Below are 227541 nucleotides of genomic sequence, written 5' to 3' on the forward strand. Positions count from 1 at the left end.
GAGGGCGTGTGCCGATTCGATGGCGGGGATGATCCCCTCGGTCCGGCTGAGCAGACGCAACGCCTGCATCGCCTCGTCGTCGGTCGCCGGGATGTACTCGGCGCGACCGATGTCGGCGAGCCAGGAGTGCTCGGGGCCGACACCGGGGTAGTCGAGACCGGCCGAGATGGAGTGGGACTCGATCGTCTGGCCGTCGGCATCCTGGAGGACGTAGGTCTTCGCACCGTGGAGCACGCCAGGGCGGCCGCGCTCGATCGATGCCGCGTGCTTCTCGGTGTCGACGCCGTCGCCGGCGGCCTCGACCCCGTAGAGTCGGACACCCTCGTCGTCGAGGAACGCGTCGAACATGCCGATCGCATTGGAGCCTCCGCCGACGCATGCCATGACCGCATCGGGAAGCCGTCCCACTTCGTCGAGCAGCTGCGCGCGGGCCTCTTCGCCGATGATCTTCTGGAAGTCGCGGACCATCGCCGGGAACGGGTGCGGACCCGCCGCCGTGCCGAAGATGTAGTTGGTGGTCTCCACCGAAGCGACCCAGTCGCGATAGGCGTCGTTGATCGCGTCCTTGAGCGTGCGCGAGCCGGAGGTCACCGGGACCACCTCGGCGCCGAGGAGGCGCATGCGAGCCACGTTGAGCGCCTGCCGTTCGGTGTCGACCTCGCCCATGTAGATGGTGCAGTCCAGACCGAACAGCGCTGCCGCCGTCGCCGTCGCCACGCCGTGCTGTCCGGCACCGGTCTCCGCGATCACGCGGGTCTTGCCGAGGCGCTTGGTGAGCAGAGCCTGGCCGAGCACGTTGTTGATCTTGTGGGACCCGGTGTGGTTGAGGTCTTCGCGCTTGAGGAAGATGCGCGCACCGCCGGCATGTTCGGCGAATCTCGGGACCTCGGTGATCGCGGAGGGGCGCCCGGCATAGGAGCTGAGCAGATGCGCGAGCTCGTCGCGGAACGACGGGTCGACGATCGCGGCCTCGTAGGCCACCGTGAGCTCATCGATCGCCGCGATGAGCGACTCGGGCATGTACCGCCCGCCGAACTCGCCGAAGAAGGGGCCGTGCTGGTCGCGCAGGCTCATCATGCCTCCAGGAAACTCTTGAGGGTGGCGACGGGGTCGCCGGTCACGAGCGCCTCGCCGATCAGCACGACGTCGGCGCCCGCGGAACGGTAGTGCACGACGTCAGCGGGAGTGAGCACCGCCGACTCCGCGATCTTGACCGCCGTGTCGGGGATGCGCTCGACCAGGCGCCCGAACAGGTCACGATCGAGTTCGAGGGTCTTCAGGTCCCGCGCGTTGACGCCGATCAGGGGGGCGCCGAGGTCGACCGCGGCTTCGAGCTCGTCAGCGGAATGCGTCTCGACGAGCGGCGTCATGCCCAGCTCGCCGATGAAGCCGAAGAGATCACGCAGCACGTCGGGCTCGAGGCCGGCGACGATGAGCAGGACGAGATCGGCGCCGGCTGCACGCGCCTCGAGCACCTGGTAGCGGGACGCGATGAAGTCCTTGCGCAGCACGGGGAGCGAGACCCGCGCCGTGACCGCCTCGAGGTCGGCGAGGCTGCCACCGAAACGACGCTCCTCCGTGAGCACGCTGATCGCGGACGCACCGCCCGTCTCATACAGCGATGCCTGAAGAGCCGGGTCGGGGATGTCGGCGAGTGCGCCTCTCGAGGGACTCGCACGCTTGACCTCGGCGATGATCTTCACGCGATCCGCAGGGGCGAGGAACGAGAGTGCGTCCTTCGCTGCGGGACGGGCGAGAGCGTCCCGCTCGAGGGCGGCCAGCGGTCGCGACAGGGCGCGACGCTCGGCGTCTGCGACAGCGCCGGCCGTCAGGTCGGCGAGCACCATTAGTGCGCCTTCGGAGCGTACTTCGGACCCTTCACGCCGTAACCGGCCTTTGCCAGCGCCCAGCCGACGATCGCGCCGATCGGGACGAGGGCCACCGAGGCGATGACGAGGACGGGCTGCTCGAAGCAGAACGCGACCGTGGCGGCGGCGAAGCCGACCAGCATGATGACCACAGCGGTCCAAGCGGCAGGCGAGTGTCCGTGGCCGGGATCGGCGATCGGGTTGGTCATGTTCTCCTCCGGGGGACGACGTGCGGTTCGGATTCAGTCTATCGGGGTCAGCGTGTCGGATCGGTTCCCCGGGACAGCTCGTCCCAGGAATCGACGGCATCGACGGGCCCGTCGTGCGGGACATCGACGCGGTCGGTGCGGTATCGGCGTCCACCGGCCTTCCACCCGCGCCACGTCGTGAGGACCACGACCGAGGCCGCCAGCAGGATCGCCCAGCCCACGAGCGCGATGTACGGCCAGGCCGAAGGCACGATGCTCGCGACCACCTCATGGACCGCCATACCTCCCGCCAATCCGGTCACCTCGGTCACGGTGGCCCCGACGGCGTCGAAGGGTTCGGAGAGCAGCAGCTGGAGAGTCGACCAACCGAGGAACACGGCTGTCGCCGCCGCGAGCACGCCGAACACGAGGCGCACCGGCTTGCCCGCGATCGACAGCGCGGCGCCGAGAGCGAGCACAGCCAGGCTGAGCGGGGCGAGAAGCACCAGGGCGGAAGCCCCGGGGACCAGGATCGCCTCGCCCGCGTCGGCGCGCTCCACGGTCAGCCAGGTCTGAGTCGACGAGATGATGCCGATCGCCCCGGCGAGAAGGAAGCCGGAGACGGACAGCGCGCGACCGCGTTTCGCGAGGCTCATGAGCGATCCGTTCCGGTAACGGCCTCGAGGTCGTTCGTGTCGAAGCAGGTGCGCGTGCCGGTGTGGCAGGCGGGGCCGGTCTGGGCCACGAGGAGCAGGATCGCATCGCCGTCGCAGTCCAGACGCGCCTCGTGCACGACCTGGATGTGTCCGGACGTGTCGCCCTTGCGCCAGTACTCCCGGCGGGACCGGGACCAGTAGGTCGCCCGTCCGGAGGTCAGGGTGCGTCGCAGCGCCTCGGCGTCGACCCAGGCGAGCATCAGCACCTCGCGCGTGTCCCACTGCTGCACGATGACCGGCGCGAGCCCGTCGGCGTTGAAGGCGACCTGCGCGATGCGCTCGTCGACGGATGTCGTCTGTGCTTCCGCGTCGCTCATCGGACGAGAACCCCCTCCGCGCGAAGCGCGTCCTTGACGTCGCCGACCGTGAGCGCGCCGGTGTGGAACACGCTGGCCGCGAGCACGGCGTCGGCACCGGCTTTGATGGCGGGCGCGAAGTCCGATGCCTTTCCGGCACCGCCCGACGCGATGACGGGCACGGACGCCGCCTCCCGCATCAGGCGCACGAGCTCCAGGTCGAAGCCGTCTCTGGTGCCGTCCGCATCGATCGAGTTGACGAGAAGCTCGCCCGCTCCGCGCTCCGCCGCCTCCCGCGCCCAGTCGAGGGCGTCGAGAGTGGTCTGCGTGCGGCCGCCGTGCGTGGTGACGACGAAGCCCGAGTGGGTCGTGGGCGCGCGCTTCACGTCGAGCGAGAGCACGAGCACCTGCGCACCGAAGCGGTCGGCGATCTCGCCGATGAGCTCCGGGCGCGCGATGGCCGCCGAGTTCACGCCGACCTTGTCCGCGCCGACCGACAGCAGGCGCGCCACGTCGTCGACGCTGCGCACTCCCCCGCCGACGGTGAGCGGCACGAACACCTGCTCCGCCGTCCGCTGCACGACGTCATACGTCGTGGCGCGGGCGTCGACCGTCGCGGTGACATCGAGGAAGGTGATCTCGTCCGCACCCTGCGCCGCGTAGTGCCTGGCGAGCTCGACGGGGTCGCCCATGTCCCGCAGGTTCTCGAAGTTCACCCCTTTGACGACGCGCCCATCGGCGACGTCGAGACACGGGATGACACGGCTCGCGAGCGTCATCAGAGCCTCGCGTTGTGGATCGCGGTGACGAGGATGGCCCGTGCACCCAGCGCGTAGAGAGCGTCCATCACGGGGTTGACCCGGGAACGAGCCACCATGACGCGCACGGCCACCCACTCGGGGTCACGCAGCGGCGAGACCGTCGGCGACTCCACGCCCCCGGCGATCTTCACGGCGTCATCGAGGAGGGCGACCGGAAGGTCGTAATCGATCATGACGAAGCGTCGAGCGACCATCACACCGCGCAGGCGGCGAAGCAGCGTGTCCGCGCCCTCGGCGTCGACGGGTCCGGCGATGAGCACCGCCTCCGACTCCAGGATGACGGGGCCGAACACCTCGAGCCCGGCCTGACGCAGCGTCGTGCCGGTCTCGACGACATCGGCGACGGCGTCGGCGACACCGAGGCGGACCGCGGACTCCACGGCGCCGTCGAGGGGCACCAGGTCGACGGCGATGTCACGCTCGTCGAGGAACGCGTCGACGAGGCCGGGGTACGACGTCGCGATGCGGAGCCCGTCGAGCTCGCTCACATCGGTGTAGCGTCCGGTCGGCGCGGCGAAGCGGAAAGTCGAGCCGGCGAAGCCGAGAGCTTCGATCTCGCGCGCACCGGGCATGCGTGCATCGAGCAGCAGGTCACGACCGGTGATGCCGACGTCGATCGCGCCGGAGCCGACATAGGTGGCGATGTCCTTGGGACGGAGGAAGAAGAACTCGACGTCGTTGTCGGCGTCGATGACGTGCAGGGTTTTGGGGTCTCGACGGCCGGCGTAGCCCGCCTCGGCGAGCATGTCGGCGGCGGTCTCGGAGAGCGAGCCCTTGTTGGGAACAGCGATGCGCAGCATGGATGGCTTTCAGTTCGAGGGGATCGGAACGGAGCGCATCACAGATGTCGATAGACGTCCTGCAGGCTGAGCCCCTTCGCGAGCATCATCACCTGGACGTGGTACAGCAGCTGGGAGATCTCCTCGGCGGCGGCCTCGTCGGACTCGTACTCCGACGCCATCCACACCTCGGCGGCCTCTTCCACGATCTTCTTGCCGATCGTGTGCACGCCGCCGTCGAGCTCGGCGACGGTGCCCGATCCGGCAGGGCGGGTCTCGGCCTTGACGCTGAGCTCGGCGAACAGCTCGTCGAAAGTCTTCACGCTTCCAGGCTAGCGGCTCGGGCGAGGTCTCTCAGCCGGGTGACGGCCGCCTCGATGTCGTCAGCCCCGTACACGGCCGAGCCCGCGACGAATGTATCGGCGCCCGCGGAGGACGCGATCTCGATCGTGCGGTCCGAGATGCCGCCGTCGACCTGGAGCCAGACACGGGAGCCGCGCCGACGGGCTTCTTCCGCGAGAGCGCGCAGCTTCGGCATCGTCTCCGGCATGAAGCTCTGCCCGCCGAAGCCGGGCTCCACGGTCATCACGAGGATCTGGTCGAACTCGTCGAGGACCTCGAAGAGCGATTCGACAGGTGTCGCCGGCTTCACCGCGACCCCGGCTCGAGAACCGATGTCACGAAGACGACGGGCGAGAGCGACGGGCTCATCGGCGGCCTCGAGGTGGAAAGTCACGCTCGCGGCACCGATCTCGGCATACTCGGGCGCCCACCGCTCGGGGTCCGTGATCATCAGGTGCACGTCGAGCGGGATCGGGCTGGTGGCCTGGATGCGCTCCACCATCTGCGGCCCGAACGTCAGGTTGGGCACGAAGTGGTTGTCCATCACGTCGACGTGCGCGAAGTCGGCGGTCGCGATCTTTGCGAGATCCGCCTGCATGTTCACGAAGTCGGCGGCGAGGATACTCGGGTTGATGCGCGGGGCGCGAGGGAGTTCCACAGTCCTAGTCTTCCTTCCCGGATGAGGTGTCGTCGATCGATGAGCGCTGCAGGAGCGCGAGGAACATCGCATCCGTCCCGTGACGGTGCGGCCAGAGCTGTGCGCTGCCGGAACCGACCCTGCCGTCATCCGCGAGATCGATCGGGGCCATGGCGACATCCGCGATGACGGCCCGCGCATCGAGCTCGCGCACATCTGCACGGTCGCGGAGCACCTCCTTCACCACGCCCGTGGTCTCCACGAGATGAGGAGAGCACGTGACATACGCGACGATCCCGCCAGGGGCGAGGGCATCGAGCGCGGCAGAGAGCAGCTCGACCTGGAGCGGCACGAGCTCGGCGACGTCGGCCGGGGACTTCCGCCACCTCGCTTCAGGGCGCCGCCGCAGCGCCCCCAGACCCGTGCAGGGGGCATCGACGAGGATGCGGTCGAACTCCCCCGGCCGGGATGCGGCCAGAGTCCGCCCGTCCTGCTCGTGCACCTCGATCTCACCGGGGACGGCCCGCAATGCCTTGCGCACCAATCGGGCCCTCACCGGGACGACCTCGTTCGCCTCCAGAGTGACGTCATGCTCACGGGCGACAGCAGCGAGGAGCGCCGTCTTGCCACCTGGCCCCGCGCACAGGTCGAGCCAGCGCTCACCGGCGGTGATGGGCGCGGCGCCGGCCAAGGCCAGTGCCACGAGCTGGGATCCCTCGTCCTGCACGCGCACGGTCCCACTGGACGCCTCGACGGCATGCCGGGGGTCGCCGCCGGCCGAGGCGAAGGCCGTGGGCGCGTACGGCAGACGAGGCTCCCCCGGCTCGGCGAGCCCGGGGAGCGCGACGAGCGTGACATCGGGTGAGGCGTTGTCGGCCTCGAGAAGTGCCTCCAGCTCCTCGCTACGCCCCTCGGCGATCAGAGCACGACGCAGAGCGCGGATCACCCACACCGGGTGCGCGGAACGCAGGGCGAGTCGTTCGTCGTCGGAGCGTGCGCTGCTCTCGATGCGTTCCTGCCACTCGTCGCCTGATTCCCGGGCGATGCGACGGAGCACGGCGTTCGCGAAGCTCGATGCTCCACGCCCTGACTCCGTCGCGACCAGGTTCACCGACTCGTTCACCGCGGCGTGCGAAGCCACCCGCGTCGCCAGCAGCTGATGCACGGCGAGGCGCAGAGCGTCGAGGACGGCGGGATCGATGCTGTCGGGAGAACGATCCGCCGCCGCGGCGATGATCGCGTCGTAGGTGCCGAGCCGGCGCAGCGTGCCGTACGTCAGCTCGGTCGCGAGAGCAGCGTCCTGGGGGCTGAGTTGCGCTTCGGCGATCGCGGAGGGCAGCACGAGGTTCGCATAGGCATCGGTCTCGGAGACCGCACGCAGCACGCCGTACGCGACTCGTCTCGCGGGCTGCACGGTGCGGGCGGGACCGCGCTGCCCCCCGCGATGCGCGTCTCCCGATCGCTGCGCGCCACGCGGACCGGCGTTCTTCGGTGCCGTCCTACGGTTCCGTCGTTCTTCGCTCATGAACCGGCCACCAGTTCGTCGCCTCCACGCAGACCGCGCCACCAGTCGACAGCGTTCATCGCGCCCTTGCCTGCCGGCTGGACCCTGGTCACCGCGAGTGCACCGGTGCCGGTGCCGATGTGGAGAGCCGTCTTGGTGCCGCGGAGCCGCCCCGGCGCGAGGGGCTCGGCATCCGGGGCCGGGGTGGCTTCGAGCACCTTGAGGGGTTGACCTGCGACCGTGGTGTGCGCACCCGGTTCCGGGGTCACACCGCGGAAATGAGCGAACACGGTGTCGAGCGGCCGACTCCAATCGAGCAATCCGTCCGCGAGCGTGAGCTTGGCCGCGAAGGTGGGCTCGCCCTGTTGCGGCATCGACGACGCCGTACCCTCGGCGATCTCGGAGACCACCTCGGCGAGGAGCTGCGCGCCGTCGGCGGCGAGGAGCTCGAGAGCCTCCCCTGCGGTGGCTGCAGCGGGGACATCGACCTCGCGCATGGCGAAGACATCGCCGGCGTCGAGTTCCGCGACCAGCTGGAAGACGCTCGCACCGAGCACCTGATCCCCCGCGATCAGCGCACGCTGGACAGGAGCGGCTCCGCGCCAGGCCGGCAGCAGCGAGAAGTGCAGATTGATCCACCCCGCGCGGGGCGCCGACAGCAGCGGCTCGCGCACGAGCCCGCCGTACGCCACGATCACCCCGAGGTCCGCCTCGAGCGCAGAGATCTCCGCTGTCGCCGCGTCGTCCAGGCGCGCCGTCTTGATCACGGGAAGACCCAGTCCGACAGCCGATTGCGCCACCGGAGACGGGGTCAGGGTGCGACGACGCCCCAGCGGGGCGTCGGGACGTGTGATGACCGCAGCGATGTCGTGGGACTCCGCGAGTCGCTGGAGGCTGGGGACGGCGGCGGCCGGTGTGCCGGCGAAGACGAGGCGCATGAATGTTCTCCGGAAGGGTCAGAGCTCTGGTTCGAGGATATCGAGGCGGACGGAGAGGGTGCTCTTGGTGGCGCGCCCCTTTCGGCGACGACCGCTCACGGCTTCGGCGACGACCGCCGCGCGCAGGGCCGTCGCCACCCGCGCTCCGGCACCGTAGTCGAAGCGCACGAGCGCACGCACCCGTGGGGGCACGTCGTCGGTCTCGACCGGGACGGGCCCGAGCACCGCGTCCGAGGGCAGGGCGAGATCGCTGAGTGCGGCGAGGGCATCGGCGACGGCGGGGACCGATCCCTGCACGAGCGCCACGCGCGTCGTCGGAGGCATGTGCAGAGGTGCTCTGCTCTCCAGCTCCGATCGGGCATGGCCGGCCTGGTTCCAGGTGGCCAGCGCCTTCGCGGCCGCCCCGTTGACGCCCACGAGATGCACGGGCGCGCCGGGAGCCGCCAGCGCGGCCGCGTTCGACCACCACCGCAGACAGGACTCGGCGACCCGCAGGTCGGGGGCCTGGAGCATCCTCGGCCCGTCGAGCAGCACGACGGCACGGTATCCCCCATCGGCGATCGGCTCGGCACCACGGGTCGCGACGACGAGTGCGGGCTTCGCCGGAACCCGCTCCACCGGATGAGCGCCGTCCGCGACGATCACCCGCACACCGGGGAACGCGCGCCCCAGCTCGTCGGCCGTGCGCTCGCTGCCGGACGAAGCCAGGCGAAGCTTCGTCGACGAGCAGGCAGGACACGTCCAGGCACTGGCTCCGCGTCCGCACCATCCGCACACCGGCACGGCACCGCGATGCTTCGCACCGAGTGGACCGCCGCAGTGGGCGCACCGGGCGGGCGCTCGACAGTCCGCGCACACCAGTGAGGGAGAGAATCCGGGGCGCGACACCTGCACGAGCACCGGCCCCTCCGCCGCCGCGGTGCGTGCGGCGAGGAACGCGGACGACGGCATCCGCTGAGCCGTCGGCTGCTCCATCTCCTGGGGCGTGCTGAGGACGACTCGCGGCAGCACTCGACGTGCTGCTCTGACGTCCTGCAGCCAGCCGAGGACGACCAGCCGTTCGACATCCGTCGTGCGCGTGTGGCCGGCGAAGAGCAGCGCCGACCCCTCCAGCTCTTGACGCAGCAGTGCCGCGTCCCGTGCATTCACATACGGGGCCAGCGGTTCCCCGAGAAGCGGGTCGCCGTCGTCCCAGATCGCCACCAGGCCTGCGACGACGGGTGAGTACACGGCCGAGCGGTTGCCCACCACGATGCACGGGGCGTCTTCGAGCGTGCGGAGGAAGCCACGATAACGGTCGGGGTTGGTCTGCCGGGAGTCGTGACGGACCACTGCGGCGGCGGGGACGAGCGCCTCCAGAGCCGCGAGGAGTCGATCGAGATCGCGACTGTCCGGGACGACGATGATCGATGATCGCCCCGCGGCGAGCATCCGCGCTGCCGATGCCGCAAGCAGACGGGCCCAGCCCTGCACGCCGTCGACGAGCTGGGGAATCGCCTCTACCGCGGCGCGACCACCGGAGTCGAGAACGGCGCCGAGCCCCTCGTACAGATCGACCGTGCTCTCCGCCACGGCCAGAGCATCGGCGTCGGGCACCTCGGCGGGCGTATCGGCCGTCCACGCCTTCTCGACACGCACCTGACGTTTGGGGATCACCAGGCGCAACACGTCGGAGGCCGAGCCCGCTGCCCGGTCGGCGACGCGACGAGCGAGGGCGTGCAGACGCGTGGGAAGCACGGGCACCGGAGACACGACGCTCTCGACCTCCGAGAGCGCCCGGTCGGCATCGTCCTCCGCGTCGATGTCGACGACGTAGCCGTCGATCACGCGTCCGGCGGTGCGCAGGGGCACGCGAACGCGAACTCCCAGGGGCACATCCCCCAGCTCAGGGGGAAGGGCGTAGTCGAAGAGCCGGTCGAGTTGCGGAAGAGGGGAATCGAGGAGCACGCGCGCGATGCGCCGGCTCTCCGCAGGCATCAGGACCGCGGTCCCATCAGAGACCGGCGGCGCGGCGCAGCTCTTCGACGCGGTCGGTGCGCTCCCAGGTGAAGTCCGGGAGCTCACGGCCGAAGTGCCCGTAGGCCGCGGTCTGCGCGTAGATCGGGCGCAGCAGTTCGAGCTGCTCGATGATCGCCTGCGGGCGGAGATCGAACACCTCGTTGATCGCGCGGATGATGATCTCGTCCGACACCTTGCCCGTGCCGAACGATTCCACGTACAGACCGACCGGGCGTGCGACGCCGATGGCGTAGGCCACCTGCACCTCGAGGCGGTCGGCCAGCCCCGCGGCGACGGCGTTCTTGGCGACCCACCGCGTTGCGTACGCGCCGGACCGGTCGACCTTCGACGGGTCCTTGCCGCTGAAGGCACCTCCCCCGTGACGCGAGGCTCCGCCGTAGGTGTCGATGATGATCTTGCGCCCGGTCAGACCCGCGTCCCCCTTGGGGCCGCCCGTGACGAAGGGCCCGGCGGGGTTGATGTACAGGGTGACGTCGTCGAGGTCGAGGCCTGTGGTCGCGAGCACGGGATCGATCACGTGTTCCCGGACCTGGGCCTTGACGTCATCCTGCGAGATGTCGGGGTGGTGCTGGGTCGAGACGACGACCGCATCGACGGTCTTCGGCGTGAAGCCGTCGTAGCCGAGCGTGACCTGTGTCTTGCCGTCGGGGCGCAGGAACGGCAGCTGGCCGTTGCGACGCACCTCGGTGAGCCGCTCGGCGAGGCGGTGTGCCGTCCAGGCGGCCATCGGCATCAGCTGCGGCGTCTCGTTCGTGGCGAAGCCGAACATGATGCCCTGGTCGCCGGCACCGAGCCCGTCCAGCGGATCGATCGAAGACCCGTCGCGGTGCTCCTGGGCGCTGTCGACGCCGTGGGCGATGTCAGTCGACTGCTCGCCCACCGAGACGCTGACACCGCAGGAGGAGCCGTCGAAGCCGGTGTCGCTGGAGGTGTAGCCGATGCCGTTCACGACCTGGCGGACGATCGTGGGGATGTCGACGTAGGCCTCGGTGCGGATCTCGCCGGCCACGTGGACGAGACCGGTCGTGACGAGCGTCTCGACAGCGACGCGGGAGCCCTTGTCCTTCGCGATGAGCCCGTCGAGGATGCTGTCGGAGATCTGATCGCAGATCTTGTCCGGATGTCCCTCGGTGACGGACTCGGACGTGAACAGACGCAGGGCGCTCATCGATACTCCAGAACGGGACGGACAGAGAGAGGGTGTTGCACCCATTCTGGACCGCGCCTCCGACAGAACGGAGGCGCGGCCTGGAATATCACTCTGCGTGACGAAGGCGGAGCTTGTCCTCGTTGATCTCGTGCAGCGCGATCGTGAGCGGCTTGTCCTCGACGGACGAGTCCACGAGCGGGCCGACGTTGTCGAAGAGGTTTCCCTCGTGCAGGTCGGAGTAGTAGTCGTTGATCTGACGCGCGCGCTTCGCGGCGTAGATGACGAGCTCGTACTTCGAGTCGACGCGGTCGAGCAGGTTGTCGATGGGGGGATCGATGATGCCGTTGTTGTGTCCGGCCATGGTGAGACCTCCTGATCAGGCGACGGGATCGTCGCGAAGACGGTGCGAAAGGCGCGCGAAGACGCTCAGCGCGCAGAGCTTGTAGACAATTCTACGACCTCGCGGGCCGCAGTGGCGACGTCCTCGTTCACGATGAGGTGGTCGAACTCGTTCTGAGCGGCGAGTTCGACCTTCGCGGTACGCAGCCTCCTGGCCCTTTCCTCGGCGTCTTCCGTGCCCCTGCCGACCAGTCGATGCACCAGTTCGTCCCAGCTCGGAGGCAGCAGGAAGATCAGCGTCGCTGCCGGTTCGGCGGCACGCACCTGACGCGCGCCCTGCAGGTCGATCTCGAGCAGTACCGTCTTGCCTTCGGCGAGAGCGGCGTCGATCGGCGCCCGCGGCGTGCCGTACCGCGAGCGGTTGTGCACCACGGCGTACTCGAGCAGCTCCCCGTCGGCGATCAACCGGTCGAACTCGTCGTCGTCCACGAAGTAGTAGTGCACCCCGTCGATCTCGCCGGGACGCGGGGGCCGGGTCGTGGCCGAGACCGAGAGGTGGATCTCGGGGTTGTGCTCGCGGATGTGCGCGGCGACCGTGCCCTTTCCCACGGCGGTGGGACCGGCGAGAACCAAGAGCCGACTGCGTGCGCCGCGGGGAGCCGCGGGCGGGAACCGGGAGTCCAGCCAGGCCTCCAGCACCCGACGCTGCCGAGCACCGAGCCCTCCGAGACGCTTGACCGGCGAGATGTGCAGCTCTTCCAGCACGCGGTCGCGCTTGCCCGCACCGATCGCGGGGAGCGCCAGCAGGAAGTCGGTGATGCGCATCGATCCCTCAACCGAGTCGGCGTCCGCCGTCGCGCGGTGCAGTACCGTCTGCGGCGTCACCACGCGCATCGTGAGGTCGCGTTTCACCGACGCTCTCGCGCGTCGACGCTCCACGGCACGGCGTGCGGCGGCCGCCCTGTCGACCTCGGGAACCGTACGCTGCGCGTCAGGCACGCGCCACCTCCAAGTACTCGGCCGCGCGAGCGGTGATCGTGGCAACCAGATGATCGGGTCCGGCGCCGAGGATGCTGCGGCTCTCGCTCGCGATCACCGCATCCGACATGGGCCCGAAGCGCACCCGGAGGTCGGCAGGCGTTGCGCCCTGCGCGCCGAAGCCGGGAGCGAGGATGGGAGCCACGGGTCCGAACGGGTGGATTCCCGCGAGGTCCCAATCCACGGTCGCGCCGATCACGAAGCCGAAGCTGCCCCACTCCCCCGCGTCTGCCAGCGCGGCGTTGCGGGCGGAGACCTCGCCGATCACCGATCCGGAGACGGTCTCACCTGTCGAGGTGACTGCGCGCTGCAGCCCCTCGGCCTCGGGGTTGCTGGTCGCGGCGAGGACGAACACTCCCTTGCCGTGCTCCTCGGCGAGGGCGAACGCCCCGTCGAGGGCGCCCACGCCGAGGAAGGGGCTGACGGTGAGCGCGTCGGCTTCCAAGGGCGAGCCGGGTGTGAGCCATGCGCGCGCGTAGTCGCCCATGGTCGATCCGATGTCCCCGCGCTTGGCATCGGCGATCACGAGCAGATCGGCCGCCCGTGCGGCCGCGAGCACGTCTTCCATCGCGGCGACGCCCCGCGAGCCGAAGCGCTCGAAGAACGACACCTGGGGCTTCACGAGAGCCACTCGCCCCGCGGCCGCCTCGACCGTGCGCAGCCCGAAGTCCCGCACACCGCGCGCGTCGTCGGGGAGCCCCCACGCGGCGAGCAGGGCCGCGTGGGGGTCGATTCCGACGCAGAGAGGGCCGTGCGCGCGCAGCGCTGCCCGTACGCGTTCGCCGAAGCGTCGGCTCACAGTGCCGCCTTCCGGTCCAGCGCGTACTCCTGGAGGCTCTTCACCTGGAAGCCCTCATGGGCGGCGTCCATTCCGCTCACCGCTGCGCCGAGCACGGCGATCGTGGTGAACAGCGCCTTGTCGGCGGCGACGGCAGCAGCGCGGATCTCGTAGCCGTCGGCGCGAGCGGCGCCACCCGACGGAGTGTTCACGACGATGTCGACCTCCCCGTCGTTGATGAGGTCGACGATGTTCCGGGCGCCCGACTCCTGCGTCTCGCTGTACTTCTCGACAACCGTCACGGCGATGCCGTTGCGCGAGAGGATCTCCGCGGTGCCCTCGGTCGCGACGATCGTGAAGCCGAGCTGCTGCAGGCGGTGCGCGGGGAGGATGACCGCACGCTTGTCCGAGTCGGCCACCGAGATGAACACGGTGCCGGACGTGGGCATGCCCCCGTAGGCGGCAGCCTGGCTCTTGGCGAACGCCGTCGGGAAGTCACGGTCGATGCCCATGACCTCGCCGGTGGAGCGCATCTCCGGTCCGAGCACGGAATCGACCGTCTTGCCGTCGGCGGTGCGGAACCGCTTGAAGGGCAGCACAGCCTCCTTGACCGAGACCGGAGCGTCCAGCGGGACACGCGAGCCGTCCTGCTCCGGCAGCATGCCCTCGGCGCGCAGCTCGGCGACGGTGGAACCGGTCATGATGCGGCTCGCGGCCTTCGCCATCGGGATGCCCAGCGCCTTGGAGACGAACGGCACCGTGCGGCTGGCGCGCGGGTTCGCCTCGATCACGTAGAGCACGCCGGCGCTGATGGCGAACTGCACGTTGAGCAGTCCGCGCACGCCCACGCCCTTCGCGATGGCGAGGGTGGCCTCGCGCACGCGGTCGACGTCCGTGCGACCCAGCGAGACGGGAGGCAGCGTGCAGCTGGAGTCGCCGGAATGGATACCGGCCTCCTCCAGGTGCTCCATGACGCCGCCGATGTACAGCTCGGTGCCGTCGTAGAGGGCGTCCACGTCCAGCTCGATCGCATCGTCGAGGAATCGGTCCACCAGCAGCGGCTTGCCCTCCTCGATGACGACCTCGCCTGCGGTGCGCACGAAGTAGTCGCGCAGCGACGCCGTGTCGTAGACGATCTCCATGCCGCGCCCGCCGAGCACGAAGCTCGGACGCACGAGCACCGGGTAACCGATCTCCTCGGCGATGCTCACCGCTCCGTCGACGTCGATCGCCGTGCCGTTGCGCGGTGCGACGAGACCCGCCTCGTCGAGCAGACGGGAGAACAGCTCGCGCTCCTCGGCGAGGTCGATCGCCTCCGGACTCGTGCCGAGGACCGTGTAGCCGGCCGCTTCGATGCCCTTCGCGAGTCCCAGCGGCGTCTGGCCGCCCAGCTGGCACACGACGCCGAGGATGGTGCCGCTCGCCGCCTCCGCGTCGAGCACCTCGAGCACGTCCTCGAGCGTCAGCGGCTCGAAGTACAGGCGATCGGAGGTGTCGTAGTCGGTCGAGACCGTCTCCGGGTTGCAGTTGACCATGATGGTCTCGAACCCGGCATCGGAGAGCGCGAACGACGCGTGCACGCACGAGTAGTCGAACTCGACACCCTGACCGATGCGGTTCGGCCCAGAGCCGATGATGACCACCTTGGTGCGCTCGGACGGAGCGACCTCGGTCTCGAAGTCGTAGCTCGAGTAGTGGTAGGGCGTGAGAGCGGGGAACTCGCCGGCGCATGTGTCGACGGTCTTGTACACCGGACGGATGCCGAGGCCATGGCGGACGCCGCGGACCTCGGTCTCGGACGTGCCGCGGAGCTCGGCGAGCTGCGCGTCGGAGAAACCGTGCTCCTTGGCGTAACGGAGAGTCGCGGCGTCCAGCTCGGGAGCCGTCCGCACGATCTCCGCGACCTCGTTGATCAGCACGATCTGGTCGAGGAACCACGGGTCCATGGCCGTCGACTCGAAGGCCTGCTCGACCGTCGCGCCCTTGCGCAGCGCCTGCTGCAGCGTGACGATCCGGCCGTCGGTCGGCGTCTTGGCGACCTCCAGGAGCTCTTCCACCGAACGGGTCTCCTCGCCCCAGTGGAAGCTGGAGCCGCGCTTCTCGAGCGAGCGCAGCGCCTTCTGCAGCGCGGTGGCGTAGTTGCGGCCGATGGCCATGGCCTCGCCGACCGACTTCATGGTCGTGGTGAGCGTGGCGTCCGCCGCAGGGAACTTCTCGAACGCGAAGCGAGGCACCTTGACGACGACGTAGTCGAGCGTCGGCTCGAAGCTCGCCGGCGTGACCCCGGTGATGTCGTTCGGGATCTCGTCGAGGCGGTAGCCGAGGGCGAGCTTCGCGGCGAGCTTCGCGATCGGGAAGCCGGTGGCCTTCGAGGCGAGGGCGCTCGAGCGCGAGACGCGCGGGTTCATCTCGATCACGATGATGCGCCCGTTCGCCGGGTCGACCGCGAACTGGATGTTGCAACCGCCGGTGTCGACGCCGACGGCTCGGATGATGTCGATGCCGATGTCGCGCATCTTCTGGTACTCGCGGTCGGTGAGGGTCAGCGCCGGGGCCACCGTGATCGAGTCACCCGTGTGCACGCCGACCGGGTCGACGTTCTCGATCGAGCAGACGACGACCGTGTTGTCGGCCGTGTCGCGCATGAGCTCGAGCTCGTACTCCTTCCAGCCGAGGATCGACTCCTCCAGGAGCACCTCGGTCGTCGGGGAGTCACGCAGACCGGCGCCTCCGATACGACGCAGGTCCTCCTCGTCGTAGGCGAAGCCGGAACCGAGGCCGCCCATCGTGAAGGACGGGCGCACCACGAGCGGGTAGCCGAGCTTCTCGGCACCGGCGAGGAGGTCGTCCATGGTGTGGGCGATGACGCTCTTCGCGACGTCGGCGCCCGCCTCGAGCACGAGCTCCTTGAAGACCTGGCGGTCCTCGCCCTTCTTGATCGCATCGACCTTGGCGCCGATGAGCTCGACGCCGTACTTCGCGAGGATGCCGCGCTCGTCGAGCGCCATGGCCGCGTTCAGAGCGGTCTGCCCACCGAGTGTCGGGAGGATGGCATCCGGCTTCTCCTTGGCGATGATCGTCTCGATGACCTCAGGGGTGATCGGTTCGATGTACGTCGCATCGGCGAAGTCGGGATCGGTCATGATCGTGGCCGGGTTGGAGTTGACCAGGATGACCCGGACACCCTCCTCGCGCAGCACGCGGCACGCCTGGGTGCCGGAGTAGTCGAACTCGCAGGCCTGACCGATGACGATCGGGCCGGAGCCGATGACGAGGACGGAGTTGATGTCGTCGCGCTTGGGCATTACTTGGAGTCCTTCTGGCTGGCGATGACCAGGTCGCGGAACCTGTCGAAGAGGTAGTTGGCATCGTGGGGGCCCGCAGCCGCCTCGGGGTGGTACTGCACCGAGAAGGCCGGGATGTCGAGGGCGCGGAGTCCCTCCACGACGTTGTCGTTGAGGCCGACATGGCTGACTTCCACCTTGCCGTAGCCGTGGGGGCTGTCGAACGTGCCCTCGATCGGCGCCTCGACGGCGAAGCCGTGGTTGTGAGCGGTGATCTCGACCTTGCCCGTCTGCTTGTCGAGCACCGGCTGGTTGATGCCACGGTGTCCGAACGGCAGCTTGTAGGTGCCGAGGCCGAGAGCCCGACCGAGCAGCTGGTTGCCGAAGCAGATGCCGAAGAACGGGAGTCCTTCGTCGAGCACCGAGCGCAGCAGCTCGACGTGGTCACCCGATGCCGCGGGGTCGCCGGGCCCGTTCGAGTAGAAGACGGCGACGGGATCGACGGCGCGGATCTCGTCGATCGTCACGTTCTGCGGAAGCACGTGCACCTCGAACCCGCGAGCGGCCAGGTTGTCGATCGTCGCCTGCTTGACGCCGAGGTCGAGCACGGCGAGGTTGCCGATCCGCTCCCCCAGTGCCGTGGTCACGGTGGCGACGTCGACCGAGACCTCCGCCGACAGGTTGCGGCCGGCCATCTCGGGAGCCTCGCGGACGATGCGCACCTGCTCCTCCGGGTCGAGCACGGCATCCGGACCGGAGAAGATGCCACCGCGCATTGAACCCGCCGAGCGGATGTGTCGGGTGACCGATCGGGTGTCGATACCGCTGATGCCCACGATGCCGTCCTCCACGAGAACGTCATCGAGCGAGGCGTTCGCACGCCAGTTCGACACCACCCTCGAGGGGTCGCGGACGATGTAGCCGGCGACCCAGATGCGACGCGATTCCGCGTCTTCGTCGTTCATGCCGGTGTTGCCGATGTGCGGTGCCGTCTGCAGCACGATCTGCCCCGCGTAGGACGGGTCGGTGATCGTCTCCTGGTAGCCGGACATGCCGGTCGAGAAGACCACCTCGCCCAGAGTGCGCCCACGGGCGCCGTAGGCGCGGCCGATGTGGCGGGTGCCGTCTTCCAGGACGAGGACGGCAGGGTCGGGGAGCCGGGCCGCTGAGGCCTGCTCGGGGGTGGTGGAGAGTGTCATGACGTTGCTCCTGTGTCGGGGGCGGCGGGGACGAGCCGCTGCAGGTCGGAGATGAGGTTCTGAGGTTCGCCGGTGGCGACGCGCAGGTAGCTGTCGACGACAGTGTCGTCGTCGATGTTCCATGCGATGCGCACGAGACCACCCGGCTCGACGACACGGTCGATCGTGACCGTGGCGCGGTCGACGGCGACGAGACGGTCTTTCGCCAGGAAGACCGTCGGCGTGCCGTCGAGGCAGAGGGCGATGCCGCGATCCGTGACGGCCACCTCACCGCGGGCCCGGTATGCGAGAGGCGACACCGCGAGACGCTCGAGCGGCTGTCCGTGCCGTGTCGTCGACACGTACAGCACCTCGTCGCGGCGGGCGACCTCCGCATGCTCGGGCACACCCAGCGGGGCCGAGAACACGGAATCGCGGCGGATTCGTCGTCGCCAGGCGCGCAGCATCACCAGCAGCACCAGGAGGGCGACCGCGATGGTGATCGCGACGGCGAGATCCCGAGCGCTCATGCGCCGAGCTCCTCGACGACGCTGCCCCCGTCGACCGTGAGGACGCCGCCGTGCACCGTGTACTCCACCCGCCCGGGAAGAGCACGGCCGAGATAGGGCGAGTTCACGCTGCGACCGTGCAGGTCTGCTTCGGTGAAGACGCCGTCCACCGACGCGTCGTAGAGCGTGAGCTGCGCCGGCTGCCCGACCTCGAGCGGTGTGCCGTGGCCGGAGAGGCGTCCGATCCGTGCCGGTGCCGCACTCATCACGCGCGCGATGTCCGCCCACTCGAGCAGCCCGGTCTGCACCATCGACTGGTGCACGACGCGCAGCGCGCTCTCGAGACCCACCATTCCGTTCGCCGCAGCCTGCCACTCGCACGCCTTGTGCTCGCTGGGGTGCGGCGCGTGGTCGGTCGCGACGATGTCGATCGTGCCGTCGGCGAGGCCCTCGCGCACGGCGAGGACATCCTCTTCCCGGCGCAGGGGCGGGTTGACCTTGTAGCGCGCGTCGTATCCCCGCACGAGCTCGTCCGTCAGCAGCAGGTGATGCGGCGTCACCTCAGCGGTGACGCTGATGCCGCGCTTCTTGGCCCACCGGATGATGTCGACGGAGCCCGCCGTCGACAGGTGGCAGACGTGCAGCCGCGAGCCGACGTGCTCTGCCAGCAGCACGTCGCGCGCGATGATCGACTCCTCCGCGACCGCAGGCCAGCCGGCGAGGCCCAGCTCGGCGGACACCGTTCCCTCGTTCATCTGCGCCCCCTCAGTGAGGCGGGGATCCTGGGCGTGCTGCGCGATGACGCCGTCGAAGGACTTCACATACTCCAGAGCCCGACGCATGATGAGCGGGTCGAAGACGCAGAAGCCGTCGTCGCTGAAGACGCGCACCTGGGCGCGCGAGGTGGCCATGGCGCCGAGCTCGGCGAGACGCTCGCCCTTCTGTCCCACGGTGACGGCCCCGATGGGCTGCACCGTCGCGTAGCCGGCAGCCTCGCCGAGGGCGAGCTCCTGCTCGACCACCCCCGCCGTGTCGGCGACGGGCGAGGTGTTCGGCATCGCGAACACCGCGGTGAACCCGCCGGCGGCGGCCGCCCTGGTACCGGTGAGAATCGTCTCCGACGCCTCGTAGCCGGGTTCGCGCAGGTGGGTGTGCAGGTCGACGAGCCCCGGCAGCGCGACCAGGCCCGCAGCGTCGATCACGCGCGCACCGGTGCGGGTGAGACCCGTCCCGATCTCGGCGATCCGCCCGCCCTCGATGATGATGTCGGCGCTCTCGGCACCGAGCAGCTGCGCACCGGTGATGACGAGGGTCTCGTTCACAGGTCTCCCCCTCGTTCGTCGTCTCGTTCTCCTGCGAGCAGCAGGTACAGCACCGCCATGCGGACGGATACTCCGTTGGTGACCTGTTCCAGCACCGTCGAACGGGCGGAATCAGCAGCTTCGGAGGAGATCTCCAGTCCCCGGTTCATGGGTCCGGGGTGCATCACAATGCTACCGCCCGGAAGCGCGGCCACACGCCGTGCGTCAAGACCCCAGCGGCGGGAATACTCCCGCTCAGTCGGGAAATACGCGGCATTCATGCGTTCCAGCTGAATGCGGAGCATCATGACGGCATCCGGCTCGTCCGCCAGCGCCTCGTCGAGGTCGTAGACGACCCGGACCGGCCAGAGCGACACGTTCTGCGGAACCAGCGTCGGCGGCGCGACCAGGGTGACGTCCGCGCCGAGCGTGGTGAGCAGCCAGACGTTGGACCGTGCGACCCGCGAATGCAGGACATCGCCGACGATCACCACACGCAGTCCGCTGAGATCCCGTCCGCGGCTTTCGGCACCGAAACGGCGCTTGCGGATCGTGAAGGCGTCGAGCAGCGCCTGCGTGGGGTGCTCGTGGGTGCCGTCTCCGGCGTTCACCACACCGGCCGATATCCAGCCGCTGGTGGCGAGGGTCTGCGGGGCGCCGGAACCCGGGTGCCGGACCACGACCGCATCGGCGCCGATGGCCTCGAGCGTCTGGGCGGTGTCCTTGAGGCTCTCGCCCTTGGAGACGCTGGATCCCTTGGCGGCGAAGTTGATCACGTCGGCGGAAAGGCGCTTGGCAGCGGCCTCGAACGAGATGCGCGTACGGGTGGAGTCCTCGAAGAAGAGGTTCACCACGGTCTTGCCCCGCAGCGTCGGGAGTTTCTTGACCTCGCGCGACTGCGTGTCGGACATGTCCTCGGCGACGTCGAGGATGCGAAGCGCGGTGGTCCTGTCGAGGGTGCGGGTGTCGAGGAGGTGTCTCATTCGCCGATCGTCACCTCCTCCGCCCCGTCGTTCTCGAAGAGGCGCACGTTGACCCGCTCCGTGCGGGCCGAGGGGATGTTCTTGCCGACGAAGTCGGGGCGGATCGGGAGCTCCCGATGTCCGCGGTCGACGAGGATCGCCAGGCGCACGACGGAGGGGCGTCCGATCGACTGGATCGCGTCCAGCGCCGCGCGGATGCTGCGGCCCGAGAACAGCACGTCGTCCACGAGCACCACGGTCTTGCCGTCGATGCCCCCGACAGGGATCTCCGTCGGCTGCGGCGAGCGGGTCGGGTGCTTCGCGAGGTCGTCGCGGAACAGCGTCACATCGAGGGAGCCGACCGGGACGGACTGCTGCGCGATCTCGCTGATCAGCAGGCCGAGGCGATGGGCGAGAGTGACGCCGCGGGTCGGTATCCCCAGCAGGACGAGGTTCTCGGCGCCTCGATTGGATTCGAGGATCTCGTGCGCGATCCGGGTCAGCGCTCGTGAGATGTCGGCTTCGTGCAGCACAGTGCGCATGCTCATCGGCCGCTCCCTTCTCCGCCTCACAGGACGGTGTTAAAGGTTGCTTGTGATGTCAGTCTATCGGAGCGCTCAGGCCTCCGCTGATCAGCTCGCCTCCTGCAGCACGGGATCGGTGACCTCGTCGATCTTCGAGGAACGGATCGGGTGCCCGGCCGTGGACAGGCAGCGTCCCGTCTTCAGGTCCCACTTCCAGTCGTGCATGCTGCACGTGAGGATGCCGTCCTCGTCGACCTTGCCGGTCTTGGTGAGGTCGGCGCGCAGATGGGGGCAGCGGCGCTGCACGACCCAGTCGCCGATCTCGGCGTCCTCCGTCTGGTCGGTCTGCTCCTGGTACCAGTTCTCGACGTACTCGATCCGGTCGACCGAGAGGCACTTGAGGAACGTGGTGAGGAACTCGTTGAACTTGCCGCTGCGGCCCACCGAGAACTGCATCGAGAGGAAGATCGAGTTCGACCAGTCGATCTCGTGGTCGACGATGTTCGTCGAGACCAGATCGGCGGGGATCGTGTACCAGTAGATGCACTCCTCGCCCGCGTACTCGCGGACCTTGGCGCGGGGGAAGTCGACCACCATGTCCAGCTCGCCGATGCGGAACCGGACGCATCCGCCGACGCCGAGTCGGATCGTGCGGGACTTCTTCAGCAGCGGCTCCCACCACTCCTTGATCGCAGCCAGCATCTCGGCCGGCGGGATGATCTCGGCGCGGGAGGCCTCCTCGTCGCGGATCTCCTGCTGACGGGATGCGCGCTGCTCTTCGAGATACTCCCACTTCTCGTCGAAGATGTGGGCGATCTCCGCTTCGGTGTACAGGGTCTGCTCGCTCGTCACCTCTCCACCCTCGACCATGACGACGGTGCCGGGGATGAAGAGCTGTCCGTCGTACTGCGGAGCGAGCTCCTTCATATGCGCGAGGAACTGCTTCTGGTCCGTGAAGATCGACTCGCCGTTCTTTCCGAGTCCGTTGAAGTCGAACAGGTCGTCGCGAAGGAACATGGGCGGCCCTGCCATCGGGAAGACATGCGGGGCGTCGACCTTCTCGATGTAGTACATGGCGCGCTTGTTCTGCGCCTCGCGCTTGAGTCGGGCGAAGTTCTGCTTGGCGTCGAGCGGCAGGTCGTAGACCATGGGCCACCAGATCGCGCCGGAAACCTGGGTGAAGTATGCGTCGGGCTTGCCGAAGTCGAGGAGCTTCTCGAGGTCGAGCGGGTGCGAGTCGTTCTGGTTCAGCATCGAGCCGGTGCCGTCGTCGACGCTCAGCGAGGAGTCGCCGATCGGCCCGTCGCTGGGTGCTCGGAGCGGCGTGACCATCATCTTCAGCTCGCCCCGCTGGATCACCTGTCCGGCCGGGGCGTAGGTGATGTTCGTGTAGCCGAGCGCGCGGATGTCCTTCTCGAGATCATCCGTCGGGTACTCGGGCAGCAGCACCTCGATGTCCTTGCGGATGTACCGCTCGAGGAGGCGCGGGTCGAAGTGGTCGCGGTGGCGGTGCGAGATCCAGAGGAAGTCGGCGTCGCGGCCGTAGCGCTCCCAGTCAAGGCCGCGGTTGTCGGGGAACGGGAACCATGATCCGTAGAACGACGGTCCGAGGACCGGGTCACAGATGATGTTCCCGCCGACCGTCTCGATGAACATCCCGGCGTGGCCGAGTCCCGTGATCCGCATTGCATTCCTCCCGAAAGTGAACCGTTCGATTGTACCGAGGGGTCCCTGTGCGACCGGTCGGCACCGCCGTGAGTATTCCGGTCAGCCGTCGAACAGCCCGCGGATATCGTCGGCGGAGAGCGACTGCGCGAACAGCGCCTCGTCGTCCAGTACCGCGGTGAACAGCCGTGCCTTGCGGCGCTGCAGGTCGAGCACCTTCTCCTCGATCGTGCCGGTGGCGATCATCCGATAGACGAACACCTGGCTGTCCTGGCCGATGCGGTGCGTGCGGTCGACCGCCTGCGCTTCGGCGGCCGGATTCCACCACGGGTCGAGCAGGAACACGTAGTCGGCCTCGGTCAGGGTGAGACCGAATCCTCCGGCCTTCAGGCTGATCAGGAACACGGGCTGCTCGCCGGACGTGAACCCGTCGACCACCTGCTGGCGATGCCGCGTCGAACCGTCCAGGTGCGCGTACGGGATGCCTGCGGCGTCGAGGCGGGCCGCGGCCAGGTCGAGGAACGACGTGAACTGGCTGAACACGAGCGCACGGTGGCCTTCCGCCTGCAGCTCGATCACCCGCTCGATCAGCACGTCGAGCTTGCGGGAGCCGATCTTCGCGTCTTCGGGATCGATCAGCGCCGGTGCGAGGCTGAGCATGCGCATCAGGGTGAGCGAGCGGAACACGATGAATCGGTTGCGATCGAGGTCTTCCAGCAGCCCGAGGACCTTCTGGCGTTCGCGCTGCAGGACCACGTCGTAGAGGGCGCGGTGGGAGGCACTGAGTTCGACCTCGAGGATCTGCTCCTGCTTCGCCGGCAGGTCCGGCGCCACGATCTCCTTCGTACGCCGGAGCAGGAGTGGTCGGATGCGCCGACGCAGCTGCTCGAGACGACGCTGGCGATAGGCTCCGCCCTCCTCGTTCTCCGGCACCTTGCCCTGCTCGATCGGCTGGATGTACTGCTCGCGGAACTTCCGTGCAGAGGCGAAGAGTCCGGGAGCGGTGAGCTTCAGCAGAGCCCAGAGCTCGCTGAGGCTGTTCTCCATCGGTGTTCCGGTGACGGCGAACGTCACATCCGCTCGGAAGGAGGCGACGGCCCGGTGCAGCTTGGTCTCCGGGTTCTTCACGAACTGTGCTTCGTCGAGGATCAGACCCGCCCAGTCGATGCCCGCGTACTCGACCTCGTCGAGACGGGCGACAGCATAGGTCGTGATGACGACATCGGCCCCACGGATGCCCTCGTCGAGGGACGGGCCCTGTGTGGACCCCCGCAGTAGCACCCGCAAGGTCGGGGCGAACCGCGCCGCCTCGTTGCGCCAGGTGGCGAGCACCGAGGTGGGAACCACCACGAGGAAGGGCCGCCGCTCCCCCGCTTCCCGCGCGTGCACGATGAGTGCCAGCAGTTGGAGCGTCTTGCCGAGACCCATGTCGTCGGCGAGGATGCCACCGAGGCGATGGCTCCACAGGAAGACGAGCCAGTCCAGCCCTTCACGCTGGTAAGGACGGAGGTCGGCAGTGATACCCGACGGCACGGCGACGACAGGCACCGAGGCGGCGGTGCGCAGGCCCTCGGCGGTCGCGCGCCAGGTGACGGCGGGCAGAGCTTCATCCGCGAGGTCTTCGAACTCCTCCCAGAGGTCCGTCTGGTAGCGGCTGATCCGCGGGCCGGTCTCCCATTCCTCGAGCTCCCCTGCCTCGTCGATCAGCTCGCGCAGCCGATCGAGGGCACGATGATTCAGCGAGAAGTAGCTGCCGTCGACGAGGAGGAGCTTCTTCCGGCCCTTGCTGAGCGCCGTGAACAGCGGTTCGAACGGGATGGTGCGTCCGTCGATCTTGACCAGGACTCCGAGATCGAACCAGTCCCGGTCGCTGCTCTCCACGGTCGACACCGTGATCTCGGGCTCTCCCGTGAGCTCGTGATAAGTCTTCCGACGCCCCGAGACCACGACCACGACGCCCTCGGCCTCGAGAGCGGGCACGAGGCGTGTGACGAACTCGGCGGCCGCGACATCATGGAACGAGCCTGTCGAGGCGAGCTCTTCTCCGAGGTGATCGGCCCACACCGCACGCAGAATCTCACGGAGCACATCTTCGGCGGCGGTGTCGCGCACGGCATCCCCGTCCTGCGCGAACGGAACCCTTCCGAAGCCGCGATACTCCCACTCGAACATGTACTTGACGGTGTCGCCTCTAAGGAATGACAGTGCGAGCACCGGGCGCGGGGCGGGCAGTGCGGGGAGCTCGACACGACCGGTCGGGCGCACCTCGATCCGACGTGCCAGCAGCGGGTAGGCGTCACGGAAGAACGCGCCCTCGTCTCCCGGGGGAACCTCGACACCTGTCCTCGCACCGAGCAGGGCGTGCACCGGCTCGCTGAGTGGCACCTCGGCGAGCGTCACCCTGATCGCACTCCCCCGCTGGGAGATCTCGTAGACACCGCTGTGTCCGATCGTCTGCACCGAGGAGGGTTCCGCATCGTGCCCGTCGATCACGATGTGAGGGTGCACGGTGAGACCCCCGTCGTCGCCGCGTCCGACGGTCGCGCGGATCTCGGCACGATCGGCGAGCACGACGGTCGTGCTCTTCTGCATGGCGACGAGAGGGATCCCGACCTCCGAGGCGGCGCGAAGATGTCCCCAGAGGAGCCCTGACTCGATCAGATCGGCGACGAGCCAGTCGCCGGCTGTGCCGGACAGGAGCGTGTCACGCGCGATGCTGAGCAGGTCGGCGAACCACCGTGAGCGATCACGTCCGTACTGCGTCGGCGAGCGTCGTACCGCGTCCCAGGTCGCAGTCCCCTGCACCCAGGACCCGGTCGAGAGGCTCTGCTCGAGCGGCCGGATCCCGAGCAGGATCTCGCCTGTGCGTGTCGCGACGTCGCGGGCGGTCGCGGTCCGTTGGGGACGGGATGCCCACGGATTCGCCCCGCGGCCGTCGCGCACTCTGAGCTCGATGCCGAGCGCGAGCGGCGTATCGGCGTCGACGCGCGCCGGACCGAGGATGCTCCTCCAGTTCGCCGACGATGCGTCTTCCGGACGAGTCGGGTCAGAAGCGAGGGACATGTAGCCATCCTCTCCGACACCGCCGACAGTGCCGTCACCGACAGTGCCGCCACCGACAGGGCTGCCGTGTGCGACGGATCAGGCGGCTCGGGCCACCCGCGCGAGGACGCCGTGCACGAACGCCCCGGAGTCGTCGGTCGAGAACTCCTTCGCGAGCTCCACCGCCTCGTCGATGGCGACGGCAGTGGGAACCTCGGCGTTGTGGAGGATCTCCCACACGGCGATGCGCAGCAGGGCGCGGTCGACAGCGGGCATCCGCTCGAGCTTCCAGTCCCTGCTGTGGGTCGTGATCTGCTCGTCGATCTCGTCGCGCGAGTCGATGATGCCGTCGACGATCTCACGGGCGTACAGCCACGAGGCCTCACGGGCGGGCTCGCTCGCCGCGCGTTTCGCCTCGGCAGCCAGCGTCACCGCGAGGTCGTCTCCGCGCACGTCGGAGGAGAACAGGATGTCGAGAGCGCGCTTGCGCGCCTTCGTCCGGGCGCTCACGCCTTACTTCTCGCGGCCGAGGTAGTCACCCGTGCGAGTGTCGACCTTGACCTTCGTGCCGCTCTCGACGAACAGCGGCACCTGGATCTCGTAACCGGTCTCGAGCGTGGCGGGCTTGGTGCCGGCCGAGGAACGATCGCCCTGCAGGCCAGGCTCGGTGTAGGTGATCTCGAGGACCACCGACGCCGGCAGATCGATGTACAGCGGGTTGCCGTTATTCAGGGCGATCGTGACGTTCTGGTTCTCGAGGAGGAAGTTCTTCGCGTCGCCGACCGTGGCGGCGCCGACCGTGATCTGGTCGAAGTCGGTCTGATCCATGAAGACGTAGCCGTCGCCGTCCGTGTACAGGTACGTGTAGTCGCGGCGGTCGACGTTCTCGATCTCGATCTTCGCGCCGGCGTTGTAGGTGCGGTCGACGACCTTGCCGGAGACGACGTTCTTGAGCTTGGTGCGCACGAACGCACCGCCCTTGCCGGGCTTGACGTGCTGGAACTCGATGACGCTCCAGAGCTGCCCGTCGATGCTGAGGACGACGCCGTTCTTGATGTCTGCGGTAGATGCCATGCGCTGCGAGTTCCGTTCGTGAGTCTGCGGGGTCGGGCGGAGCCGACAGTCGATTCTAAGGGATGAGTGCTGCGAGCTGCCGCACGGCGTCCGCGTAGCCGTCCACTCCGCGCCCGACGACGCGCACGGCGGCGACGTCGTCGAGGTACGAGTGGTGCCGGAACGCCTCGCGAGCGTAGACGTCGGAGATGTGCACCTCGGCGAAGGGCAGGGACACTCCGGTGAGCGCGTCGCGAAGGACCACGGACGTGTGCGTGAGTCCGCCCGGATTGATCACGATGGCCACGCAGTCTTCACGTGCCGCGTGGATCGCGTCGATCAGCACCCCCTCGTGATTGCTCTGCACTGCGCGCACCTCGAAGCCCACGTCCGCCGCGGCATCGGCGGTGAGGCGCTCGACGTCGGCGAGCGTCGCGGTGCCGTAGATCTCCGGTTCGCGCGAGCCGAGCAGATTCAGGTTCGGCCCGTTGACGAGGAGGATGCGTCGGGTCACGCGCCCACCTCCTGGTAGGCGGCGAACATCAGCGATTCGTCAGGGGCCTGCAGCACCGTCGGCTTCGCGATGTCGTCGAGCAGGATGAACCGCAGCATGCCTCCGCGGCTCTTCTTGTCGCGCTGCATCGTGGCGAGCAGCTGCGGCCAGGCACCGGCACGGTACGACGTCGGAAGTCCCAGCGATTCCAGGATGGTGCGGTGGCGCTCGGCTGCCGTGTCCGACAGCCGTCCCGCGAGACGCGAGAGCTCGGCCGCGTACAGCATGCCGACCGAGATCGCGGCGCCGTGACGCCACCGGTAGCGCTCCGCGTGCTCGATCGCGTGGCCGAGTGTGTGGCCGTAGTTGAGGATCTCCCGCAGTCCGGCCTCGCGGAAGTCGTCCGACACGACCTCGGCCTTCATCCGGATCGCGAGCTCGACGGCACGACGGAACTCCTCGGTCGTCGGGTCCACGGCGCGTGCAGGATCTGCTTCGACGATGTCGAGGATCTCGGGCGCCCAGATGAAGCCGGCCTTCACGACCTCCGCGAAGCCCGCCGTCGCCTCGTTCGGGCTCAGGCTGGCGAGTTCGTCGAGGTCGCCGACCACAGCCGTCGGTGCCCAGAACGCTCCGACGAGGTTCTTGCCCTCGGCCGTGTTGACACCTGTCTTGCCGCCGACAGCCGCGTCCACCAGTCCGAGAACGGTCGTCGGCACCTGGATGAGCTGCACGCCGCGGAGCCAGGTCGCGGCGACGAAGCCGGCGAGGTCGGTGACGGAGCCCCCGCCGTAGCCGATCACGGCATCGGAACGCGTGAAGTCGGCCTGACCCATGACCTGCCAGCAGAAGGCGGCGACCTCGATCCGCTTGCCCTGCTCGGCATCGGGGATCTCGGCGAGGAGCACCTCGCGCGGCCCATCGGCAGCATCGGCGAGGAGGCGGTCGCGCAGTTCGGCAGCGCGGGCCGCGAGGGTCGGCGGGTGCACGACGAGCACCTTGCGCACCCCCGGTGCGAGCGCGGCCGAGACCCGATCGAGGATCCCCCGTCCGACCGTGATGTCGTAGGCGTCGTCTCCGGTGACGCTGATGGTCGTCGTGCTCATCGCTGCTCTCTCCTCCATGCCACGATGTCGTCCGCGATCTTCTGCATCGGACGACGTGAGGTGTCGAAGGTGGCCGAGGAGACCTCGTCGTACCACCCTCGACGCTCCTCGAAGATCTTCTTCCAGCGCTCCAGCGGGTCCTCCCCCGCCAGCAGCGGACGGCTGCTGCCGCGCAGCCGATCGGCGACGGCCTCGGGACTCACGGTCAGGAACACCACCGGATGCTCGGCGAGCAGATCCCGCGTCGCGGCCTTCGTCACCGCGCCTCCGCCGAGCGATATCACTCCCCCTTCGGAGAGCGCCTCGGCCACGGCCGCCCGCTCGAGGTCGCGGAAGTGCTCCTCGCCGTGCTGCTCGAAGATCACCGAGATCGGACCGTGAGCGGCGACGATCCGCTTGTCGGTGTCGATGAAGTCGACTCCGAGCCGACGCGCCACCCGCCGACCGACACTGGTCTTGCCGGCGGCCATCGGACCGACCAGCACCAGCGTCAGCGGATCAGCCGCGCTCGTCATGCGCGATGAGCGCCGCCTCGGACGCGGGGGTCGTGCGCAGCTCTTCGGGGATGCCAGCCAGGTATCCGTCAAGGTTGCGACGGGTCTCGCGGATGCTGTCTCCGCCGAACTTCTCCAGCACGGCGTTCGCGAGCTCGACCGCGACCATGGCCTCGGCGACGACGCCCGCCGCAGGCACGGCGCACACGTCGGATCGCTGGTGGTGGGCGGTGGCATCGTCTCCGGTGGAGATGTCGATCGTCCGCAGCGCATGCGGCACGGTGGCGATCGGCTTCATCCCTGCGCGCACGCGGAGCACCGTCCCCGTCGACATGCCGCCCTCGGTGCCACCGGCTCGATCGGAACCGCGGGTGATGCCCTCGGCGGTGGCGAAGAGCTCGTCGTGCGCCGCAGACCCCCGTCGGCGCGTGGTCTCGAAGCCGTCGCCGACCTCGACCCCCTTGATGGCCTGGATGCTCATGAGCGCCTGCGCGAGGCGCGCGTCCAGGCGACGGTCCCAGTGCACGTGGGAGCCCAGTCCGGGCGGCAGCCCGTACGCGAGGACCTCGACGATGCCACCGAGGGTGTCGCCGTCCTTCTTGGCGTCGTCCACCTCAGCGACCATCAGCGCGGAGGTCGTCGGGTCGAAGCACCGGAGCGGATCCGCGTCCAGAGCATCCACGTCGTCCGGTGTGGGCAGCGAAGATCCCTCCGGCACGCGGACCGGACCGATCGACAACGTGTGGCTGACGAGCCGGATACCGAGCTCGCCGAGGAACGACCGGGCGATCGCACCGAGTGCGACGCGTGCGGCGGTCTCCCTGGCGCTCGCCCTCTCGAGGATCGGACGGGCCTCGTCGAAGTCGTACTTCTGCATGCCGACGAGGTCGGCGTGACCAGGACGTGGACGCGTGAGGGGTGCGCTGCGGCCACGGGACTTGTCCGTGAGCTCCACCGGCTCGGGGTTCATGACCTCGATCCACTTCGGCCACTCGGTGTTGCCGATCCGGAGCGCGATCGGACTGCCGAGGCTCTTCCCGTGTCGCACGCCGCCCGAGATCGTCAGCTCGTCCTGCTCGAACTTCATCCGTGAACCGCGACCGTAGCCCAGCTTGCGCCGAGCCAGATCGGCCTGGATGGCCTCGGAGGACACAGGGACGCCGGAGGGCAGTCCCTCCATGACGGCGATGAGTTCTGGGCCGTGCGATTCGCCGGCCGTGAGCACGCGGAGCATTGCTCCAGTCTCCCACGGGTTCGACCTGCCCCGCGCCGCGTTTCGTCGTCCGCGCCGACCGTCTCAGAGAGCGGCGCGCATGGCGGCGATCACAGAGTCCTCGTCCTGCAGCGCGATCGCCGGATCTCCGTTCCGGAAGATGCGGATCTGGCGCACGGCCTGGTGCAGCAGCATGCCGAGGCCGGAGATGGCACGGTCTCCGCCCCACAGCGCGGCGAGGGCAGATGGCCAGGGTGCGTACGCCACATCGAAGAGGACTCCGCCTGACGCGGCCAGTGCTGCGGCGACATCCGCGGAGAGCTCAGCGCCTCCGGGCAGCGTCGCCACGGTGAGGTCCACGTCAGTCAGCGGCGCGTCGAAGGAGTCGACGTCGACGATCACTCCGAGCCGTTCACCGAGTTCCACGAGTGCGGCAGCGGCTTCGGGGCGCCGCGCTCGGACGTCGACACGCACGGCGCCGAGCTCGGAGGCGGCGACGAGTGCGGACGACGCCGTGGCTCCCGCGCCGAGGATGCGCACCTGCCCCGCCTCGGGCACGTCGGCCTCGGTGAGAGCGTCGACGATGCCACCCACATCGGTGTTGAAACCGGCGAGATGCTCCCCCAACAGGAGCGTGTTGACCGCTCCGGTCAGCTCTGCGTGACGATCGACCGTCACCGCCGCACGGAACGCCGCCTCCTTCAGGGGCATGGTCAGCGAGAGGCCGCGCCACGTGTCGTCCAGCCCCGCGAGTGCCGGCTCGAACTCCTCAGCGGCGACTTGACGCCGGCCATAGACCCAGTCGAGTCCGAGCACGCGATATGCAGCGTTATGGAGCGCAGGCGACTTGGAATGCCCGATGGGATCGCCCCAGACCGCCAGACGAGAGCGCGTCACCGGCTCAACAACCGGCGTCGGGGTTCGCCCGGCACCACTCGCGCCATTTCTCGATGCCCTGCTCGTGCTCGGCCATCGTCTCGGAGAACTGCGTCTCCCCCGTCGCCAGGTTGATCGTGACGAAGTACAGCCACGGGCCGTCGGCGGGCGCCATCGCGGCCTTGATGGCGGCATCGCTCGGGCTGGCGATGGGCGTGAGCGGCAGACCGGTGCGCACATAGGTGTTCCAGTCGTTGTCGTCCTCCAGAGCTTCCTTGGAGCTCGAGACGACCCCCTCATGCAGCGAGCCGTACCCGTACTGCGCCGTCGAGTCCATCTGCAGCTTCATGTCGATGTCGAGACGGTTCTGGATGACCCGCGACACCTTCGCGAAGTCGTCGAGCCGGCCTTCGCGCTGGATGATCGACGCGATCGTGAGGATCCGCTCCGCATCGGCCGCGGGCACGCCTGCCGCGTCGAGCGATTCCCGCGTGCGGTCCACCATGCGCTGGATCACCTGCGGCGCCGTTACTCCCGGGTCGAACTCGTACACCGCGGGGAACAGCCAGCCTTCCAGACTCGGTGCGTCCACTCCGTACGCCGAAGGATCCTGAACCGCCGCTTCGAAGTCGGCCAGCGAAAGACCGAGCGTCTCAGCCATACCGGGGAGCGACGAGACGATCGTCCCGCCCTCGGAGACGGAGACGGCGTTGGCCATCTTGTTGCCATCGTCCTTCAGCGCCGCCAGGGCGGCTTCTGCCGTCATCTTCTTCTGTAGGCGGTACACGCCCGGATAGAAGGTCACGGCGAGGTTCTCGTCGACGATGTAGTCGTAGAAGACTTCTTCGGTCTTCGTCACACCGGCTTCATAGAGGGCGGTGGACACAGGACCCCCGGTGTCCCCCTGCTTGATGGTGACGAGGGCTTCGCCGTTGGCCAGCCCGGGCTCCCAATCCTTCGACTCGCCCCACCCCATCGCATCACTGATCTTGTCGCCGTAGGTGTTCCACACCCACGCGCCGCCGGCGGCGATCCCGCCGAAGATCGCGAGAACGATCACGAGCGCGATCAAGCAGCCCTTCCGCCGCTTCTTCTTCTTGGGCTTCGCGTCGACGTTCTCATCGTGGGGGACGAAGAGGGCGTCGAGGCCACCGCCGATCGCGGGTCCCGCTGCATCGGCGACGGGAGCCGACGCCGGGACGGCCTCGGCTTGTGCCCGTGTCGTCGCGTCAGCCGCGTCAGCAGAGGCCCGCACCGGAATCGGAGACGGTGCCGACGCGTCCGCGCCGACGGCGTCATCGGCAGAGGCTCGCACCGGCGCGCTCGAAGGCTGCGCCGCCGGGCCGGCGGTGCCGCGGGCCGGTGTGGCCGTCCCCTCCCCCGAGGCCGCTTCCCTCGCGGCACGTCGCGATCCGGGAGCAGGCGCGCTGTCGTCCACGGTCGGAATCTGTCTCGTCGGTTCGGGCAGATTCTCGAACAGGTCCCCCAGCCGGGCATCGGTGTCGGGCTCGGGTGTGGCGCTGTCACGTTCAGACATCGTCAGGCGTGCTCCTCGTCAGGCGAGATGGTGGCACCGGCCGGGTTTCCGGTGCTCTTCTCCATGTCGATCGCCTGCTGCAGAAGCACCACGGCGGCGACCTGATCCACAATGCTACGAGACTTCTTCTGAGATCTCCCGGAACTGCGCAATGCCGCGTGGGCGGTCACGGTGCTCAGCCGTTCGTCCACGAGCCGCACCGGGAGCCCACTGCGCACCTGGAGCGCGGCCGCGAACTCGCGGGCATCCGTCGTCGAGGGGGTGTCCGTTCCCTGCATGTTCACTGGCAATCCGACGACGAACTCCAACAGGTCGTACTCCTGTGCGATCTGGACGATGCGGTCGATCGAGGCGTCATCTCGCGGCACGGTCTCCACCGGCACCGCGAGCATCCCGTCGGGATCGGAGCGCGCGACACCGACCCTCGCTCTTCCCACGTCGATGCCGAGACGCACTCCGCGACGGAACCCGCTCACGCGCTGTGCAGCTCCTGGGAGATGGCGTCGAGCGCCGCGGGGAGTGCGGCGACATCCGCTCCACCGCCCTGTGCGACGTCGTCTCGTCCGCCGCCGCCGCCGCCGAGCACGCCGGCTGCGCGCTTCGCCAGCGCACCGGCCTTCGCGCCGGCCGACCGCGCCGCCTCGTTGGTGGCGACGACCACGACCGGACGTCCGTTGACCACGGCGCCCAGTGCCACGACAGCCGCCTCAGAACCGAGCCGATCACGGACACTGTTGACGAGATCGCGCACGTCATCCGCAGAAGCCACGTCACCGAGGTTCTGCGCAGCCAGACGGAACTCTCCGACGCGCGTCGCAGCCTCGACGATCGACGGGACCTGACCCGCCCGCTCCTTCGCCTCGAACTGCGCGATGCGCTTCTCCGCCGCCTTGAGGCTCGCGGTCAGATCGGCGATACGCTCGGGCAGCTGCTCGCGAGGAGTCTTCAACGAACTGGTGAGCTGCGACACGATGGCACGCTCGGCGGCGAGCTCGCGGAAGGCATCGGCGCCGACGAGCGCCTCGATACGGCGGTTCGATGCCCCGACCGACGACTCGCCGACCAGGCTCACGAGTCCGATCTCGGCACTCGTGCTCACGTGCGTACCCGCGCACAGCTCGCGGGACCACGGGCCGCCGATGTCGACCATGCGCACCACGTCGCCGTACTTCTCGCCGAACAGGGCCATGGCCCCGGCTTCCTTGGCCTCGTCGAGCGAGACGATGCGCGTGGTCACTTCGAGCGAGTCCTGCACCGCGCGGTTCGTGATCTCCTCGATCTCGCTTCGGGTGTCTGCCGAGAGCGCCTGCGACCACGCGAAGTCGAAGCGCATGTAGCCGGCGCGGTTCAACGATCCTGCCTGCGTCGCCGTCGGACCGAGCGTGTCGCGGAGCGCGGCGTGCACGAGGTGCGTCGCCGAGTGCGCCTGGCGGGCGGCACGGCGGTTCGCGGCATCGACGACCGTGGTCGCGATGTCGTCGACGGCGACGCTTCCGCGCGTGACCTCGACGGTGTGGCTGATCAGACCGGGAACCGGCTTCTGCACATCCAGCACTTCGAGGACGTAGCCCGGGCCAACGATCGTGCCCTTGTCAGCGACCTGACCGCCGGACTCTGCATACAGCGTCGTCTCGGCCAGCACGACCTCGGCGATCTGACCCTCGGCGGCGCTGCGCACCGGAACGCCGTCGACGAGGAGTCCGAGCACACGCGACTCGACCTCGAGCGCCGTGTACCCGTCGAATCCGGTCTCGCCCAGGGCGCGCAGTTCACGGTAGACCGACACATCGGCGAGCTGCCGCTTGCGGTTGCGGGCGTCGTCCTTGGCGCGCTGACGCTGCTCCTGCATGAGATTGTCGAAGGCGGCACGGTCGACGTCCAGCCCCGCCTCCTCGGCGACCTCGAGCGTGAGGTCGATGGGGAAACCGTAGGTGTCGTGCAGGAGGAACGCCTCCGGCCCGCTCAGCGTCTTCCCGCCGCCCTTCCTGGTCTCGTCGAGCGCGAGGTCGAGGATCGTGGAGCCGGCGACGAGGGTGCGACGGAACGTCTCCTCCTCGGCGAACGCCGACGCCGAGAGCACCGGCCAGTCCTTCTCGAGCTCGGGGTAGGTGGTCTTCATCACGTCGCGCGACGCGGCGAAGAGCTCGGGGAAGACCGGCTCGTCGACGCCGAGCAGCCGCATCGAACGGACCGTGCGGCGCATCAGACGGCGGAGGATGTATCCGCGCCCCTCGTTGGAGGGGCGGACTCCGTCGGAGAGGAGCATGAGCGAGGACCGGACGTGGTCGGCGACGACGCGGAACCGCACGTCGTCCTCATGCTGCACGCCATAGGGCCGTCCGGAGAGTTCGACGGCACGATCGAGCACGGGCCGCACCTGGTCGGACTCGTACATGTTGTCGACGCCCTGCTTGAGGAAGGCGACGCGCTCGAGGCCCATCCCGGTGTCGATGTTCTTCATCGGGAGCTCACCGACGATGTCGAACTCGGTCTTGCCGCGGATGTTCTCGATGAAGTCCTGCATGAACACGAGGTTCCAGATCTCCAGGAACCGCGAGTCGTCGACGGCGGGGCCGCCGTCCTTGCCGTAAGCGGGGCCACGATCGAAGAAGATCTCCGAGTCGGGGCCACCCGGGCCCGGCTGACCGGTGTTCCAGTAGTTGTCCGCGCGGCCGAGACGCTGGATGCGCTCGGGCTTGAGCCCGATGATGTCGCGCCAGATCGCTTCGGCCTCGTCATCGGTCTCGTAGACCGTGACCCAGAGGTCCTTCTCGTCGAAGCCGAGACCGCCGTCGGACTCCGCGCTGGTCAGCAGCTCCCAGGCGTAACGGATCGCGCCTTCCTTGAAGTAGTCGCCGAAGGACCAGTTGCCCAGCATCTGGAAGAACGTGCCGTGACGGGCGGTGCGGCCCACCTCTTCGATGTCGTTGGTGCGGATGCACTTCTGCACGTCCGCGATGCGCGGGTGCGGAGCGGGCACGACCCCGGTGAGGTACGGGATCATCGGCACCATTCCGGCGACAGTGAACAGCAGGGAAGGATCGTCGCTGACCAGAGAGGCGGAGGGGACGATGAGGTGGTCGTTCTTCTCGAAGAAGTCGAGGTAACGCTGCGCGATTTCCGCAGTTTTCATAGGGGTGCCAGGTGTCCTAGGTCGCGTGGAGGGATGGTCGCGTTGAGCGATGCTGCGCGAGGCGCGCAGGAGGTGTCAGTTCTGTTCGGGCTCTGCAAGCCGAGCGTCTTCGGCGCGGTAGGCGTCGCCGATCAGGGAGGTGAAGCCGTTGATGCGGGCATCGACCTCGGCGAGGATGTCACGACCCCGCGGGTCCTTGTTCATGAAATGGGCCGCGACGAAGCCGCCGATCACTCCGATCAGGAACCACTGCAACTTCTTCATGACGCCATCCTTGCCTCTGAGCCGCGAAGGCGCGGTGATCCCATCGTATGCAAAAACGATGAGAGGCGTCGGGTTTCCCCGACGCCTCTCGTGTATGCGGTGTATCAGCGAGCCGCGTAGTACTCGACGACGAGCTGCACTTCGCAGGTCACGGGGACCTCAGCGCGCTTCGGGCGACGGACCAGACGTGCCTGGAGCTTGTCGAGCTCGACCTCGAGGTAGCCGGGAACGGGGGGCAGGACCTCGGCGTGACCGCCGGCTGCTGCCACCTGGAAGGGCTCGGTGCCCTCGCTCTTGGGCTTGACGTGGATGAGCTGACCCGGCTTCACGCGGAACGACGGGCGGTCGACGAGCTGGCCGTCGACCAGGATGTGACGGTGCACGACGAGCTGGCGAGCCTGCGCGGTGGTGCGGGCGAAGCCCGAACGCACGACGAGGGCGTCGAGACGCATCTCGAGAAGCTCGACCAGGTTCTCACCGGTCAGGCCGTCCTGACGACGAGCCTCGTTGAACGTGTTGCGCATCTGCTTCTCGCGGATGCCGTACTGCTCACGCAGGCGCTGCTTCTCACGCAGACGGACGGCGTAGTCGCTGTCTGCCTTGCGCTTGGTGCGGCCGTGCTCACCCGGAGCGTACGGGCGCTTCTCGAGGTAGCGGGCGGCCTTCGGGGTGAGTGCGACGCCGAGGGCGCGGCTGAGACGCACCTTGCGGCGGTCCTGGGACTTCGTGGTCACGAAGCGTTCCTTCCGATGACGCGGTCGCGGCTTTCGCGACTCGCGGACGTATCGTCCGCGTTCTGCCTTGGAGCGCACGCCGGGGCGCCAGCAAGGTGTGGTGTGAACGAGGAGATGCCCGAAAACTCGGTTTCGAGCCGCTCAAGTCTAACAGATCGTGTCTCTCGACCGGATCTGCGGGTCAGCGATCGCCGAGGATGCGACGGATGCGCTCGAGCCGGGAGCCGATGTCACGCTCCGCACCGAGGTTCTTCGGCTGGTAATAGCGTCGGCCGTCCAGCTCATCCGGCAGGTACTGCTGGGGCACGATCCCGAACTCGCTGTCATGGGAGTAGACGTACCCGCGGCCGTGCCCGAGTCGCTTCGCGCCCGGATAGTGAGCGTCGCGCAGATGAAGCGGCACCCTGCCGAAACCTCCCGCACGGATGTCGGCGATCGCGGCGTCGATGCCCACATAGGCGGCGTTCGACTTGGCGGTGGTCGCCAGGTACACGGTCGCCTCCGCGAGCGGGATGCGCCCCTCCGGCATACCGATGAACGCCACGGCATCGGCAGCGGCGACGGCGATGACCATTGCCTGCGGGTCGGCGAGGCCCACGTCCTCCGACGCGGAGATGACGAGGCGCCTGGCGATGAACCGCGGATCCTCCCCCGCCTCGATCATGCGGGCCAAGTAGTGCAGCGCCGCATCGGGGTCGGATCCCCTGATCGACTTGATGAACGCACTGATGACGTCGTAGTGCTCATCACCCTGACGGTCGTACCGCAGCAGCGCCTTGTCGACCGCCTGGGCGATGTCATCGGCAGAGACCTCGGGCGGCCCCGCACTCTCGTCCTCCTCGCCACCAGCGCCGTCACCGGGCTCTCCTGTCGTGGCGTGCGACAGGGCCACGGCCGCACCGGCCTCCAACCCCGTGAGGGCGCGCCGAGCATCCCCCGATGCGAGTCTCAGGAGGGCGGATCGAGCTTCGTCGCTGAGCGTGACGGCTCCGTTGAGTCCCCTGGCATCGGTCACCGCACGGTCGACGAGCACGCCGATGTCCTCGTCGGTCAGTGGCTGCAGGGTCAGCAGCAGAGAGCGCGAGAGCAATGGTGAGATCACGGAGAAGGACGGATTCTCCGTGGTCGCGGCGATGAGGATCACCCACCCGTTCTCGACCCCGGGGAGCAGAGCGTCCTGCTGCGCCTTCGTGAAGCGATGGATCTCGTCGAGGAAGAGGATGGTGGTCTGACCGTAGAGATCGCGTTGGTTCACCGCCTCCTGCATGACTTCGCGCACGTCCTTGACGCCGGCGGTGATGGCGGACAACTCGACGAAGCGTCGCCCCGACGAACGCGCGATGGCCTGTGCCAGCGTGGTCTTGCCGGTGCCCGGCGGCCCCCACAGGATGATCGATACGGCTCCCGGCGCTGCCGCCTTCGGATCAGCGAGGGCGACGATCGGCGAACCGGCCCGGAGCAGGTGACGCTGCCCGGCGACCTCGGCGAGGGAGGTCGGGCGCATGCGCACGGCGAGGGGCGTCTGCCCGGAGAGCAGCGGCGCGGAAGGGGTCACCCGCCAAGGCTACTCGGGGCGAGCGACATCGCCGTCTCAGGAAGTCGCCGTCACTGGAAGAGGTCGACGAACTCGAGCTGCCTCGCCTGCCCGGTCGTGCCGAGGGAGATCTGGGTGCCCGGCGCCGAGGAGACCACGCGCGGTTGCCACCCGATGCTCGACACGTGTCCTCGTCCGGACACCGTGTTGCCCGGACTCCACACCCGGAGAGCCTCCATTCGAAGCCCTCGACCGGTCGTCCCCGCCGTCACCTCGGTACCGGCACCCTGCGTGCAGACGGGTGTCATCCACCCGATGTTCTGCACATGGGCCTGAAGGCAGATGACCTTGCCGGTCTGTTGCCGCACCGCGACGGCTTCAAGACCCAGCCCCTGCCCCGTGGTGCCCCCTCCGGCGATCCATCCCCGCTGAGCGACGTGGCTGCGCACGGAGGCGTCCTGCCGCGAGACCGTCGGAGTGGGCGTCGATACCGGATACTTGGCGAACACCTGCGTGGCGTAGCCGTTGACGAGACCGATGCCGATCGTCGTGTAGTCGCCGAGGATGTTCGCGCGGTGCCCGGGCGAGTTCATCCATGCTGCGACGACGGTCGCCGACGAATAGCCGGATGCGACGTTCTCGGCTGCCCTGCTCCAACCCCCGGGAATCTGGCTCGAGTACTGCGGGTTGTGGTACATCCGGCCTTCGCGGGACTGGGTCGCCGACCAGTTCTGCGCGACCGCCGTCACATCCCCGTCCAGCACCAGCGGCGCCAGTCCGTTGGCGGCCCGCGCGGCGTTCGTATCCGCGAGGATCCGTGCGACATCCGCGTTCGGCGGTGGGATCTCCGCCGCGCTCACCGGCGGTACGACGCCGAGCACGGCAGTCGCGCTGACGACGAGAGCCGCGACCAGGTTTCGGGTCCACCGCATGAGCGTTCTCCTTTTCGGACTGAGGCGATCAATAGCCTAAAAGTAGTCGGTCCATCACGGAATGACGAGCGTTCGCCGTTGAACCGTGCCGAACGGCCGAACGCAGCGCATCGGTGCGACGGGCCGACGACGCTAGGCTCTGAGGCGAGGTCGCACAGCGACACAGTGAGGGGAAACAGGGCAGATGGCAGCACGCGGGTCCAAGAATGCACAGCAGCGCACGCAAGCGGAACGCGCCCGCATCCATGCGGCCCGCAACGCCGTGCATGAAGGACTGATCCGGCGCCGCACCCGAGACAACGCGATCGGGATCATCGTCGGCGTCGTGATCGTGTCGGCGGCGATCGCGAGCCAGGTCGTGCACGCGCAGGTCACTGCCCCCGAACCCACGCCCACACCCACGGTCGCTCCGACCGGGACACCGGCCCCCAGCGAGACACCGGCTCCCACCGAGGAGCCCGTTCCCAGCGAGGAACCGGCGCCCACCGGGTAGCCTGCACACGCTCTCCTGACGAGCGCCCTCATCGGGGCTCGGCCACCGCCAGGCGATAGCCCCGCTTGACGACCGTCTGGATGAGATCGCCACGCCCCAGGGAGTCGCGCAATCGCCCGACGGCGACTTCGACCGCTCGATCGCTGCGATGGCCGCCGGGAAGCACCTGACCGAGCTCCGCGCGCGAGAGCACGCGGCCGCGGGCGAGGAACAGCGCTTCGATCAGTGCCACCGCTCCACCCGACAGGGGGACGAAGCCGTCGTCGAGAATGACGCCTCCGCTGCGAACCTCGAGGCGTCCAGCCACCGTGAGAGCGGATCCTGCCCCGCTCCGATAGTGCGCGAGGACGCTCTCCGCCAGCCCGGCCTGCGTCGACGGCTCGACGTGTCGAGCACGCAGCCCGATCGCCCGCAGTCGGGTGGCCTCCCGTTCCTCGACGGCGATGAGGAGCAGCCTTTCCGCCTCCGTCCGCCGCCGGTTGGCGTCGAGGGCGCCGGAACTCTCCGCCGCGTCGACCCACGCCGCCGTCGACGCCGTGAACAGCACAGCGTCAGCGCCGCCGGCACCTGCGCGGTGGACGGCGCGACACAGGGCGACCGGAGCCGGTGTCGTCACTCGAGGCGTGACGACACGCAGCAGCTCCGCCCCCGCTCGTTCCAGGACGCGACGCCAGCCGTCGTCGTTCGACCCGCCCCTCCCGGCGGAGGGACCTCCGGCGGATCGCGCCTCGTCCGACACGATGATCCTGCATCCTGCGAGCACCGGGCGTGCCCCCGAACGCCCGGTCGTCATGCGGGGTTCTCCGCGCGCAGCGGCGAGGCGCGGTGCCGACCCATCGAGTGACCTCGATCGGCCCAGCCTGCGTCCATCGCTCTGACAGCGTTCCGTGCAGCATCGCTTGACGGCCTCGGATGCGGTGACACAGACTCGCCGCTGGGGAGCGACTGCTCCTGGGCATCGCCCGAGCCCGTGCGCAGCGGGGACTCTTCGCACAGGATCCCGACCGCGGCCAGCCGTTCCCACAACGCCGAACGCTGCCCCCGACGGACTCCCCGCAGCTCGATCCGCGAGTCGACGACCTGCAGCGACAGGCCGAGGTCCAGCGCGATGCAGCCGATGTCGACGAGCTGCTGCGGGCCGAACTCCCCTCCCCCCGCTGCGGAGAGGCTCACGCGACTGCCGGCAGACGCCGACCCGACCACACGACGTGCCCGCTCGCTGGAGGCGTCTTCCCCTTTCTGCGGCAACCGCTCGTCAGCCAGCTCCAAGAGCGCACGAGCCACAGCCAGACTGCAGCGCGCACAGTCGGGCTCCCTTCCAAGACGCACCCCGAACTCGGTGAATGTGGTCAATCCTTCTGTGCGGATCACTTCCCGGAGTTCGCGCGACGACATCCCGATGTGGACGCAAGCCGGGATCGTCCCACCCTCGTCCGGAGCCGCACGCCCCAGTTCCTCGGCGACCTCGCCCCGTAACCGTTCGCCGACAGCCCGCCGAAAGGCGACATGCCCGCTCGTATCGCCCATGAGGATGCCCCCGAGGAGAGTCTGCGCATCGTCGCTGAGGACCAGCTTGCGGTAGACACCGCCGCGACGGGAGAGCGTGACGACGTCGACCGCACCCGGAGAAGCCGCCCACGGCTCGCCGAAGCTCACGATGTCGACCCCGGCGATGGTGCGGTGGAGACAGGCTTCGTGCCCCGTGAACCGCGTCGCTCCCCCGCACGCCCGCTCCGCTGCGACCTCCGCCGTGGAGTGCGCGCCCGCGGCGGAATCGACGGCACGGTCGTCGAAGCGGGCCGCTTCGCCGATCGCGAGGATGTGTGGATCCGAAGTGACGCACCGATCGTCGATGATGACCCCGCCCTGCGCGTGCACACCGAGCCCCGCGTTGCGGGCGAGTTCGTCACGCGGACGCACGCCGACCGTGAACAGCACGACATCCGCCCGTTGGAAGGTCCCGTCCTGGAACTCGAGAGCGGTGACCGCACCCGAGTCGTCCGCGTCGAGACGCGTCGTCCTCGTACGCGTGCGCACCGCGATGCCTCGATCTGCGAGAGCGGACTGCAGCACGCCGGCACCCACCTCATCCAACCGGTCGGGCAGCAAGCGATCCGCATACTGCACGATCGTGGTTGCGACCCCCGCCGCGTCCAGAGCGACCGCCGCTTCGAGCCCGCGTCGGCCTCCCCCGATCACGACGCCGCGCAGCGGGCGCCCCAGGACGGCGGATCGCGCCTCGACGAAGGTCCGGATCGCTTCCGCGTCCTCGATCGAGTGCAGCACGAAGCACCCGGGAAGCCGAGCTCCCGATACGGCAACCTGCGAAGCGACCGAACCGGTGGCGAGCACCAGCGTGTCGTAGGAGTATGTGCGCCGGGAGCGCGTTCGCACGGTGCGGGCCGTGCGATCGATGCGCAGCACGCGGTCATCACGCACCAGCCGGACGCGGTCGTCACGGAAGACGGAGCGGTCCAGTTGGAGCTCTGCGGGATCGTCGCCGGAGAGGAGCCCCGCCACCTCGGACCTGTCGTACGGACCGTACCCCTCGTCTCCGATGACGGTGACCCGCGCGGCCGTTCCCGGGTCGCGGAGCAGCCGCTCGACGAATCGATGCGCCGCCATCCCCGCTCCGACGACGACGATCTCGCCCGGTGGGGATGTGGTGTCCTTCATACTGCTCCTGTCGACCGGATGACTGTCGTCCTGGCGACCCTAAGAGGGTCGTGTTTCCCGGAGATGACGAGCTGTGTGTCCTCCGTCGAAAGATCTCATCACAGAACGGTAACGATCCCGCGTGACGCCCGGGCCTCACCCGCGGCGCTTCGGCGTACTAGGCTGAGCCTCGTCCTTTCCGCCTCCCGCGGCCCGACCGCGCAAGGAGAATCACGTGTCTGCCAACGAGCCCACGAAGCCGACTCCGCCCATCCCCGGACCCCCCTCCGTGCCGATGCCCCGCAAGGCACCGACGCCGGCCGCCGTCGCGCCTGCCGCACCGGTGCCCGCCGCATCGTCGACGTCGGCGGAATGGGGGCGCGTCACCGAGGACGGAACCGTCGAGGTCAAGGAGGGCGACGCCTGGCGCGTCGTCGGCCAGTACCCGGACGGTACGCCCGATGAGGCCCTCGCCTACTTCGTCCGCAAGTTCGACGACATCGCCTTCAAGGTGCATGCACTCGAACAGCGCCATCAGGCCGGCGGCGCATCCGCGAGCGACCTCGCCAAGCAGGCGAAGCACCTGATCGACGAAGCCACCGATGCCGCCGCGGTCGGTGACCTTGCCGGTCTTCGCGATCGACTCAACGCTCTGACCTCGTCTCTCTCGGAGGCGACGGAACAGGAGGCGAAGCAGGCGAAGGAACTCGTCGACAAGGCGATCGCCGAGCGAACCGAACTCGTCGAGCGCGCCGAGGCGATCGCCGCACGTGACCTCAGCAAGGTGCAGTGGAAGCAGGTCACGGCTGAGCTCGGAGAGCTGTTCGACGCCTGGCAGGCGCAGCAGCAGAACGGGCCGCGCCTGTCGAAGGGAATCTCCCAGCAGCTCTGGAAGCGTTTCCGGGACGCGCGGGCCGTCGTGGACAAGCAGCGCCGCGCCTTCTACTCCGAGCTCGACGACGCTCACAAGGTCGCCCGCGACGCGAAGACCCGTCTCGTGGAGCGTGCGGAAGCCCTCGCCCCCCGCGGTACCGACGGCATCCCCGCCTACCGCAACCTCCTCGACGAGTGGAAGGCGTCCGGCCGCGCCGGACGAAAGGCCGATGACGCGCTGTGGGCGCGCTTCAAGGCCGCGGGCGACGCCCTCTATGCCGCCCGTGCGGAGCAGGCTGCCGCTGAAGAAGCGGATTCCGCTCCGAAGATAGAGGCACGCGAAGCACTCCTCGAAGAGGCGAAGGGTGTCGCAGACGAGCCCAACATCAAGCGAGCTCGCGCGCTCCTGACCCGCATCCAGCGGCAGTGGGACGAGATCGGACGCATCTTCCCCCGGGACAAGGAGCGGGCGCTCGACGACAAGCTCCGCGCCATCGAACAGGGTCTCAAGGCCCGGGAAGATGTGGACTGGAAGAAGAACAACCCCGAGACCAAGGCGCGCGCGAACGACATGAGCTCCCAACTGCTGGAAGCCATCGAGAAGCTCGAGGCCGAGGTCGCCGCGGCCGAGAAGGCCGGCGACACGAAGGCTGCCAAGGCCGCAGGGGATGCTCTGGAAGCACGACGAGCCTGGCTGAGCGCACTCGGAAGCTGACCCGTTCTCCACAGGTCCCGCACGACGACGGACGAGGCGGGGTGCACTGCGTCAGACTGACGTGATGCACCCCGCCCTTCTGTACCTGCCCGGCGTTCGGCTGAGTGAGGCGGAGCTCAGCGCGGCACGGATCGACGGGCATGTGGTCGAGGTCGGGGACGCCTATGTCCCGGCGGACCTGATCGAGGGATCGGATGTCAGGGCGAGCGCTGTCGCATCGCTGGTGCGCGCAGGAACCGCGGCGTCAGGGCCGACGGCTGCGTGGATCCATGGCGCCGGCGATGGTCCACCGGGCGTGCATCATGTGCGACGGTGCGTCGAACGACGGATCCGTGCGACGACGAACTCACGACTCGTCTTCCACGACACCGTCGTCGCCTCTTCCGAATTGGAGTCGATCGGCGGAATCCTCGTCACAACGCCGGTGCGGACCATGCTCGATCTCGCCACGACCGTGCACCGCGATCCGCGCGTGCTGACCTGGATGGACAGACTCGCGCTCGTGTCGCCCGACGTGCCGGAGGAGGCGTCCGCCATGCTGCGCCGCATGTCGCGCGTTCCTGGAAGCCGCGCGGGACGGGCCGTGCTGGACAGGCTCGCGGTCAGGAAGAGGTGACGCGATAGACGTCGTACACGGCGTCGATCCTGCGTACCGCGTTGAGCACGCGATCGAGGTGCACGGCATCACCCATCTCGAAGACGAATCGGCTCAGAGCGAGTCGCTCGTCCGTCGTCGTGACCGTCGCCGAGAGGATGTTGACATGGTGCTCGCTCAACACGCGGGTGACATCGGAGAGAAGCCCCGAACGGTCGAGCGCCTCGACCTGGATCTGCACCCTGAAGACGCTCTTGGTGGTGGGAGCCCAGGAGACCTCGACGAATCGGTCCTGTTCGGCACCCAGCGCCTTCACGTTCACGCAGTCCGCACGGTGGACCGAGACGCCGCTGCCACGGGTCACGAACCCGACGATCTGGTCGCCCGGAACCGGGGTGCAGCATTTCGCGAGCTTGACGAGGATGTCATTGGCGCCGCGCACCAGCACGCCGGAGTCACCCGACCGCGGCTCACGCGTCTGCACGCTGCCGGGAAGGTCGATGGCCCCCGTCGCGGGGTCGTTCGCCGCGACGAGTGCGGTGACCTTCTCCAGCACGGATTGGGTCGAGACGTGCCCCTCGCCGACCGCCGCATAGAGCGCGGAGACGTCCTCGTAGTGCATGCCCCGTGCCACTTCCGTGAAGGAGTCATGGCTCATGAGTCGCTGCAGCGGCAGGTTCTGTCGACGCATCGCCCTCGCGATGGCCTCCTTGCCCTGCTCGATCGCCTCCTCGCGGCGCTCCTTCGTGAACCACCCGCGGATCTTGTTGCGGGCGCGCGTGCTCGCAACGAACCCGAGCCAGTCCTGGCTGGGTCCCGCGTCGGGGTTCTTCGAGGTGAACACCTCGACGACGTCGCCGCTCTTGAGCTCGGACTCCAGAGGCACCAGGCGACCGTTGACCTTGGCGCCCATCGTGCGGTGGCCGATCTCGGTGTGCACGGCGTAGGCGAAGTCCACCGGGGTCGCGCCGGAGGGCAGCCCGATCACCCGGCCCTTCGGCGTGAAGACGTAGACCTCCTTCGCGCCGATCTCGAACCGGAGGGATTCCAGGAACTCTCCAGGGTCGGCGGTCTCGGCCTGCCAGTCGGAGATGTGCGCGAGCCAGGCCATGTCGGTGTCGGACGCGCGGACCTCGGTCTTGCCGCCGCCGTTCATCCGCTCCTTGTACATCCAGTGCGCAGCGACGCCGTACTCGGCCTGCTGGTGCATCTCATGGGTGCGGATCTGGATCTCGACCGTGCGGCCGGCGGGGCCGATCACCGTGGTGTGCAGTGACTGGTAGAGGTTGAACTTGGGTGTGGCGATGTAGTCCTTGAAACGACCCGGCAGCGGAGTCCAGCGTGCGTGGATCGCGCCGAGCACCGCGTAGCAGTCGCGCACGGAGGACACCAGCACCCGGATGCCGATCAGGTCGTAGATGTCGTCGAACTCACGGCCGCGGATGACCATCTTCTGGTACACCGAGTAGAGCTGCTTTGGGCGCCCGACGACCTTGCCACGGATGCGGAGATCCCGCAGGTCTTCGTCGATCTCCTCGACGACCTGGTTCAGGTACTTCTCGCGCTGCGGGGTGCGCTGCGCGATGAGGCTGTGGATCTCGTTGTAGATCTTCGGGTGCAGCACCGCGAAGGAGAGATCCTCGAGCTCCGACTTGATCGCCTGGATTCCGAGGCGATTCGCCAACGGAGCGTAGATCTCCAGGGTCTCCTTGGCCTTCTTCGCCGCCTTCTCCGGCGGAACGAAACCCCAGGTGCGCGCGTTGTGGAGGCGGTCGGCGAGCTTGATCAGCAGCACTCGGATGTCCTTGGACATCGCGACGATCATCTTGCGGACGGTCTCGGCCTGCGCGCTCTCGCCGTACTTCACCTTGTCGAGCTTGGTGACGCCGTCGACGAGCATCGCGACCTCGTCGCCGAACTCGGCGGTGAGATCGGTCAGCGCGTACCCGGTGTCCTCGACGGTGTCGTGCAGCAGCGCTGCGGCGATCGCCCGCGGCCCGAGACCGAGTTCGGCAAGGATCTGGGCGACCGCGAGCGGGTGGGTGATGTACGGCTCACCGCTCTGGCGCTTCTGCCCCTCGTGCTTCTCCTTGGCGACCGCGTAGGCCCTCTCGATCACCGAGAAGTCGCCCTTGGGGTGGTTCGCCCGGACTGTGCGGATCAGATTGTCGAGGTCATTGATCCTCGACGCGCGGGAGAAGATGCGGGGAACCAGCCGTCGCAGACTCGAGCCCTGCGATGACGTCTGCGGTTCCGCCATCTACTCACCTCCTGATCGATCAATCCTACGCGTGCTGTGCGGCACCGGCCCCGCTGAGGAACCGATCAGACCTCGACGGCCGCCCTGCTGCGGGCCTCTCGGATGCGGGCATCCCGTGCCTTCAGCTGCGGCTCGTTCTCGCGGAACAGCGAGTAGAGCGGAGCAGCCACGAAGAGCGTCGAGTAGGTGGCCACGAGAATGCCGACGAAGATCGAGAGCGAGATGTCGGTGAGCGACTCCGCGCCCAGCCAGAACGCGCCGATGAAGAGCACCGCGCCGACCGGCAGAGCAGCGACGACGGACGTGTTGATGGAGCGCACGAGCGTCTGGTTCACCGCGAGGTTGACCGACTCGCCGAACAAGCGGGCGGACTTCTCCCCGTCTTCGGTCGTGTTCTCGCGGATCTTGTCGAACACGACCGTGGTGTCGTACAGCGAGTACGCGAGGATCGTGAGGAAGCCGATCACGGCCGCCGGCGAGATCTCGAAGCCGGCCAGCGCGTAGATGCCCACCGTGATCACGAGCACGTCGAGGAGACCGATGATGGCCGCAGCCGACATCTTCCAGGTGCGGAAGTAGATCGCCAGGATCAGGAAGGTCAGGGCGAGGAAGATCGCGAGACCCCACAGCGACTGCTTGGTGACGTTCTCACCCCACGCGGGTCCGATGAAGGAGGAAGTGACGTCGGACGGATCGACGCCGTATGCCTTCGCCAGTGCCTCGCCGACCTGCTGGGTCTCGGCAGCGCTCATCTGGTCGGTCTGGACGCGGACGTCCTTGCCGCTGACGACGACGACCTTGGTCGCAGCGCCGGGGACGACCGATTGCACGGCTGTGGTCGCCGTCTCCTGATCGAGGCTGTCCGGCGCCTGCACGGTGAACTGCGATCCACCCGTGAACTCGATCGAGAACTGGATAGGACGGATGAGCGGCACCAACGCCGAGCCGACGACCAGGATGATCGCGATGATGAACCACAGACGGCGCTTGCCGACGAACGGGAAGGAGGTCTTCCCGGAGTAGAGGTTGTTGCCGAACTCATTCATGGAAGGCATCAGGCGTCTCCCTCACTTCCGGCTTTGGTGGATCTCTCGCCCGTGAGGGCCTCGGCGCGCTTGCGTTCGGCGATCGTCTGTCTGCGGTCGGCCTCGCCGCGGGACCGCGCGTTCTTCGCGCCTCGCCCGACCGACGCCGTGGTGACCTCTCGGTACTGCGAGCGGCTGCGGTACACGGCCCCGAGAGCTTCGGGATCGAGTCCGGACAGCTTGTGGCCGCCGCCGAAGAAGCGGGTGCGCGCGAGAAGTTGCATCACCGGGTGCGTGAAGATCACGAAGATGAACACGTCGATGAGCGTCGTGAGTCCGAGCGTGAAGGCGAAGCCCTTCACCGTGGCATCGGCCAGGATGTAGAGGACGACCGCCGCGAGGATGTTGATCGACTTGGAGATGTAGATCGTGCGCTTCGCACGACCCCAGCCGTCCTCGACCGCCGCGGTGATCGACTTCCCGTCACGGAGCTCGTCCCGTATTCGTTCGAAGTACACGATGAACGAGTCGGCGGTGAAGCCGATGGACACGATGAGACCGGCGACGCCGGCGAGCGAGAGGCGGAACCCGATTCGCCACGCCAGGATGCAGATGATGATGTAGGTGAGCACCGCCATCACCGCGATCGACGCGATGATCACCGACCCGAGCGCTCGATAGACGATCAGCGAGTAGATCGCCACCAGCGCGAGCCCGATGAGGCCCGCGATGAGACCGATCTGCAGCTGCTGCGTACCCAGCGTCGCCGAGATCGTGTCGGAGCTCTGCACCGTGAAGCTCAGCGGAAGGGCGCCGAACTTGAGCTGATCGGCGAGAGTGGTCGCGGACTCCTGCGTGAAGCTTCCGGAGATGCTGGGGCGACCATCGAGGATCTGCCCGTTCATCCGCGGAGCGCTGATCACGTTGCCGTCCAGCACGAAGGCGAACTGATCCCGCGGCGTGAGCCCGTCGATGCGGTTCTGGTTCAGGCGGGTGCTGACCTTGCCGAACGCATCGGCCCCGTCGCCGTTCATCGTGAGCTGCACCAGCCAGGCACCCGACTTCGGGTCGCGACCGGCCGAGGCGTCGGTGATGGCGGTGCCGTCGAGCTCTGCCGGTCCGAGGATGTACTTGGCGCTCCCGTCCGCCGAGCAGGCGATGAGCGGCTGGTCCTTCGGCGCCTTGGAGGCGTCGTTCTCCGGGTTCGCGCAGTCGTATGCCTGGAACTCCGCGGCCAGCTTGTCGGTGACCCAGGAGAGGTCGCTCGCGTCGGTCGGCTCGGCCGTCGGCGTCGAGTTCAGACCCGGATCCGGGCTGGGATACGGCGTCGAGTTGCCGTCCTCGCCCACGAACTCGTTGGTCGCCGCCGTCGTGTAGAGCACGGGACGGAACTCCAGCTGAGCACTGGACTGGATCCGCTCCCGCGTCTGCGCGTCGGCCTCACCGGGGATCTGGACGACGATGTTCTGTCCGCCCTCGGTCGTGATGTCGGCCTCGGCGACGCCGGACGCATCGACACGCTGCCGGATGATCGCCGCGGCCTGGTCGAGCTGCTCGGACGACGGAGCCGCTCCGTCCTCGGTCTCCGCACTCAGCACGATCTGTGTGCCGCCCTGCAGATCGAGGGCGAGCTCAGGTGTCCACGAGCTCGCGGCCTCCCCGTTGCTGTCCTTGAAGACGTACACGCCCAGTGCGTTGATGCCGAAGAGCACGCCCGTCACGAGGAGCAGGCCGAGAAGGACCCGCCAGGCGTGACGGACGGGAGAGGATGAAGCCACGTGTGTTCAGCTTTCTGGAAGGACGGAGATCCGAGGGGCCGCGTCGGCCTCGGCGTTACTTGTCGTCGGCGTCGCGCTCGAGGCGAGCGCGGGTCTCCTCGGGGGTCTCGACAGCCGGAGCGACCGGCTCATCGGCGACCGGCTCCTCGACGACACGCTCCTCGACGATGTCGTCCGACGGTGCGTCGACGACGACATCCTTGGGCTCGACCACGCGCAGGATGGCCTGGCTGTGCACGTCGATGATGGTGCCGGGAGCGATCTCGACGAGCGCGGGGGTGTCGAGGTCGTCGGGGTCGTACGCGACGATCGTCCCGTAGATGCCGCCCTGCAGGAGCACCTTGGCGCCCGGGACGGTCTTGGTGGCCTTCTCCTCCTGCTCGGCCTTCATCTGCTTCGTGCGCTTGCGCGTGTTGAAGATCATGAAGACGAGGAGAACGGCGAGGAGGCCGAAGAGCAGGAATTCCATGGGCATGGGGGAAGCGCCTTTCTCAGGTGCACGCTCCAGCCTTTGGGCGCGCGAAGGTATCCGGGAAGTCTTCAGTGATTATAGGTCATCCAACTTAAGCATCCCGTCCGGATGCGCGACACCCAGGTGCGCGTACGCCTCCGGCATCGCCACACGGCCGCGGGGCGTGCGCCCGAGGAACCCGATGCGCACGAGGTACGGCTCGACCACGCTCTCCACGGTCTCGGCTTCCTCACCGACGGCGACAGCGAGCGTGCTGAGGCCGACCGGGCCACCGCGGAACCGTCGGACGAGCGCTTCGAGCACGGCACGGTCCAGGCGGTCGAGACCGATCGGATCGACGTCGTACAGATCCAGGGCCGCACGGACCTCGCGGATGGTCGCAACTCCCCCCGTGTGCACCAGCGCATAATCGCGCACCCGGCGAAGGAGGCGATTCGCGATGCGCGGGGTGCCGCGGGACCGTCGGGCGATCTCGGCGAGCGAGTCGGTCGGGAGGTCGACGCCGAGCACGGCCGCGGATCGTGCGATCACCTGCTCCAGCTCGCCCACCTCGTAGAACTCGAGGTGACCGGTGAACCCGAAGCGGTCGCGGAGCGGGTTGGGCAGCAGCCCGGAGCGAGTCGTCGCGCCGACCAGGGTGAACGGCGAGAGCTCGAGCGGGATGCTCGTCGCTCCCGCGCCCTTTCCCACCATGATGTCGATGCGGTAGTCCTCCATCGCGAGATAGAGCATCTCCTCGGCGGAGCGCGCCATGCGGTGGATCTCGTCGATGAAGAGCACTTCACCGGGGACCAGGCTCGAGAGCAGGGCCGCGAGATCACCGGCGTGCTGGATCGCCGGGCCGCTGGACAGCCGGAGCGGACGTTCGCTCTCGTGTGCGACGATCATCGCGAGCGTCGTCTTCCCCAGGCCGGGAGGTCCCGCCAAGAGGATGTGATCGGCGGGACGACTCTGGATGCGGGCGGCCTCGAGGAGCAGCTGCAGCTGACCGCGCACCTTCTGCTGGCCCACGAACTCTCCGAGGCTCGTCGGCCGCAGGGCGCCTTCGATGGCGAGTTCGGTCTCGTCGGAGGGCTCGCTGGCGTCGAGGGGATCAGACACGCGCCTGGCCTCCCTGCGCCGGGCCGAGCAGGGCGAGCGTACGACGAAGCAGAGAGGCGACGGACGCGCTCTCCGCCTCTGTGGCATCCGCTGCCGTCTGGGCGGCGGCGTCTGCGGCGACCTTCTCCGACCAGCCGAGCCCCACGAGTGCCGCGGCCACCTGCGTGACGACATCGGCGCCGCCGCCCGCGGCGGGCTTCGCCGGAGCCGCGAACGCCTGCACCTTGCCGGCGAGCTGCAGCACGATGAGCTTCGCCGTCTTGGGGCCGATGCCGGAAACGCGTCGGAAGGGGGCGTCATCCTCCGCGGTGACGGCCTCGGCGATCTGATCGCTCGTGAGGTGCGAGAGCACGCCGAGTGCCGACTTCGGACCGACGCCGGTCACGCTGATCAGCAGTCCGAAGATCTCGAGCTCACCGCGGTCGGCGAAGCCGAACAGCGACAGCGAGTCCTCACGGACGATGAGGCTGGTGTGCAGCAGCAGCTTCTCTCCCACCGTCGCGGTGTGGGCGACATCGGCGGGCACCGCGACCGCGAATCCGACCCCGCCCACATCGATGACGACCTGATCGGATGCCGCATGCAGGACGACGCCGTGCAGAGAGGAGATCATCCCCTCAGCCTACGGCGTCGCTCGTAGGTATGTTCGACCGACACGCTTCTCGGCCTCGGCCCAGGCACGCTGAGCGGGAGTCAGGGCCCCGGGGGCGGTCGCCGCTGCTCCCCCGCGGCGCCAGGCGTGGCAGAGGGCGATGGCCAGTGCGTCGGCGGCATCGGCCGGTTGCGGCAGTGCGTCGAGGCGCAGGATGCGGGCGATCATCGTCTGCACCTGCCGCTTGTCGGCAGCACCGTATCCGGTGACGGCGGCCTTGACCTCACTCGGTGTATGCGTGGCCGCGGGGAGCCCCGACTCGGAGGCGATCAGCAACGCGACGCCACTGGCCTGTGCGGTGCCCATCACCGAGTGCGTGTTCTGCTGCGCGAAGACCCGCTCGACGGCGACGGCATCAGGTCGATGCTCGGCGATCACGGCGCGGATACCGGCGGCCACGATCGAGAGACGCTCCCCGATCTCCGCTTCCGGCGAGGAACGGATCACCCCGACGTGCACGAGCGTTCCGCGGCGCGATCCGTCGACATCCACGACCCCCACACCGCAGCGGGTGAGACCGGGGTCGATGCCGAGCACACGCAGAGAGGAGGTCACTCCCCCAGGCTAGGCCGCCGATCCGACACCGGTCGCCCGGCGCGCCTAGGCGTCGTCGTTCTCCAGCTCCGCCTGGACCTCGGGACTCAGATCGAAGTTGGTGAACACGTTCTGCACGTCTTCGCTGTCTTCCAGGGCATCGATCAGGCGGAAGATCTTGCGCGCGGTGTCGGCATCGATCTCGACCTTGAGGTTCGGGACGAACTCGACGTCGGCGGACTCGTAGTCGATGCCGGCCTCCTGGAGCGCGCTGCGCACAGCCACCAGGTCGGTCGCCTCCGTGATCACCTCGAAGCCCTCGGCGTGCGGTTCGATCTCCTCCGCACCGGCCTCGAGCGCAGCCATCATCACGTCATCCTCGGTGGTGCCCTCGGAGCCGACGACGATGACGCCCTTGCGGCTGAAGTTGTAGGCCACGCTGCCGGGGTCTGCGAGCGTGCCGCCGTTGCGGCTGAGAGCCGTGCGAACCTCAGCGGCCGCCCGGTTCTTGTTGTCGGTCAGACACTCGATCATGAGCGCGACGCCGTTGGGGCCGTATCCCTCGTACATGATCGAGAGGTACTCGACGGCCTCGCCGCCGATACCGGCACCGCGCTTCACCGCGCGGTCGATGTTGTCCTTGGGGACCGAGGTCTTCTTGGCCTTCTGCACCGCGTCGAAGAGGGTGGGGTTGCCCGCCAGGTCCGGTCCGCCGAGCTTGGCGGCGACCTCGATGTTCTTGATGAGCTTGGCCCAGGACTTCGCGCGCCTGGAGTCGATGATGGCCTTCTTGTGCTTCGTGGTCGCCCACTTGGAATGCCCGGACATAAGTCTCCGCTCGTCGTATCCGCATGAGCTCGCGCTCAGCGCATCGTCCATTCTAACGAACGCCTCGGGTGGCGCAGGATGGGAGCATGCGCAGATCACGACACATCTCTCCCGCCCTCCGCTCGGCAGAGGTTCCTGACGGCGCACCGGCGCCCGCCGACACCCTGCGATACCTGCTCCACCTCCCTGATGGCTACGACGATGATCCGCACCGGCTCTGGCCGCTCGTGCTCTTCCTGCACGGTGCAGGCGAACGGGGTTCCGACCTCGATCTCGCCGCCGTCCACGGTCCGCCCAGACTGGCGGACGACGGGCAGGAGTTCCCCTTCATCCTCGTCACACCCCAGTGCGCCGCGGCGAGTCAATGGGTCGCCGAGCTCTCGACGCTGGCCGCACTGATCGATGAGGTGAGCTCCACACACAGGGTCGACGAGGAGCGCGTTTCGGTGACAGGACTCAGCATGGGCGGTTTCGGCACCTGGTCGCTCGCGGTGCGCTACCCCGATCGATTCGCGGCCATCGCACCGATCTGCGGTGGCCTGTGGATGCAGAGCGCCGCTCCGATCCGCGCGATCCCCTCCTGGGCGTTCCACGGCGACGCGGACGACGTCGTGCCGATCGCCGCGACAGAGCAGATCGTCGACGAGCTGCAGGCCCTCGACGCTGACGTGCGTTTCACCCGGTACGCGGGCGTCGGTCACGACTCATGGACCGAGACGTACGAGAACCCCGAACTCTATGAGTGGATGCTCTCCCATCGGCGCGGAGTCGAACGCGACGGACCCGGCGTCGAGAAGACAGCACGATGACGACGGGAGCAGATCGGCTCCGGCCCGACTGGCATACGCTCCCGATGCCACTTCGATCTCGGATCATCTCCGCGATCGGGGGTGATCTCGTGCAGGAGGCGCCAGCCCATGGCGGCTTCAGCGCCTCCTACGCGGGCGTCGTCACGACCACGACGGGGCGCGCATTCGTCAAGGCCTGCGGTGCGGATTGGCACGCGGACTCGCTGCACTTCCTCCGCGAGGAGATGCGCACGCTCTCGCATCTGCCGACCGCCATCGCCCCACGACTCCTCGGAGCCATCGACGACCCGACGGGTACGGCGCTCGTGATCGAGGCGATCGACGGCCGCCACCCCGGCCAGCCGTGGACGACGGCGGACCTGCACGCCGTAGCCAAGGCCCTGCGCGTGCTGTCGACCACCCCTGCGCCTTCGGATATGCCTCGAGCAGAGGCTGTCATGATCCCCGGTTTCACCAGGTGGACGGAGATCGCTGCGGATCGGGGGATGCGCGAGGCGCTCCCCCACGGCCTCCCCGCGCGGATGCCGGCGTTGCTGCGCCTCGAGGAGAGCTTCCGCAGCGCGGTACACGGCGACGTCATCGTGCACGACGATGTGCGCGCAGACAACATCCTGATCAGCGCTGGACGGGCACACCTGCTGGACTGGCCGCACGCGCGCAGGGGCGCCGCGTGGATCGACCTCCCCTGTCTGCTCCCCAGCATCGAGGCATCCGGAGGCCCCGCCTGCGAGGAGGCGTGGGCTGTGTTCGAAGAGCACGGCGCACCACCTCAAGCTGAGCTGCTCGCCGTGATCTCCGCCTTCGCATCGTTCCTCTGGTTCCAGCAGGCGTAACCCGATATCCCGCAGCTCCCCGGCCTGCGGGAGTTCCAGCGCGCGCAGGCGATGCCGGCTCTGCGGTGGCTCTCGGGCCTGATCTGAGCCGACGACCTACCGCGCCGCAGCGCGGCGACGTGCGTCTGCGCGAGCGAGAAAGCGCTCGTGGAACCTCGTCTCTCCCGTGATCTCCGGGTGGAAGCTCAGACCGAGCAGGTCGCCCTGCTCCACGGCGACCACGCGTCCATCGGGCAGGGATGCCAGCACGTCGGCCCTCGGACCGACCGACTCGACAACCGGTCCGCGGATGAACGCGGCGGACACCGGATCCGCGCCGAGTGCGGGAACGTCGAGTCGCGCTTCGAAGGATTCGACCTGACGGCCGAAGGCGTTCCGGCGCACGACGACATCCAGCCCTCCGAACGACTCCTGTCCCTCGATGGCGTCGACGATCTCGTCGGCGAGCATGATCAGTCCCGCGCACGTGCCGATGACCGGCATGCCTGCCGCGATGGCATCGCGGATGGGCTGCTGCATCCCGAAGACGCGCGACAGCTTGTCGATCACGCTCGACTCGCCGCCCGGGATGACGAGCCCGTCGACCGATGCGAGGTCGTCGGGGCGTCGCACCAACGCCACGTCGGCACCGAGACTCGAGAGCAGGGCGGCGTGCTCGCGCACGTCGCCCTGCAGCGCGAGCACGCCGACCCTGGTGTTACCAGCCACGCTCGGCGAGACGGTGCGGCGCGGGAAGGTCGCTGACGTTGATGCCCACCATGGCCTCACCCAATCCACGCGAGACCTCGGCGATGACCTTCGGGTCATCGAAGAAGGTCGTCGCCTTGACGATCGCCTTCGCCCGCTCCGCAGGGTTGCCCGACTTGAAGATCCCCGATCCGACGAACACGCCGTCGGCGCCGAGCTGCATCATCATGGCTGCGTCTGCAGGGGTCGCGACACCACCGGCCACGAACAGCACGACGGGAAGCTTGCCGGTCTCGGCGATCTCGGCGACCAGCTCGTACGGTGCCTGCAGTTCCTTGGCCGCCACGAACAGCTCGTCCTTGGGCAGGGACGTGAGAGCCGCGATCTCGCCGCGGATCTTGCGGATGTGCTTCATCGCCTCGGAGACGTCGCCGGTTCCCGCCTCACCCTTGGACCGGATCATGGCTGCGCCCTCGTTGATGCGGCGGAGCGCCTCACCGAGATTGGTCGCGCCGCAGACGAACGGGACCGTGAAGCCGTACTTGTCGATGTGGTTCACGTAATCGGCAGGCGAGAGGACCTCCGACTCGTCGATGTAGTCTACGCCGAGTTCCTGCAGCACCTGGGCCTCGACGAAGTGACCGATGCGCGCCTTCGCCATCACGGGGATGGACACCGCATCGATGATGCTGTCGATCATGTCGGGGTCGCTCATGCGAGAGACACCACCCTGCGCGCGGATGTCGGCCGGGACGCGCTCGAGCGCCATGACGGCGACGGCTCCGGCGTCTTCGGCGATCTTCGCCTGATCCGCCGTGACGACGTCCATGATGACGCCGCCCTTCAGCATCTCGGCGAGACCGCGCTTGACGCGCGGCGATCCGGTGGTTGTCTGGTCTGCCATGGGAACTCCTGTCGGATGCACCGAAGTCGGGTTTGATCTAGATCAAACATAGCACTGTCCGATTCGACCTAGAATCGCTGAGGAGGACCATGAGCGACCAGATCACAGGCACCACCGCAGCGGACATCGCCGACAGCGTGCGCTCCCTGCGCGACCGCGGAATCCTCCGCCCCGGCAGCGTCCTCCCCCCGGTGCGGGAGCTCGCCGCCACGCTCGGCGTCAACCGGAACACCGCCGTCGCCGCGTATCGACAGCTCGCCCAGGCGGGGCTCGTGCTGTCTCGCGGACGAGCAGGGACCATCGTCGCAGGCTTGGAGGCAGTGGCGCAGGAAGGCTATGCCCCCGACACCGTCCTCCGCGACATCGGCACGGGGAACCCCGACCCCCGCCTGATCCCCGATCCTGCACCGGCCCTGATGACCATCGCCTCCCGCCCTGTGCTCTACGGCGAGCCCGTGATCGATCGCGGACTCGAGGAGTGGTCGACGCGCTGGATCTCGCGCGACCTCGACGGCGTCGACTTCCGTATCACCGTGACCAGTGGAGCGGTCGACGCCGTCGAGCGGCTGCTCGCCCAGGCGCTGATGCGCGATGACGCCGTCGCCCTGGAGGATCCCTGTTTCCTCGCGAGCATCCACACGGTGCGGCTGGGCGGCTATCGCGCGGTTCCCGTCCCCGTCGACGCCGAGGGCATGACCGTCGACGGTCTGCGAACCGCGCTGGAGGCGGGCGTCCGTGCCATCATCTGCACGCCGCGGGCGCAGAATCCGACCGGCGCGAGCCTCACCGCTTCCCGGGCCGCCGAACTCCGTGCCGTGCTCGCCGACCACCCGTATGTGCTGATCATCGAGGACGACCACTTCTCGATGCTCTCGCAGCGACCGTACGAGTCGCTCATCGGCCCCGAGCATCGCCGGTTCGCCCTCGTACGCTCTGTCTCGAAGTTCCTTGGTCCGGACATGTGCCTCGCGATCGCAGCGACGGACGCGGAGACCGCCGAGCGCCTCGCGATGCGGCTGAGCCCCGGAACGACATGGGTGAGCCACCTGCTGCAGCGTCTCGCCCTTACACAGCTGACCGACGAGACGGCGATGTCGGAGGTGGCAGCGGCTGCGGAGCACTACGCGCAGCGCAACGCCGCCTTCGCCGAACGACTCCGAGCGAGTGGTATCGAGGCCACGGTGTCCGACGGCATGAGCCTGTGGGTCGAGTTCTCCCAGCCGGCTCGGACCATCGCCGACCGCCTCATGCGCCGCGGATGGCTCGCCCGCACCGGCGACGACTTCGCGCTCGATGAGAAGGCGGAGCCCTCTCATCATCTGCGTCTCACCGTGCATGACCTGTCCGACGATGAAGCAGAGTCGCTGGTCGCAGACCTCGTCGCCGCCGGGCGATGACCACACCTCGCGGGCACCGGCCCGCCCTGAACGAAAGAGTCGGAGAATGAAGATCCTCTCCATCCAGTCAGCCGTGGCCTACGGGCATGTGGGGAACTCGGCCGCCGTGTTCCCGCTGCAGCGCATCGGTGTCGAGGTGCTGCCCGTCTACACCGTGAACTTCTCCAACCACACCGGCTACGGCGCCTGGCGCGGTCCCCTGATCGCCCCGGGTGACGTCCGCGAGGTCATCACCGGCATCGAGGAACGCGGTGTCTTCGGCCAGATCGACGCCGTTCTCAGCGGCTACCAGGGCGGAGAGGGCATCGGAGACGTGATCATCGACGCCGTCGCACGAGTGAAGGCGTCGAACCCGAACGCGGTGTACGCCTGCGACCCGGTCATGGGCAACGCGAAGTCGGGATGTTTCGTCGCCCCCGCGATCCCGGTGCTGCTGCGTGAGCGCGTGGTTCCCGTCGCCGACATCATCACCCCGAACCAGTTCGAGCTGGGCTTCCTCACCGACACCGAGCCTGACACGCTGGAGTCCACTCTCGCGTCGGTCGATCTCGCGCACGCGATGGGTCCGCGCACCGTGCTCGTCACCAGTGTCGAGCGCCCCGATCGCGAAGAGGGGACGATCGAGATGCTCGCCGCCGATGAGAAGGGTGCCTGGCTCGTGCAGACCCCGCACCTGCCCATGAAGGCGAATGGTTCCGGGGACGTGACCGCCGCGCTCTTCACTGCGCACTACGTCGAGACCGGCAGCGCCAAGGTCGCGCTCGAGCGCACGGCGTCCAGCGTGTACGACCTGCTCAAGGCGACGCTCGAGTCCGGAGAGCGCGAGCTGCAGCTCGTCGAGGCCCAGGAGTTCTACGCGAACCCGCGGCTGCAGTTCACGGCGCGACAGGTGCGCTGAGCCGGGCGTCCGTCATCCGGTGGGGATGGGCAGCTCGCGATACGCGGCGAGCCAACCGGGGTGGTCATCGGGGCAGAGATACTTCATGCCTGAGATCGCCAGGCCTCCGAGCATGAAAGGCAGAGCGGGGTCGCTCTCTTCGAACGCATTCGACCAGGAGCCGATGATCTCGGAGGAATCGATGTAGTTACCGACCTTGCCCGCATCGACCCTGTGCTCGGACTCGATCGCGACGAGGCAGACGTCGATCGTGAGCTCGAGGCTCATCCAGGCGACGTCCTCATCGGGTATGCCTGCCCAGACTCCGCTCTCGATCACGTCGTCGACCAGCGCCTGCTGTGCCGGGGTCTTCGGAGAGAGGCGTCCCTCGTTCTCCGCGAACCCCTGGGCGAGGTAGAAGGCGCGCCCCTCGTCCTCTACGCTCGTCGGTGCCGCCGTCGGTGTCGCCGTCCGCTGGGGATCGGGCTGCGGTGCACAGGCGGCCATGGACGAGGCGACGCCGAGGACGATCGCTGCTGCGGCGAAGCGATGCCGGAGAGCCATCGGGTTCAGCACACCGCGAGTCACGCGTTCGGGCGAGGCCAGGCGTCAGCCACGGCTTCGCGCACCTCGCCCAGCAGCTGCGGGAGCGCCTTGGTCTTCGCGATGATCGGGAAGAAGTTCGCGTCCGACGTCCACCGCGGCACCACGTGCTGGTGCAGGTGGGCGTCGACGCCGGCCCCCGCCACGGCGCCCTGATTCATGCCCAGGTTGAAGCCGTCGCAGCGCGAGACCTCGCGCAGCACGCGCATCGCCGTCTGGGTGAGCGCGCCGATCTCGGCGACCTCCTCCGGCGTCGCCTGGTCGTAGGTGGCGATGTGACGGTAGGGGCAGACCAGGAGATGGCCGGAGTTGTACGGGAAGAGGTTCAGCAACACGTACGCCGTCTCGCCGCGTGCGACGACCAGCCGCTCGGCATCCGGGAACTTCGGCGCCTCGCAGAACGGGCACTCTTCGCGCAGGGGCTCCGGTCCCGCCTGGATGTACGCCATCCGGTGCGGGGTCCACAGCCGCTGGAACTCGTCCGGCACCCCGGCGAGGCGTCCGGCATCCTCCAGCGGCTGCTCCCCGTCGGTCACGCCAGGTCCCCTGCTGTCTGCACGAGGGCGTGGGAGTCGATGGCCGCGCGGATGCGCGCTACGGCGTCCGCGATCGGTACACCGTTCGCCTGCGCCCCGTCGCGGTAGCGGAAAGAGACGGTGCCAGCGTCGCGGTCCTTCTCCCCCGCGATCAGCAGCAGCGGCACCTTGCCGGTCGTGTGCGTCCGGATCTTCTTCTGCATGCGATCGTCGGACGTGTCGAGCTCGGCGCGCACGCCCTGAGAGCGCAGTGTGTCGATCACGTCGCCCAAGTAGTCGGCGAAGTCGTCCGCCACCGGGATGCCCACGACCTGCACGGGAGACAGCCAGACCGGGAAGTCACCCGCGTAGTGCTCGAGCAGGATCGCGAAGAACCGCTCGATAGAGCCGAACAGCGCGCGGTGGATCATGATCGGGCGCTTCTTCTGCCCGTCCTTGTCCATGAACTCGAGGTCGAAGCGCTCCGGCAGGTTCGGGTCGACCTGCACAGTCGAGAGCTGCCAGGTGCGACCGATCGCATCACGCGTCTTGAGGTCGATCTTCGGGCCGTAGAACGCGGCCTCACCGGGGACCTCTGTGAGCTTGAGCCCTGAGGCCACCGCGACACGGCGCAGCGCGTCGGTCGACGACTCCCAGAACTCGTCCGAGCCGATCCACTTGGACTTCTCGTCGTCCTTCATCGACAGCTCGAGTTCGAAGTCGGTCAGACCGAAATCGCGGAGCATCGAGAGGATGAAGTCGAGAACCTTGGCGACCTCGGCCTCGAGCTGGTCGGGCGTGACGAACAGGTGCGAGTCGTCCTGCGTGAAGCCTCGCACGCGCGTGAGACCGTGCAGTGCGCCGGAGAGCTCGTTGCGGTAGACCGTGCCGTTCTCCGCGAAGCGCAGCGGGAGGTCGCGGTAGCTCCGGGCGCGCTCCTTGTAGATGAGGATGTGCATCGGGCAATTCATGGGCTTCAGGTAGTAGTCCTGGCCCTGCTTGGTGATGTTGCCCTCGTCGTCGCGCTCCTCGTCCATCACGATCGGCGGGAACATGCCCTCCTTGTACGTGACGAGGTGGTTCGAGGTGAGGAAGAGGTCTTCCTTCGAGATGTGCGGGGTGTACACGTAGGTGTATCCGCCCTCGATGTGGCGCTTGCGCGCGTGCTGCTCCATCTCACCGCGGATCACGCCGCCGCGCGGGTGCCACACGGACAGGCCCGACCCGATCTCCTCGGGGAACGAGAACAGATCGAGTTCCTTGCCGAGGCGGCGGTGATCGCGCTTGGCTGCTTCCTCGAGTCGGTGCTGATACGCGCGGAGCTCGTCCTTGGTCGGCCACGCGGTGCCGTAGATGCGCTGCAGCTGCGGGTTCTTCTCACTGCCGCGCCAATACGCGGCAGCGATGCGGGTGAGGTCCCATCCGTTGCCGATCATGCGCGTATTGGGCAGGTGCGGTCCGCGGCAGAGGTCCGTCCAGACGACCTCGCCGTCACGGGTGGTGTTGTCGTAGATCGTCAGCTCGCCCTCGCCGACCTCGACAGAGGCGCCTTCGGCGACCTCCTTGCCCGGGCCCTTGAGCCCGATGAGCTCGAGCTTGAACGGCTCGTTCGCGAGCTCGGCGCGGGCCTCCTCGTCGGTCACGACACGGCGGACGAACCGCTGGCCCTCGCGGACGATGCGCTGCATCTCCTTGGTGATGGCCTTGATGTCCTCCGGCGTGAACGGGGTCTCCACGCCGAAGTCGTAGTAGAAGCCGTCGGTGATGGGCGGGCCGATCCCGAGGTTCGCCTGCGGGTTGATGCGCTGCACCGCCTGCGCCAGCACGTGGGCAGCCGAGTGACGGAGGATGTTCAATCCGTCCGTGCTGTCGATCGTGACCGCCTCGACCTCGTCGGTCTCGGTCACGGTCGTGGCGAGGTCCTTGAGCTCGCCGTTGACGCGCATCGCGACGACGTTTCGGTCAGTGAACAGGGCGAAGCCGTCATTCGGCCGGGCGTTTTCAGGCACAGAAACTCTCTCCATCTGGGTCGATACCCAGGTTACTCGCATGATCCCGTCGTCCTGACCGCCACGAGCATGTCCGGCCCCGTCGTCTCACGGGAGGCCGTTCACGCCCCGGGGATCACGACTCCCGACTCGTAGGCACGGATCACCAGTTGGGCCCGATCGCGCGCCTGCAGCTTGGACATGATGCGATTCACATGGGTCTTCGCGGTGTGGGGTGAGATCACGAGTGCTTCGGCGATGTCCTGGTTCGAATCGCCCCGCGCCACGAGGAGCAGCACCTCGCGCTCGCGGTCGGTGAGCTGTCGCAACGGCTCATCGTGCCATGCTTCAGCACGCGGGAGCTGCGGCAGCACCGAACGCTCGATCAGCGAACGAGTCGCCGCCGAGGAGAGGAGCGCATCCCCCCGGTGCACGACCCGCACGGCGTCGACGATCTCCTCCGGCTCCGCTCCCTTGCCCACGAAGCCGCTGGCGCCGGCTCGAAGGGCTGCCACGACATAGTCGTCCTCCTCGAAAGTCGTCAGGATGAGCACGCGGGTCGCCGAGGACGGGGACGAACCCGTGATCTGGGCGGTGGCCGCGATCCCATCGAGCTCAGGCATCCTGATGTCCATCACGACGACATCGGGGCTCGACCGGCGCACCTGCGCGACGGCGTCTCGCCCGTTCGCCGCTTCGCCGATCACCTCGACGCCGCCGTCGATCAGGATGTCGCGAACGGCCTGGCGAACCAGCGGCTGGTCATCGACTACGAGCACACGGATCATCGCTGACCTCCTTCCAGCGGAATCCGCACATCCAGTCGGAACTCCTCGCCGACCCTGCCGGTCTGCACGTCGCCGCGAACGGCGACGACGCGCTCGCGAAGCCCTCGTAGCCCGTGACCCCCTGACGCGGCAGGAGCCCTCGCCTCATCTACCGCGGGATTGACGATGGTGAGTCGGAGCGAGTCCTGCTCAGTGCGGATCCGGACGAGCGCCGCGTCACCTGCCCCGTGCTTGTGGGCGTTCGTCAGACCTTCGAGGATCACGAGGAACGCGACGTGGTCGCTTGCCGGCGACAGCTGCGGTCGATCCGGGTCGTCCTGCAGCTCGACACGGAGCCCTGCCTCGCGGAACTGCGCGACCAGAGCGTCGAGATCGGCGAGTCCCCGCTGCGGGCGCAGATCACGGACGTCCTCAGGATCGTCGGACCGAAGAAGTGCCATCAGTCCCCCGATGTCGGCGAGAACCGTGCGCGAGGAACGACGGATCGTGCTCAGCGCCTCCCGCGCCCGCTCCGGCCGGAGGTCCAACGCGGATGAGGCGACGCCGGCGTTCAGACTGATGACCGAGATCTGGTGCGCCACCACGTCATGCAGGTCGCGAGCGATGCGCACCCGCTCCTCGGCGACCCGACGTCGCGCTTCCTCCTCGCGTCCCTGCTCCGCACGTTCCGTGCGTTCGGTCATCGCGATGACGAATTCCCTGCGAGACCGGGTGGCGTCTCCCAGCGCGCCGGCGAGAGCGACGATGAACACGAACTGCAGCGCGCGGGCGTCCCAGAGATCGCCGCCGAGCGGAATCGCACTGACGAAGAACACGATCACCGTCGCCGCGCCGACGGCGGTGACCCCCATGAGACGCCCGCGCCGATCCACGGTGGCGAATGCACTGATCGCCACAGCGATGAGCGCACTCGGTGACACCACTCCGGCGAACGCCAGGAACACGGCGCATGCCAGGCTGACGCCGAGCGTGAAGAGCGGGAAACGGCGACGGAGCAGCATCGCAGCCGCCGGCAGGAGCGCGACCACCATCAGCCATCCGTCCGCGCGGAAGCCGTCGTCGGGGAACGGCGACACGGCGAACAACGTCACGACGAGCACGGCGAGCACGTCGCCGAACAGCGACGCGATTCGTGGAGGACGAGCTGCCGACATCACACCAGTATTCCGCGCACCGTCGCGCCGGGGATCCCCCGGCGGGATGAGACGGGATACCGCGATCGCGGTACACGAATGCCCACGGCACGACGATGCGGTAGCGCACGCGCATCGGAAAGCTGGAAGGGAGGCTGCACACGGAGTGCGCTCGGAGAGGTCTGCATGAACAAGCACGTCAAGAGAACGCTCATCGCGGTCGCCTCCGTCATCGGGGTGGTCGCGCTGGGCCTTGCGACGACCACCGTGGGAAACGTGGTCGCGACCGCGATCGAACAGGATCGCATCGAACCCTACGGGCAGAAGGTCGCTGTGGACGGTCGGGAGATGAACGTGCTGATCGTCGGCGAGGGCGCGGAGGACGTGGTGCTCCTTCCCGGCTTCGGCACCGCATCGCCCGTCCTCGACTTCGAGCCGCTCGTCGCCGAGCTCGCGCAGGACCATCGCGTGATCGTGGTGGAGCCCTTCGGCTATGGGCTGAGCGACGGTACGGATCAGCCGCGCACCACCGAGAACATCGTGAGCGAGACCCACTCCGCCCTGCAGCAGCTCGGGGTCGACGAGTACGTGCTGATGGGGCATTCCATCGCGGGCCTCTACGGCATCCAGTTCGCGAATCGCTATCCCGACGAGGTGCGGGCGTTCGTGGGGATCGACAGCAGCGTCCCCGGCCAGCCGGGCTCCGACACGGAGCTGCCGGTCGGGCTGTTCGGCGCTGCGAAGAACCTCGGACTCGCTCGTCTCATCGCCTCGATTCGCGGCACGGGGTACGACGAGGCCGTCTACTCCGAAGAAGCACGCGCGCAGATCGCCCTGCTCACCGATCGGAACACGCTGAGTCCGACCTACCTGAACGCGATGTCACTGCTCCCCGTGAACTTCCGAGACGCACTCGGAACGACGTTCCCCGAAGACCTTCCCCTGCTGCTGTTCGTCGTCTCCGACAATCCGACCGTGCCCACGTGGCTGGAGGTGCACGAGGAGCAGGCCGCAACCGTCGCGGATGGCACCGTCGTGCCGCTCGACGGCGAGCACTACCTCCATCACACCCACACTCCGCAGATCGTCGATGCGTTCCGCTCCTGGGAGAGCGAGAGGCCGTCCCTCGTGGAGTGAGGCGGAACTCACAGCGGACGTCATCCGCGCACCGGGGAGCATCACGTAACGTGAACGGATGGACAGAGCAGTCGCACGATGGATCCTGGCGGTCGCGCTCGGCGCGATCGGGGTCGGCCACTTCCTCAGCACCCGCGGATTCCGGGTGGTCGTGCCCGATTGGGCCACCCGCCTGACTCGACTCGACAAGGACACGATCGTGATCGCCTCGGGCGCCGCCGAGATCGCGCTCGCCGCAGGACTGCTCGTCCTCCCGAAGGAACGCCGCCGCATCGGCCGGGCGACCGCCGCGTTCTTCGTCGCAGTGATGCCGGGCAACGTCCACCAGTGGCGGACCAAGCGCTCGACGCCGGGACTCGACACGGATGCACGACGTCTCGGCAGGCTCTTCCTGCAGCCGCTCCTGGTCCTGTGGGCGCTGTGGTCCACAGGCGACTCGACCCCACGCGGCCGACGCAGCCACCGGCGTCGCGCGTGACCCGAGATCGCGCACTCCAGGAGAATGACATCATGACGTCCCCCTCGCTCGTATGGTTCCGAGATGATCTCCGGCTCGCAGACAACCCGGCGCTTCGGGCTGCCATCGATCGAGGGGAACCGGTGCTCGCGCTCTACGTGCTCGACGAGGAATCCCCCGGTGTCCGACCTCTCGGCGGTGCGGCCCGCTGGTGGCTCCACCATTCGCTCGCGTCGCTCGGGGAGCGCCTGCGCGAGCGTGGCGGTGATCTCGTGCTGCGCCGCGGCGCCGCCGAGCGTGTCGTGCGCGAGCTGGTTTCGGAGATCGACGCGGGAGCCGTGTTCTGGAACCGACGGTACGGCGGCGCCGAGCGCGAGATCGATTCGTCTCTGAAGACCGCCCTGCGGGCGGATGGGATCGAGACCGTCTCGTTCGCGGGCTCCCTGCTGCACGAGCCGTGGACTGTGACGACGGGCAGCGGAACGCACTACTCCGTCTACACGCCGTTCTGGCGCGCGTGCCTCTCTCTTCCCGCCCCCCGCGCTCCCTTTCCGGAGCCTCGCTCGATTCCGGGCGTGGGCGATGCACCCGCATCCGATGACCTCGACGACTGGGGTCTGCTGCCCACCCGGCCCGACTGGGCAGGCGGACTTCGCGAGGCCTGGGAACCCGGCGAGCCCGCGGCGCGACGACGTCTGCGTCGGTTCCTCGACGAGGACCTCCGGGACTACGACCGGGCGCGGGACGAACCTGCCGCCGGAGCCACGTCGCTGCTGTCTCCGCACCTCCGCTGGGGGGAGATCAGTCCCTTCACGGTATGGCAAGAGGCTGTCGGCGTCGAGGGGGCGGGCGGGTTCCTCTCCGAGCTGGGGTGGCGCGAGTTCGCCTGGCACACGCTGTACCACTCCCCCGATCTCGCCACCGAGAACCTCCGTCCGGAGTTCGACGCCTTCCCCTGGCCGCCGCTGGACCCCGCGCACCTGGACGCCTGGCAGCACGGCGAGACAGGTGTACCGCTCGTGGATGCCGGGATGCGCGAACTCTGGCACACCGGCTACATGCACAACCGGGTGCGGATGGTCGTCGCCTCTTTCCTGGTGAAGAACCTGCTCATCGACTGGCGCCGCGGAGAGGAGTGGTTCTGGGACACGCTGGTCGACGCCGACGAGGCGAACAACCCGTTCAACTGGCAGTGGGTCGCGGGCTCGGGCGCCGATGCGGCGCCGTACTTCCGCGTGTTCAACCCCGAGCTCCAGGCGAAGAAGTTCGACCCCCAGAACCTCTACATCTCCCGTTGGGCAGCCGACGCTCCCACAGAGCCGATCGTCGACCTCGGCGAGACGCGGAAGGCTGCGCTCTCCGCATACGACGTCGTGAAGAGAGCGCCGAAGTCACCGCGCGAATGAGCTGAGAGCGGACGCGGCGCTGCGGCATGCGATGAGGTGTCCGCGCCGTCCATGCCAGACTGGTGCCGTGACCGAGTCCAGGAAGCCAGCCGTCATCCGCGGCTTCGCTGCTTCCTCCCTGGCGATCTTCGTCGCCCTCGCCGGTCACGTCACCGGCGGAGGGCAGATGCCGGGGCCGCTCGGCATCCTCGTGCCGTGGGTGTTCTCATTCATGATCTGCGTGCTCCTCGCCGGGCGGTCGCTCTCGCTGATCCGCCTCGGGCTGTCCGTGGCGATGAGCCAGTTCCTCTTCCACACGCTCTTCATACTCGGCACGGTCACGCCGTCCGGCGTCTCGACACCACACGTGCACGGCGGCCCTCTGGTGATTCCCCCGACGACGGGCATTCCGACGGAGGTGAGCGCTGACGCGTCCATGTGGGTCGGACACGCTCTCGCCGCCGTGCTGACGATCGCGGCGCTGTACCGCGGTGAGCGCCTGCTCATCGCCGTGCGGGATCTCGCCGCTCAGCTCATCCGGTGGGTGCGTCGGCGTGTCGATCACGTCCTCGTGCTCCCCGGTATCGACGTCGTCGATGCGTTTCCCGGGCGGTTCGACGTCGATGAGGCCACCAGCCTCATCCTTCTCGCGACTCTCAGAGGTCGTGCACCCCCTCTCGCCGCTGCGATCTGATCCGCGCCCTGGGCCCACCGGCCCCGTGGTGCGTCACCGCCGCGCGCTCGATGCGCGCGGGTTCTGAACGCATGCATGAACGTCGCGCACGCGACGTCTGATGAGAGGCCATTCCCATGTCCCCTGTCCGCAGGATTGCGGCCGGGCTGGCGTTGGCGACGGTCGCGACCCTCGCGATCGCCACACCCGCGTCTGCCCACGACCAGCTGGTATCCAGCACTCCGGCCGCCGATGAGCGGTTGGCATCCGCCCCCGGAAGCATCACGATGACGTTCTCCGGCGAGCTCCTGATCCTCGACGAGTCGCTGACCGGGGCCGTCGTCCTGGTCGTCGACGCCTCGGGAAAGGACTGGGTCGCCGGCGACGTCACGGTCGCCGGGCGCACCGTCACGGCCCCGCTCGCTCCCGAGATGCCTGTCGCGGGCTATCAGGTGCGCTGGCAGGTCGTGTCGGAGGACGGCCACCCGATCGCGGGCGTCATCCCCTTCACGGTCGGCGATGCCGAGCCGATGCGGGCCCCGACGGCCGGCGGCTCGACAGAGAACCCTTCGGCATCCGCAGGACAGTCGGATCAGACCGCAGCAGATTCCGGCGGCATCCCCAGGGTGCTGCTCATCGGCGCAGGCGGGGCGACGATCGCCGTCCTCGTCTTCGTCGCCATTCGATTCCTTCGCCGTCCTCGGACGGCAGCCGCACCGCCGGAAGCCGGCGGTTCCGCGGCAGATGACCTGTGAAAGACACCATCATGAACACCACGAAGAACCTTCCCCGTCTGGCAGCTGTGATCGCTGTCTCCCTCCTCGCACTCACGGGGTGCACTCCGGAGAGCACTCCGACCGAATCGGCGCCGCGCCCGGCCGGCGAGACCGTGACTATCGAGGATGCCTGGGTCAAGTCGGCCGACGAGGGCATGTCGGCAGGATTCGGCACACTCGTCAACAGCGGAGACGACGATGTGACCGTCGTCTCCGTCGCGTCCGAGGCGTCGAACATGCTCGAGCTGCACGAGACTGTCGAGAACGAGGCCGGAGAGATGGTGATGCGCGAGAAGGACGGCGGCTTCATCATTCCCGCCGGTGGGAGCCTCCCTCTAGAACCCGGCGCCAACCACATCATGATGATGGATCTGACGGGTCCCCTCACCGCAGGCAGTGACGTCACCTTCACCCTGACCTTCTCCGATGACTCGACATTCGAGTTCACCGCCCCCGTCAAGGATTACTCCGGTGCGAACGAGAACTACGAGGGCGGCGACATGCAAGACGGCTCGGGGCAGTGATGTCGGCGCCCGCTGAGGGCGCCCGCTCCCGTCGCACCGGGTCGACCCGGCGACAGTTCCTCCTCGGAGGAGCTGTCGCCGGCGTCGGCGCGGTCGCGGCGGTCGGAGTGGATCTCGCCCTGAACGATCAGAAGGACGACGCGAAGCCGGTCGCCGCTCCGATGAACGGCGACCAGACGGTGCCCTTCTTCGGCACGCACCAGGCCGGTGTCGACACCGCAGCGCAAGCTCACGGTGTCTTCGTGGGCCTCGACCTCCATGATTACGTGGACCGCGAAGGGCTCGTTCGCCTGATGCGGATCCTGACGGACGACGCGGCCCGGCTCACACAGGGGGTCCCCGCCCTCGCTGATTCCGAGCCGGAGCTCGCCCTCGCACCTGCGCGGCTGACCATCACCTTCGGCTTCGGCCCCGACCTGGTCGCCCGCGCTGGCAGAACGAGCCCGACGTGGCTCGCGCCTCTGCCGGCGTTCGGTGTGGATCAGCTGCGGCCGGAGTTCTCGGACGGCGACCTTCTGATCCAGATCGCCGGTGACGACCCGCTGACGGTCGCCCACGCGACGAGGATGCTGTTGAAGGATGCCCGTGGCTTCGCGAGCATCCGATGGACCCAGCAGGGCTTCCGTCGCGCCTACGGTACAGAGCGCCCAGGGACGACGATGCGCAACCTCTTCGGGCAGGTCGACGGCACCACCAACCCCGAACCGGGAACGGCGGACTTCGACGGGGTCGTGTGGAGCGCGGACGGGTGGCTGGCGGGCGGCACGGGCATGGTGCTCCGCCGCATCCGGATGGACCTCGACAAGTGGGACCGGCTGGACCGCGGCGGTCGGGATGCCTCCGTGGGGAGGACCCTCGCCAACGGGGCGCCACTGACCGGGACGGAGGAGTTCGACGAACCGGACTTCGAGGCCAAGACATCGATCGGGTTCCCCGTGATCCCGCAGTTCGCGCACATCCGGCGCGCGCGCGGCGATGGCAGCGAGAGGATCTTCCGCCGCGCGTACAACTACGACGAACGTCCGGTCGGCTCCGAAGTCTCCGAGTCCGGGCTGATCTTCATCTCATTCCAGGCCGACATCGAGCGGCAGTTCATCCCCATGCAGCGTCGACTGGACGAGCTCGACCTGCTCAACGAATGGACGGTTCCGATCGGGTCCGCGGTGTTCGTCATCCCGCCCGGATGTATGGAGGGCGGGTACATCGGGGAGACGCTTCTCGCGTGAGCCGGCGGCGGATGTCGGGTCCGGTGAACGGATGTCGGGGCGAAAGCCTGATTCGGGCCCGACATCCGTTCACCGGTCCGACATCCCTGCGCTCCGCCGTGCGGAGCGACGTGGAACACGAAAAAACCCCCGGAGAACCGGGGGTTTCTGTCTGTGCGCGATACTGGGATCGAACCAGTGACCTCTTCCGTGTCAGGGAAGCGCGCTACCGCTGCGCCAATCGCGCCCGTTGGGGCTATTCAGTTTTCCCGTGAGGTGGCGACGGGATTCGAACCCGTGTAAACGGCTTTGCAGGCCGGTGCCTAGCCGCTCGGCCACGCCACCGTGTGGATTGACCCCACGTGCTGCACGCCTTCCTGAGAAGACCTGCTGCACTCGAGCGGATGACGAGACTCGAACTCGCGACCCCAACCTTGGCAAGGTTGTGCGCTACCAACTGCGCTACATCCGCATTTCGTTCCCGGTTGTCCCGGGCACTCATGAAACATTAGCCGAAGATCCGCACTCCGCCAAACCGGCAGCGAATCTCGCGCGTGTCTCGCTGAGTGGTCTTCACCGCCCCGAAGCGTCCGGTAGTATCGGTTGACGTACCCCACAGGTATGGGCGATTGGCGCAGTTGGTAGCGCGCTTCCTTCACACGGAAGAGGTCATCGGTTCGAGTCCGGTATCGCCCACCCGATCGGACGTACTAGAACCGCTGACATCGGAAGATGTTGGTTCGGGTACGAGGGCGGCGAACGGCTCAGCGAGCCGGATCGTCGCCCTTTCGTCTTCGCTGATCTCGATGCCGTTGGTGAGTGCTTGGTTGGCCAGCCGCTTGCCTTGGTCGTCGGTGCGGGCGTAGAGCGTCGCGCAGTCGACCAGCAGCCTGAGCGCGGTGCTCAGTTGCTTGCGTGATCCCTCGTGCTGGTCGTGCTCGGTCGCGAGCCTGCGGTCGATGTCCGCCAGGCCGGTGCGGATGCGGTCTTGATGCCGCTTGAGAGTGTCGAGGTCGATCGCGTCGGCGAAGTGCGCGGCGAGCAGCTTGTCGCTCTCGTTGTGGAGTCGTTGCCGGTTCGCGGTCAGCTCGGCCAGTTCCTCGGAGCGGGAGGCGAGGCGTTCATCGAACGCGGCCTCGACCTGTGCCGCGAGCGCGGCGTACTGGTCTTCGGTGATCGCGATGTCGCGGTAGCAGTCGGCGACCAACTGCTCGGCGATCCCGACGGGCACGGCGCGGCGGGTGCAGTTCTTCCGCTTGGAGGCACGGCCGGAGCAGACGTAGTAGGCGTAGCGGACGCCTTGCCGGTTGGCCGGGAAGTCGAGCTGCATCCTCGATCCGCACGACCCGCAGAACAGCGAGCCTTTCAGGTGGTGGTCGTGGGTGCGTCGCCGTTCGGATGCCTTCTTGCGCGAGTCGAGCAGCCGTTGCACCTGCTGCCAGGTCTCCACGTCGACCAGCGGCTCATGGGTGCCGGTCTGTTCCGCGCCTTTGTAGCGGACGATGCCGATGTAGTACGGGTTGCGCAGCAGATCGAAGAACGTGGCGCGCCCAACCGGGCCAGAGGGTCGCTTCGGCGTCGGCACGCTGGTCAGCCCGCGCGCGGTCACCTCAGCGAGCAGGTCGACCACGGTGCGTTCCCCGGTGGCGTACTGCTCGAACACCCACCGCACCAGCGGCGCGCGCTCGGGGTCGATCTCGACGGTGCGGTACTCACGGCCCTGCTCGTCGCGCTTGCGGACGTTGAGGTAGCCGATCGGGGCACGCATCGGGGTGCCGCCGGTCTCGAACTTCTGCGTCAGACCCTTGGTGACCTCGGTGGCGAGGTTCTTGGAGTAGAACTCCGCGATCGAGGACATGATGCCGTGCAGCAGCATCCCCGAGGGCGTCTCGTCGATGTTCTCCGTCGCCGACACCAACGTCACGCCCGCTTCGACCAGACGGCGATGAATCTCCACGTCGTCGAGACGGTTCCGGGCGAGCCGGTCGACCTTGTGCACGATGCAGTAGGTCACCTGATGCGTGGCGATGTACTCCAGCATCCGTTGCAGGTCGGGCCGGTCAGCGGAGCGGGCGGACTCCCCGGCGTCCACGAACTCGGCCACGATCCGCGCACTGAGGTCGTCGGCCTTGCGGCTGTTTGCTTGACGTTGGGCGGGGATCGAGAATCCCTCGTCACGACCGCCCTTGGACGCCTGTTCCTTGGTCGAGACCCGCTGATAGGTCACCGCCGTCAACATCGGCGCGGTGTCGGCGTCCGTCATAGGCATCGTCAGAGTCATGGTCGTCTCCTTGCTCGTCCGCCGATGTGCAGGCGGGCGTCGAGTGTTCACTGGTGTGCTGGTCACCGATGCGACGCTGCTGCTCATCAAGCTCGTGAGCGTGGAGTTCATCCGCGATGTGCAGAACCAGCGCGATCAGTCGCTCGTTGTCAGGCTTCGGGCGCAGCCGAGGTTCGGCCGAGATGCGCCGACCCGTGCTCGTCACCCGGTAGTGCTTCATGTACTCCAGGTGCACGCTCGTTCCGCCGCCGCTGGATGCGTTCGTGTCGACGGGCGGCGATGAGGCGGGCGAGGCTGATGGGGCCGTAGATGAGGAACTTGAAGGTGTTGTAGATGCACAGCAGCACGATCAGGTGCAGCCAGCCGGGAGCGCCATTGTCGATGAGGGTGGTGCACCAGTAGGCGATGGCGAAGTAGACGACTGACAGCAGCATCGCTGGTGCGCCCCACTTGAGACCTCGCCGGGTGCGCAGCGCGTCGAGCAGGATGTTGGTAGGCATCCAGGTACGCAGGAACATGCGGATACGGATGCTGGTGTTCCAGATCAGTCGAAGCATGATCAAGTCCTCCCAAGCGGCGACGCCTTGATGGGATGGACTTGCCTGGGCGGTTCCCTGGCTCGTCATGCCGCCTCCACAGGGGTGACGGCCTAGTTGGTAATAAATCGCCTGCGCCTTGATCCTACCCGCTTCGGTCGGACTCGGGAAGAGCAGCCGGGGCGGGCCGTTGGGCGGTGTGCACCTGCCGCGTGGGAGGTGCGGCATGGAGCACGAGGGGCAGTTGGCGTTCGACTTCGAGGAGTTCGAGCGTGAGGAGGCCCGTGCCCGGCTGCACGAGTGGGCGGGCGCGCCGTTGCACTTCACCACGGACTACTACCCACCCGCGATGCTGGATGAGGCGTTCGCGCACTGGCGGTTCCTCAACGGTGACTTCGGTTCGTTCGGCCGCAGCCACATGTGGCATCGCAGCATCAGCGGCGGCACGGTGGAGTTCGGGGAGCACCGCGCCGAGTCGTTCACCGCCGATCTGCGTCCCGAGCCGGGCGCGGAGGGGCCGGGCGATCTGCTGACGATGGTGGTGTGCGAGCCGTGTGAGTGGCACTCGCCCGCCGGCAGCGAGAACGAGGCGGTCGAGGCGTGGCACGACCACGCCGTACCGGGGTGGCGCGAGCTGCCGGTGGTTCCGCGTCAGGTGCGGGTGCGCTCGGAAACGGGACTGACGAAGGTCGCGCTGCGGTGGATCGAACAGCGATACCCGGCGCACATGCAGGTGCCCGGCGCGCCGATCATCACCGAACGCGCACAGTACGGCACCCGGCATGTGGCCGGGTATTCGCCGTGGGGCGGCTACGACCTGTCGGCTACCGCCCTGGAGCGCCCGGCCCGCACGCAGCCGGGCCGCTCCATCCGGCGGGAAGCGGCCTGGTTCGAGTCGGCGCAGCCTGCGGCATCCGCGGCGCGGCGCGGGCGGGTGCTCGGGGACTGACCCCCACACAGGAGCGTGGGGCCGAACCGTGCTGGTTCGGCCCCACCGATGTGCGCGTAGACGTTCAGGTGATCTCGCCGGTGTCGGGGTCGAGGCTGGCGTAGAAGTCCTCCTCGGTCTGGCGGCGACGTTCGACGTCGGCGATGACGAAGGCCACGAAGTCTTCGTCGCGGTCGGTGATCGGGGTGTCCTCGATCGGTTCGGCGTCGTCCTCGCCGGGCCAGACGGTCTGGCGGGTGGGCCGGTCGCGGTCGAGGCGGGTGCCGCACGCGGCGACCCAATCGCGCAGCCGCTGCCGGGCGTCGGCGAAGTCCCGATGCCAGCCGATCGGTGCCGACCCGTTCTGCTGCGGGTCATACGCGCACAGCCAGTGCGTGTGCAACGCGCTCAGTTCCCAGTGCAGTTCCGGATGCCGGTGCCACATCGGAGGGATCACCGATGCGGGCAGGCCATAGGTGGCGCGAAGCCAGTTGACCCACTGGTTCAGCTCCAGCCACGCCGCCTCCGCGTCATCGGCGGTCAGCAGGTTCCAGTTGATCGGGCCGGGCGGCTCATCCAGCATCGGCCCGAGATCGCCGCGTGGGGGCATCGATGCCGGGTCGAGGTCGGGATCGGGCCTGCCCTCGGGCTCCTCGTCCGCCACGGGAGTGTGATCGTCGCTCATGGCTGGCTCCGTTCAGTGGCCCAGCGTCGCAGGCTCGCGTACCTGAGCGGACTGCTCAGGACGCTCGAACGCCTGGCTGCGCTCGGTGCCCATCGCTTCGCGGGCGGCACCACCGCGCGGCTCACGGTTGATGGCCAACCGGGTGGTCACCGGGTTCGGAGTGAGCGTGTCGGCCCGGAACTCCTCTCGTTCCTCGCCGGTGACGCGATCGGTGAACTTCTTGAACTGTCCGGTGGCGATGAAGTCGTCCCCCTTCTTGAACATCTCCATCGCTGCTTCGGCGGCCTTGTAGCGAATCGCGAGGTCGTGGTAAGTCCGGCCCGTGTTGGTGAACCTGCCGTCGTCCTCACGTCGCCAGTGGTCGACGCCGACACGCGCGTAGAACCTTGGCGTGCCGGTTTCCTCGCTGGTAGTCAGTCTCGGGTCGCCGGCGATGTGGCCGACCATGATGACGCCGCTCTTGATGCCCATCGCATTTCCTCCTGCCTGTTCACGCCCGCGTTCGTGCGGTCGTTCTGGCAGCTAGGTGCTCGGTCACAGCCTCCGTGGGCTCAGGTCGTGTGCCGTGCTGTCGGTGGGTACGACAGCCGCCGTCATTGCCGGGCTCCGTTGCGGGTCGGGACGCACGCCGAGCGCGGGCCGATGCGCCCGTACCGCCTCGACGGTGAGCGCCGGTTCACGCCCAGGCTCGGGTTCCGATTCGGGTCGGGAGTCGTGGTCGATGTCGTCTTGCATCGCGGCCAGTTGGGTCTCGATTCGGGCGAGGTCTTTCTCGGCGTCTGCGAGGGCCTCTGCGTGGCGGAAGGGTTGGCCGATGCGTTGCTCGGCGTCGTCGCGTTCTTGCTCGGCGCTGGTGAGGTCGTCGCGGGCTTGGTCGAGTAGCGAGGGGATGCCGGAGGCGCGGTTCTCGATGCGCTGGATGAGTCCGACGCCCCCGTCGAGGAAAGCCTGCCGGGTCATGACGAACCCGCTGCGCGGCACTCCGTCGAGTCTGACGGTCACCATAGGTTCGGCCCCGAGCGCCGGACTGGTTGAGACCGTGACGTCGAAGCCGCTGATCTTGCCGATGGCACCGTAGTCGCGGGAGGCGTAGCGGGGTGCCCATTTCAGATCGGAGTCATGCGCCCAGGCCGCGAGCGCGTGCGCGGCATCGGCACGTGAGGTGTAGGTGCGGCCACGTAGCTCGATGCGGAACTTCTCGCCGGAGGTATCGGTCACGCGCGGCAGCACCGATTCGAGGGCTTCAATGTCGGAGGCAGCGCGACGTGCGTGATCGCTGGCGCGGTCGCGGGCATGGGCGAGCATCGACTCGTTGCGGTGGTAGGCACGCTCCAGGCGACGCAGCCGTTGCACTTCGGTGTGCACGGTGGAGTGCTCCAGCAGCAGAGGGTTGCCTGAACTGATCGCTTTGGCTTCTGCGGCAGAGAGTGCGGATGAGTCGATTTCTTCGATCTCGCGGGAGTCGAGGCTGCCGCGCATGAGTTGCGCGATGAACGTGGCTTTGCGTTCGACGCCTTGCCACATGTAGGAGTCGAACGATCGCTCGGTGACGAACCGGACGATGCCGACTTCGGGATTCTGGTTGCCTTGGCGCAGGATGCGGCCCTCGCGCTGGGCGATGTCGCTCGGTCGCCACGGGCAGTCCAGGTGGTAGAGGGCGACGGCTCTGGCTTGGACGTTGGTGCCGACGCCCATCTTCTCGGTCGATCCCATCAGCACCGCGATGTGCCCGGCGCGGGCGGCGGCGAACAACCTGGCCTTGTCCACGTCGGTCTTGGCTTCGTGCATGTATCGGATCGACTCGGCGGGCATCCCGCGTGCAATGAGTTGCGCCCGGAGTTCGTCGTAGGCGTTCCACCGGGTCGGGTTCGGGGTGCCGATGTCGGAGAACACCAACTGCAACGCGCCGCGCACGGGCGACTCCTGCCCGGTGATCGGGTCGAGGTAGGTGTTGTCTTTCGTCTGTTCCCAGACCCGGTGGATGCTGTCGGCGGCCAGATCGACCTTGGACGGCCCGGAGGGGTCACGCGGCACGATCATGCGGATGTCGAGCGCGGCCTTGCGTCCATCGGTCGAGATGGTGAGCATGTTGTCTTCGCTCGGCGATACCGACCGGGCCGCGACCTTCTCGGCGCGGGTGCCGAGGGTCTCGATAAACTGTTCCAGCTCGACCGTGGGCTGGATCGCCACCGTTGCCGGGGCGCGCCTGCCGTCGTCGCGTTCAGCGAGGTCGGGAATCGGCAGTTGCAGATCCTCGGCGGTCTTCACATCCGCGAAGATCGACCAGAGCTTCAGCATCTCCGGCACGTTCTGGAACTTCGCGAACCTCGTCTTCATACGGAACGTGTTGTTGCCGGTGGGGGCCATCTCCATCTGCGTGACGGTCTGCCCGAACGTCGCCGCCCACGCATCGAACGCCCCGATCCCGGCAGCCTCCAGCAAGTCAGGGCGCAGGTACTTCTGCATCACGAACGCCTCGGTCACCGAGTTCGAAATCGGCGTCGCCGTCGCGCCGGTGACGACCCGCTCACGGCCCTGGGAGCGCAGGTACTCGAGCTTCATGTGCAGGTCGCTGGCGCGGTTGGAACCCTCGATCGCGGCGTCGGAGATGTTGGAATCGGTGGCGAGGTTCTTGTACATGTGCATCTCGTCCACGACCACGTAGTCGATGCCGGTGTCCTCAAAACACACCCCGGCATCCCGATCTGTGTCGATGCGGGCCTTGACCTTGTTCTCCAGTTGCAGCAGCTTGCGCTGGATGCGCTTGACGCTCATCGCGTTCTCACCCGTCGCGGTGGCGAGCACCTCCCGCATCTCGTCCACCTGGGCTTGGATGTACGCCTGCTGAGTCTCGGCGCGCAGCGGAATCTTCTCGAACGCGCCCTGCGTCACCAGGACGCCATCCCACTCGTTCGCCGACGCCCGCGCGACGAACAGGCGGCGCTTGTCGGCGGTGAGGTCTTTGCTGGACGCGGCGAGAATCCGGGCCTGCGGATAGATTTGCAGCCACTCGCGGGAGAACTGTTCGAGCATGTGGTTCGGAATCACGAGCACGGGCTTGTCGATGAGCCCCATGCGGCGCATCTCCATGACGCCCATGATCATTTCCGCCGTCTTGCCCGCTCCGACCTCGTGGAACAGCCCGGCGGAGGGTTCGGCGATCATGCGCGCGACGGCGGAGCGCTGGTGCGGGCGCGGGGTGAAGTTCTCCGCCAGACCCGGCAGGCTCAGGTACTCGCCCGCGTCGGTGTAATCCCTGAGCACGATGGAGTTGAAGCGCCGGTTGTACTCAGTCACGAGCGTGTGGGCGCGTTCGGGGTCTTCGAACACCCACTCGGAGAACCGCTCTTGCAGGGCATCGGCTTTCTCCTGCGCGGCGGTGGTCTCCAGCGGGTTGAGCACGCGACGCTTCTTGCCGTCGACGTCCTCGATCTCGTCGTAGACGAGCAGGGTGCGCTGTTCCATGATCGCCTGGGCGATGTCCGGGGCGGGGCGGCGTTCGGTGCCCCACTCGCTGGTGGCCAGCAGCCCTTGACGGCCTCCGCGCACTTCCCACATGCCCGGCAGCGGGTTCTCCACGTTCACTTCGCGGGTGCGCAGCAGCTCGTTCAGGAACTGCGCGTGCACCTCGGCGCTGATCCACACCGCACCCATCCGGGCGCTGATCTCCTGCACACCGAGCGATTCGGGCACGACCTCGGTCAGCGCGTCCACGTTCGCCTGAAACTCAGGTTCGTCGGCAGCGCGCGCCGTGGCCTGCTCCAGTTTCACGCGCACATCGCCGGAGAGGTACGCGGGGGCGTGGATGAGTTCGTCGGTGACCGGATCGGTGAACACCAGCCCGGTCAGCGAGGCACGGGCCTCAGCCTCGCCCATGCCGAGCATGTCGGCGATCAGCGGCAAGTCGATGCCCCCGCTGCGGTCGAGGCTGACCGCGATCGCATCGGCCGGGGTGTCCACGCCTTGTGGTTCGGTTCGCGGGGAGACGACCCGGCGGGTCATGATCGCCGCCGGGGTCGCGGTCTGGTCGGTGTCGTCGAACTGCTCCAAGGCGAGCACGAGCGCCCCGAACGGGTCAGAGCGCAGCACCCGGATCGGGGTCGGCACCGTGCGGGCGTAGGTGTCTTCCCCGGCATCGTTGGTGCGTCCGGTGCGGCGCAGCGTGTAGCGGTTCAGCGGCCCGTACCTGCCGGCGTACTTGCGGTAGTCGCGGTGCAGGCTCTCACGTGCCACGTTGATCTCGTCGGTGTCATCGACGGTCGCGGCCTCCAGTTCGAGCAGCCGGTGCGCCGCATCGCGCAACCCCAGCAGGGCGCGCAGCTCAGGCCCGGCGCTCTTAGGCACCTCCAGCGGTTCGACGGAACCAGCGGCGACGGTGCCGAACCCGGTGTCGGTGGCGACGATGCTGCCATCCCACAACTGCGGCGGCGACGGCACGCGTGCGGCCTGCCGCGCCCGATGCTCCGCCGTGGGCGCGGTGAACGTCAGCCCGGTGCGACGAGCGCTGAACGTGATCTGATCGAGCACGTCAGCCAAGTCAGCTTCCAGCCGCCCGGGGTCGCCGTCGACCGCGACCGCTGGCCTGCCGTACATCCCCTGACGGATACGCATCTCACCGAGCACATGCTCGGGGCGATGGTCGAAGTAGGCGTTGATCTTCGCCCGCTGCCCGTCCAGGCTGATCGGAGTGACCGTCTCCCACAAGCCGTCATCGGCGGTCGGCTGCCCGTCCTCGCGGCGGCGCAGGATGAGCAGATCGGTCACCACGTCGGTGCCCGCCGTGCGCCGATGCGACCCGGCGGGGAGCCTGACCGCGCCCACGAGATCGGCGAGCAGCGCCATCTCTCGGCGCGCGCCGGGGTTCTGCGCATCCATCGTGTACTGCGACGTCAGGACGGCGACCATCCCGCCGGGCCGGGTGAGTCGCAAGCCCTTGAGGATGAAGTGGTTGTGCATCGACTGCCGGGTCGGATTGTGCACCGGGTCGTGCAAGGTCACGTCCGAGAACGGCACGTTCCCGATCGCTGCATCGAACGACCCCTCGGGCAGTCGGGTGTCGGCAAACGACTCGCCCCGCACCTCGGCGTGCGGGTACAGGGCGCGGCTGATCGCCGCGGTCACCGGGTCGAGCTCCACCCCGGTCATGCGGGCGTGCTCGGGGGCCATGCCGAGGAACGTGCCCAGCCCGGAGCCCGGTTCGAGGACGTGCCCGCCGTCGAAGCCGAGCGCGGTCATGGCCCGCCACATCTGCCGCACGATCAACGGGTCGGTGTAGTGCGCGTTGATCGTCGTGCGCGCGGCGGCATCCCACTCGTCCGGGGTGAGCAGGCTCCGCAGCTGCTCGCGCTCCGTGCTCCAGTCCTGCTTGGACTCGTCGAAGACATCGGGCACCGCGCCCCAGCTCGACCAGCGCGCAAGCGTCTGCTGCTCATCGGGCGTCGCCGGGCGTTCCTGCTCGGCAAGTAGCCGTGCGGTTTCGATGGCGGCGACGTTCGCGTGGAAGCGGGCCTTCGCGCCCGAGGGGGCCAGGTCGTCGTGCGTGTCCCGCACGAACCGCAGCACCGGCGCGGCAGGCCCCGGGCCGGTGTCGTCAGCGGAGGAAGTTAGCGGACTTCGCGCAGGAAGCGGAGCGTCGCTGCCTCCGCCAGCAAGCTCTGGTGCTCGTCCAGATACCGCCTCGGGATCTCCGCTTCGACCAGGCCCTCCAAGAACCAGACCGGTACGGCCCAGTCCTTGGCCTTCTGCTCCAGGTCGACCGTCGCGGGCATCAGATCGGGGGCGTCCTGCATCCGCTCGGCCCACATGATCAGGTTCTCGTCGTTCGGGGAAGTCTCGTTCCACTCCTGACGGGCCTCGTCCAGCGGCAGACTCGGGTCGGTGACCCAGGCGAGTTGCTGCATCACGACCTCCTCCGCGATCCGTAGCGCCGTCATCCGGTGCGCCACGTCCTTGAGATAAGTCTCCCTCGAAGAGCGCGTCTTGGCCAGCAACAACGGGCGGTTCGTCTCGATCCGCCGTGCCAGGTCGGTGATCTGGCCCTGCGCCTCCAGGCCCAGCTCGGTGAAGAACCGGGTCGGGTTCTCGATCCTCGCGTACCGCTCCGGCGCGTGGGTCTGCCAGTGGCGCATCGCCTGCGCCCCGTACTTGTTCACGTTCTGCTCCCTCCACGCCGGGCGTGTTCTCGACGGCTTCGCTGATCTGCTCGTCAGCGGTCTGCTCGGCCAGCCCCCAGAGGTCGAACTCCAGCTGACCGGGCGGCGCTTTCCGGCTCCTGCGTCTGGCCATCAGTGCTCACCTCCCTGCCTCGTACTGCCGGTCAGATAGGTGCGGCCCCGGTGCCATCCGTGCCTCGTTCCAGCAGCGCCTCGATCTCGGCACGATCCGCTTTCAGCCGTTCCCCGTCGTCTCGCTTGGGCCAGGCCCGCAGGTCGGTGATGATCGGTGCCGCTGAGCGCAACAGCGTGACGGCTATGCCGAACGGCAGGGTGCGGATGCGGTCGGGCGGCATGATCGGCACACGCCGGATCGAGCGCTGGTTCGAGCGCGTGCCGTGGTCGCCCAGAGTCACGCTGTCGGTGAACTCGTCGCGTTCCCCGATCAACGCCGAGAGGTCTTGCAGGTCGCGGCTGTTGGACGCGCCGCCGAGGACGATCTTGGTGATCGCCGCATCCCAGATCGCATTCGCCTGATTCTCGCTCCAACGGTCACGCGCCTGCGCGAGCGACTGGAGAACGGGCATCGTGGTGATCCCGGTGCCGCCGCCCTCAGCCATGAGCGTCGGCAGACTCGGGAGCGGGCTGAGGTTGGCGATCTCGTCCAGCGCGAGCAGCAGCGGCGGATCGAGTCGCGCACCCGGCGAGCGCGCCGCAACCCTACGGGCGGCTTCCACGAGGTCTTCCACGAACGCTGCCACCAATGAGGCGGAAGCCCCGGCCCCGGCGCCGGTCGCGAGCAGGTAGAGCGTGCCGCGCGACTGGATGAACTTCTCGGGGTCGAAGTCCTCGCCCTCGCCCGGCGAGACCGCATCGAGCACACGCGGATCGGCCAAAGCACTGAGCGACAGCGAGACACCCTGCCAGATCGAATCGCGGGTACGCGGGTCGGCGTCGATCATCGCCTCCAGCGATTCGGCCCACCCGCCCGCCGCCAGTGGGCTGTTGGTGAGGATCGCCACCGCATCGGCGGCGGCGGTCGGGTCGAGCGTCCACCTGAACAACTCGGCAGGTGGACGGTGGTCGATTGCCGCCGCGTGCAGGAGCGCTTGCAGCGCAGAACGCGTCTTCCCTTCCCAGAACCCGCCGCCCTCGACGCCGCCGGAGCTCAGGCCGGTCGCGGAGGCGAGGCCGGTGGCGCGGATCATCGCCGTCAGCGGGTCTTCGCAGCCTCGGATGGGTGACCAGCGCAACCCGGCGGGGATGCCCTCGGCCAAATGCTGCGGGTCGAACACAGCGGTCGGGCCGATGCGCTGCCTCGCGCGCAGGGTCGCGGTGAGGTTGTCCGGACGAGTCGACGTCACCACGACCGCGCCGGGCGCATCCAGAATCGCCGGGATCACGATGTGCAGGCCCTTGCCTGAGCGCGGTGGGCCAATCAGCAGAATCGAGTCCTCGACGCTGGCCCACACGTCACGCCCGTGGGATGCGCCGAGCCGGTAGCCCACATCGGCAGGTGCCGGGCGTGCCAACGAGGGGCGCAGGTTCGCAGCCCGACCCAGCAGCGCCTTGGTCGACGCGGCCCCGGCGACATCGTGTCTCGTGGCGATTCCGGCGAGCCGGTGCGGGTCGGTCGCGGTCTTGCGCGACTGGCGGCGCAGCAGCGCCCAGACCCAGGTGATCGCCGCCGCCAGCAGCGCGAGCAGAACGACCGCGACAATCCAGTACGCCACGACGTGCAGACCCTCGGCCTCCAGCACGGTCGCCGGGTCGCCGGGGTTGAACAGGACACCGACCCCGGCGGCGGGGCCGGCCTGCGGCTGGGCGGTGCCGGTGAGGAACGCCGCGACCGAGCCTGCGCCGCGCAGTAGGAGCGCGAGCGCGAATACCCCGATCAGGCCGATCATGGCGGCGTTGGTCAGCTCATCTCCGAACGAGCCGGTCTGCCTGCCTGGCGCAGGGGCGCTCATGACAGGCTCCGCACCACGAACGTGCCCGAGACCCGGCCGACGAGCACGATCTCGTCGGCAGGGTCGAGGTGATCGTGGGTCAGGTCGATCAGTGCGCGAGCGGTGCCGGTCGAGGCGGCGTCGGTGTGCCGGATGATGCGGCACACCGCGACGTCCTCACCCGGCACGAACCCCGGCCCGGTCACCTCCACCAGCCGGGGCGCTTCGGGTCGCTCAGGTTCCGGTGGCGTGGGGGCGGGAGTGTTCCTGCGAACGGCGCCGATGATGTCGGTGAACACCGAACCATCGGCCTCGGTCACCTCGACCCGCGCCGGGATGGAGCGCTCTGCCGTGACCTGATCGACGATCCGCGCGAACGAGCCGCGCCGCCAGGTGCCCTGCGCGACCGGCGGGGCAAGCGGTTCACCATCGACGGTGGCGCTCATCGTGCCGTCGTCGTGCACATCGAGACGGATCACCGGCATCGACACCGGAGCAGGCGCAGGGGCATGGGCGGGAGGCTTCTTCATGCCAGCCAGGTGCGCCAACTGTCACCCGGTCAGGCATCGGAACCTCAGCGCGGGTCGATGTAGTTGAACGTTCCGGTGTCGTATCCGACGAGCACCAGAGCTTCCCAGCGAGGCGGCAGATCAGTGGCAGTAATGACTGCCTGAACCTCGCCATGCCGGTCGGCTTCGGCGCTACGAAGCAGAACGGCGACACCGACGGTCTCACCAGGTTCGAACAGACGCCCCTCGATCTCGTAGGGCGGTGCGGGGGTGCGAGTGAAAGCAGATGCTGAGTGTTGTTCCATGACAGCCAGGTGCACCGTCGGGCGCGCCGTGGCTCACGAGACGTTGCTGCCCGGAGCCAGGCCCCTGGCCCGGAACCCAGTTTCGAAGAGCGCCAACTCAGCAGGGTGCAACTGCTGCTGCACGACGAAACTTCGCTCTTTGATGCGCCACAGCCCCTGCCCGACGCCGAGCGAGGGCAACAGCTTGCGCTCGGTGGCCGTCAGACCGAGCGCCTTGGCGGTGACGCCCAGCTGGTCGGACTCCTGACGGTAGATGATGCGGGTCTCTGCGTTCGCCAGGAGGCTGTTGGCGAGCGAGCGCATCGCACTGCCGGAGTCGCCGACGTTCTCCAGATCGGTGAGCTTGTGGAAGATCAAGGCATTGGCGATGCCGTAGTGACGGGCGAGCCGCCAGTGCGCGTCCATCCTCTTCAGCAAGGACGGGTGAGACATGAGACGCCACGCCTCGTCGTAGATCACCCATCGTTGCCCGCCTGCCGGGTCGAGCAGCGCAGATTCCATCCAGGCCGAGCAGCAGGTCATGAGCGCGCTGATGAGCGTGCTGTTCTCCGTCACCCGCGATAGGTCGAGGCTGATCATCGGCAGCGTCGGGTCGAACCTGACGGTCGAAGGGCCGTCGAACAACCCCGCGAGGTCACCGGCGACCAGACGCCGCAAAGCATGGCCGACGATCCTGCCATCCTCGATCAGTCGCCCGTCGCTGTCGTCGGACGGGGCGAGGATGCGTTCCACCACCATCGGGAGGATCGGCACGGCGTTTTCCCGTACGGTCGCGGTCAGGGCGGTGTCGATCGCGGTGTGCTCCAGCGGGGTGAGAGCACGATTGAGGACTACCTCGGCCAGCGCGCCGATGAGGTCGCGGCGGCGCGCAGCCACGGTGCTCTCCCACTCGGCGTCGGTGAAGTTCGAGGGCCGATAGCCCTCATCCAAGGGGTTGAGTCTGTTGGCCATGCCGTGCCCGAGCGCGATAGCACGCCCGCCGACCGCTTCCGCGACGGCGGTGTGTTCTCCTTTCGGGTCGCCCGGCACATATACGCGCCTCCCGAACGGCAGGCTTCGGGTGTACAAGGACTTGGCGAGCGAGGACTTGCCCGAGCCGACGATTCCGGCCAGGACGACGTTCGGTGCGGTGATGACTCCGTTGGCGTAGAGCACCCACGGGTCGTAAACGAACGAGCCTCCGCTGTAGAGGTCTTGGCCGACGAACACTCCGCTGCTGCCGAGGCCGCCCTCGGCGACGAACGGGTATGCGCCCGACAGAGTGGCGGAGGTGTCTTGATGCCGGGGCAGGTGGAAGCGGCCCGGTGTGCGTAGCATCGATGGGCCGGGTTCGCCTGCGGCGGGCAGATACTGGCGTGCGGCGCGCTCGGTTTTCTCCGCTTCGGCGCGGGCCTTTGCCTCGTCCATCCGCTGCTGTCGCTGCTCGCGGTGCAGCTGGTTCGCGGCCTGTCGGCGCTGCTTGCGGTAGCGTCGCCGCTCTTTCGCCGGGGCGACCAGCACCGAGGCGTGCAGCTTCTCATCCTCACGGGGGCTCATCGCTCCAGCCCCCGGTTGCGCTTGATGTCCGTGATGCGGTCGGGGGTGAACCATGACCCGTCGCCGCGCACCCGGTTCCGGCGCTCATCGAGCGCGCGCCGTGCTGCCTCGGCGTTCGCCGCGTCTTGCGCAGGCCCGACGTTCTGCGGGCCGTCACCCTCCGGCGTGCTGTCGGCGGGTGGAGTGTAGGCGCGGTACAGCGCGACGTACCCGAACGCCGGGCTGTAGGTCAGCGCATACTCGCCCTCGGTCACCATTCGGTCGTTCGCGCTCGTAGGGGGCACGTCGTAGACATGCTCGTTCGCCAGCGCCGCGCCCGTGGTCTCGTCGCCGTAGTCGAAGCCGCGCAGATGCTCGATTGCGGCGTCGGTGCCGTCGCGGTCGATGAGGTCGAGCACCTGCCCGGCCTCGTCGCCCTGCAAGAACACCACCGTCACCCATTGCCGGTGCGGGGGACGCCAGGCGATGCGACCCAGATGCCCGGATGCCTGATCGAGCGCGCTCTCGGCGGCGCTAACGTGACCAGCGGCCTGCCGGAGTGCGTCGGCAGCGGCCCAGGCGTCAGCAGCACCGAGGTTGCGGTCGCCGTCGTCGTGGGCGGCACGGCCTTGATAGGTGAGGCTGGCCCCGCCGAGTTGGATGAGCGACTGTTCGAGCGAGCGCGCCGCACCGAGCAGTTCCCCGACGATGCCGTAGAGCTTGTCGGGATCGTCGATGCGGATCGTGGCGTGCGCGAGACCGCGCAACGCTTGGCGTGCTTCCTCCGCATCGGCGGTCGGGTCGTTGAACGTGGGCATGTCGGGCCTCCAGATGAATCGGTGGGGATGGCTTCAAGGTGCGCCCGGCGGCTCAGACCTTGCGGCACAACGGCAGCGCAGCGGCCGTGAACGCCTGCGCCTGCTGGCCGACCAGCACGCGCGTCTCACACGAGGCTTGGATCGCGGCCTGCTCGATCGCGGCGACTGCCGCTTCCAGTTCCTCGCGCGAGTCGGCAGACACCGAGATCAGCCCGGTGTAACGGAGCACCCCATGCCCGGCGGTCAAGTCCGCCTCCTGCTGGAGCACGTCGTGGTACTCGGCGGTCTGCGAAGCGTCTTCGATCTGGCCGATGCGGGCGCGCTGTGCCGCGTCGCTGATGTACTCAGTCTTCTTGCGGCGAATGTCGCGGGCGGCCTGATCGGTGCGCAGCGGGGTGCAGATGAGCGAGAACGCCCGGTGGATGCCGCTACTGAGCAGCACGGGAGAGAGGAACCCCGGATGCACCATCGAGCGCGGCCACTCCGAAATCCAGACGACGGCGTGATAGGCCGAGTCGCTGCGCAGATGCCCCCACGACTCGGTGACCGCGACCGGCCCGGCGGTCGCCAGGTCGTGCCCGAGGTCGCCGTGACGTTCCAGCGTCGCAGCAATAGCCGGGTCATACGCCGAGCGCAGGATGACCGCGATCTGTCCAGTGCCGAGCCAGCCCTTGCTCGTCAGGTCTGCTGAGCGCAACGCCGCCGACAGGGTACCCATCTCCTGCCGGAGCACGTTCGCCGCGCCCTTGATGCCCCCGCCCGCGGTGCGAATCTGGCGGGCGGCGGCCCGCATGTCCAGCGACAGGCTGAGCGTGGTCGCGTGACGTTCCCCGGCAGGCCCGGCCCGTTCGATCAGCTCCTGATAGGTCGTCGCCGCCCACGAGCCGTCAGCGGTGCCGTGCGCGGCCCACCACTCGGCCAACCCCTGCCCCGAGTCCGGCAGCGTCCGTTCCAGCACTTGCAGGGTGGCGATGCGCCCAGAACGGCACACGGTCGCCAGCACCCGGCCCCACGCGGTCACACGCCGTTCCTGCTCGCCGGGGTCGAGCAAGACGAACGCGGGATGGGTGATCTCGGTGACGACGGTGAGGGTTCCGGCGGTCGGGTCGTGCACCATCCCGGCCCCGGTCTCCGGGTCGACGTACTCGCGCAGCCGAGCCATGTCGCCGGGCAGCGCGAGTGTTCCTGCCGGGCGTGGTGTCACGATCCTGCGCCGGTACGCCAGCTGCCCGCCGGTCTTGCGCCACAGCCACCAACAGGCAACCGGCAGCCACTCGACCAGCGGGCGGCCCGCGACCGGAATCCAGGTGACCGCAGCAGCGAGCACCCAGATCGGCGCGGTGATGACGAACAGGGCACCCCCGCCGCCATAGAACGCGGCCACGAGGCTCGCCCCGCCGACACCGAGGATGATCAGCTGAGCTAGTGACAGGCCGAGCAGGATGCCGCGCCTCGTGAGGCGGGAGAACTTCACAGGCACCAGCTCGCCGCCGCGCTCGTGGGCCGTTTCAGTGCTGGGCATCGCAGGTCACTCCTTGGTCGGCTTCGGCGGTGGCGGGGAACTGTTCGGGGTCTTCGGCAGCGGTTGCGAGGGCGGCGGCGCGTTCGGAGCGACCGGGGCCGACCCCGGCTGCTCGGCACCGCTCGCCGCTTGATCGGCTTGACCGGCGAGCGCCTCGCCCGCTTTCGGCCCGGCGGTCGCGGCCGCTTTGACCACGGCGGCACCCGCCACGACTCCGGCGGCGACCGGCCCTGCCGCCGCTGCGCCACCCCCGGCACCTGCGGCTCCAGCCGAACCACCCGCGCCCGCGCCCGCACCGCCCGCTGAGGACGGCGGAGGCGTGGGCTTCGCCTTGGGGCCACCACCGGCACCGCCGCTTCCGCTGCTGGCCTTCTTGTCGCCGTTCTTGCCACCCTCGTCGAGCACCTTTTTCGGCTCGCCGCCCTGCGGCTTGCCCGGCGTCGGCACGGGCCGGTTGAGTGCGTTCTTGGCCTCCTGCTCAGTGCCCATCGAGTTGTAGAGGTCGAAACCGATGAACGACAGGAACCGGTAGGTCATGTACGGCGCGAACCCGGCCAGCGCCATCAGCACGATCCCGGCGAGCGGGTCGGCGATGTTCGACAGGTCGGCGTCGATCGGGGCCGACACCTGAGTCACCGCGACCAGCAGAATCACGACAAGCACGAGCTTGGAGAGGATGAGCGCGACGACGAACATCGCCCATTTGGAGATCCAGCCGCGCGTGGCATCCCATGACGCCCCGGAGAACGCGAACGGGGCCAACACCACGGCTACCAGCAGCAGCGCCTTGCGGATGAGCAGTGACAGCCACACGATCGCGGCGGCGGCAATGGCCAAGGCCGCAAGGAAGATGGTCAGGATCGCCCCGACACCGGGCGCGCCGACGTTCAGCGCGGTCAGCCCGGCCACGAGAATGGCGATCTTGTCGCCCATCGTGGCCGTGGTTTCCCCGGCAGCTTGGATGATCCCGACCGCGAGTTGGTCGGTGATCTCCAGCAGCAGCGCCACCAGGGTGATGACGACAAACGACCCGAGCACGCTCTTGGCCAGCCCGAGGGCGGCGCGCGAGAGTGCGGCGGGTTCTCGCCGGATCATGCCGGTGATCAGTTGCAGGCAGAAGAACAGCAGCATGACGAACACGGCGATCCCGAAGATCAGGTTGTAGACGCCCACGTACTCGCCGCCGGTGACGTCGACCATCGTCGTGCTGTCGAAGACCGTCCAGACGGCCTCGAACAGCCAACCGGCGGCTTCGCCCATCGCGCTGGCGAGCCAGTCGAACGGGGCCGAGATCAGTGTCGCGGCGGCTTCGCCGGCCACGTCGCAGACGCTGGAGATGACGGGAATATCGCACACGCCCATCACGAGCCTCCTAGTGGATCGGAGTTGTTGATGGGTGGGTTCACACGGCTTGGCCGACGCCCCAGAAGAAGTTGATGAGCGTCACGGACGCGCCACAGACGACGGCGGCACCGCACGAGATCAAGACGCCGATCTTGCCCCTGCCTGCCAGATGCGGGTTGGACGAGTTAGAGCCGTAGGCCCAGATGATCGCGCTGACGATCAGCGCCAGAACGCTGAGGATCAGGCCCACGGTCATGACGGCGCCGACGATGATGCGCAGCTGCTCGATTCCCGGCAAGCCGCTGGAGTTGGGGTCGATGTCGATCACGGCAGTTCTCCTTCACGAAGCGTTGGGTGGTTCTGCCGTCAGGTGCTCTCCGCTGCCACCCACACGAAAAAGAGCGCCCGCCCTCGGAGGGGCGGGCGCTCAGAAGAAGCCGGAGGGGTCAGAGTTGCTGGCCGATGCCGATCAGCCAGTTCATCCACGCGACACCGGCCCCGGCGAGGACTGCGCCGCCGAGGGAGACCAGCACCCCGACGCGGCCCTTGGAAGCGGCGGCATAGTTGCCGGTGCTCGATGAGACTGCCCAGATGATCGCCGAGACGATCAGCATCAGCACCGCGATCACGAGGGCGAACATCAGCAGCGCCCCGACGATCTCTCGTAGATCGCCGATGCCGGCCAGTCCGTCGAAGTCGGGAAGCACGTTCATGACGCACCCGCTACTTCACCGTGACGTGGAGGTGGTCGTAGTGGCCACCCGTCACGTTGTCGGGGTCGTGCATCCCGCCGCCGTTGTATGGACGCCAGCCCTCGGCGTCGCGCGAGAGCGACCAGATTTTGCCTTGCCAGATCAGGTACTCGACGCCGATGGTTTCGGCGTGGGTCTGCATCCACTCGGTGACTTGCCAGCCGTAGTCGAGTTGCGCAGGCGTCGGGTACTGGCCGATCGCGTTGCCGAACGTCAGATCGCACGCACGCCCCAGGGGATGCTCCGATTGGGTGCCGGGCCGGGGTGAGTAGCAGCCCCAGCCGGTGTCGGGGAACGCCGCTTTGGTCTGCTCGTACAGGTGCAGCATCCGTGCGGTGATCTGCCCGGTCGAAGTCGGGTCGTCGACCAGCCGGTTCGGGTCGTCGCCGTCGAACGGTGCCGGGTCACCGGTGGTGCCGGTGCTGTTACCGCAGCCGTTCGGAGGCCCGACTGAGGCTTCGGGCAGGTCGGCGGCGTTGTGCTGGTTCAGCCATGCGGCAGGGTCGATGTACTCCCCGTTGGTGCCGCCGTCGCGAACCTCGAAATGCAGATGCGGCCCCGTGCTCATGCCCGAGGAACCGACGTCGGCGATGTGCTGCCCGGCACGCACTTGATCGCCCACCGAGACGTGAATGCCGTGCTGCCAACTGTGCGCGTACGCGGTCGCCACGGTGCGCCCGTCGATGCGGTGCTCGATCACGACCAGGCCGCCGTACCCGCCGGAGAACTCGGCAACGGTGACTGTGCCGGAGGCGGCGGCGAGGATCGGGGTGCCGTCCGGGGCGGCGAAGTCCGCACCCGTGTGGAAGCTCTGCTCCCCGGTGATCGGGTGGATGCGCGGCCCGAACGGGTCAGTGGCGATCCAGGTGCCCTCCGGGAGCGGGAACACCACGAGCGATGACTCCGCGACCTCAGCGAGCACAACAACAGGCAGGGCCGCCGGTGCCGGGGTGACCGGCCCACCCGCTCCGGTGAGCGTGCCCAGGATGGTGAGGGCGACCGGCTCGTAGTTGTTGTACCTATCGGGGTAGGCCGAGACTTCGCCGGCCTGAGCCGCCTCGCCCTTGCCCATCTGCTGCCAGCCGGGAATGTCGAGCAGGCCACGCGGACTCGGGTAGTTGGGGCCGTCCGGCCCGCCGTAGAACGCTCTCGCCTGATAGTCGGAGCTCATGAGTTCGGCGACGCTGCCCCACCCGGACTGCGGGCGCATCTGGAACAACCCGAGCGAGTCGTGGTCTGAGCCGTCGCCGTCGTTAGGATAGTCGGCGCTCTCGGGGTACGCCGAGGTGTTCGACAGCATCCGCAGGCTGGATTCGGTCAGGGCTGCCATGAGCGCGATCTGGATGCCGTCGCGCCCCACCCCGTCGATGCCGGAACCGATCTCGATGATGGTGGCCGCGTGCGTGAGTTGCTGCCGGTTGAGCGTGATGGTCTCGCCGTTCGCGGTGGTCGCGGTGAGCGAGTCGGGAATGTTCCCCACAGTGATGCCGGTGCCGTCGATGGTGCATTCGGCGTTCGCGGCGGGGTTCATCAGCACGCCGATCGCCAGCAGACCGACGAACGGGCCGAGCAGGAGCAGCAGGGCGAGGGCGATGACTGCCTTCTTCATCGTCATGGCCTCCGTGTCAGCGCAGCGGCTGGTCGAGCATCGACAGGCGCAGCAGGTAGCACGACGGCACCGCACCGGTATCCGGTGCGCTGGTCTCGCTCTGGCTGCCGGTCGGTGGGTCGTCAGGCGGGCAGGCGAGGAAGATCGTGAACGCCACCGGGTGCTCAGAAGTCACGGGTTTGTCGTTCCAGATGCCCGCGCGGTGCCGGGTGCCCTCGATCGTGATAGCGGTCGCCCCGACCGGGAGTTGGCCGGGCCGGGCCTGCTCGACCGCTTGAGCCCACTGCTCGGGCACATACGCATCGGTGATCGTCAGGTGCTGGCTCGTGCCGTACTGCCCCAGCTCGACCCAGGCGTCACGGCCGGGCAGGTAGGAGGCGACGTCGGAGGCCAGCCCTGCCTGCTCGTTCCCGGTCGGGTCACCCACGTCCAGCAGCACGGCGGTGTAGTCCAGCGGCAGGAACCCGCTGGTGGTATCCCAGGTGAACAGCGCGTGCGCGGCCTGGCGTGCGAACTCTTCGGGGTCGGTCGACGGGGCGATGTAGGGCAGGCGCGGAGTCGGCTGATCGGGGTCGATGCGGATCGGGGTCGGTGGCCCGTCGGGTCTCGGGTCGGCGTCGTTCGGGCCGGTCACCAGCCCGTAGACGCCGATCGCAGCCAGGACGAGGAACGCGACCCCGGCGCAGACGAGGGAGATCAATCGGCGGCGGGTGCGGGCGGGGTCATCGGGAGTCGTCTTCATGACCCCCAGGTGCGCCGCCCGCGCACCGGGAGCGGGCTAGAGCGCCCGGAGATGCCTGCGCGGGTTGCTCAGCGACTGCCGGGCGGCACGCAGCTCGTCGGCGAACGTGCTGGTGCCGTCAGCGGTCACCAAGAACGAGGTGATCTGCTCGTCGGTGAGATCGCTTGCCAGCACTGCGGTGTCGTAATGCGTCCACCAGTCGGCAAGCTCCGTCCAGGTGGTGACGAACGCGCGCACCGGCCACTGCGCGGGCTCGGTCTCACCCGTGGAAGTGGCTGGGGCGGGCTTCTTCTGCGACGACTGAACGCGAGCGACGGCCTCTCGTGCGAGTGCCTCCAGATCGGCGTCCTCGCTTGTGGCTTCGGCGACAGCGACGCGGACGCGCTCGAAACCGGGATGCACCGGCGCACCGGCGTCGATGCGTTCGAGTTCAGCAGCGGCGTCGCCGCGCACTGTGGCGGGCAGGTCGGGGTCGTCGGCGATCTGCCGCAGGTAGTTGATCTTCTCCAGCGTGGTGTGAGAAGCGCCACCGGGGATCATCGCAGCAGCCTGTTCTCGGGTGTCACCGCGTGATGCGGACGGTGCCGCAAAATTTGCGGCACCGTCCTTTCCGGGCTGATTGTCCGCGCTGAACCGTGTTGCTGCCTGCCTGCGTGAAGCGTCCTCGGCCATGAGGGTCTTCAGCTCGCGGTAGAGCGCAGCAGCCTCGACCGGGGTGAGGTCTTTGTGGAGCATGTTGTCGTCTTGCTCAGCCAGCAGGTGCCCGAGCCTGCCCGAGACGCCCGAGCGCACCCACACGCTCACCGTGCGCCAGCCGAGCAGCTTGATCGCGGCCAGCCGCCGAGCACCGCACACCAGCACCCCGTCGATGGTGACCGTCAACGGTTGCAGGAGTCCGTCGCGGGCGATGGACTCGGCCAGCGCGGTCAGATCGCCCAGGTCGGTGCGGTGGCGGTTGCCGACGATGATCGAGTCGACGGTGCGGTCGAGTTCGATGTGCCCGGTCTGCGCGCCCATCACCGCCTCCCGTGCTTCGGTGCTGCGAGCGAGATCATCAGCACGAGATCGTCGTCGCGCAGCAGCGCGCGCAGGCTCTCGCCGATAAGCAACCGGAGCAGGATGCCACGTCCGGCAGCGGTCGCGGCATAGGCTGGGTTGGGGTGGCCGAGCAGCGCTTTCAGCAGTGTTGTCCAGGCGGTGCTGTTCACGTCCAGTAGGGCGCGGGCGTGCTTGTCGCGGCGCAGCGCTTCATAGGCGCTCTGGCGGCTGCCCGCGCGGGCGAGCGCCTGGCAGATGTGCTCGACTCCGGCGCGGGCGATGTGCGGAGGCCAGCCCAGCAGCGTGAACAGCGCGATGGCATCCTCCACAGCCGAGCCTGCCGAGCAGCACGCCGTCGTACTCGCGGGTTCGTCGGCACCGGTCGGGTCGGGGTCGGTGACGTGGAATGCCGAGTGGTAGTCGGTCAGCGGGTTCTCCCGATCTGACAGCCTTTCCGCGTCGTGAAACGCGGAGATGTGCGGGCGTCGGGCTTGATGCACCGAACACAGCAGGCCCTGTCCGCGTTCCTCGGCGATGCAGGTGATGCGCACCGCATGGGTCACCACGCCCCACGGGTCGTTCGCGGTACGGGCGGCCTTGGTGCGCATCACATCGAACGCGGCTGATGCCGCCTCCCAGGGGTCGAGGCCGTGCTTGCGGGCCAGCGCCCCGTACTTGTCGGCGGCATAGGCCATCAGCTCAGCGGCGACCGGATCGGACTGCCACGCGCCGGGGCCGCCCTCGTGCAGTCGGTTCAGCAGGGCTCGCAGGCCCTCACTGCGGGTGAAGTCTTCCGGCGCTTGTTCGGGTGTGCGGGTCGTCATGGTGAGTACCTCCTGGCGACCAGGTGCACGCCAGCGCCCACCGTGTCGGCGGCGGTCGGGGGCTCGTGGGGGTGTCATCGCTACGCCCTCGGGCCTGCTCGCGACCTGCGAGGCAAGCCGGGCAACATCCAGCGGCCAGCCACCCGGCGGCGCGGGCGCGGGGGTGTACTTCGGGCGTGGGTCGAGGAAATCGCGCAGTCGCTGCGCATCCAGGAGCGAGACCGGGCCAGCGGCCACGCTCTCGACCCGATACGGCATCCGGCGACCATCGATCATGCGCAGCGAGGGAGGCACGATGATGTAGCCGCCGTCGCCCCGAAAGTCGACACCCGCCCGGCCTACCTGCCACGACCGCTGCTCATGCTCCGGGTCAGCGGGAAAGTACAGGTGCCTGCCGCCGGTCGGCGTCGTCACCACTGCCAACGGCTCGGACAGCAGCCCCGAACGGGCCGCACGTCCGAACGCGGCATATCCATCGACCTTGTGCACGTCGACGTCGACAACGACCACCCCCGAGGCCGCGCCGGTCGGAACGGCAAGGTTCGCGCCTGGCTGCCGTCGCCACCACGCCTCCACCTGCCCGGCATCAGTGGTTGCCTCGTGGAAACCACGCTCAGGAATCGGGCGTTTCCCGTCTGGCGCGCACGGGAAGACCGGCACATCGAGCCGGGCCAGCTCGCGCGCAACGAGAGGCAGCGGTACGCCCTCGCCGAGCCGGGAGAACACCGCAGCGACCGACGAAGCCCGGCGCGCGATCACGTCCTGCGCCGTGCGAGCGTCGCGTACCTCAGCCATCGCCAGACCTCCTTCCGCCGGAGGCCACCCCGTAGCGGGGCGACCGTACGACCGTGAGGTACGTCGGGAGGATCACGCAGACGAGACGGACAAGGAAACGAGACTCTGACCGTCAGGCTTCGTGAAGAACCCGACGAGTCTCTACCGGACTACCAGTCAATCCCGCCAGAAACGACGGGAGGTCGACGGTCTCGAAGAAGCGGCACAGAGTAACCAGAACGGGCACATCGCTCAGACGGTCTGTGCGCGCATCTGGCGGTAGTGGCCGGGGGTGACGCCGACGTACTGGCGGAACAATCGGGTGGCATGGGAACGGGAGTGCCAGCCGACTCGCAGCATCGCAGCCGCGACCGTTAGATCGGTCTCGCGTAGATATTTTGCCAGGTGCTCGGCGCGGAGCATCGTCAGATACGCCAGCGGGGTCTTGCCGTAGGCCTCGACGAATACGCTGGACAACCGTGACGGCGACAGATGCACCTCGGCGGCGAGATCGTCCAGCGTCCACCGGCGTGCGGGGTTCTCGCGCAGCAGGGCAGCGGCCCGGCGTGCCTCGACCCGCAGCGGCGCGAACCGGCGATCACGCGGGAGCGTGGGCCGGATATGCGCACGCTGCGACGGCGAGATCCGCACCGGGGAAACGGTGATGTGTGGGGCGATGACGTAGGCAACCTGGAACCACAGCGCCTGTATCCGCAGGTAGTGCCGCACGAAGTCGCCGTCTACACTTAACGCGACCAACTCGTCCAGCCAAGGCATGAGCATCCCGGCGCGATCCTCGCCCAGCCGGAGAATCTGCGCGGGCTCGGAATAGATGGCGTCCGCGAAACCCTGCGCGTCGAGCCGATCGCAGACGAACCCGGCGTACTGCCACCGCACCTGGTCAAGCACATAGTCGGTATCGAGATAGACCGTGGTCACGGTGATGTGGCCCTCCGGCTCGCTTCCGCACAGGACGTTCGCTCCGAGCAGCACCACATCACCGGACTTGATCGGTTGCTGTCCGAACTCACTGAACAAGAAGGCAGAACCGTCGCGGACGACGATAACCCTCACGCAGTCGTAGGCGACTGGACCAATCGGACGACGGATGGTGCGCGTCCGAGCAATCAAGGCGTCGTAACATGTCATGTCGGCCCACAGCGCTCTCGTGATGCCGGCAAAGGAAGACCAGGCCGACCGCTATCGGTGGCTCTTGCTTTTCCGCGTGGTCGCGATGATGACCCATCTCACGGCGTTGCAGCAGCGACTCACGGACACGCTGATCTCGCTGGTGTCGAGTGTGGATCGCATCGCGCGTCCAATCATGCTCATGACGTTCCTCTCATGACTTCACGAGTCTGGCTATGGCGTCGGACGCTTCCTTGAGCTTTACTTCGGCCTCAGTGCCGTCGTGCTGGATAGCTCCGGCGACGCAGTGTCTGAGGTGGTCATCGAGCAGTCCGAGAGCGACGTTCTCCAGCGCGGAAGTGATCGCACTGATCTGGGTGAGGATGTCGATGCAGTAGGTGTCCTCCTCGATCATCCGGTGGATGCCACGGGCCTGACCCTCGATGCGTCTGAGCCGTGCGAGATAGCGTTCCTTCTCCGTGATGTAGCCGTGAGTCACCGGTGCGGTGGCGATGCTCGGGGTGTCCATATCGATGGCCTCCTAACGGGCGCGGTTCGGCCGACGCATGGTCATGCGGCACGGTCGAGGATTCTGGCAGTGCTGGCTTGCGGGGTGAGGTCGAGCCTGCGCAGCAACTGGGCGTTGAGGGCGACGACCACGGTGGAGACGGACATGAGGATCGCGCCGATGCTCATCGGCAGCACGAACCCGATGGGTGCGAGGACGCCCGCGGCCAGCGGGACGGAGACGAGGTTGTAGCCGGCCGCCCACCACAGGTTCTGCTTCATCTTCCGGAACGTCGCCCGTGAGAGCTCGATTACCGAGAGCACCGATCGCGGATCGGAGGAGGCGAGAATGACGCCCGCCGATCCGATCGCCACGTCCGTGCCCGCTCCGATCGCGATGCCGACGTCGGCCTGGGCCAGCGCCGGGGCGTCGTTCACGCCGTCGCCGACCATGGCGACCTTGCGGCCCTCGTCCTGGAGTTCGGCGACCTTGGCGGCCTTGTCCTCCGGTCGCACGCCCGCGAAGACCCGGTCGATGCCGAGATCCTTCGCGACGGTGTCGGCGACGGCCTGGGCGTCGCCGGTAATCATCACGACCTGCACCCCGGCTGCATGGAGCGCGTCGACGGCTTCGCGGGACTCGGGCCGGATCTCGTCGGCCAGCCGCAGGGCGCCGATGACCTCGCCATCGGCGAGCACATGCAGGATAATCGCACCTTCCTCGCGCCAGGTGTCGGCGACGGGGAGCTCGTCCGCCTCGTGCTGGTCGAGCAGGTACGGTCCGCCGACCTCGATGACGCTTTCATCGACGGTGGCCTTGACACCGACTGCCGGGGAGGACGAGAAGTCCGTGGCCGCGGGCACGTCGAGTTTCCGGGTGCGGGCCGCGCCGACGATGGCCCGGGCGAGCGGGTGCTCGCTGTCGGCCTCCGCGGCGGCGGCCAGCGCCAACACTTCGTCCTCGGTTCGGGTGCCGGAGGGATCGATGGCGGTCACCGTCGGCTCGCCCTTAGTGAGGGTGCCGGTCTTGTCGAACAGCACCGCGTCCACGGTGCGCATGGACTCCAGCGCGAGACGGTCTTTGATGAGCACTCCGCCGCGGGCGGCGCGTTCGGTCGCGATGGAAACCACCAGCGGGATCGCCAGGCCGAGCGCGTGCGGGCAGGCGATGACCAGCACGGTGATCGTGCGGACCACGGCGGCGTCGGGCAGGCCGACGAGCGACCAGATGACGGCGGTGATTGCCGCCGCGCCCAGGGCGAACCAGAACAGCCACGCGGCCGCGGTGTCGGCGATCCGCTGCGCGCGGGAGGAAGACGCCTGTGCGTCGGAGACGAGCTTCTGGATACCGGCGAGCGCGGTGTCGTCGCCGGTCGCGGTGACCTCGACCCGCAGTCCGGAGTCGGTGGCCACGGTGCCGGCGACCACCTGATCCCCGGTCTCCCGGCGCACCGTCTTGGACTCGCCGGTGACCATCGACTCGTCCATCGAGGCCGACCCGTCGACGATCTTTCCATCGGCGGGCACCGAGGATCCCGGACGGACTATCACCACGTCGCCGACAGCCAGATCAGCAGGAGCGACCTTCACGATATCGTCGCCGTCGATTCTCTCGGCTTCGTCGGGCAGCAGCGCGGCGAGGGAGTCCAGCGCGGAGGTGGTTTGGGCGAGCGATCGCATCTCGATCCAGTGGCCGAGCAACATGATCACCACCAGCAGCGCCAGCTCCCACCAGAAGTTCAGTTCGTGGTGCAGGATGCCGAGGCTCGCACCCCAGGACGCGAGGAACGCGACAGTGATCGCCAACGCGATGAGCAGCATCATCCCCGGTTTGCGGGAGCGGATCTCGCTCAGCCCGCCCGTCAGGAAGGGCCAGCCGCCCCAGAAGTAGACGACCGTGCCCAGCACAGGCGACACCCAAGACACCCATGCAGCTTCGGGCAGGTGATAACCGATGAGGTGGGCGAACATGTCGTTGAAGCCCACAACCGGGACGGCGAGAACGAGCATGATCCAGAACAGGCGCCGGAACTGTCCGACGTGATCTCCGTGTCCGGCATGCCCGTGACCATGTCCGCCGTGACCCTCGTGGTGGGCGTGAGCGTCATGGCCGTCGTGGTGGCGGCCGGAAGCCTCGCCGTGACCCTGGTGATGGTCGTGCGAGTGGTGACCGGCGTGGGTGTTCGGCTCGTCGTGGTGCGCGTGCTGAACGTCCACGTGCTCAGGGTGGGCGTGCGATCGTGTCGAGGGATCGTTGCTCATGGTCTCGTCTCCTTTGTTCGTTACCCCAGCCCAGAGGCGAGACCGGGGCGAAGGTTCCGCGCTCCCGTGCAGGTCCGGTCGTCGGGAGCGCGGAACCAGATGCCGTCAGGCGGCGTTCGCGTAGCGGTCGGGATCAGCGTCGAACAGGGGTCCGCAGGCGGCGCAGCAGAACCAGTACCGCTGGCCCTGGTAGTCGCGGTAGAGACCGGCTTCCTCCGCCTGCGCCTTGACGACGGGGGTGCCGGCCATCACCTTGCATTCGGTCATCTCATCGGCCGGAGTCTGAGCGATGGCCTCCGCACTGGGTGTGTGTCCGCAGCAGCTCCCACCGCTCGAGGACGTGTCGGTCAGGTTCAGGTTCTCGTGTGCAGTCATCGTGCTTCCTTTCGTGTTGTGTCAATGACGGGTGGGTCAGGCGTTCACCGGTTCGCGAGCCGGTGTCGGTCCGGCGGGTGCCGGAGCGCTGGTGTCGTCCGCGCGGGCCTTGAAGGTCCGCAGCCGCAGGCTGTTGGACACGACGAACACGGACGACAGGGCCATGGCCGCGCCGGCGAGCATGGGGTTGAGCAGCCCGAAGGCGGCGAGCGGGATCGCGGCGGTGTTGTAGGCGAAGGCCCAGAATAGGTTCGTCTTGATCGTTCGCAGTGTGTGCCGGGCGAGCCGGATCGCGTCGGCGGCGGCCCGCAGGTCGCCGCGCACCAGGGTGATGTCGGCGGCCTCGATCGCGACATCGGTGCCGGTGCCCATCGCCAGGCCCAGGTCGGCTTGGGCGAGCGCAGGGGCGTCGTTGACGCCATCGCCGACCATCGCGACGACCTTGCCTTCTGCTTGCAGCCGGGCGACGACATCGACCTTGTCCTTGGGTAGCACCTCGGCGATCACCTGCTCGATGCCGACCTCGGCGGCGACCTGCTCGGCCACGGCCTGGTTGTCGCCGGTGAGCAGCACCGGGGTCAGACCGAGTTCGGTGAACTGGGCGATGGCCTGCTTGCTGGTGGGCTTGATCTGGTCGGAGACCACTAGCACGCCACGGGCGGCACCGTCCCAGCCGATCGCGATCGCGGTCTTGCCCTCGGCTTCCGCGGCCTGCTTCGCGGTCCGGAGGTGGTCATCGAGGTGGATCGACCAGTCCGTCAGCAGGGACTCGCGCCCGGCGACGACGGCGTGGCCGTCGATGACGCCCTGCACGCCCTTGCCCTCGATGTTCTCGAACGATTCGGGGGCGGGCAGGTCTCCGACCTCGGACGTGGCGCCGGCGGCGATGGCCTGTGCAATGGGGTGCTCGGAGTAGTCCTCCAGTCCGCCCGCGATGCGCAGCAGCTCGGCCCGGTCCACACCGTCGGCGGTGATGACGTCGGTGAGGGTCATCTTGCCGGTGGTGACGGTGCCGGTCTTGTCGAGGACGATCGTGTCGACCTTCTTGGTGGACTCCAGTACCTCGGGCCCCTTGATGAGCACACCCATCTGCGCGCCCCGGCCCGTGCCGACCAGCAGCGCCGTCGGGGTCGCAAGACCGAGGGCGCAGGGGCAGGCGATGATGAGCACCGCGACCGCGGCGGTGAAGCCCGCGCTGAGCGGAAACCCGGCCCCGATCCACGCGCCCAGGGCGCCGACCGCCACAGCGATCGCGATGGGCACGAACACTCCGGAGACCTTGTCGGCCAGGCGTTGAATCTCAGCCTTGCCCGACTGGGCATCCTCGACGAGCTTCGCCATCTGCGCCAGCTGCGTATCCGACCCCACGCGGGTGGCCTGGACGACGAGCCGGCCGCCGGCGTTCACCGTCGCGCCGGTCACGGTGTCGCCTTCGCTGACCTCGACGGGCACGGATTCGCCGGTGAGCATGGAGGCGTCAATCGCGGAGTTGCCGGAGGTGATCACCCCGTCGGTGGCGATCTTCTCGCCGGGCCTCACCACGAACTCATCACCCACGGTCAGCTCATCGATGGAGACCCGCTGCTCCTGACCATTGCGGAGAACCGCGACTTCTTTCGCGCCGAGTTCGAGCAGGGCGCGCAAGGCGGCGCCGGCGCGCCGCTTGGAGCGCTTCTCGAAGTAGCGACCGAGCAAGATGAAGGTGATCACCCCGGCGGCAACTTCGAGATAGATGTGCCCGAGCCCGTCGGAACGGGAGATGGTGAACTCGAAGGGGTGAACCACGCCCCGGTCCCCGGCGGTGCCGAAGAACAGGGCGACCAGCGACCAGATCATCGCCGCGGTCGTGCCCACGGAGATGAGGGTGTCCATCGTCGCGGCGCCGTGCTTCAGGTTCATCCAGGCGGCCTTGTGGAACGGCCAGCCCGCCCACACCACGACCGGGGCGGCGAGTGCCAGAGAAGCGAAGCCCCAGTAGTCGAACTGCAGCGCGGGGATCATCGCCATCGCGATGACCGGCACCGCCAGCACCGCGGAGCCGATGAGCCGCTGCCGCAGCGACCGTAGCTCGGCGTCCTCACGGGACTCGCCTCCCTCACCATCCTTGGGTGTTTCGCCCTTGGGGGTGGGGAGCTCGGCGGTGTAGCCGGTCTTCTCCACCTCGGCGACGAGCAGCTGCGGATCGTAGCCCTCGGGTGCGGTGACGCTGGCCTTCTCAGTCGCGTAGTTCACGCTCGCGGTCACTCCGTCGAGCTTGTTGAGCTTCTTCTCGATCCGGTTCGCGCACGACGCGCACGTCATGCCACCGATCTGCAGCTCGATCCCGGCAGCGCGGGCACCGGCCGCGGTGGCGCTGTCAGTGCTCATGGTCTCCTCCTTCCTCATGCCCGCCGGCGCCCTCGTGGCTGCCGCCGTCCGGCGATGCCTCGCCGGTGGTGTCCACCACGAGCGGGGCGGTATGCACCTGCCCGTCGATCTGGAAGTCGAGGAACAGCAGGTACCGGCCCGGCGTGGGCGCGGTGGCCTCGAACACGATCTCCGGCCCGGAGGTCTCACCCGCTTCGGGGGCGTCGCCGTGCGGGTGGACGTGCAGATAGGCCAGGTCCCCGTCGCGCAGCGCGACGAGGTGCCCGAACGCTCCCAGATAGGGCTCGAGCGCGGTGACCGGCTCACCGTCCTGAGTGATCGTCATCGTCAACTCCGACCCGGAACCGGCGACCAGATCGCCGGACACGGCGACGGTGTATCCGTCGACCGTGGTCTCGGTCACCGGTCCGTCGGCGGGAGCGGGCGCGTAGTCCCCGGCGACCTGCACCGAGGTCGACAGCGTCATGCCCGAGCCGGTCTCGGTAGGCACGAAGTCGGCGAACACCCGGTAGGAGCCGGCGGCCTCCCACTCCCACGGGATCGACCAGGCACCCTGGTTGTCGCGTTCGGGGTGGACGTGGCGGAAGTGCTGCCCGTCGGAGCGCACCACGATCAGGTGCAGCTCCTTCTCATGCTCCAGCTCGAAGTCGGTGACCGGGTGCCCGTCGGGCCCGGTGACCGTCAGCGACAGCTCACCGTCCTCGCCGGTCGCGGTCGGGGCGGTGACGCCGGTGAGCTGGTAGCCGTCCTGCGCCAGCCCCAGGCCCAGCGACGCCGCATCGGCGCCGGAAGTGTGGCCTGCGTGGGGGTCGTCGCCGGTCATGTCGTGTCCTTCCGTGTGGTCGTTGTCGGTGGTCTCTTCTGCCCAGGCCTGCACAGTGGAGTCGGGGACGATCGCGTTCGCCGTGAAAGCGGCCACGGCGAACACGGCCACGAGAACCAGCCCGTACAGGCCCAGCCGTGCAGGGGCTTTCATCTCAGCTCCTGACGGCGGTGTAGCCGGCCTCATCGACCGCCGCGATCACCGTGGCGTCCTCGATCGGCTGCTCGGCGGTCACGGCCAGGCGCCCGGTCTGAGCGCTGACCTCGATCCCGGTGACGCCGGGGATCTCGGAGACCTCGCTGCGGATCGCGGTCTCGCAGTGCCCGCAGCTCATCCCGGTCACCTGGAACTCAGTGGTGGTCGTGCTCATGATCAAATCTCCTTCACTCGTGTCTGACTTCTGTAACCATATACCCCAGGGGGGTATTCCCTAGTTGGTAGGTGCTTCTTCGGTTTTCTGCTGCGCTTGCCCGGTGGGGCGGATGTGGCGCAGGCGGGTGGCGGCGATGATCGCGGCCACCGCGGCGATGACCGCGGAGACGATCGCTGCCATGTTCAGGCCGCCGGAGAAGGCCGCCTGTGCGGCGGCGATCAGCTGTTCGCCCAGCGCGTCGGGCAACTCCGCGGCGGTGGCGAGGGCGCCGTCGATACTGTCCGAGGCGGCGGCCGCGGCCTCCGGGGTGAGCCCGTCGGGCAGGGAGCCGTCGATTCGATTGCGGTAGGTGGCGAGGCCGACGCTACCGATGACGGCGACGCCGAGCGAGATGCCCAGATCGTTCGCCGTGGTCGCCAGCCCCGAGGCGCCGCCGGTCTTCTCCGGCGGCACCGAGCTGACGACAAGGTCGGTCGTCAGCGCCATCGAGGGCGCGACGCCGGGGTAGGTGATGACGAAGCTCGCGATCACCAGCGCCAGCCCCGTGCCTGCGTCGAGCTGGGTGAACAGGATGTAGCCGACCACCTGCGTGAGCAGGCCGATCGCGATCACGTTCCCCGGCCGGAACCTCCGTGCGAGCACCGGCGAGAGGGTCGAGACGACGATCAGCACCGCGGCGGCGGGCAGGATCGACAGCCCGGCCTGGAGCGGCGAGAGCCCCTGCACCTGCTGGAGGTACTGGGTGAACAGCGAGTACACGCCGCCCAGTGCTGCCGCCGACAGCAGGAACACCGCGAGCGCCCCGGAGACGGTGCGGTTGGTGAACAGGCGCACGTCCAGCAGCGGCTGCGTGGCGCGCAGCTGCCGGAGCACGAACCACAGCCCGATCAGCGCGCCCGCGGCCAGCAGGCCGATCGACGGCCAGGCGGGCTCCTGGGCGGCGAAGCGCTTGATGCCGTAGATGATCGCGAGCAGCCCACCGACCAGCAACAGCGCGCTGAACAAGTCGATCCGCGCAGACGGGTCGCGGTGCTCGGGCACCAGCAGCGGTGCGCCGATCGCGACCAGCGCCATGATCGGCACCGCCACCAGGAACGTCGCCTGCCACCCGAACCCTTCCAGGAGTAGGCCGGACAGGAGTGGGCCGAGGGCGACGCCGGCGGAGATGCCGCCCGCCCAGACGCCGATGGCGACGCCGCGCTGCTTCGCGTCGGCGAAGAGCACGAAGATCAGGCCGATCGTCGCGGGCACCATCATCGCCGCAGCCAGTCCGAGGACGGCGCGCCAGACGATCATCAGCTCGGGGATCGTCGTCAGGGCGGCCGCGACGGAGACCGCGGCGAACAGGATCGCACCGATGACCATCAGCAGCCGCTTGCCCACTCGGTCGCCGAGTACGCCCATCGCGACGAGGAAGCCGGCCATGACGAAGCCGTAGATGTCGAGGATCCACAGCAGTTGCGTGCTCGTCGGGTTCAAGTCCGCAGCGAGGTTCGGGGCGGCCAGGAACAGGATGGTCAGCATCATGAACAGCAGAGTCGAGGGAATCACCAGGATCGCCAGACCCCACCACTGCTTTGCCCCTGCCCTGGGGGCAGGTGTGCTCGTATCGCTCATGTTGCGCCCCCTGTGATCGTGCGTGTCGTGTTCATCGCCGTGTCTCCTCTCCTTCGTCCCGCCGCCGGATCGGGCGACGACACCGTAACTCGGTCATCGGTGTACAGGTTGCAACAGCTACGCTATCTCATACATTCCAGTACGACTTGAGAGGTGGAGCATGCCGACGAAGAAGGCCCAGCCTGCCGGCGGCGCTCGGCGCGGCCCGGCGACAGCGACCCGCGCGGCCAACCAGCGCGCCGACGCGCAGCGCAACCGGGCGAAGATTCTGGCCGCGACAGTGACCGCGATCCGCAAAAGCCCCGACGCTTCCGTCGCAGACATCGCTGCCGAGGCTGGAGTGGGCCGGGTGACGCTCTACGGGCACTTCCAGACTCGCGCCGAGCTCATCGAGGCAGCACTGGTGGACAGTCTGGAACGTGCCGAGGACGTGCTGAGTCAGATACCCCTTGATGGCGACCCGCGTGCGGCCTTCCAGCGCTTGGTTGCATCCAGCTGGATGTTCGTCGACCAGTCTCGCGCCCTGCTCGCTACAGCGCAGAAAGAACTCTCCGCCGCCCGCATTCGCGAACTGCACGAGAAGGCCGAGGCGCGCATGCGCGGGCTGCTGCTGCGCGGACAGCGCGAAGGCGCCTTCCGCGCCGACCTGCCGGTGTCCTGGCTGCTGACTACCACGCACGTCGTTCTCAACGGCGCGGCCGAGGAGGTGCGCACGGGCCGGATCGACCCCGATGATGCGCCATGGTTCATCGACGCGATCCTGCTGCCCGCGTTCGCGCCCACCGCGACCACTCAGGGCGACGGATGAGCGCCGCGAGGGTCGGGATCATCGGTGCCGGGGCCGCTGGAACCAGCGCCGCCAGACTCCTGCACACCCAAGCCCCGGAGATCGAAGTTGAGCTCTTCGCCCGCACTGGCGAGAAGCCCGCCAATCGCACCCTGGTCACCAAAGGCGTCATGTCGGGGCTGCTTGAACCCGACCAAGCGACGCTCCCAGACACCGGTGCGTCACTTGTTTCGGACACCGTGCGCGGCCTCGATCCCCGCACGCGCGAGCTACGTCTCGACTCCGGCGCCACCCGTATGTTCGACGCGCTCATCATCGCCAGCGGCAGCAGACCTCGCCTGCTCGACGAGGACATCCTCGGCCGTGACGAAGCTCTCCACTCGGGGCGCCTGACCACCCTGCACTCGATGGCCGACGGTGCTCGCGTCCGCGACCGACTCGCGAGCAGACCCGCATCCCGTGTCCTGCTCCTCGGCGGCGGTATCCTCGCCTCCGAGGCCGCGTCTTTGCTCACCGACGCCGGCCACGACGTGGCCCTGATCGCGCGTTCGCTCGTCCCCGGCGCGAACGCGATCGGTGCGCACGCCGCCAGGCGCGTCCTCGATCTGCACCACCCCCAGCACGCCGCCTACCTCGGGGTCAATCCGCGCGCGATCCGCACCCACCCCGACCGCATCTCCATCACGCTCGACCGTAGCGGCACCAAGGTCGACGGCGACCTGGCGATCGTCGCCCACGGCACCCTGCCCGCAGCCCCGGCTCCCTGGACCGGACCTGAGGGCATCCCGGTCGATAGCCGGCTGCGCTCGATGCACGCGCCGCGCCAACGGATCTACGCCGCGGGCGGCGTCGCCGTGCACCACTATCCCGGCCACAGCTCGTACCGGATCGATCACTGGGACGACTCGGTCGCCCAGGGAGCCCATGCGGCCAAGACTCTGTTGCACGACCTCGGCCTGGAGGACGATCCCGGCATCTACCTGCCGTCTTCGCCGTTCTCCGCACGCGTCCACGGACACACCCTGGTCGGAGCGGGGTATCCCGCTTTGGGGTCCAGTACGCAAATCGTCTCCGCCGACCCCTTGCTCACGGCGCACTACCTCGGAGATACCCTCGTCGCTCTCACAGGGATTGACGCCACCGGCCTCGTCCGCGACTGGATACCTCGGCTGCACCGGCGAGCACCGACTCGCCCCTGATCGACAAGCCAGATCGCGGGCGCCTCGGCAAGCACGACGCGCCGGTGGCGGGCGGAAGCATTCGTTCCGCCCGCCACCTGCGCGCTTATGCGGTGCGCACACAGGCGCACTGGGACGCCGCGAGGGTGCCTTCGGCGGCTTCGGTCTCCTCACGGAGCACCAGGTCACCGACCGCGCCTTCTCCGGTGGCATCGGCGGCCTCGATAGTCTCGGTTTCCTTCTCGCGGGGCCAGAGCATCTGCGCTGTGACGGCACCGCCGATGGCGAGAGCGGCAAGGATCGACCAGGCGAGAGTGAAGCCGGACGCTGTGCCTACCCATCCCGCGATCGGGTAGGTGACGAGCCAGGCCAAGTGAGACAGTGAGAATTGTGCCGCGAAGGCCGCCGGGAGCTCGCGCTTCGCGACCGAACCTCGGATGACGCGTCCGGTGGGCGTGACGATCAAGGCCATGCCGCCGCCGATGACCACCCAGATCGGTGCCGTGATCATCCAGGAAGCCGCCTGGATGGCGGTCATCGCGACGGCCGCCAGCACGCCAGCAAGCAGAACTGCGGCACCGGTCATCATCACGACCCGCTCGGCGATCCGATCGAGCACGCGTGGCAGGAACAAAGCGACCAGCAGTGTGCCGCCGCCGGAGGCTGCAAGCATCCAGGCGACGTCGGCCTGCGTGCCGCCCAGTTGATCTCGGACATAGTTGACCGTATTGACCACCACGATCGATCCGGCTGCGGCGACCACCACGTTCAGGGCCATGACGCCGCGCAGACGAGGAGTCGCGAAGAAGACCTTCACGCCCGAGGTGACCCGGTTCCACGCATCCGCGTGCCCGCTTGGTGCCGCATTGGGGATGCGAGTCGAGAGCACCAGGACGGCGGAGAGCACGAAACCTACCGACGTGCCGACGAACAACCAGTTGAACGTCATGAACGTCAGAGCGACCGCCGCGAGCACCGGGCTGAGCAGGCTCTCCATCGTGTAGGCCACCTGCGACGCGGACAGCGCCCGCGTGTAGTCGGACTCCTCGACCACGATATCGGGGATGACCGCCTGGAACGTCGGCGTGAACGCAGCAGAAGCCGCCTGCAGTACCCCGATGAGAACGTAGATCTGCCAGATCTCCGTGACGAACGGCAGAGCGAGCACCACGGCCGCGCGCGCCACGTCGAGCAGGGTCAGGAACATCCGCCTCGGGAGCCGGTCGGCATAGGCCGCAGCCAACGGCGCGATCAAGACGTACATGACCATCTTGATCGTCAGCGCCGTCGCAAGCACCGCCCCCGCGCTCGGACCGGCGAGCTCGTAAGCGAGCAGACCGAGGGCGACGGTCGCCAACCCCGTCCCGAACAGGGCGATGATCTGCGCACTGAACAGGTGACGGAAGTCGCGGATCGCGAACAAACGCATAGGGCTCTCCTGACCTTCGTGGAAACTCTCCACCATCAACCTTATACCCCCTAGGGGTATTCCCGTCAGTCTGGGCACGGCCGAGTGGGAAGCTGCTCGGCCGGACGCGGAGCCAGTCGACCTCGGCCGCGCCGATCGCTCCCGCCGTCGGCAGATGCACATCGGGGGCCGGTAAACTGCGGTGTATGGCGGTGACGGCGGCAGCGCAACCCGGGAGGGGTCTTCAGGGCTTCCTCCGGCGTGTGATGCTCGGAGGGTTGCTGGTGGCAGCGATCGTCCTCGGGCTGCTGGCCATGCATACGCTGAACCTGCACGGCACCCCGGCCGCCCACGCGCCCGCCACAATCTCGGTCGCCGCCAGCGACGCCGTGGGCGCCCATCACAGCGCGGCGGGCGCCCATGAGTCCGGTGGCACGGCCAGTGACCTCGGTGGTACGTGTGCGGACTGCGGGGGTAGTGACCATCTGGGCATGGCGATGGCATGTGTGCTCGCACTGCTGCTCGTCCTTCTCATCCTGGCGCCGCCTCAACTTCTGCCGGGATGGATGCACACCGCGCCCCGGCCGCTCCTCGTGGCGCGGTTCATCGACCAGCTCCGATCTCGGGCGCCGTCGCTGCACGTTCTCTGCATCAGTCGCACGTGATGGATCGGTGAACCAGGCGCACATCAGCGTCGACGGTTCCCCTCTCCCATTCACGCGGTGCCCTCTCGGGGTGCCGCGCCACTGAAGCGACTGTTGATATTGGAGAACACTCATGAAGTTTCGTACCGCGGCGACCGCCGCACTCGCCCTCACTGCTGCCCTGGTCCTGGCCGGCTGCTCGGCCGGAAGCGACAACGAGGGCTCGATGCCGGGCATGGACCACGGCTCGTCCGAACTGACAGCCGACGCCAACGACGCGGACGTGATGTTCGCCTCGATGATGATCGTGCACCACGAACAGGCCATCGAGATGAGCGACATCGTCCTCGCCAAGGAGGATGTCAACCCCGAGGTGATCGAACTGGCCGAAGCGATCAAGGCCGCCCAGGGGCCCGAGATCGAACAGCTCCAGGGGTGGCTGGACGACTGGGGCGTCGATTCCGAGGAGCAGCAGATGGACGGCATGGACCACGGCGACGGCATGATGACCGAGGACGACCTGGCCGCCCTCGAATCGGCCGACGGACCCGAAGCATCGCGCCTGTTCCTGGAACAGATGATCGCCCATCACGAGGGAGCGGTCGAGATGGCCCAGACGCAAGTCGATGACGGCAGCAACCCCGACGCCATCGAGCTCGCGCAGACCATCATCGACGCGCAGACCACCGAGATCCAGCAGATGCAGGACCTCCTGGCCACCCTCTGATCGACCATCAGGGTCGGTGCCGCGGCGAGAGCGCCCGGCACCGACCCTTCCGACACTCTTGAAGGATCGCACCATGCCCCACCCCGCCGCGCCTCACCGGCGAAAACTGATCGTCGCCGCCGCCGCGACGCTCGCCGCCGCCCTCGTCCTCACCGGATGCGCCACTGCACCCTCGCACGAACCCGCGTCGCCCTCGACCAACAGTCAGGCCGTCGACACCGGCTTCCTGGCGGACCACGACCTTGACGGCCTGGACGCCGCACAGGTCATCGAACGGCTCGACACGATGCCCGTCGCCGACCGACCCACTGATCTGATCGCATCCGTGCAGCCGGATGCGCTCGTGCTCACCGACGACCAGAAGCGCGAGACACGTCTGCCGATGCCCGAAGACGAGGTGTACATCTCGGTCGCCCCCTACCGGGAACAGACCCACGACTGCTACTTCCACAGCCTCACCACCTGCCTCGGCGAACTCGCCAACACAGCAGTCCAGGTCACCCTCACCGGCGAAGACGGAGACGTGCTCCTCGACGAGGTTCGGCAAACCTACGACAACGGGTTCGTTGGCATCTGGGTGCCCCGCGGCATCAAGGCAACGCTCACGATCGAACATGAGGGTCGGACGGGCACCGTGACCATTTCAACGATGAACGAGGATGATGCGACCTGCATCACCACGCTGCAGCTGACCTGACAGCTCGACGGCCCGAATGTCCGGAGACACCCAGTCCTTCGTAATGTTTCAGAAGGTGAACGTCCCCCACGGAGCCGTAGGTAGAGGCTAGAGCGCAGTGGGCATTCTCGGAGCTGCACCGACAGTAGAACGCTGCCAACGTCGCTGCGATGTGGTCCCTACGCGGTGGTCCCTCTCATAGAGACTGACACCCACCACTGAGTGCTGCGTCGCTGCCCGTTCCGGCTCTGCCGTTATGACAACTCGATCGAGACCGCTGTTCCCAGACCGCTGCTTCTCCACACGGTTGGCACTAAGAGTGCGAGCCGCGCGCTGCGCGCGCACCTGACCCCCGAGATCGCCCGTCCCGTGACGGTCTCGGGGAGGGGCCGTCATGGTGATGACGATCCGGGTCATGTCGTCCGGCAAGGGCCACGAGTACCTGCTGAAATCGGTCGTCGTCGGTGACGGCGACCGGGAGATGAGCAGCCCGCTGACCCAGTACTACACCGACTCCGGCTGCCCTCCCGGCACCTGGGTCGGCACTGGCCTGATGAGCCTCAACGACGGCCGCTCGCCGACGTTGGCCGAAGGTGACACGGTGACCGAGGAACACCTGGCCCGACTGCTGGGCGAGGGCGTCCACCCGATCACCGGCGAGAAGCTCGGCAAGAAGTTCCCCGCGCTGCAACCTCCGCGCGAGCGGATTGCAGCCCGCCTTGCACGCCTCGATCCCGGCTCGCGCGGGGAGGCACGGGAAGAGACTGTGCAGCGCATCCGTGAGGAAGAGCTTGCGAAGAAACCCCGTACTGCCGTTGCAGGGTTCGATCTCACGTTCTCGCCGCCCAAGTCGGTCAGCGCGATCTGGGGTGTCGCCGATGCGGGTACGCAAGCGCTGATCGCGCGGGCACATCACGCAGCGATGCGCGACACGATCGCGTTGCTGGAGGATCGCGTCGCCGCAACCCGCGTCGGTGCGGGAGGTATTGCGCAGATGCCGATCGTAGGCGTGATCGCCACAGCGTTCGACCACTACGACAGCAGGGCAGCAGACCCGCAGCTGCACACGCACGTTGTGGTCTCGAACAAGGTGCAGGGCGAGGACGGGCGTTGGAGGTCGCTGGACTCGCGCCGCCTGCACAAGGCGACGGTCGCGCTCTCGGCGTCGTACAACGCCTTTATCACCGACCACACCGCGCGGCTGCTCGGCGTGACCTGGACGGCGGTCGACCGAGGCAAGGACCGCAACACCGGCTGGGAGATCGAGGGCGTACCGGCGGCGCTGATCGCTGAGTTCTCCCGCCGCACTACCGGGGGTAGCGACGGCGCGGAGGGTATCGAGCAGGTCAAGAACCGGCTGATCGAGCAGTACGTGGCCGAGCATGGGCAGCAACCCTCTGCCGCGACGATTGCGATTCTTCGGCAGCAGGCGACCTTGGAGACCCGGCCCGAGAAGGTACTGCACTCGCTGGCCGAACTGACCGCCGACTGGCGGGCGCGTGCCGAGGTCGTGCTCGGCGAGGACGCAACCACCTGGGCGCAGCACCTGCTCGACCGGGGTGCGACCGAAGCCCGGCTGCGTGCAGACGATCTGGGGCTGGAGCAGATCGAGGATCTCGCCACCGTGGTGCTGATGGAGGTAGCGAACCGGCGCGCAACCTGGGGGCGATGGAACCTGCACGCCGAGACCATGCGGCAGATCATGGGCGTCCGGTTCGCAACCATCGACGACCGTATCCGCGTGCTCGACCAGATCGTCGCGCACGCCGAGGCCGAATCGCTCCGGCTCACCCCGGACTACGACCGCGCCATACCTGCTCATTACATCGAGGGCGAGGGCAACAGGTTCCAGCCTGTCGATCAGATCGCGTACTCCAGCCAAGACATTCTCGACGCCGAGCAGCGCCTACTCGCGCATAGCCAGCAGACCGGCGGGCCAGCACTGACGGCACGGCTCGTCGCGCGCCACACTTCCCGCAAGATCAGGGGCGTCCGGCTCGACCCCGACCAGGCCGTCGCTATCACCCGCATCGCCCGTTCCGGGCTGACTCTCGATCTGCTGGTCGGCCCCGCAGGTTCGGGCAAGACCACCGCTCTGCGTGCCCTGCACCGGGCGTGGACGGCGGCGCATGGCCGCGACTCGGTGATCGGCCTCGCGCCGTCGGCGGTTGCCGCCGAAGTGCTCGGCGACTCGCTCGGCGTGCGGGCGGAGAACACCGCGAAGTTCCTCTACGAACACCATCATGGACGCTGGAACCTCGAAGCCGGGCAGCTCATTCTCGTGGACGAGTCCTCCCTCGCCGGAACTCTCGCGCTCGATCGCATCACCGAGCACGCCGCTGAGGTCGGAGCCAAGGTCGTCCTGATCGGGGATTGGGCGCAACTCTCGGCGGTGGAGACGGGCGGGGCGTTCGGGATGCTCGTGCGCGACCGCGATCAGGTGCCCGAACTCACCGATGTGCGCCGCTTCGCTAACGAGTGGGAGAAGTCCGCCAGCCTAGGACTGCGGCACGGAAGCACTGACGCGCTCGACGGGTACCAGGAGCGCGGCAGACTGATCGACGGCGACGCAGAGACGATGCTCGATGCGATCTACGAGGTATGGCGCACCGACCGCGACGAGGGCCTGCGCACGTTGATGATCGCGGGCACCGGAGAGATGGTCGCCCAGCTCAACGCGCGCGCCCGCGCCGATCTGATCGAAGCCGGGCGCGTCGAGGCAGACGGGCTGCGTCTGCACGACGGCACCACCGCAGGCGTCGGTGATCTCGTCGTCACCCGGCTCAACGACCGCCGCCTCACCACCGGCAGGACATGGGTCAAGAACGGCGACCGCTGGCAAGTCACGCACCGCTACGACGACGGCTCGTTGGCCGTGCGCCGGTTGGGGCGCGGCGACAAGCCCCACGGTAAGGCTCTCGTGCTGCCGGCGAAGTACGTGCGCGAGGAACTCGAACTCGGCTATGCCTCCACTGTCCACCGCGCCCAAGGAGCCAGCGTGGACACCGCGCACGCTCTCGTCGACCCCGAAGCTTCGTCACGGGAGTTGTTCTACGTGGCGATGACACGCGGCAAGCACCGCAACCACGCCTACGTGATCGTGCCCGACCCGCACGAGGTTGAGCGGCATCTCGACCAACCCGAGCCGCTGACCCTGATCGACCGGCTCGCCAAGGTACTCGCCCGAACCGACGCCGACCTCTCGGCTACCGAAACCCTCACGCTCGAGGTAGACCGTCACGCCTCCCTGTCCACGCTACTGGCCGAGTACGACGTACTCGCCCGCGAAGCACAGACCGACCGCTGGGCCGCACTACTCGACATCGCGCCGTTCCCCGAGAACGTGGCCGACGACCTGTTCACCAGCCCCTACTACGAGCAGTTGGAGAGCGCACTCGCACGTCACGAGGCAGCCGGCCATCTCGCACCGGCGGCACTCACCGCTCTCGCACCGAGGCTCACGCCCGGCGACGAACAAGCCGACCCCGCCGCGCAGCTGGCCGACATGCTCGACCAAGCCACCCAGAAACTCCGGCCAGGTAAACGAGGCAGGGCACGAGTCGCCGGACTCATCCCGACACCTGCCGAGCCAATCGCAGACGACATGCGGACCGCGCTCACAGAGCGGCAGACGCTCATCGAGACCGCCGCGCGCCGACTCCTGCACGATGCCCAGGAAGCGAGAGCCGCTTGGGTGGCGCGGCTCGGGCAGCCGAGTCCACGACCCGAGGAGCGAGAGCGGTGGGAGGCGCACGCCGCCACGGTTGCGCTGTACCGTGACCGCTACGAGATCACCGGCCCGGCACCGCTTGGCGACCCGCATGTCGTCCGAAGCCCTGACCAAGCGGCCGAGTACCGAGTCGGACAGCTCGCATTGCGGCAGATCAAGATGATTGTTCGACACGATGATGAGAGAGCAAACCAGTCGACCGTCCGCACCACACCACGACGTGGACTCTGACCATCGGCCTCACCAGGCGCGCAACGACACGCCACGCGGAGAATCACTCGGCGACGACGTTGTGGCAGGCGGAACGGGGCGGGGCACCACGGAACCGACAACGCGGGAGGGTGCCGGACGATACCCTATGTAGCATGGGTACCGCGTACGACTTCCTCAGCTCTCATCTGAAGACGATGGCTGCGCCGTACCTGTTTATCGGCTCGGGGATTTCAAGACGGTACGCTGACCTGCCCGATTGGGAAGGTCTCCTCAGGCACTTTGCTGCATTTACTAGCCACCCGTATGAATACTACCGTGGCCTCGCTTCAGGCGATCTTCCCAAGACCGCCTCACTGCTAGCCAACGAGTTTTACTCTGTGTGGTGGTCTGATAAGCGATTCTCAGATTCGAGAGACAGATATGGCACTGAGGTTACTGATCCCTCATCAGCCTTAAAGATCGAAGTAGCAAGGTATTTCGAAGAAGCGATTGAAGGATTCAAGCCGACGGCCGAGTATGCTTCCGAGTTCGCGCTCCTGCAGAGTGCAAATGTCGAGGGAGTGATAACGACGAATTTCGACAGGCTGATGTCCGTTGTTTACCCTGACTACACCGTCTTCACTGGCCAAGATGAGTTGCTGTTTGCCGACCCACAAGGTATCGCAGAGATCTACATGATTCACGGATCGTCGCAACAGCCGCGCTCACTCGTTCTGACGGGGGAGGACTACGACGACTTCCAAGAGCGAGATGCGTACCTCGCCGCCAAGCTGATGACCTTTTTCGTCGAGCACCCGATCGTTTTCCTTGGTTACAGCCTGAGTGACAACAACGTACTGGAGATACTTCGTTCGCTGGTGAAGGCGATGCGCGGCACCAACGCGAGCAAGCTTAAGGAGCGCCTTCTTTTCGTCAACTGGGACTCGGAAGCTTCCCCAGAGGTTCGTTCTCGAACCGTGCAGATCGAAGGTGGCCAAATCGAGGCCTTTGAGATCGTCGTCCCTGACTTCATCGACGTCTTTCGAGCGCTAGGAATCAAGGAGAGGGCTCTTCCGGCTCGTGTTCTACGTCAGCTCAAGAATCAGATTTACGAACTGGTAAAAAGCAACGATCCTGACGGTCGACTCGTGCAGGTTTCCGACATTGAGTCGGCCTCGGATCAACTTGACGTGGTGTTCGGTGTTGGCGCCAAGATGACAGTCAAAGGGATCATTGGCCTATCTCGCTGGGACCTCGTTGATGATGTGCTCGGTTCGCCAGACCGCGGGCTTCCTAGTGACCAGGTGATCACTGAGGCGTTCGGGAGTTCCTTCGCCAGCAACTGGTACGTGCCTTACTGGAAGCATCTCCGGCAAGGTGGATTCCTCGATGAGGCGGGGGACTTGTTGCCGCAGGTTGAGGTCCCATCCAAAATTCATTCCTATATCTCCCGAGAGACCAAGAACCTTGGAAAACGCTCTCTCCCGCCCGGTGTGACCTTTCAAGACGTGCTCGACCGTCAAGGAGAGGACTGGATTCTTGGCCACCCTTGGTCGTTGCTCGACGAGACCCGCGACGGTGAGGGCTTGCGAGAGTACCTGAACAACAACCGAAGCTATCGTCAGCAGTCCTACTACCTCACGCAGTACGCCAAGTTGGCCGTGACCCTCGACTGGCTGATGTACGGACCCCCGAACGAGGCCAAATCATGAGCGTGGTGGAAAGCCAGGCGGCAGCAGCCTCGGCACTGCTTTCGGCACCCGTCCTCCGCTCTGCGATGCGAGACGGCCCCGCGTCGAAGTTGGCGAATCGCACCATTTCCAGTCTTGTCGAGAGTGGTCTAGCCCTTGGCGCATCTACTGTTCGAACCCTGATCTGGCGTTGTGACCGATGGCTCTCGCGCCATTACCGTAACGATCTTGTCTACCGTAGAGCCGTTCTCGGTCAGATGATTCCTTGGAGCGACGGCATTCTCCTGCCGGAGTTCAGGGTCGGTCGATCCATCGTCGACTTCTTGGCCGTCACAGACTCGTTGCACGCCGTCGAGATCAAGAGCGACCTCGACAACACTTCCCGGCTCGATAGTCAACTACACGATTACAGCAAAATCGCACCCTTGGTGTCTGTTATGGCATCAAAGCGCGTAGTGGAACGAGTGCTCGCAATCCCGGAGTTCCAGACTATTGGTCTTCATTGGCTTGATGTGAACGGTCGCGTGGAGACTGTCCGCGATGCGAAGTTTAGAAGTGATCTTCTTGAGTCAGAGGTCTTGATGCGGTCACTTCGTCGTGCAGAGTATCTCAGAGTTCTGTCTGCTCTTGGTTCTACTGTTCCCGACCTCCCGAACACGCGGGTTTTCTCATATGCACTAGCAGCCTCCCGAAATTTGGACCCGCTTGTTTTCCACAACGCGGTCGCCGAGCAGCTGAGAGAGCGAAAGCCACGGGCTGGCCGGTCACTGATCGCTCGATTGCCCGAGCCGGTGCGGCCCGCCGTCTTAAAGCTCGATCCGACGAGACAGCAGATATCCAGTCTTCAAGATTGGATGAACCAGGAGGTTGCAAATGTATATGCCTAGGCTTAGGGCACGGCAGCATGAGGTCTTTGCTGTTCGAAACTGCGCCTCAAGTTTTGCTGCATCTTCGCGTGTCGTACCGATTCTTGAGCCGGTGGCCTCGCCAAACGATCTCTTCACCCGCAGGCTGGGAGCGATAGCCGACGAGGGGGCCAGTTGTGACCTCGTCCTTAACCCTTCGGTCGGTGATCTACGTTCGAAGGGTAGCTGGAGAGCACTTGGCGACTACTACCTTGAGAACGATCTTCTCAAGCACCACGGACTTGCCGTCCTCTCCAATGCCGACGCTGATCACGCGGCGATGTCGCGTTGGATCGGTGAAGCCAGGGGCGCTGGTCACCAGTTCACGCTCGATATCGTTCATGAGCTGGATCTCTCCGTGACTCTGCAAGGGGCGACGTATCACGGAGTTCGATGGAACATTGCCGAGGATCGGACGGTCCCGGCGTCATATGGTCTGCCACTCGGAGGCCTTCCGGTGGTCTGGGCGAACGACCCGTTTCCTTCTTTGCCGCGCAATCGAGAGTATGTCGGACGTGAAGAGGGGATCTTCAGCACTCGCGTTGCCGGCTACAAGAGCGCAGGCTACCTCGGCGTCAGCGACTTCCTCACCCTTGGAAGGGGATATCAACCAGGCGGCGGTCCAGCCTATGCGGTAGTTATCCACTTCACTTATGAATCAGGTAATGTCGTCCGCCTGAAGCACTTCTGCTCTGACAGCAACGAGACTCAGGATGACCCGGCTGGGAAGTTCTTCGAGGCCCTTGAGAAGCTCATCGACTTCGTTGACGAAAGGTCGCTCCCAACAAACCTAGGAATCGACGGGTTCCGCGATCTGTATCAGCGTCAGCACTTTCCCGGGCTTGGCAAGGCCAAGGAGTTGTCGATCATGAATCACATGTTGGTTATGCAGGACGCGATTATCTAGATTTCGTGTCGAGACGACACAGTCGGAGTTGCGTCTAGTGTTTTGCTAGACCGTCTTCCGGTGTACCTCGAATCGTCTGTCGATGGACGGAACGCTAACACCATTTGCTCGGGAGTGCGCGTGCAGATGAACCCGTCAGGGTGGCCGAGTTGGCTTCCCTTCTGGAGGTGCACGCGAAGAGGACACAGAGATGCCAGCGGACGACTGGGCTCGGGGGATCCCAGCCCTCTCAACTAGAAATGAGACATCACTTCAGTCGTCAGACTGTGATTCGCTTACTCGCTTAACGATGCCCTTGGCGACCGGCTTCAGAGGTCTCCAGTCAATGCCGCTGCCTCGCCAATAGCGGTCATATTCCGCCTCGATCTCAGACTTCAGCTCGTCCAATTGAGCGTAACTCGCTTGCTCAGACTTGGACAGACCTGGACCCTTCATCTGTTCTCTGTACGCATCAAGCTTCTCCTGAATTCGGCGCAAGGCTATACCAGCAGCGCTGCTGAAACCCCTTATGTGGCCGTCATCATGATGATCGCTCAGTACCTGTCGAGCAGACTCTTGTGCAGCATCTCGCAGGAACTCACCTGCCTTTTGAAAGTGACCGCTCACCGCACTCCTTCCTCGATTCTGCTAGCCCGCAGCGGCTGCCAGAATAGGTCAATTTGCCTTCGTCGCGCCGATTCCGCTGGCGAACGCCGTCGAGATTCAAAACGGAGTCTCGGCGTTCGTTGACCACGGACTGCTTGGCGTTGGTGGCAACGCGCCTTCTGGCAGCGGTAGGTTTGCGACGACGTAGAGGTTCAAGATGTCGTCGCGATCCATGAACATGATCTGGCTGCGCTTGTGGGCGTCGAGAGCGTTGCCGAGCCAGTTGCGGGCCGCTTTGGTGATCTCACCACCCGCGACGATGAAGGCGTGATCGACCAGGACGCGACGGTTGGTCTCGGGGTCAAAGATCTCGTGTGCCAGCATCATGAGCGCCTGGTTGTGGATCTCAGCCATGTTGGCGTTACCTGTCTTGGTTACCCCCGAAGCGTCGAGCTTGCCCTTTTTCGCCTGGATGCCGAAGTAGAGAATGTGCTGCGTCGGCAAGGTGTAGCGCATCCAAATGTCCTTGCCGTACTCCAGGGCCTTGTCCTTGTGCCCGGCGGCGGTGATGCGGTGGTAGCCAAGTTGCCTGAACATCGGGAGTAGCACCTCCTCGATGAGGTCATCCTCGCTGCACTGGTCGAGGTACGCCGTCAGGAGCTGCCGCCGCTCCAGCTCAGCCTTGCTGAAGGGGCGGTGGGGGTTGGCGGCAAGGATGGTCACGGTCTGGGTGCCGACATGACGGAGGTAGCAGTGGTTGTCCTCGCCATAGAACGCCTCGAAACCTTCGCGGCCAAGTACCTCATTGAGTTGCGCGAGCGCCCGAGGACGGTCGGACCCTTCGTTGAGCCGATCGGCCGGGCTCATCAGCTGGTCGATGAGGCGGCAGAAGATCTCTGGCGGGCGGTTGGATCCGTCGTGCGGTTCGGCCAGCATCTGTTCCAACACATCTGCCACCCAGCGGTGGCGAGTTGAACCGTCATGCTGGTACTCCGTCTCCAGCTCTTGGAAGAACTCGGTGATGTACATGCTGGACCGGTAGGGGAAGTACTTGGCTTCGTCCTCATTTTCAGCGTCGTCGCGGCCCGTGTTGCCCACGATGAGGTCAGCAAGGGCTTCGAGGTTGCGGCGCTTGAACTTCACGGTGCCATTATCGCAAGTGAAGCCGACAAGCTTCCGGACTCAGCAACGCTCGTGTGCGCAACTCGTGGACGGGTAACTTCGGGTGTGCAGCACGAGGGGACGTTAGAGCAAGTCTCTCGTGTGCGTCCAGACGGTCATCCGATGTACGTCGAACCGCCGACAGATCGAGACCACGCTCTCGCCGTTCGCGCGTGCAGTTCGAATAGCGTCCACTTGCCTCTCGGTCAGGGGTGTTCTAGCTCGTCTCCTAGGGTTCGAGACGACTCCCGGCTCGTCGTCAGTGGCACCGTCTGGCTCGTGAACGATACGGAGTTTCGCCTGATTCCACGCGGAACTCAGCCGCTCGAACCGCTGCCAGGTGTTCGGTTTAAGTCCACCCGCGTCCACCATCCAGCCCCCGGCATCGCCGGGGCTCTTTTCTTCTCCCGCAGGCGCTCCCGATGTCGGTGGACTCTCATAGGCTGCGACGGTGTCGTCCGAACTCACACTGCCGGGTCCGTGCGCCCTCTGCGGGAACGCGCGAGGTGTCCGCCGAGACGGCGCCCTGTGCTGCATCTCCTGCGGCTGGCGATACGGTGACGCTCCCGATACCGACCTGCCTCTCCCCCGGGTCGATGTCGTCTACTACATCCGGTTCGACCGCCGCGTGAAGATCGGCACGAGCCGCCGTCCGCGGCAGAGATTGGCGAGCATCCGGCATGAAGAGCTTCTCGCCTTCGAGCGCGGAGGCCGAGCTGTCGAGCAGCAACGCCACAGGGACTTCGCCGGTATCCGTGAAGGTGGCGAATGGTTCACCTTCACCGATGAGCTCCGCACCCACGTCGCCGCCCTCCAGCGGGAGGGTGAGCCCTGGGGGCTCTACGGCCGCTGGTTGAGCGAGGCGCTCCGCGGGGTGGAGAGTGCGCAGTACTAGCCCAGACATGACGGTGCCGGGCGACTGCTTCGGGAAGTCCAGTCGCCCGGCACCGCGTCCGGGGGTGGGGTCAGGCCGTTGCGGCGCGTCCCCGGGCGGTCGCGGGCTGCGGCTGGGAGAACAGCACCACGACGATCACGGCGACTCCGACGACGACGTGCGGGAGCCATACGTTGAGCGCCTCACCGGCGAATCCGAAGATCCACGGCGAGAGCGCCAGGAAGAGGCTGGCGACGATGTCGAACACGAGGTGGACGGGCATCGGGATGAAGCCGAAGGGGCCCCACTCGTACTTCGTGAAGAGGCTGTAGACGATCAGCCCGACGCCGAGCACGATCGGGATGATGACCGCTGCTCCGCCGACACTCGCGAAGCCGAACAGCCAGGGGGCGGCGATGAGCGCGATGCCGACGATGTAGTCGAGGACTCCGTGGACCTTGGTGGGGATGAAACGCATGATTCCTCCTTGGGTGGCGCCGCTTTTCGCGACTCACCGATGGTTCGAAGCACACGTCCGATCGGATTGTCCTCCTTCATGCGTCGATCGGAAATCGAGGTGTTCCGGCCGGTCCGGCACCGGACCGGCCCTGCACTTCCTCGCGGCCCGGTCCCAGACAGCACTGCTACGGTGAAGATGTCGGCATCTTGTCGGCATCAGGGAAGACTTCTCGTCGACCAACGGGCCTCATCGGTCATTTCGTTCTCCGTCGCCTCCTCTGTGTGAGCCCGAGGAGCGTCATGCCCACCCCGTCAATCCCGTCCTTCATCGACCCCGCGCACGCGTGGGCTGCGCCCATCGCCCTCCCCGCGGGGACGACGGCGATCGTCTACTGCGAAGGCCAGTTCGGCGAGCAGGACGGCAAGACCGCCAACGGCCTGGTCCGCCACTCCGAGAAGTACGAGGTCCTCAGCGTCATCGACAGCACTCACGCCGGCGCGGATGCCGGAATGTTCCTGGACGGGCGCGCGAACGACATCCCGATCCTCGAGGGTCTCCCCACGGCTATCGCGCACGCCGGCCAGGTCCCGGACTACCTGATCTGCGGCGTCGCCCCCGCCGACGGACTGCTCTCCGCCGACCAGCGGACAGTGCTCCTGGACAGCATCGCCCGCGGGATGCACATCATCAACGGCCTGCACGAGTTCCTCACAGACGATGCCGAGTTCGTCGCGGCCGCGCTGCTCGCCCAGGTCACGATCACCGACATCCGCCGCCCGAAGGACAAGAAGGATCTCCACCTGTTCTCCGGACGCATCTTCGACGTGACCTGCCCGCGTATCGCGATCCTCGGTACGGATGGAGCGATCGGCAAGCGCACGACAGCGACGATCCTCGTCCGTGCGCTCAACGAGCAGGGCATCCATGCCGTATTGGTCGGCACCGGTCAGACCACGATCATCCAGGGCGGGAGATACGGCGTCGCGCTCGACGCCCTCGTGCCGCAGTTCTGCTCGGGGGAGGTCGAGAACCAGGTGGTCGCGGCGTTCGAGGGCGAAGACCCCGACGTGATCATCGTGGAGGGTCAGGGTGCGCTCAGCCACCCCGCGTACATCACCTCCGCTCACATCCTGCGCGGAAGCCAACCCGCAGGCGTCATTGTGCAGCATGCCCCGGGTCGTGCGGTCCTGGGCGACTTCCCGATGGTCGCGATGCCGACGGTCACGAGTGAGATCACGCTGATCGAGGCTTTCGCAGACACGAAGGTCATCGGCGTCACCGTGAACCACGAGAACCTCACGGCACAGCAGCTCGCCACAGCCATCGACGAGATCGAACTCGACACCGGACTCCCCGCCACGGATCCGCTGACCCGGCCGCTGAGCGAGCTCGTCGAGATGGTGCTGCAGTCGTTCCCGACGCTCAGCCCGCGACGGACCAGCCGTAACGCCGCGTGAGAGCAGCCACGACCCGGTCGTAACGGCCTCGATCGAGGACGGCGGCCTCCCGCCGCAGTCCTCTCTCGTGCACGCTGTACAGCTGCTCGACGTCGACCCAGGACTCTCGACCCTGAGAGTCCCACGCACCCGTGCCGATCGAGAGGTAGTCCCGCTCGCCGTCGTGGGGTTTGCTGGTCATCCGGACCGCGTATACGCGATCGACGGATTCCCGGCCGATCACCAGAACGGGACGATCCTTCCCGCGTCCGTCGTTCTCCTCGTAGGGCACCCAGGTCCAGACGATCTCTCCGGCGTCCGGGGCGCCGTCCCGCTGCGGCGTGTACGCGACCTGCAGGTTCGTGATCCGCTCCGGGTCAACGCGGAAGGTCTGGGTACCGCGCGTGGCTCCGCGATCTGCTCCGGTGGTCGCGGTCCCAGGACGCTCGTGGGGTGTCCGTAGACGCGCGTCCGGGCGCCTCGGACCTGATGTCCGAGACGCCCGGCCGGAGCCCACTGCCTTGAGCAGGATCTCCGCGAGTGTTGCCAGGATGCCGTTGGTCTTGCTCACACGGTCACCCTAACCGCAGATCACGCGTCGGCGAGTGCGTAGCCCTCCTCGCCGTGCACGACCTGGTCGACACCGGCGATCTCGTCTTCGTTCGTGACGCGGAAGCCGATCGTCTTCTGGATGGCGAAGCCGATGATGAAGGCCACGACGAACGAGTAGATCAGCACGCCGAGGGCGGCGATCAGCTGCACCGCGAGCTGGCGCGCGTCCCCACCGACGAACAGTCCGGTCTCGGTGGCGAAGAACCCGAGGTAGAGCGTTCCGATGAGGCCGCCGACGAGGTGGATACCCACGACGTCGAGCGAGTCGTCGAAGCCCAGACGGAACTTCAGCTCGATGGCGAGTGCGCAGACGACACCGGCGAGTGCGCCGAGCAGCAGCGCCCATCCCGGAGTCAGGTTGGCGCATGCCGGGGTGATGGCGACGAGACCGGCGACGGCGCCCGAGGCGGCACCGACCGAGGTGGGCTTGCCGTCCTTGATCTTCTCGACCAGGATCCAGCCGAGGATGGCTGCGGCGGTCGCACCCAGAGTGTTCAGACCGATGAGTCCCACACCGCCCATGTCCTCCGCGAGCCACTCGGCGCCGGCGTTGAAGCCGAACCATCCGAACCACAGCAGAGCGGCGCCGAGAAGCGTCAGCGGCACGTTGTGGGGCTTCAGGATGCCCTTCTGGAAGCCGATGCGCTTGCCGAGGACCAGAGCCAGGGCCAGGGCCGCAGCACCCGCATTGATGTGCACCGCGGTTCCACCGGCGTAGTCGATCACGCCGATGCCGCTGTCCTCACCGAAGAGCGTGGTGCCGAGGTTCATGATCCAGCCGCCGCCCCAGACCCACGCGGCCACGGGGAAGTACCCGACCGTCGCGAAGATACCGGCGAAGATCAGCCAGCTGCCAAACTTCGCGCGGTCTGCGATCGCCCCGGAGATCAGGGCGACGGTGATGATCGCGAACGTGGCGCCGTAGGCGACGCCGAGGAGAGCGACGTTCGAGCCCTCGCCTGCGGCCAGGCTCGAGAGGCCGAAGTCGGCGAACGGGTTGCCTGCGAAGGCGGTCGGGCTGTCGACGGCGCTCATCGAGTAGCCGAAGAGAATCCACAGCACGGCGACGAGTCCGATGGAGCCGAAGCTCATCATCATCATGCTGACGACGCTCTTCGCCTTGACGAGACCGCCGTAGAAGAAGGCGACGCCGGGCGTCATGAGCAGCACCAGCGCTGTCGCGGTGATCGCCCACGAGATGTTGCCGGGAGCATCCATAGGAAAACCTCACATCCGAAGTAATTGAGAGCTTCAGTGTGACGACCTGCGGTTTCGTCAATGCGTGAGGTTTGTTTCCCCGCTGTTACAGCGCGGCTCCGCCCGTGAACATCGCGTTACGCGCGCCTACGGGCTTACGCAGAATGCGTGAGGGCGTTGAGTCGGGAGATGGCGCGCAGGTACTTCTTGCGGTATCCACCGGCGAGCATCTCGTCGGAGAACACCGAATCGAGGCTGAGGCCAGTGGCGAGGATCGGGATCTGCGCGTCGTACACACGGTCGACGAAGGCGACGAAACGCAGTGCCTCCGACTGATCGGTCAGCTGACGGACGTCGCGCACACCCACGCCGCCGAGTCCGTCGATGAGTCGGATGTAGCGCGACGGATGCACCTGTGCCAGATGGCGGATCAGATCGTCGAACCGGTCGTCAGACGCGGTGCCCGTTGCGGCGGCCGCAGCGACGGCCGCAGCGTAGGCGTCGTCGTCGAGCACGACGGCATGACCGTCGAGGGCGCGCTGGCGGAAGTCGACGCCGTCGATGCGCAGTGTCTGGAAGCTGTCGGACATGGCATGGATCTCGCGCAGGAAGTCCTGTGCGGCGAAGCGTCCCTCACCGAGTGCGTTGGGAGGGGTGTTCGAGGTGGCTGCGAGTCTGGTGCCGGTCGGCACGAGCTCGCCCAGCAGGCGCGTCATGACCATCGTGTCGCCCGGGTCATCGAGCTCGAACTCATCGATGCAGAGCAGATCGGCGCCCTTGAGCAGATCGACGGTGTTCTTGTAGCCGAGCGCGCCGACGAGGGCCGTGTACTCGATGAACGAGCCGAAGTACTTCCGGCGGGCCGGCATCGCGTGGTAGATCGAGGCGAGCAGGTGTGTCTTGCCCACTCCGAATCCGCCGTCGAGGTAGACGCCCGGCTTGAGCTCCGGCTCCTTCTTCGCCCGGCTGAACAGACCTCCGCGCTTCACGGGAGCACCTCGTCCGGCGAAGCGCATCAGCGTCTCCTTCGCCTCTTCCTGCGAAGGGTAGGCGGGGTCGGCGCGGTAGCTGTCGAACGTCGCACTGTCGAACTGCGGCGGCGGCACCAGGCTCGCCAGCATCTCGGGTCCGCTGACGGTCGGCTGGCGCTCGGTGAGGTGCACGATTCCCGTGCGGCTGGTCGGGTCGGTCATCACGGTCCTGGATCAGGTGCTCACCTGTGTCGAAGTCTTACGAATCGGGCGCAGGGTGCTCGGCGGGGATCTATCGTCGAAGGGACGGAACAACACTACGCCGTCTGCAGCAGCACCCTCGTCCGCTCAACGCTTCGGAGACCCCATGGCCATCGAGTTCGATTCCTCCTCCCCCAAGTTCGCCGAGTACGCCGAGCCCGGCCGCCTGGTGACCACGCAGTGGCTCGCGGAACGGCTGGGGACCCCCGGCCTCGTGGTGGTCGAATCCGATGAAGACGTCCTGCTCTACGAGACCGGCCACATCCCCGGAGCGGTGAAGGTCGACTGGCACACCGAGCTCAACGACCCGGTGGTGCGTGACTACGTCGACGGCGAGGGCTTCGCCGAACTGCTCAGCCGCAAGGGCATCGCCCGCGACGACACGGTCGTCATCTACGGCGACAAGAACAACTGGTGGGCCGCCTACGCCCTCTGGGTGTTCTCGCTGTTCGGCCACGAAGACGTACGCCTGCTCGACGGCGGACGTGACCGCTGGATCGCCGAAGGACGGGAACTCACCCGGGAGGCGACCTCCCGGCCGGCTACGGAGTACCCCGTGATCGAGCGCGACGACTCCGTGATCCGCGCATACAAGGAAGACGTCCTGGCCCACATCGGCAGCCCTCTGATCGATGTGCGCTCCCCCGAGGAGTACTCCGGTGAGCGCACCACGGCACCCGCATACCCCGAGGAGGGGACGCTGCGGGCGGGACACATCCCCACCGCGCAGAGCGTTCCGTGGGCGAAGGCGGTCGCGGAAGACGGCGGATTCCGCCCCCGGGCCGAGCTCGACGTGATCTACCGTGACGGCGCCGGCCTGAATGACGGCGACGACGTCGTCGCCTACTGCCGTATCGGTGAGCGGTCGAGCCACACCTGGTTCGTGCTCAAGCACCTCCTCGGGTTCGAGAACGTCCGCAACTACGACGGTTCCTGGACGGAGTGGGGAAGCGCAGTGCGCGTGCCGATCGTCACGGGCTCAGAGCCGGGTACCGTCTGAGCGTGTGACAATGACAGGGATGAGCACGAGCGACGTTCCTGACACCCTTGCCGAGATCCGCGAGGGATTCCTGGAGACCCCGGAGTCGGATCGGCTCCTCCTGCTGCTCGAGTTCTCGGACGAGCTCCCGGACGTCTCGGACGCGGTCGCGGCGCATCCCGAGATGTACGAGCGGGTCGCGGAGTGCCAGTCCCCTGTGTACATCCACGTCGAGGTGCAGGACGACATCGTCACCATGCATGCGACGGCACCTCCGGAGGCGCCGACCACCCGCGGGTTCGCCAGCATCCTGGTGCAGGGGCTCACCGGTCTCACCGCCGACGAGGTTCTCGCCATCCCGAACGACTACCCGCAGTCGATCGGCCTCACGAAAGCGGTGTCGCCGCTGCGGATCGGAGGCATGACCGGGATGCTGATGCGGGCGAAGAACCAGGTCATGGAGAAGCGCTGAAACCCGTGGCTTCGAGCCAGTCCGTGATGGCGGTGGTCCATCCGGTCTGGTCGTAGTTCCACAGCTTCGTGTGACGGGCGACCGTGAACTTCGGCATCGTCACGAGGTCGGGGCGCGCATTCTGAAGGGCATGGGACGAATCCGCGGGCACGAAGCCGTCGTCGTCGCTGTGCAGGATCAGGATCGGTGCGGTCAGTTCGTCCGCTCGGGCGACCATGTCCAGGCGATCGAAGTGGATCGGCTCGTCTGCGCCGCTGAGGCGCGCGGTGAGAGGCATCTGCAGCGCCCCCATGGCCAGCTCGGGCAAGGGCGGCCGCACCCCGGCAAGCTTCGCCTGGAACCGCAGCACCGTGCGCCAGTCGACGACAGGGGACTCGAGGATGATCCCCGCGATGCGGTCTCTGTGACCCGAACTCACCGCGGCCTGCAGCGAGACCGCTCCCCCCATCGACCAGCCCATCAGGATGACCCGCTCTGCTCCGTGTCGGAGTGCGTACGCGATGGCGGCATCGACGTCACGCCACTCCGATGCCCCGAGCGCATACGCACCGGCCCTGGTGCGGGGAGCCTCACCATCGTTGCGGTAGGACACCACCAGGGTCGGAAGGCCCGCCGCGTGCATGACCGGCACGGCGCGCAGGCACTCCGCCCGTGTCGCTCCTCGGCCGTGCACCTGGATCACCCAGGTCGACGACGACCCGGGGAAGTACCAGGCCGGACACGGGCCGGCGGGAGAGCCGATCAGAAGGTTCTCCCACTGCAGGTGCAGCTCGCTCGGAGTGGAGTAGTAGTAGCCGCTGAATGCCGCAGCACGATCCACGCGCGCACCGGGTTCGATCTGCGTGAGCAGCTTGCGTCGAACGGTCGTGGCGTCTGCGCTGAGCACCGCACCGAGCTTGACGTAGCCGTACGTCCCTGTCGTGAACAGGCCGTAGCGCCCGGGGAGCTCGGTGTCGGGAGTGCGCTGCAGTTCGATGGTCTGCGCACCGGTGTCGACCGCGAGGATCTGTGTATCGGTGGGTCGGCGCATCGGGGTGACGACCCGTCGGGCGACCGCGAACACGACGAGAGCGAACGCTGCCCCGAAGGCGAACAGCGCGGGGACAAGGAGCGTAACGGCGTGCCTGAGACTCTTCATCGCTTCCTGACTCTAGCCTGTTGCCGTGACCGCACACCCCGAGGCCGGGACGCCTTTCGAGAGCGCCGTGGCCGAACTGCGCGAGACCGAGTTCCGCGATGACATCACGGTACGCGAGATCGCCACGCCACAGGGTCTCGCACCCTTCGCCATCGCCCTCGCCGCCGACGTGCGCCCGGAGAGCGACGGCGAGTCGGTGTACGGCACGGGCCGCTTCGTCCTGCTGCACGATCCGGACGAGCCGGGCGCTTGGGGCGGCTCGTGGCGCATCGTGATCTTCGCGCAGGCTCCACTGGAGACCGAGATCGGCACCGATCCCCTGCTCGCCGACGTGACCTGGTCGTGGCTGGTCGACGCGCTCGATTCGCGGGATGCGGTCTACCACTCGGAATCGGGGACGTCGACGAAGACGCTGTCGAAGGGATTCGGCGGGCTCGCCATCGAAGGCGACGGCGCGCAGATAGAATTGCGTGCGTCCTGGACTCCGGAGGGCCCGTTCCGACCGCACGTCGAAGCATGGGCCGAGCTGGTCGGAATGCTGGCGGGACTTCCGCCCGGCTCCGAGGGCATCGCCGTGATCGGCGCGCGAAAGGCTGTACGTGACTGAATACTCCGTGATCTCGGATGCTGAGGAGTTCCGCGCGGCTTGCGCCGTACTCGCTGCGGGCACCGGCCCCGTGGCCGTCGACGTGGAACGCGCGTCCGGCTTCCGTTACTCGCAACGCGCCTATCTGGTGCAGGTGTTCCGGCGCGAAGCCGGGGTCTTCCTCTTCGACCCGCCGGCCATCGGCGATTTCGCTCCTCTCCAGGAGGCGATCGGCGACGTCGAGTGGGTTCTGCATGCCGCGAGCCAGGACCTGCCCTCGCTGCGGGAGCTGCGCCTCGAGCCTCCGGTGATCTTCGACACCGAACTCGCGTCCCGTCTGCTCGGGCACGAGCGGGTCGGACTCGGCGCCGTCGTCGAGGACACGCTGGGCATCACGCTGAAGAAGGAGCACTCGGCGGCCGACTGGTCGACGCGTCCGCTCCCCGACTCCTGGCTCGAGTACGCCGCGCTCGACGTGCTGCATCTGATCGATGTCCGCGACGTTCTCGTGCTCGAACTGGAGGAGCAGAACAAGACGGAGTACGCCGCCCAGGAGTTCGCCGCCACTCTGGCCCGCGCGCCCAAGCCGCCGAGGGAGGACCCCTGGCGCCGGCTCAGTGGCCTGCACCAGGTGCGCGGGGCTCGTAACCTCGCGGTCGCACGTTCGCTCTGGCAGGCCCGCGAAGCGTATGCACAGGACCAGGATGTCTCCCCCGGCCGGCTCGTTCCCGACCGGTCACTCGTCGCCGCAGTGATGGCCAACCCGCCGTCGAAGCAGGCCCTCGCCGGTATCAAGGAGTTCCAGGGCCGCGCGAGCCGCACGCAGCTCGACAGGTGGTGGCAGGCGATCGTCGATGGGCGGGCATCGGAAGAGCTCCCGCGCGAACGGGTCCCGAGCGATACGCTTCCTCCCCCGCGCGCATGGGCCGATCGCAACCCCGAAGCGGATGCGCGGCTCAAGGCCGCGCGCCCTGTCGTGGAAGCGATCGCCGAGGAGTTGGGGATGCCGACCGAGAACCTCCTCACCCCGGAATACCTCCGCCGCGTGGCGTGGGATCTCCCCGGTGAGACGGCGGAGGAGATCGGGGATGCGCTGGCAGCACTCGGAGCCCGCCCCTGGCAGATTGAACAGACCGCACAGAAGATCGCGGCCGCCTTTGTAGAGGCGGCGCAAACGCCCGACAGCACCTCCGCACCCGCTTCGTAGGTTCGAACCAACCGATTCCTCCCTGTTTCCCGGGCTTCATAGACTGAGGCCACGCACTAACTTGGAGGCAGAGTGGCCGAGATCTCGGACGTCTTCTTCGTCGATGGAGTACGCACCCCTTTCGGGCGCGCCGGCGAAAAGGGCATGTACTGGAACACCCGCGCGGATGACCTCGCCGTCAAGGCGACCATCGGCTTGATGGAGCGCAACGCCTCCGTCCCGGCCGACCGCATCGATGACGTCGCCATCGCGGCGACGAGCCAGACCGGCGACCAGGGGCTGACGCTCGGGCGCTCGGTGGCGATCCTCGCGGGCCTTCCGCAGACGGTGCCCGGCCTCGCGGTCGAGCGCATGTGCGCCGGCGCGATGACCAGCGTCACCACGATGGGCGCATCGATCGGTGTCGGCATGTACGACTTCGCCCTCGCCGGCGGCGTCGAGCACATGGGGCACCACCCGATCGGCGGGAACGCCGACCCGAACCCGCGGTTCGTGGCAGAGAAGATGGTCGACCCCGGCGCGCTCAACATGGGCGTCACGGCTGAGCGCATCTTCGACCGCTTCCCGCACCTCACCAAGGAGCGCTCCGACCGCTTCGGCATGTTGAGCCAGCACAAGGTGCAGGCGGCATACGACGCGGGCAAGATCCAGCCCGACCTCGTGTCCGTCGCGATCAAGGGTGCCGACGGCGCCTGGGGCCTCGCCACCGAGGACGAAGGTCGACGCCCGCAGACCACCATGGAAGACCTCGCCGCGCTGAAGACGCCGTTCCGCCCGCACGGACGCGTCACCGCAGGCACCTCCTCCCCTCTCACCGACGGCGCGACGATGTCGCTGCTCGCCGGTGGTGGTGCGGTCAAGGAGTTCGGACTGGCGCCGAAGATGCGGATGGTCTCGTTCGCGTTCGCCGGGGTCCAGCCCGAGATCATGGGCATCGGCCCGATCCCGTCGACCGAGAAAGCCCTCAAGAAAGCCGGTCTCACGATCGACGACATCGGTCTCTTCGAGCTCAACGAGGCCTTCGCCATCCAGGTGATCTCCCTGCTCGACCACTTCGGGATCGCCGACGACGATCCGCGTGTCAACCAGTGGGGCGGCGCCATCGCCCTCGGGCACCCGCTCGCCGCGTCCGGTGTGCGCCTCATGATCCAGCTCGCGGCGCAGTTCGCCGAGCGTCCCGATGTCCGCTACGGCCTCACCGCCATGTGCGTGGGTCTCGGCCAGGGCGGTTCGGTCATCTGGGAGAACCCGCACTACGACGGCAAGAAGAAGAAGTGAGCGCGAACGTGACCAACTACGACGACATCGACTTCTCCCCCATCCAGGCGCTCACCGAGGGCGAGGTCATCACACAGTCACCGGTGCGCGACATCCGCCTCGCCTCCGGCAAGGTGCTGGCACTGATCACGCTCGACAACGGTCGCGATCACACCCGCCCGAACACGCTCGGACCCGCGACGCTCACCCAGCTGGGCGAGACCCTCGACGGCCTCAAGGCCAGGGCAGCGGCCGGCGAGATCCAGGCGGTCGGCATCACCGGCAAGCAGTACATCATGGCGGCCGGCGCCGATCTCTCGGACATCAGCAAGGTCGGGTCCCGGGACAACGCACGCCTCATCGCGCAGCTGGGCCACAAGGTGCTCGGCAAGCTCGGCGACCTCGGCGTGCCGTCCTTCGCGTTCGTGAACGGACTCGCGCTCGGCGGCGGACTGGAGATCGCTCTGAACTCCACATACCGCACGGTCGACGCCTCGGCGGCGGCAGTGGCGCTTCCCGAGGTCTTCCTCGGCATCATCCCCGGCTGGGGTGGCGCCTACCTGCTGCCGAACCTCATCGGCATCGAGAACGCGCTCGAGGTGGTCATCTCGAACCCGCTCAAGCAGAACCGCATGCTGAAGCCGCAGCAGGCGTTCGACCTCGGGATCTTCGACGCGATCTTCCCCGCGGCGAACTACCTCGAGAACTCGCTCTCCTGGGCGGATGCGGTACTCGGCGGCACGAAGGTCGAGCGCAAGAACGAGCCCGGCAAGCTCGAGCGCCTCACCAAGTGGCCGATCGCGATCAAGATGGCGCGCGGCATGCTGGAGTCGAAGATCGGCACCGTGCCGAAGTCGCCGTACGCCGCCCTTGAGCTGCTCGACAAGGCGAAGAGCGGCACGAAGGCGGAGGGCTTCGCCCGCGAGGACGAGGCGCTGGCGGAACTCGTGACCGGGGACCAGTTCGCCGCGTCGATGTACGCGTTCGACCTGGTGCAGAAGCGTGCGAAGCGTCCGGTCGGTGCGCCCGACAAGCAGCTCGCGAAGAAGGTCACCAAGGTCGGCATCATCGGTGCCGGTCTCATGGCCAGCCAGTTCGCACTGCTGTTCGTGCGCAAGCTCCAGGTGCCTGTGCTCATCACCGACCTGGATCAGGCACGTGTCGACAAGGGCGTCGCCTACATCCACGAGGAGATCGGCAAGCTCGAGGCCAAGGGACGTCTCGACTCCGATAGCGCGAACAAGCTGCGTGCGCTGGTCACAGGCACGACCGACAAGAGCCTCTACGCGGACTGCGACTTCGTCATCGAGGCGGTGTTCGAGGAGGTCGGCGTCAAGCAGCAGGTGTTCGGCGAGATCGAGAAGATCATCGCCGAGGACGCGATCCTCGCGACCAACACCTCCTCCCTGTCGGTCGAGGAGATCGGGTCGAAGCTCGCGCACCCGGAGCGTCTGGTCGGCTTCCACTTCTTCAACCCGGTCGCGGTCATGCCGCTGATCGAGATCGTGAAGACCCCGGTGACCGCCGACGCCGCGCTGTCGACGGCCTTCGTGGTCGCGAAGAACCTGGGGAAGAACGCGGTGCTCACCGCCGACGCCCCGGGCTTCGTCGTGAACCGGCTGCTCGCGAAGGTCATGGGCGAAGCCGCACGTGCCGTCTACGAGGGCACGCCGATCGCCGAGGTCGAGAAGGCCTTCGGACCCCTCGGCCTCCCGATGGGCCCGTTCCAGCTGATCGACCTGGTCGGCTGGAAGGTCGCCGCCCACGTGCAGGACACGATGGTGCATGCGTTCCCCGACCGGTTCTACGCCAACGAGAACTTCCACGCGCTCGCCGAGCTCGACACGGTCGTGGAGAAGGACAAGGGCGGACGCGTCGTCGGCTGGAGCAAGCAGGCGGAGAAGGTCCTGAAGCCGGCGGTGGGCAAGACACCGGCCACGGCCGCGACCATCCTCCAGCGCGTGCAGGACGGTCTGGCGCAGGAGATCAAGCTCATGCTCGACGAGGGCGTCGTCCCTGAGGTCGAGGACATCGATCTGTGCCTGATCCTCGGCGCCGGTTGGCCTTTCATCGACGGCGGCGCCTCACCGTACCTCGACCGCGAAGGTGCATCCGAGCGGGCCTTCGGCGGCTCCTTCCACACCCCGCAGATCCGCGGCGTCGAAAGCCGCTGATCGCCGGACGCCATCACCGAAGCGTCTCACCGGATTCCCAGCGAATCCGGTGAGGCGCTTCGTCGTCCGGCGCTCGGCAAGCCCTACCCTGGATCGATGAGCTCTCGCCCGTCTCCGCGCACCACCGAGCAGCCGATGGCCTTCAGCCGACGCGAGTTCTGGCGCGGCGCCGTTGCGACCTGGATCACCTTCAACGCTCTGTTCCTCCTGGTGACGACCGTCGTCCTCGCCATCATGTCGCGCTCCCTGCAGACCGTCTTCTCGATCCTCATCCTGGTGGCATGGTTCCAGCTCCTCTTCGTCGTGGCCACCTCCGCTCTGGCGACCCTCATCGGCAGCGGGGCCGCCTTCGTGCTGGGCCGGCTTCTGCGGACCACGGCGGGCATGCGGCAACACCTCATCGCCTTTGCAGGACTCGGTCTCGTGGTCGGAGGCGTCGTCATCGCGGTCGTCGGGACCTGGCCCGCGAACCTGACCGGAGAATTCGGGTCTTTGTTGACGAACATCACCGAGCCGTACATCGCACTTCCCCTGCTGGGGATGAGCGCCGTCAGCGTCGCCCACGGCTGGTACTGGACAGCCTCACGGGCGCTGTCCGAAGACCCTGCACCACAGAGCCCCGTCGCCGAGGCTCAGCTCGCCGGCTGAACCGGGCGCGCGTCGTCCTCGCCGCGACGAGGCCAGTACGACAGCGCCCGCTCCGCCAGTGCGGTGATCGTCAGCGAGGGATTCACCCCGGGATTCGCGGGCACGGCGGCGCCGTCGACGACGTGCAGGCCGCGGTGCCCCCAGACCCGGTGATACCCGTCGATGACACCGTCCGTGCGTGACGCCGAGATGACGGCACCGCCGAGGAAGTGCGCGGTGAGGGGGATGCCGAACACCTCAGGCCAGGATCCACGTGCAGCGGCTGGGACCCCACCGTCCACCTCGACCCGCGCGGCGATCGCCGCCGCCGCCGCATGGGCCTGGGGCAGATAGCTCGGGTTCGGCTCCCCGTGTCCCTGTGCGCTCGTCATGATGAGGCGGCCGAAGCGGCGGCGCAGGGAGAGCGTGAGCGAGTTGTCCGCTGTCTGCATGACCAGCGCGATGATACCCCGCTCGCTCCAGCGGCGGAGGCTCCCGAGACGGAACTGCCGCACCGGGGAACGGAGCATCTGGGCGACCAGACTGCGCAGTCGCACCCCTATCGGACGTCCGCCGGGGACGATCACGGTAGCGAGTGCACCCATCAGGTTCGACCCCGGCCCGTAGCGGACGTTCTCGACGTGGGTGCGGTCGTCGACGTGGAACGACGTGGTGATCGCGACGCCGCGGGCGAGCTGCAGCGAGTCCGGGACGCTCACGGCGACCGCGCCGTCGAGGGCCTCCGAGTTGGTGCGGGTGAGCCGACCTACGGCGTCCGAGACCCGCGGCAGAGCCCCGGACTCCTTCATCCGGTGCAGCAGCTGCTGCGTGCCCCAGGTGCCGGCGGCGAGCACGACCTCCCGGGCGGTCACGGTCTTCCGCGCGCGGCGGACCCAGGCCCCGCTACGCTGCGTTGTCACCGCGAATCCTCCTTCGGGGAGCTCACGCACCTCGCTCACCGTGCGGAGGGCCTCGATCGCGACTCCGCGGCGCTCCGCCAGAGCCAGGTAGTTCTTCATGAGCGTGTTCTTCGCGCCGACGCGGCAGCCCACCATGCAGTTGCCGCACAGCGTGCACCCGGTTCGATCGAGCCCCTCGCCGCCGAAGAAGGGGTCCGGCGTGCGCTCCCCCGGCTTCCCGAACCAGACCCCGACCGGTGCGTGCCGGAACGTCGAGCCGACGCCGAGATCGTCCGCGGCGCCGGCCATGATCCGCTCCACAGGGCCGGCGTGCGGGTACTGGTCGACGACGCCGAGCATCCTCTTGGCCGTCGCATAGTGCGGCGCGAGTTCGTGCTCCCACTCCGCGATGCCCTGCCACTGCGGGTCCGTGAAGAAGGTCGCGCCCGGCTGATACAGCGTGTTCGCGTAGTTGAGCGATCCGCCGCCTACCCCCGCACCGGCCAGGATCATCACATGCGGCAATCGGTGGATACGCTGCACACCGTAGCAGCCGAGCGCCGGCGCCCAGAGATAGCGACGGACGTCCCAGCTGGTCTTCGCGAAGTCGTCGTCCTCGAAGCGGCGACCCGCCTCGTAGACGCGAACACGGTAGCCCTTCTCCGCCAGCCGCAGAGCAGCGACCGAACCTCCGAAGCCGGAACCCACGACCACGACATCCTCGTCGAACTCAGTCATCGCTCTCCTTCGGCACCATCATCGTGAGCGCGCCGGGAAGCACCGAGATGGTGCACTCATCCTCGCCGATGCGCTCGCCGTCCGCGTAGACCACGAGGCCGGGGGCCGAGACCGTCACGGACCGTGCACGCCGGTGCGCGACCTCAGCGCGCGCGAGATGCGTCCCACGCAGCAGCAGCGGGAAGAGACCCAGCAGGCGCATGCGGCCCAATGGCGCGACATGGACGATGTCGAGGAGTCCGTCGTCGGGGACGGCTCCGGCGCAGATCGGCATACCCCCTCCGTAGCTGGAAGTGCTGCCGGCTGCGATCAGCGTGCCCGGCGAGCTCCTCGCCGCTTCCTCGTCTACGGCGATGCGGAATTCCATCGGCCGCAGTCGCACGAGCTCGATGAGCAGCGCGAGGTAGTAGCGAGGTGCGCCGTGCGGCCAGCGGAGCCTGTTGGTGCGGTCGCTGACCTTCGCGTCGAAGCCCAGCGCCGCGATGGTCAGGAATCTCCGACTGCCCTTCGCGGTGCGGACGACGCCGACGTCGATCGCTCGTGGCACGCCGATGAGGGCGAGCTCGGCGGCGGCCCGTGCGTCACCACGTGGGAGGCCCAGGGCTCGGGCGAGATCGTTCCCCGTGCCCGCCGGCACCAGGACGACCGGGACGGAGGCGGCGCACACCGTGTCGAGCACGCCGGCCAGCGTGCCATCACCGCCCACGACCACGAGGAGACGAGGGCCGTCGGCCAGCGCGGCGACGGCGAGCCGGGCGGTGTCGGCGGCGGAGGCACCCGCGTACGTTCGCACCTCGGCACCACGCTCCCGGAGAAGTCGAACGGCTGCCTCCGCCGCTCGCCCGCCCCGCCCCTTGCCGGCGAACGGATTCGCGAGCACGGCGATGTGCTCGGACACGTCAGTGCGTCCGTTCCGCGGGGATCACGGCGCCGGGGTTGAGTATGCTCGACGGATCGAGCTCCCTCTTGATGGCGGCGAGGATGCGGACCCCGGTCTCCCCGATCTCCTGACCGAGCCACGGCGCATGGTCCCGCCCGACCGCGTGGTGATGGCTGATCGTTCCCCCTGCGGTGATGATCGCATCGTTCACACGCGCTTTCACGGGCTCCCACGAACGGAGCATGTCGGTGCGCACTCCTGCGAGGACCGTGAAGTACAGCGACGCCCCGGTCGGGTAGATGTGCGAGACGTGGCACATGACGTACGACTTGGCGCCGATGTCCGCGAAGCCCTCCTTGAGCGCCGCTTCGACCGTCGAGCGCAGCGCCTGCAGGTTCGACCACGTCGTCGCGGTCTCCAATGTCTCGCAGAAGACGCCGGCGTCGAGAAGTGAATCGCGCAGATAAGGTCCGTCGAACCGGGTCCTGAGCCAGTCCTCTGCCGGGCCTTCCCCCGAGGAGGTCCCGCCCGCCGCGGCGAGGTGAGCACCCGCATGAGCCCGTCGTTCCGCGATGTCCTCGCCTTCGTACACCGTGACCACGCTGGCGCCCTTGGCCAGTGCTTTTCCGATCCGCCCGACCTGGGCGAGGCTGACAGTCGTCTCCGCTTCGTCGGACAGCCGGATGACGGTCGGACCGCCGCTCAGCTGAGCGACACGACGAAGCCCCTCGGCTCCACTGGCGAAGTCCGGAAACGACCAGGCCTCGAACACCCTCGCGCGCGGGATCGGGTGGACGCGCACCCGCACCTCGGTGATCACGCCGAAGATGCCCTCGGAGCCGAGGAACACTCGAATCAGGTCGGGCCCTGCGGCAGAGCCCGGCGACCGCCCGAGCTCGATGTCGCCGGTCGGAGTGGCCACTCTGATCCCGGTCACCATCGTGTCGAAGCGGCCGTTCCCCGCAGAGTTCTGCCCCGAAGACCGAGCCGCCGCGAATCCGCCGATCGTGGCATAGCGGAAGCTCTGCGGAAAATGACCGAGCTCGAACCCGCGCGCGGAAAGCAGCGCCTCCGCCTCCGGCCCCGTCGTGCCGGCCGCGAGCACGGCCTCACCACTGGTCTCATCGAGCCGCACCATGCCGCTCAACCGCCGCAGATCGAGACTGACCACGGCGTGATGCGCGCCCCGTTCAGGATCGAGTGCGCCGACGACGCTCGTCCCGCCACCGAAGGGGATGACGGCGACACCTCGCGCCGCCGCAGCATCGAGACACGCACGGACCTCGTCGTGGTCGGCGGGGCGGACGACGGCGTCCGGTGCGTCCTGTCGTGCCTCGCGTCGGCGAAGCAGGTCGGGCGTCGAGCGCCCGCCCGCGTGACGGACACGGGCCTCCGGTGTGTCGTCGACGTTCTCGAGGCCGACGGCGAGGACGAACGCCGCGCGGTCTTCCGCTGTCAGACGCGACGGGCGCAGCTGCACCTCCGAGAGTTCGACGGCCGGAGCGGGCGTGCGGACGCGACCCAACAGCATCGGCAGCAGAGCACGCACCGGCAGAGGCAGCCCCTTCGCCTTGGCCGGGTCGCCCCAGCCGTTCCATCTCATCAGCGAGTCCGCATCGACCCTGCCGTTCTCTTGGCCCATGCGTTACAGTGTGACACATCATGGAAGAACGTCAACCTCTCTGGGATGCCACGCAGACGAAGATCCTCGATGCGGCCGATGCGCTGATCGAGAGGCGCGGCGTGCACGGCGTCACCGTCGCGGAGCTCGCCCGGCGCGCAGAGCTGAGTCGGCCGACGATCTACCGCAACTGGAACGACGCCGATGACGTCGTCCGTGCAGCACTGCTGCGCCGTGTGACCACCATCCTGAGCGCCTTCCCCGCGACTGCGGCCACCAGGCCCGCCCTCGTCGACGATGTGCTGCGCTTCATCGGCCTGTTCCGGAGCGACGCCCTGTATGCGAGACTGCTGGCCGACGAGCCGGAAGCGTTCACGCGATACACGCTGCAGCGCGTGGGTTCGAGCCAGCGCATGATCCTCGGGTGGCTGTCCGCAGCGATCGGAACCGCACAGCTCGACGGATCGGTGCGCGACGGTGCACCGCAGGAGATGGCCGTCATGCTGCTGCTCATCGCGCAGTCCGCGGTGCTCTCCCACGGGACCGTCTCCGATCTGATCTCGGAGGCGGCATGGGAGCGCGAACTGCGGGCCGCGCTGGACGGACTGCTGCGCCCATGAGCAGGGAGCCATCCGCGCTCAATGTCGCGCGACGGAGGACGGAGCTCACGCTCGCAGCCGAGGAGCGGGTCGACGTGCTCGTGATCGGCGGCGGCATCACGGGCGTGGGAGTCGCACTCGATGCTGCCTCTCGCGGACTCACCGTGACGCTGATCGAAGGCGAGGATCTGGCTTTCGGCACCAGCAGATTCAGCTCGAAGCTCGTGCACGGCGGCCTGCGCTACCTCGCCACCGGAGACTTCGCGACCGCGCGGGAGAGCGCGCACGAACGCCATCTCCTGATGACCTCGATCGCCCCTCACCTCATCCACCCCCTCGGACAGCTCCTGCCGTTCTCGCAGACTGTCACACTCCGGCAGCGTGTCGCAGGCACCGTGGGCATGGGGCTGGGCGATGTGCTGCGGATGCGCGCACACACCCCGCGCCGGGTCCTCCCCGCCCCTGCCGTGGTCTCCGCGCGCACGGCCATGCGGTTGATGCCAGCCCTCGACCAGCGGGGCCTCCGCGGAGGGATGCTGGCCTATGACGGCCAGCTCGTCGATGATGCGCGCCTCGTCACGACGGTGGCCCGCACCGCAGCGGCCCTCGGCGCCCGCATCCTCACCAGGGTCCGTGCCCTCTCCCTGCGCGCAGATGGGGCCTCGGTCGAGGAGGCGACGACGGGCGAGCGTTTCGAGATCCGTGCACGTGCGGTCGTCAACGCGACGGGAGTGTGGGCGGGAGCACTCGATCCGTCGATCACGGTGCGACCGAGTCGAGGGACCCACATCGTGCTCGACGCCGCCGACCTCGGCACTCCGTCGACGGCACTGACGATCCCTCACGAAGGGTCGATCAGCCGATACGTCTTCGCTCTGCCACAGGCACACGGACGACTGATCGTCGGACTCACCGACGAAGACTCACCCGGTGCGGTCCCGCGGGTCGCTCAGCCGACGGAGACCGAGATCGAGTTCCTCCTCCACAGCCTCAACCGCGTTCTCGCCACCGCGGTCCGACGCGATCAGGTTCGTGGCGCCTTCGCCGGCCTGCGGCCGCTTGTCGACAGCGGAACCGACTCGACAGCCGACATCTCCCGTCGACACCTGGTGGCGGCATCGGAGTCGGGCTTCATCTCGGTGCTCGGCGGGAAGCTGACGACCTATCGACGCATGGCCGAGGATGCCGTCGATCTCGCCGTCACGACGCGGAGTCTGCCGTCGTCGCGACAGAGTCGCACCGCGTCGTTGCGGCTCGCGGATCGTGACGTCCCCTCATCGGACGAGCTGCTCGACGAGGCGACGGCCCTGACCGCGGCAGAGGTCGAGTACGCCGTCCGCGTGGAGGGGGCGATGACGGTCGACGATGTCCTCGACCGGCGCACGCGCATCGGACTCGTCGACGCGGATAGAGCCCGCTGTCGTCCTGTGGTCGAGTCCGTCGTGGCCCGCGCGGTCTCCGCGCTTCTCTGAGACCGGATCACGGCGCGGCCGGAGCCATCGCGTATCCGCCGCGCAGCCGGGCAGGGAACGTGCGGGGAACACCGCATGAAATCACGGCGAGCAGGTCGCCCGACGACACATCGGCACTCGGCGAACCTGCACAGTGGTGACATGGACATGCTCTTCACGATGCTGGGCGGCAAGGGGATGTCGGGCCTGCTGAAGACCGGAACGGCCATCCTCACCACTCTCCTGGTGCTCCCCGCTCTCCTCAAGCTCTTCATCGTCACCGTCGACGAGGGCTGGGCGGCCATCCGAACCCGCAACGGCAAACCCATCATCCGCAACCGCCCTCAACGGCGTCCGTCCCAGCGCGGTGGCGCGGTGGGCGAAGTCGTCGTGCTGAACCCGGGCTCACACGGGGCGTTCCCCCTGTTCTACTGGTACAAACTCGTCGACGTGCGGTGCCGCGCAACGGATCTGCCTGCGCGGGAGCTGAGCGGTGCGAGCGGTCATCAGCATCGCGTGCACGCCTCGTTCGAGTGGCGTCCCCTACCGACGGGGCACGATCTGCGCGTCTTCGAGTTGGATGTGGTGAACGTGAAGGAACGCGCCTCGAACATCGTCGGCGCGGCGCTGCGAGATGTGGTCCGCAGCCTCGAAGGAGCCGAGCTGCCGCACAACGACGAGATCAACACCCGGGTCATCGCGGCCAGTGCCGACGAGGTTCGCCGCGCCTGCGGCGTCGAGCTGGTGCGCGTGATGGTCACCGGCGACGCGCTCACCGACGGCTACCTGCTGTCGACCGCACTCCGAGAGGTGGATCGCGGAGCCCAGGCCGTCGCGGCACTGCATGCCCTGAACTGATCTCCCCCGGCACCACCGCCGGAGCGGGGCACTCTGCTGGAGCGGGAAACCCCCGGGACGGGTCTCAGTGCCTCTCGTGCAGGGGAAGGTCGATCGTCCCGGTCTCGCCCGCGTGACGCGCCTTGGGGATGCGGGTCCCGAGCACCTGCGAAACGATATCCTGCGCGATCTTGGGCGCGGTGAGCCCCGCATCGGCGAGGATCTGATCGCGGGAGGCGTGATCGATGAACTCGTCGGGAAGACCCAGCTCGTCCACCGCCGTGTCGATCCCCGCCTCTCGAAGAACCTGCCGGACACGGGTGCCGATTCCTCCCACGCGGATCCCGTCTTCGATGGTGATCACGAGGCGATGGTGAGCCGAGAGCTCCACGATCGACGGCTGCACAGGGATGGCCCATCGCGGATCGATGACGGTGGCGCCGATGCCCTGCGCGCGAAGCCGGTCGGCGACATCGAGCGCCAGTTCCGCGAAGGGGCCGATGGCGACGATGAGCACGTCCTCCGTCTCGCCGCGGGCGAGTACGTCGACGCCGTCGCTGAGCCGCTCGATGGCCGGGAGGTCGGCGGCGACCTCGCCCTTGGGGAAGCGGATGACCGTCGGTGCGTCCTCGACGTCGACCGCCTCTCGGAGGGCTTCGGTCAGTCGGGCGCCGTCGCGGGGCGCGGCGATGCGGATGTGCGGGACGATCTGCAGCATGGCGAGGTCCCACATGCCGTGATGGCTCGGCCCGTCGGGGCCGGTCACACCGGCGCGATCGAGGACGAAGGTGACTCCGGCGCGGTGCAGCGCCACGTCCATCAGCACCTGGTCGAAGGCACGCCCCATGAAGGTGGCGTACAGGGCGACGACGGGGTGCAGTCCCCCGTAGGCCAGTCCCGCGGCGGAGGCCACGGCATGCTGCTCGGCGATTCCCACGTCGTAGACGCGGTCGGGGAAGCGCTCGGCGAACGGCGCGAGGCCCGTCGGTCGCAGCATCGCAGCGGTCATGGCGATCACATCGTTGCGCTGCTCACCCACGGAGACCAGAGCGTCGGAGAAGACGTCGGTCCACCCACGACCGCCCGACGACAGGGTCTCCCCGGTCGTCGGATCGATCTTGCCGACGGCGTGGAACTGGTCGGCCTCGTCGTCGCGGGCCGGCTGATAGCCGCGGCCCTTCTCGGTGATCGTGTGCACGATGACGGGGGCACCGTACGACTTCGCCAGCTCCAGCGTCTCGAGCAGCGCGGGGAGGTCATGCCCGTCGACGGGGCCGAGGTACTTGATGTCGAGGTTCGAGTACAGCGCCTCATTGTTCGTGAACCGCGAGAGGAACCCGTGGGTACCGCCGCGGACACCGCGGAACACGGCACGGCCGACGGGACCGAAAGCACGGAAGAGGCGGTCGGAGCGCTGATGCAGGTCTTTGTAGGCCGCTGCCGTACGCACCCGGTTGAGGTAGCGCGACATGCCGCCGATCGTCGGCGCGTAGGAACGTCCGTTGTCGTTGACGACGATGACCAGGTTGCGGTCATTGTCATCGGAGATGTTGTTCAACGCCTCCCAGGTCATTCCACCGGTCAGCGCGCCGTCGCCGACCACCGCGACCACATGCCTGTCGGCGCGGCCGGTCGCCGTGAGCGCCCGGGAGATACCGTCGGCCCAGCTGAGCGAGCTGGAGGCGTGCGACGACTCCACCACGTCATGGGCGCTCTCCCCGCGCTGCGGGTACCCCGCGAGTCCGCCGCGCACGCGCAGGCCGGAGAAGTCCTGGCGGCCCGTGAGCAGCTTGTGCACGTAGGACTGATGCCCGGTGTCGAAGATGAAGGGGTCGTCCGGAGACGAGAACACGCGATGCAGGGCGATCGTCAGCTCGACGACGCCGAGGTTGGGGCCCAGATGGCCGCCGGTACGGGACACGTTCTCGACCAGGAACTCGCGGATCTCCGCGGCGAGTTCCGCCAGCTGCTCGGTCGAGAGGGCATCCAGATCGCGGGGTCCAGAGATGCTCGGAAGAATGGGCATCTGCGCCTCCTCACAGGCTTCGTCAAAGACGCCCGACACGGGTGCGGGCGTCGTCCTGATCCTACCGCCCCGGGCCGGGAAAGCTCCGAGGATGGAAGCCCCCTTGACACGACGGAGGGGCCCGTGTCCGAAGACACGAGCCCCTCCGTTACGCGATCGACCAGCGTGCGATCAGACGAGCGAACGCAGCACGTACTGCAGGATGCCGCCGTTGCGGTAGTAGTCAGCCTCACCGGGGGTGTCGATGCGCACGACCGCGTCGAACTCGACCGGCTGCTTGCCCTCGGGCGAGTGCTCGCTCGGGGTGGCCGTGACCTTCACCGTCTTCGGCGTGACGCCGTTGTTGAGCTCTTCCAGGCCGGAGATCGAGACGATCTCGGTCCCGTCGAGGCCCAGCGACTCCCAGCTCTCGCCGGCGGGGAACTGCAGCGGCACGACTCCCATGCCGATCAGGTTCGACCGGTGGATGCGCTCGAAGCTCTCCGTGATGACGGCCTTGACGCCGAGCAGGCTCGTGCCCTTGGCCGCCCAGTCACGCGACGAACCGGAACCGTACTCCTTGCCGCCGAAGATGACGAGCGGCGTGCCCTGCGCCTGGTAGTTCATGCTCGCGTCGTAGATGTACGACTGCGGGCCGCCCGGCTGCGTGAAGTCGCGGGTGTAGCCACCCTCGACGACCTGCCCGTCGTTCACGGCGGAGACCATGAGGTTCTTGAGACGGATGTTCGCGAACGTTCCGCGGATCATCACCTCGTGGTTTCCGCGGCGCGAGCCGAAGGAGTTGAAATCCTTGCGGTCGACGCCGTGCTCCGTCAGGTACTGGGCCGCGGGCGTCCCCGGCTTGATGTTTCCGGCCGGCGAGATGTGGTCGGTGGTCACCGAGTCGCCGAGCGTCGCCATCACGCGAGCACCTTCGATGTCCTTCACCGGGGTGAGCTCCATCGTCATGCCGTCGAAGTACGGTGCCTTGCGGACGTAGGTCGAGTTCTCGTCCCACTGGAACGTGTCGTCATCCGGCGTCGGCAGGTTGCGCCAGCGCTCGTCGCCGTCGAACACCGTGGCGTACTGCTTGATGAACTGGTCGCGCGAGATCGACGAGTCGACGATCTCCTGCACCTCGTCTGGCGTCGGCCAGATGTCCTTCAGGAAGACGTCTTCGCCGTCGCTGCCCTTGCCGAGGGCGTCGTTGTCGAAGTCGAAGTGCATCGACCCCGCCAGCGCGTAGGCGATGACCAGCGGCGGGCTGGCGAGGTAGTTCATCTTCACGTCGGGGCTGATGCGACCCTCGAAGTTGCGGTTGCCCGAGAGGACGGCCGTGACGGCGAGGTCGTGCGAGTTGATGGCCTCGGAGACCTCTTCGATCAGCGGTCCGGAGTTTCCGATGCAGATGGTGCAGCCGTAGCCGACCGTGTAGAAGCCGAGACCCTCGAGGTCCTTGTCGAGACCGGACTTCTCGTAGTAGTCGGTGACGACCTTGGAGCCGGGGCCGAGCGTGGTCTTGACCCACGGCTTCTGCTTGAGCCCCTTCTCGAGCGCCTTGCGTGCGACGAGACCGGCGGCGATCATGACCGACGGGTTCGACGTGTTGGTGCACGACGTGATGGCAGCCAGGGTGACGGCGCCGTTGTCGAGGATGTACTTCTCCCCGTCGGGTGTGGTCACGGGGACGGGCTTCGAGGCGTTGGCCGGCGCGCCGCTGTTGATGTGCACCGGACGCGTGGTGGTGGGCTCCTCCTCGCCGGGAACCGAACCGGGGTCAGATGCCGGGAAGGAGTGCTTCGACTCGAGGTCGACGACCGAGTCCGAGGTCGATGCGGTCGCGTACGCCAGGATGTCCTGCTCGAACTGCGACTTCGCCTCCGAGAGGAGGATGCGGTCCTGCGGGCGCTTCGGGCCGGCGATCGACGGCACGACGGTGCCGAGGTCGAGCTCGAGGTACTCGCTGAAGGTGGGCTCGTGCGATGCGTCGTGCCAGAGCTTCTGCTCCTTGGCGTAGGCCTCGACGAGTGCGACGGCCTCGTCGCTGCGGCCGGTCAGGCGCAGGTAGTCGAGGGTGACGTCGTCGATCGGGAAGATCGCCGCCGTGGAACCGAACTCCGGTGACATGTTGCCGATGGTGGCGCGGTTGGCCAGCGGCACGGATGCCACGCCCTCGCCGTAGAACTCGACGAACTTGCCGACGACGCCGTGCTTGCGCAGCAGGTCGGTGATCGTGAGCACGACATCGGTCGCCGTGACACCGGCGGGGATCTCACCGGAAAGCTTGAAGCCGACCACGCGAGGGATGAGCATCGACACGGGCTGACCGAGCATGGCAGCCTCGGCCTCGATGCCACCGACGCCCCAGCCGAGCACGCCCAGACCGTTGACCATCGTGGTGTGCGAGTCGGTGCCGACGCAGGTGTCGGGGTAGGCGCGGAGCACGCCGTCGACGTCGCGGTCGTAGATGACCTTCGCGAGGTGCTCGATGTTCACCTGGTGCACGATGCCGGTCCCGGGCGGGACGACCTTGAAGTCGCTGAAGGCGGTCTGGCCCCAGCGCAGGAACTGGTAGCGCTCACCGTTGCGCTCGTACTCGATCTCGACGTTGCGCTCGAGTGCGTTCTCGGAGCCGAACAGGTCGGCGATGACCGAGTGGTCGATGACCATCTCGGCCGGCGAGAGCGGATTGATCTTGTTGGCGTCGCCGCCCAGAGCCGTCACGGCCTCGCGCATGGTGGCGAGGTCGACGATGCACGGGACACCGGTGAAGTCCTGCATGACCACGCGCGCCGGCGTGAACTGGATCTCGGTGTTGGGCTCAGCCGCTGCGTCCCAGGACCCCAGCGCCTCGATCTGCGCCTTCGTCACATTCGCGCCGTCCTCGGTGCGGAGCAGGTTCTCCAGGAGGACCTTGAGACTGAAGGGGAGTTTCTCGAAACCGGGCACCGTGTCGATGCGGAAGATCTCATAGTCGGTGCTGCCGACTGTCAGGGTGCTCTTGGCACCGAAGCTGTTCACCGTGGACACGAATCCGTCTCCTTCTATTCGGATGGGAGCGACAGGCGCCTCCATCTTGCTCGCCAGTGAGCCCCTGCGGCTAGCAAGGGGGACCTAACCAGTCTGCTCCGGGAAGCGCACCGGCGAAAGCCTGCGATTTATCTTGATGTCAAGATAAATCTATCACGCCTCGGGGGCATCCTCGCGCGCAGGCTCGCGGGGGTGGAGCGCCCGTACGACCAACCAGGTCACGGCGATGAGCGGTGCGAACAACGGCAACCCCATGATGAGCTTGAGCGTCCCGAGTGCCGTGACGTCGCCGGCGAGATACAGGGGCAGCTGGACGGCGAGGCGCGCGAAGAACAGCGAGGCCCAGGCGATCCCGAGCCAGAAGTACGCACGTCGCTTGCGGCGGTCGGTGCGCCAGGTGGTGCCCTCCCCCATCAGGAATCCGACCGCGAGGCCGATCAGCGACCATCCGATCAGTGCGGAGATCAGGATGACCGATCCGTAGACCGCGTTCGTGATGAGTCCTGGCACGAAGTTGTCCGCGCCGCGTCCGGTCCACAGCGCGAGCGCCGCGGCGGCCACAGCCGCGATGAGACCGCCCAGCGCGGCGGAGGGCGGCGACTTCTGCACCAGTCGGACGAGGGTGAACACCGCTGCCAGGCCGACCGACACCCCCAACGACAGGATCAGCGGCTCCGGGCGGATGGTGAAGAGGATGACGAAAGCGAGGCTCGGCAGCACGGACTCGAGGATGCCGCGCCATCCCCCCATCGCCGTCCAGACCACCTTGTGGGTGCTGGAGCCCTCAGCGGGATCGAGACCGGCACGACGCGCGGCACCGCCGAGCGCCGCCCCGAGGATCTCGGAGGTGCTCTTCTCGCGTTCGGCGTCGGGCTCGGGAGCGCTCACGCGGAACCCGGAGTCGCCGGCATCTTGAGCGGGATCAGGTCGCGCGGGGGCATCGGCGAACCGCCGCGGACGACGACGATCGAGCGGAAGAGGTCCTCGACCTTCTCGGCGGCTTCGGGGTCAGACGCTCCTGCGCCACCGATCACACCGCGCAGGAACCAGCGCGGGCCGTCGATGCCGATGAAACGCGCGAGACGCAGCCCTGATCCCTCCGCCGCCGTGGCAGGAACCTCGGCGAGGAGCTCCTTGCCCAGTGGGCCTTCGCGCTCCTCGACGCGACCGCCCTGGGCTTTGACCTGGTCGCGGAGCTGCACTCGGGTCTCGTCCCACAGTCCGCCGGAGCGCGGCGCCGCGAACGGCTGCACCTGCAGCGAGGAGTCGGCGTAGTCCAGGCCGACCGCGACGATGCGCTTCGACTGCTCCTCGACTTCGAGGCGCAGATTCAGACCTTCGCGCGGCAGGATCTTGATGCCGCCGAGATCGATGTACGGACGGACCGGGTTCGCCTCGGAGTCATCGAAGGGCCCGTCGGTGGCACGGTTCAACGGTGCCGACTTCGAAGGGGTCTCGTTGTTGTCAGTCATTGGCTCGTCCTGCTTCGCTCTGGTGGGTCGCTGCCTGGTATCCGGTGGAGCCGAATCCACCGGCACCACGGACGCTGTCCGGCAGCACGTCGACCGGGATGAACGTGGCGCGCGTGACCGGCATGATGATCAGCTGCGCGATACGATCGCCGACCGCCACATCGTACGCGCTCTTGGTATCCGTGTTGATCAGACTCACCTTGATCTCGCCGCGATAGCCGGCGTCCACCGTTCCGGGAGAGTTCACGATCGAGATGCCGTGCTTCGCCGCCAGGCCGCTGCGCGGTACGACGAATGCCGCATACCCGTCGGGTAGGGCGATGCTCACCCCCGTCGGCACGAGAGCGCGCTCCCCCGGCTCCAGGTGCACCGCCTCGGCAGCGACGAGATCGGCTCCGGCGTCTCCCGGATGCGCATACCCGGGCAGCACTGCAGCGATAATGGGGACATCAACGGAATCGGTCACCCCATGAGGCTAATGCAGAACCCCGTCACAGACTCACGTCCCCGCTACCGCGAGAGGCTCTCGCCGAGCCTCTGGCTGCTCGTGACCGTCGCGGTCGCCGGCCCCATGGTCTCGCTTGTCTTCGTGCCGATCGGCTCGACCGTCGCGCTCGTCGTCGGTGCGGCAGTATCGGCCCTGCTCGTGTTCGGTGTCATCGCCGCCACACCGGTCGTCTCGGTCGTCGGCTCCACCCTGCATGCAGGTCGCGCGCACATCGACACGAAGCACCTCGGAGCACCCACTGCACTGACGGGCGAGGAAGCCCGTCATGCCCGCGGCCCCGGTCTCCCGGCGCGCGGGTGGCACCTGATCCGCGGCGGCATCGACGGCATCGTCGTCGTGCCGAACCTCGACCAGGACGACCCCGTGGACGCATGGACGATCTCGACGCGGACGCCCGACCGGCTCGTCGCCGCGATCCGCGCTTCCCAGACCTGACACGCTCACCCAACGACAGCGCGCCCCTGACCGAGACGGTCGGGGGCGCGTGATACGTCGCTCGAAGGACTGCTTACGCAGCACACTCCTTGCAGATGGGCCCGGATGCGCCCTCGTGGTCGAGCTGCGAGCGGTGCTTCACGAGGAAGCAGCTCATGCATGTGAACTCGTCCTGCTGCGCGGGCAGCACGACGACATCGAGCTCGAGATCGGAGAGGTCGGCACCCGGGAGGTCGAAGCTCGACGGGTTGTCGGAGTCTTCGTCCCCGCTTGAGCCGGAGTTCTTGTCCGGCACACGCTCCTTGAGGGCTTCGATCGACTCGGAGTCGTCTTCGCTCTTTCGGGGGGCGTCGTAATCGGTTGCCATGCGGTAGATCTCCACTTTCATGGTGCGAGTGGGTGGTGCGCCGTCGGATATTCGGCGGCCATAGTTTGCACGACCGGACGACATAACGCAAATGCTCGTCCGTGCGACAGAGGAAACTCACGGCACGCCCACGCTATTCCCGTCCGCGACCCCTCACGCGTGACACCATGAACGGACACCCATCAGAGGGGCATTCGCATGGAAAACGTCACCATCGTCGGCACAGAAGCAGGAGTCCTCGTACTCGCGACCGAGTCGGGCGAGCGGTTCGCGCTGCCCATCGACGACATGCTGCAGCGCGAGATCCGCCGCGCCACCCGTCAGAGCGAGCCGACGGCCCAGAAGCTCGCTGCGAGCCCGCGCGACATCCAGGCCCAGATCCGCGCCGGGCTCACCGCGCCCGAGGTCGCGGAGCTGCTCGGCATCAGCGTCGACGACGTGGCCCGATTCGAAGGACCCGTCCTCGCCGAGCGCGAGCACGTGATCGGACAGGCCCTCGCCGTGCCCGTCCTGATCGGCAGCGAGGTCGAGCCCGACGCGCAGCCGACCTTCGGTGTGGCCGTCCGCGCCAAGCTCGCCGAGATCGAAGCCACCTCCGAACGCTGGGCGAGCTGGAAGGAGGACTCCGGTTGGACCATCAAGCTCGAGTTCACCGCCAACGAGGTCGATCACGACGCCCGCTGGAGCTTCGATCCTCGCCGCAGCGCGCTCTCACCGCTGAACGCCGACGCGACACAGCTCTCTCGGCAGGGCTCGCTCCCCGAGGGTCTCATCCCCCGCCTCCGAGCGGTCGATGCCGAGCGGACCTCGCCGTACAAGGACGAGAGTCGCTTCGACTCCGGCGCGTTCGGACCGCGGCTGGTACCCGCACCCGAAGCGGACGTGGAAGACCCCTCGCTCCCGGCCCGCTCCGACGCGGCAGCGCAGGACGCGGCGATCAAGCGCGCTCCCGCCGCGCAGACCACGAGTCCGGAGACGGCGGACCTCCTCGAGGCTCTACGCCGACGCCGCGGACAGCGGGAGACCGCGCCGCTGCTCGACGACGTGGAGGACACGGATCGATCGGACCAGAGTCCGATCGCACTGTTCGAGGCCCTGGAGCAGCCGGATGAAGAACCGGAGCCCCCGCAGCCCGCGCCGCAGAACAGCAGCTCGGACACCGGCGACTCCACGGGACGCCGCCGTCGCCGGAACGCGATGCCGTCGTGGGACGAGATCGTCTTCGGCGCACGCACCGATGAGTGAGACGCGACTGGTCTGAGCCCCACCCGCGGCGGGGATGAGGGGCTGCGTCAGCGCTCGAACGCGCCGAGCCGGATCACCGGCACCTGTCTCTCCTCCGGTGTGAGCGCGCCGTGCTGGCCCACCATCCCGCGACTGCGCTGGTCGGCCGCCGTACCGTCGTAGAGAGCCCAGGCACCGCGAGCGATCGCGAGCAGGTCGCCGACGCGCGATGCGGCGGCATCTGTGACCTTCGGTCCGAAGAGGCCGTGACGTATCGCCTCCTCGCGGGTGAGCACGTCGGCCACCCCCTCCAGGTCGGCGCGCCATCTCGACGTCACCGCCGCGCGGTCCGCGTCGGTCTCCAGGTACGCGTGCAGCATGCGCGGTTCGCCGCCGATGTGGCGAATCCCCGCGACGTGCTCCTCGGCCAGGACGACCTGACGGTTCGGCGCCACATCGACCATCCCGTGATCCGAGGTGACCACGACGCCCACGCCCGCCGGGACACGTGCAGACAGCGCCGCATCGACGTCCTCCAGCGCGGCGACCCACTCCGGGGAGGCGATGCCGTGCTTGTGACCTGCCTTGTCGACCTCCGGCAGGTAACAGTAGACGAGCGACCCCGGGTGCTCGCGAGCGAGCTCATATGCGGCTTCGACCCGCGAGGCCGCGGTCGTCGCGGGAACGAACTCGGCACCGCGCAGAGTGGCTCTGGTGAAGCCGCTGTGCGCGTACCCGGCGAACCCGACGGCGAAACTCTCGTGTCCGTCGCGGGCCGCTCGCTCGAAGATCGTCGGGGCCGACTGCCAGGTGAGCGGATCGATCCCGTCGGTCTCCCAGCCGCTGAGCTGGTTGACGAGCACATCGCGGTCGGGATCGAGCACGCGGTAACCGACGAGCCCGTGCTCCCCCGGCCATACACCCGTGACGATGCTCGTGAGCGCCGCCGCCGTGGTGGAGGGGAACACCGAGTGGGCGACGTCCTTCTTCGCCATCCCCGCGGTCAGGGAGCGCGCGTGTCCGGCATGGCCACGCAGGCTGATCGCCCCGAGCCCATCGATCACCACGAGCACGACCGAGTCCGCGCGCGGCAGAACCTCGGATTCGCCTCGGAGTGCGGCGAACAGGTCGCCCGCCACCCCGACGACACTCCGGGCGCTGGGCGCCGCGGACGGTAGCATGAAGGACATCCGAGCCAGTCTGACACAGGCTCCCGTATGCCCCCAGGAAGTCCATGCCGAAAACTCCGCCGCCCGAGCCCGTCGAGGAGCGCATCCAGGACATCGACCTCTCCAGCGAGATGCAGGGTTCGTTCCTCGAATACGCGTACTCGGTGATCTACTCGCGTGCCCTGCCCGATGCGCGCGACGGGCTGAAGCCCGTGCAGCGCCGCATCCTGTATCAGATGGCCGAGATGGGCCTGCGTCCGGACCGCGGCCACGTCAAGAGTGCGCGCGTCGTCGGCGAGGTCATGGGAAAGCTGCACCCCCACGGCGACTCGGCGATCTATGACGCGCTCGTGCGGCTCGCGCAGGAGTGGGCGCTGCGTGTGCCCCTGGTCGACGGGCACGGCAACTTCGGCTCCCTCGACGATGGGCCCGCTGCAGCCCGATACACCGAGGCACGACTCGCCGCCGCCGCGCTGGCCCTCACCGAGAACCTCGACGAGGACGTCGTCGACTTCATCCCGAACTACGACGGTCAGTTCCAGCAGCCTGCCGTGCTGCCGGCCGCCTTCCCCAACCTGCTGGTCAACGGCGCGAGTGGGATCGCCGTCGGCATGGCGACCAACATGGCGCCGCACAACCTCATCGAAGTGGTCGCGGCGGCCACTCACCTCCTCGAGAATCCGGATGCGACCACCGAGGAGCTGATGGAGTTCGTCCCCGGACCTGACTTCCCCTCCGGCGGGATCCTGATGGGACTCGACGGTGTCAAGGACGCGTACACGAACGGACGCGGCGCCCTCAAGGTGCGGGGCAAGACCTCCATCGAGCCGCTCGGCCCGCGGCGTACCGGCATCATCGTGTCCGAGCTGCCGTACATGGTGGGACCCGAGCGCCTGCTGGAGAAGATCCGGGATGCGGTGCAGTCGAAGAAGCTGCAGGGCATCAGCGACGTCACCGACCTCACCGACCGCAACCACGGACTGCGCGTCGCGATCGGCATCAAGACCGGCTTCGACCCGAACGCCGTGCTCGAGCAGCTCTACCGGTTGACTCCGCTGGAGGACTCGTTCAGCATCAACAACGTCGCCCTGGTCGATGGCCAGCCGCGCACGCTGGGCCTCAAGGAGATGCTGAGCGTCTACGTCGGTCACCGTCTCGAGGTCATCACCCGCCGCAGCCGATACCGTCTGAAGCGGCGCGAGGAGCGTCTGCACCTGGTGGAGGGTCTGCTCATCGCGATCCTCGACATCGACGAGGTCATCCAGGTCATCCGCTCCTCCGACGACTCGGAGCAGGCCCGCACGCGGCTGCGCTCCGTCTTCGATCTGAGCGAGCTCCAGGCGGAGTACATCCTCGAGTTGCGCCTGCGCCGTCTGACCAAGTTCTCGCGTATCGAGCTGGAGTCCGAACGCGATGCGTTGCTGGCGGAGATCGCCGCACTGCGGGAACTGCTCGACAGCCCGACCCTGCTCCGCGCCGCGGTCGCCAAGGAGCTCGACGCCGCAGCCGATGCCTACGGAACACCGCGGCGCACACTCCTGATGAACGCGGCTCCGCCCAAGCCCCGAGCGACCAAGGGTGCGGTCGATCTGCAGATCGCCGATGCGCCCACCGTGCTCGTGCTCTCGACCACGGGACGTACCGTCCGCGTCGACCTCGGCGAGGGCCAGGAACTCACCGTCCCTGCACGTCGCAGCAAGCACGATGCGATCCTGACCACCGTCGAGACCACCGTCCGCGCCGAGATCGGGGCTCTGACCAACCTCGGTCGCGTCGTCCGCTTCTCCCCCGTCGACCTCCCGTCCGTGCCGGCGACGTCGGTGCAGCTCGCCGCCGGTACTCCCCTGCGCGACTACCTCGGCATCACGACCAAGGGCGAGCGCGTTCTGGGTTTCGTGCGTTTCGACAGCGAGACTCCGATCGCGCTCGGCACCGCTCAGGGCACGGTCAAGCGCATCGTCCCTTCCAGCCTCCCGGTGCGTCCTGACCTCGAGGTCATCGGCCTGAAACCGGGCGATTCGGTGGTCGGGGCGGCAGAGGCACCGGACGACGCGGAGCTGGTCTTCGTCACGACCGACGCGCAGCTGCTGCACTTCCCGGCTTCCGCTGTGCGCCCGCAAGGCGCCCCGGCGGGCGGAATGGCCGGGGTCAAGCTCGGCTCCGGCGCATCAGTGCTCTTCTTCGGCGTCGTCGATCCGGCCGCGGAATCCGTCGTCGCCACGGTATCCGGAGGTGACAGCGCTCTTCCCGGCACAGAGCCCGGGCGCGCCAAGGTGTCGTCCTTCGCGGAGTATCCAGCCAAGGGGCGTGCCACCGGAGGCGTACGCGCCCATGCGTTCTTGAAGGGTGAGGACCGACTGACGGTCGCATGGGTCGGACCCAACCCGCCGCTCGCCGTCGATCCGACAGGCGCGGTCCGCAAGCTTCCGGAGAACGGAGCACGCCGCGACGCGTCCGGCCAGCCCGTCGAAGGTGTCATCGGCAGTATCGGCCGCACACTGGTCTGAGCACAGGCGAGCGGTCCGACCGCGTGAGAGCGAAAGGAAGCCGGCCCGGTCTGCACCGGGCCGGCTTTCTTTCGTCTGACGTCTCAGGCGTCGATCGACTCGCGCGACAATCGGTCGGAGGAGTCGATGATGAACTCGCGGCGCGGAGCCACCTCGTTCCCCATGAGGAGCTCGAACACGCGCCCGGCGGCTTCCGCGTCCTCCATCCGCACGCGACGCAGCAGACGACCCGACCTGTCCATGGTGGTGTTCGCCAGCTGCTCGGCGTCCATCTCTCCGAGGCCCTTGTAGCGCTGGATCGGCTCGTGCCAGCGCTTGCCCGCCTTGCGGAGCTTCGCCAACAACGCGTGCATCTCCTGCTCGCTGTACGTGTAGATCGTCTCGTTCGGTTTCGACCCCGGATTGATCACGATGATCCGGTGCAGAGGCGGCACGGCTGCGAACACGCGACCATGCTCGATCAACGGCCGCATGTAGCGGAAGAACAGGGTCAGCAGCAGGGTGCGGATGTGCGCGCCGTCGACATCGGCGTCGCTCATGAGGATGATCTTGCCGTAGCGGGCTGCGTCGATGTCGAACGTCCGACCGGAGCCTGCACCGATCACCTGGATGATCGACGCGCACTCGGTGTTCGAGAGCATGTCGCCCACGGATGCCTTCTGCACGTTGAGGATCTTGCCCCGGATGGGCAGCAGCGCCTGGAACTCGCTGTTGCGCGCGTTCTTCGCGGTGCCGAGGGCCGAGTCGCCCTCCACGATGAAGAGCTCGCTGCGTTCGACGTCGTTCGTGCGGCAGTCGACGAGCTTCGTCGGAAGAGTCGAGGACTCGAGCGCGTTCTTACGGCGCTGGGTCTCCTTGTGCGCGCGCGCCGAGACGCGGGCCTTCATCTCCGAGACGACCTTGTCGAGCAGCTGCGACGCCTGGATCTTGTCGTCGCGCTTGGTCGAGCCGAAGCGCTCAGCCAGGTCCTTGCGGAGCACCTGAGCCACGATCTGCCGCACGGCGGGGGTTCCGAGGATCTCCTTCGTCTGACCCTCGAACTGCGGTTCGGGCACGTTCACCGTGAGGACGGCCGTCAGCCCGGCGAGCACATCGTCCTTCTCGAGCTTGTCGTTGCCGACCTTCAGACGTCGGGCGTTCTGCTCCACCTGCGCGCGGAGCACCTTGAGCAGCTCCTGCTCGAAGCCCTGCTGGTGCGTGCCGCCCTTCGGCGTGGAGATGATGTTGACGAACGAGCGGATCTTGGTGTCGTAGCCGGTCCCCCACCGCAGCGCGATGTCGACGGCGCACACCCGCTCCACCTCGGTCGCGACCATGTGCCCGTCCGGCTGCAGGACGGGCACGGTCTCCTTGAACGTGCCCTCTCCCTGAATGCGCCAGTTGTCCGTGATCGGCGGGTCGATCGCGAGGTAGTCGACGAATTCGGAGATTCCGCCCTCGTACAGGTAGGAGGTCTCGGTGGGTCCGAGAGTGGTCGTCTCGCCATCGGAGTCGGGCACGGGGACGACCTGACCCGCCGCACGCTCGTCCTTGACGAGGATCTCCAGGCCAGGCACCAGGAAGGCTGTCTGTCGGGCCCGGGTCTCGAGCTCGGAGAGCTGGAACGCCGCGTCCTTGGTGAAGATCTGACGGTCGGCCCAGTAGCGGACACGGGTACCGGTCACGCCCCGGGGAGCTTTGCCGATCACGCGCAACTCGCTGTTCTCCTGGAAAGGAGTGAACGGCGCATCCGGCCGCTTCTCACCGGAATCGGCGAAGATGCCGGGCTCCCCGCGGTGGAAGGACATCGCATAAGTCTTGCCGCCACGGTCGACCTCGACGTCGAGGCGCTCGGAGAGTGCATTCACCACGGAGGCGCCGACGCCGTGCAGGCCGCCGGAGGCGGCGTACGACCCACCTCCGAACTTCCCGCCTGCGTGCAGCTTGGTGTAAACGACCTCGACGCCGGTCAGGCCGGTGCGCGGTTCCACATCGACCGGGATACCACGTCCGCGGTCGTGGACCTCGACGCTGCCATCGGCGTGCAGGATGATGTCGATCTTGGTCCCGTTGCCCGCGACCGCCTCGTCGACCGAGTTGTCGATGATCTCCCACATGCAGTGCATGAGGCCGGGCGACCCGTTCGACCCGATGTACATCCCGGGCCGCTTGCGGACGGCTTCGAGGCCTTCAAGCACCTGGAGATGATGGGCGGAGTACTCGGCATTCACAATCTCCGAGTCTAATCTCGCGAGCTGCCTCTCCTCCGCAGACACTCCCCGCGCGAAGCCAGTCGGGAAACCACGCGTACGCGCTGAGCGAAACACGCCGCAAACCGGGCATGCGTACAGGTGGCGCGTGGTTGTATTGACCAAATCGCTCAGCGAAGCCGACACCCGAGGAGGCACCGAGATGAATGCAACGACCGAACGTGACACCTCCATTGTCGAGTTCCGTCTGACCGCCATGGATCGCTGTGATTCGTGCGGCGCTCAGGCGTACATCGCCGCTGAGGTCAACGGATCCGAGCTCCTGTTCTGCGCCCACCACGGCCGCAAGTACGAAGAGAAGCTCCGCAGCATCGCCACCAGCTGGCATGACGAGACCGCGCGTCTCATCGAGACGGTCTGAGCGCTCCGCTGATCCCGGTCTGTCGACCGCGGTCCGCTGAACCGGTCGGCGGGCACGAGATCAGCCGATGACGGTCAGTCGGCGACGACTCTTCGCACACGCGGTGTGAGCCGGGTGAGGATCTCTTCTCCCACGGTGTCTATCCGCTCGGCGAGGGTCGTCGCCGAAGCTTCGCCCTGCGCGCCTGCGCCGAAGACGACGACCTCCGCACCCACCTCAGCGCCGCGCCATCCGTCGACTATCGATGAGGTGTGGCCGATGGAGACGAGAGTCCTGGCTCCTTCCGGTGTCCCGACCAGGCTCCCCGAGAGCGTGGAGGGAAGCCCGTCGAAGCTGCCGAGGCTGATCGTCACACGATCCCCGTCGACCGCGGACACCTTTGCGACGAGGCTCGCCGCTGGGCGGACTCCCTCGAGCTCCGGCCCCTCTGCCGACCGGATGCCGTAGCAGAACGCCCCGATGCGCGAGACCGTTCCGCGCAGTTCGGGACGCCACCACGATGCCGCGGATGCGGTCAGGTGCAGTGCCGCGGGGACCGATCCGGTCTCGCCCACGATACGCACCGCATCGAGGAAAGCGGCTTGCGCGATGTCATCTTCCTCGTCGCTCGCTTCCGCGATATGGCTCCACACGCCTTCGAGTTCGAGCGCACCGGCCCGCTCGGCCCGTCTCGCTTCGTCGACGGCCGATGCCCAGTCCTCCGGCAGGATGCCGTTGCGGTGCAGACCCGTGTCGATCTTCAGGTGCACGCGCGCCGTCGTCCCGAGCGCCTCGGCCCGCGCGATGATCCGTCTGAGGTAGTCGGTGGTCCCGACACCGAGATCGAGGCGCTGCATCAGCGCATCGTCTATCTCCGAGTCCGTCGACGTCGCCCAGGCGAAGATCCTGGCGTCGCCGCCTGCGAGTCTGCGGACGGAGAGTCCGGTGCGGATGTCATAGCTGCCGAACCAGTCGATCCCGGCCTCCACCGCAGCCCTCACCGCCCAGGAGAGGCCGTGCGCGTACGCGTCGTCCTTGACCACGAGCATCAGCGCGGACGGGGCGACACGGTCACGCACTGTCCCGATGTTCGCGCGAAAGATACTGCTGCTCAGGCGGACCTCGGGGCGGCTCACGCTTCCCACCCCCTCACGGCGTGGGCGCCGGCGACGGCGACCAGCTCAGCTGCAGTCATCCCGGTGATGTCCGCCCAACGTGTGACTCCGGATGCGGCCGGACCGGTGCCTCCGAAGTAGGTGACCTCGCTGTCGACATCGATGTCTGCGCCCTGGAGGTCTACGACGCACACGTCCATGGCGACGCGCCCCACGATGGGCATCGACGTCTCCCGGATCTCCACGGTCGCGTGATTGCCGAGTGCGCGCACGATGCCCTGAGCGTAGCCGCCCGTCACGAGTGCGACAGTGGTCTCCTTCTCCGCTCGATACGTGTAGCCGTAAGAGACGGCATCCCCTGGCCGGAGCCGCTTGATGGACAGCACCCGCCCTGCCAGCCGCATCACCGGCCGAGCCGCGAGCTGGCCCTTCTCATCGGGGAGACCGTAGAGGAGGTTGGGGTCGATGTCGGGGTCACCGGTGGTGACGCCACGGATGCCCTCGAGCTGCAGTGCCTCGACCTCGCCCTGCGCGTCGACGAGGACGCGTTCCGCACCGGCGGCGGTCACGACTTGGGCGACGGCGAGGACGCCGTGTCCCCAGGCATCGCGCCTGAGGTCGGCGACCGTTCCACCGGCAGACACCGCTGCCGAGGCTCCCGCGGCCAGTGCCGCGCGGGAGATCATGGCTCGTGGCAGGGAGCTGGAAGTCGTCTCACACACGCCCTCCAGCCTAGCTTCCGGCTCCCAGGTCGACCTCGCCCGCCCCCGTAGACTGGAGGGGACCCCGACCCTGGAGCCTCATGTCTCGACTTTCCCTCGCGCCCCGCATCCGCTATCTGATGGGACGTGCCCGCCGCATCGACGTCGGATCGGTGGTGGAACGCGCCAAGGAGGCCTCCGCTCAGCACCACAGAGCCGTGCCGGCGATCGTCGTCGACATGCTGTGGTCGGCTGCCCGTCACAACGTCGGTTTCCAGGACTACATCGACTACGACTTCGCCATGCTCACGAAGGCCGAGCGCGACACGTACATGACCCATCCGGTCTCGAACCAGCTCTCGCAGCGCTACGATCACCCCGACTACCGCTGGATCTTCCAGGACAAGGTCGAGTTCGACAAGCAGTTCTCTCCGTTCCTGAAGCGCGAGTGGATGGTGGTCGAGGAGGGGAACGCCGAGGCCGTGCGCGAACTCACCCAGCGTCTCGGCACGATCGTCACGAAGGAGCCGGTGGGACAGGCCGGCACCGGAGTTCATCGCTATCACGCCGCCGAGATCGAGGACTGGGACGAGTTCCACCGCGGGTTGCTGGCTCGAGGCGAGCTCCTCATCGAGGAGGTCATCCGGCAGCACGATGCACTGGCGGCCGTCTGCCCCGGCACGGTGAACACCACCCGCATCACCGCGTTCTTCGACGGCGAGAAGGCTCACATCCTCGCCATGGCTCAGAAGTTCGGCCGCGGCGCCGTGAGCGACCAGATGACGTTCGGCGGGTTCTACACCATGCTCGACGAGAACGGCCACGCGGTCGGCGCCGGTTACGACTCCCACGGCCACGTCCATGAGACGCACCCGGACTCGGGCTTCCGCATCGCCGACTTCCAGCTGCCCTACATGGACGAGGTACGCGCCTTCATCGACCAGGTCGCCCGGGTCGTGCCTCAGGTGCAGTACGTCGGCTGGGACATCGTCGTCTCCCCCGACGGGCCGGTCCTCGTCGAGGGCAACTGGGGCGCGGGAGTCTACGAGAACAAGCCCAGCGTGACCGGTATCCGCACCGGCCACAAGCCCCGCTACCGCGAGGTCATCGGCTTCTGAGACGCGCAGAGACGAGAATGCCCCCGGAGAGATCCGGGGGCATTCTTCGTGGAGGGCTCAGACTTCGCGAACGATGCCGAGCGGCGTCGACTCCAGCCCCTGACCGAGCGGGTTGTCGCCGAGGATCCTGACGAGACGCTGCTCGCCCGCCTTGTCGAGAGTCGAGCCGAGGATGTTCCCGCCGAGGTCGTTGATGTCCACGACGGCGACCTCTGCCTGACCTCCGATGAGCGCCTTCAGACGAGCCGCCACGCCATCGGGATCCTCGGGGCCGAGCACCACGGCCTCGTTGTACGGAGGAATGGTGTGCTTGGTCGGACCGTCGATCGCCCGTGCCTTGTCGCCGGCGATGCGGTAGAAGTCGCCGCGACGGCCGAAAGCCTTGGTCACGGCCGCGACCGCGGAGGCGAACAGGATGCGCGGAGTACCGCACTCCCGCAAGGCCATCTCCATCGTCTCCGGCATGCCGAGACCGATGCCGTAGGGCGTGCGAGTGACGTACTTCGAGAGGAAGAGCGCGAGCTTCCGGGGCTTGATCTCGTCGAGGCGGTAGGACCGCCCCTGCGTGATGGCCACGATCTTCTCGGTCACGAAGAGGAGGTCGCCCGGCTGGACGGCATCCTTCGCGTACTCGCTGATGATCGCGTCCAGGTCGTCCTGGGGCATGACCACGCGGGTGCGCAGCGGGATGCGCGCATAGCTCTTGCCGTCGACACTCGCCTCGAGGGCCTTGCCGTCGTTCGCCTGGCTCATTCGAGGTAGTCCCGCAGGGACTGCGAACGGCTCGGGTGACGCAGCTTGGCCATCGTCTTCGACTCGATCTGGCGGATGCGCTCACGCGTCACGCCGAACGTGTCACCGATCTGGTCGAGCGTCTTCGGCTGACCGTCGCCCAGTCCGAAGCGCATCCGGATCACTCCGGCTTCGCGCTCGGAGAGCGAGTCGAGGAGCTGCTCGAGCTGACGCTGCAGCATCGTGAAGCCCACGGCGTCGGCGGGGACCACGGCCTCGGTGTCCTCGATGAGGTCACCGAACTCGCTGTCGCCGTCTTCGCCGAGCGGGGTGTGCAGTGAGATCGGCTCGCGGCCGTACTTCTGCACCTCCACGACCTTCTCCGGGGTCATGTCGAGCTCGCGGCTCAGCTCTTCCGGAGTGGGCTCGCGACCGAGGTCCTGCAGCATCTGCCGCTGCACGCGGGCGAGCTTGTTGATGACCTCGACCATGTGCACCGGGATGCGGATCGTGCGGGCCTGGTCGGCCATGGCACGGGTGATCGCCTGACGGATCCACCAGGTGGCGTAGGTCGAGAACTTGAAGCCCTTGGTGTAGTCGAACTTCTCGACGGCGCGGATGAGACCGAGGTTGCCCTCCTGGATCAGATCCAGGAACTGCATGCCGCGACCGGTGTAGCGCTTGGCGAGGGAGACGACGAGACGGAGGTTCGCGCCGAGCAGGTGGCTCTTCGCGCGCTGGCCGTCGCGGGCGACCCACTGCAGGTCAAGACCGAGCTGGCTCGTCTTCTCGGCCGGGGTCATCGCCGACAGCTTCTCCTCGGCGAAGAGACCTGCCTCGATGCGCATCGCGAGCTCGACCTCTTCGGCCGCGTTCAGCAGTGCGACCTTTCCGATCTGCTTCAGGTAGTCCTTGACCGGGTCGGCCGTCGCTCCCGTGATCTGCGTCGAGTAGACCGGGACCTCTTCGTCGTCCTTGGACGAGATGACGATCGCGCCGGTCGGCAGCGGCTCGGTGAAGGCCGGCTTCGCATCCTCGTCTTCGTCCTCCTCGACAGCAGCAGCTGCGGGAGACTCGTCTTCTTCGACGACGTCCTCGGACTTCTTCTTCTTGACGGGGGCGCGCTTCGCGGCAGCACGCTTCGCCGCGCTCAGGGGCGCGGGCTTCTCGGGCGCATCGGTCTCGACCGGAGCGTCGGCGGTCGTCTCTTCGGCAGCCTTCTTCGTCCGGGTGTTCTTCGTCGTGGCAGGAGTCACGTTTCGCCTTTCACGGAGCTGCTGTGTAGCCCCGGGACATTTCGGACACTAGTAAGACCCTTGTCAAGTCCAGTGCTCGAAAACACTGATTGACAACGGGTCAGAGTCCTAGTATCGCACACGTGTGGCGATGCGGACGCATTCCGGCGAACTTCGCGCGAATCCCGCTGCGCGCCACCTCAGCCGCGGCCCGGCTTGTCTTCGTCGCCGGACGGCCGAGAGGCCAGGTAACGCTCCAACTCGGCCGCGAGCTCATCGGCGCTCGGGAGGTCCCGTTCGCTGAAACCTCCCTCGTCGTAGGAGTCGTCGTCGGGGTTGCGCCCCGCCATGTAGGCGTCGTACCGGCGCTCGAGGTTGTGGACCATCTGCTGCAGCTCGTCGTTCCCGGAGACCTGCTCATCGACGCGTGCCAGATAGTCCTCGCGGCGCTCCAGGACGGAATCCAGGATGAGGACGAGTCCCGTCGACGCCATCAGACGCTCCGCTGCCGCGATGACGGCATCGGGGTTCTCCGTCTCCGCGAGGTAATGCGGCACGAGCAGGACGAAGCCCACCGAGGCATCCCCACGCTCGACGAATCGGAACTCGACGAGGTGACCGGCAGTCGCAGGCACCTGCGTGCGCGGACGCCATACGGAGTGCGCCACGGTCAGGTCACGCCGATTCCCGCTGACAGTCGTGCCGATCGGGCGCGTGTGCGGAACGGGCATCGCGATCGAGTGCACCCAGTGCAGTCCCGAGACCTCGAACTCCGCCGCGAGGGCGAGCACCGTGCTCGCGAAACGATTCCATGCGAAATCCGGCTCGTATCCGGCGAGCAGCAGGAACGGACGACCGAGTGCGTCCGTCGCGAGCGACAGTTCGAGCCTCGGCGGCTTGAACTCGGTCAGGTGGTCCTGGTCGAAGGAGATCACAGGGCGGCGCGCCCGATAGTCGAGCAGTGCGTCGTTGTCGAACACGACGACGGGCTCAGGGGATGCGGTATCCCGAAGGTGATCGATCAAGCCGGAGACGGCGCTTCCCGCGTCCGTGAAACCGGTCAGAAGCAGCACCAACGGCAGGCCGTGCGGCACTGTCGGCGCATTCGCGACGCGTTCATGGATCTCACCGGAGAAGGGCATGTGTCCATGCTACGAGCAGCCGCCTACCCCGGGGCGCGGCGCATCATGCTGAGAGCGAACACGCGCAGAGTGGGCGGACGACCATGGTGTGGCGGAGATCCTAGGATGGAGGCATGACGCTTCCCGTGCTCTCGCACACCACCGATCAGTTCCCCGGAAGCGCTGCAGATGCCGCAGTGCTCATCGTCGCCGCTCTCCCCGATTCGGCGGAGTCGCTGGCCGGCTACCCCGGACTCGCCGATGCGCTGGCCGGCGTCGGATTCACCGGTTCGGTCGGATCGTTCACCCGCGTGTTCGTCCCCGAGGTGACGTCTTCGCCGTTCGCGGTGGTCGGCGTCGGCAGCTCGCCGGACGCTGCTGCCGTGCGCAACGCGGCAGGTACGGCGCTGCGTACGCTCACCGGCTTCGAGCACGTCGCGGTGGCTCTCGCCGACGGCCTCGAGTCGTTCGCCGCTGCGGCGGCCGAGGGTGCGGTGCTCGGCGGGCACAAGTTCGACGGCTACCGCACGGAGAAGGGCAAGGGGCGCGCCACGTCGATCACGCTCCATGCCGCGGTCGACGACGACGACGTCGAATACGCGCAGGTCCTGGGAGACGCGGTAGCGCTCATCAAGGATCTCGTGAACGTGCCCGCAGAGTGGCAGAGTCCGGCACAGCTCGCGCAGAGCGCCGCCGACAGCGTGGCCGACCTCGACGTCTCGGTCGAGATCCTCGACGAGAAGGCTCTTGCCGAGCAGGGCTTCGGCGGCATCCTCGGCGTCGGTCAGGGGTCGGATCGCCCTCCGCGTCTCGTCCGCCTCGACTACTCCCCCGCCGACGCCTCACGGCACATCGCCCTGGTCGGCAAGGGCATCACGTTCGACACCGGTGGCCTTTCCCTGAAGCCGGCTGCCTCGATGGTCGGCATGAAGTTCGACATGGCCGGCGCGGCGACCTCTCTCGCCGCGATCCGCGCCATCGCCACACTGGGCCTCCCGGTCCGCGTGACCGCGTGGCTGTGCATCACCGACAACATGCCGTCGGGGCGCGCGCTGCGCCCTGGCGATGTCATCCGCATCCTCGACGGGACCACCGTCGAGGTCCAGAACACCGACGCCGAGGGGCGACTCGTGCTCGCCGACGGTCTCGTCGCCGCGGGCCGTGAGAACCCGGACGTCATCATCGATGTGGCGACTCTCACCGGCGCCATCGTCGCCGCGCTGGGCCACCGGCACACCGGTGTCTTCGGCGACGTCGACACTGTGTCCTCGTTCATGTCGGCGACCGCTCAGGTCGACGAGCCGGCGTGGCACATGCCGCTGCCGGACTACATGGAGGAGTCGCTCGAGTCCCCCATCGCCGACCTGCAGAACGCGAACATGGGCGACAGGATGGGCGGTGCGTCCTACGCAGGCCTGTTCCTGCGCCGCTTCGTCGGTCGCACCTCTGACGCCGAGGACGCCCCGCGCATCCCGTGGGTGCACCTCGACATCGCGGGATCCGGCGAACACGCCGGCGCCCCGTACGGCTTCACCGAGAAGGGCCCAACGGGGGCGATGGTCCGATCGATCGTCGCCTTCGCCGCAGCATCCCACACGGAGGCATGACCTATGACAACCCACACCTTCGACATCGTCGTCCTGGGCGGCGGCAGCGGCGGTTATGCCGCGGCGTTGCGCGCGAGTGAGCTCGGCAAGTCCGTCGCGCTGATCGAGAAGGACAAGGTCGGCGGAACCTGCCTGCACCGGGGATGCATACCGACCAAAGCGCTGCTGCATGCCGCTGAGGTGGCCGAGCACGTGCGCGATGCCGCGTCCGTCGGCGTCACCGCGAGCCTGGAGGGCATCGATCCGGCGGGGGTGCGCACGTACCGCGAAGGCATCGTCGCCAAGAAGTTCAAGGGACTGGAGGGGCTGGTCAAGGCGCGTGGGATCACCACCGTCAGCGGACTCGGCCGCCTGAACCCCGACCACAGCGTCAGCGTCGGAGACGACGTGTACGTGGGCACGGACGTCGTGCTCGCGACCGGCTCGTACAGCCGCTCGCTTCCCGGCTTGGAGATCGGCGGGCGGATCCTCACGAGCGAGCAGGCACTCGCCCTCGACGTGATCCCCGAGCGCGTACTGATCCTCGGCGGCGGCGTGATCGGGGTCGAGTTCGCGAGCGTGTGGCGGTCGTTCGGCTCCGAGGTCACGATCATCGAGGCTCTGCCGCACCTCGTCCCGAACGAGGACATCGCTCTCAGCAAGGGTCTGGAGCGTGCGTTCCGGCGCCGCGGCATCCAGTACTCCCTCGGAACCCGATTCCAGGGTGCGGTCCAGGATGGGACATCCGTCACCGTGACCCTCGAAGACGGCAAGGAGTTCACGGCCGACTACCTCCTCGTGGCCGTCGGGCGCGGTCCGGTCACCTCCGACCTCGGATTCGAGGAGGCTGGCGTGACGCTCGACCGCGGTTTCGTGACCGTCGATGACAACCTGCGCACCGGAGTCCCTGGCGTGTGGGCGGTCGGAGACATCGTGCCCGGTCTGCAGCTCGCACATCGCGGATTCCAACAGGGCATCGCCGTCGCCGAGCGCATCGCGGGGCTGTCCCCCGTGAACATCCCCGACTCGCAGATCCCCAAGGTCACGTACTCGAGCCCGGAGGTCGCTTCGGTCGGGGTGACCGAAGAGGCAGCGGTCGCCGCACACGGTGCCGACGCGGTCATCGCCTACGAGTACAACCTCGCCGGCAACGGCAAGAGCGAGATCATCGGGACGGGCGGGCTCGTGAAAGTAGTCCGCCTCAAGGACGGCCCCGTCGTCGGCGTCCACCTGCTCGGCGACCGCGTCGGCGAGCTCATCACGGAAGGACAGCTCGCCGTCGCCTGGGAGGCGCACCCGGAGGACATCGCGCCCCTGATCCACGCCCACCCGACCCAGAGCGAGGCCCTCGGGGAAGCCTTCCTCGCCCTGGCCGGCAAGCCCCTGCACGCCCTCTGAGCACCAACCGGTGCCCGAGTCACTAAGCTAGACAAGCGTCATACAACTTCTTGAAGGAGACTCAGTCATGAGCACATCCGTCGTCCTCCCCGCTCTCGGCGAGAGCGTCACAGAGGGTACGGTCACCCGCTGGCTCAAGCAGGTGGGAGACACCGTGCAGGCGGACGAGGGCCTGCTCGAGATCTCGACCGACAAGGTCGACACCGAGATCCCCTCCCCCGTCAGCGGCGTGATCGAGGAGATCCTCGTGGCCGAAGACGAGACCGTCGAGGTCGGCGCGCTCCTCGCGCGCATCGGCGACGGCAGCGGAGCGGCTCCCGCCGCAGACGCGCCCGCAGCCGCGGCACCTGAAGCCGAGGCCGCACCCGCCGAGGCTGCCCCCGCGCAGGCCGCACCTGCGGAGAACGCCGCTCCGGCTGCTCCCGCACCGTCGGCAGAAGCACCGGCGCCCGCCGCAGAGGCCGCTCCTGCCGCACCCGCGGGCGACGCCACCGACATCGTGCTCCCCGAGCTGGGCGAGAGCGTCACCGAGGGCACCGTCACCCGGTGGCTCAAGCAGGTCGGCGACAGCGTCGCCGTAGACGAGGCTCTTCTGGAGATCTCCACCGACAAGGTCGACACCGAGATCCCGTCGCCGGTTGCCGGTGTGGTTCAGGAGATCGTGGCCGGCGAGGACGAGACGGTCGCCGTCGGCGCCGTGCTCGCACGCGTCGGCTCCGGCGCTGCCCCCGCCGCTGAGACCCCGGCTCCCGCGCCCGCAGCCGAGGCACCCGCTGCGCCTGCGGCTCCCGCGCCCGCCCCCGCAGCCGAAGCGCCCGCTGCTCCGGCTCCTGCCGCCGCTCCGGCTCCTGCCGCCGCTCCGGCTCCTGCCGCCGCTCCGGCTCCTGCGGCTGCTCCGGCTCCCGCCGCTGCGACGCCAGCCGAGGCGAAGCTCGCGCTCCCGACCGAGAGCGACAACCTCTACGTCACACCGCTCGTGCGTCGTCTGGCCTCCCAGCAGGGAGTGGACCTGGCTTCCGTCACCGGAACCGGTGTCGGCGGTCGCATCCGCAAGGAAGATGTCCTGAAGGCTGCGGAGACGGCGGCGGCAGCGCCCGCCGCCGCGGCTCCTGCTGCTCCCGCGCCGCTCGAGGTCTCGCCGTTGCGCGGCACGACACAGCCGATGTCGCGGCTTCGCAAGGTCCTCGCGAAGCGTGCCGTCGAGTCGATGCAGCAGACGGCCCAGCTGACCACGGTCGTCGAGGTCGATGTCACCGCACTCGCCGACTACCGCGACAGCGTGAAGGCTTCTTTCCTCGAGAAGACGGGTGACAAGCTCTCCTTCCTGCCGTTCTTCGCGCTCGCAACCGCAGAAGCGCTGCAGGCGTTCCCGATCGTGAACGCGACGGTCGACGGCGAGAACATCGTCTACCCGGCCAGCGAGAACGTCTCGATCGCCGTCGACACCGAGCGTGGACTGCTCACGCCGGTGCTGCGCGACGCCGCCTCGAAGAACATCGCGCAGATCGCGCACGAGATCGCCGATCTGGCTGCTCGCACCCGCGACAACAAGCTGAAGCCCGACGAGCTGGCCGGCGGAACTTTCACGCTGACCAACACGGGCTCCCGCGGCGCGCTGTTCGACACGCCTGTGGTCTTCCTCCCGCAGTCGGCGATCCTGGGCACCGGTACCGTCGTCAAGCGCCCCGGACTCGTCAAGGTGGGCGGCGCGGATGCGATCGCCGTCCGGTCCTACGTGTACCTCGCGCTGTCCTACGACCACCGGATCATCGACGGCGCAGACGCGGCACGCTTCCTCGGCGCCGTGAAGGCCCGCCTCGAGGCTGCGCAGTTCGCCGCTCAGCTCGGAGCCTGACCGACACGAGTCATCCTGGCTGATCCGCGACGTCATAGACGTCGCGGATCAGCCATTTCTCGTCTGTGCGGAAAAGGACGACGATGGTCTCGTCCGAGGACGCGGCGTCGGCCATCCCCGCATCGCTCTCGGGGATCGCACGCAATCGCATGACCGCCACGTCGCCGTAGGCATCGACCAGCTCGGGTGCCGTCGGAACGCGGGGCTTCGCGCTGAGCGCATCGACGATCCCCTCCGCATTCCCGGCCACGGCGCTCTGACACGCGCCGTCTCCATCGGCGCTGCACTGCGCGATGATCCGCAGGAGCGCTGACAGCGCCGCGACGGGATCGTCGGCCGCAGCAGACCTCGGCTGCGTGGCCTCGCTCTCCGCAACATCCGTCGCACGGGGCGTCGGGACGTCGGACGCCTCCCCGGAGGATGCCGGCGCCGGTGTGTCCGTGTTGCCGGGCGCGCCACGGGCGCTTGTCTCCGACTCACCACCGGGAAGGAGCAGTCCTCCCACCAGCACAGCCGCTGCGGCGCCTCCCGCGATGGCAAGGGAACGCAGACGGACCTTCGAACGAGCCGTCGATCGCTCGCGTCCCCTCCTCGGCCGTGTGGATCGTCGGTGAGGATGTTGCGCCCCTCTCTCCGAGCGCGCGCGCAGCTCGATGATCGCCTTCTGCACCACGTCGACGATCGCGCTGATGGCGCGGGTGCGACCCGCGTCCCGATGGCGGACCCGGTCCGCGCGCAGGAGCGGCGCTCTCTCCCGAGCCACGGCGACGCGGGGACCGACCGCCCGAGCGACATCCCGAGCCCGCTCCGGGGTGTGGAACTCGCGCCGGAGAGGCTGCGGCGCAGCGACGTCGAGCACCATGGTCTCCCATGCCTCCGTGAGCTTGCGAGGCAGACGCGGCTGAGCGAGAGTCTTGTGCAGCCCCTCTCCGATGCCCGACAGGGCGCGACGGACCACCTTGTCCGCGGTCTGATCGCCGAGAAGCTCGACGAGCTCCACCACACCGGCCCTGACATCGGCGCCCTCCCCGATGACGAAGACAGGCCGTCCACCGTCGGTGAGCCACCACGTGCCCGTGTGCACCCCATCGATCCCTTCCCCCAACTCGTCGAGTCCACGAAGGAGGCTGACGACGAGAGTGCTGATCTCCCCCGCAGTGATGCCCGATCCCGCTGCCTCTCGACGGCCCAGGTATCCGCGCACCCGATCCGTGCACCACGGGAGCAACGCGTCGTGACCATCCCGGCGCCGGCTGACGTCGATGGGAGCGGCGATGTGTTCCGTCCCCGAGTAGCGCCATCCCGCCCATCCGCCGAGGCGCGCGACATCCACTCTGACGACCACCTCATCGCCGTGGGTCACGAGCGTGCCCGAGAAGGGCCCCTCCGCGGGATCGAGGGTGCGCACCACACGGTGCGCCCGCGGAACGAGCGGCGTTCCTCGACCGTCGTCGATCGCGATGTCTTCCATTCCTCCATCTCACCGCGGAGATCCTCCCGGAAGCCGCCAGGGCGGAGCGTCGGGACGGATCCCCTCTGATGCCTCTGCAGTGCAGGAGGAGTGGAATCCGGCCGCTCCGCTCCACGCGAACGCCGACATCACGAGGTCGTCAGACTCGGTAGGCTGGTGCTCATGGCAAAGCGTGCTCCCGAACCCGAAAAGCGTCCTGGGTTCTTCTCCCAGATCAAGTCCCTCTTCCGGTTCACACGTGAGGCCTACTCCTGGCTGCCGTGGGCACAGGCTGCGATCCTCATCGGCGGCGTCCTGCTCGGGCTCGTCGCGGGTTATCTGATCCCTCCCTTCCAGGTATGGACGCTCGTCCTGTGGGGCATCACGGGTCTGATGCTCGGCATCCTCGGCGCCCTGTTCCTGATGACGCGGCTCTCGACCTCTGCCATGTACAGCAAGATCGACGGCATGCCCGGTGCGACCGGCCACGTGCTGAGCACCAGCCTTGGTCGCAGTTGGCAGGCCTCGGAGACTCCCGTCGGCATCAACCCGAAGACGCAGGAAGCTGTCTACCGCACCATCGGCCGCGGCGGCATCGTCATCGTCGGCGAAGGCGCACGCGGACGACTGACCCGTCTCGTGAACGAGGAGCGCAGCAAGGCCCAGCGCGTCGCGCACGGCGTCCCGGTCACCGTTCTGTACGTCGGACACGGTGACGACGAAGTCGCGATCGCCGACCTCTCGAAGACGATCAAGAAGCTCCCCAAGGCGATCGACAAGGCGACGATGGCCGCGGTCATCCGTCGCGTCGACTCGGTGTCGCAGTCGCTTTCCTCGCTGCCGATCCCGAAGGGCATCGACCCGACGAAGGTGCGCTCTCAGCGTCCGCGCTGATCGCACGCACCGCACGACTCAAGAGCGCGGCCGTCCTCCTTCGAGGACGGCCGCGCTCTCTCCTTCACTCGGAGAGCGGCTGCCGAGGCAGACGACGGACTTTCGCCCGACGACGCCGACGTTCCGGGACCATCGATCGCATCTCGTCGAGCTTGCCGAAGCAGAACAGCCGGTCGTCGGCTTCGAGCACGACGTGCTTGCGGGGATTCGGGATCACGCTGACGCCGCGGTGCAGCGTGAGGACCGTGATGTCCCGCTCCCACAGTCCCGCCTCGCCCAACGTCTTCCCGACCAGGTCGACCGCACCGTGCACCATGAGCTCGGCGACACCGTAGCCCGTCGAGACCGTGAGACGCTGGCGCACGTCGATCTCCGGAAAAGCGACCTGCCCCGCGATGTAGTCGATGATGGCACCAGCGACATCGAGCTTCGTCGCGGTCTCGATGCCCTGGAGTCCGGGCGAGGAGTTGACCTCCATGACCAGCGGACCGTCTTCGCCCTCGAGCATGTCGACACCCGCGACCCGCAGGCCCATGATCTGCGCCGAGCGCACCGCCGCGCGCTCGTAGACGGGATCGAGTTCGACCGCCTCGACGGACCCTCCTCGGTGCACGTTCGATCGGAACTCGTCACCGGCAGCGGAACGTCGCATCGCGGCGACGACGCGGTCGCCGACGACCAGCGCTCTGATGTCGCGTCCGCGGCTCTCCGCGATGAACTTCTGGATCAGCACGTTCTGCTTGGTCGAGTGCAGGGTCTCGATGATCGCCTCGGCGACCTTCACCTGCGGAGCGAGGATCACCCCGATTCCCTGGGTGCCCTCGAGCAGCTTGATGACGACCGGGGCTCCGCCGACCCGTTCGATCGCCGGTCGCACATCCGCGCGGTTGCGCACGAAGGCCGTCGGCGGCATCGCGATGTTGTGGCGCGAGAGGATCTGATTCGCGCGGAGCTTGTCACGGGCGCTCGAGATGCCGTTGGCGGTGTTCGGCGTGTAGACGTCCATCTGCTCGAACTGACGCACGACGGCCGTGCCGAAGTAGGTGATCGAGTTCCCGATGCGAGGGAGGATCGCGTCGTAGTCGCTGAGCTGTCGTCCGCGGTAATGCAGGTCCGGTTCATCGGCCGTGAGGTCGATGGCGAAGCGCAGCGTGTTGAGCACCTTGACGTTGTGCCCTCGTTGGAGCGCGGCTGCACGCAGACGCTGGGTGGAGTACGCCTGCGGCGCGCGGGAGAGCACTGCGATCTTCACGGGGGGTTTTTCCTGCCAGGATGTATCAGGTGAGTAGGACTACCCCCCATTCAAACACCCTTACGGGGTGGCGAGAATGGGTGAGCCTGCCCGATCTCGGGGTGGATTGGCTGAAGGCCAAGATCGACACGGGTGCGCGCACCTCATCGCTGCACGCTTTCGACATCGTGGAGTTCGAGCAGGACGACGAGCCCTGGGTCCGTTTCAAGGTCAAACCCTGGCAGGACAGCCAGGAGGACGCGGTCGTGGTCGAGTGCCCGATCCACGACCGTCGTGCCGTGCGGAGCTCGTCAGGGCATGCCCAGGAGCGGCTCGTGGTCGAGCTTCTGATCCGGCTCGTGGATCGCGAAGTGCTCGCGGAGGTCACGCTGAGCAACCGTGACGAGATGGGCTTCCGGATGCTCATCGGGCGTGAAGCCCTGCGCCGCGGCTACATCGTCGACCCCGCCCGTTCCTTCCTCGGCGGACGAGCACCGCGCGAGGCGCGTCGGCGCAACCGCGGCCGCGACTGACTCCGTCGGGCGGAGCCGTCAGGTGCGGATGAGAACCGTGCCGACCGCCTTGTCGTGCAGACCGCGCTGGTCGGCGTCCCAGATCACGGCGGGTACGACGACCACGAGCAGGAGCGTGCGGACGATCGGGCGCCACAGCCCGACCCAGCCCCCGTCGAGACGGGCGAGACGCATGCCGAGGATGCGGTGCCCCGGGCTGCCGCCTGCGGTCGGGATGAAGACGATCTGCAGCACGGCGAACACCAGCATCGGGGCGAACTGGGTCAGACCCGCTTCCGTCGGCAGGGCGAACTGATTGAACCCGAGGAATCCGGTGGCGATGATCGTCGCCGCTGTGTAATCGATCAGAAGGGCGCCGATCCGGCGGCCGGGACGGGCGATGCTCCCCGAACCGGATTCGGGGAGTCCGAGTCGTTCACCGGGGTACGCGTTCACTGCATCCGTCACTCCCCCAGCCTACCGAGCGTGAAATGACGTGCTGACGCCCTCACGCTCGTAACACGCCCGAAACAAAGCGGATACCGTAGAGAAATCCCCCGTCCGTACTCTGCAGAGTGGCCGTGAAGCCATCGATCCGCATTACAGGAGTCGTACATGTTCAAAGATTCGTCCGAGGTACTGACCTACATCAAGGAGAACGACGTCAAGTTCCTTGACATCCGTTTCACCGACCTCCCGGGTGTACAGCAGCACTTCAACATTCCTGCATCGACGGTCGACGAGGCTTTCTTCACCGACGGTCAGCTGTTCGACGGCTCCTCGATCCGCGGCTTCGCGAGCATCCATGAGTCCGACATGCAGCTCATCCCCGACGTCACGACGGCGTACGTCGACCCGTTCCGCGAGGCGAGCACGCTCGTCATGCTCTTCGACATCTACAACCCGCGCACCGGCGAGATCTACTCCAAGGACCCGCGTCAGGTCGCCAAGAAGGCCGAGAAGTACCTGGCCTCGACCGGCATCGCCGACACCGCGTTCTTCGCCCCCGAGGCCGAGTTCTACATCTTCGACGACGTCCGCTACAACGTCACCTCGAACTCCAGCTTCTACAGCGTCGACTCCGAAGAGGGCGCCTGGAACACCGGTCGCGAGGAGGAGGGCGGCAACCTCGGGAACAAGACCCCCTACAAGGGCGGGTACTTCCCGGTCAGCCCGGTCGACAAGACGGCCGACCTCCGTGACGACATCACCCTCAAGCTGATCGACGCCGGTTTCATCCTCGAGCGCTCGCACCACGAGGTCGGCACGGGCGGCCAGCAGGAGATCAACTACCGCTTCGACACCATGGTGCACGCGGCTGACGACATCCTGAAGTTCAAGTACATCGTCAAGAACACGGCCGAGGAGTGGGGCAAGGTCGCGACCTTCATGCCCAAGCCCCTCTACGGTGACAACGGCTCGGGAATGCACACGCACCAGTCGCTGTGGAACGACGGCAAGCCGCTGTTCTACGACGAGGCCGGCTACGGCCAGCTCAGCGACATCGCGCGCTGGTACATCGGCGGCATCCTGGCGCACGCGCCCGCCCTGCTCGCCTTCACCAACCCGACGCTGAACAGCTACCACCGTCTGGTCAAGGGCTTCGAGGCTCCCGTCAACCTGGTCTACTCGGCCGGCAACCGCTCCGCCGCGATCCGTATCCCGATCACGGGCTCGAACCCGAAGGCGAAGCGCATCGAGTTCCGCGCACCGGATGCTTCGGGCAACCCCTACCTCGCCTTCGCCGCGCAGCTCATGGCAGGCCTCGACGGAATCAAGAACCGCATCGAGCCGCACGAGCCGGTCGACAAGGACCTCTACGAGCTTCCCCCCGAGGAGGCCAAGGACATCCCGCAGGTCCCGAACTCGCTGCTCGACTCGCTGGACGCCCTGGCTGCCGACCACCAGTTCCTCCTCGAGGGCGGCGTGTTCACCAAGGAGCTCATCGAGACCTGGATCTCCTACAAGTACGAGAACGAGATCCTGCCGATGGCGCAGCGTCCGCACCCGTTCGAGTACGAGCTGTACTTCGGGGTCTGATCGCCCTTTCGAAGCGACGACGAACGCCCGCCAGGGTCCTCCTGGCGGGCGTTCGTCGTGATCCCGGACGTCATCACGCGGTGCGGACGATCGCCGGGGGCTCGTAGGTCCCGTTCAGCACCGCCTCCCCCGGGATGTACATGCGGATGATCGGCCGGAACTCTCCGGACGGCGTCGGCAGCCAGTTGGCCCGCGCCAGGGAGTCCTCGGGTGCGGAATGGCTCATGGTGATGGTCAGCGAGCCGTCGTCTCCATAGACGATTCCCGGCGTCCGGTCCCCGAGGGAATATCGGTCGATCGGGTTGTCCACCAGGAAGAACTCCGGCAACGAGTACATCGTCACGGACCAGAACGCGCCGACCGGGGGCGGCGGCGCGAGGTGGAGGGTGTAGTTCCTCTCCCCGGTGAGCTGCTCCCCGCGATCATCGACGTACGTCATGATGTACGCCGCCTCGTAGCCGTGATTGCCCCAGAGCCCCGCCTTGGCCGATCCTGCTCGCAGAGCCAGGCGCTGAAGCCCCTCGGGTGCTTTCCACTGAGGGTCGTCCAGTGCACCGATCTGGAAGAAGTCGAGGTTGTAGTCGAACACATGCAGAGTCATCTGCCAGCCGTTGATCACGGGAGCGGATCCGGACTGAAGGATCGCATCGAGCGCAGCGCTTCCCTCCGCGAACGCATCCTCGAGACGGGCCACGGCGGTCTCGCCGAGTCCGCCGACCGGAGCCTCGCCGGTGATCCCGAGTTCGACGAACGTGGCCTCGAGCGCACGGTCTCGCGCCGCGCCGGGGAAGGCCCGCGACCACACGCGGAACTGCTCCCAGAAGTCCAGAGCCTCGGATCCCTGCGGCGCGGCGTCGGGAAGCCCCTGTCCGGCAACTCCGGTCAGCGACATCGCGTCCTGCAGCGCGTGAACGGCCGGAAGATCAGCATCGCCGTCGACGGCCCAGCGACCGACGAGCGAGACGACATCCGTCGGCGCATCGATCTCGATGACGTCGGGGACGGCCTGCGTCTCGGACCGAGTCGACGGTCCCCGCAGGACCACGTCCTTCGCCCCTCCGCCTGTCGCACGGGTGCCCACGTACGCGAAGTTGTTCGTCCACGCATCGACGAACTGCATCACGTGATACCGATCCCCCGCGTCCGGCAGATGCAGCCGTACGGGACCAGCGCTCAGATCGATCTGCGCGAAGGAGTACACCGTGTCGTTGTTGATCGAGACGAAGTCGTCGTCTGCGCTCGCGAGCGTGCGGGCGTGGGCGATGGCGTTGAGAGGGGTCGCCGCCATGGTGCCGATGCCGTTCTGCACCGAACGTCGAACCTGTCCGAGATTGAACACCAGCGGGAAGGCATACAGGTAGGCGGTGACGGCGAGGGCGTCGCGATGGGGAGCGTGTTCGGTCATGGCTCATCTTCTCGTCGAACGAGGGGGCGCGCCAGTGGCCGTTCCCGGCTTGACCCGGTGGACTCGCGAGTGTTCAACTGGTGAGTCTGAGCATCGACCGGGGGAACCATGCGCCGTAGAAGAGTCATCGTGAACACCGACGCACACACGCCGGTCGCCGCCGCACCGTCTCAGCCCTCGAACGCGGTCGTCGCATATGCGAGGACCAACCCGTTCATGTTCGGCCTGCTGGGCGCCCTCGGGGTGCTGGTCGCCCTGGCCATCGGCGGAGTGATCGGCCAGCTCGCGACCGTCTTCGTCTATATCGGAGTGGCGGTCTTCCTGGCCCTCGGCCTCGACCCGATCGTCTCGTTCATCGAGAAGAAGCTCCCGCGCGCCGCCGCCGTAGCCATCGTCGTCGCTGCTGTGCTCCTCGCGTTCGCCGGCATCATCCTCGCCATCGTCCCGCTCCTCGTGGAACAGGTCGGCAACCTGATCAAGGACGGGCCGAAGATGGTCGAGGACTTCATGGCCAGCGCCTGGTACAAGGACGTCAGCAGCCAGTTCGGCACCATCGACGACGCCGTTCAGGGCGTCCTCGGGTTCTTCAAGGATCCCAACAACTTCTTCGACATCGGCGGCGGCGTCTTCGCGGTCGGCGCCGGTATCGCCGGCGGCTTCACCGGTGTCACCATCGTCCTGATCCTGACGCTGTACTTCATGGCATCGCTGCGCAGCATGAAGCACCTCGCGGCACGCTTCGTCCCGGCGTACCAGCGGGACACCTTCAGCGGCCTCCTCGAGGACGTCTCCGGGGCCGTGGGCCGCTATGTGATGGGCCAGGCCAGCCTTGCGCTGATCAACGGCATCCTGAGCCTGATCTTCCTCACCATCATCGGCGCGCCCGTTCCGGCGTTGCTCGCACTCATCGCCTTCATCGGGTCGATGATCCCGTTGGTGGGAACGCTGACGGCGTCGATCATCAACTCTCTGATCTGCCTCTTCGTCTCCCCCGTGACGGCGCTCATCGCGATCATCTACTACCTGATCTACATGCAGATCGAGGCCTATATCCTCTCGCCGCGGATCATGAGCAAGGCCGTCGCGGTGCCGGGAGCGCTCGTCGTCATCGCCGCCGTCGCCGGCGGTGCACTCGGCGGTATCCTGGGAGCCCTCGTGGCGATCCCCGTCGCCGCGAGCATCATCATCATCGTGCAGAAGGTGACGTTCCCGGCCCAGGACAGGAAGATCGTCCCGCCGGCATCGGCGCGCTGATCACGGCTCCTGCCGGGGCGCCCTCAGCGGACGAGGAGAGCGCCGGCCTCGACGCGGACGTCGAATGCCGAGACCTCGCCCATCTCCTCGCCGTCGATCTCGAACACGAGAGGTGTCTTGAGCTCGACGGAGATGGTCTCCACCGGGAGGTGGCGTGCCGAGTCGGTGCTGACGGCCTCATCCGTCGCGCCGAACAGGCGACGGATGCCGTTGTCCCACACGAATGATCGCAGCGTATCGAGCCACTGCAGCGCGCCGTCGGCGCTGATCATCAGCACGTCGAGCTTGCCGTCGTCCAGCACGGCGTCCGGCAGCAGTCTGATGCCGCCCTGCACCATCCCGCAGTTGCCGATCAACATGGTGTGGCCCCGCACCGCGACGGCCTTCTCCCCGTCGATCGTGAGGGTGATGTCGGTCATCTCGGTACCGGCGAGAGCGCGTCCCATGGCCTCGACATAGGCGAGCCAGCCCGCCTTGGACTTGAGGTCGTCGTCGGTCTCCACCAGCATCTGGGCGTCGACCCCGAATCCGACCATCACGGCGAACGCGTGCTCGGTTCCGTCGTACGACACCCAGCCGAGGTCGATGCGACGGGGCTCGGCGTCGCGCACCCGCTCCAGTGCGGCCTTCACGTTGTTCAGCGGTACCTCGAGGTTCCGCGCGAGGAGGTTGCCGGTCCCCTGCGGGACGATCCCGAGCGCCGTCTCGGAACCCGCCAACGACTCGGCGACCGCGCGTACCGTGCCGTCTCCCCCGACGGCGACCACGATGTCGCGGCCGTCTTCACGCGCCTCGCGAGCCATGCCGCGACCCGGGTCCTCGGGGGTCGTCTCCCACCAGCGGATGTCGTACCCGTCGTCGAACACTTCGCTCACCGCGGCTTGCAGGACCTCCTGCTCGACCTTCGAAGGGTTCCAGACGATGCCGATTCGCGCGTTGGTCATATCGTCAGCTTGGGACACGACACGCGATACCGCAAACCGACGCTCTCGACTCACCCGTAGAAGAGCTGCTCGAAGGTCTTCCTGGCGCGCCGGGTCACCCCGAGGTAGTCCTCCTCGAGTTCTGTGGCGGAGCGATCGGGATAGCCGAGCAGACGACCGATCGCATCGAGCTGACGGCGATCGGCGGGGAGCACGTCGCTGGTCTGCCCGGTCAGCAGAGTGATCGCTGACCTGAGACGACTGGACAGCAGCCACGCCGCGCGAAGACGCGCGGCGTCCTCCTCTGCGACCAGATCGGCCGCGACGGCGGCTTCGAGCGCACCGAGCGTCGAGGTCGTGCGCAGCCCGGGAACACCGTGCGCATGCTGCAGCTGGAGGAGTTGGACCAGCCACTCCACATCGCTCAGCGAGCCGGGGCCGAGCTTCAGGTGGCGACGGGGATCAGCACCCTGCGGCAGCCGTTCCCCCTCGACCCGCGCTTTGATGCGCTTGATCTCGCGGGTGCCCTGGAGGTCGATGGCCTCCGGGTAGCGGATCGTGTCGGCAAGCGCCGTGAACCGGGCGATCAGCTTCGCGCTTCCCGCCACTCCGCGCGCCCGGAGCAGCGCCTGGGCCTCCCACGACAGCGACCAGCGGCGATAGTACTCCGCGTATGCCTGGATGGAGCGGACGATCGGACCGTTCCGCCCCTCCGGCCTCAGATCGGCATCGAGGTCGAGCGGCAGCCGGTGATCGGTCAGGTGCTCGCGGAGGCCGGCCACGATCTGCGTCGCGAGCTTCTGCGCGCGCTGGGGATCGACACCGTTCGCGTCGTAGACGTACAGGATGTCGGCGTCGGATCCGAACCCCAGCTCGGCACCCCCGAAGCGCCCCATCGCGATGACGGCGAAGTCGAGCGCCTCGTCATCGACCGGGACGACTTCGCGCATCACCGCGCGGAGAGCGGCCTGGATCGTCGCCTCGGTGATCTCCGTGAGTGCGGTGGCGACCTCTTCGATCGTGAGGACATCGAGCACCGCCCCCATGGCCGTGCGCAGGAGCTCTCTCCTCCGCAGCGCCCTGACGGCCCGCAGCGCATCGCCGATCGTCTCATGGCGCGTCTGGATCGCTCTGGCCTCTTCGTCGAGGGCTGCGGCCCCGCGCGGGCGCAGCCGCCCAGCGTTGTCCAGCCAGGCCACGGATTCCGGGATCCACTCCAGGAGCTCGCCGATGTACCGGGAAGAGGACAGCAGGCGGGTGAGGCTCTCCGCCGCCCCCGACGAATCGCGCAGCATCCTGAGGAACCACGGGGTGTCTCCGAGACGCTCGCTGATGCGACGGAAGGCGAGGAGCGCGTAGTCAGGATCGCTTCCGTCGGCGAACCACCGCACCATGATAGGCATCAGGTGTCGCTGGATGGTCGCCTTGCGGCTGAGCCCGCTCGTGAGCGCACCGATGTGGCGGAGTGCGCCCGCCGGATCCCGGAAGCCGATGGCTGCCAAGCGGTCGTGCGCCTGAGCGGCGGAGAGGGTCCGCTCCTCTTCCGGCAGACCGGCGACAGCGCTCAGCAGTGGGCGGTAGAACAGGCGCGTATGGATCTCGCGCACCTCCCGCCGGACGCTCTCCCAGCGGGCCCACACACTGTCACCGCTCTCCGCGAGGCGTGTGCCCCTCGCCAGGATCCGCAGGCCTGCCGGAGTCCGAGGCATCAGATGCGTGCGGCTGAGCTCTCTCAGCTGGAGGCGATGCTCCATGAGCCGGAGCAGGCGGTAGTCCTCGGCGAACGCCGCCGCATCGACCCGCCCGATGTAACCGCCCTCGACGAGCGCATCGAGGCTCTCGAGGGTCCCGCGCGTGCGCAGCGACTCGTCGGTGAGTCCGTGGACGAGCTGCAGCAGCTGCACGGTGAACTCGATGTCGCGGAGCCCACCCGCCCCGAGCTTCAGCTGATACGGAGCGTCGTCCGGGTCGATGTGCTCCATCACGCGCTCCCGCATGCGTTGCACGCTCTCGACGAAGTCCTGCCGCGCGGCACTGGACCAGATCTTCGGCTGCACTGCGGCGATGTACTCCGCCCCGAGTTCCGCATCTCCGGCGAGGGGACGAGCCTTGAGCAGAGCCTGGAACTCCCAGCTCTTGGCCCAGCGGTCGTAGTACGCGAGATGGGATGCGAGCGAGCGGACCAGAGCACCTTGCTTGCCCTCTGGACGCAGCGCGGCATCGACCTCCCAGAGCGGCGGTTCCACCTCGATCGCGTCGAGGTTCCGCATGGTCTCGCGCGCGAGCCTGGTCGCGATGTCGATGGCACGCGCCTCCGTGACGACCTCTTCGTCGCTGCTGCCGCCCACGAAGATCACGTCGACGTCGCTGACGTAGTTCAACTCCCGAGCGCCGGCTTTTCCCATTCCGATGATGGCGAGACGGGTCGCCGCCACCTCATCCCGCCCCATCGACTCCTGCACCCGGGTCCGCGCCACCGCGAGCGACGCCTCCAGGGCAGCACCCGCGAGGTCGGCCAGCGCTGCCGACACGGGGCCTACTGCCATCTCCGGTGCCGTGCGCGAGAGGTCGAACGCGGCGATGGCAGCGAGATTTCGTCGGTAGGCGACTCTGAGCGCGACGACCTCGTCGTCCCCACCCGACTGCGCGAACCCGTCGCACGCACCGACTGAGGCCAGCAGCCGCTCCTGGAGCTCCTCGGCCGATGGCAGTGCATCGCGGGGTGCTTCCAGGACGCTCAGCTGGTCCGGGTGACGGAGGAAGAACTCGGCGAGTCCCTCCGAGGCGCCGAAGACCCGCCAGACACCGCGGCGGGTCTCCTCGTCGACGAGGAGCCCACGCAATGACGACTCATCCCGACGGGCCACGCGGAGCAGCCCGCGGACGGCGGCATCGGGATCCGCGGCATCGGCAGCCTCGAGCAGCACCGTCCGCGGCTGATCGAGAATCTCCGCCAGCTCAGCGAGGCCTGCCGCGGCCTCGCTCAGCTCGGAGAAGCCGAGCCTGGCGAGGGCGGAGAGGGAGACCGAATCGTCAGGACGCGCCATCGGGCGGGTCAGAGCAGCTCGAGGTTGCTCTTCAGCTCGAACGGGGTGACCTGACCGCGGTAGGCCTCCCATTCCTTGCGCTTGTTGAGCAGCACGTAGTTGAAGACCTGTTCGCCCAGAGTCTCCGCGACGAGCTCGGACGCCTCCATGTACTCCAGGGCGTGGTCGAGACTCGCCGGCAGTGCCTCGTAACCGAGAGCTCGCCGCTCGGCGTCGCTCAGCGACCACACGTTGTTCTCGGCCTCCGGCGGCAGATCGTATCCCTCCTCGATGCCCTTGAGCCCGGCTGCGAGCAGGAGCGCGTAGGCGAGGTAGGGGTTCGACGCGGAATCGATGCCGCGGTACTCCACGCGGGACGACTGGCTCTTGTTCGGCTTGTACATCGGCACGCGGACGAGTGCGGATCGGTTCGCGTGACCCCAGGTGACGAAGCTCGGTGCCTCGTCGCCGCCCCAGAGCCGCTTGTATGAGTTGACGAACTGGTTGGTGACCGCGGAGATCTCGTTCGCGTGACGCAGGAGGCCCGCGATGAAGTGCCGGCCCGTCTTCGACAGCTGGTACTTCGCGCCCTCTTCGTAGAAGGCGTTCTGGTCACCCTCGAACAGTGACATGTGCGTGTGCATACCGCTTCCGGGCTGGTCGCTGAGCGGCTTCGGCATGAACGTCGCATAGACGCCCTGCTCGATCGCCACCTCCTTGATCACCGTCCGGAAGGTCATGATGTTGTCGGCCGTGGTGAGGGCGTCCGCGTAGCGGAGGTCGATCTCGTTCTGACCGGGCCCGCCCTCGTGGTGACTGAATTCGACCGAGATGCCGAGGTCTTCCAGCATCCGGACCGAACGGCGACGGAAATCGTGCGCGGTGCCGCCGGGCACGTTGTCGAAGTAGCCCGCCGAGTCGACGGGCACGGGCCCCTCCGGCCCGAACGACGAGGACTTGAGCAGGTAGAACTCGATCTCGGGGTGCGTGTAGAACGTGAACCCGGCGTCAGCGGCCTTCGCGAGCGTGCGCTTGAGCACGTGACGGGGATCGGCGACGGCGGGCTGGCCGTCGGGAGTCGTCAGGTCGCAGAACATGCGCGCGGTCGGGTCGATCTCGCCGCGCCAGGGCAGCGTCTGGAACGTCGTCGGATCGGGCTGGGCGAGCAGGTCGGACTCGTAGGTGCGTGTCAGCCCCTCGATCGCCGAACCGTCGAACCCGATTCCCTCCGCGAAAGCACCCTCGACCTCGGCCGGCGCGATGGCCACCGACTTGAGAGTGCCGATCACGTCGGTGAACCACAGTCGCACGAACTTGACGCCGCGCTCCTCGATGGTCCGGAGGACGAAGTCCCTCTGCTTGTCCATGGCTACTCTGCGCCCTGGCCCTTTGCGTCGCCCGTGTTCTGGGGGCCCTTGACGTCCCAGCCCTGCTCGACGGCCTCTTCCTCGGCCCAGGCGCGCGAACGCTCCTTGACGACCTCCGGAGCACGACGGGCCTCGGCCTCGGTGTCGAACGGACCGATGCGGTCGATGGAGGGCGAGATCATCCCGAACTCGATCTCGCCGGTCGTGGAGTTGTACCAGTACTTGTGGTCACCGTCAGACATGTCTGCCCCTTCTTCACGTGATGTCATCGATCCTACTGGCGTGCACCGTGGTCGCTAAGCTATCGCCCATGGCAAAAGCGATCGGCGTCGACATCGGCGGCACGGGTATCAAAGCAGGAATCGTCGACCTCGAGCACGGAATCATGGCGTCCGACCGGGTACGGGTACCGACCCCCGAGGGCGCATCGCCCCAGGACGTGCTCAATGCCGTGCAGACCGTGCTGAAGACCCTCGACGTGCACGACTCGACCCTGCCGCTCGGCGTCGCATTCCCGGCGATCGTCAAGCGCGGCAAGACCCTCTCCGCCGCCAATGTCTCCAAGGAGTGGATCGACTTCGACGCCGAGCGGTTCTTCCGGGACGGTCTCGGTCGCAACATCGTGTTCGTGAACGACGCCGACGCCGCCGGTGTCGCCGAAGCCCGCCACGGAGCGGCCAGGGACGTGCGTGGTTTCACGCTCCTCACGACGCTCGGCACCGGCATCGGATCGGCCTTCCTCTACGACGGCGTGCTCCTTCCGAACACCGAGCTCGGTCACCTCAACTTCGGCGAATACGAGTCGGTCGAGACCTACGCTGCGACGTCGGCACGGGAGCGCGAGAACCTCTCGTGGGCCGAGTGGGCCGAGCGTCTGCAGGCGTTCTACTCGCACATCGAGTTCCTGTTCAGCCCCGACCTGTTCGTCGTCGGCGGCGGCGTGTCGAAGAACGCCGGAGACTTCCTCCCGCTGCTCGACCTGAAGACCCCGATCGTCCCGGCGATCCACCGCAACAACTCCGGCATCATCGGCGCGGCGTCGCTCGCCGGGGACTGACCTTCGACAGGCTCAGCCACCCGGATCCGCTCGAAGGCCCCGACGACTCTCCAGTCATCGGGGCCTTCGTGCGTGTGAGGCGAATGGGCCGACCTGTACGCCGGGTTCTGTTCCGGGGTTCTTCGCCCCTTCGACGGCCATCTCTCTCGGCGACACGTTGCCGTGGCACTCTAGCGGTCTACCCGAGGACTCGGCGAGCCGCGTCAACATCCTCTGTCTGACCTTGCTCCGGACGAGGTTTACCTGGCGGGCCATGTCACCATGACCCCCGGTGGTCTCTTACACCACCCTTTCACCCTTACCCCTTGCGGGGCGGTCTGCTCTCTGTGGCACTTTCTCGCGGATTGCTCCGGGTGGGCGTTACCCACCGTCCTGCCCTGAGGAGCCCGGACGTTCCTCGGTACGGTTGCCCGTAACGCGGCCGTCCAGTCGACCCATTCGCCTCCCCAGTCTACGTTCTCCTGGGCACACGACCGGCGGCTACTTCTCCGCGGACTCCGCGATGCGCAGGTCGAGGGGCACGTCGATGGGAAACGAGCCGAAGAGCCTCGTCGTGGCCGTGGCCGCGGCCTCGCGCACCGCCTCGGCAGCCTCCTCCGCGTGTTCCAGGGGAACGTGGAGGATCACCTCGTCGTGCAGGAAGAACGCCAGGTGCGCAGAGCGCGCGAACGGACCGGACGCCGCCGCCTCGGCGAACACCTCAGGGATCTGCTGCAGGCGATGCCGGATCTCCGCGAGCCAGATCAACGACCACTCGGCAGCAGTGCCCTGCACCACGAAGTTCCTGGTGAACCGGCCCCAATCGCGTCCACGCCGCCGTGCGAGCGCGACGACCGCGGGGTCGGCATCCGCACCGGTCGCGTCCGCCTGCAGCCGCATCCACTCCGTCGACGGACGAGGCGATGACCGCCCGAGCCAGGTCGAGACGATTCCCCCGTCCTCCCCCGTGCGCGCCGCGGCATCCACGAGCGCCATCGCCTTCGGGTACACCTTGCGCAGCCGCGGGACCAGCCGGCCGCTGTCTCCGGTCGTGGCGCCGTACATCGCTCCGAGAACCGCGTACTTCGCCTCCTCGCGGGTGGAGACGGCCCCGGACGCCACGACGCCTGCATAGAGGTCGCTCCCCCGCGCCGCGCGGGCCATCGCTTCGTCGGAGGCCATCGCGGCGAGCATCCGCGGCTCGAGCTGCGCGACGTCTGCCACGACCAGGGTCCACCCCGGGTCGGCTCGGACAGCGGGGCGCAGGCTCCGCGGAAGCTGAAGAGCCCCTCCACCGGCCGACGCCCAGCGACCGGTGACGACACCACCCGGGATGTAGACCGGACGGAACCGACCCTCATGCACCCACTCCGCCAACCATGCCCATCCGTTGGCGCTGAGCAAGCGGGAGAGCTTCTTGTAGGCGAGGAGGGGCTCCACGACCGGATGCTCGTGCTGGGCGAGCTCCCATCGACTCGTCGACTCCACCTGGACCCCGACGCGATGCAGCGCCCTGAGCAGCTTCTGCTGGCTGTCGAGGTGGAGCGACGGATCGCCGAGGAGCGCGCGCACCCGATCGCCCAGCTCGACCATGCGACTCGGTGCTCCCCCGGCGGCAGGACGGGTGCCGAGGGTGTCGGTCAGGATGGCATCGTGCACGCCTTCATCCCAGGGCAACCCCGCGACCCGCATCTCCTCTGCGATGAGTCCGCCTGCCGACTCCGCAGCGCACAGGAGGGTGAGGCGTCCGTCCTGTGCAGCGGCCATCACCCTCCGCTGTGCGCGGTACTGATCGAGTGCGGTCGTGATCGCATCGTCACCGCTCACGTCGTCGAACACGTCGAACAGCGAGGGCACCGCTGCCGTCGGCTCTCGCCGCTCCCACTCCGGCGAGGCCGGGAGCGGGCTCTGCACCGACGACGTATCGCGCAGGATGGCGTGGCACAGCACCAGATCGTGACTGCGGGTGATCCGAACGCCGTGCTCGAGCAGGAACGCGTAGGTCTCGGCGGCGCTGCGCATGACCCACCGCGGGGCATCGGAGTCCTCGACGGAGCGCACCCATTCCGGGAGCTCAGCAACACGCAAGGACGTGCGATCCAGCTCCTCGTCGTTCCGATCGAGCTCGATCGCGACGTACTCCTGCGCTCCGACGGAGACGAGTGCGATGCGGCGTTCGACCCCCGCCGCCGGCGCCGTCATCGCCGACGCGCGCAGGCGCGACTCATGCGAGCCCGGACTCCTCGGTGCGCACCAGGATGCACCCACATTCGGGGCAGGACACCACGAGGTCATCCGCCGCTCGCCTGATGTCGTTCAGATCCGTGCTGGGGAGCAGGATGCGGCACCCCTCGCAGGTACCGCGGGTCAACAGGGCGGCACCTGCGCTGTTCTTCGCGCGGCGGTCGTACTCCGCCAGCAAGGCAGGCGACACGGTCTCCGCGACGGCCGCACGATCGCGGGCGAGCTGTGCGCCGAGGTCGGTGGCTGCTGCGACGTCCGCCTTCGCCTGCGCGGTGAGCGCCGACCCCTCGGCGGTCGTCGTGTCGAGGAGCGCCTGCTGCGCGGCGACGGCGGCCTCTGCCTCTTCGAGACGGCCCATGACGTCGAGCTCGGCATCTTCGAGGTCACTCTGTCGGCGGGCGAGGCTGCCGAGCTCGTGCTCGAGCGCCTGCGCGTCCTTCGGATTCGTCGATGCGGCCAGGCGTTCGGCGTCGCGGTTCCGGCGTGCCTCGACGACGGCGACATCCGACTCCAGCCGCTTCAGCTCGGTGCGCACGTCGTCTCTGGTACCCGCGAGTGCGGTCAGCTCGCGGAGCTGGTCCTGACGGATCGCCACGAGCTCGGTGATCCGCTCCGCCTGGCTCGGCTTGGTCTTGGCACGCTCGACCTGCGCGATGCGCCGGTCGAGGTCGGCGATGTCGAGCAGGGTGCGCTGGTTCTCGGGGCTGGCGTTCACGCTCTCAAATCTAGCCGCTGTCGCGACATCCGCCCATCAGTGCACGTCGCCGTCGACGTAGTACCAGTGCCGGTCCTCGCGCACGAAGCGGCTGCGCTCATGGAGCGAGCCTCTCGTGGCGCGCTGCTGCCAGAACGCCTCGAACTCCACGATGCCCTCGCGGTCGAACGGGCCCCCGGCCTCGCGATCGATCACGAGCAGCCGCCGCCACCGCAGATCCGGTTCGAACTCGATCGTCCCCGGTCTCGTCGTCGGATGCCACGTGCGCAGGAGATGCGCCTCGTCTCGCAGAGAGAACGCGGAGTAACGCGAACGCATCAGGCGTTCGGCCGTCGGCGCCGTCGCTCCGTCGAGGAGCGGTCGGCAGCATCGGCCGTACACATCGCCGGATGAGCAGGGGCACCGATCGTGCTCGTCGATCGTGACGTCATCCGACGCCATCTCCGCCTCCGATGTCATCCCTCCAGCGTACGCTCGGGGAAAAGGCCAGAAGGAGCACCGTGACCACTCAGCCCGTCGTCCCCTCGTTCACCGCCCACAACGGGTTCGCCCTCCCCGCGATCGGCCTGGGCACGTACGCCCTGAACGGCGATGCCGGGGCCGAATCGGTCAGCGCCGGCATCGGTGCCGGCTACCGGCTCGTCGACACCGCATTCAACTACGAGAACGAGGGCTCGGTGGGCCGTGGGGTCGCTGCTTCCGGGGTGGCACGTTCGGACGTGATCGTCACCACGAAGCTCCCCGGACGACACCACCCGTCGCCGAAGGCGCGCACCAGCATCGAGGAGAGCCGCTCCCGCCTCGGACTCGACGTGACCGACCTGCATCTCATCCACTGGCCCAACCCCAGCCAGGACGAGTACGTCCAGGCATGGGCCGCGCTCGTCGACGCCCAGGCCAGAGGCGTCGTGCGCCAGATCGGCGTCTCCAACTTCCTCCCGGAGCATCTGGAGCGCATCGAGCACGAGACCGGGGTGAGGCCCGTGGTCAACCAGATCGAGGTGCATCCGTACTTCCCGCAGGACGAGCAGTTGGCCTACCACCGCGAACGCGGCATCCTCACCGAAGCGTGGAGCCCGTTGGGACGCGCGAAGGAGCTCTTCGACGAACCGGTGATCACCGAGATCGCGTCGTCCCGCGGCATCACCACCGCGCAGACGGTGCTCGCATGGCATGTGGCCCGCGGCACGGTCTCCATCCCGAAGGCCTCGTCGCTCGAACACCAGGTGACGAACCTCGCCGCCGCGGAGATCGTGTTGGACGACGCGGAGGTTGCCGCGATCACCGCGCTCGGTCGCCCGGACGGGCGCCTGTTCGACGCCGATCCGCGGACCCACGAAGAGTCCTGACGACCGCTGGTCAGACGTTCTGCGTGCCGAGGACCCGCAGGAACTCGAGCTTGCTCGCGGATTCGCTCCCCGGCGCTGCCGTGAGCACGATGAGCGCCTGCGACTCGTCCTCGGTGAACAGCGCCTGACAGTCGACCTCGATCTCACCCAGCTCGGGATGCACCATCACCTTGTGCTGCTCGAATCGTCGACTCACCTCGTGCGCGTCCCACAACTCCACGAACTCCGAGCTGCGCACCGTCAGCTCCGCAACGATGTCACCCGCCCTCGATCGAGCACCCATCACCCCGTATGCGGCACGCAGCGAGCCCACGAGCGCACGGGCCTGTCGCGGATGGTCGGTTTCCCGGTAGCGCAGCCGTTCGGTATCGGGGTAGGCGAACCAGCGGTAGATGCCGCTCCGGTCGAGTCCGGTGAGAGTGGTCGCGTCGCCGATCAGCGGACGGGATGCGTCGTTCTGCACGAGCACTTCGTCGAGCACCGAGACGACGAACGCGGGGGTGTCGTGCAGCCGGTCGAGCACGCGGAGGATGCCCGGGCGCACGTACTCCGCGAGCCGGGCACGATCGGGGGCGCTGTGTCCGCAGAGCCGGAAGAGATAATCCCGCTCGTCTTCGGCCAGCCGCAGGGCCCGGGCCAGGGCGGTGAGGATCTGGACACTCGGCTGAGGCCCTCGTCGTTGTTCCAGTCGCGTGTAGTAGTCCGTCGACATTGTCGCCAGCTGCGCGACCTCTTCTCGGCGCAGACCCGCGGTGCGACGCCGCGGTCCTGCCGCGAGTCCGACGTCGGCCGGGCTCAGCGCCTCGCGTCGACGGAGGAGGAATTCGGCCAGTGCATCGCGGTCCACCTCAGAAGTATCCCCCGCTGCCGGCTCGCGTTCCAGGGATCGCCCGTCCCTGGATGACCGCTCTCTGGAGCGGCTGCCACAGGAGGACGACGGTGGGGATATGAACATCAGCGGAAACACCATCTTCATCCCCGGCGCCACGAGCGGCATCGGTCTCGCTCTCGCGTTGCGGCTGCGGGAACGGGGGAACACCGTGATCGTCGGAGGGCGCCGCGAGGACCGTCTCGCGACGATCGCCGGCGAGCACCCCGACATCCACACCGTGCAGGTCGACACGACGGATGCGAGCAGCATCGAAGCAGCGGCGGCCGAGGTGCTCGCCGCGCACCCCGGTCTCAATGTGCTCATCACGATGGCGGGCGTCATGCGGGCCGAGGACTGGAGCACGCCCTCGGGATTCCTCTCCGCCGCGGAGGAGACGGTCGTCACCAACATCCTCGGCCCCATCCGACTCATCGCCGCTTTCGTCGAGCACCTCCGCGCCCAGGGCGACGCGACGATCATGACCGTCTCGTCCGGACTCGCGTTCGCCCCGCTCCGGGTGACACCCACCTACAACGCCAGCAAGGCCGCGATCCACATGCTCAGCGAGTCCCTGCGCCTGCAGTTCGAGGGGAGCAGCGTGTCGGTGCTCGAGCTCGAGCCTCCCGCTGTGCGCACGGCGCTCATGCCGGGCCACGAGGACAACGAGTCGGCGATGCCGCTCGACGAGTTCATCGACGAGGTCATGGCCTTGATCGAGGCCCAGCCCGACGCCGCCGAGATCCAGGTCGAGCGGGTGAAGTTCCTCCGCTACGGCGAGGCCCGCGGTGATTACGATCAGGTCGTCGCCACGCTCAACCGCACGGACCCGCACGGCCGGTGATGCGGAGCGGGGTGTCGGCTTCGCACCGACCCCCCGCTCACGGGCGCAGGGATGCCGCCGCAGTCGTGAGGGCGTCGGCGGACTGGCGCAACAGGGCCAGCTCCCCGTCGGAGAAAGATGTGTTCCGGATCGGCACCGCCCCCGTCGCGCTCACGATCGACGGCACCGAGAGTGCGACACCGTCGATACCGTGGAAATCACGCAGCACGGTACTCACCGGCATCACGGCGTGCTCGTCACTCAGGATCGCCTCGACGATGCGCGCACTCGACAGGCCGATCGCGTAGTTGGTCGCGCCCTTGCCCAGGATCACCTTGTACGCGGCGTCACGCACGTCCACGGCGATCTCCTGCAGCTCATCGAGGGTGAATCGCGGGTGCCCCGGAGTCTCCCACTCCAGGATCGGCACCGTGCCGATCGTCGCACGGGACCAGAGCGGGAACTCGGTGTCGCCGTGCTCGCCGATGATGTGCGCATGGACGCTCGCCGTCGAGACACCGGCGCGCTGTCCGAGCTTCCAGCGCAGCCTCGAGGTGTCGAGCACGGTTCCCGAGGCGAAGATGCGCTCGGGCGGAAGCCCGGTCTCCTCCTGCGCGATGACCGTCAGCACGTCGCAGGGATTCGTGACGATCACGTAGATCGCGTTCGGGGCGACCTCCAGCAGATCCGGCATCATGCCACGGATGATGCCTGCGTTGACCTCGGCGAGCTCGATGCGGGTCTGGCCTGGCTTCTGCTTCGCGCCGGCCGTGATCACGACGACGTGCGAACCCGCGGCGACGGAGATGTCACTCCCGCCGATGATGTCGCTCGAGCCGGTGAACTGCGTGCCGTGAGCGAGGTCGAGCACCTCGGCCTCGACCTTCTCGGTCGCGATGTCGTAGAGCGCGACATGCCGCGCGGAACCCCTGATCAGTGCCGCATAGGCGACACTCGACCCCACACTTCCCGCGCCGACGACCGTGAGCTTCGAGTTCTCGATGATCTCCATGCGCTCAGTCTCGCAGTGGAACGTGTCGATGCGGGAGGGCTGTCGCCGGAAGAATGCCCCAGAACGGTCAGAGCGCGGCGGCCACAGCGTCGGCGGCGGTCGGATGTGTGAATCGGAAGCCGGACAGCTCCAGCACCTGCGGACGCACATCCGCATCCGGGAGCAGGAGCGAGTCGGCGGCATCGCCGAGTGCGATCCGGAGCGCCCAGGCGGGGGCGGGGAGCCAGAACGGCCGGTGCATCCGCTCGGCGAGAGCGCGCCCGATGTCGTTCGCAGACGCGGGAGTGGGCCCCGTGAGGTTGACCGGCCCCGAGATCTTCGCGTCGAGGATGTGACGGATCGCACGCACCTCGTCGTCGAGTGAGATCCAGGGCCAGATCTGCGTGCCCTGACCGAGCGGGCCCGAGACGCCGAACCGGGTCAGCTGGATGAGCGGTTTGAGCACTCCTCGCCGATGGATGACGGGAGCGGTACGCAGCAGCGCGACCCTGGTGTGGTCCTCCGCGCGTCGGGCTTCGGCCTCCCACCGCACCGTCAGATCCGCCAGGAACGTCTGCCCTGCAGCGGAGTCCTCCGTGAGGATCTCGCCGGGAGCGGAACCGTAGTAGCCGACCGCGGACGCCGAGACGAGAGCCGGAGCATCGGACCGCAGCGCACGGAGGGCGGTCGTCAGGGTGCGGGTGGCCTGCAGACGCGAGTCGACCAGCTGACGACGATAGCCGCGCGTCCACGGAAGTCGTCCGACGCTGGCACCCCCGAGCGCGACCACGGCGTCGGCGCCTGCCACGACATCAGGGTCGAGCGCGCTCTCGCCCGGCGCCCACTGCGCCTCATCCTCGGATCGCGGCGCACGACGCACCAGGGTGGTGACCTCGATACCGTCGGTGCGCAGCGAAGCGGCCAACGCGGAACCGATCAGGCCAGAGGCCCCGCTGATGACGATGCGTCCCGCCATGTGTGAAAGCTCCCCGCTGTCGATTCTGGAGTCCTGCCGTGCGGTACAGCGTACGCGCCGCGCTGCGCCCGCCCCTCGGGCCTTGCCTCGGCGACCGCGACGCGGTATGCACCGGGCCGGATCACTCGGCGCGCCTGTAGTGCGTCACGATCGCTCCGTTGCGCAGCGGCTCCGCCGAGACCAGTTCGAGCTTCCGCGTGTCGGACGATCGATCCCGGAACAGGGTCGGACCGTGCCCCGCGATCCGGGGGTGGATGAGGAACCGGTACTCGTCGATCAGATCGAGCCTGTCGAGTTCGGCGGCGAGGGCGCCGCTTCCGAGGAGAACACCCTCCGGCGTGTCGTCTTTGAGACGCTGCACGCCCTCTCGCAGGTTCCCGGCTATCCGATGGGTGTTCGTCCAGGGGAACTCATCGCGCGTGGAGGACACCACGTACTTGGGTTTGACCTCGAGAGCGAGCGCCCACTCGCGCAGCGCCGGCGGGGCCTCCACCTCGCCGCGAGCGACCGCGGGCCAGGCGTCCTCCATCATCTCGTAGGTCGTGCGACCCCAGAGCACGGCGCCGGAATCCTCCAGCAACCGCGTGAAGTAGGCGTGGGTCTCGTCATCGGCGATCCCCTCCTCATGGTCGACGCAGCCGTCCAGGGTGATGTTGAGGCTGAAGGTCAGAAGTCCCATGTCGGGAGCCTAGATCCGCAGCGAGGCGACCGCCAGGGAGTCGACGGGAAGCCGAAGGGCAACGGACCCCGCATCTGCCCGATAAGGTCGCGATCATGGGTTTCTCGGTGCTCGGGCTCGCGCTGAGTCTCGCCGTGTTCGCCCCCAACCTGCTGCTGGTGTGGTTCCCTCCTCGACCGGCGATGGAGCGCGTCGCCGTGCCGAAGGTCGTCGAGGTCCTCGAACGTTCAGGGCAGGCACTCTGCGTGACGGTGCCGGTGATCACGGTGGGCGATCGCCCGCTCTGGTGGTGGGCGATCCCCGCGGCGATCCTCGTCGTGGCGTACTGGGCCCTCTGGGGGCGTTACCTCGTGTCGGGCAGACGACTGTCGTCGCTGTTCGCCCCGGTCGTCGGAGTTCCCGTTCCGATGGCGCTGCTACCGGTCGGCGTGTTCCTCGCCGGTGCCGCGTGGCTCCAGAACCCTTGGATCGCGATTGCGGCGGCGGTGCTCGCCGCCGGGCACATCCCGAACTCGGTGATCGCTGCGAAGCCTCGTTAGTGGTCGCGGCGGGGTGAGCCGTCTCGGTGGAGGTGGGCCCTGCCGGGATCGAACCGACGACATCCACGGTGTAAACGTGGCGCTCTACCAGCTGAGCTAAAGGCCCTGGTGTGCCCAGTCTATCGGGCGGACGATGCGCACCCGTGTCGTGGAAGAGGGATAGGCTGAACCCGGCGCGCGTTGTGCACAGCTGACAAGGCTGCCCGTGTCGCTTCCCGTTTCCTTGGCATGACCTGCCAGCTTGACGAAAGGTTCCCCCGTGACCGTGCACGACCAGGATCCGTACTCCCAGGGTCCCCAGGACAGCGACCCGGAAGAGACGGGCGAATGGCAGCAGTCGCTCGATGAGCTGGTTGACGCCAAGGGCCACGGACGTGGCCGCGAGATCATGCTCAGCCTCCTCAAGCGCTCCAAGGAGCTGCACCTGGGCGTGCCGATGGTCCCGACCACCGACTACATCAACACCATCGCGCCGGAGAACGAGCCCGAGTTCCCTGGCGACGAGGAGGTCGAGCGCCGGTACCGCGCCTGGATCCGCTGGAACGCGGCCATCACGGTGCACCGCGCCCAGCGCCCCGGCATCGGCGTCGGTGGTCACATCTCGACGTACGCGTCCTCCGCGGCGCTGTATGAAGTGGGCTTCAACCACTTCTTCAAGGGCGCCGACCACCCCGGTGGCGCCGACCAGATCTTCATCCAGGGCCACGCCTCACCCGGCACCTACGCCCGCTCCTTCCTCGAGGGGCGCCTCACCGAGGACCAGCTCGACGGCTTCCGCCAGGAGAAGTCGCACGCGCCGAACGGCATCCCGTCCTACCCGCACCCGCGCCTGATGCCGGAGTACTGGCAGTTCCCGACGGTGTCGATGGGCCTCGGTCCGATCAACGCCATCTACCAGGCGATGTCGAACAAGTACCTCGAGAACCGCGGCATCAAGGACACGTCCCAGTCGCACGTCTGGGCATTCCTGGGCGACGGCGAGATGGACGAGGTCGAGAGCCGCGGACAGCTGCAGGTCGCAGCCAACGAGGGACTGGACAACCTCACCTTCATCGTCAACTGCAACCTGCAGCGCCTCGACGGCCCCGTGCGCGGCAACGGCAAGATCGTGCAGGAGCTCGAGTCGTTCTTCCGCGGCGCGGGCTGGAACGTCATCAAGGTGGTCTGGGGCCGCGAGTGGGACGACCTGCTCGCCCGCGACACCGAGGGTGCGCTGCTCAACCTCATGAACGTCACCCCCGACGGCGACTACCAGACGTACAAGGCCGAGTCCGGCGCATACATCCGTGAGCACTTCTTCGGCCGCGACGAGCGGGCCGCGGCCCTCGTCAAGGACTACTCCGACGACGACATCTGGAACCTCAAGCGCGGTGGCCACGACTACCGCAAGGTCTACGCCGCGTTCAAGGCCGCGACCGAGCACAAGGGCAAGCCCACCGTCATCCTCGCGAAGACCGTCAAGGGCTACGGCCTCGGACCGCACTTCGAGGGCCGCAACGCGACCCACCAGATGAAGAAGATGACGCTGGACAACCTCAAGACGTTCCGCGACGCCATGCACATCCCGATCACGGATGCGCAGCTGGAAGAGAACCCGTACCTGCCCCCGTACTACAACCCGGGGCCTCAGGACGAGACGATCCAGTACATGCTCGAGCGCCGCAACGCGCTCGGCGGGTTCCTCCCGGAGCGCCGCTCGACCCACGTCGGGCTCTCCCTCCCGGACGATTCGGCATATGCCTTGCCCAAGAAGGGCTCCGGCACGCAGGAGATCGCCACGACCATGGCGTTCGTCCGCCTGCTGAAGGACCTGCTGCGCTCCAAGGAGTTCGGTCACCGCATCGTGCCGATCATCCCCGACGAAGCGCGCACGTTCGGCATGGACGCCTACTTCCCGTCGGCGAAGATCTACAACCCGAACGGCCAGCACTACACCTCGGTCGACCGTGAGCTCCTCCTCGCCTACAAGGAGAGCCCGCAGGGCCAGATCGTGCACGTCGGCATCAACGAGGCCGGCGCCCTCGCCGCCTTCACCGCGGCGGGCACGTCCTATGCCACGCACGGCGAGCCGCTGATCCCGGTCTACATCTTCTACTCGATGTTCGGATTCCAGCGCACGGGCGACGCCCAGTGGGCAGCCGGCGACCAGATGGCCCGCGGGTTCATCATGGGCGCCACGGCCGGTCGCACCACCCTCACGGGTGAGGGACTCCAGCACGCCGACGGCCACTCGCACCTGCTCGCCGCCACCAACCCGGCGACGATCTCGTACGACCCGGCCTACGGCTACGAGATCGCGCACATCGTGCGCTCCGGTCTCGAGCGGATGTACGGCGGCCAGCACGAGGACCCGAACGTGATGTACTACATCACGCTCTACAACGAGCCTCTCGTGATGCCGGCCGAGCCGGAGGATGTGGACGTCGACGGCATCGTCCGCGGTATCCACCGCGTCTCCGTCGGCGAGGGCGAGGGACACCGCGCACAGCTGTTCGCATCCGGTGTCGGACTCCCCTGGGCCCTCGAAGCGCAGGAGCTGCTGAAGAAGGACTGGGGCGTGATCGCCGATGTCTGGTCGGTCACCTCGTGGACAGAGCTGCGCCGCGACGGCCTCGCCGCCGACGAGCACAACTTCCTGCACCCCGAGGCCGAGCCGCGCACCGCGTACCTCACTCAGAAGCTCCAGGGTGCCGAGGGACCGGTCGTCGCGGTCAGCGACTTCATGCACGCCGTGCAGGACCAGATCCGTCCGTGGGTCCCGAACCGCTTCGCCACTCTCGGTGCCGACGGCTTCGGCTTCTCCGACACCCGTGCCGCCGCACGGCGCTTCTTCAAGATCGACGGCCCGTCCATCGTGGTCCGCACGCTGCAGTCGCTCGCCGAGGACGGCAAGGTCGACCGTTCGCTCGCGGCCCAGGCGATCGAGAAGTACCGCCTGCACGATGTGAACGCCGGGACCAGCGGCAACGCGGGCGGCGAAAGCTGAGCCCTCGGTGACAGGTTCTTCTCCCTCCGGCATGGACAAGGCCGCGACACTCACCTGGCTGCGCCGGATCTCCGGTGACATCGCTTCGGTGACGATCAAACGCCTGGAGGACACCCTCCCGTGGTACGCCGACATGCCACCAGCCCGCCGCTCCGCGGTCGGGCTGGTGGCCCAGGCGGGCATCACCTCGTTCATCCAGTGGTATGAAGACCCCACCTCCACGCCGTGGATCGCCGCCGACATCTTCGCGGCAGCCCCGCGCGAGCTGCTGCGCAGCGTGAGCCTCCAGCAGACTCTGCAGCTCATCCGCGTGACGGTCGAGGTCACGGAGGAACGCGTCGCCGGACGAGGCGACGATCTGCGGGAGGCGATCCTCCTCTACTCCCGCGATGTGGCCTTCGCCGCCGCTGATGTGTATGCCAGAGCCGCCGAAGCCCGCGGACTCTGGGATGCCCGGCTGGAGGCCCTCGTCGTCGATTCGATCCTCACCGGCGAAGCCGACGAAGAGCTGCCGAGCCGGATCGCCGCACTCGGATGGCATGGTCATGGCGAAGTGGCCGTGCTCGTGGGCACCACGCCCGCGCAGTTCGACGTCGACCTGGTTCGTCGCACCGCACGCAAGCTCGCGGTCGACGTGCTCATCGGCGTGCAGGGTTCCCGGCTCGTGCTGGTCCTGGGGCGCGCCCGCGTCGAGGGGCAGGACGGCGAAGAGGAAGAGCTCGGGTTCCGGGAGATCGCCTCCCGCCTCGAGCCCTCGTTCGGTCCTGGCTATGTCGTGCTCGGACCGGAGGTCGCCGCACTCGTCGATGCGAGCCAGAGCGCCCGTGCCGCTCTCGCCGGTTTCGCGGTCGCCCGTGCATGGCGCGGTGCTCCCCGCCCGGTCGAAGCCGACGACCTGCTGCCCGAGCGCGCCCTCGCCGGCGACCCGCTCGCCAAGCAGACCCTCATCGAACGCATCTTCCGCCCGTTGCAGGCCCACTCGACCGACCTGGTCACCACGCTGTGGAGCTACCTCGACAACGGGCGCTCCCTCGAGGCCACGGCACGCGAGCTCTTCGTGCATCCCAACACCGTGCGATACCGCCTGAAGCGCGTCAGCGAGGTGATCGGCTGGGATGCCACCGGTCCCCGCGAGGCCCTCATCCTGCAGACCGCGCTGATCCTCGGCTCGATCGGCGCCGCAGACCAGGTCCGTCGACGCGCACCGCTTCGCCGCCCTTCGCGCTGAGTCGGCTTTCTGTACGCCACACACAAGGGTTTTTCGGAATCTTGTGATGGATCATCCACCGCTTCGCCCCGATCGTTGGCAGACTGGGTGGGTGATTGTCGTCGTATGCCCTGGACAGGGCTCGCAGACCCCCGGTTTCCTCGCCCCCTGGCTCGAGCTCGACGGAGTGGCAGACCGCCTCGCCGTGTACTCGGACGCCGCGGGGGTCGACCTGATCGAGCACGGGACGGTGTCGGACGCCGACACGATCCGGGACACGCGCGTCGCGCAGCCCCTGATCGTCGCCGCGTCGCTGATCGCCGGTGACGCACTGACGCAGCGAGCCGGACGCCGCGCCGACGGGATCGCCGGTCACTCGGTCGGTGAGATCGCCGCGCTCGTCGGCAGCAACGTGATCGATGCCGACACCGGTATGCGCCTCGTGGGCATCCGCGGGCGGGCGATGGCTGATGCCGCGGCGCAGGAGCAGACGGGTATGAGCGCCGTGCTCGGAGGCGACGAAGACGCTCTCCTCGCGCGCCTCACCGAACTCGACCTCTCGCCCGCCAACTACAACGGCGGCGGCCAGATCGTCGTCGCCGGCGCCCTCCCCGCACTCGCCGCACTCGCGGAGGAGCCGCTCAAGGGCACCCGCGTGGTCCCGCTGCAGGTCGCCGGAGCATTCCACACGCAGTACATGGCTTCCGCCGTCACAGCCCTCCGTGACGCCGTCGCCGACGTCACGCCGGCAGATCCCGACATCACCCTGTGGACCAACCGCGACGGCTCTGCCGTCACGGACGGCCCGCAGGCGCTGAGCTTCCTCGTCGACCAGGTGTCGTCGCCGGTGCGATGGGACCTCTGCATGCAGTCGTTCGCCGAAGCCGGCGTCACCGGTGTGATCGAACTGGCCCCGGCCGGCGCTCTGGTGGGTCTCGCCAAGCGCGGCCTCCGTGGTGTCCCCACCGTCGCCGTGAAGACCCCTGAAGACCTCGATGCAGCAGTCGCGCTGCTGAACGGAGAAGCCGCATGAGCGTCACCCTCGCCCAGCTCACGGGTCCCGCGTACACGCGCATCTACTCGTACGGCGCCGCCCGCGGTGAGAACGCCGTGCCCAACGAGGACCTGATCGGCCCGATCGACTCCAGCGACGAGTGGATCCGTCAGCGCACCGGCATCGTGACGCGCGCTCGCGCCGACAAGGGCACGGACGCGATCGACCTGGCCACCGCCGCGGCTGCCGAGGCGATCGAGAAGTCGGGTGTTCCGGCAGATCAGGTCGACCTGGTGATCGTGGCGACGATCAGCAACCCCAAGCAGACCCCCTCGGTCTCGGCGATCGTCGCCGATCGCGTCGGAGCGAATCCCGCTGCCGCGTACGACATCAACGCCGCCTGCGCCGGATACGCCTACGCGATCGCCCAGGCCGATGCGCTGATCAAGGCCGGGGCCGCCCGCTACGCGCTGGTCATCGGTACAGAGAAGCTCTCCGACGTCGTCGACCCGACCGACCGCAGCATCTCGTTCCTCCTCGGCGACGGGGCGGGCGCCGCACTGATCGGTCCGAGCGACACGCCCGGCATCGCCCCCGCCGTCTGGGGATCCGACGGTTCCAAGGCCGACGCCGTGGGAATGAACGGCACCCTCACCGACTTCCGCGACGGCGTGGTTCCGTGGCCGACCCTGCGCCAGGAAGGTCCCACCGTCTTCCGCTGGGCGGTCTGGGAGATGGCGAAGGTCGCGCGCGAGGCACTGCACAAGGCGGGTGTGGAGCCGGCCGACATCGCCGCCTTCATCCCCCACCAGGCCAACATGCGGATCATCGACGAGTTCGCCAAGCAGCTGAAGCTGCCGGAGACCACGGTCATCGCGCGCGACATCGAGACCACGGGCAACACCTCGGCCGCGTCCATCCCCCTGGCCAGCCACCGTCTGATGGCCGAGCACCCCGAGCTTTCCGGTGGACTCGCGCTGCAGATCGGATTCGGTGCGGGACTCGTGTTCGCCGCACAGGTCGTCGTCCTTCCCTGAGAATGCGCTGACTTTCCCTAGACTGTTCCACGGTTCCGAAAACAACCCGCAAGAAAGAGGAAGACCACATGGCTTTCACCAACGACGAGGTCCTCGCTGGCCTCGCAGAGCTCATCACCGACGAGACCGGCATCAACGCTTCCGAGGTCGCCCTCGAGAAGTCGTTCACGGACGACCTCGACATCGACTCCATCTCGATGATGACGATCGTCGTCAACGCCGAGGAGAAGTTCGGCGTCACCATCCCCGACGACGAGGTCAAGAACCTCAAGACCGTCGGCGACGCCGTCAACTTCATCGTCGCGGGCCAGGAGTAATCCCGGCAGGATGCCACCCCCGCACCTCGCGGGGAGTGGCATCCGCCGACCTGCCCTCTCACCCGTTCGACTTCGTTTCGACAAGGAACCACACCCCATGACCAAGCGCATCGTCGTCACCGGCATCGGCGCCACCTCCGCCATCGGCGGCACGGCCCCGGAGAACTGGACGAACCTGCTTGCCGGCATGTCCGGCACCCGCACGCTCGAACACGACTGGGTGCAGCAGTACGAGCTGCCCGTCACGTTCGCCGCCGAGGCGATCGTCCGCCCGGAAGAGGTTCTCCCCCGGCATGAGGCCAAGCGCCTCGACCCCTCGTCGCAGTTCGCGTTGATCGCGGCGCGCGAAGCCTGGGAGGATGCAGGTTCCCCCGAGGTGGCTCCCGAACGGCTCGGCGTCGACTTCGCCACCGGGATCGGCGGCCTCTGGACGCTTCTCGACGCATGGGACACCCTGCGCGAGAAGGGTCCCCGTCGGGTGATGCCGCTCACGGTCCCGATGCTCATGCCGAACGCCGCTGCGGGCAACCTGTCGCTGCAGTTCCATGCACGTGCCTACGCGCAGACCGTGGTCAGCGCCTGCGCCTCCAGCACCGAGTCGATCATCCACGCTCTCCACCACCTGCAGGATGGCCTCGCGGACGTCGTGATCGCCGGTGGCACCGAGTCGGCGATCCACCCCATCACGATGGCCTCCTTCGCCTCCGCGCAGGCGCTGTCCCGGCGGAACGACGACCCGGCCCATGCCTCCCGCCCCGGTGCGATCGACCGCGACGGGTTCGTCATGGGTGAGGGCGCCGCCGCACTCATCCTCGAGACCGAGGAGCACGCGAAGGCACGCGGGGCCAAGATCTACGGGTATGTGCTCGGCGGCGGAGTCACAGCCGACGCCTACCACATCACCGGGAACGACCCCGAGGGGAACGGTGCGGCACGAGCCGTGACCCAGGGCCTCGACGAGGCCGGCGTCACCGCCGACCAGGTCACGCACATCAACGCGCACGCGACGTCGACGCCGGTGGGCGACCCGAACGAGTACGTCGCGCTCAAGAAGGTCTTCGGCGAGCGGATCGACGAGATCCCGGTCTCCGCGACGAAGGCTTCGACCGGACATCTGCTGGGCGGCACCGGCGCGCTCGAGGCGATCTTCTCGCTCCTCGCCCTGCGCGACCGCGTCGCACCTCCGACGATCAACATGACGGAGCCGGACCCCGCGGTCCCGTTCCGTCTCTCAGGCGAAGCCACGCCTCTCGGCGACGGCCCGCAGATCGCGATCAGCAACTCCTTCGGCTTCGGCGGACACAACGCGGTCCTCGTTCTCGCCAGCGCCGACTGATACGCCACGCACACGAAGAGCGGCCCTCGGGATTCCGAGGGCCGCTCTTCGCGTATGCATGAGGATCGCACGGATGCATGAGTATCCACCGGTACTCGGTCATGCCCGTATGCACAGGTCATGCAGAGGCGCACGGAGCCGTCAGGCGGAGCGGAGGCTCCCGAGCTTTCGCGAACGGGTCTCGCGCATCCGGGTGATGCGCGAGAGGAACCAACCGATCAACGGACCGACGCCGAAGGCGAAGAGGACGGTTCCTACTCCGACGGGGCCTCCGAGGAGGAAGCCGACGAGCAGCACGCTCCCCTCGATCAACGTGCGCACCAGCCATACCGCCCAGCCTGTTCGCCGAACGAGTCCCGTCATCAGGCCGTCACGAGGGCCCGGGCCGAAGTCGGCAGCGATGTAGAGGCCGGTCGCGAAGGCCAGCAGCAGCAGCCCGAAGACGAACATCGGAGCGCCGATCCATACCGAGGACGGCTGCGGGATCAGGGCGAGCGCGAGGTCCGCACTCGGACCGACGAGCAGGGCATTCAACACGGTGCCCAGCCCCACGCGTTGGCGCAACGGGATCCAGAGCAGGAGGACGACGATCGAGACCAGCACGGTCATGACGCCGTATCCGAGCCCGGTCTGCTCCGCGAGACCGAGTGCCAGCACGTCCCACGGTGCCACTCCGATGCCACCGCGCACCATGAACCCGAGCGCGACGCCGTAGAGGAACAGACCGACGAGCAGCTGCACGAACCGCTCGACGAGGTCACGCCGACTGGTGGCGGTCACGGGGAGGAGCACGGAGCGGAGGATCATCCCTCCACTCTGGCCCCTGTCCCCCCATCCGAAGCGATACCACTCACCGCAAAGTGGCCTGCGTAGATCAGTCCACTTTGCGTCATGCTGGACATATGGGATCACGTCTCGTCGAACAGCTCGGGGTGCACAACGTCGCCGGCGCCACGGCATCGGCGCTCGCAGACCAGATCAGGGCGCTGATCCTCGACGGCCGCCTCACCGTCGGCGAGCGTCTCCCGAGTGAGCGCGCCCTTGCGCTCGAGCTGCGCCGTTCTCGTTCCACGATCACTCGCGCGTACGGCATCTTGGAATCGGACGACTACGTCTCGCGCCTGCACGGGGGAAGCACGCGCGTCACCCTCCCGAATGGACATGCTGCTCCTGGAGCCGAGGCCGACGACGAGTCGATCGACCTCTCCATCGCGTCGATGGACTCGACGCCGGGGTTGTACGACGCGACCGTGCGGTCGCTGCCCCGTCTCGCGGCGCTGCGCGGCACCAGCGGGTACTCGCTCCGCGGACTCCCCGAGCTGCGCGAGGCGGTCGCTCAGCGCTTCCGCGATCGGGGCGCACCGACGTCGGCCGACGAGATCATCATCACCTCCGGAGCGCTCAATGCGATCAATCTGATCCTCGCGGCGATCGGGCGTCGCGGAGAGAAGGCGCTGGTGGAGCAGCCGACTTTCCCTCACGCGCTGGAGGCCCTGCACCGCCACGGGTACCGGCTTGTTCCGACGCCCGTGGATGCCGACGGGTGGGATGCCAGGCACCTGAACGAGACGCTGCTCAGCGCCCGGCCGCATGTCGCCTACCTCATCCCCGACTTCCACAACCCGACCGGAGCGACCCTTCCCGATGACGAGCGGTCGCGGATCACGACCACAGCCCGCAACGTGGGTACCCACCTCATCGTCGACGAGACGACCACCGAACTCGACATCGACCGGGGATGGTCACCGACTCCGATGGCCGCGGGCGGGCCCAATGTGATCACCGTCGGATCGATGTCGAAGATCGCCTGGGGCGGGATGCGCATCGGCTGGATCCGTGCGGAGTGCTCCGTCATCGCGCGGCTGCTCGCCGTGCGCCCCTCCTTCGAACTCGGCACGGCCCTGCTCGAGCAGTGCATCGCCGTCGAACTCCTCGCCGACATGTCGGCGCTCACAGCGCATGTCCGTCGACGTCTGCACGCCGGACGCAGCGCCGTCGAGGAAGGGGTGGCCGCCATCCCCGGGTTCCGGATGCCACATACGCCTGGCGGACTCTCCGCCTGGGTCGACATCGGCGCACCGCTGTCGACCGCGCTCTCTCTCGCCGCCCGCGAAAGGCAGCTCGTTCTTCCTCCCGGCCCCCGCTTCACGACGGGCGGAGTGCTCGAACGCCGACTGCGCATCCCCATCACGCTGCCCCCCGAGCGCATGTCGGAAGCGATGCGGCGGTTGTCCCTGGCCTGGGACGACGTGCGCGGCGGGAGCCCGTCCGCGTCCGGTGCGTTGCAGCACGCGGCCGTCATCTGACACGGACGACGAGGACCCCGCCTCGCTTCCGGGGCGGGGTCCTCGTCGTGCGGAGCGGGGATACGTCTTCTCAGCGTCCGGGATCACTCACCGGCATCCGATACTCACGCCTCCCCCGTTCCGGTCTGTGGCGCCGGGCTAGCCGACCTTATGGAGCCAGACGACTCTGGCGTCGTCGCTGGCATGCCGGAAGGGCTCCAGTTCCTCATCCCACGCCGACCCCAGGGCGATGTCGAGTTCGCGCTGCAACTCGACGGCACTCCCTGCCGCGATCTCCATCGCGTAGCGGATGCGGTCCTCGCCGACCACGATGTTGCCGGCTGCGTCGGTCTGGGCATAGTGGATACCGAGGTCGGGCGTATGCAGCCACCGGCCGCCGTCGCTGCGCGGCGTGGGGTCCTCGGTCACCTCGAAGCGGAGGTGCTCCCACCCACGGATGGAGGTCGCGAGAGCCGCGCCGGTACCGACGGGGCCGTCCCAGTAGAACTCCGCCCGTCGGGCACCCTCGAGCACGGGCTGCTCGGTCCAGTCGAAGTTCACCGCACGCCCGATAGCGCGACCCACCGCCCATTCGAGGTGCGGGCAGAGCGCGCGAGGCGCAGAGTGGATGAACACCACTCCGCGTGCGTAAGCCGTCGCCATGATCTCTCCGTTTCATCAGGTGCGTCTTCCCCAACGACCTGAACCACGAAGTGGCGAGAATATGCGGTTGTGCGCCCATTCTCGCCGAGATCCCCGCAAATCACAAGCATGTGGTTCCACGACGAGGGCCCCGGTCCGTAGACCGGGGCCCTCGGGCGCTTCGACGGGCTCAGCGACCCACCGTGGAGATGCTCACGCCTCGCTCATGGCCTGCTTGACCTGCTGGCCCTTCGCGGCGTAATAGGCCGCGCGAGCAGCATCCTTGCGGGCCTGCTCGGCATACCCGAACTCGAGCGTCTCCTGGTCGACCTCGTAGTTGGGCACGTCGTCGGTGCCGTGGTACTTCTCGATGTAGGCGTCGAGCTCGGGGCCCGAGGTCCACGACGTGATGAGGCAGTAGCGGGGCTCGGTGCCGTTGTGGGTGGCCGCGTGCCACAGGCGCTGCGTGTCCACGATGAGCTGAGCGCCGGCCGGGAGGGCGATACGGTACTCGATGCTCGGGTCGGTGCGGTTCTCACGCAGGACGAAGTAGCTGTCCTTGTCGTCCGTGAGGTTGAAGAAGCCACGGACGACCCAGCCGGTGCCATCCGGGTTGAGGCGGTTGTTGTCGTCCTGGTGGAGGTTGTAGAGGCAGTCACCGTAGGGCGTCGGCTGCAGCTCGATGACGCGGCACCGACCAACGTTCGCACCCGGCTCCTGAGCGCGCCGCGTCAGGTTCGGGGCCTTCTCGGTCTGGGAGTCGATCCAGACGCCGTCCTTGTCGGTGCGCGGCGGCTTGTGGTTCCAGAACCCGTTGCACTCGATGTCGCCGAAGGCACTGGCGAGAGGTGCGAAGCGGGTGTCGCCCGACGACTTCCAGTCGTTGTACTCGATGTCGAGCCACTCCTTGGGGTCGAGCTCCTGGTTGTAGCTGTCGAGGACGACGAATCCCTTTTCCTCGAGCGCAGCGGACTTGATGTATCCCATGATCGAGTCATGTTCCTTTCATCGGGGGCCAGCACGTTTTAACAGGCCCTGATAAGGCAAGCCTAACAGCGTCCCCCGCGAGCCCCTCGGAGGTCGACCGTGCATAACCGAATAGACTGATCGGGGCGCCCGGCCAGGCCTCGGCACCCGTCGCAACGGGAGGACGAGACACCAGCATGAGCACCGCGACCAACGTCGAGGCGACAGCAGTCAACACGATCGAGTGGCTCGCGGCGGGCGGCACCACCATCGTGGTCCCCGTGTATCAGCGGCAGTACCGATGGGACATCGGCGGCTGCGAGCGGCTGCTCTCCGACATCCGCGCCGTGGCAGGCGAAGACGACGCCCACCGTCACTTCATCGGTTCGATCCTCTCCGCGCAGGACAACGTCTCCTCCGATGCCGACCTCATCCTCATCGACGGCCAGCAGCGCATCACCACGCTGATGCTGCTCGTCGCTGCGCTGCATCACTCCATCCGCGACACCGACCCCTCACTGGCGGCCGATCTCGAACGCGTGCTCGTCCGCTCCGACTCCCCCGGTCGCACGAAGCTGCGCCCGCACGACGCCTGGGCTGACCTGTACGAATCGGTCGTGTTGGATCGACGCGGCGATGCCGATCGCGAGTCCCGCTTCGACGACAACTACGCCTTCTTCCGCAGTCAGATCCATGTCGACGAGGTACCCACCATCTGGCGAGGGCTGCAGAAGCTCGAGCATGTGTCGATCACCCTCGGCGCTCGCGCCAACGCCCAGCAGATCTTCGAGAGCCTGAACTCGACAGGCGAACCGCTGCGTGACCACGAGCTCATCCACAACTACATCCTCATGGGACTCAGTCACGCCGAGCAGATCGACGTCGAGACACGATTCTGGCTGCCGATCGAACGGCACACCGGTGAGGCGGTCGGCGCCTTCTGGCGGCACTACCTCGTGTTCGTCACCGGCCGCGAGGTCGCCGCGAACGGGGAGCACGGGGTCTACAGCGCCTTCCGGCAGTCGTTCCCTCGCGTCGACGTCGCCCACCTGCAGGCCCACGCGGCGCAGTGGCGACACTACGCGGAGATCTACGGCATCCTGCTCGACCCGTCGCAGGAGCAGGACCCCGGGATCGCGCAGCAGCTGCGTCACGTCAACACCTTCGGTCGTTCCTCGTACCCTCTCGTGATGAGCGCGTACAGCGACCACGTCCGCGGGGTCATCGACCGCGACGAGTTCATCGAGACCCTGGAGTGGTTGCAAGCCCTGTACCTGCGCCGTGCGCTGGTGAACCTGCCGGCCGAACGACTCGTCGCGAGACTGTGCCGGGCCCGCCGTGACGGCAGGGATGCGCTCGCGCGGGCGTTCGCTCGCATCACCCCGTCGGACGAGCGGGTGAGCGCGGTGCTGAAGTACAGCGAACTCCCCCACCCTGCCTACGTGCTCGGACGGTTGGAAGGCGTGGAAGACCTCGACGCCTACGACATCGAGCACATCGTCCCGACCGTGCCGGGCGACGCGTGGTCCGGCGACGGTACGCGCCAGTGGAGCGAGTACTCCGAGGACGAGCAGAACAGCCATCGCGCGCTCGCCCCGACCCTCGGCAACCTCACCCTGCTCGAGGAGCACCTCGCTGAGCGCGTGTTCGGCGCCTCGTTCCCTGTCAAGCGCTCGGACGCGTACGCACGCAGCGCGGTGCCGGCGACGCGAGAGCTGGCCGACGTCGACTCGTGGAACACCGCAGCGATCACACGCCGCACCGTCGCGCTCACCTCCGACCTGATCCGCATCTGGGCGCGACCCGCCCTCCCCGAGATCGACGACGACGGACTGACCCCGATCCTGGATGCCGTGCGCCGCCGCGGGTGGCCGACCGGATGGGAGCGGGAGTTCGACTACGTCGAGTATCGAGGCGAGCGCTGGGAGGTGCCGGACGTGAAGTACCTCTTCAACCGGGTCTTCCGCCGCGCCTGGACCGACACGAGAGACGCAGCCCTCGCCTACTGTGCCGCACACGGAGGGCCCATCTATCAGGACATGGCCTGGAAGGGTCAGTGGGATGAGCTCGGCGAGGGGCACTTCCTCTACATGGGCTGGGATTCCAACTACATGATGACCGCTGTGCAGGGTGTGCTCGAGGAGTCGGGCATCGCCTCGGAGGTCTTCGTCAAGTACTCCTACATCGGGAATGTGATGTGAACATGAGCACCATCGTGCGCAAGCTGCAGGACCTCACCGTCGAAGAGCACACTCTCACCGTCCCGCTGGTATGGGGCGACCCCCTGGACCATCGAACCATCGACGTCTTCGCGCGCGTGGTCGCTCGCGAGGGCGGTGAGGCCCTTCCCTACCTGGTGTTCCTGCAGGGCGGACCCGGCCACGAAGCGCCGCGCCCCTTCCACTCCTCGACGTCGCCTGCCTGGCTCGACGAAGCGCTCGCCCACTACCGTCTGGTGCTTCTCGACCAGAGAGGCACCGGACGTTCGACCCCGGTCGGCGATCTCGACCTCGAACGCGGTTCGGCAGCGGTCGCCGAGCATCTGACCCATCTGCGGGCCGACGCGATCGTGCGCGACTGCGAGGCTCTGCGCGAGCACCTGGGAGCCACCACCTGGAGCGTGCTCGGACAGTCCTTCGGTGGCTTCACGACCCTCGCGTATCTCTCCACCGATGCCGGATCCCTCGACGACGTCTTCATCACCGGCGGGCTCAGCGCGGTGGGGCGTCACCCCGACGATGTCTACGCTCTCTGCTACGACAAGATGCGGGATGCCTCCGAACGCTACTACCGCCGTTTCCCCGAGCACCGCGACGCGATGCGAAGGCTCGTCGATCTCGCGGACGCGGGCGACATCGTCCTCCCCGACGGAGAGGTCGTCTCGCGCTCGCGCCTGCGGTCGATGGGATCCGCACTCGGCACCGACGACGGATGGCAGACCGTCTGGTCGCTCCTGGAGCGCGATCCCGCCTCCAACGCCTTCCGATACGACCTGATGCACGCGATGCCCTATGACGGCCGCAACCCGCTGTACTTCACCTTCCACGAGTCGAGCTACGCCGACGGTCACGCCACTCGGTGGTCGGCCGAGCGCACCGAGCCCACGGACTTCCGCGACGACCCGACGCTGTTCACCGGCGAGCACATCCGCCGCGAGTGGACCGAGTCGGTGCCGGCCTTCCAGCCGTGGCGTGATGTCGCCCTCGAGCTCGCAGAATTCGAGTGGCCGCAGATCTATGACGCCTCAGCGATCGTCGCATCGGGCGCCACCGGCGCGGCCGCGGTCTACGTCAACGATGTCTACGTGCCGTACGAGTTCTCGATCGAGACGGCGAAGCTCCTGCCCGGGGTACAGCTCTGGCAGACGAGCGAGCATGAGCACAACGGCCTGCGTTCCGGCCCCGTGCTCTCCCGCCTGATCGACCTCGCCCACGGCCGACGCATCCGCTGACGGCATCCGCCGAGAGGAGGATGTCCTTTCTCGCCGACCTGCCTATCCTGTAGTCGTGAAGGATGCGATGGCGTGGACGACGGTGGTCTTCATCCTCGCCGTGGGTCCTGCCCTGCTGATCTTCGGAATGATGCACACGTTCTCGCGCAAGCCGGTGGAGAAGAAGTACGAGCGTGTCGCGAACGGCGGCCTCGTCGGCGTGTTCGACAGCGTTTGGTCTCCCACCGCGCACGAGGCGGCACAGGAGCGCGATCGCCAGACACAGCGCACAGCCCCCGCGCCCTCTCCGGGCGATCCTCCGAGCTCTATCGACGACGGCCTTATCGTCATCGACATCTGAGCACAAGCATCTGAGTACGAAGAAGGCCCCACGCTCCGAGGAGCATGGGGCCTTCCGTGCGGCAGTCGTTACTTGGACGAGCCGCCGAAGCCCTTGAAGCGCTGGTTGAACTTCTCGACGCGGCCGGCCGAGTCCATGATGCGCTGCTTGCCCGTGTAGAACGGGTGCGAAGCCGAGGAGATCTCGACGTCGATGACGGGGTACTCCACGCCGTCGAGCTCGATGGTCTTGTCGCTCGAGACGGTCGAACGGGTGAGGAACGTCTCGCCCGAACCCAGGTCGCGGAACACGACAGCCTTGTACTCGGGGTGAATGTCAGTCTTCATGGGATTCCTTAGTTGCTGCCCTGGATTGTGCCAGGGACGAGGGAAGTCTGCGGTGCAGAGAGCACCAAGGATCGATTCTATCAGACCCTGATCAGGACGCCGCGCGCGCGGCGTAGCGTCCGTCTTCGCTGCTGAGCACGATCGGCATCCCGAACGTGTCGGTGAGCGTCTCCGCTGTGAGCGTGTCGGCGATCGGGCCCGCCGCGACGACGGAGCCGTCACGGATCAGCATCACGTGGGTGAACCCTACCGGGATCTCCTCGACGTGGTGCGTCACCATCAGCATGGCCGGCGTGGTCGGAGACGACGCGTATCCGCTGAGGAGCGCGAGGAGCTCCTCACGGGAGCCGAGGTCGAGGGAAGCCGTCGGCTCGTCGAGCAGCAGGAGCTCGGGGTCGGTCATCACGGCACGCGCGATCTGGACCCGCTTCTGCTCGCCGTCGCTGAGCGTACCGAACGTCCGGTCGGCGAGGTGGTCGAGACGCCAGTCACCGAGGACGCGGAGCGCGCGACGCTCGTCGATGTCCTCGTAGTTCTCGTTCCAGCGACCGAGCACGGAGTATGCGGCGGTGAGCACGGTGTTGAGCACGGTCTCGTCTCGCGGCACGCGCTTGGCCATCGCCGACGACGCGAAGCCGATGCGCGGCCGCACCTCGAACACGTCGGTCCTGCCGAGGGTCTCCCCCAGCACGGTCACCGTTCCGGCCGTCGGATGCATGAGCGTGTCGGCCAGCTGGAGCAGGGTCGTCTTGCCCGCACCGTTCGGGCCCAGGATCACCCATCGCTGGTCGTCGTCGACCCGCCAGTCCACGTGATCGATGATGTTGCGCCCCTCACGGCGCACGACGACGTCGGTGAATTCCAGAGCGCTCGGCATGTCCCCCAGCCTATCGGCTCAGGCGGTCAGCTCCGCGTAGAGCGCGCGCGTCGTCTCGGCGATCGCCGCCCAGCTGAACTCGTTGCGCGCCCTCTCGCGCCCGGCCTCGCCGTACGTACGTGCGCGGTCCGGGTCCATCGCGACCTCGGTGAGCACGGCTGCGAGGTCGGCCACATAGCGCTCCGGGTCGACCGGCGTGCCCGTTCCGTCCTGCGCCTGCTCGATCGGCACGAGGCGACCGGTCACGCCGTCGGCAACGACCTCGGGGATACCGCCGGTCGCCGTCCCGACGACCGCCGCACCACAGGCCATCGCCTCGAGGTTCACGATCCCCAGCGGCTCGTAGATGGAAGGGCAGACGAACGTCGTCGCGGCCGTGAGGATCGCCGAGAGCTCGTCGCGGGGAAGCATGCGCTCGACCCAGATGACGCCGTCCCGCTCCTGCTGGAGCAGGCGCACACCCTCCTGGACCTCGGCCATGATCTCCGGAGTGTCCGGAGCACCCGCGCAGAGGACGAGCTGCACCTCGGGAGGGAGGAGCCGCGCCGCCTGCAGCAGATACGGCAGCCCCTTCTGCCTCGTGATCCGGCCGACGAAGACGACGGACGGACGAGCGGCGTCCATCCCGATCGATCGCAGGAAGGCTTCGTCGTGCACCGGACGCCATCGGTCGACGTCGATCCCGTTGTGGATCACCCGCACCCTCGCCGGGTCCACCTGCGGGTAGCTGCGCAGGATGTCGGCGCGCATCCCGGCGCTCACCGCGATCACGGCGGCCGCGTTCTCGTACGCCAGTCGCTCGATCCCGCTCGACACCGCATAGCCACCGCCCAGCTGCTCGGCCTTCCACGGCCGAAGGGGCTCGAGGCTGTGCGCCGTCAGGACGTGAGGGATGCCGTGCAGCTGTGAGGCGAGGTGACCGGCGAAATTCGCGTACCAGGTGTGACTGTGCACGATGTCGGCGTCGGCGATGGCCGACACGATCTCCAGATCCGTGCCGAGTGTCTGCAACGCGGCGTTGGCTCCGGCGAGTTCCGTCGGCGTGCGATAGGCGAAGGTACCCGCCTCATCGCGCGGTGACCCGAACGCGCGGACCTGGACGTCGAGGTGCCGTCGGAGCGCGGCCACGAGCTCGGCGACGTGCACGCCGGCACCGCCGTAGACCTCCGGCGGGTACTCCTTCGTGATCATTTCAACTCGCATGTCTGAACGCTAGTACAGCGAGGAGGATGGCATCTATGGTGGAGCCATGTCCGCTCCAAAGAAGGTCTTCGGGATCATCCTCGCCGGCGGCGAGGGCAAGCGCCTCATGCCCCTCACGGCCGATAGAGCGAAACCCGCAGTGCCGTTCGGCGGACAGTACCGGCTCATCGACTTCGCCATCTCCAACCTCATCAACTCGGGGCTCCGACAGATCGTCGTGCTGACGCAGTACAAGTCGCACAGCCTGGACCGGCATATCTCCCAGACCTGGCGCATGTCGGCTCTCCTCGACTCGTACGTCGCCTCGGTGCCCGCCCAGCAGCGCCTCGGCAAGCGATGGTTCTCCGGCTCCGCCGACGCGATCCTGCAGAGCATGAACCTCATCAACGACGAGAAGCCCGACATCGTCGTCGTGATCGGTGCGGATCACGTCTACCGGATGGACTTCCGGCAGATGCTCGAGGCGCACATCGAGTCGGGCGCCAAGGCCACGGTCGCGGGGATCCGCCAGCCGCTCGCGCTCGCGTCGCAGTTCGGCGTGATCGATGCCGACGCGGAGTCGGGCCGGATCAAGCAGTTCCTGGAGAAGCCGACCGACATCGCAGGGCTCGAGGATTCGCCGAACGAGGTGCTCGCCTCGATGGGCAACTACATCTTCGACGCTGATGCACTGATCGCCGCCGTCGAAGCCGACGGGGAGTCGCCCGTGTCAGGTCACGACATGGGCGGCGACATCGTCCCCTACTTCGTCGAGCGCGGCGAAGCGGGCTACTACGACATGAAGCAGAACGAGGTTCCGGGGTCCTCGCCGCGCGACCGCTCGTACTGGCGAGACGTGGGAACCATCGACTCCTTCTTCGATGCGCACAGGGACCTCATCTCGACGCTGCCGATCTTCAACCTGTACAACATGGAATGGCCGATCCACTCGCAGGCGGTGAACTCTCCGCCGGCGAAGTTCGTCAGGGACTCCGTCGGTCGCATCGGCAACGCGATCGACTCGATCGTCTCCCTCGGATCGGTGCTGTCGGGCACGCACCTGGAACGCAGCGTGGTCGGTCCATGGACTCTGGCGGGGGGCGGATCGACCATCACGGACTCGGTCGTGTTCGATCACGTGCAGGTCGGGCAGGGTGCGCGCATCCACCGCGCCATCCTCGACAAGAACGTCGTCCTGGCCGATGGCGCGACGGTCGGGGTCGACCGTGAGCGCGACCTGGCCCGTGGCTTCACCGTCACCGAGTCCGGCATCACCGTCGTGGGCAAGGGCGTCTTCATCGAACGCTGACGCGTCATGCGGCGCTCAGGCGGTCCGGGCGGTCGCTAGGCTCGACGGGTGACCGCTGCGCGATTCCTCGTCGTCCTCGATGCTGATTCCACCCTCATCCGCAACGAGGTGATCGAACTCCTCGCCGACGAAGCAGGCCGTCGCGCCGAGGTTCAGGCGGCGACCGAGGCGGCGATGCGCGGCGAAATGGACTTCGCGACGAGCCTGCGCTCCCGGGTCGCGGCACTGCAGGGAGTGCCCGTATCGGCGTTCGAGCGCGTCCGCGCACGGATAGAGCCCACCCCCGGAGTCCGCGAGCTCACGGCAGCAGTCCACGATCGCGGCGGTGTCGTCGGGGTCGTCTCCGGCGGCTTCCACGAAATCCTCGACGCCGTGGCGCCGGAACTCGGCGTCGATCGCTGGCGAGCGAACCGCCTGGATGTCGTGGACGGCGTCCTCTCCGGCCTTGTCGAGGGCGACATCGTCGACGGAGCCGCGAAGGCGGCGTCCCTTCAGGAGTGGGCTGCAGAACTCGGCGTAGGTCCGCGCGCCACGATCGCCATCGGGGACGGCGCCAACGACCTGCCCATGATGGCGGTGGCGGGGCTCGGCATCGCCTTCAATGCGAAGCCCACCGTACGGCAGACCGCCGCGCTCGTGATCGGCCCGCAGGACCTCTCCGAAGTCATCGCTCTGCTTCCGTAGACGGATCCCTCTGGAGGTTGTCCGACGCCGCCGCTAGCGTCGACGCATGGACATCATCCTCATCCCCGGGCTCTGGCTCGATGCGTCCAGTTGGGAAGACGTCATCCCCTCTTTGGAAGCGGCGGGGCACCGCGCTCATCCCCTCACCATGCCCGGCCTCGGCGAACCGGCGTCGGCGTCGTCCGAGGTCGGCATCTCGGACTGGATCGATGCCGCGGTCGCGGCGGTCGATGCGCTTCCCGGTGAGGTCGTCGTCGTCGGTCACAGCGGCGGAGGAAACGTCGCATGGGGTGTCGTCGATGCGCGCCCCGAGCGCGTCGGCCGCGTCATCTTCGTCGACACGGCACCCCCGCCGACGGGAAGCGGCATCAGCGAGTTCGAGCTCGTCGACGGCGTGGTCCCCTTCCCGGGGTGGGACTTCTTCCCCGAGGAGGACGTGCACGATCTCGACGAGGCGACCCGTGTGCGCACGACACCGCTCACCCGGAGCGTGCCCGCGAGGGTGCCGACCGACGGCATCCTCCTGCGTGACCCGGCGCGGTATCGTGTGCCGGCGACCCTGCTCATGGGTGGCGTGGATCAGTCCGCGTTCGAGAAGATGATCGCCCAGTGGGCCGAGTATGCCGACGAGTTCCGTGCGATCGACGATGCCGAGGTCGTTCGCATAGGTTCCGGGCACTGGCCGCAGTTCTCCATGCCGGAACGACTCGGAGAACTGCTCACCGCCTCGATCGCGAGGTGAACACCCCGGTCCGGATCAGTGGCCCATCCCGAGTCCACCGTCGACCGGGATGACCGCGCCCGAGATGTAACCGGCATCGTCACCGGCGAGCCATGTCACCACGCCCGCCACCTCGTCGGGGGTCGCGAACCGCGCGGCGGGGATGCTCGCCTTGTACTGCTTCTGCGTCTCCTCGGGGAGCTCCGCGGTCATGTCGGTCTCGATGAACCCCGGAGCGACGACGTTGGCGGTGATACCGCGCGCACCGAGTTCACGCGTGATCGAGCGGGCGAAGCCGACGAGCGCGCTCTTCGACGCCGAGTAGTTCGCCTGGCCGGCGGAACCGTACAGACCGACGACGCTCGAGATCAGGATGATACGACCGAATCGTGCGCGCAGCATGCCCTTCGAGGCGCGCTTCACCACGCGGAACGTGCCGCCGAGGTTCGTCGCCACCACGCTGTCGAAGTCGTCTTCGCTCATGCGCATGAGGAGGGTGTCCTTGGTGATCCCGGCGTTCGCGACGACGATCTCCACCGGGCCGAGCTGCTGCTCCACTTCCGTGAACGCGGCGTCGAGCGCGGTGGCATCCGTGACATCCGCCCGCACGGTGAGGGTTCCCTCTGGTCCTTCGCCGCTGCGCGCGGTGACCGCGACACGGTATCCGTCCCGCACGAAGCGCTCCGCGATGGCACGGCCGATACCGCGGTTTCCGCCGGTGACGAGGACGACGCGCTCAGCGCTCATGAGGACACTCCTGCTCTGGACCTGCGGTCCGAGGTCTCGGACCGTCATCGATCCTACCGACGATGCTCCGAGCGACGACGCCGCGCACACCCTCATCGCGACGTTGACACAGGCGGGCGCTGCTGGAACCCTGATCGAGACGAAAGGGCAACATCGTGAGCGACAATCCTCCTCCTCCGGCAGGCGACGCGCCGTTCGCGCCGGTACCACCGACCCCGCCGAGCGCCCCGCAGGCCGCCCCCGCTCTGCCTGCGTATCCGACCGCGCCGTACCCGCCCCAGCCCCCGCAGACCGTCCAGTCTCCGCAGACCGTCCAGCCCCCTCAGCCCGGCCAGGCGTACCCCGGGTCCACTGCTGCGTATGCCGCCCCGGCCCCGCAGGTATGGCCGGTGCAGCCGAATCACGGGACCGCGACCCCTTACGGACCCTATGGGACACCGACGTACCCGGTTGCTCCACCGCGTCCCACGAGCGGACTCGCCGTCACCTCCCTGGTGTGCGGCATCGCCGGTGTCGTCCTCATCTGGGCGATCCTCCCGATCCTCGCCTCCATCGCCGCGGTCATCACCGGTCACATGGCGCTCAAGCAGACCAAGAGCGATCCGAGCGTCGGAGGACGAGGAATGGCCATCGCGGGCCTGATCCTCGGCTATGCGATGATCGCCATCGGCGCCTTCACGCTCATCAGCATCATCATCAGCTTCCTGTTCGTCGGAGCGTTCAGCCTGCCGTTCATCTTCTCGCGCTGATCCGCGGCAGAAGCGGCACGCCGGGAGGTCCGCACCGGCGTAGGCTTGAGGCATCGTGAAGAACGCGCGTCAAATCCCGGCCGTCACCTCCCTGCCGCAGTCTCCGCAGGATGAGGGTGACCACCGTGTGCGTCGTTACGTGCTCACGATGTTCATCCGCATAGCCTGCTTCGCCCTGATGGTGCTGGTGCAGCCGTACGGATGGTACACCTGGGTCTTCGGGATCAGCGCGGCCGTGCTCCCGTACATCGCCGTGGTGTTCGCCAACGCGGGCAGCGACAGCACCGAGATGACAGCCGAGTCGCCGCGACAGGAGCTGGAGGCTCCCGGGCCCGCTCCGATCGCGAATGAGACGACCGGCCCGCAGGTGTTCACGATCCACGAAGGCCCGAAGGACCGATGACAGAGCTCGAATGCTCGCGCGCCGGCTGCCGGAGCGCGGCGACCAGACAGGTCGTATGGCGCAACCCCCGCATCCACGCCGCCGACCGGGAGAAGATCTGGCTCGCCTGCGACGAGCACGTGGACTACCTCCGCGACTACCTCGCGGCGCGGGACTTCCCGGTGACCGTTCGTGACGGGGCTCCCGCATGAGTCAGCGACTGCTCCGGTGGGGCGTCTACGTGCTGATCGCCATCGGATTCGCGATCGCGTGCGTCTTCCTGTCGAACTGGCAGTTCGAGCGGAACGAGACGAGAGCCGCCCAGATCGAGCTCGTCGAGCAGAACTACGACGCCGAGCCTGTCCCCCTGGCAGACCTCGTCGGGGAGGACGGCGCGCTCGACCCCTCGGATGAGTGGCGCCCGGTGACCCTGCAGGGCGAGTATCTGGCCGACGAACAGCTGCTGGTGAGAAACCGCCCGCACGGAGGAACCAGCGCCTTCGAGGTGCTGGTGCCGTTCCGCGACGCCGACGGCCGCGTTTTCATCGTCGATCGGGGCTGGGTACCTCCGGGCGACGGCGACGCTCCGGATTCCGTGCCGGCACCGCCCGAGGGCGAAGCCGAAGTCACCGTGCGTCTGCGCCCGGGCGAGCAGCTTCCTGCTTCGGGCCGTGGCGCCCCCGAAGGTCAGGTGCCGACCATCAATCTCCCGGCCATCGCGAAGCTCGTCGACGGCGATGTGATCACGGGCGCCTACGGCCGCGTCATCAGCGAAAGCCCCGCGGGCGAAGGCACCCTCGGGGGATTCGACTCCCCCACCGACGACCCCGGCCCGCACCTGTCTTACGCGATCCAGTGGATCCTGTTCGCGCTGATGGGCTTCATCTTCATCGGCTACATCATCCGGACGGAGATCGTGAAACACCGCGAAGAGGTCGAAGGCGTGCCGTCTCCGGTCAAGGTCAGCCGCCGCAAGGACCATGACGCCGACGTGGAGGACGAGCTGCTCGACGTGCGCTGAGCGCGGTCCGCCGCAGTCACTCCACGGGCCACGGCATGGGACGCTCCGGCAGCCGCGAGCTGTCGTCGGGAAGGTGTGGAAGCGCCTCCCCACCCGCGCGAAGACAGAGCCACCGCAGTTCACCGGGACTGTCCGGACGAGCCCGCCACGTGCGGGCGACCCCTTGCCCCACACGGACCACGGTCCCCGGCCCGACTTCCACCACATCGTCGTCGAGACCCATCTGCCCTCGCCCATGAAGGAACACGTACACCTCTTCGATCTTCCGGTGTACGTGCCAGTAGCCGGCTTCCTCCCCCGGCTGCAGGGCATTCGCGGTCATCCCGATGTACTGCATCGTCAGTTCGTGATCCACGACACGACGCCCGTCCCGCGAACGCGCGGCGTCGAAGCCGCCGTGATGCGCTCGCCATTCCTCGAGCGCTCCGATCTCCACCACCTGATAGCCGCTCATGCGTGCTCTTCCTGTCCGGCCGTTGTCCCTGTCATGGCCGCGGCCCCTGTCACCGTGAGATCCCACGCCGCATCCGTTCGCCGATACACGATCCGCGTGTGATCACGGTCGGCCGCCCCTTGCCAGAACTCGACGCGGGTCGGCACGAGCCTCCATAGGGCCCAGTCCCCCGGCGCGATGCCCGCCCTGGCCGCCGCAGACCGCGCCGCGAGATCGGCTGCGCTCTCGGCCTCGCCGGCCTCCTGGACCCGTCCACGTACACGGACGGCTCGCGCCAGCGGCTGCCACCAGAAGTTCAGCGCTCCGGCAGGGGTGCTCGCGAGCTGTGGCCCTTTGCGAGACGAACGCGCACCGGCGAAGGCCCACCCTCGCTCATCGACGTTCTTGAGGATCAACGTCCGAGCATCCGGTATGCCGTCTCCGTCGACCGTCGCCAGGGTCGCCGCATGGGGTTCGGCGACTCCGACGGAAGCCGCATGTCGGATCCAGTCCAGGAAGAGCGGAACCGGGTCGACGGGAAGTCCTGTGACATCGAGTGCTGGCGCGACGCCGGTGAGCGCCGCTTGTGCACGCAGCCAGCTCCCGGTGTCGGGCGATCGGGAGTCCGTCGGCATGTTCTCGACTATGCCACGTCCTCAGCCGCCTGAGAATCGGAGCGCGCGCTTGGGCAGCACCCGCTTCGGTCGGGAGGCGACTCCGACGTCAGGCGAGCTCGATGAGGTCCTGGTACTCCTGGCTCCAGATGTCCTCGACGCCGTCGGGCAGGATCAGCACACGCTCGGGGTTGAGCGACTGCACCGCCCCCGGATCGTGGGACACGAGCACGACCGCACCTTCGTAGTGTGCGAGCGCACCGAGGATCTCTTCACGAGAGGCCGGATCGAGGTTGTTGGTCGGCTCATCGAGCAGCAGCAGGTTCGCCGACGACACGACGAGCGTCGCGAGCGACAGACGCGTCTTCTCCCCACCGGACAGGACTCCTGCAGGCTTGAGCACATCGTCGCCTGTGAACAGGAACGACCCGAGCACCTTGCGCGCCTCGGTCTCGGTGATGTGCGGAGCGGCCGAGACCATGTTCTCGAGCACCGAGCGGTTCACGTCGAGGTTCTCGTGCTCCTGGGCGTAGTAGCCGACCTTGAGGCCGTGTCCCGGCTCGAGCTGCCCGGTGTCGGGCTGATCGACGCCGGCGAGCATCCTCAGCAACGTGGTCTTGCCCGCACCGTTGAGCCCGAGGACGACGACCTTGGAGCCGCGATCGATCGCCAGGTCGACATCGGTGAAGATCTCGAGCGACCCGTACGACTTCGAGAGGCCGGACGCCATCATCGGGGTCTTGCCGCAGGGTGCCGGCTTCGGGAAGCGCAGCTTCGCGACCCGGTCTTCCTGACGCACCTCGTCGAGCCCCGCCAGCAGCTTCTCCGCACGCGCGATCATCTGATGCGCCGCAGCGGCCTTCGAGGCCTTCGCACCGAAGCGGGCCGCCTGCAGCTGCAGGGTCGTGGCCTTCTTCTCGGCGTTCGCGCGCTCCTTCTTGCGGCGCTCCTCATCGGCCACCCGCTGACGCAGGTAGTTCTTCCAGTTCATGTTGTACGTGTCGATGACCTGACGGTTCGCGTCGAGGTAGAACACGCGGTTGACCGTCTCACCGACGAGCTCGACATCGTGGCTGATCACGATCAGCCCGCCCTTGTAGCCCTTGAGGAACTCGCGCAGCCACACCACGCTGTCGGCATCGAGGTGGTTGGTCGGCTCGTCGAGGATCATCGTCTGCGCGTCGGAGAAGAGGATGCGCGCGAGCTCGATGCGGCGACGCTGTCCACCGGAGAGGGTCGACAGCGGCTGGTCGAGGATGCGGTCGGGGAGCGAGAGGTTGTTGGCGATCGACGCCGCCTCCGCCTCCGCCGCATAGCCGCCCTGGGCCTCGAACTGCTCGGTGAGGCGGGCGTAGCGCTTCATGGCCTTGTCGGCCACTGCGGGGTCGTCCGACCCCATCGCGAGGGCCGCCTCCGTCATCCCGAGGTTGAGCTGACCGAGCCCACGGGCGTCGAGGATGCGCGTGCGCGCGAGGTCTTCGGGGTTGCCCGAACGCGGGTCCTGCGGAAGGTAGCCCAGTTCGCCGGAGCGGGTCACGCTTCCGCCGGACGGCAGCACATCGCCGGCGAGCACCTTGGTGAGCGTGGTCTTCCCGGCCCCGTTGCGGCCGACGAGTCCGATCTTGTCTCCGTCGGCGACGCGGAACGAGACGTTCTCCATCAGCAGGCGCGCGCCAACGCGGATCTCGAGGTCGTGCACGGCAAGCACAGCGGACGTCCGTTCTTTCGGGGAGGGTGTTCGGCCGATCGGCCAGCCTCCCAGTATAAGCCGCGTCGCCGAGAGTCGTGGTCAGCAAGATCAACCTGGAGAGTGAGCACGCCGATACTCCGGTGGGATGCCGCCCCTCCCACTCCCCGAATACCGTGCCGGAGTGGACATCCTCAACGACCTGATCATGCAGGCGATCGCCTCACCCTGGCTGTACCTGGTGCTGTTCGCCGTCACCATCGTCGACGGCTTCTTCCCCCCGGTGCCCAGCGAGACCGTGCTCGTGGCCGCAGCCGCCGTGGCCGCCTCGACGGGAGAGGGGAATCTCCTTCTTCTCGGGGCAGTGGCTGCCATCGGGGCGGCGATCGGTGATAACGTCGCGTTCCTGATCGGACGAGGGCTGGGCACCACCCGCTTCGCGTGGATGCGCCGACCGCGCGTCGCCGCAGCGTTCGCGCATGCCCAACGCGCACTCGACCGCCGCAGCGCCACGCTGATCCTCGGTGCCAGATACATCCCCGTCGGAAGGGTGGCGGTCAACATGTCGGCCGGGGCTCTCGATTTCCCGTGGCGCCGGTTCCTCCCGTTGAGCCTGATCGCCGGAATCAGTTGGAGCGTGTTCAGCCTCGTCATCGGTCTGCTCGCGGGCGCCTGGATCAAGGACCAGCCTCTGCTCAGCGCGGGGCTCGGCATCGTCGTCGCGCTGCTCATCGGTCTGGTGATCGATCGGATCGCCGCCGCTCGCCGCCGCCGTGCCGCGGCGCCGCAACTGGCAGGATGAGAGCCATGGCACGCCGCCGCGAGCGTTCACCTCGCCGAACACGCATCAGCCGTCGCACCGCCGCCTTCGTGGCACTGTGCACGGCAGTGGTGGCGCTGTTCACGGTGCTCGTCTCGCTGCAGAGCGTCCTGTACGGCACACCCGTCCCGTTGTCGTTCATCCTCGGAGCGGCTCTGTGCGTCTCCCCGCTGCTGGCGATCTCTCATCCTCGCTGGGCCGTCGGCCTCTTCACGGCCGGGGCGCTCGCTCTCCCACTCACCGTCGTTCCCGAGCTCGCGATCGCGTCCCCATGGCCCTGGTCGGTCCCTGCGCTGCTGACATTCATCCTGTTCGTCGGAGTCGTCACATTCCTCCACGGTGCACGGCTCGGCGCGTTCGCTCTCATCCTCGGGGCCATCGCCTCGCTCCTCTCGCCGATGCTCCGCCCCGACATGGTGGCCGTGCCGGAATCGTCCGCCAGCGCCACGGCCGACCTCATCGTGACGACCTCCCTCGCCTCGGCCATGTTCCTGATCGCTTCGCTGATCGCCGGACGCGTCAGGGTGGCGGCCGAGCTTTCACGGGAGAGAGAGCACAGCGCGCTCGAGGAGGCCAGACGCGCACTCGTGGAAGAGCGCACGAGGATCGCTCGCGAGCTGCACGACGTCGTGGCACACAGCATGTCGGTGATCCAGGTGCAGGCCTCCACCGCGAAGTACCGCATCCCCGACCTGGATGACGTGGCCGTCGCGGAGTTCGAGGACATCGCCGCGACCGCACGGAGTTCGCTCGCCGAGATGCGGCGCATGCTCGGCGTGCTGCGCACCGAGGATCAGAGTGCCGAGCTCGCTCCGCAGCAGGGCATCGACGATATCCCCTCCCTGGTCGACAGCATCCGCCGCGCCGGCGTCGAGGTCGGACTCGTCCTGGAGGGTGGGGACGCCGCTACGGCGGCGACGCCCGCCGTCCAGATCGCCGCCTTCCGCATCGTCCAAGAGGCTCTGAGCAACGCCGTCCGTCACGCCCCTGGGGCACAGATCGCCGTGCGCGTGCGCGCCGAGTCCCAATCGATCCGGATCGTGGTGCACAACACCGCCCCGCCCCGCCTTCCGGACGGTCACGTGGGCGGATACGGTCTGCGCGGCATGCGGGAACGCGCGGAACTCCTCGGTGGGAGCCTCTCCGCCGGCCCCTCGAGCGACGGGGGCTGGGAGGTCGAGGCCGTCCTCCCGGTCAGTCCGAATGATCCCTCACCGGCCGACCTCCCTTCATCTGCCACTCCTCTCGGTGCCACCCCTCGCGACACCGCCCTTCGCAACACCGCCCCTCACAACACCGCCCCTCACAACTCCGCCCCTCACAACAAGGAACGCTCGTGACGATCAACGTGCTCATCGCCGATGACCAGGCCATGGTCCGTGCCGGCTTCGGGGCGCTCCTCGACGCCCACGATGGCATCAGGGTGGCCGGCCAAGCGGCCGACGGTGCGGAGGCGGTCACGCTCGCGGCGCGCCTCGACCCCGACGTGATCCTCATGGACGTGCGGATGCCGGAACTGGACGGCATCGAAGCCACTCGTCGCATCCTCGGGCCTTCGTACCCCGCGGCGCATGTCCCCCGGATCATCATGCTCACGACGTTCGACATCGATGACTACGTGTACGACGCGCTCGAGGCCGGTGCCAGCGGTTTCCTACTGAAGGATGCGCTGCCGGAGGAGCTCGTGCACGCCGTGCGCGTCGTCGCCGGCGGTGATGCTCTCCTCGCTCCCAGCGTGACACGACGCATGATCGAGCAGTTCGCCGGACGCCGACCCCGGACTCCACGCGCAGCGACGGCGCTCGCCGACCTCACCGACCGCGAACGGGAAGTCCTCGTGCTCATCGGTCGAGGCCGCTCCAACACCGAGATCGCCGCCGAGCTGTTCATCGCCGAGCAGACCGTCAAGACACATGTGGGCAAGGTGCTCGCCAAGCTGAACCTCCGTGACCGCGTGCACGCCGTGATCCTGGCGTACGACACCGGGCTCGTCGAGCCTTCGTCCTGACGACGCATCGCCGCGACTCATCCCGTCGTAGGGGGTACGACGGGACCCGAGGGTGATGTCTCCGCCCGCACCACGTCCATAGTCTCCTGGAACATCGCTTCCGAGGAGGACTCATGGCCATCGTCCAGACACCGCCCGTCGCCGCCGGGCTGCGCACATCCCGCGATACGGGCATCGACTTCCTGCGGGCTCTCTGCGTGCTCGGGGTCGTGTTGCTGCACGCGATCATGGTGGGCGTCACGGTCGGCGATTCCGGTCCGATCTTCGAGAACGCCAGCGACGGCACCGCGTGGATCGCTCCGCTGAGCTGGCTCCTGCAGGTGATGCCGCTGTTCTTCGTGATCGGTGGATTCTCCGGATTCCTCGCGCATCAGCGCATGCGGCAGCGCGGCGGCACGGCGGTCGGATTCGTCGCCGGCCGCGTTCACCGACTGTTGCGCCCCGCGATCCTGACGATCGCGGTCGTCGGGCTCGCGCTCGCTCTGCTCACGATCTTCGGCGTTCCCGCCGACCTCATCGCGACGGCCGGGTTCCGTTATGGCCAGCCGCTCTGGTTCCTCGGGGTCTTCCTCCTCTGCCAGGCGCTTCTCCCCCTCTTCGCCGCCGCTCACCGCCGTGCGCCGCTGTGGACGATCGGCGCCCTTGCCGCTGCTGCGATCGCGATCGACGTCCTCCGCGGAGTCTCCGGCGTCGAGGGCCTGGGCTTCCTGAATCTCGCCTTCGTGTGGATGGCCCTCCAACAGCTCGGCTTCTTCCTCGCCGATGGACGCATCGAGCGCCTCAGCCGACGGATCCGCATCGTTGCGGGCCTCGCGGCCGTCCTCGCACTCATCATGACCTTCGCCGTCGGCGTCTACTCCGCCGACCTCATCGCGAACATCAATCCGCCGACGGCTGCCCTCCTCCTCGTGGGGGTCGCGCACACGAGCCTGCTCTCCCTGCACCGCGAGCGTCTCGAGCGATTCAGCCGACAGCCGCACGTGGCCGCGTTCACCGCCTTCGTGACGGTGCGGACCATGACGATCTACCTCTGGCACATGCCCGTGCTGCTGCTCATGGCGGGCTCGACGGCCGCGTTCGCACTCTTGACCGGCGCCGCGCTTCCGGCCCTGGACAGCGCGGCGTGGTGGTCGGGACGCCCGCTGTGGCTCGCGACCGCGCTCGCTCTCACGGCCGTCGTCGCCATCGCGTTCACGCGGTTCGAATCGCAGGCCGCACCCGCCGCCGCGTCTTCGCCCGGTCGCATCGTCGCCAGCGCTCTCAGCGCCCTGGTCGGGATCGTCCTGCTGCTGGTCCTCGGCACGTCCGTCGCAACCGCCCTGATCGCACTCGCGCTGATCGCTGGTTCTCTGCGGCTGGCTTCGCTCCCGACGCCACGGACCGCAAGGCAGCGACCGTCGACGGTCCCCGTCGCGCCGGCCCTCGTGTGAGTCAGCCGATGCCTCTGGCCGCCAGGGCGTCTCCGACATCATCCGCATGCTTCAGAGCGAGCACGAGCAACGGCACCACCGTGCGGATACCCAGCCGTGCACCACGAGCCTGCTCCGCCTCCCGCACGCGCACGGCGAACCCCGCGATCACCGGGACGGTCGTGAGGGTCAGGGAGATCGTCAGGGCCACCGCCTCGGGATCGACTCCGAGCCGACGCAACGGTCGCAGCAGCTGCTGCAGGACATCGAGCAGCGCCGACATCCTCGTGGTCAGAGTGAGCAGACCGGCGAGGAGCAGCACCGCGACCACACGTCCTGTGCTGATCCATGCCGCCTCGGGCGACACGAAGATCAGGAGCGCAGCTGCGAGCACGAGCACGATCCAGCGCAGGCGCCACGCCTCGGCGGCGAGCACGCGGAACGGGAGTCCACTCACGCGGTAGAGCCCCACCACCACGAAGAGCACGACCGCGATGCTCACCGGATCGTGCGGATACAGCGACAGGACGAGGGCTCCGATCGCCAGCATCCCCAGCTTGAGCGCGGCCGGCGCCCGATGCACGATCCCCGTCCCCGGGTGATACAGCGCGATCACGCGCACGCCTCCCGATACGCAGCGATCACACGCGAGGGCACGCCGGAGGTCACGATGCGTCCCTCGTCGAAGAGCAACGCGCTGTCGCAGCGAGAGGCGAGTTCGAGGTCGTGTGTCACGATGACGATCTGTGCCTGGACCCCGAGCAGCAGATCGGCGATGCGACGGGAATTGCGCAGATCGAGCAGGGTCGTCGGCTCGTCGGCGACGATCACATGTGGATCGGCGATCAGCACGGAAGCCAGGGCGAGCAGCTGCTTCTGCCCGCCGGACAGGGCGGCCGCCGGAACGTCCGCGTGCTCCGCCAGACCGTGCGTCTCGAGCGTCTCCCTCACGAGTTCGGACACCTCGGACTTCGGACGCCCTCGGAGCGAGAGCGCGAGGTCTTCGGCCGGAGTCGGCATCAGGATCTGCGCATCGGGGTTGGTGAAGACGAAACCGACGAGCTTGCGCACGGCGGCGCGGTCTCGGACGGTGTCGAGTCCGTGTACCGAGACGGTTCCGTCTCGCGGCGCGACGAGGCCGTTGAGGAGGCGCGCGAAGGTCGACTTGCCTGAGCCGTTGGCTCCGATCACCGCCGTCGTCCGTGCGGTCAACCCGACGCTGACGTCGTGCAGCACCATGCGCCCGTCGATCTCGACCGACACCCGGTCGAGGGTGATCGGAGCGGGTCCGATCGATGAGGAACTCTCCACCGCTGCTTCCTCCGCGTCGCACCTGAACACTGTTCACCTGAACGTCGTTCACTATAATCGGAGCATGAGCCCAGAGCCCAATCCGGCCCGACACGACCGCGACAGCGTGGCACGGAGCGCACTCGCCCTGCTCGATGAGGTCGGACTCGCCGACCTCTCCATGCGACGTATCGCCGCGGGCCTCGACCTGCAGCCGAGCGCCCTCTACTGGCACTTCGCGAACAAGCAGGAGCTGCTCGCCGAGCTCGCCGACCGGATCACCGCGTCGATACCGCACGGTGGAACGGACATCATCGTCACAGCGCGCGGCATCCGCGATGCCCTCTTCGCCTATCGTGACGGTGCCGAGCTGGTCCTCAGCACCTACGCACTCCAGCTCGGTTCCTCCACTGCCCAGAAGGCTCTGGTCGACACCCTGCGTGCACAGGGTGCCTCGGATGCCGAGGATCGAGGAATCGCCATCCTCCACTTCGTGCTGGGCCACGCCACGCTCGTGCAGCAGCGCATGCACGCCGACAGCCACGGCGCGCTCCCGGCCGCGGAGGATGCGGATGTCACCGCCGGACTCGACCGCGTCTTCGACCTCGGGGTCGCTGCCCTCGCGGGAGCGCTCAGGTCGCCGGAGACTCGGCCGCGTGCCCGAGCCTGAGACCGGGCACCACAGCCAGCGCCACGAGGGCGATGCAGAACGCGAAGACGGCGCTGAACGCCCCGGCCCCGCCGCCGAGCGTCGCCACACCGAGACCCGCCAGCGCGATCGCGACAGCCGATCCTGAGGCGTCCGAGATCGACAACGCGGACGAGTTGAACCCCTGATTGGTCTCGTTCGAGTACGCGAGCGTCAACACGGTCAGGCGCGGGTAGAGCAGGCCCATCCCGCCGCCGGCGAAGGCCCAGCCGACGACCACCAGAGCGGGCGAGACATCGAAGACCGCAGCGAAGAGCACGCACAGCATCGCGATCAGCAGCGAGCCCAGGCTGATCGCCGTGATGCGGCGGTTGCCCAGACGCTCTCCGAACCGCCCCTGCAGGGCTGAGGCGCCTGCCCACGCCAGTGCCGCCAGCATCAGGGCGATGCCCGCCCAGGTCGCACTGAAGTCGAACTTCCTCATGAGCAGATACGGGATGTAGGCCTCCGTGGCGAAGAACGCACCGGCGACGATGCCGCGCATCAGCACGACGCTGGGCAACCCGGGTCCGGCTCGAAGCGTACCCCGTGGCAACAGCGGCAGCACCGCGAACCCGATCGCCAGCACGGCTCCGATCGCGACGGGCCACCCGATCGACGGCTCCATCTCGGCCGAGAAGCCGATGACGACCGCGAGTACCGCCACCACCACTGCGAGCAGCAGCCGGACGACGAGCGCCCTCCGATCCTGCGGCTCCCCCTGCCCCAGGTCGACCCCACGGAGCCGCACCGCGATCATGAGGAAAGCCGAAGCGGTGAGCACGGCCACGCCGAGGAAGGCCCAGCGCCAGTCGAGATACTCGGCGACGGCTCCCGCGAGGAACGGACCGACCATCGACGGAACGACCCAAGCCGCGGCGAAGGCGGCGAAGATGCGCCCGTGCAGGTGAGGCGGGTACAGCCGCGCCACCACGACATAGAGCGCGACCGTCTGTCCACCCGTCCCCAGCCCCTGCACCAGTCGCCCGATCAGGAACTGATGCATGGTGACGGCGAAGCCCGAGATCAGCAGGCCGACGATGAAGAGCGACACGGCGACGTACAGCGCGCCGCGGGGACCCCGGGCGTCCGACCATGCTCCGGTCGCGACCATGCCGATCACGCTCGTGGCCAGCGTCCCCGCGAAGGCGACGGCGTAGAGCGCCTCTCCGTCCAGGGCCATGCTCACGATGGGCATGACGGTCGTGACGGCGAGAGCCTCGATCGCCGCGAGGAAGATCAGTGCGACCGCGCCGAGGGTCACCCAGATGCGGTGACGATCCCAGATCGTCGCGGCCTCGGACGGGGCGGTCATCGGCCGACGAGCGACGCGATGCGCTCGATGGCCTCGGTGATGATCTCCGGACTGGTGCCGAAGTTCAACCGCACGTGGCCTGCGCCCTCCGCGCCGAAGGCGGGCCCGAAGTGCAGGGCGACCTTCGCGTCCTTCAGGATCCGTCTGGCCGGGTTGTCGCCCCACTCCAACGCGGTGAGGTCGATCCACGCCAGGTAGCCGGCATCGGGAATGCGGTACCGCGCTCCGGGGAGGTGCGCGGCGAGCAGATCCTCGAGCAGCAGCCGGTTCTCGTCCAGAGTGCGCAGCAGCCCGTCGAGCCACTCGTCGCTCTCCTCCGAGAACGCAGCGACGGCGGCGAGCAGACCGAACTGCCCGGTGCGCCATTCGACCTCGACCGGGAGTCCGCGCACCACGGCGCTCGTCTCGTCGTCGGCCGTGACCATGAGAGCGCATTTGAGCCCGGCGAGATTGAAGGCCTTGCTCGCGCTCACGAGCGCGTACCCCACCCGCTGCGCGACATCGCTCACCGCGAGGAAAGGTGTGAACCCCGAACCCGGCTGGGCGAGCGGCGCGTGGATCTCGTCCGACACCACGGCGACACCGAACTCGTCGGCGAGCTCCGCGAGAGCAGTGAGGCTGTCGCGTCCGTGCACCGTACCGGTGGGGTTGTGCGGGTTGCAGAGCAGGATGGCCGTCGCTCCGTCTTCGAAGGCGGCGCGGATCCCGTCCAGATCCAGCTCCCACCGGGTCCCGGTGTCGCGGAGGGGAACCCGCTCCACCTCCGCACCGGCTTCGGCGACCAGGTCGTAGAAGGGCGGATAGACCGGCGGCGTCACGACCACGCGCTCCCCCGGCTGCGTGACACGGCGCAGGATCTCGACGATCCCCATGCTCACATCCGCCGTGCTGCGGATTCGCGCGGGGTCGGGCTCCCACCCGTAACGGCGGGATGCGAAGTCCGAGAAGGCCTGCGCAAGAGGCGTCCTCGACGCCATATAGCCGGTGTCGCCGATCTCGACCGCACGCTGCAGGGCCGCCGTGATGGCAGGCGCGAGAGGGAAATCGGTCTCGGCGACGAACAGGGGAAGCACGTCGGCCGGATACTCCCGCCACTTCTCGCTCGTCCGCTCGCGAAGCTCGGCCAAGGGCAGGGCTTTCACCTGAAGCATTCGTTCTCCCGAGTCTCGCCCCGCACCGGTGCGGAGTCAGCGAAGCGGGCGCGTAGTCGCGCCCGCTTCGTCCTGCTTGACGTTCTGTGCGGTCAGATCGCGAACCCGAGAGCGCGCATCATGTCGCGCCCGTCGTCCGTGATCCGCTCCGGACCCCACGGGGGCATCCAGACCCAGTTGATCCGGAAGCGATCGACGACGCTGTCCAGAGCCTGAGCGGTCTGATCCTCGAGGACGTCGGTGAGCGGGCAGCCGGCGCTGGTCAGCGTCATGTGGATGACGAGAGCGTCGTTCTCGTCATCCCAGGCGAGGTCGTAGATGAGGCCGAGGTCGACGACGTTGATCCCGAGCTCGGGGTCCATGACGTCTTTGAGAGCCTCGGTGACCGCGTCGTACTTCTCGTCCGTGAGGGTCGCTGTCATGCGATCAGCCTACGCCTCGATGGGGGCTGCGGGGTCGAGGAAACGGTCGTATCCCTCGTTCTCCAGCCGGTCTGCGAGCTCGGGGCCGCCCTCTTCGACGATCTTTCCCGCGACCACCACGTGGACGAAGTCGGGGCGGATGTAGCGGAGGATGCGGGTGTAGTGCGTGATCAGCAGCACGCCGAGTCCGGTGGACTCCTTCGCGCGGTTGACGCCCTCGGAGACGATCTTGAGCGCGTCGACGTCGAGGCCGGAGTCGGTCTCGTCGAGCACGGCGAACTTCGGCTTCAGCACCTCGAGCTGGAGGATCTCGTGGCGCTTCTTCTCGCCACCGGAGAAACCCTCGTTGACGTTGCGCTGCGCGAACTTCGGGTCCATGCGCAGGTTCGACATGGCCTCCTTGACGTCCTTGGTCCAGCCGCGGATCGCCGGCGCTTCGCCGTCGAGGGCGGTCTTGGCCGTGCGGAGGAAGTTCGTCACCGTCACGCCGGGGATCTCCACCGGGTACTGCATCGCGAGGAACAGGCCGGCACGGGCCCGCTCGTCGACGCTCATCTCCAGCACGTCCTGACCGTCGAACGTGATCGAACCGGACGTCACCGTGTACTTCGGGTGACCGGCGATCGTGTACGCCAGCGTGGACTTGCCGGAGCCGTTGGGGCCCATGATCGCGTGGGTCTCCCCCGTGTTCATGGTGAGGTTGATTCCGTTGAGGATCGGGGTGGTCCCCGCCTCGGTCTCGACCGTCACATGCAGGTCGCGGATCTCGAGAACAGACATTCTTCAGACTTCCTTAATCACAGTCGGATCGATGAGCACGTCGTCGCCGTCGATCTGGACGACGTAGACCGGGACCGGCTCATACGCGGGGAGATTCTGGGGCTTGCCGGTGAGGAGGGAGAACGCGGAGCCGTGTGCCCAGCACTCCACCGTGTCACCCTCCACGAAGCCCTCGGACAGCGAGATGTCGCCGTGCGTGCAGGTGTCGCCGATGGCGTGGATCACTCCTTCGCCGTCCTTGATCACCGTGATGGGCACGCCGCTCGGGTCCACGCGCAGCGGTGTGTCCTGTTCGAGGTCGGAGACTCCGCAGACGCGTTCGGCGGTCATGCGCTCACCTCGGCGAGCTCCGCCTCAATGGCCGCCAGCAACTCGGTCTCGAGGGCGGGGATGCCGAGGCGCTGCACGATATCGGTGAGGAATCCGAGCACGACCAGACGACGGGCCTCCTCCTCGGTGATGCCGCGGGCCTGCAGGTAGAAGAGCTGCTCGTCGTCGAAACGACCGGTCGCACTCGCGTGCCCGGCTCCCAGGATGTCGCCGGTCTCGATCTCAAGGTTCGGGATCGAGTCGGCACGAGCACCCTCGGTCAGCACCAGGTTGCGGTTCGCCTCGTAGGAGTCGGTGCCCGTGGCGTCGGCACCGATCAGCACGTCGCCGATCCAGACGCTGTGTGCGCCCTCGCCCTGCAGCGCGCCCTTGTAGAGCACGTCGCCCTTGGTGTGCGCGCCCTTGTGGTGCAGGTAGACCTGGCTCTCGAGGTGCTGACCGCCGTCGGCATAGGACAGCCCGTAGAGGTATCCCTCGGATCCGGCGCCCGTGAGCTCGACGCTCGGGTTCACGCGCACGACACCGCCGCCGAAGCTGATGACGAAGTGCTTCAGCGTGGCATCGGCACCGACGGTGGCCTGGTGAGCCGCGGCGTGCACCGCGTCATCGTCCCAGCGCTGCAGGCTGATGACGGTAAGGCTCGCGCCGTCGCGCACGATGATCTCGACGTTCTGCGCGTACTGCGCGGAACCGGAGTGGTCGAGCACGACGGTGCCGCGCGAGTGCGGCTTCGCCTCGATGAGGATCTGACCGAACGCACGCTTATCGGCGCCCGTGCCCGTGATCGGGACCACGACCGGCTCGTCGAGCTCTGCCTCAGCCGGGAGCTGGATGTGCAGTCCACGCGGGCCATGCTTCCAGGCGAGGGCGCTGGAGAGATCTTCAGGACGGAAGAACTCCCCGTAGGGCCCTTCCTCATCCGAGGAGGGCTCCAGGAACGCCTCGACAGCGTCGAGACCGTAGGTCACGGCGTTCTCCTCGCCCGGCTCATCGGAGAAGAGTCCGGCGAGCTTCGCCACCGGCGT

At 67.8% G+C, this 227541-nt stretch carries 214 protein-coding genes, 5 tRNA genes, 1 other RNA gene and 1 pseudogene (2 of these 221 only partly in view); 76 read left to right on the top strand and 145 right to left on the bottom strand.

The features are described from left to right. From trpB to ILP86_RS09580, 38 genes are all read right to left on the bottom strand, one after another. Window positions 1-1074: the 5' portion of a tryptophan synthase subunit beta gene (gene trpB / locus ILP86_RS09395; RefSeq protein WP_046747124.1), read on the bottom strand. 195 nt of this gene lie to the left of the window's left edge; only the first 1074 of its 1269 coding nucleotides appear in the window; the start codon lies at window positions 1072-1074; its stop codon lies beyond the left edge, outside the window. Then, a complete protein-coding gene (gene trpC / locus ILP86_RS09400; protein WP_171010952.1) occupies window positions 1074-1844 on the bottom strand; it encodes an indole-3-glycerol phosphate synthase TrpC in 771 nt (256 codons plus the stop codon). Before trpC ends, trpB begins: the two co-directional genes overlap by 1 nt. 2 nt (window positions 1845-1846) lie before the next feature. Beyond that, the gene (locus ILP86_RS09405; protein WP_046747126.1) at window positions 1847-2077 is read right to left on the bottom strand and encodes an HGxxPAAW family protein; all 231 of its coding nucleotides are present in this window, start codon (window positions 2075-2077) and stop codon (window positions 1847-1849) included. A gap of 47 nt (window positions 2078-2124) precedes the next feature. Further along, window positions 2125-2712, bottom strand: coding sequence for a Trp biosynthesis-associated membrane protein (locus ILP86_RS09410; RefSeq protein WP_113681972.1), 588 nt, complete (start codon window positions 2710-2712; stop codon window positions 2125-2127). Further along, window positions 2709-3089, bottom strand: a complete 381-nt coding sequence (hisI, locus tag ILP86_RS09415) for a phosphoribosyl-AMP cyclohydrolase (protein ID WP_046747128.1) — start codon at window positions 3087-3089, stop codon at window positions 2709-2711. Before hisI ends, ILP86_RS09410 begins: the two co-directional genes overlap by 4 nt. Beyond that, on the bottom strand, window positions 3086-3847 hold the full coding sequence (hisF, locus tag ILP86_RS09420; RefSeq protein ID WP_058631197.1) for an imidazole glycerol phosphate synthase subunit HisF: 762 nt from the start codon (window positions 3845-3847) through the stop codon (window positions 3086-3088). The genes hisI and hisF overlap by 4 nt, the downstream gene beginning before the upstream one ends. Beyond that, window positions 3847-4689, bottom strand: coding sequence for an ATP phosphoribosyltransferase (hisG, locus tag ILP86_RS09425; RefSeq protein ID WP_046747130.1), 843 nt, complete (start codon window positions 4687-4689; stop codon window positions 3847-3849). Before hisG ends, hisF begins: the two co-directional genes overlap by 1 nt. A 38-nt stretch (window positions 4690-4727) precedes the next feature. After that, window positions 4728-4991 carry a phosphoribosyl-ATP diphosphatase gene (locus ILP86_RS09430; protein WP_045265324.1) on the bottom strand — a complete coding sequence of 88 codons (264 nt, stop codon included), beginning with the start codon at window positions 4989-4991 and terminating at the stop codon, window positions 4728-4730. Further along, window positions 4988-5668, bottom strand: coding sequence for a ribulose-phosphate 3-epimerase (rpe, locus tag ILP86_RS09435; protein ID WP_046747131.1), 681 nt, complete (start codon window positions 5666-5668; stop codon window positions 4988-4990). The genes ILP86_RS09430 and rpe overlap by 4 nt, the downstream gene beginning before the upstream one ends. A 4-nt stretch (window positions 5669-5672) precedes the next feature. After that, a complete protein-coding gene (locus ILP86_RS09440) occupies window positions 5673-7172 on the bottom strand; it encodes an RsmB/NOP family class I SAM-dependent RNA methyltransferase (protein ID WP_227750940.1) in 1500 nt (499 codons plus the stop codon). Next, on the bottom strand, window positions 7169-8089 hold the full coding sequence (fmt, locus tag ILP86_RS09445; RefSeq protein WP_193761821.1) for a methionyl-tRNA formyltransferase: 921 nt from the start codon (window positions 8087-8089) through the stop codon (window positions 7169-7171). The genes ILP86_RS09440 and fmt overlap by 4 nt, the downstream gene beginning before the upstream one ends. A gap of 18 nt (window positions 8090-8107) precedes the next feature. Next, window positions 8108-10066, bottom strand: a complete 1959-nt coding sequence (locus ILP86_RS09450) for a hypothetical protein (protein WP_046747133.1) — start codon at window positions 10064-10066, stop codon at window positions 8108-8110. Window positions 10067-10082: 16 nt separating this feature from the next. Further along, complete coding sequence (metK, locus tag ILP86_RS09455; RefSeq protein WP_193761822.1) at window positions 10083-11276, bottom strand: methionine adenosyltransferase; 1194 nt, start codon at window positions 11274-11276, stop codon at window positions 10083-10085. An 88-nt stretch (window positions 11277-11364) separates the two neighbouring features. Further along, window positions 11365-11619 (bottom strand): DNA-directed RNA polymerase subunit omega, encoded by a 255-nt coding sequence (gene rpoZ, locus ILP86_RS09460; protein WP_017204385.1) that lies wholly within the window; start codon window positions 11617-11619, stop codon window positions 11365-11367. A gap of 65 nt (window positions 11620-11684) precedes the next feature. Beyond that, the gene (gmk, locus tag ILP86_RS09465; RefSeq protein WP_058631200.1) at window positions 11685-12596 is read right to left on the bottom strand and encodes a guanylate kinase; all 912 of its coding nucleotides are present in this window, start codon (window positions 12594-12596) and stop codon (window positions 11685-11687) included. Continuing rightward, window positions 12589-13434 (bottom strand): orotidine-5'-phosphate decarboxylase, encoded by an 846-nt coding sequence (gene pyrF, locus ILP86_RS09470; RefSeq protein WP_141369551.1) that lies wholly within the window; start codon window positions 13432-13434, stop codon window positions 12589-12591. Before pyrF ends, gmk begins: the two co-directional genes overlap by 8 nt. After that, entirely contained in the window at window positions 13431-16718 is a 3288-nt protein-coding gene (gene carB / locus ILP86_RS09475; RefSeq protein WP_193761823.1) for a carbamoyl-phosphate synthase large subunit, read from the bottom strand. The genes pyrF and carB overlap by 4 nt, the downstream gene beginning before the upstream one ends. Continuing rightward, a complete protein-coding gene (carA, locus tag ILP86_RS09480) occupies window positions 16718-17896 on the bottom strand; it encodes a glutamine-hydrolyzing carbamoyl-phosphate synthase small subunit (protein WP_113680142.1) in 1179 nt (392 codons plus the stop codon). Before carA ends, carB begins: the two co-directional genes overlap by 1 nt. Beyond that, on the bottom strand, window positions 17893-18405 hold the full coding sequence (locus tag ILP86_RS09485; RefSeq protein WP_046747139.1) for a hypothetical protein: 513 nt from the start codon (window positions 18403-18405) through the stop codon (window positions 17893-17895). The genes carA and ILP86_RS09485 overlap by 4 nt, the downstream gene beginning before the upstream one ends. Beyond that, entirely contained in the window at window positions 18402-19706 is a 1305-nt protein-coding gene (locus ILP86_RS09490) for a dihydroorotase (RefSeq protein WP_058631202.1), read from the bottom strand. The genes ILP86_RS09485 and ILP86_RS09490 overlap by 4 nt, the downstream gene beginning before the upstream one ends. Next, window positions 19703-20668: an aspartate carbamoyltransferase catalytic subunit gene (locus ILP86_RS09495; protein ID WP_046747141.1), complete on the bottom strand. Its 966-nt coding sequence runs from the start codon at window positions 20666-20668 to the stop codon at window positions 19703-19705. The genes ILP86_RS09490 and ILP86_RS09495 overlap by 4 nt, the downstream gene beginning before the upstream one ends. Next, window positions 20665-21195, bottom strand: coding sequence for a bifunctional pyr operon transcriptional regulator/uracil phosphoribosyltransferase PyrR (pyrR, locus tag ILP86_RS09500; protein WP_046747142.1), 531 nt, complete (start codon window positions 21193-21195; stop codon window positions 20665-20667). The genes ILP86_RS09495 and pyrR overlap by 4 nt, the downstream gene beginning before the upstream one ends. 84 nt (window positions 21196-21279) lie before the next feature. Continuing rightward, window positions 21280-22857: a Rieske 2Fe-2S domain-containing protein gene (locus tag ILP86_RS09505; RefSeq protein WP_193761824.1), complete on the bottom strand. Its 1578-nt coding sequence runs from the start codon at window positions 22855-22857 to the stop codon at window positions 21280-21282. A gap of 81 nt (window positions 22858-22938) precedes the next feature. Beyond that, complete coding sequence (locus ILP86_RS09510) at window positions 22939-25899, bottom strand: DEAD/DEAH box helicase (RefSeq protein WP_193761825.1); 2961 nt, start codon at window positions 25897-25899, stop codon at window positions 22939-22941. A 78-nt stretch (window positions 25900-25977) separates the two neighbouring features. Further along, window positions 25978-26388 (bottom strand): transcription antitermination factor NusB, encoded by a 411-nt coding sequence (gene nusB, locus ILP86_RS09515; protein ID WP_193761826.1) that lies wholly within the window; start codon window positions 26386-26388, stop codon window positions 25978-25980. Window positions 26389-26391: 3 nt separating this feature from the next. Further along, window positions 26392-26952: an elongation factor P gene (efp, locus tag ILP86_RS09520; protein WP_046747145.1), complete on the bottom strand. Its 561-nt coding sequence runs from the start codon at window positions 26950-26952 to the stop codon at window positions 26392-26394. A 55-nt stretch (window positions 26953-27007) separates the two neighbouring features. Next, window positions 27008-27445 (bottom strand): type II 3-dehydroquinate dehydratase, encoded by a 438-nt coding sequence (locus ILP86_RS09525; protein WP_046747146.1) that lies wholly within the window; start codon window positions 27443-27445, stop codon window positions 27008-27010. Then, window positions 27442-28530, bottom strand: coding sequence for a 3-dehydroquinate synthase (aroB, locus tag ILP86_RS09530; RefSeq protein ID WP_058631205.1), 1089 nt, complete (start codon window positions 28528-28530; stop codon window positions 27442-27444). The genes ILP86_RS09525 and aroB overlap by 4 nt, the downstream gene beginning before the upstream one ends. Then, a complete protein-coding gene (locus ILP86_RS09535; RefSeq protein WP_058631206.1) occupies window positions 28527-29045 on the bottom strand; it encodes a shikimate kinase in 519 nt (172 codons plus the stop codon). The genes aroB and ILP86_RS09535 overlap by 4 nt, the downstream gene beginning before the upstream one ends. Further along, on the bottom strand, window positions 29029-30258 hold the full coding sequence (gene aroC / locus ILP86_RS09540) for a chorismate synthase (protein ID WP_058631207.1): 1230 nt from the start codon (window positions 30256-30258) through the stop codon (window positions 29029-29031). The genes ILP86_RS09535 and aroC overlap by 17 nt, the downstream gene beginning before the upstream one ends. 63 nt (window positions 30259-30321) lie before the next feature. Beyond that, window positions 30322-31134 (bottom strand): shikimate dehydrogenase, encoded by an 813-nt coding sequence (locus ILP86_RS09545; RefSeq protein WP_193761827.1) that lies wholly within the window; start codon window positions 31132-31134, stop codon window positions 30322-30324. Window positions 31135-31138: 4 nt separating this feature from the next. Continuing rightward, window positions 31139-32650, bottom strand: coding sequence for an endolytic transglycosylase MltG (gene mltG / locus ILP86_RS09550; RefSeq protein ID WP_193761828.1), 1512 nt, complete (start codon window positions 32648-32650; stop codon window positions 31139-31141). Between the two features lie 2 nt (window positions 32651-32652). Then, window positions 32653-33126: a Holliday junction resolvase RuvX gene (gene ruvX / locus ILP86_RS09555; RefSeq protein WP_046747152.1), complete on the bottom strand. Its 474-nt coding sequence runs from the start codon at window positions 33124-33126 to the stop codon at window positions 32653-32655. Further along, window positions 33123-35783, bottom strand: a complete 2661-nt coding sequence (alaS, locus tag ILP86_RS09560) for an alanine--tRNA ligase (protein ID WP_193761829.1) — start codon at window positions 35781-35783, stop codon at window positions 33123-33125. The genes ruvX and alaS overlap by 4 nt, the downstream gene beginning before the upstream one ends. A 75-nt stretch (window positions 35784-35858) precedes the next feature. After that, window positions 35859-36047: a hypothetical protein gene (locus tag ILP86_RS09565; RefSeq protein WP_046747154.1), complete on the bottom strand. Its 189-nt coding sequence runs from the start codon at window positions 36045-36047 to the stop codon at window positions 35859-35861. Between the two features lie 104 nt (window positions 36048-36151). After that, window positions 36152-36781, bottom strand: a complete 630-nt coding sequence (gene rpsD / locus ILP86_RS09570) for a 30S ribosomal protein S4 (RefSeq protein WP_052748643.1) — start codon at window positions 36779-36781, stop codon at window positions 36152-36154. 181 nt (window positions 36782-36962) lie between these two features. After that, window positions 36963-38285 carry a replication-associated recombination protein A gene (locus tag ILP86_RS09575; RefSeq protein WP_058631218.1) on the bottom strand — a complete coding sequence of 441 codons (1323 nt, stop codon included), beginning with the start codon at window positions 38283-38285 and terminating at the stop codon, window positions 36963-36965. Window positions 38286-38386: 101 nt separating this feature from the next. Beyond that, the gene (locus ILP86_RS09580) at window positions 38387-39247 is read right to left on the bottom strand and encodes a CAP domain-containing protein (RefSeq protein WP_179516030.1); all 861 of its coding nucleotides are present in this window, start codon (window positions 39245-39247) and stop codon (window positions 38387-38389) included. A gap of 184 nt (window positions 39248-39431) precedes the next feature. On the opposite strand from ILP86_RS09580, the gene ILP86_RS09585 reads away from it, so the two are divergent. Next, window positions 39432-39740 (top strand): hypothetical protein, encoded by a 309-nt coding sequence (locus ILP86_RS09585; protein WP_193761830.1) that lies wholly within the window; start codon window positions 39432-39434, stop codon window positions 39738-39740. Window positions 39741-39768: 28 nt separating this feature from the next. On the opposite strand, the gene ILP86_RS09590 is transcribed toward ILP86_RS09585, so the two are convergent. Together ILP86_RS09590 and ILP86_RS09595 are read right to left on the bottom strand one after the other, a co-directional pair. After that, window positions 39769-40533 (bottom strand): winged helix-turn-helix domain-containing protein, encoded by a 765-nt coding sequence (locus ILP86_RS09590; protein WP_179516031.1) that lies wholly within the window; start codon window positions 40531-40533, stop codon window positions 39769-39771. Beyond that, complete coding sequence (locus tag ILP86_RS09595) at window positions 40530-42416, bottom strand: NAD(P)/FAD-dependent oxidoreductase (RefSeq protein WP_193761831.1); 1887 nt, start codon at window positions 42414-42416, stop codon at window positions 40530-40532. The genes ILP86_RS09590 and ILP86_RS09595 overlap by 4 nt, the downstream gene beginning before the upstream one ends. A gap of 214 nt (window positions 42417-42630) precedes the next feature. Here ILP86_RS09595 and ILP86_RS09600 point away from each other — a divergent pair, with 214 nt between their 5' ends. Beyond that, complete coding sequence (locus ILP86_RS09600; RefSeq protein ID WP_193761832.1) at window positions 42631-43983, top strand: DUF349 domain-containing protein; 1353 nt, start codon at window positions 42631-42633, stop codon at window positions 43981-43983. Between the two features lie 64 nt (window positions 43984-44047). Continuing rightward, window positions 44048-44599, top strand: coding sequence for a hypothetical protein (locus tag ILP86_RS09605; protein ID WP_058633073.1), 552 nt, complete (start codon window positions 44048-44050; stop codon window positions 44597-44599). Here ILP86_RS09605 and ILP86_RS09610 read toward each other — a convergent pair. The 8 genes from ILP86_RS09610 to ILP86_RS09645 all read right to left on the bottom strand — a co-directional run bounded on the left by ILP86_RS09610 (window position 44586) and on the right by ILP86_RS09645 (window position 53228). Beyond that, a complete protein-coding gene (locus ILP86_RS09610) occupies window positions 44586-46838 on the bottom strand; it encodes a bifunctional (p)ppGpp synthetase/guanosine-3',5'-bis(diphosphate) 3'-pyrophosphohydrolase (protein WP_046747156.1) in 2253 nt (750 codons plus the stop codon). The two genes, ILP86_RS09605 and ILP86_RS09610, sit on opposite strands and share 14 nt — an antisense overlap. Window positions 46839-46903: 65 nt before the next feature. Continuing rightward, a complete protein-coding gene (secF, locus tag ILP86_RS09615; protein ID WP_046747157.1) occupies window positions 46904-47893 on the bottom strand; it encodes a protein translocase subunit SecF in 990 nt (329 codons plus the stop codon). Further along, window positions 47893-49641: a protein translocase subunit SecD gene (gene secD, locus ILP86_RS09620; RefSeq protein ID WP_046747158.1), complete on the bottom strand. Its 1749-nt coding sequence runs from the start codon at window positions 49639-49641 to the stop codon at window positions 47893-47895. Before secD ends, secF begins: the two co-directional genes overlap by 1 nt. Before the next feature lie 55 nt (window positions 49642-49696). Further along, entirely contained in the window at window positions 49697-50116 is a 420-nt protein-coding gene (yajC, locus tag ILP86_RS09625; protein WP_374168973.1) for a preprotein translocase subunit YajC, read from the bottom strand. A gap of 72 nt (window positions 50117-50188) precedes the next feature. After that, on the bottom strand, window positions 50189-51214 hold the full coding sequence (ruvB, locus tag ILP86_RS09630) for a Holliday junction branch migration DNA helicase RuvB (protein WP_058633076.1): 1026 nt from the start codon (window positions 51212-51214) through the stop codon (window positions 50189-50191). Continuing rightward, window positions 51207-51827: a Holliday junction branch migration protein RuvA gene (gene ruvA / locus ILP86_RS09635; protein ID WP_046747161.1), complete on the bottom strand. Its 621-nt coding sequence runs from the start codon at window positions 51825-51827 to the stop codon at window positions 51207-51209. Before ruvA ends, ruvB begins: the two co-directional genes overlap by 8 nt. A gap of 9 nt (window positions 51828-51836) precedes the next feature. Then, entirely contained in the window at window positions 51837-52421 is a 585-nt protein-coding gene (gene ruvC, locus ILP86_RS09640; RefSeq protein WP_046747162.1) for a crossover junction endodeoxyribonuclease RuvC, read from the bottom strand. 45 nt (window positions 52422-52466) lie between these two features. After that, window positions 52467-53228: a YebC/PmpR family DNA-binding transcriptional regulator gene (locus tag ILP86_RS09645; RefSeq protein WP_046747163.1), complete on the bottom strand. Its 762-nt coding sequence runs from the start codon at window positions 53226-53228 to the stop codon at window positions 52467-52469. Between the two features lie 86 nt (window positions 53229-53314). Here ILP86_RS09645 and ILP86_RS09650 point away from each other — a divergent pair, with 86 nt between their 5' ends. Next, the gene (locus ILP86_RS09650; protein WP_193761833.1) at window positions 53315-54037 is read left to right on the top strand and encodes a dienelactone hydrolase family protein; all 723 of its coding nucleotides are present in this window, start codon (window positions 53315-53317) and stop codon (window positions 54035-54037) included. Window positions 54038-54081: 44 nt separating this feature from the next. Continuing rightward, complete coding sequence (locus tag ILP86_RS09655) at window positions 54082-54870, top strand: aminoglycoside phosphotransferase family protein (protein ID WP_227750941.1); 789 nt, start codon at window positions 54082-54084, stop codon at window positions 54868-54870. Window positions 54871-54966: 96 nt separating this feature from the next. Here the strand turns inward: ILP86_RS09655 and pdxT are convergent, their stop codons facing one another. Next, window positions 54967-55578, bottom strand: a complete 612-nt coding sequence (pdxT, locus tag ILP86_RS09660; protein ID WP_308431902.1) for a pyridoxal 5'-phosphate synthase glutaminase subunit PdxT — start codon at window positions 55576-55578, stop codon at window positions 54967-54969. Beyond that, a complete protein-coding gene (gene pdxS / locus ILP86_RS09665) occupies window positions 55568-56461 on the bottom strand; it encodes a pyridoxal 5'-phosphate synthase lyase subunit PdxS (protein ID WP_046747166.1) in 894 nt (297 codons plus the stop codon). Before pdxS ends, pdxT begins: the two co-directional genes overlap by 11 nt. A gap of 89 nt (window positions 56462-56550) precedes the next feature. Here pdxS and ILP86_RS09670 point away from each other — a divergent pair, with 89 nt between their 5' ends. Continuing rightward, window positions 56551-57858, top strand: a complete 1308-nt coding sequence (locus ILP86_RS09670; RefSeq protein WP_058633079.1) for an aminotransferase class I/II-fold pyridoxal phosphate-dependent enzyme — start codon at window positions 56551-56553, stop codon at window positions 57856-57858. A gap of 46 nt (window positions 57859-57904) precedes the next feature. Then, on the top strand, window positions 57905-58756 hold the full coding sequence (pdxY, locus tag ILP86_RS09675; RefSeq protein WP_058633080.1) for a pyridoxal kinase PdxY: 852 nt from the start codon (window positions 57905-57907) through the stop codon (window positions 58754-58756). Between the two features lie 12 nt (window positions 58757-58768). Here pdxY and ILP86_RS09680 read toward each other — a convergent pair whose 3' ends face one another. The 5 genes from ILP86_RS09680 to ILP86_RS09700 form a co-directional block, all read right to left on the bottom strand. After that, window positions 58769-59299 carry a hypothetical protein gene (locus ILP86_RS09680; RefSeq protein WP_227750942.1) on the bottom strand — a complete coding sequence of 177 codons (531 nt, stop codon included), beginning with the start codon at window positions 59297-59299 and terminating at the stop codon, window positions 58769-58771. A gap of 20 nt (window positions 59300-59319) precedes the next feature. Beyond that, window positions 59320-59874 carry an HIT domain-containing protein gene (locus tag ILP86_RS09685; protein ID WP_046747170.1) on the bottom strand — a complete coding sequence of 185 codons (555 nt, stop codon included), beginning with the start codon at window positions 59872-59874 and terminating at the stop codon, window positions 59320-59322. Beyond that, window positions 59871-61799 (bottom strand): threonine--tRNA ligase, encoded by a 1929-nt coding sequence (gene thrS, locus ILP86_RS09690; RefSeq protein ID WP_227751167.1) that lies wholly within the window; start codon window positions 61797-61799, stop codon window positions 59871-59873. Before thrS ends, ILP86_RS09685 begins: the two co-directional genes overlap by 4 nt. A gap of 164 nt (window positions 61800-61963) precedes the next feature. Then, window positions 61964-62629 carry a response regulator transcription factor gene (locus tag ILP86_RS09695; RefSeq protein WP_046747172.1) on the bottom strand — a complete coding sequence of 222 codons (666 nt, stop codon included), beginning with the start codon at window positions 62627-62629 and terminating at the stop codon, window positions 61964-61966. Beyond that, window positions 62626-63783, bottom strand: coding sequence for a histidine kinase (locus ILP86_RS09700; RefSeq protein ID WP_193761837.1), 1158 nt, complete (start codon window positions 63781-63783; stop codon window positions 62626-62628). The genes ILP86_RS09695 and ILP86_RS09700 overlap by 4 nt, the downstream gene beginning before the upstream one ends. A gap of 165 nt (window positions 63784-63948) precedes the next feature. On the opposite strand from ILP86_RS09700, the gene ILP86_RS09705 reads away from it, so the two are divergent. The 7 genes from ILP86_RS09705 (at window position 63949) to ILP86_RS09735 (ending at window position 69940) form a co-directional block, all read left to right on the top strand. Continuing rightward, on the top strand, window positions 63949-64899 hold the full coding sequence (locus ILP86_RS09705; protein WP_193761838.1) for an alpha/beta fold hydrolase: 951 nt from the start codon (window positions 63949-63951) through the stop codon (window positions 64897-64899). Between the two features lie 58 nt (window positions 64900-64957). After that, the gene (locus tag ILP86_RS09710) at window positions 64958-65377 is read left to right on the top strand and encodes a hypothetical protein (RefSeq protein ID WP_193761839.1); all 420 of its coding nucleotides are present in this window, start codon (window positions 64958-64960) and stop codon (window positions 65375-65377) included. A gap of 32 nt (window positions 65378-65409) precedes the next feature. After that, window positions 65410-66762 carry a deoxyribodipyrimidine photo-lyase gene (locus ILP86_RS09715; protein ID WP_193761840.1) on the top strand — a complete coding sequence of 451 codons (1353 nt, stop codon included), beginning with the start codon at window positions 65410-65412 and terminating at the stop codon, window positions 66760-66762. A 67-nt stretch (window positions 66763-66829) separates the two neighbouring features. Further along, window positions 66830-67435 (top strand): hypothetical protein, encoded by a 606-nt coding sequence (locus tag ILP86_RS09720; protein ID WP_193761841.1) that lies wholly within the window; start codon window positions 66830-66832, stop codon window positions 67433-67435. A 116-nt stretch (window positions 67436-67551) separates the two neighbouring features. Then, a complete protein-coding gene (locus ILP86_RS09725; RefSeq protein WP_193761842.1) occupies window positions 67552-68169 on the top strand; it encodes a copper resistance CopC family protein in 618 nt (205 codons plus the stop codon). Between the two features lie 11 nt (window positions 68170-68180). Beyond that, window positions 68181-68714: a copper chaperone PCu(A)C gene (locus ILP86_RS09730; protein ID WP_046747239.1), complete on the top strand. Its 534-nt coding sequence runs from the start codon at window positions 68181-68183 to the stop codon at window positions 68712-68714. Next, a complete protein-coding gene (locus ILP86_RS09735) occupies window positions 68714-69940 on the top strand; it encodes a Dyp-type peroxidase (RefSeq protein WP_193761843.1) in 1227 nt (408 codons plus the stop codon). Before ILP86_RS09730 ends, ILP86_RS09735 begins: the two co-directional genes overlap by 1 nt. Window positions 69941-70094: 154 nt before the next feature. Here ILP86_RS09735 and ILP86_RS09740 read toward each other — a convergent pair. The 3 genes from ILP86_RS09740 to ILP86_RS09750 all read right to left on the bottom strand — a co-directional run bounded on the left by ILP86_RS09740 (window position 70095) and on the right by ILP86_RS09750 (window position 70391). Then, window positions 70095-70166 (bottom strand) — tRNA-Val (locus tag ILP86_RS09740). A 27-nt stretch (window positions 70167-70193) separates the two neighbouring features. Then, window positions 70194-70264, bottom strand: a tRNA-Cys gene (locus ILP86_RS09745). Window positions 70265-70318: 54 nt separating this feature from the next. Then, a tRNA-Gly gene (locus tag ILP86_RS09750) sits at window positions 70319-70391 on the bottom strand. Window positions 70392-70542: 151 nt separating this feature from the next. Here ILP86_RS09750 and ILP86_RS09755 point away from each other — a divergent pair. Further along, a tRNA-Val gene (locus ILP86_RS09755) sits at window positions 70543-70615 on the top strand. Here ILP86_RS09755 and ILP86_RS09760 read toward each other — a convergent pair. Together ILP86_RS09760 and ILP86_RS09765 are read right to left on the bottom strand one after the other, a co-directional pair. Next, window positions 70575-72311, bottom strand: coding sequence for a recombinase family protein (locus ILP86_RS09760; protein WP_308431927.1), 1737 nt, complete (start codon window positions 72309-72311; stop codon window positions 70575-70577). The two genes, ILP86_RS09755 and ILP86_RS09760, sit on opposite strands and share 41 nt — an antisense overlap. 38 nt (window positions 72312-72349) lie before the next feature. Continuing rightward, complete coding sequence (locus ILP86_RS09765; protein WP_193761844.1) at window positions 72350-72757, bottom strand: sulfate permease; 408 nt, start codon at window positions 72755-72757, stop codon at window positions 72350-72352. Window positions 72758-72962: 205 nt separating this feature from the next. Here ILP86_RS09765 and ILP86_RS09770 point away from each other — a divergent pair, with 205 nt between their 5' ends. Continuing rightward, the gene (locus ILP86_RS09770; RefSeq protein WP_017883445.1) at window positions 72963-73685 is read left to right on the top strand and encodes a DUF6349 family protein; all 723 of its coding nucleotides are present in this window, start codon (window positions 72963-72965) and stop codon (window positions 73683-73685) included. Window positions 73686-73749: 64 nt separating this feature from the next. Here ILP86_RS09770 and ILP86_RS09775 read toward each other — a convergent pair whose 3' ends face one another. The 19 genes and pseudogenes from ILP86_RS09775 to ILP86_RS09865 all read right to left on the bottom strand — a co-directional run bounded on the left by ILP86_RS09775 (window position 73750) and on the right by ILP86_RS09865 (window position 95351). Then, window positions 73750-74349, bottom strand: coding sequence for a hypothetical protein (locus tag ILP86_RS09775; protein ID WP_193761845.1), 600 nt, complete (start codon window positions 74347-74349; stop codon window positions 73750-73752). 12 nt (window positions 74350-74361) lie between these two features. Beyond that, entirely contained in the window at window positions 74362-74820 is a 459-nt protein-coding gene (locus ILP86_RS09780; RefSeq protein ID WP_017883443.1) for a single-stranded DNA-binding protein, read from the bottom strand. A gap of 63 nt (window positions 74821-74883) precedes the next feature. Further along, window positions 74884-79899 carry a helicase gene (locus ILP86_RS09785; RefSeq protein ID WP_308431903.1) on the bottom strand — a complete coding sequence of 1672 codons (5016 nt, stop codon included), beginning with the start codon at window positions 79897-79899 and terminating at the stop codon, window positions 74884-74886. A 53-nt stretch (window positions 79900-79952) separates the two neighbouring features. Continuing rightward, window positions 79953-80501, bottom strand: a complete 549-nt coding sequence (locus ILP86_RS09790) for a hypothetical protein (RefSeq protein ID WP_017883441.1) — start codon at window positions 80499-80501, stop codon at window positions 79953-79955. Window positions 80502-80665: 164 nt separating this feature from the next. Next, the gene (locus ILP86_RS09795) at window positions 80666-82471 is read right to left on the bottom strand and encodes a TraM recognition domain-containing protein (protein WP_193761847.1); all 1806 of its coding nucleotides are present in this window, start codon (window positions 82469-82471) and stop codon (window positions 80666-80668) included. Then, window positions 82468-82980 (bottom strand): hypothetical protein, encoded by a 513-nt coding sequence (locus ILP86_RS09800; protein WP_193761848.1) that lies wholly within the window; start codon window positions 82978-82980, stop codon window positions 82468-82470. The genes ILP86_RS09795 and ILP86_RS09800 overlap by 4 nt, the downstream gene beginning before the upstream one ends. A gap of 44 nt (window positions 82981-83024) precedes the next feature. Further along, window positions 83025-83264, bottom strand: a complete 240-nt coding sequence (locus ILP86_RS09805; RefSeq protein WP_152424206.1) for a hypothetical protein — start codon at window positions 83262-83264, stop codon at window positions 83025-83027. Between the two features lie 33 nt (window positions 83265-83297). Then, entirely contained in the window at window positions 83298-84800 is a 1503-nt protein-coding gene (locus tag ILP86_RS09810) for an ATP-binding protein (protein ID WP_017883438.1), read from the bottom strand. Continuing rightward, complete coding sequence (locus ILP86_RS09815) at window positions 84797-85597, bottom strand: hypothetical protein (protein ID WP_017883437.1); 801 nt, start codon at window positions 85595-85597, stop codon at window positions 84797-84799. Before ILP86_RS09815 ends, ILP86_RS09810 begins: the two co-directional genes overlap by 4 nt. Before the next feature lie 52 nt (window positions 85598-85649). Then, window positions 85650-87119, bottom strand: a complete 1470-nt coding sequence (locus ILP86_RS09820; protein WP_017883436.1) for an SCO6880 family protein — start codon at window positions 87117-87119, stop codon at window positions 85650-85652. Window positions 87120-87125: 6 nt separating this feature from the next. Further along, the gene (locus ILP86_RS09825; RefSeq protein WP_017883435.1) at window positions 87126-88481 is read right to left on the bottom strand and encodes a hypothetical protein; all 1356 of its coding nucleotides are present in this window, start codon (window positions 88479-88481) and stop codon (window positions 87126-87128) included. A gap of 40 nt (window positions 88482-88521) precedes the next feature. Next, window positions 88522-88791, bottom strand: coding sequence for a DUF6112 family protein (locus ILP86_RS09830; protein ID WP_017883434.1), 270 nt, complete (start codon window positions 88789-88791; stop codon window positions 88522-88524). A gap of 118 nt (window positions 88792-88909) precedes the next feature. Next, complete coding sequence (locus ILP86_RS09835) at window positions 88910-89176, bottom strand: DUF6112 family protein (RefSeq protein WP_017883433.1); 267 nt, start codon at window positions 89174-89176, stop codon at window positions 88910-88912. 10 nt (window positions 89177-89186) lie between these two features. After that, complete coding sequence (locus ILP86_RS09840) at window positions 89187-90830, bottom strand: M23 family metallopeptidase (RefSeq protein WP_193761849.1); 1644 nt, start codon at window positions 90828-90830, stop codon at window positions 89187-89189. Window positions 90831-90840: 10 nt separating this feature from the next. Then, window positions 90841-91566, bottom strand: a complete 726-nt coding sequence (locus ILP86_RS09845) for a hypothetical protein (protein WP_031289816.1) — start codon at window positions 91564-91566, stop codon at window positions 90841-90843. 36 nt (window positions 91567-91602) lie between these two features. After that, the gene (locus ILP86_RS09850; RefSeq protein WP_017883426.1) at window positions 91603-92583 is read right to left on the bottom strand and encodes a ParB N-terminal domain-containing protein; all 981 of its coding nucleotides are present in this window, start codon (window positions 92581-92583) and stop codon (window positions 91603-91605) included. Further along, entirely contained in the window at window positions 92583-93428 is an 846-nt protein-coding gene (locus ILP86_RS09855; protein WP_017883425.1) for a hypothetical protein, read from the bottom strand. Before ILP86_RS09855 ends, ILP86_RS09850 begins: the two co-directional genes overlap by 1 nt. A 252-nt stretch (window positions 93429-93680) precedes the next feature. Beyond that, a pseudogene (locus tag ILP86_RS09860) lies at window positions 93681-94223 on the bottom strand (bifunctional DNA primase/polymerase); the annotation flags it as partial. Window positions 94224-94454: 231 nt separating this feature from the next. Next, the gene (locus tag ILP86_RS09865; protein WP_017883421.1) at window positions 94455-95351 is read right to left on the bottom strand and encodes an AraC family transcriptional regulator; all 897 of its coding nucleotides are present in this window, start codon (window positions 95349-95351) and stop codon (window positions 94455-94457) included. Between ILP86_RS09865 and ILP86_RS09870 the strand changes: the two genes are divergently transcribed. Beyond that, the gene (locus ILP86_RS09870; protein ID WP_175986189.1) at window positions 95350-95550 is read left to right on the top strand and encodes a hypothetical protein; all 201 of its coding nucleotides are present in this window, start codon (window positions 95350-95352) and stop codon (window positions 95548-95550) included. The genes ILP86_RS09865 and ILP86_RS09870 overlap by 2 nt on opposite strands. Here ILP86_RS09870 and ILP86_RS09875 read toward each other — a convergent pair. The 7 genes from ILP86_RS09875 to ILP86_RS09905 all read right to left on the bottom strand — a co-directional run bounded on the left by ILP86_RS09875 (window position 95545) and on the right by ILP86_RS09905 (window position 103654). Continuing rightward, entirely contained in the window at window positions 95545-95859 is a 315-nt protein-coding gene (locus ILP86_RS09875) for a metal-sensitive transcriptional regulator (RefSeq protein ID WP_017883419.1), read from the bottom strand. The genes ILP86_RS09870 and ILP86_RS09875 overlap by 6 nt on opposite strands. A gap of 41 nt (window positions 95860-95900) precedes the next feature. Further along, window positions 95901-98099 carry a heavy metal translocating P-type ATPase gene (locus tag ILP86_RS09880; RefSeq protein WP_227750944.1) on the bottom strand — a complete coding sequence of 733 codons (2199 nt, stop codon included), beginning with the start codon at window positions 98097-98099 and terminating at the stop codon, window positions 95901-95903. Between the two features lie 105 nt (window positions 98100-98204). Beyond that, on the bottom strand, window positions 98205-98474 hold the full coding sequence (locus tag ILP86_RS09885) for a YHS domain-containing protein (protein ID WP_031289811.1): 270 nt from the start codon (window positions 98472-98474) through the stop codon (window positions 98205-98207). Window positions 98475-98510: 36 nt separating this feature from the next. After that, on the bottom strand, window positions 98511-100841 hold the full coding sequence (locus tag ILP86_RS09890; protein WP_193761850.1) for a cation-translocating P-type ATPase: 2331 nt from the start codon (window positions 100839-100841) through the stop codon (window positions 98511-98513). Beyond that, window positions 100831-101817 (bottom strand): heavy-metal-associated domain-containing protein, encoded by a 987-nt coding sequence (locus ILP86_RS09895; RefSeq protein ID WP_193761851.1) that lies wholly within the window; start codon window positions 101815-101817, stop codon window positions 100831-100833. Before ILP86_RS09895 ends, ILP86_RS09890 begins: the two co-directional genes overlap by 11 nt. A 1-nt stretch (window position 101818) precedes the next feature. Continuing rightward, window positions 101819-102034 (bottom strand): heavy-metal-associated domain-containing protein, encoded by a 216-nt coding sequence (locus tag ILP86_RS09900; protein ID WP_031289808.1) that lies wholly within the window; start codon window positions 102032-102034, stop codon window positions 101819-101821. A 60-nt stretch (window positions 102035-102094) separates the two neighbouring features. Next, window positions 102095-103654 carry an MFS transporter gene (locus ILP86_RS09905; RefSeq protein WP_193761852.1) on the bottom strand — a complete coding sequence of 520 codons (1560 nt, stop codon included), beginning with the start codon at window positions 103652-103654 and terminating at the stop codon, window positions 102095-102097. A 160-nt stretch (window positions 103655-103814) separates the two neighbouring features. On the opposite strand from ILP86_RS09905, the gene ILP86_RS09910 reads away from it, so the two are divergent. Both ILP86_RS09910 and ILP86_RS09915 read left to right on the top strand, forming a co-directional pair. Further along, window positions 103815-104462 carry a TetR/AcrR family transcriptional regulator gene (locus tag ILP86_RS09910; RefSeq protein ID WP_017885407.1) on the top strand — a complete coding sequence of 216 codons (648 nt, stop codon included), beginning with the start codon at window positions 103815-103817 and terminating at the stop codon, window positions 104460-104462. After that, on the top strand, window positions 104459-105640 hold the full coding sequence (locus ILP86_RS09915; RefSeq protein ID WP_193761853.1) for an FAD-dependent oxidoreductase: 1182 nt from the start codon (window positions 104459-104461) through the stop codon (window positions 105638-105640). The genes ILP86_RS09910 and ILP86_RS09915 overlap by 4 nt, the downstream gene beginning before the upstream one ends. A gap of 85 nt (window positions 105641-105725) precedes the next feature. Here the strand turns inward: ILP86_RS09915 and ILP86_RS09920 are convergent, their stop codons facing one another. Next, window positions 105726-107048 carry an MFS transporter gene (locus tag ILP86_RS09920; protein WP_017885405.1) on the bottom strand — a complete coding sequence of 441 codons (1323 nt, stop codon included), beginning with the start codon at window positions 107046-107048 and terminating at the stop codon, window positions 105726-105728. A gap of 185 nt (window positions 107049-107233) precedes the next feature. Between ILP86_RS09920 and ILP86_RS09925 the strand changes: the two genes are divergently transcribed. The 7 genes from ILP86_RS09925 (at window position 107234) to ILP86_RS09955 (ending at window position 116499) form a co-directional block, all read left to right on the top strand. Next, the gene (locus ILP86_RS09925) at window positions 107234-107692 is read left to right on the top strand and encodes a DUF6153 family protein (RefSeq protein WP_017885404.1); all 459 of its coding nucleotides are present in this window, start codon (window positions 107234-107236) and stop codon (window positions 107690-107692) included. A 112-nt stretch (window positions 107693-107804) separates the two neighbouring features. Then, window positions 107805-108398, top strand: a complete 594-nt coding sequence (locus ILP86_RS09930) for a DUF305 domain-containing protein (protein ID WP_017885403.1) — start codon at window positions 107805-107807, stop codon at window positions 108396-108398. Between the two features lie 73 nt (window positions 108399-108471). Next, window positions 108472-109095 carry a CueP family metal-binding protein gene (locus ILP86_RS09935; RefSeq protein WP_193761854.1) on the top strand — a complete coding sequence of 208 codons (624 nt, stop codon included), beginning with the start codon at window positions 108472-108474 and terminating at the stop codon, window positions 109093-109095. 373 nt (window positions 109096-109468) lie between these two features. Beyond that, complete coding sequence (mobF, locus tag ILP86_RS09940) at window positions 109469-113035, top strand: MobF family relaxase (protein ID WP_193761855.1); 3567 nt, start codon at window positions 109469-109471, stop codon at window positions 113033-113035. A 134-nt stretch (window positions 113036-113169) separates the two neighbouring features. Beyond that, window positions 113170-114708: an SIR2 family protein gene (locus ILP86_RS09945; RefSeq protein WP_081611704.1), complete on the top strand. Its 1539-nt coding sequence runs from the start codon at window positions 113170-113172 to the stop codon at window positions 114706-114708. Continuing rightward, a complete protein-coding gene (locus tag ILP86_RS09950) occupies window positions 114705-115574 on the top strand; it encodes a sce7726 family protein (RefSeq protein WP_152424354.1) in 870 nt (289 codons plus the stop codon). The genes ILP86_RS09945 and ILP86_RS09950 overlap by 4 nt, the downstream gene beginning before the upstream one ends. Continuing rightward, entirely contained in the window at window positions 115567-116499 is a 933-nt protein-coding gene (locus ILP86_RS09955; protein ID WP_227751171.1) for a sce7725 family protein, read from the top strand. The genes ILP86_RS09950 and ILP86_RS09955 overlap by 8 nt, the downstream gene beginning before the upstream one ends. 252 nt (window positions 116500-116751) lie before the next feature. Here the strand turns inward: ILP86_RS09955 and ILP86_RS09960 are convergent, their stop codons facing one another. Further along, window positions 116752-117105 carry a hypothetical protein gene (locus tag ILP86_RS09960; protein WP_152424352.1) on the bottom strand — a complete coding sequence of 118 codons (354 nt, stop codon included), beginning with the start codon at window positions 117103-117105 and terminating at the stop codon, window positions 116752-116754. Between the two features lie 96 nt (window positions 117106-117201). After that, window positions 117202-118227, bottom strand: coding sequence for a hypothetical protein (locus tag ILP86_RS09965; RefSeq protein WP_193761857.1), 1026 nt, complete (start codon window positions 118225-118227; stop codon window positions 117202-117204). 469 nt (window positions 118228-118696) lie between these two features. Here ILP86_RS09965 and ILP86_RS09970 point away from each other — a divergent pair, with 469 nt between their 5' ends. Then, window positions 118697-119140, top strand: a complete 444-nt coding sequence (locus ILP86_RS09970) for a GIY-YIG nuclease family protein (protein ID WP_127012163.1) — start codon at window positions 118697-118699, stop codon at window positions 119138-119140. 70 nt (window positions 119141-119210) lie between these two features. Here the strand turns inward: ILP86_RS09970 and ILP86_RS09975 are convergent, their stop codons facing one another. Beyond that, window positions 119211-119597 carry an SPW repeat protein gene (locus ILP86_RS09975; RefSeq protein ID WP_058631749.1) on the bottom strand — a complete coding sequence of 129 codons (387 nt, stop codon included), beginning with the start codon at window positions 119595-119597 and terminating at the stop codon, window positions 119211-119213. Window positions 119598-119878: 281 nt separating this feature from the next. Here ILP86_RS09975 and ILP86_RS09980 point away from each other — a divergent pair, with 281 nt between their 5' ends. After that, complete coding sequence (locus tag ILP86_RS09980) at window positions 119879-121036, top strand: DUF1611 domain-containing protein (RefSeq protein ID WP_193761858.1); 1158 nt, start codon at window positions 119879-119881, stop codon at window positions 121034-121036. On the opposite strand, the gene ILP86_RS09985 is transcribed toward ILP86_RS09980, so the two are convergent. From ILP86_RS09985 to zapE, 3 genes are all read right to left on the bottom strand, one after another. Continuing rightward, a complete protein-coding gene (locus ILP86_RS09985) occupies window positions 121002-121586 on the bottom strand; it encodes a type II toxin-antitoxin system PemK/MazF family toxin (protein ID WP_179516037.1) in 585 nt (194 codons plus the stop codon). The two genes, ILP86_RS09980 and ILP86_RS09985, sit on opposite strands and share 35 nt — an antisense overlap. A 20-nt stretch (window positions 121587-121606) precedes the next feature. Beyond that, window positions 121607-122845: an ammonium transporter gene (locus tag ILP86_RS09990; protein WP_113681272.1), complete on the bottom strand. Its 1239-nt coding sequence runs from the start codon at window positions 122843-122845 to the stop codon at window positions 121607-121609. Window positions 122846-122979: 134 nt separating this feature from the next. Then, the gene (zapE, locus tag ILP86_RS09995; protein ID WP_193761859.1) at window positions 122980-124017 is read right to left on the bottom strand and encodes a cell division protein ZapE; all 1038 of its coding nucleotides are present in this window, start codon (window positions 124015-124017) and stop codon (window positions 122980-122982) included. A gap of 145 nt (window positions 124018-124162) precedes the next feature. Here zapE and ILP86_RS10000 point away from each other — a divergent pair, with 145 nt between their 5' ends. Then, entirely contained in the window at window positions 124163-125056 is an 894-nt protein-coding gene (locus tag ILP86_RS10000) for a sulfurtransferase (RefSeq protein WP_061018748.1), read from the top strand. A gap of 19 nt (window positions 125057-125075) precedes the next feature. Continuing rightward, a complete protein-coding gene (locus ILP86_RS10005) occupies window positions 125076-125507 on the top strand; it encodes a SufE family protein (protein WP_193761860.1) in 432 nt (143 codons plus the stop codon). Here the strand turns inward: ILP86_RS10005 and ILP86_RS10010 are convergent. Then, window positions 125491-126645 carry a S9 family peptidase gene (locus tag ILP86_RS10010; RefSeq protein ID WP_193761861.1) on the bottom strand — a complete coding sequence of 385 codons (1155 nt, stop codon included), beginning with the start codon at window positions 126643-126645 and terminating at the stop codon, window positions 125491-125493. The two genes, ILP86_RS10005 and ILP86_RS10010, sit on opposite strands and share 17 nt — an antisense overlap. Window positions 126646-126670: 25 nt before the next feature. On the opposite strand from ILP86_RS10010, the gene ILP86_RS10015 reads away from it, so the two are divergent. The 5 genes from ILP86_RS10015 to ILP86_RS10035 all read left to right on the top strand — a co-directional run bounded on the left by ILP86_RS10015 (window position 126671) and on the right by ILP86_RS10035 (window position 132517). Then, window positions 126671-127252, top strand: coding sequence for a DUF3000 domain-containing protein (locus tag ILP86_RS10015; protein ID WP_058631752.1), 582 nt, complete (start codon window positions 126671-126673; stop codon window positions 127250-127252). Continuing rightward, on the top strand, window positions 127245-128438 hold the full coding sequence (locus ILP86_RS10020; RefSeq protein WP_061018750.1) for an HRDC domain-containing protein: 1194 nt from the start codon (window positions 127245-127247) through the stop codon (window positions 128436-128438). The genes ILP86_RS10015 and ILP86_RS10020 overlap by 8 nt, the downstream gene beginning before the upstream one ends. 72 nt (window positions 128439-128510) lie before the next feature. Further along, window positions 128511-129716, top strand: coding sequence for a thiolase family protein (locus ILP86_RS10025; RefSeq protein WP_046747202.1), 1206 nt, complete (start codon window positions 128511-128513; stop codon window positions 129714-129716). Window positions 129717-129724: 8 nt separating this feature from the next. Then, window positions 129725-131869, top strand: coding sequence for a 3-hydroxyacyl-CoA dehydrogenase NAD-binding domain-containing protein (locus ILP86_RS10030; RefSeq protein ID WP_193762016.1), 2145 nt, complete (start codon window positions 129725-129727; stop codon window positions 131867-131869). A 96-nt stretch (window positions 131870-131965) separates the two neighbouring features. After that, on the top strand, window positions 131966-132517 hold the full coding sequence (locus ILP86_RS10035) for a hypothetical protein (protein ID WP_157543658.1): 552 nt from the start codon (window positions 131966-131968) through the stop codon (window positions 132515-132517). On the opposite strand, the gene ILP86_RS10040 is transcribed toward ILP86_RS10035, so the two are convergent. From ILP86_RS10040 to ILP86_RS10050, 3 genes are read right to left on the bottom strand one after another with little or no spacing between them, the layout of a single operon-like run. Beyond that, a complete protein-coding gene (locus ILP86_RS10040) occupies window positions 132502-134133 on the bottom strand; it encodes a GMC family oxidoreductase (RefSeq protein WP_193761862.1) in 1632 nt (543 codons plus the stop codon). The genes ILP86_RS10035 and ILP86_RS10040 overlap by 16 nt on opposite strands. Further along, window positions 134126-135031: a YegS/Rv2252/BmrU family lipid kinase gene (locus ILP86_RS10045; RefSeq protein ID WP_193761863.1), complete on the bottom strand. Its 906-nt coding sequence runs from the start codon at window positions 135029-135031 to the stop codon at window positions 134126-134128. The genes ILP86_RS10040 and ILP86_RS10045 overlap by 8 nt, the downstream gene beginning before the upstream one ends. A 1-nt stretch (window position 135032) precedes the next feature. Further along, window positions 135033-136655, bottom strand: coding sequence for an FAD-binding oxidoreductase (locus tag ILP86_RS10050; protein ID WP_227750945.1), 1623 nt, complete (start codon window positions 136653-136655; stop codon window positions 135033-135035). A 20-nt stretch (window positions 136656-136675) separates the two neighbouring features. Here ILP86_RS10050 and ILP86_RS10055 point away from each other — a divergent pair, with 20 nt between their 5' ends. From ILP86_RS10055 to ILP86_RS10065, 3 genes are all read left to right on the top strand, one after another. Beyond that, window positions 136676-137254, top strand: coding sequence for a TetR/AcrR family transcriptional regulator (locus ILP86_RS10055; protein WP_052748652.1), 579 nt, complete (start codon window positions 136676-136678; stop codon window positions 137252-137254). Then, entirely contained in the window at window positions 137251-138705 is a 1455-nt protein-coding gene (locus ILP86_RS10060) for a glycerol-3-phosphate dehydrogenase/oxidase (RefSeq protein WP_193761864.1), read from the top strand. The genes ILP86_RS10055 and ILP86_RS10060 overlap by 4 nt, the downstream gene beginning before the upstream one ends. Before the next feature lie 141 nt (window positions 138706-138846). Further along, window positions 138847-139542 (top strand): SPFH domain-containing protein, encoded by a 696-nt coding sequence (locus tag ILP86_RS10065; RefSeq protein ID WP_193761865.1) that lies wholly within the window; start codon window positions 138847-138849, stop codon window positions 139540-139542. Between the two features lie 64 nt (window positions 139543-139606). On the opposite strand, the gene dxs is transcribed toward ILP86_RS10065, so the two are convergent. The 5 genes from dxs to dut all read right to left on the bottom strand — a co-directional run bounded on the left by dxs (window position 139607) and on the right by dut (window position 146494). Next, entirely contained in the window at window positions 139607-141547 is a 1941-nt protein-coding gene (dxs, locus tag ILP86_RS10070; protein ID WP_046747209.1) for a 1-deoxy-D-xylulose-5-phosphate synthase, read from the bottom strand. Window positions 141548-141718: 171 nt separating this feature from the next. Further along, complete coding sequence (locus tag ILP86_RS10075) at window positions 141719-144556, bottom strand: aconitate hydratase (RefSeq protein WP_046747210.1); 2838 nt, start codon at window positions 144554-144556, stop codon at window positions 141719-141721. A 153-nt stretch (window positions 144557-144709) separates the two neighbouring features. Next, window positions 144710-145444, bottom strand: coding sequence for a DUF3159 domain-containing protein (locus tag ILP86_RS10080; protein ID WP_058631761.1), 735 nt, complete (start codon window positions 145442-145444; stop codon window positions 144710-144712). Then, on the bottom strand, window positions 145441-146028 hold the full coding sequence (locus tag ILP86_RS10085) for a DUF3710 domain-containing protein (protein WP_045264797.1): 588 nt from the start codon (window positions 146026-146028) through the stop codon (window positions 145441-145443). Before ILP86_RS10085 ends, ILP86_RS10080 begins: the two co-directional genes overlap by 4 nt. Next, window positions 146021-146494 (bottom strand): dUTP diphosphatase, encoded by a 474-nt coding sequence (gene dut, locus ILP86_RS10090; RefSeq protein WP_046747212.1) that lies wholly within the window; start codon window positions 146492-146494, stop codon window positions 146021-146023. The genes ILP86_RS10085 and dut overlap by 8 nt, the downstream gene beginning before the upstream one ends. 12 nt (window positions 146495-146506) lie before the next feature. Between dut and ILP86_RS10095 the strand changes: the two genes are divergently transcribed. Next, window positions 146507-146971 (top strand): DUF3093 domain-containing protein, encoded by a 465-nt coding sequence (locus ILP86_RS10095; protein ID WP_046747213.1) that lies wholly within the window; start codon window positions 146507-146509, stop codon window positions 146969-146971. Window positions 146972-147044: 73 nt separating this feature from the next. Here ILP86_RS10095 and ILP86_RS10100 read toward each other — a convergent pair whose 3' ends face one another. Then, the gene (locus ILP86_RS10100) at window positions 147045-147338 is read right to left on the bottom strand and encodes a DUF4193 domain-containing protein (RefSeq protein WP_046747247.1); all 294 of its coding nucleotides are present in this window, start codon (window positions 147336-147338) and stop codon (window positions 147045-147047) included. Between the two features lie 198 nt (window positions 147339-147536). Between ILP86_RS10100 and sepH the strand changes: the two genes are divergently transcribed. After that, entirely contained in the window at window positions 147537-148583 is a 1047-nt protein-coding gene (sepH, locus tag ILP86_RS10105) for a septation protein SepH (protein WP_058631763.1), read from the top strand. A gap of 47 nt (window positions 148584-148630) precedes the next feature. Here the strand turns inward: sepH and ILP86_RS10110 are convergent, their stop codons facing one another. Beyond that, on the bottom strand, window positions 148631-149752 hold the full coding sequence (locus ILP86_RS10110; protein WP_218867369.1) for an alkaline phosphatase family protein: 1122 nt from the start codon (window positions 149750-149752) through the stop codon (window positions 148631-148633). Between the two features lie 44 nt (window positions 149753-149796). Between ILP86_RS10110 and ILP86_RS10115 the strand changes: the two genes are divergently transcribed. Next, window positions 149797-152238 (top strand): DNA topoisomerase (ATP-hydrolyzing) subunit A, encoded by a 2442-nt coding sequence (locus ILP86_RS10115; protein ID WP_058631765.1) that lies wholly within the window; start codon window positions 149797-149799, stop codon window positions 152236-152238. An 83-nt stretch (window positions 152239-152321) separates the two neighbouring features. On the opposite strand, the gene ILP86_RS10120 is transcribed toward ILP86_RS10115, so the two are convergent. Beyond that, window positions 152322-154448, bottom strand: coding sequence for a type IIA DNA topoisomerase subunit B (locus tag ILP86_RS10120; protein ID WP_082682603.1), 2127 nt, complete (start codon window positions 154446-154448; stop codon window positions 152322-152324). Between the two features lie 181 nt (window positions 154449-154629). Here ILP86_RS10120 and ILP86_RS10125 point away from each other — a divergent pair, with 181 nt between their 5' ends. Continuing rightward, window positions 154630-154848, top strand: a complete 219-nt coding sequence (locus ILP86_RS10125; RefSeq protein WP_045264803.1) for a hypothetical protein — start codon at window positions 154630-154632, stop codon at window positions 154846-154848. A 74-nt stretch (window positions 154849-154922) separates the two neighbouring features. On the opposite strand, the gene ILP86_RS10130 is transcribed toward ILP86_RS10125, so the two are convergent. Continuing rightward, window positions 154923-155972, bottom strand: coding sequence for an alanine racemase (locus ILP86_RS10130; RefSeq protein ID WP_308431905.1), 1050 nt, complete (start codon window positions 155970-155972; stop codon window positions 154923-154925). Beyond that, complete coding sequence (locus ILP86_RS10135; RefSeq protein ID WP_230977898.1) at window positions 155960-156664, bottom strand: alanine racemase; 705 nt, start codon at window positions 156662-156664, stop codon at window positions 155960-155962. The genes ILP86_RS10130 and ILP86_RS10135 overlap by 13 nt, the downstream gene beginning before the upstream one ends. 80 nt (window positions 156665-156744) lie before the next feature. On the opposite strand from ILP86_RS10135, the gene ILP86_RS10140 reads away from it, so the two are divergent. After that, on the top strand, window positions 156745-157761 hold the full coding sequence (locus tag ILP86_RS10140; RefSeq protein ID WP_058631767.1) for a sugar-transfer associated ATP-grasp domain-containing protein: 1017 nt from the start codon (window positions 156745-156747) through the stop codon (window positions 157759-157761). Window positions 157762-157818: 57 nt separating this feature from the next. Here ILP86_RS10140 and ILP86_RS10145 read toward each other — a convergent pair whose 3' ends face one another. The 3 genes from ILP86_RS10145 to ILP86_RS10155 all read right to left on the bottom strand — a co-directional run bounded on the left by ILP86_RS10145 (window position 157819) and on the right by ILP86_RS10155 (window position 160870). Beyond that, the gene (locus ILP86_RS10145) at window positions 157819-158514 is read right to left on the bottom strand and encodes a coenzyme F420-0:L-glutamate ligase (RefSeq protein WP_193761866.1); all 696 of its coding nucleotides are present in this window, start codon (window positions 158512-158514) and stop codon (window positions 157819-157821) included. Then, window positions 158511-159749 carry an RNA polymerase sigma factor gene (locus tag ILP86_RS10150; RefSeq protein ID WP_046747222.1) on the bottom strand — a complete coding sequence of 413 codons (1239 nt, stop codon included), beginning with the start codon at window positions 159747-159749 and terminating at the stop codon, window positions 158511-158513. The genes ILP86_RS10145 and ILP86_RS10150 overlap by 4 nt, the downstream gene beginning before the upstream one ends. A 179-nt stretch (window positions 159750-159928) precedes the next feature. Next, window positions 159929-160870 carry a proteasome assembly chaperone family protein gene (locus ILP86_RS10155; RefSeq protein WP_193761867.1) on the bottom strand — a complete coding sequence of 314 codons (942 nt, stop codon included), beginning with the start codon at window positions 160868-160870 and terminating at the stop codon, window positions 159929-159931. A 113-nt stretch (window positions 160871-160983) separates the two neighbouring features. Between ILP86_RS10155 and ILP86_RS10160 the strand changes: the two genes are divergently transcribed. The 3 genes from ILP86_RS10160 (at window position 160984) to sucB (ending at window position 165688) form a co-directional block, all read left to right on the top strand. Next, on the top strand, window positions 160984-162456 hold the full coding sequence (locus ILP86_RS10160; protein WP_193761868.1) for a leucyl aminopeptidase: 1473 nt from the start codon (window positions 160984-160986) through the stop codon (window positions 162454-162456). A gap of 3 nt (window positions 162457-162459) precedes the next feature. After that, window positions 162460-163833, top strand: coding sequence for a dihydrolipoyl dehydrogenase (gene lpdA / locus ILP86_RS10165; RefSeq protein WP_058631770.1), 1374 nt, complete (start codon window positions 162460-162462; stop codon window positions 163831-163833). 67 nt (window positions 163834-163900) lie between these two features. Next, entirely contained in the window at window positions 163901-165688 is a 1788-nt protein-coding gene (gene sucB, locus ILP86_RS10170; RefSeq protein ID WP_179516040.1) for a 2-oxoglutarate dehydrogenase, E2 component, dihydrolipoamide succinyltransferase, read from the top strand. Between the two features lie 10 nt (window positions 165689-165698). Here sucB and ILP86_RS10175 read toward each other — a convergent pair whose 3' ends face one another. Then, window positions 165699-167159 (bottom strand): hypothetical protein, encoded by a 1461-nt coding sequence (locus ILP86_RS10175; protein ID WP_113680463.1) that lies wholly within the window; start codon window positions 167157-167159, stop codon window positions 165699-165701. Window positions 167160-167321: 162 nt separating this feature from the next. On the opposite strand from ILP86_RS10175, the gene ILP86_RS10180 reads away from it, so the two are divergent. Next, window positions 167322-168032, top strand: coding sequence for a DUF4191 domain-containing protein (locus tag ILP86_RS10180; protein WP_046749091.1), 711 nt, complete (start codon window positions 167322-167324; stop codon window positions 168030-168032). A gap of 64 nt (window positions 168033-168096) precedes the next feature. Here ILP86_RS10180 and ILP86_RS10185 read toward each other — a convergent pair whose 3' ends face one another. Then, complete coding sequence (locus ILP86_RS10185; RefSeq protein WP_045264814.1) at window positions 168097-169284, bottom strand: RimK family alpha-L-glutamate ligase; 1188 nt, start codon at window positions 169282-169284, stop codon at window positions 168097-168099. Window positions 169285-169304: 20 nt separating this feature from the next. Here ILP86_RS10185 and ILP86_RS10190 point away from each other — a divergent pair, with 20 nt between their 5' ends. After that, entirely contained in the window at window positions 169305-169796 is a 492-nt protein-coding gene (locus tag ILP86_RS10190; RefSeq protein ID WP_171010949.1) for an ATP-dependent zinc protease, read from the top strand. Window positions 169797-169814: 18 nt separating this feature from the next. On the opposite strand, the gene ILP86_RS10195 is transcribed toward ILP86_RS10190, so the two are convergent. Then, complete coding sequence (locus ILP86_RS10195) at window positions 169815-170243, bottom strand: RDD family protein (protein ID WP_308431906.1); 429 nt, start codon at window positions 170241-170243, stop codon at window positions 169815-169817. Window positions 170244-170390: 147 nt separating this feature from the next. On the opposite strand from ILP86_RS10195, the gene glnA (ILP86_RS10200) reads away from it, so the two are divergent. Next, complete coding sequence (gene glnA / locus ILP86_RS10200; protein WP_046749104.1) at window positions 170391-171815, top strand: type I glutamate--ammonia ligase; 1425 nt, start codon at window positions 170391-170393, stop codon at window positions 171813-171815. 73 nt (window positions 171816-171888) lie between these two features. Here the strand turns inward: glnA (ILP86_RS10200) and ILP86_RS10205 are convergent, their stop codons facing one another. Further along, a complete protein-coding gene (locus ILP86_RS10205; protein ID WP_058631774.1) occupies window positions 171889-173220 on the bottom strand; it encodes a DUF1254 domain-containing protein in 1332 nt (443 codons plus the stop codon). Window positions 173221-173349: 129 nt separating this feature from the next. Between ILP86_RS10205 and ILP86_RS10210 the strand changes: the two genes are divergently transcribed. Further along, window positions 173350-174474 carry an AI-2E family transporter gene (locus ILP86_RS10210; RefSeq protein WP_230977899.1) on the top strand — a complete coding sequence of 375 codons (1125 nt, stop codon included), beginning with the start codon at window positions 173350-173352 and terminating at the stop codon, window positions 174472-174474. A gap of 23 nt (window positions 174475-174497) precedes the next feature. Here the strand turns inward: ILP86_RS10210 and ILP86_RS10215 are convergent, their stop codons facing one another. The 4 genes from ILP86_RS10215 to ILP86_RS10230 are packed head-to-tail and all read right to left on the bottom strand — an operon-like array spanning window position 174498 to window position 180032. Further along, window positions 174498-175418, bottom strand: coding sequence for a diacylglycerol kinase family protein (locus tag ILP86_RS10215; protein ID WP_046749107.1), 921 nt, complete (start codon window positions 175416-175418; stop codon window positions 174498-174500). Between the two features lie 50 nt (window positions 175419-175468). Beyond that, window positions 175469-178444, bottom strand: coding sequence for a bifunctional [glutamine synthetase] adenylyltransferase/[glutamine synthetase]-adenylyl-L-tyrosine phosphorylase (locus ILP86_RS10220; RefSeq protein WP_179516041.1), 2976 nt, complete (start codon window positions 178442-178444; stop codon window positions 175469-175471). Window positions 178445-178452: 8 nt separating this feature from the next. Then, complete coding sequence (gene glnA / locus ILP86_RS10225; protein ID WP_046749109.1) at window positions 178453-179790, bottom strand: type I glutamate--ammonia ligase; 1338 nt, start codon at window positions 179788-179790, stop codon at window positions 178453-178455. Window positions 179791-179792: 2 nt separating this feature from the next. After that, window positions 179793-180032, bottom strand: coding sequence for a hypothetical protein (locus tag ILP86_RS10230; protein WP_058631777.1), 240 nt, complete (start codon window positions 180030-180032; stop codon window positions 179793-179795). Between the two features lie 68 nt (window positions 180033-180100). Here ILP86_RS10230 and ppgK point away from each other — a divergent pair, with 68 nt between their 5' ends. Next, complete coding sequence (gene ppgK / locus ILP86_RS10235; RefSeq protein WP_046749111.1) at window positions 180101-180847, top strand: polyphosphate--glucose phosphotransferase; 747 nt, start codon at window positions 180101-180103, stop codon at window positions 180845-180847. An 80-nt stretch (window positions 180848-180927) separates the two neighbouring features. On the opposite strand, the gene rnpB is transcribed toward ppgK, so the two are convergent. The 4 genes from rnpB to ILP86_RS10255 all read right to left on the bottom strand — a co-directional run bounded on the left by rnpB (window position 180928) and on the right by ILP86_RS10255 (window position 184244). Further along, window positions 180928-181284, bottom strand: an RNA gene (rnpB, locus tag ILP86_RS10240) — RNase P RNA component class A. Between the two features lie 43 nt (window positions 181285-181327). Continuing rightward, entirely contained in the window at window positions 181328-183028 is a 1701-nt protein-coding gene (locus ILP86_RS10245; RefSeq protein ID WP_058631778.1) for a bifunctional 3'-5' exonuclease/DNA polymerase, read from the bottom strand. A gap of 22 nt (window positions 183029-183050) precedes the next feature. Continuing rightward, window positions 183051-183785: a zinc ribbon domain-containing protein gene (locus tag ILP86_RS10250; protein ID WP_193761869.1), complete on the bottom strand. Its 735-nt coding sequence runs from the start codon at window positions 183783-183785 to the stop codon at window positions 183051-183053. A 36-nt stretch (window positions 183786-183821) separates the two neighbouring features. Next, a complete protein-coding gene (locus ILP86_RS10255; RefSeq protein ID WP_193761870.1) occupies window positions 183822-184244 on the bottom strand; it encodes a YchJ family protein in 423 nt (140 codons plus the stop codon). A gap of 41 nt (window positions 184245-184285) precedes the next feature. Here ILP86_RS10255 and ILP86_RS10260 point away from each other — a divergent pair, with 41 nt between their 5' ends. Next, window positions 184286-185134, top strand: coding sequence for an aldo/keto reductase (locus ILP86_RS10260; protein ID WP_308431908.1), 849 nt, complete (start codon window positions 184286-184288; stop codon window positions 185132-185134). Window positions 185135-185144: 10 nt separating this feature from the next. Here the strand turns inward: ILP86_RS10260 and ILP86_RS10265 are convergent, their stop codons facing one another. Beyond that, entirely contained in the window at window positions 185145-185981 is an 837-nt protein-coding gene (locus ILP86_RS10265) for a helix-turn-helix transcriptional regulator (protein ID WP_193761872.1), read from the bottom strand. Window positions 185982-186081: 100 nt separating this feature from the next. Here ILP86_RS10265 and ILP86_RS10270 point away from each other — a divergent pair, with 100 nt between their 5' ends. Beyond that, window positions 186082-186846, top strand: a complete 765-nt coding sequence (locus tag ILP86_RS10270) for an SDR family oxidoreductase (RefSeq protein ID WP_193761873.1) — start codon at window positions 186082-186084, stop codon at window positions 186844-186846. Between the two features lie 37 nt (window positions 186847-186883). Here ILP86_RS10270 and ILP86_RS10275 read toward each other — a convergent pair whose 3' ends face one another. The 3 genes from ILP86_RS10275 to ILP86_RS10285 all read right to left on the bottom strand — a co-directional run bounded on the left by ILP86_RS10275 (window position 186884) and on the right by ILP86_RS10285 (window position 189471). Next, complete coding sequence (locus ILP86_RS10275; RefSeq protein ID WP_058631885.1) at window positions 186884-187837, bottom strand: L-lactate dehydrogenase; 954 nt, start codon at window positions 187835-187837, stop codon at window positions 186884-186886. Window positions 187838-187904: 67 nt separating this feature from the next. Then, window positions 187905-188792, bottom strand: a complete 888-nt coding sequence (locus ILP86_RS10280) for a TIGR01777 family oxidoreductase (protein WP_193761874.1) — start codon at window positions 188790-188792, stop codon at window positions 187905-187907. Window positions 188793-188913: 121 nt separating this feature from the next. Further along, entirely contained in the window at window positions 188914-189471 is a 558-nt protein-coding gene (locus tag ILP86_RS10285; protein WP_058631883.1) for a dihydrofolate reductase family protein, read from the bottom strand. 95 nt (window positions 189472-189566) lie between these two features. Between ILP86_RS10285 and ILP86_RS10290 the strand changes: the two genes are divergently transcribed. Further along, window positions 189567-190010, top strand: coding sequence for a hypothetical protein (locus ILP86_RS10290; RefSeq protein WP_058631882.1), 444 nt, complete (start codon window positions 189567-189569; stop codon window positions 190008-190010). 33 nt (window positions 190011-190043) lie between these two features. Here the strand turns inward: ILP86_RS10290 and ILP86_RS10295 are convergent. After that, window positions 190044-190116 (bottom strand) — tRNA-Val (locus tag ILP86_RS10295). 153 nt (window positions 190117-190269) lie between these two features. On the opposite strand from ILP86_RS10295, the gene aceE reads away from it, so the two are divergent. The 6 genes from aceE (at window position 190270) to ILP86_RS10325 (ending at window position 197887) form a co-directional block, all read left to right on the top strand. Continuing rightward, window positions 190270-192996: a pyruvate dehydrogenase (acetyl-transferring), homodimeric type gene (aceE, locus tag ILP86_RS10300; RefSeq protein ID WP_046749121.1), complete on the top strand. Its 2727-nt coding sequence runs from the start codon at window positions 190270-190272 to the stop codon at window positions 192994-192996. Window positions 192997-193027: 31 nt separating this feature from the next. Then, on the top strand, window positions 193028-194224 hold the full coding sequence (locus ILP86_RS10305; RefSeq protein ID WP_061017320.1) for a CdaR family transcriptional regulator: 1197 nt from the start codon (window positions 193028-193030) through the stop codon (window positions 194222-194224). Between the two features lie 91 nt (window positions 194225-194315). After that, on the top strand, window positions 194316-195236 hold the full coding sequence (locus tag ILP86_RS10310) for an ACP S-malonyltransferase (protein WP_058631872.1): 921 nt from the start codon (window positions 194316-194318) through the stop codon (window positions 195234-195236). After that, window positions 195233-196234, top strand: a complete 1002-nt coding sequence (locus tag ILP86_RS10315) for a beta-ketoacyl-ACP synthase III (protein ID WP_193761875.1) — start codon at window positions 195233-195235, stop codon at window positions 196232-196234. The genes ILP86_RS10310 and ILP86_RS10315 overlap by 4 nt, the downstream gene beginning before the upstream one ends. Before the next feature lie 68 nt (window positions 196235-196302). Continuing rightward, window positions 196303-196551: an acyl carrier protein gene (locus ILP86_RS10320; protein ID WP_017202249.1), complete on the top strand. Its 249-nt coding sequence runs from the start codon at window positions 196303-196305 to the stop codon at window positions 196549-196551. A gap of 97 nt (window positions 196552-196648) precedes the next feature. Continuing rightward, window positions 196649-197887 carry a beta-ketoacyl synthase gene (locus tag ILP86_RS10325; RefSeq protein ID WP_193761876.1) on the top strand — a complete coding sequence of 413 codons (1239 nt, stop codon included), beginning with the start codon at window positions 196649-196651 and terminating at the stop codon, window positions 197885-197887. A gap of 141 nt (window positions 197888-198028) precedes the next feature. Here ILP86_RS10325 and ILP86_RS10330 read toward each other — a convergent pair whose 3' ends face one another. Further along, complete coding sequence (locus ILP86_RS10330) at window positions 198029-198694, bottom strand: YitT family protein (RefSeq protein ID WP_193761877.1); 666 nt, start codon at window positions 198692-198694, stop codon at window positions 198029-198031. Between the two features lie 95 nt (window positions 198695-198789). Between ILP86_RS10330 and ILP86_RS10335 the strand changes: the two genes are divergently transcribed. After that, entirely contained in the window at window positions 198790-200193 is a 1404-nt protein-coding gene (locus ILP86_RS10335) for a PLP-dependent aminotransferase family protein (protein ID WP_058631869.1), read from the top strand. Between the two features lie 138 nt (window positions 200194-200331). On the opposite strand, the gene ILP86_RS10340 is transcribed toward ILP86_RS10335, so the two are convergent. Both ILP86_RS10340 and ILP86_RS10345 read right to left on the bottom strand, forming a co-directional pair. Then, complete coding sequence (locus ILP86_RS10340) at window positions 200332-200835, bottom strand: DUF3145 domain-containing protein (RefSeq protein ID WP_046749126.1); 504 nt, start codon at window positions 200833-200835, stop codon at window positions 200332-200334. A gap of 192 nt (window positions 200836-201027) precedes the next feature. Further along, the gene (locus ILP86_RS10345) at window positions 201028-201801 is read right to left on the bottom strand and encodes a hypothetical protein (RefSeq protein ID WP_021200730.1); all 774 of its coding nucleotides are present in this window, start codon (window positions 201799-201801) and stop codon (window positions 201028-201030) included. A gap of 176 nt (window positions 201802-201977) precedes the next feature. Between ILP86_RS10345 and ILP86_RS10350 the strand changes: the two genes are divergently transcribed. The 3 genes from ILP86_RS10350 to ILP86_RS10360 are packed head-to-tail and all read left to right on the top strand — an operon-like array spanning window position 201978 to window position 205571. After that, complete coding sequence (locus tag ILP86_RS10350; protein ID WP_193761878.1) at window positions 201978-203981, top strand: DUF262 domain-containing protein; 2004 nt, start codon at window positions 201978-201980, stop codon at window positions 203979-203981. Window positions 203982-203983: 2 nt separating this feature from the next. Then, a complete protein-coding gene (locus ILP86_RS10355) occupies window positions 203984-205231 on the top strand; it encodes an alpha/beta fold hydrolase (protein ID WP_193761879.1) in 1248 nt (415 codons plus the stop codon). Window positions 205232-205286: 55 nt separating this feature from the next. Next, entirely contained in the window at window positions 205287-205571 is a 285-nt protein-coding gene (locus ILP86_RS10360; RefSeq protein WP_231728728.1) for a hypothetical protein, read from the top strand. A gap of 68 nt (window positions 205572-205639) precedes the next feature. Here ILP86_RS10360 and ILP86_RS10365 read toward each other — a convergent pair whose 3' ends face one another. From ILP86_RS10365 to glgA, 3 genes are all read right to left on the bottom strand, one after another. After that, complete coding sequence (locus ILP86_RS10365; RefSeq protein WP_021200734.1) at window positions 205640-205897, bottom strand: type B 50S ribosomal protein L31; 258 nt, start codon at window positions 205895-205897, stop codon at window positions 205640-205642. A gap of 91 nt (window positions 205898-205988) precedes the next feature. Continuing rightward, window positions 205989-206774 (bottom strand): ABC transporter ATP-binding protein, encoded by a 786-nt coding sequence (locus tag ILP86_RS10370; protein ID WP_193761880.1) that lies wholly within the window; start codon window positions 206772-206774, stop codon window positions 205989-205991. Between the two features lie 18 nt (window positions 206775-206792). Then, a complete protein-coding gene (glgA, locus tag ILP86_RS10375; RefSeq protein ID WP_058631864.1) occupies window positions 206793-207977 on the bottom strand; it encodes a glycogen synthase in 1185 nt (394 codons plus the stop codon). Window positions 207978-208023: 46 nt separating this feature from the next. On the opposite strand from glgA, the gene ILP86_RS10380 reads away from it, so the two are divergent. From ILP86_RS10380 to ILP86_RS10390, 3 genes are read left to right on the top strand one after another with little or no spacing between them, the layout of a single operon-like run. Next, window positions 208024-209265 (top strand): glucose-1-phosphate adenylyltransferase, encoded by a 1242-nt coding sequence (locus tag ILP86_RS10380; RefSeq protein ID WP_058631863.1) that lies wholly within the window; start codon window positions 208024-208026, stop codon window positions 209263-209265. Between the two features lie 48 nt (window positions 209266-209313). After that, window positions 209314-209949 (top strand): phosphoserine phosphatase SerB, encoded by a 636-nt coding sequence (serB, locus tag ILP86_RS10385; RefSeq protein WP_193761881.1) that lies wholly within the window; start codon window positions 209314-209316, stop codon window positions 209947-209949. Window positions 209950-209995: 46 nt separating this feature from the next. Then, the gene (locus tag ILP86_RS10390; RefSeq protein WP_193761882.1) at window positions 209996-210691 is read left to right on the top strand and encodes an alpha/beta fold hydrolase; all 696 of its coding nucleotides are present in this window, start codon (window positions 209996-209998) and stop codon (window positions 210689-210691) included. A gap of 15 nt (window positions 210692-210706) precedes the next feature. On the opposite strand, the gene ILP86_RS10395 is transcribed toward ILP86_RS10390, so the two are convergent. After that, entirely contained in the window at window positions 210707-211417 is a 711-nt protein-coding gene (locus tag ILP86_RS10395) for a beta-ketoacyl-ACP reductase (RefSeq protein ID WP_046749399.1), read from the bottom strand. Window positions 211418-211572: 155 nt separating this feature from the next. Between ILP86_RS10395 and ILP86_RS10400 the strand changes: the two genes are divergently transcribed. The 4 genes from ILP86_RS10400 to ILP86_RS10415 are packed head-to-tail and all read left to right on the top strand — an operon-like array spanning window position 211573 to window position 213569. After that, on the top strand, window positions 211573-212166 hold the full coding sequence (locus ILP86_RS10400; protein WP_308431909.1) for a DUF4190 domain-containing protein: 594 nt from the start codon (window positions 211573-211575) through the stop codon (window positions 212164-212166). A 55-nt stretch (window positions 212167-212221) separates the two neighbouring features. Beyond that, complete coding sequence (locus tag ILP86_RS10405; protein WP_193761883.1) at window positions 212222-212569, top strand: DUF3099 domain-containing protein; 348 nt, start codon at window positions 212222-212224, stop codon at window positions 212567-212569. After that, window positions 212566-212760: a hypothetical protein gene (locus tag ILP86_RS10410; RefSeq protein WP_046749137.1), complete on the top strand. Its 195-nt coding sequence runs from the start codon at window positions 212566-212568 to the stop codon at window positions 212758-212760. The genes ILP86_RS10405 and ILP86_RS10410 overlap by 4 nt, the downstream gene beginning before the upstream one ends. Further along, window positions 212757-213569 (top strand): SURF1 family protein, encoded by an 813-nt coding sequence (locus ILP86_RS10415; RefSeq protein ID WP_046749138.1) that lies wholly within the window; start codon window positions 212757-212759, stop codon window positions 213567-213569. The genes ILP86_RS10410 and ILP86_RS10415 overlap by 4 nt, the downstream gene beginning before the upstream one ends. Window positions 213570-213585: 16 nt before the next feature. Here the strand turns inward: ILP86_RS10415 and ILP86_RS10420 are convergent, their stop codons facing one another. The 3 genes from ILP86_RS10420 to abc-f all read right to left on the bottom strand — a co-directional run bounded on the left by ILP86_RS10420 (window position 213586) and on the right by abc-f (window position 216324). Beyond that, window positions 213586-214023, bottom strand: coding sequence for a cupin domain-containing protein (locus ILP86_RS10420; RefSeq protein ID WP_113681594.1), 438 nt, complete (start codon window positions 214021-214023; stop codon window positions 213586-213588). After that, window positions 214020-214637, bottom strand: coding sequence for a pyridoxal 5'-phosphate synthase (locus ILP86_RS10425; protein WP_113681595.1), 618 nt, complete (start codon window positions 214635-214637; stop codon window positions 214020-214022). Before ILP86_RS10425 ends, ILP86_RS10420 begins: the two co-directional genes overlap by 4 nt. A gap of 88 nt (window positions 214638-214725) precedes the next feature. Beyond that, window positions 214726-216324 (bottom strand): ribosomal protection-like ABC-F family protein, encoded by a 1599-nt coding sequence (gene abc-f / locus ILP86_RS10430; protein WP_017202270.1) that lies wholly within the window; start codon window positions 216322-216324, stop codon window positions 214726-214728. A gap of 163 nt (window positions 216325-216487) precedes the next feature. On the opposite strand from abc-f, the gene ILP86_RS10435 reads away from it, so the two are divergent. The 4 genes from ILP86_RS10435 to ILP86_RS10450 all read left to right on the top strand — a co-directional run bounded on the left by ILP86_RS10435 (window position 216488) and on the right by ILP86_RS10450 (window position 220561). Continuing rightward, a complete protein-coding gene (locus ILP86_RS10435; RefSeq protein WP_113681596.1) occupies window positions 216488-217105 on the top strand; it encodes a DedA family protein in 618 nt (205 codons plus the stop codon). 5 nt (window positions 217106-217110) lie between these two features. Next, a complete protein-coding gene (locus tag ILP86_RS10440) occupies window positions 217111-218463 on the top strand; it encodes a sensor histidine kinase (RefSeq protein ID WP_193761884.1) in 1353 nt (450 codons plus the stop codon). After that, window positions 218460-219131 (top strand): response regulator transcription factor, encoded by a 672-nt coding sequence (locus ILP86_RS10445; protein ID WP_046749141.1) that lies wholly within the window; start codon window positions 218460-218462, stop codon window positions 219129-219131. The genes ILP86_RS10440 and ILP86_RS10445 overlap by 4 nt, the downstream gene beginning before the upstream one ends. Before the next feature lie 113 nt (window positions 219132-219244). Continuing rightward, a complete protein-coding gene (locus ILP86_RS10450) occupies window positions 219245-220561 on the top strand; it encodes an acyltransferase (protein WP_193761885.1) in 1317 nt (438 codons plus the stop codon). 1 nt (window position 220562) lies between these two features. Here the strand turns inward: ILP86_RS10450 and ILP86_RS10455 are convergent, their stop codons facing one another. Continuing rightward, window positions 220563-221156: an energy-coupling factor transporter transmembrane component T gene (locus ILP86_RS10455; RefSeq protein WP_113681602.1), complete on the bottom strand. Its 594-nt coding sequence runs from the start codon at window positions 221154-221156 to the stop codon at window positions 220563-220565. Beyond that, window positions 221153-221851, bottom strand: a complete 699-nt coding sequence (locus tag ILP86_RS10460) for an ABC transporter ATP-binding protein (RefSeq protein WP_308431910.1) — start codon at window positions 221849-221851, stop codon at window positions 221153-221155. The genes ILP86_RS10455 and ILP86_RS10460 overlap by 4 nt, the downstream gene beginning before the upstream one ends. A gap of 64 nt (window positions 221852-221915) precedes the next feature. Here ILP86_RS10460 and ILP86_RS10465 point away from each other — a divergent pair, with 64 nt between their 5' ends. Next, on the top strand, window positions 221916-222500 hold the full coding sequence (locus tag ILP86_RS10465) for a TetR family transcriptional regulator (protein ID WP_046749404.1): 585 nt from the start codon (window positions 221916-221918) through the stop codon (window positions 222498-222500). On the opposite strand, the gene ILP86_RS10470 is transcribed toward ILP86_RS10465, so the two are convergent. The 6 genes from ILP86_RS10470 to sufD form a co-directional block, all read right to left on the bottom strand. Further along, a complete protein-coding gene (locus tag ILP86_RS10470; protein ID WP_193761886.1) occupies window positions 222463-223833 on the bottom strand; it encodes an MFS transporter in 1371 nt (456 codons plus the stop codon). The genes ILP86_RS10465 and ILP86_RS10470 overlap by 38 nt on opposite strands. Then, complete coding sequence (locus ILP86_RS10475) at window positions 223830-224984, bottom strand: MalY/PatB family protein (RefSeq protein ID WP_193761887.1); 1155 nt, start codon at window positions 224982-224984, stop codon at window positions 223830-223832. The genes ILP86_RS10470 and ILP86_RS10475 overlap by 4 nt, the downstream gene beginning before the upstream one ends. A 92-nt stretch (window positions 224985-225076) precedes the next feature. Further along, entirely contained in the window at window positions 225077-225406 is a 330-nt protein-coding gene (locus tag ILP86_RS10480; RefSeq protein WP_021200756.1) for a metal-sulfur cluster assembly factor, read from the bottom strand. Between the two features lie 9 nt (window positions 225407-225415). Continuing rightward, on the bottom strand, window positions 225416-226186 hold the full coding sequence (gene sufC, locus ILP86_RS10485) for a Fe-S cluster assembly ATPase SufC (protein WP_046749145.1): 771 nt from the start codon (window positions 226184-226186) through the stop codon (window positions 225416-225418). A 3-nt stretch (window positions 226187-226189) separates the two neighbouring features. Continuing rightward, window positions 226190-226516: a non-heme iron oxygenase ferredoxin subunit gene (locus tag ILP86_RS10490; RefSeq protein ID WP_046749146.1), complete on the bottom strand. Its 327-nt coding sequence runs from the start codon at window positions 226514-226516 to the stop codon at window positions 226190-226192. Beyond that, window positions 226513-227541 carry the 3' portion of a Fe-S cluster assembly protein SufD gene (gene sufD / locus ILP86_RS10495; protein WP_058631012.1) on the bottom strand. 177 nt of this gene lie beyond the right edge of the window, so 1029 of the gene's 1206 nt are visible here — the last part of the coding sequence; its start codon lies off the right edge, out of view; it ends in the stop codon at window positions 226513-226515. Before sufD ends, ILP86_RS10490 begins: the two co-directional genes overlap by 4 nt.

This window comes from Microbacterium sp. R1, assembly GCF_015159725.1.
Lineage (GTDB): Bacteria > Actinomycetota > Actinomycetes > Actinomycetales > Microbacteriaceae > Microbacterium > Microbacterium oxydans.

What these genes read in the sequence shown, in the direction of transcription:
- ppgK (WP_046749111.1), top strand. Translation starts at nt 180,101, where the DNA reads ATGGCAAAAGCGATCGGCGTCGACATCGGCGGCACGGGTATCAAAGCA.
- ILP86_RS10365 (WP_021200734.1), bottom strand. Translation starts at nt 205,897, where the DNA reads ATGAAGACTGACATTCACCCCGAGTACAAGGCTGTCGTGTTCCGCGAC.
- pdxS (WP_046747166.1), bottom strand. Translation starts at nt 56,461, where the DNA reads ATGGCAGACCAGACAACCACCGGATCGCCGCGCGTCAAGCGCGGTCTC.
- ILP86_RS10315 (WP_193761875.1), top strand. Translation starts at nt 195,233, where the DNA reads ATGAGCGTCACCCTCGCCCAGCTCACGGGTCCCGCGTACACGCGCATC.
- ILP86_RS10180 (WP_046749091.1), top strand. Translation starts at nt 167,322, where the DNA reads ATGGCAAAGCGTGCTCCCGAACCCGAAAAGCGTCCTGGGTTCTTCTCC.
- ILP86_RS10425 (WP_113681595.1), bottom strand. Translation starts at nt 214,637, where the DNA reads ATGCCGACGGACTCCCGATCGCCCGACACCGGGAGCTGGCTGCGTGCA.
- ILP86_RS09590 (WP_179516031.1), bottom strand. Translation starts at nt 40,533, where the DNA reads ATGACGACCGGGCGTTCGGGGGCACGCCCGGTGCTCGCAGGATGCAGG.
- ILP86_RS09900 (WP_031289808.1), bottom strand. Translation starts at nt 102,034, where the DNA reads ATGAGCACGACCACCACTGAGTTCCAGGTGACCGGGATGAGCTGCGGG.
- ILP86_RS10110 (WP_218867369.1), bottom strand. Translation starts at nt 149,752, where the DNA reads ATGTCCTTCATGCTACCGTCCGCGGCGCCCAGCGCCCGGAGTGTCGTC.
- sufC (WP_046749145.1), bottom strand. Translation starts at nt 226,186, where the DNA reads ATGTCTGTTCTCGAGATCCGCGACCTGCATGTGACGGTCGAGACCGAG.
- ILP86_RS10205 (WP_058631774.1), bottom strand. Translation starts at nt 173,220, where the DNA reads ATGACCGAACACGCTCCCCATCGCGACGCCCTCGCCGTCACCGCCTAC.
- ILP86_RS10475 (WP_193761887.1), bottom strand. Translation starts at nt 224,984, where the DNA reads ATGCTTCAGGTGAAAGCCCTGCCCTTGGCCGAGCTTCGCGAGCGGACG.
- ILP86_RS10010 (WP_193761861.1), bottom strand. Translation starts at nt 126,645, where the DNA reads ATGAAGAGTCTCAGGCACGCCGTTACGCTCCTTGTCCCCGCGCTGTTC.
- ILP86_RS09710 (WP_193761839.1), top strand. Translation starts at nt 64,958, where the DNA reads ATGGACAGAGCAGTCGCACGATGGATCCTGGCGGTCGCGCTCGGCGCG.
- ILP86_RS09980 (WP_193761858.1), top strand. Translation starts at nt 119,879, where the DNA reads ATGCCCACCCCGTCAATCCCGTCCTTCATCGACCCCGCGCACGCGTGG.
- fmt (WP_193761821.1), bottom strand. Translation starts at nt 8,089, where the DNA reads ATGCGCCTCGTCTTCGCCGGCACACCGGCCGCCGCCGTCCCCAGCCTC.
- ILP86_RS10050 (WP_227750945.1), bottom strand. Translation starts at nt 136,655, where the DNA reads ATGGGCCAAGAGAACGGCAGGGTCGATGCGGACTCGCTGATGAGATGG.
- ILP86_RS10415 (WP_046749138.1), top strand. Translation starts at nt 212,757, where the DNA reads ATGAGTCAGCGACTGCTCCGGTGGGGCGTCTACGTGCTGATCGCCATC.
- alaS (WP_193761829.1), bottom strand. Translation starts at nt 35,783, where the DNA reads ATGAAAACTGCGGAAATCGCGCAGCGTTACCTCGACTTCTTCGAGAAG.
- ILP86_RS10355 (WP_193761879.1), top strand. Translation starts at nt 203,984, where the DNA reads ATGAGCACCATCGTGCGCAAGCTGCAGGACCTCACCGTCGAAGAGCAC.
- ILP86_RS10305 (WP_061017320.1), top strand. Translation starts at nt 193,028, where the DNA reads ATGGACAAGGCCGCGACACTCACCTGGCTGCGCCGGATCTCCGGTGAC.
- ILP86_RS09775 (WP_193761845.1), bottom strand. Translation starts at nt 74,349, where the DNA reads ATGAGCGACGATCACACTCCCGTGGCGGACGAGGAGCCCGAGGGCAGG.
- ILP86_RS10410 (WP_046749137.1), top strand. Translation starts at nt 212,566, where the DNA reads ATGACAGAGCTCGAATGCTCGCGCGCCGGCTGCCGGAGCGCGGCGACC.
- ILP86_RS10440 (WP_193761884.1), top strand. Translation starts at nt 217,111, where the DNA reads ATGGCACGCCGCCGCGAGCGTTCACCTCGCCGAACACGCATCAGCCGT.
- ILP86_RS10380 (WP_058631863.1), top strand. Translation starts at nt 208,024, where the DNA reads ATGTCCGCTCCAAAGAAGGTCTTCGGGATCATCCTCGCCGGCGGCGAG.
- ruvA (WP_046747161.1), bottom strand. Translation starts at nt 51,827, where the DNA reads ATGATCTCCTCTCTGCACGGCGTCGTCCTGCATGCGGCATCCGATCAG.
- ILP86_RS09770 (WP_017883445.1), top strand. Translation starts at nt 72,963, where the DNA reads ATGGAGCACGAGGGGCAGTTGGCGTTCGACTTCGAGGAGTTCGAGCGT.
- ILP86_RS09650 (WP_193761833.1), top strand. Translation starts at nt 53,315, where the DNA reads ATGCGCAGATCACGACACATCTCTCCCGCCCTCCGCTCGGCAGAGGTT.
- metK (WP_193761822.1), bottom strand. Translation starts at nt 11,276, where the DNA reads ATGAGCGCCCTGCGTCTGTTCACGTCCGAGTCCGTCACCGAGGGACAT.
- ILP86_RS10290 (WP_058631882.1), top strand. Translation starts at nt 189,567, where the DNA reads ATGGGTTTCTCGGTGCTCGGGCTCGCGCTGAGTCTCGCCGTGTTCGCC.
- pyrR (WP_046747142.1), bottom strand. Translation starts at nt 21,195, where the DNA reads ATGAGCATGCGCACTGTGCTGCACGAAGCCGACATCTCACGAGCGCTG.
- ILP86_RS09505 (WP_193761824.1), bottom strand. Translation starts at nt 22,857, where the DNA reads ATGCGGATCACGGGACTCGGCCACGCCGGGATGTTCATCGAGACGGTC.
- ILP86_RS09585 (WP_193761830.1), top strand. Translation starts at nt 39,432, where the DNA reads ATGGCAGCACGCGGGTCCAAGAATGCACAGCAGCGCACGCAAGCGGAA.
- ILP86_RS10420 (WP_113681594.1), bottom strand. Translation starts at nt 214,023, where the DNA reads ATGAGCGGCTATCAGGTGGTGGAGATCGGAGCGCTCGAGGAATGGCGA.
- sucB (WP_179516040.1), top strand. Translation starts at nt 163,901, where the DNA reads ATGAGCACATCCGTCGTCCTCCCCGCTCTCGGCGAGAGCGTCACAGAG.
- ILP86_RS10085 (WP_045264797.1), bottom strand. Translation starts at nt 146,028, where the DNA reads ATGACTGACAACAACGAGACCCCTTCGAAGTCGGCACCGTTGAACCGT.
- ILP86_RS10115 (WP_058631765.1), top strand. Translation starts at nt 149,797, where the DNA reads ATGCCGAAAACTCCGCCGCCCGAGCCCGTCGAGGAGCGCATCCAGGAC.
- glgA (WP_058631864.1), bottom strand. Translation starts at nt 207,977, where the DNA reads ATGCGAGTTGAAATGATCACGAAGGAGTACCCGCCGGAGGTCTACGGC.
- hisF (WP_058631197.1), bottom strand. Translation starts at nt 3,847, where the DNA reads ATGACGCTCGCGAGCCGTGTCATCCCGTGTCTCGACGTCGCCGATGGG.
- ILP86_RS09885 (WP_031289811.1), bottom strand. Translation starts at nt 98,474, where the DNA reads ATGACTGCACACGAGAACCTGAACCTGACCGACACGTCCTCGAGCGGT.
- ILP86_RS09705 (WP_193761838.1), top strand. Translation starts at nt 63,949, where the DNA reads ATGAACAAGCACGTCAAGAGAACGCTCATCGCGGTCGCCTCCGTCATC.
- ILP86_RS09410 (WP_113681972.1), bottom strand. Translation starts at nt 2,712, where the DNA reads ATGAGCCTCGCGAAACGCGGTCGCGCGCTGTCCGTCTCCGGCTTCCTT.
- ILP86_RS10345 (WP_021200730.1), bottom strand. Translation starts at nt 201,801, where the DNA reads ATGGGATACATCAAGTCCGCTGCGCTCGAGGAAAAGGGATTCGTCGTC.
- ILP86_RS10160 (WP_193761868.1), top strand. Translation starts at nt 160,984, where the DNA reads ATGACGCTTCCCGTGCTCTCGCACACCACCGATCAGTTCCCCGGAAGC.
- ILP86_RS09655 (WP_227750941.1), top strand. Translation starts at nt 54,082, where the DNA reads ATGCCACTTCGATCTCGGATCATCTCCGCGATCGGGGGTGATCTCGTG.
- zapE (WP_193761859.1), bottom strand. Translation starts at nt 124,017, where the DNA reads ATGACCGACCCGACCAGCCGCACGGGAATCGTGCACCTCACCGAGCGC.
- ILP86_RS10280 (WP_193761874.1), bottom strand. Translation starts at nt 188,792, where the DNA reads ATGGCGGGACGCATCGTCATCAGCGGGGCCTCTGGCCTGATCGGTTCC.
- ILP86_RS10335 (WP_058631869.1), top strand. Translation starts at nt 198,790, where the DNA reads ATGGGATCACGTCTCGTCGAACAGCTCGGGGTGCACAACGTCGCCGGC.
- ILP86_RS10000 (WP_061018748.1), top strand. Translation starts at nt 124,163, where the DNA reads ATGGCCATCGAGTTCGATTCCTCCTCCCCCAAGTTCGCCGAGTACGCC.
- ILP86_RS10190 (WP_171010949.1), top strand. Translation starts at nt 169,305, where the DNA reads ATGTATCAGGTGAGTAGGACTACCCCCCATTCAAACACCCTTACGGGG.
- ILP86_RS09725 (WP_193761842.1), top strand. Translation starts at nt 67,552, where the DNA reads ATGTCCCCTGTCCGCAGGATTGCGGCCGGGCTGGCGTTGGCGACGGTC.
- carB (WP_193761823.1), bottom strand. Translation starts at nt 16,718, where the DNA reads ATGCCCAAGCGCGACGACATCAACTCCGTCCTCGTCATCGGCTCCGGC.
- ILP86_RS10100 (WP_046747247.1), bottom strand. Translation starts at nt 147,338, where the DNA reads ATGGCAACCGATTACGACGCCCCCCGAAAGAGCGAAGACGACTCCGAG.
- glnA (WP_046749104.1), top strand. Translation starts at nt 170,391, where the DNA reads ATGTTCAAAGATTCGTCCGAGGTACTGACCTACATCAAGGAGAACGAC.
- ILP86_RS09715 (WP_193761840.1), top strand. Translation starts at nt 65,410, where the DNA reads ATGACGTCCCCCTCGCTCGTATGGTTCCGAGATGATCTCCGGCTCGCA.
- ILP86_RS09915 (WP_193761853.1), top strand. Translation starts at nt 104,459, where the DNA reads ATGAGCGCCGCGAGGGTCGGGATCATCGGTGCCGGGGCCGCTGGAACC.
- ILP86_RS09680 (WP_227750942.1), bottom strand. Translation starts at nt 59,299, where the DNA reads ATGGCTCTCCGGCATCGCTTCGCCGCAGCAGCGATCGTCCTCGGCGTC.
- ILP86_RS09840 (WP_193761849.1), bottom strand. Translation starts at nt 90,830, where the DNA reads ATGACGATGAAGAAGGCAGTCATCGCCCTCGCCCTGCTGCTCCTGCTC.
- sepH (WP_058631763.1), top strand. Translation starts at nt 147,537, where the DNA reads ATGGAAAACGTCACCATCGTCGGCACAGAAGCAGGAGTCCTCGTACTC.
- rpoZ (WP_017204385.1), bottom strand. Translation starts at nt 11,619, where the DNA reads ATGGCCGGACACAACAACGGCATCATCGATCCCCCCATCGACAACCTG.
- ILP86_RS09905 (WP_193761852.1), bottom strand. Translation starts at nt 103,654, where the DNA reads ATGAGCGATACGAGCACACCTGCCCCCAGGGCAGGGGCAAAGCAGTGG.
- ILP86_RS10140 (WP_058631767.1), top strand. Translation starts at nt 156,745, where the DNA reads ATGTCTCGACTTTCCCTCGCGCCCCGCATCCGCTATCTGATGGGACGT.
- ILP86_RS09935 (WP_193761854.1), top strand. Translation starts at nt 108,472, where the DNA reads ATGCCCCACCCCGCCGCGCCTCACCGGCGAAAACTGATCGTCGCCGCC.
- aroB (WP_058631205.1), bottom strand. Translation starts at nt 28,530, where the DNA reads ATGAGCACGACGACCATCAGCGTCACCGGAGACGACGCCTACGACATC.
- ILP86_RS10285 (WP_058631883.1), bottom strand. Translation starts at nt 189,471, where the DNA reads ATGGGACTTCTGACCTTCAGCCTCAACATCACCCTGGACGGCTGCGTC.
- ILP86_RS09825 (WP_017883435.1), bottom strand. Translation starts at nt 88,481, where the DNA reads ATGGGCGTGTGCGATATTCCCGTCATCTCCAGCGTCTGCGACGTGGCC.
- ILP86_RS09835 (WP_017883433.1), bottom strand. Translation starts at nt 89,176, where the DNA reads ATGAACGTGCTTCCCGACTTCGACGGACTGGCCGGCATCGGCGATCTA.
- ILP86_RS10125 (WP_045264803.1), top strand. Translation starts at nt 154,630, where the DNA reads ATGAATGCAACGACCGAACGTGACACCTCCATTGTCGAGTTCCGTCTG.
- ILP86_RS09595 (WP_193761831.1), bottom strand. Translation starts at nt 42,416, where the DNA reads ATGAAGGACACCACATCCCCACCGGGCGAGATCGTCGTCGTCGGAGCG.
- yajC (WP_374168973.1), bottom strand. Translation starts at nt 50,116, where the DNA reads ATGCCCATGGAATTCCTGCTCTTCGGCCTCCTCGCCGTTCTCCTCGTC.
- ILP86_RS10155 (WP_193761867.1), bottom strand. Translation starts at nt 160,870, where the DNA reads ATGCCCTTCTCCGGTGAGATCCATGAACGCGTCGCGAATGCGCCGACA.
- ILP86_RS09795 (WP_193761847.1), bottom strand. Translation starts at nt 82,471, where the DNA reads ATGAGCGCCCCTGCGCCAGGCAGGCAGACCGGCTCGTTCGGAGATGAG.
- ILP86_RS09920 (WP_017885405.1), bottom strand. Translation starts at nt 107,048, where the DNA reads ATGCGTTTGTTCGCGATCCGCGACTTCCGTCACCTGTTCAGTGCGCAG.
- ILP86_RS10490 (WP_046749146.1), bottom strand. Translation starts at nt 226,516, where the DNA reads ATGACCGCCGAACGCGTCTGCGGAGTCTCCGACCTCGAACAGGACACA.
- ILP86_RS10465 (WP_046749404.1), top strand. Translation starts at nt 221,916, where the DNA reads ATGAGCCCAGAGCCCAATCCGGCCCGACACGACCGCGACAGCGTGGCA.
- ILP86_RS09875 (WP_017883419.1), bottom strand. Translation starts at nt 95,859, where the DNA reads ATGGACACCCCGAGCATCGCCACCGCACCGGTGACTCACGGCTACATC.
- ILP86_RS09645 (WP_046747163.1), bottom strand. Translation starts at nt 53,228, where the DNA reads ATGTCCGGGCATTCCAAGTGGGCGACCACGAAGCACAAGAAGGCCATC.
- ILP86_RS09945 (WP_081611704.1), top strand. Translation starts at nt 113,170, where the DNA reads ATGGGTACCGCGTACGACTTCCTCAGCTCTCATCTGAAGACGATGGCT.
- ILP86_RS10230 (WP_058631777.1), bottom strand. Translation starts at nt 180,032, where the DNA reads ATGTCTGACGGTGACCACAAGTACTGGTACAACTCCACGACCGGCGAG.
- secF (WP_046747157.1), bottom strand. Translation starts at nt 47,893, where the DNA reads ATGCCTTCCATGAATGAGTTCGGCAACAACCTCTACTCCGGGAAGACC.
- ILP86_RS10245 (WP_058631778.1), bottom strand. Translation starts at nt 183,028, where the DNA reads ATGACGGCGCCGGCGGCGGGGGTCGAACGCCGCATCGCACTCGTCTCC.
- ILP86_RS09990 (WP_113681272.1), bottom strand. Translation starts at nt 122,845, where the DNA reads ATGGATGCTCCCGGCAACATCTCGTGGGCGATCACCGCGACAGCGCTG.
- carA (WP_113680142.1), bottom strand. Translation starts at nt 17,896, where the DNA reads ATGACACTCTCCACCACCCCCGAGCAGGCCTCAGCGGCCCGGCTCCCC.
- ILP86_RS09930 (WP_017885403.1), top strand. Translation starts at nt 107,805, where the DNA reads ATGAAGTTTCGTACCGCGGCGACCGCCGCACTCGCCCTCACTGCTGCC.
- ILP86_RS10330 (WP_193761877.1), bottom strand. Translation starts at nt 198,694, where the DNA reads ATGATCCTCCGCTCCGTGCTCCTCCCCGTGACCGCCACCAGTCGGCGT.
- ILP86_RS10350 (WP_193761878.1), top strand. Translation starts at nt 201,978, where the DNA reads ATGAGCACCGCGACCAACGTCGAGGCGACAGCAGTCAACACGATCGAG.
- ILP86_RS09895 (WP_193761851.1), bottom strand. Translation starts at nt 101,817, where the DNA reads ATGAAAGCCCCTGCACGGCTGGGCCTGTACGGGCTGGTTCTCGTGGCC.
- ILP86_RS09865 (WP_017883421.1), bottom strand. Translation starts at nt 95,351, where the DNA reads ATGACATGTTACGACGCCTTGATTGCTCGGACGCGCACCATCCGTCGT.
- ILP86_RS10220 (WP_179516041.1), bottom strand. Translation starts at nt 178,444, where the DNA reads ATGGCGCGTCCTGACGATTCGGTCTCCCTCTCCGCCCTCGCCAGGCTC.
- ILP86_RS10040 (WP_193761862.1), bottom strand. Translation starts at nt 134,133, where the DNA reads ATGACTGAGTTCGACGAGGATGTCGTGGTCGTGGGTTCCGGCTTCGGA.
- ILP86_RS09450 (WP_046747133.1), bottom strand. Translation starts at nt 10,066, where the DNA reads ATGCCTGCGGAGAGCCGGCGCATCGCGCGCGTGCTCCTCGATTCCCCT.
- efp (WP_046747145.1), bottom strand. Translation starts at nt 26,952, where the DNA reads ATGGCATCTACCGCAGACATCAAGAACGGCGTCGTCCTCAGCATCGAC.
- ILP86_RS09765 (WP_193761844.1), bottom strand. Translation starts at nt 72,757, where the DNA reads ATGCTTCGACTGATCTGGAACACCAGCATCCGTATCCGCATGTTCCTG.
- ILP86_RS09735 (WP_193761843.1), top strand. Translation starts at nt 68,714, where the DNA reads ATGTCGGCGCCCGCTGAGGGCGCCCGCTCCCGTCGCACCGGGTCGACC.
- ILP86_RS09535 (WP_058631206.1), bottom strand. Translation starts at nt 29,045, where the DNA reads ATGACGAGCGCGGCTGATCCGCTGACGCTGGTGCTGGTCGGTCCGATG.
- ILP86_RS09700 (WP_193761837.1), bottom strand. Translation starts at nt 63,783, where the DNA reads ATGTCGGCAGCTCGTCCTCCACGAATCGCGTCGCTGTTCGGCGACGTG.
- ILP86_RS09910 (WP_017885407.1), top strand. Translation starts at nt 103,815, where the DNA reads ATGCCGACGAAGAAGGCCCAGCCTGCCGGCGGCGCTCGGCGCGGCCCG.
- ILP86_RS10470 (WP_193761886.1), bottom strand. Translation starts at nt 223,833, where the DNA reads ATGACCGCCCCGTCCGAGGCCGCGACGATCTGGGATCGTCACCGCATC.
- ILP86_RS09670 (WP_058633079.1), top strand. Translation starts at nt 56,551, where the DNA reads ATGAGCGACCAGATCACAGGCACCACCGCAGCGGACATCGCCGACAGC.
- hisI (WP_046747128.1), bottom strand. Translation starts at nt 3,089, where the DNA reads ATGAGCGACGCGGAAGCACAGACGACATCCGTCGACGAGCGCATCGCG.
- ILP86_RS10275 (WP_058631885.1), bottom strand. Translation starts at nt 187,837, where the DNA reads ATGGAGATCATCGAGAACTCGAAGCTCACGGTCGTCGGCGCGGGAAGT.
- ILP86_RS09890 (WP_193761850.1), bottom strand. Translation starts at nt 100,841, where the DNA reads ATGAGCACTGACAGCGCCACCGCGGCCGGTGCCCGCGCTGCCGGGATC.
- thrS (WP_227751167.1), bottom strand. Translation starts at nt 61,799, where the DNA reads ATGCGCGTCAACGGCGAGCTCAAGGACCTCGCCACGACCGTGACCGAG.
- ILP86_RS09805 (WP_152424206.1), bottom strand. Translation starts at nt 83,264, where the DNA reads ATGGAACAACACTCAGCATCTGCTTTCACTCGCACCCCCGCACCGCCC.
- lpdA (WP_058631770.1), top strand. Translation starts at nt 162,460, where the DNA reads ATGACAACCCACACCTTCGACATCGTCGTCCTGGGCGGCGGCAGCGGC.
- ILP86_RS09845 (WP_031289816.1), bottom strand. Translation starts at nt 91,566, where the DNA reads ATGAAGACGACTCCCGATGACCCCGCCCGCACCCGCCGCCGATTGATC.
- mltG (WP_193761828.1), bottom strand. Translation starts at nt 32,650, where the DNA reads ATGTCTGAACGTGACAGCGCCACACCCGAGCCCGACACCGATGCCCGG.
- ILP86_RS10340 (WP_046749126.1), bottom strand. Translation starts at nt 200,835, where the DNA reads ATGGCGACGGCTTACGCACGCGGAGTGGTGTTCATCCACTCTGCGCCT.
- ILP86_RS09580 (WP_179516030.1), bottom strand. Translation starts at nt 39,247, where the DNA reads ATGCGGTGGACCCGAAACCTGGTCGCGGCTCTCGTCGTCAGCGCGACT.
- ILP86_RS10095 (WP_046747213.1), top strand. Translation starts at nt 146,507, where the DNA reads ATGCAGAACCCCGTCACAGACTCACGTCCCCGCTACCGCGAGAGGCTC.
- ILP86_RS09955 (WP_227751171.1), top strand. Translation starts at nt 115,567, where the DNA reads ATGCCTAGGCTTAGGGCACGGCAGCATGAGGTCTTTGCTGTTCGAAAC.
- ILP86_RS09815 (WP_017883437.1), bottom strand. Translation starts at nt 85,597, where the DNA reads ATGCCCACGTTCAACGACCCGACCGCCGATGCGGAGGAAGCACGCCAA.
- ILP86_RS09820 (WP_017883436.1), bottom strand. Translation starts at nt 87,119, where the DNA reads ATGCCCAGCACTGAAACGGCCCACGAGCGCGGCGGCGAGCTGGTGCCT.
- ILP86_RS10320 (WP_017202249.1), top strand. Translation starts at nt 196,303, where the DNA reads ATGGCTTTCACCAACGACGAGGTCCTCGCTGGCCTCGCAGAGCTCATC.
- ILP86_RS09605 (WP_058633073.1), top strand. Translation starts at nt 44,048, where the DNA reads ATGCACCCCGCCCTTCTGTACCTGCCCGGCGTTCGGCTGAGTGAGGCG.
- ILP86_RS10060 (WP_193761864.1), top strand. Translation starts at nt 137,251, where the DNA reads ATGAGCAGGGAGCCATCCGCGCTCAATGTCGCGCGACGGAGGACGGAG.
- ILP86_RS10215 (WP_046749107.1), bottom strand. Translation starts at nt 175,418, where the DNA reads ATGACCAACGCGCGAATCGGCATCGTCTGGAACCCTTCGAAGGTCGAG.
- ILP86_RS09810 (WP_017883438.1), bottom strand. Translation starts at nt 84,800, where the DNA reads ATGAGCCCCCGTGAGGATGAGAAGCTGCACGCCTCGGTGCTGGTCGCC.
- hisG (WP_046747130.1), bottom strand. Translation starts at nt 4,689, where the DNA reads ATGCTGCGCATCGCTGTTCCCAACAAGGGCTCGCTCTCCGAGACCGCC.
- ILP86_RS10325 (WP_193761876.1), top strand. Translation starts at nt 196,649, where the DNA reads ATGACCAAGCGCATCGTCGTCACCGGCATCGGCGCCACCTCCGCCATC.
- ILP86_RS10035 (WP_157543658.1), top strand. Translation starts at nt 131,966, where the DNA reads ATGAGCTCTCGCCCGTCTCCGCGCACCACCGAGCAGCCGATGGCCTTC.
- ILP86_RS09850 (WP_017883426.1), bottom strand. Translation starts at nt 92,583, where the DNA reads ATGGGCGCGCAGACCGGGCACATCGAACTCGACCGCACCGTCGACTCG.
- aroC (WP_058631207.1), bottom strand. Translation starts at nt 30,258, where the DNA reads ATGCTCCGCGTGCTCACGGCCGGCGAATCGCACGGCCCAGAACTCATC.
- ILP86_RS09405 (WP_046747126.1), bottom strand. Translation starts at nt 2,077, where the DNA reads ATGACCAACCCGATCGCCGATCCCGGCCACGGACACTCGCCTGCCGCT.
- ILP86_RS09780 (WP_017883443.1), bottom strand. Translation starts at nt 74,820, where the DNA reads ATGGGCATCAAGAGCGGCGTCATCATGGTCGGCCACATCGCCGGCGAC.
- ILP86_RS10370 (WP_193761880.1), bottom strand. Translation starts at nt 206,774, where the DNA reads ATGCCGAGCGCTCTGGAATTCACCGACGTCGTCGTGCGCCGTGAGGGG.
- ILP86_RS09695 (WP_046747172.1), bottom strand. Translation starts at nt 62,629, where the DNA reads ATGATCCGTGTGCTCGTAGTCGATGACCAGCCGCTGGTTCGCCAGGCC.
- ILP86_RS09610 (WP_046747156.1), bottom strand. Translation starts at nt 46,838, where the DNA reads ATGGCGGAACCGCAGACGTCATCGCAGGGCTCGAGTCTGCGACGGCTG.
- ILP86_RS09950 (WP_152424354.1), top strand. Translation starts at nt 114,705, where the DNA reads ATGAGCGTGGTGGAAAGCCAGGCGGCAGCAGCCTCGGCACTGCTTTCG.
- ILP86_RS09855 (WP_017883425.1), bottom strand. Translation starts at nt 93,428, where the DNA reads ATGACGACCCGCACACCCGAACAAGCGCCGGAAGACTTCACCCGCAGT.
- ILP86_RS10145 (WP_193761866.1), bottom strand. Translation starts at nt 158,514, where the DNA reads ATGAGCCAGGCGAACGACGGCAAGGCCCTCGAGGCGAGTGTCGACGGC.
- glnA (WP_046749109.1), bottom strand. Translation starts at nt 179,790, where the DNA reads ATGGACAAGCAGAGGGACTTCGTCCTCCGGACCATCGAGGAGCGCGGC.
- ILP86_RS10480 (WP_021200756.1), bottom strand. Translation starts at nt 225,406, where the DNA reads ATGACAGCGACCCTCACGGACGAGAAGTACGACGCGGTCACCGAGGCT.
- pdxY (WP_058633080.1), top strand. Translation starts at nt 57,905, where the DNA reads ATGAAGATCCTCTCCATCCAGTCAGCCGTGGCCTACGGGCATGTGGGG.
- ILP86_RS09565 (WP_046747154.1), bottom strand. Translation starts at nt 36,047, where the DNA reads ATGAAGAAGTTGCAGTGGTTCCTGATCGGAGTGATCGGCGGCTTCGTC.
- ILP86_RS09760 (WP_308431927.1), bottom strand. Translation starts at nt 72,311, where the DNA reads ATGAACTCCACGCTCACGAGCTTGATGAGCAGCAGCGTCGCATCGGTG.
- ILP86_RS09495 (WP_046747141.1), bottom strand. Translation starts at nt 20,668, where the DNA reads ATGAGACACCTCCTCGACACCCGCACCCTCGACAGGACCACCGCGCTT.
- ILP86_RS10255 (WP_193761870.1), bottom strand. Translation starts at nt 184,244, where the DNA reads ATGACATCGGAGGCGGAGATGGCGTCGGATGACGTCACGATCGACGAG.
- ILP86_RS09880 (WP_227750944.1), bottom strand. Translation starts at nt 98,099, where the DNA reads ATGAGCAACGATCCCTCGACACGATCGCACGCCCACCCTGAGCACGTG.
- ILP86_RS09730 (WP_046747239.1), top strand. Translation starts at nt 68,181, where the DNA reads ATGAACACCACGAAGAACCTTCCCCGTCTGGCAGCTGTGATCGCTGTC.
- mobF (WP_193761855.1), top strand. Translation starts at nt 109,469, where the DNA reads ATGGTGATGACGATCCGGGTCATGTCGTCCGGCAAGGGCCACGAGTAC.
- ILP86_RS09870 (WP_175986189.1), top strand. Translation starts at nt 95,350, where the DNA reads ATGTCGGCCCACAGCGCTCTCGTGATGCCGGCAAAGGAAGACCAGGCC.
- ILP86_RS09975 (WP_058631749.1), bottom strand. Translation starts at nt 119,597, where the DNA reads ATGCGTTTCATCCCCACCAAGGTCCACGGAGTCCTCGACTACATCGTC.
- ILP86_RS10055 (WP_052748652.1), top strand. Translation starts at nt 136,676, where the DNA reads ATGGAAGAACGTCAACCTCTCTGGGATGCCACGCAGACGAAGATCCTC.
- ILP86_RS10395 (WP_046749399.1), bottom strand. Translation starts at nt 211,417, where the DNA reads ATGAGCGCTGAGCGCGTCGTCCTCGTCACCGGCGGAAACCGCGGTATC.
- ILP86_RS10005 (WP_193761860.1), top strand. Translation starts at nt 125,076, where the DNA reads ATGAGCACGAGCGACGTTCCTGACACCCTTGCCGAGATCCGCGAGGGA.
- ILP86_RS09510 (WP_193761825.1), bottom strand. Translation starts at nt 25,899, where the DNA reads ATGTCCCTCGCTTCTGACCCGACTCGTCCGGAAGACGCATCGTCGGCG.
- ILP86_RS09925 (WP_017885404.1), top strand. Translation starts at nt 107,234, where the DNA reads ATGGCGGTGACGGCGGCAGCGCAACCCGGGAGGGGTCTTCAGGGCTTC.
- ILP86_RS10175 (WP_113680463.1), bottom strand. Translation starts at nt 167,159, where the DNA reads ATGGAAGACATCGCGATCGACGACGGTCGAGGAACGCCGCTCGTTCCG.
- ILP86_RS10450 (WP_193761885.1), top strand. Translation starts at nt 219,245, where the DNA reads ATGGCCATCGTCCAGACACCGCCCGTCGCCGCCGGGCTGCGCACATCC.
- ILP86_RS09575 (WP_058631218.1), bottom strand. Translation starts at nt 38,285, where the DNA reads ATGCGCCCGACCTCCCTCGCCGAGGTCGCCGGGCAGCGTCACCTGCTC.
- ILP86_RS10390 (WP_193761882.1), top strand. Translation starts at nt 209,996, where the DNA reads ATGGACATCATCCTCATCCCCGGGCTCTGGCTCGATGCGTCCAGTTGG.
- ILP86_RS09485 (WP_046747139.1), bottom strand. Translation starts at nt 18,405, where the DNA reads ATGAGCGCTCGGGATCTCGCCGTCGCGATCACCATCGCGGTCGCCCTC.
- ILP86_RS10065 (WP_193761865.1), top strand. Translation starts at nt 138,847, where the DNA reads ATGGACATGCTCTTCACGATGCTGGGCGGCAAGGGGATGTCGGGCCTG.
- dxs (WP_046747209.1), bottom strand. Translation starts at nt 141,547, where the DNA reads ATGCCCATTCTTCCGAGCATCTCTGGACCCCGCGATCTGGATGCCCTC.
- ILP86_RS09800 (WP_193761848.1), bottom strand. Translation starts at nt 82,980, where the DNA reads ATGAAGAAGCCTCCCGCCCATGCCCCTGCGCCTGCTCCGGTGTCGATG.
- ILP86_RS09440 (WP_227750940.1), bottom strand. Translation starts at nt 7,172, where the DNA reads ATGAGCGAAGAACGACGGAACCGTAGGACGGCACCGAAGAACGCCGGT.
- ILP86_RS10270 (WP_193761873.1), top strand. Translation starts at nt 186,082, where the DNA reads ATGAACATCAGCGGAAACACCATCTTCATCCCCGGCGCCACGAGCGGC.